Annotated in this window: 190 protein-coding genes and 16 pseudogenes (1 of these 206 cut by a window edge); 118 read left to right on the forward strand and 88 right to left on the reverse strand. The window is 72.3% G+C overall.

Features of this window, described 5'->3' with window-relative positions; translation table 11 throughout:
* The 5 genes and pseudogenes from ACZ4M3_RS21095 to ACZ4M3_RS21115 all read left to right on the forward strand — a co-directional run.
* Nucleotides 1-126 (forward strand): annotated as a pseudogene (locus tag ACZ4M3_RS21095) (DedA family protein); the annotation flags it as partial.
* A complete protein-coding gene (locus ACZ4M3_RS21100; RefSeq protein WP_467734785.1) occupies nt 126-731 on the forward strand; it encodes a phosphatase PAP2 family protein in 606 nt (201 codons plus the stop codon). The pseudogene ACZ4M3_RS21095 and the gene ACZ4M3_RS21100, both read left to right, overlap by 1 nt.
* Nucleotides 728-1,414 (forward strand): phosphatase PAP2 family protein, encoded by a 687-nt coding sequence (locus tag ACZ4M3_RS21105; protein ID WP_467734787.1) that lies wholly within the window; start codon nt 728-730, stop codon nt 1,412-1,414. Before ACZ4M3_RS21100 ends, ACZ4M3_RS21105 begins: the two co-directional genes overlap by 4 nt.
* Entirely contained in the window at nt 1,411-2,073 is a 663-nt protein-coding gene (locus ACZ4M3_RS21110) for a response regulator transcription factor (protein WP_467734789.1), read from the forward strand. The genes ACZ4M3_RS21105 and ACZ4M3_RS21110 overlap by 4 nt, the downstream gene beginning before the upstream one ends.
* The gene (locus tag ACZ4M3_RS21115) at nt 2,070-3,434 is read left to right on the forward strand and encodes a sensor histidine kinase (protein WP_467734791.1); all 1,365 of its coding nucleotides are present in this window, start codon (nt 2,070-2,072) and stop codon (nt 3,432-3,434) included. Before ACZ4M3_RS21110 ends, ACZ4M3_RS21115 begins: the two co-directional genes overlap by 4 nt.
* Here ACZ4M3_RS21115 and ACZ4M3_RS21120 read toward each other — a convergent pair.
* Complete coding sequence (locus tag ACZ4M3_RS21120) at nt 3,415-4,053, reverse strand: COG4705 family protein (RefSeq protein WP_467734793.1); 639 nt, start codon at nt 4,051-4,053, stop codon at nt 3,415-3,417. The two genes, ACZ4M3_RS21115 and ACZ4M3_RS21120, sit on opposite strands and share 20 nt — an antisense overlap.
* Between ACZ4M3_RS21120 and ACZ4M3_RS21125 the strand changes: the two genes are divergently transcribed.
* Nucleotides 4,052-5,113, forward strand: a complete 1,062-nt coding sequence (locus ACZ4M3_RS21125; protein WP_467734795.1) for a bile acid:sodium symporter family protein — start codon at nt 4,052-4,054, stop codon at nt 5,111-5,113. The two genes, ACZ4M3_RS21120 and ACZ4M3_RS21125, sit on opposite strands and share 2 nt — an antisense overlap.
* On the opposite strand, the gene ACZ4M3_RS21130 is transcribed toward ACZ4M3_RS21125, so the two are convergent.
* Entirely contained in the window at nt 5,079-6,365 is a 1,287-nt protein-coding gene (locus tag ACZ4M3_RS21130) for a sensor histidine kinase (RefSeq protein ID WP_467734797.1), read from the reverse strand. The genes ACZ4M3_RS21125 and ACZ4M3_RS21130 overlap by 35 nt on opposite strands.
* Before the next feature lie 160 nt (nt 6,366-6,525).
* Here ACZ4M3_RS21130 and ACZ4M3_RS21135 point away from each other — a divergent pair, with 160 nt between their 5' ends.
* The 6 genes from ACZ4M3_RS21135 (at nt 6,526) to ACZ4M3_RS21160 (ending at nt 13,896) form a co-directional block, all read left to right on the forward strand.
* The gene (locus tag ACZ4M3_RS21135; RefSeq protein WP_467734799.1) at nt 6,526-7,137 is read left to right on the forward strand and encodes a hypothetical protein; all 612 of its coding nucleotides are present in this window, start codon (nt 6,526-6,528) and stop codon (nt 7,135-7,137) included.
* Nucleotides 7,137-7,880 (forward strand): ABC transporter ATP-binding protein, encoded by a 744-nt coding sequence (locus ACZ4M3_RS21140; protein ID WP_467734801.1) that lies wholly within the window; start codon nt 7,137-7,139, stop codon nt 7,878-7,880. Before ACZ4M3_RS21135 ends, ACZ4M3_RS21140 begins: the two co-directional genes overlap by 1 nt.
* Nucleotides 7,877-8,590, forward strand: coding sequence for an ABC transporter ATP-binding protein (locus tag ACZ4M3_RS21145; protein ID WP_467734803.1), 714 nt, complete (start codon nt 7,877-7,879; stop codon nt 8,588-8,590). Before ACZ4M3_RS21140 ends, ACZ4M3_RS21145 begins: the two co-directional genes overlap by 4 nt.
* The gene (locus ACZ4M3_RS21150; protein WP_467734805.1) at nt 8,587-11,244 is read left to right on the forward strand and encodes an FtsX-like permease family protein; all 2,658 of its coding nucleotides are present in this window, start codon (nt 8,587-8,589) and stop codon (nt 11,242-11,244) included. The genes ACZ4M3_RS21145 and ACZ4M3_RS21150 overlap by 4 nt, the downstream gene beginning before the upstream one ends.
* Nucleotides 11,245-11,267: 23 nt before the next feature.
* The gene (locus ACZ4M3_RS21155) at nt 11,268-12,011 is read left to right on the forward strand and encodes a response regulator transcription factor (protein ID WP_467734807.1); all 744 of its coding nucleotides are present in this window, start codon (nt 11,268-11,270) and stop codon (nt 12,009-12,011) included.
* 310 nt (nt 12,012-12,321) lie between these two features.
* Nucleotides 12,322-13,896 carry an ATP-binding cassette domain-containing protein gene (locus ACZ4M3_RS21160; protein ID WP_467734809.1) on the forward strand — a complete coding sequence of 525 codons (1,575 nt, stop codon included), beginning with the start codon at nt 12,322-12,324 and terminating at the stop codon, nt 13,894-13,896.
* Nucleotides 13,897-13,959: 63 nt separating this feature from the next.
* Here the strand turns inward: ACZ4M3_RS21160 and efeU are convergent, their stop codons facing one another.
* The 4 genes from efeU to ACZ4M3_RS21180 all read right to left on the reverse strand — a co-directional run bounded on the left by efeU (nt 13,960) and on the right by ACZ4M3_RS21180 (nt 17,464).
* A complete protein-coding gene (gene efeU, locus ACZ4M3_RS21165; RefSeq protein WP_467734811.1) occupies nt 13,960-14,829 on the reverse strand; it encodes an iron uptake transporter permease EfeU in 870 nt (289 codons plus the stop codon).
* Between the two features lie 21 nt (nt 14,830-14,850).
* On the reverse strand, nt 14,851-15,957 hold the full coding sequence (gene efeO, locus ACZ4M3_RS21170; protein WP_467735455.1) for an iron uptake system protein EfeO: 1,107 nt from the start codon (nt 15,955-15,957) through the stop codon (nt 14,851-14,853).
* Between the two features lie 200 nt (nt 15,958-16,157).
* Complete coding sequence (locus ACZ4M3_RS21175) at nt 16,158-17,096, reverse strand: M56 family metallopeptidase (protein WP_467734813.1); 939 nt, start codon at nt 17,094-17,096, stop codon at nt 16,158-16,160.
* Nucleotides 17,093-17,464 carry a BlaI/MecI/CopY family transcriptional regulator gene (locus ACZ4M3_RS21180; RefSeq protein ID WP_467734815.1) on the reverse strand — a complete coding sequence of 124 codons (372 nt, stop codon included), beginning with the start codon at nt 17,462-17,464 and terminating at the stop codon, nt 17,093-17,095. The genes ACZ4M3_RS21175 and ACZ4M3_RS21180 overlap by 4 nt, the downstream gene beginning before the upstream one ends.
* Before the next feature lie 156 nt (nt 17,465-17,620).
* On the opposite strand from ACZ4M3_RS21180, the gene ACZ4M3_RS21185 reads away from it, so the two are divergent.
* Nucleotides 17,621-18,295: a DedA family protein gene (locus tag ACZ4M3_RS21185; protein ID WP_467735457.1), complete on the forward strand. Its 675-nt coding sequence runs from the start codon at nt 17,621-17,623 to the stop codon at nt 18,293-18,295.
* Between the two features lie 152 nt (nt 18,296-18,447).
* On the opposite strand, the gene ACZ4M3_RS21190 is transcribed toward ACZ4M3_RS21185, so the two are convergent.
* Nucleotides 18,448-19,200, reverse strand: coding sequence for an SDR family oxidoreductase (locus ACZ4M3_RS21190; protein WP_467734817.1), 753 nt, complete (start codon nt 19,198-19,200; stop codon nt 18,448-18,450).
* 75 nt (nt 19,201-19,275) lie between these two features.
* Between ACZ4M3_RS21190 and ACZ4M3_RS21195 the strand changes: the two genes are divergently transcribed.
* The 5 genes from ACZ4M3_RS21195 (at nt 19,276) to ACZ4M3_RS21215 (ending at nt 26,194) form a co-directional block, all read left to right on the forward strand.
* The gene (locus ACZ4M3_RS21195) at nt 19,276-20,223 is read left to right on the forward strand and encodes an AraC family transcriptional regulator (RefSeq protein WP_467734819.1); all 948 of its coding nucleotides are present in this window, start codon (nt 19,276-19,278) and stop codon (nt 20,221-20,223) included.
* 447 nt (nt 20,224-20,670) lie between these two features.
* Nucleotides 20,671-21,342 carry a two-component system response regulator CseB gene (cseB, locus tag ACZ4M3_RS21200; protein ID WP_467735459.1) on the forward strand — a complete coding sequence of 224 codons (672 nt, stop codon included), beginning with the start codon at nt 20,671-20,673 and terminating at the stop codon, nt 21,340-21,342.
* A gap of 5 nt (nt 21,343-21,347) precedes the next feature.
* Complete coding sequence (locus ACZ4M3_RS21205) at nt 21,348-22,643, forward strand: sensor histidine kinase (RefSeq protein WP_467734821.1); 1,296 nt, start codon at nt 21,348-21,350, stop codon at nt 22,641-22,643.
* A 127-nt stretch (nt 22,644-22,770) separates the two neighbouring features.
* Entirely contained in the window at nt 22,771-23,553 is a 783-nt protein-coding gene (locus ACZ4M3_RS21210; protein ID WP_467734823.1) for an ABC transporter ATP-binding protein, read from the forward strand.
* Nucleotides 23,554-23,665: 112 nt separating this feature from the next.
* Entirely contained in the window at nt 23,666-26,194 is a 2,529-nt protein-coding gene (locus ACZ4M3_RS21215) for an ABC transporter permease (RefSeq protein WP_467734825.1), read from the forward strand.
* 235 nt (nt 26,195-26,429) lie between these two features.
* Here the strand turns inward: ACZ4M3_RS21215 and ACZ4M3_RS21220 are convergent.
* Nucleotides 26,430-26,625: pseudogene (locus tag ACZ4M3_RS21220) on the reverse strand (transcriptional regulator); the annotation flags it as partial.
* 318 nt (nt 26,626-26,943) lie between these two features.
* Complete coding sequence (locus ACZ4M3_RS21225; RefSeq protein WP_467734827.1) at nt 26,944-27,825, reverse strand: hypothetical protein; 882 nt, start codon at nt 27,823-27,825, stop codon at nt 26,944-26,946.
* A gap of 233 nt (nt 27,826-28,058) precedes the next feature.
* Here ACZ4M3_RS21225 and ACZ4M3_RS21230 point away from each other — a divergent pair, with 233 nt between their 5' ends.
* The 8 genes from ACZ4M3_RS21230 to ACZ4M3_RS21265 all read left to right on the forward strand — a co-directional run bounded on the left by ACZ4M3_RS21230 (nt 28,059) and on the right by ACZ4M3_RS21265 (nt 40,439).
* Complete coding sequence (locus ACZ4M3_RS21230; protein WP_467734829.1) at nt 28,059-30,278, forward strand: HAMP domain-containing protein; 2,220 nt, start codon at nt 28,059-28,061, stop codon at nt 30,276-30,278.
* Nucleotides 30,279-30,284: 6 nt separating this feature from the next.
* Nucleotides 30,285-31,769, forward strand: a complete 1,485-nt coding sequence (gene pgsB / locus ACZ4M3_RS21235; protein ID WP_467734831.1) for a poly-gamma-glutamate synthase PgsB — start codon at nt 30,285-30,287, stop codon at nt 31,767-31,769.
* Complete coding sequence (locus tag ACZ4M3_RS21240; RefSeq protein WP_136213015.1) at nt 31,766-32,248, forward strand: poly-gamma-glutamate biosynthesis protein PgsC/CapC; 483 nt, start codon at nt 31,766-31,768, stop codon at nt 32,246-32,248. Before pgsB ends, ACZ4M3_RS21240 begins: the two co-directional genes overlap by 4 nt.
* An 84-nt stretch (nt 32,249-32,332) precedes the next feature.
* Nucleotides 32,333-33,412 carry a C40 family peptidase gene (locus ACZ4M3_RS21245; protein ID WP_467734833.1) on the forward strand — a complete coding sequence of 360 codons (1,080 nt, stop codon included), beginning with the start codon at nt 32,333-32,335 and terminating at the stop codon, nt 33,410-33,412.
* Between the two features lie 210 nt (nt 33,413-33,622).
* Entirely contained in the window at nt 33,623-35,359 is a 1,737-nt protein-coding gene (locus tag ACZ4M3_RS21250) for an immunity 49 family protein (RefSeq protein WP_467735461.1), read from the forward strand.
* 814 nt (nt 35,360-36,173) lie between these two features.
* Nucleotides 36,174-37,649, forward strand: coding sequence for a rifampin monooxygenase (gene rox / locus ACZ4M3_RS21255; protein WP_467734835.1), 1,476 nt, complete (start codon nt 36,174-36,176; stop codon nt 37,647-37,649).
* Nucleotides 37,650-37,934: 285 nt separating this feature from the next.
* Complete coding sequence (locus ACZ4M3_RS21260; protein WP_467735463.1) at nt 37,935-38,729, forward strand: VOC family protein; 795 nt, start codon at nt 37,935-37,937, stop codon at nt 38,727-38,729.
* A gap of 1,047 nt (nt 38,730-39,776) precedes the next feature.
* Nucleotides 39,777-40,439, forward strand: a complete 663-nt coding sequence (locus ACZ4M3_RS21265; RefSeq protein WP_467734837.1) for a deoxynucleoside kinase — start codon at nt 39,777-39,779, stop codon at nt 40,437-40,439.
* Between the two features lie 122 nt (nt 40,440-40,561).
* On the opposite strand, the gene ACZ4M3_RS21270 is transcribed toward ACZ4M3_RS21265, so the two are convergent.
* Together ACZ4M3_RS21270 and ACZ4M3_RS21275 are read right to left on the reverse strand one after the other, a co-directional pair.
* Entirely contained in the window at nt 40,562-41,158 is a 597-nt protein-coding gene (locus tag ACZ4M3_RS21270) for an NADPH-dependent F420 reductase (protein WP_467734838.1), read from the reverse strand.
* Between the two features lie 41 nt (nt 41,159-41,199).
* A complete protein-coding gene (locus ACZ4M3_RS21275) occupies nt 41,200-42,018 on the reverse strand; it encodes an inositol monophosphatase family protein (protein WP_467734840.1) in 819 nt (272 codons plus the stop codon).
* Nucleotides 42,019-42,155: 137 nt separating this feature from the next.
* Here ACZ4M3_RS21275 and ACZ4M3_RS21280 point away from each other — a divergent pair, with 137 nt between their 5' ends.
* From ACZ4M3_RS21280 to ACZ4M3_RS21290, 3 genes are all read left to right on the forward strand, one after another.
* Nucleotides 42,156-43,061: a LysR family transcriptional regulator gene (locus ACZ4M3_RS21280; RefSeq protein WP_467734842.1), complete on the forward strand. Its 906-nt coding sequence runs from the start codon at nt 42,156-42,158 to the stop codon at nt 43,059-43,061.
* A 142-nt stretch (nt 43,062-43,203) separates the two neighbouring features.
* A complete protein-coding gene (locus ACZ4M3_RS21285; protein WP_467734844.1) occupies nt 43,204-43,659 on the forward strand; it encodes a hypothetical protein in 456 nt (151 codons plus the stop codon).
* Nucleotides 43,656-47,861: a tetratricopeptide repeat protein gene (locus ACZ4M3_RS21290; protein WP_467734846.1), complete on the forward strand. Its 4,206-nt coding sequence runs from the start codon at nt 43,656-43,658 to the stop codon at nt 47,859-47,861. Before ACZ4M3_RS21285 ends, ACZ4M3_RS21290 begins: the two co-directional genes overlap by 4 nt.
* 310 nt (nt 47,862-48,171) lie before the next feature.
* On the opposite strand, the gene ACZ4M3_RS21295 is transcribed toward ACZ4M3_RS21290, so the two are convergent.
* The 3 genes and pseudogenes from ACZ4M3_RS21295 to ACZ4M3_RS21305 form a co-directional block, all read right to left on the reverse strand.
* Nucleotides 48,172-48,348, reverse strand: coding sequence for a hypothetical protein (locus ACZ4M3_RS21295; RefSeq protein WP_389094736.1), 177 nt, complete (start codon nt 48,346-48,348; stop codon nt 48,172-48,174).
* Nucleotides 48,349-49,231: 883 nt separating this feature from the next.
* Entirely contained in the window at nt 49,232-50,173 is a 942-nt protein-coding gene (locus tag ACZ4M3_RS21300) for an SDR family NAD(P)-dependent oxidoreductase (protein WP_467734848.1), read from the reverse strand.
* A 347-nt stretch (nt 50,174-50,520) separates the two neighbouring features.
* Nucleotides 50,521-50,916, reverse strand: a pseudogene (locus tag ACZ4M3_RS21305) (ABC transporter permease); the annotation flags it as partial.
* A gap of 2 nt (nt 50,917-50,918) precedes the next feature.
* Between ACZ4M3_RS21305 and ACZ4M3_RS21310 the strand changes: the two are divergent.
* Both ACZ4M3_RS21310 and ACZ4M3_RS21315 read left to right on the forward strand, forming a co-directional pair.
* Nucleotides 50,919-51,245, forward strand: a pseudogene (locus tag ACZ4M3_RS21310) (winged helix-turn-helix domain-containing protein); the annotation flags it as partial.
* A gap of 5 nt (nt 51,246-51,250) precedes the next feature.
* Nucleotides 51,251-52,474 carry a sensor histidine kinase gene (locus ACZ4M3_RS21315; RefSeq protein ID WP_467734850.1) on the forward strand — a complete coding sequence of 408 codons (1,224 nt, stop codon included), beginning with the start codon at nt 51,251-51,253 and terminating at the stop codon, nt 52,472-52,474.
* Nucleotides 52,475-52,560: 86 nt separating this feature from the next.
* On the opposite strand, the pseudogene ACZ4M3_RS21320 reads toward ACZ4M3_RS21315, so the two are convergent.
* The 4 genes and pseudogenes from ACZ4M3_RS21320 to ACZ4M3_RS21335 form a co-directional block, all read right to left on the reverse strand.
* Nucleotides 52,561-53,044, reverse strand: a pseudogene (locus tag ACZ4M3_RS21320) (DUF5701 family protein); the annotation flags it as partial.
* Nucleotides 53,025-53,219: a hypothetical protein gene (locus ACZ4M3_RS21325; protein WP_467734852.1), complete on the reverse strand. Its 195-nt coding sequence runs from the start codon at nt 53,217-53,219 to the stop codon at nt 53,025-53,027. The gene ACZ4M3_RS21325 and the pseudogene ACZ4M3_RS21320, both read right to left, overlap by 20 nt.
* Before the next feature lie 49 nt (nt 53,220-53,268).
* Nucleotides 53,269-54,879 carry an alpha/beta fold hydrolase gene (locus tag ACZ4M3_RS21330; RefSeq protein WP_467734854.1) on the reverse strand — a complete coding sequence of 537 codons (1,611 nt, stop codon included), beginning with the start codon at nt 54,877-54,879 and terminating at the stop codon, nt 53,269-53,271.
* Between the two features lie 12 nt (nt 54,880-54,891).
* Nucleotides 54,892-56,448, reverse strand: coding sequence for an alpha/beta fold hydrolase (locus ACZ4M3_RS21335; RefSeq protein ID WP_467734856.1), 1,557 nt, complete (start codon nt 56,446-56,448; stop codon nt 54,892-54,894).
* Nucleotides 56,449-56,844: 396 nt separating this feature from the next.
* Between ACZ4M3_RS21335 and ACZ4M3_RS21340 the strand changes: the two genes are divergently transcribed.
* From ACZ4M3_RS21340 to ACZ4M3_RS21365, 6 genes are all read left to right on the forward strand, one after another.
* A complete protein-coding gene (locus ACZ4M3_RS21340) occupies nt 56,845-57,372 on the forward strand; it encodes a 2'-5' RNA ligase family protein (protein ID WP_467734858.1) in 528 nt (175 codons plus the stop codon).
* A gap of 429 nt (nt 57,373-57,801) precedes the next feature.
* On the forward strand, nt 57,802-58,116 hold the full coding sequence (locus tag ACZ4M3_RS21345) for a lipase family protein (RefSeq protein WP_467734860.1): 315 nt from the start codon (nt 57,802-57,804) through the stop codon (nt 58,114-58,116).
* A 187-nt stretch (nt 58,117-58,303) separates the two neighbouring features.
* Nucleotides 58,304-58,777, forward strand: coding sequence for a hypothetical protein (locus tag ACZ4M3_RS21350; protein ID WP_467735464.1), 474 nt, complete (start codon nt 58,304-58,306; stop codon nt 58,775-58,777).
* Complete coding sequence (locus ACZ4M3_RS21355; RefSeq protein WP_467734862.1) at nt 58,659-58,940, forward strand: YkvA family protein; 282 nt, start codon at nt 58,659-58,661, stop codon at nt 58,938-58,940. Before ACZ4M3_RS21350 ends, ACZ4M3_RS21355 begins: the two co-directional genes overlap by 119 nt.
* A gap of 257 nt (nt 58,941-59,197) precedes the next feature.
* The gene (locus ACZ4M3_RS21360) at nt 59,198-59,734 is read left to right on the forward strand and encodes a hypothetical protein (RefSeq protein ID WP_467734864.1); all 537 of its coding nucleotides are present in this window, start codon (nt 59,198-59,200) and stop codon (nt 59,732-59,734) included.
* Nucleotides 59,735-59,743: 9 nt separating this feature from the next.
* Complete coding sequence (locus tag ACZ4M3_RS21365) at nt 59,744-59,959, forward strand: hypothetical protein (protein ID WP_467734866.1); 216 nt, start codon at nt 59,744-59,746, stop codon at nt 59,957-59,959.
* On the opposite strand, the gene ACZ4M3_RS21370 is transcribed toward ACZ4M3_RS21365, so the two are convergent.
* The 4 genes from ACZ4M3_RS21370 to ACZ4M3_RS21385 all read right to left on the reverse strand — a co-directional run bounded on the left by ACZ4M3_RS21370 (nt 59,940) and on the right by ACZ4M3_RS21385 (nt 63,221).
* Entirely contained in the window at nt 59,940-60,233 is a 294-nt protein-coding gene (locus ACZ4M3_RS21370; RefSeq protein ID WP_467734868.1) for a DUF1330 domain-containing protein, read from the reverse strand. The two genes, ACZ4M3_RS21365 and ACZ4M3_RS21370, sit on opposite strands and share 20 nt — an antisense overlap.
* 112 nt (nt 60,234-60,345) lie before the next feature.
* Complete coding sequence (locus ACZ4M3_RS21375) at nt 60,346-61,800, reverse strand: MFS transporter (RefSeq protein ID WP_467734870.1); 1,455 nt, start codon at nt 61,798-61,800, stop codon at nt 60,346-60,348.
* A gap of 26 nt (nt 61,801-61,826) precedes the next feature.
* Entirely contained in the window at nt 61,827-62,285 is a 459-nt protein-coding gene (locus ACZ4M3_RS21380) for a MarR family winged helix-turn-helix transcriptional regulator (protein ID WP_229876805.1), read from the reverse strand.
* Nucleotides 62,286-62,705: 420 nt separating this feature from the next.
* Nucleotides 62,706-63,221 carry a winged helix-turn-helix transcriptional regulator gene (locus tag ACZ4M3_RS21385; RefSeq protein WP_467734872.1) on the reverse strand — a complete coding sequence of 172 codons (516 nt, stop codon included), beginning with the start codon at nt 63,219-63,221 and terminating at the stop codon, nt 62,706-62,708.
* A gap of 99 nt (nt 63,222-63,320) precedes the next feature.
* Here ACZ4M3_RS21385 and ACZ4M3_RS21390 point away from each other — a divergent pair, with 99 nt between their 5' ends.
* Together ACZ4M3_RS21390 and ACZ4M3_RS21395 are read left to right on the forward strand one after the other, a co-directional pair.
* On the forward strand, nt 63,321-64,118 hold the full coding sequence (locus tag ACZ4M3_RS21390) for an SDR family oxidoreductase (protein ID WP_467734874.1): 798 nt from the start codon (nt 63,321-63,323) through the stop codon (nt 64,116-64,118).
* A gap of 26 nt (nt 64,119-64,144) precedes the next feature.
* Nucleotides 64,145-64,504, forward strand: a complete 360-nt coding sequence (locus ACZ4M3_RS21395; RefSeq protein WP_467734876.1) for a nuclear transport factor 2 family protein — start codon at nt 64,145-64,147, stop codon at nt 64,502-64,504.
* An 82-nt stretch (nt 64,505-64,586) separates the two neighbouring features.
* Here the strand turns inward: ACZ4M3_RS21395 and ACZ4M3_RS21400 are convergent.
* A pseudogene (locus ACZ4M3_RS21400) lies at nt 64,587-64,823 on the reverse strand (MmyB family transcriptional regulator); the annotation flags it as partial.
* Here ACZ4M3_RS21400 and ACZ4M3_RS21405 point away from each other — a divergent pair.
* Nucleotides 64,814-64,972, forward strand: coding sequence for a tautomerase family protein (locus ACZ4M3_RS21405; protein ID WP_467735466.1), 159 nt, complete (start codon nt 64,814-64,816; stop codon nt 64,970-64,972). The pseudogene ACZ4M3_RS21400 and the gene ACZ4M3_RS21405 sit on opposite strands and share 10 nt — an antisense overlap.
* A gap of 145 nt (nt 64,973-65,117) precedes the next feature.
* Here the strand turns inward: ACZ4M3_RS21405 and ACZ4M3_RS21410 are convergent, their stop codons facing one another.
* From ACZ4M3_RS21410 to ACZ4M3_RS21420, 3 genes and pseudogenes are all read right to left on the reverse strand, one after another.
* Nucleotides 65,118-65,750 (reverse strand): HAD family acid phosphatase, encoded by a 633-nt coding sequence (locus tag ACZ4M3_RS21410; RefSeq protein ID WP_467735468.1) that lies wholly within the window; start codon nt 65,748-65,750, stop codon nt 65,118-65,120.
* A 487-nt stretch (nt 65,751-66,237) separates the two neighbouring features.
* Nucleotides 66,238-66,732, reverse strand: a pseudogene (locus ACZ4M3_RS21415) (transposase family protein); the annotation flags it as partial.
* 177 nt (nt 66,733-66,909) lie between these two features.
* Nucleotides 66,910-67,737, reverse strand: coding sequence for a DUF2182 domain-containing protein (locus ACZ4M3_RS21420; protein ID WP_467734878.1), 828 nt, complete (start codon nt 67,735-67,737; stop codon nt 66,910-66,912).
* Nucleotides 67,738-67,936: 199 nt separating this feature from the next.
* Between ACZ4M3_RS21420 and ACZ4M3_RS21425 the strand changes: the two genes are divergently transcribed.
* A complete protein-coding gene (locus ACZ4M3_RS21425; protein WP_467734880.1) occupies nt 67,937-68,590 on the forward strand; it encodes a DUF1326 domain-containing protein in 654 nt (217 codons plus the stop codon).
* 261 nt (nt 68,591-68,851) lie between these two features.
* Here the strand turns inward: ACZ4M3_RS21425 and ACZ4M3_RS21430 are convergent, their stop codons facing one another.
* Nucleotides 68,852-69,733, reverse strand: coding sequence for a helix-turn-helix transcriptional regulator (locus ACZ4M3_RS21430; RefSeq protein ID WP_467734882.1), 882 nt, complete (start codon nt 69,731-69,733; stop codon nt 68,852-68,854).
* Between the two features lie 163 nt (nt 69,734-69,896).
* Here ACZ4M3_RS21430 and ACZ4M3_RS21435 point away from each other — a divergent pair, with 163 nt between their 5' ends.
* Nucleotides 69,897-70,196 carry a putative quinol monooxygenase gene (locus tag ACZ4M3_RS21435; RefSeq protein WP_467734884.1) on the forward strand — a complete coding sequence of 100 codons (300 nt, stop codon included), beginning with the start codon at nt 69,897-69,899 and terminating at the stop codon, nt 70,194-70,196.
* A 391-nt stretch (nt 70,197-70,587) separates the two neighbouring features.
* Here ACZ4M3_RS21435 and ACZ4M3_RS21440 read toward each other — a convergent pair.
* Nucleotides 70,588-70,995, reverse strand: a pseudogene (locus tag ACZ4M3_RS21440) (MarR family winged helix-turn-helix transcriptional regulator); the annotation flags it as partial.
* Between the two features lie 206 nt (nt 70,996-71,201).
* Between ACZ4M3_RS21440 and ACZ4M3_RS21445 the strand changes: the two are divergent.
* The gene (locus ACZ4M3_RS21445; RefSeq protein ID WP_467734885.1) at nt 71,202-72,332 is read left to right on the forward strand and encodes an NADH:flavin oxidoreductase; all 1,131 of its coding nucleotides are present in this window, start codon (nt 71,202-71,204) and stop codon (nt 72,330-72,332) included.
* 89 nt (nt 72,333-72,421) lie between these two features.
* Here the strand turns inward: ACZ4M3_RS21445 and ACZ4M3_RS21450 are convergent, their stop codons facing one another.
* The 5 genes from ACZ4M3_RS21450 to ACZ4M3_RS21470 form a co-directional block, all read right to left on the reverse strand.
* The gene (locus tag ACZ4M3_RS21450) at nt 72,422-73,972 is read right to left on the reverse strand and encodes a DUF4246 domain-containing protein (RefSeq protein WP_467735470.1); all 1,551 of its coding nucleotides are present in this window, start codon (nt 73,970-73,972) and stop codon (nt 72,422-72,424) included.
* Nucleotides 73,973-74,071: 99 nt separating this feature from the next.
* Entirely contained in the window at nt 74,072-75,052 is a 981-nt protein-coding gene (locus tag ACZ4M3_RS21455; RefSeq protein ID WP_467734887.1) for a DMT family transporter, read from the reverse strand.
* A gap of 89 nt (nt 75,053-75,141) precedes the next feature.
* Entirely contained in the window at nt 75,142-75,906 is a 765-nt protein-coding gene (locus tag ACZ4M3_RS21460) for an ArsR/SmtB family transcription factor (RefSeq protein WP_467734889.1), read from the reverse strand.
* Between the two features lie 169 nt (nt 75,907-76,075).
* Nucleotides 76,076-76,249, reverse strand: coding sequence for a dihydrofolate reductase family protein (locus ACZ4M3_RS21465; protein ID WP_467734891.1), 174 nt, complete (start codon nt 76,247-76,249; stop codon nt 76,076-76,078).
* A gap of 283 nt (nt 76,250-76,532) precedes the next feature.
* Nucleotides 76,533-77,186 (reverse strand): maleylpyruvate isomerase N-terminal domain-containing protein, encoded by a 654-nt coding sequence (locus tag ACZ4M3_RS21470; protein ID WP_467734893.1) that lies wholly within the window; start codon nt 77,184-77,186, stop codon nt 76,533-76,535.
* Between the two features lie 279 nt (nt 77,187-77,465).
* On the opposite strand from ACZ4M3_RS21470, the gene ACZ4M3_RS21475 reads away from it, so the two are divergent.
* The 3 genes and pseudogenes from ACZ4M3_RS21475 to ACZ4M3_RS21485 all read left to right on the forward strand — a co-directional run.
* A complete protein-coding gene (locus tag ACZ4M3_RS21475; RefSeq protein WP_467734895.1) occupies nt 77,466-78,440 on the forward strand; it encodes a MerR family transcriptional regulator in 975 nt (324 codons plus the stop codon).
* Between the two features lie 272 nt (nt 78,441-78,712).
* The gene (galE, locus tag ACZ4M3_RS21480; protein WP_467734897.1) at nt 78,713-79,708 is read left to right on the forward strand and encodes a UDP-glucose 4-epimerase GalE; all 996 of its coding nucleotides are present in this window, start codon (nt 78,713-78,715) and stop codon (nt 79,706-79,708) included.
* A 561-nt stretch (nt 79,709-80,269) separates the two neighbouring features.
* A pseudogene (locus tag ACZ4M3_RS21485) lies at nt 80,270-80,431 on the forward strand (AraC family transcriptional regulator); the annotation flags it as partial.
* A 310-nt stretch (nt 80,432-80,741) separates the two neighbouring features.
* On the opposite strand, the gene ACZ4M3_RS21490 reads toward ACZ4M3_RS21485, so the two are convergent.
* The 3 genes from ACZ4M3_RS21490 to ACZ4M3_RS21500 form a co-directional block, all read right to left on the reverse strand.
* Complete coding sequence (locus ACZ4M3_RS21490; protein WP_467734899.1) at nt 80,742-81,464, reverse strand: dienelactone hydrolase family protein; 723 nt, start codon at nt 81,462-81,464, stop codon at nt 80,742-80,744.
* Nucleotides 81,465-81,508: 44 nt separating this feature from the next.
* The gene (locus ACZ4M3_RS21495) at nt 81,509-81,871 is read right to left on the reverse strand and encodes a BTAD domain-containing putative transcriptional regulator (RefSeq protein WP_467734901.1); all 363 of its coding nucleotides are present in this window, start codon (nt 81,869-81,871) and stop codon (nt 81,509-81,511) included.
* 359 nt (nt 81,872-82,230) lie between these two features.
* Nucleotides 82,231-83,655, reverse strand: a complete 1,425-nt coding sequence (locus ACZ4M3_RS21500; RefSeq protein WP_467734903.1) for an oxygenase MpaB family protein — start codon at nt 83,653-83,655, stop codon at nt 82,231-82,233.
* A 264-nt stretch (nt 83,656-83,919) separates the two neighbouring features.
* Here ACZ4M3_RS21500 and ACZ4M3_RS21505 point away from each other — a divergent pair, with 264 nt between their 5' ends.
* Nucleotides 83,920-85,305: a S53 family peptidase gene (locus ACZ4M3_RS21505; RefSeq protein WP_467734905.1), complete on the forward strand. Its 1,386-nt coding sequence runs from the start codon at nt 83,920-83,922 to the stop codon at nt 85,303-85,305.
* Nucleotides 85,306-85,722: 417 nt separating this feature from the next.
* Here the strand turns inward: ACZ4M3_RS21505 and ACZ4M3_RS21510 are convergent, their stop codons facing one another.
* The 3 genes from ACZ4M3_RS21510 to arsM all read right to left on the reverse strand — a co-directional run bounded on the left by ACZ4M3_RS21510 (nt 85,723) and on the right by arsM (nt 87,771).
* Nucleotides 85,723-86,070, reverse strand: coding sequence for a nuclear transport factor 2 family protein (locus ACZ4M3_RS21510; protein WP_467734907.1), 348 nt, complete (start codon nt 86,068-86,070; stop codon nt 85,723-85,725).
* On the reverse strand, nt 86,067-86,702 hold the full coding sequence (locus tag ACZ4M3_RS21515) for a TetR/AcrR family transcriptional regulator (protein ID WP_467734908.1): 636 nt from the start codon (nt 86,700-86,702) through the stop codon (nt 86,067-86,069). Before ACZ4M3_RS21515 ends, ACZ4M3_RS21510 begins: the two co-directional genes overlap by 4 nt.
* Nucleotides 86,703-86,967: 265 nt before the next feature.
* A complete protein-coding gene (gene arsM / locus ACZ4M3_RS21520; RefSeq protein ID WP_467734910.1) occupies nt 86,968-87,771 on the reverse strand; it encodes an arsenite methyltransferase in 804 nt (267 codons plus the stop codon).
* A gap of 143 nt (nt 87,772-87,914) precedes the next feature.
* On the opposite strand from arsM, the pseudogene ACZ4M3_RS21525 reads away from it, so the two are divergent.
* From ACZ4M3_RS21525 to ACZ4M3_RS21590, 14 genes and pseudogenes are all read left to right on the forward strand, one after another.
* Nucleotides 87,915-88,174: pseudogene (locus tag ACZ4M3_RS21525) on the forward strand (ArsR/SmtB family transcription factor); the annotation flags it as partial.
* Nucleotides 88,110-88,325, forward strand: a pseudogene (locus ACZ4M3_RS21530) (hypothetical protein); the annotation flags it as partial. The pseudogenes ACZ4M3_RS21525 and ACZ4M3_RS21530, both read left to right, overlap by 65 nt.
* A 102-nt stretch (nt 88,326-88,427) precedes the next feature.
* A pseudogene (locus ACZ4M3_RS21535) lies at nt 88,428-88,547 on the forward strand (L28 family ribosomal protein); the annotation flags it as partial.
* A 105-nt stretch (nt 88,548-88,652) separates the two neighbouring features.
* The gene (gene rpmF / locus ACZ4M3_RS21540) at nt 88,653-88,823 is read left to right on the forward strand and encodes a 50S ribosomal protein L32 (protein WP_467734912.1); all 171 of its coding nucleotides are present in this window, start codon (nt 88,653-88,655) and stop codon (nt 88,821-88,823) included.
* A 5-nt stretch (nt 88,824-88,828) separates the two neighbouring features.
* Nucleotides 88,829-90,007, forward strand: a complete 1,179-nt coding sequence (locus tag ACZ4M3_RS21545) for a GTP-binding protein (protein WP_467734914.1) — start codon at nt 88,829-88,831, stop codon at nt 90,005-90,007.
* 81 nt (nt 90,008-90,088) lie between these two features.
* On the forward strand, nt 90,089-90,253 hold the full coding sequence (gene rpmG, locus ACZ4M3_RS21550; RefSeq protein WP_467734916.1) for a 50S ribosomal protein L33: 165 nt from the start codon (nt 90,089-90,091) through the stop codon (nt 90,251-90,253).
* 25 nt (nt 90,254-90,278) lie between these two features.
* The gene (locus ACZ4M3_RS21555; protein WP_467734918.1) at nt 90,279-90,527 is read left to right on the forward strand and encodes a type B 50S ribosomal protein L31; all 249 of its coding nucleotides are present in this window, start codon (nt 90,279-90,281) and stop codon (nt 90,525-90,527) included.
* A 26-nt stretch (nt 90,528-90,553) separates the two neighbouring features.
* The gene (locus tag ACZ4M3_RS21560; protein ID WP_467735472.1) at nt 90,554-91,666 is read left to right on the forward strand and encodes a CobW family GTP-binding protein; all 1,113 of its coding nucleotides are present in this window, start codon (nt 90,554-90,556) and stop codon (nt 91,664-91,666) included.
* Nucleotides 91,667-91,710: 44 nt separating this feature from the next.
* A complete protein-coding gene (gene rpsR, locus ACZ4M3_RS21565; RefSeq protein ID WP_267038078.1) occupies nt 91,711-91,947 on the forward strand; it encodes a 30S ribosomal protein S18 in 237 nt (78 codons plus the stop codon).
* Nucleotides 91,948-92,004: 57 nt separating this feature from the next.
* On the forward strand, nt 92,005-92,556 hold the full coding sequence (locus ACZ4M3_RS21570; RefSeq protein WP_467734920.1) for a GNAT family N-acetyltransferase: 552 nt from the start codon (nt 92,005-92,007) through the stop codon (nt 92,554-92,556).
* Nucleotides 92,557-92,697: 141 nt separating this feature from the next.
* A complete protein-coding gene (locus tag ACZ4M3_RS21575; protein WP_467734922.1) occupies nt 92,698-94,167 on the forward strand; it encodes a type III PLP-dependent enzyme domain-containing protein in 1,470 nt (489 codons plus the stop codon).
* Nucleotides 94,164-95,483 carry a pyridoxal-phosphate dependent enzyme gene (locus ACZ4M3_RS21580; RefSeq protein WP_467734924.1) on the forward strand — a complete coding sequence of 440 codons (1,320 nt, stop codon included), beginning with the start codon at nt 94,164-94,166 and terminating at the stop codon, nt 95,481-95,483. Before ACZ4M3_RS21575 ends, ACZ4M3_RS21580 begins: the two co-directional genes overlap by 4 nt.
* A gap of 1 nt (nt 95,484) precedes the next feature.
* A pseudogene (locus ACZ4M3_RS21585) lies at nt 95,485-96,623 on the forward strand (aminotransferase class V-fold PLP-dependent enzyme).
* 48 nt (nt 96,624-96,671) lie between these two features.
* The gene (locus ACZ4M3_RS21590; RefSeq protein WP_467734926.1) at nt 96,672-97,427 is read left to right on the forward strand and encodes a class I SAM-dependent methyltransferase; all 756 of its coding nucleotides are present in this window, start codon (nt 96,672-96,674) and stop codon (nt 97,425-97,427) included.
* 264 nt (nt 97,428-97,691) lie between these two features.
* Here the strand turns inward: ACZ4M3_RS21590 and ACZ4M3_RS21595 are convergent, their stop codons facing one another.
* Nucleotides 97,692-98,558 carry a TrmB family transcriptional regulator gene (locus ACZ4M3_RS21595; RefSeq protein WP_467734928.1) on the reverse strand — a complete coding sequence of 289 codons (867 nt, stop codon included), beginning with the start codon at nt 98,556-98,558 and terminating at the stop codon, nt 97,692-97,694.
* Between the two features lie 236 nt (nt 98,559-98,794).
* Here ACZ4M3_RS21595 and ACZ4M3_RS21600 point away from each other — a divergent pair, with 236 nt between their 5' ends.
* Nucleotides 98,795-100,816, forward strand: coding sequence for a putative Ig domain-containing protein (locus ACZ4M3_RS21600; protein WP_467734930.1), 2,022 nt, complete (start codon nt 98,795-98,797; stop codon nt 100,814-100,816).
* Nucleotides 100,817-100,888: 72 nt separating this feature from the next.
* Here the strand turns inward: ACZ4M3_RS21600 and ACZ4M3_RS21605 are convergent, their stop codons facing one another.
* Complete coding sequence (locus ACZ4M3_RS21605) at nt 100,889-101,287, reverse strand: hypothetical protein (RefSeq protein ID WP_467734931.1); 399 nt, start codon at nt 101,285-101,287, stop codon at nt 100,889-100,891.
* A gap of 207 nt (nt 101,288-101,494) precedes the next feature.
* On the opposite strand from ACZ4M3_RS21605, the gene ACZ4M3_RS21610 reads away from it, so the two are divergent.
* The 3 genes from ACZ4M3_RS21610 to ACZ4M3_RS21620 are packed head-to-tail and all read left to right on the forward strand — an operon-like array spanning nt 101,495 to nt 103,775.
* Nucleotides 101,495-102,130 carry a metal ABC transporter ATP-binding protein gene (locus ACZ4M3_RS21610; protein WP_467734933.1) on the forward strand — a complete coding sequence of 212 codons (636 nt, stop codon included), beginning with the start codon at nt 101,495-101,497 and terminating at the stop codon, nt 102,128-102,130.
* Entirely contained in the window at nt 102,127-102,993 is an 867-nt protein-coding gene (locus ACZ4M3_RS21615; RefSeq protein ID WP_467734935.1) for a metal ABC transporter permease, read from the forward strand. The genes ACZ4M3_RS21610 and ACZ4M3_RS21615 overlap by 4 nt, the downstream gene beginning before the upstream one ends.
* The gene (locus tag ACZ4M3_RS21620) at nt 102,951-103,775 is read left to right on the forward strand and encodes a metal ABC transporter solute-binding protein, Zn/Mn family (protein ID WP_467734937.1); all 825 of its coding nucleotides are present in this window, start codon (nt 102,951-102,953) and stop codon (nt 103,773-103,775) included. The genes ACZ4M3_RS21615 and ACZ4M3_RS21620 overlap by 43 nt, the downstream gene beginning before the upstream one ends.
* An 87-nt stretch (nt 103,776-103,862) precedes the next feature.
* Here the strand turns inward: ACZ4M3_RS21620 and ACZ4M3_RS21625 are convergent, their stop codons facing one another.
* Complete coding sequence (locus tag ACZ4M3_RS21625) at nt 103,863-105,551, reverse strand: class I adenylate-forming enzyme family protein (protein WP_467734939.1); 1,689 nt, start codon at nt 105,549-105,551, stop codon at nt 103,863-103,865.
* Nucleotides 105,548-107,332, reverse strand: a complete 1,785-nt coding sequence (locus ACZ4M3_RS21630) for a CoA transferase (protein WP_467734940.1) — start codon at nt 107,330-107,332, stop codon at nt 105,548-105,550. The genes ACZ4M3_RS21625 and ACZ4M3_RS21630 overlap by 4 nt, the downstream gene beginning before the upstream one ends.
* A 144-nt stretch (nt 107,333-107,476) precedes the next feature.
* On the opposite strand from ACZ4M3_RS21630, the gene ACZ4M3_RS21635 reads away from it, so the two are divergent.
* Entirely contained in the window at nt 107,477-108,685 is a 1,209-nt protein-coding gene (locus ACZ4M3_RS21635; RefSeq protein WP_467734942.1) for an acyl-CoA dehydrogenase family protein, read from the forward strand.
* On the opposite strand, the gene ACZ4M3_RS21640 is transcribed toward ACZ4M3_RS21635, so the two are convergent.
* The gene (locus ACZ4M3_RS21640) at nt 108,672-109,802 is read right to left on the reverse strand and encodes a sugar ABC transporter permease (RefSeq protein WP_467734944.1); all 1,131 of its coding nucleotides are present in this window, start codon (nt 109,800-109,802) and stop codon (nt 108,672-108,674) included. The two genes, ACZ4M3_RS21635 and ACZ4M3_RS21640, sit on opposite strands and share 14 nt — an antisense overlap.
* A complete protein-coding gene (locus ACZ4M3_RS21645; protein WP_467735473.1) occupies nt 109,799-110,944 on the reverse strand; it encodes an MFS transporter in 1,146 nt (381 codons plus the stop codon). Before ACZ4M3_RS21645 ends, ACZ4M3_RS21640 begins: the two co-directional genes overlap by 4 nt.
* 358 nt (nt 110,945-111,302) lie before the next feature.
* On the opposite strand from ACZ4M3_RS21645, the gene ACZ4M3_RS21650 reads away from it, so the two are divergent.
* From ACZ4M3_RS21650 to ACZ4M3_RS21665, 4 genes are all read left to right on the forward strand, one after another.
* A complete protein-coding gene (locus ACZ4M3_RS21650) occupies nt 111,303-112,085 on the forward strand; it encodes a hypothetical protein (protein ID WP_467734946.1) in 783 nt (260 codons plus the stop codon).
* Nucleotides 112,086-112,231: 146 nt separating this feature from the next.
* On the forward strand, nt 112,232-112,930 hold the full coding sequence (locus ACZ4M3_RS21655) for a sigma-70 family RNA polymerase sigma factor (RefSeq protein WP_467734948.1): 699 nt from the start codon (nt 112,232-112,234) through the stop codon (nt 112,928-112,930).
* Between the two features lie 242 nt (nt 112,931-113,172).
* Nucleotides 113,173-113,427 (forward strand): hypothetical protein, encoded by a 255-nt coding sequence (locus ACZ4M3_RS21660; protein WP_467734950.1) that lies wholly within the window; start codon nt 113,173-113,175, stop codon nt 113,425-113,427.
* Nucleotides 113,428-113,782: 355 nt separating this feature from the next.
* Nucleotides 113,783-114,151: a hypothetical protein gene (locus tag ACZ4M3_RS21665; RefSeq protein ID WP_467734952.1), complete on the forward strand. Its 369-nt coding sequence runs from the start codon at nt 113,783-113,785 to the stop codon at nt 114,149-114,151.
* Between the two features lie 91 nt (nt 114,152-114,242).
* Here ACZ4M3_RS21665 and ACZ4M3_RS21670 read toward each other — a convergent pair.
* Nucleotides 114,243-114,863: pseudogene (locus ACZ4M3_RS21670) on the reverse strand (hypothetical protein); the annotation flags it as partial.
* A gap of 387 nt (nt 114,864-115,250) precedes the next feature.
* Here ACZ4M3_RS21670 and ACZ4M3_RS21675 point away from each other — a divergent pair.
* The 3 genes from ACZ4M3_RS21675 (at nt 115,251) to ACZ4M3_RS21685 (ending at nt 120,363) form a co-directional block, all read left to right on the forward strand.
* Nucleotides 115,251-117,407 (forward strand): discoidin domain-containing protein, encoded by a 2,157-nt coding sequence (locus tag ACZ4M3_RS21675; RefSeq protein WP_467734954.1) that lies wholly within the window; start codon nt 115,251-115,253, stop codon nt 117,405-117,407.
* Between the two features lie 119 nt (nt 117,408-117,526).
* Complete coding sequence (locus tag ACZ4M3_RS21680) at nt 117,527-118,597, forward strand: DUF1996 domain-containing protein (protein ID WP_467734956.1); 1,071 nt, start codon at nt 117,527-117,529, stop codon at nt 118,595-118,597.
* Between the two features lie 35 nt (nt 118,598-118,632).
* On the forward strand, nt 118,633-120,363 hold the full coding sequence (locus ACZ4M3_RS21685) for a discoidin domain-containing protein (protein WP_467734958.1): 1,731 nt from the start codon (nt 118,633-118,635) through the stop codon (nt 120,361-120,363).
* Between the two features lie 85 nt (nt 120,364-120,448).
* On the opposite strand, the gene ACZ4M3_RS21690 is transcribed toward ACZ4M3_RS21685, so the two are convergent.
* The 4 genes from ACZ4M3_RS21690 to ACZ4M3_RS21705 are packed head-to-tail and all read right to left on the reverse strand — an operon-like array spanning nt 120,449 to nt 125,033.
* Nucleotides 120,449-121,828: a GH1 family beta-glucosidase gene (locus ACZ4M3_RS21690; protein ID WP_467734960.1), complete on the reverse strand. Its 1,380-nt coding sequence runs from the start codon at nt 121,826-121,828 to the stop codon at nt 120,449-120,451.
* On the reverse strand, nt 121,825-122,700 hold the full coding sequence (locus tag ACZ4M3_RS21695; protein WP_467734962.1) for a carbohydrate ABC transporter permease: 876 nt from the start codon (nt 122,698-122,700) through the stop codon (nt 121,825-121,827). The genes ACZ4M3_RS21690 and ACZ4M3_RS21695 overlap by 4 nt, the downstream gene beginning before the upstream one ends.
* Complete coding sequence (locus ACZ4M3_RS21700) at nt 122,690-123,706, reverse strand: carbohydrate ABC transporter permease (protein WP_467734964.1); 1,017 nt, start codon at nt 123,704-123,706, stop codon at nt 122,690-122,692. The genes ACZ4M3_RS21695 and ACZ4M3_RS21700 overlap by 11 nt, the downstream gene beginning before the upstream one ends.
* Nucleotides 123,707-123,716: 10 nt before the next feature.
* The gene (locus ACZ4M3_RS21705; RefSeq protein ID WP_467734966.1) at nt 123,717-125,033 is read right to left on the reverse strand and encodes an ABC transporter substrate-binding protein; all 1,317 of its coding nucleotides are present in this window, start codon (nt 125,031-125,033) and stop codon (nt 123,717-123,719) included.
* A 157-nt stretch (nt 125,034-125,190) separates the two neighbouring features.
* Between ACZ4M3_RS21705 and ACZ4M3_RS21710 the strand changes: the two genes are divergently transcribed.
* Complete coding sequence (locus tag ACZ4M3_RS21710) at nt 125,191-126,501, forward strand: ROK family transcriptional regulator (protein ID WP_467734968.1); 1,311 nt, start codon at nt 125,191-125,193, stop codon at nt 126,499-126,501.
* Nucleotides 126,502-126,516: 15 nt separating this feature from the next.
* Here the strand turns inward: ACZ4M3_RS21710 and ACZ4M3_RS21715 are convergent, their stop codons facing one another.
* The 5 genes from ACZ4M3_RS21715 to ACZ4M3_RS21735 all read right to left on the reverse strand — a co-directional run bounded on the left by ACZ4M3_RS21715 (nt 126,517) and on the right by ACZ4M3_RS21735 (nt 139,261).
* The gene (locus tag ACZ4M3_RS21715; RefSeq protein WP_467734970.1) at nt 126,517-127,599 is read right to left on the reverse strand and encodes a LacI family DNA-binding transcriptional regulator; all 1,083 of its coding nucleotides are present in this window, start codon (nt 127,597-127,599) and stop codon (nt 126,517-126,519) included.
* 62 nt (nt 127,600-127,661) lie between these two features.
* On the reverse strand, nt 127,662-130,139 hold the full coding sequence (locus ACZ4M3_RS21720) for a glycoside hydrolase family 3 C-terminal domain-containing protein (protein WP_467734972.1): 2,478 nt from the start codon (nt 130,137-130,139) through the stop codon (nt 127,662-127,664).
* Between the two features lie 252 nt (nt 130,140-130,391).
* Nucleotides 130,392-131,120, reverse strand: coding sequence for a hypothetical protein (locus tag ACZ4M3_RS21725; RefSeq protein WP_467734974.1), 729 nt, complete (start codon nt 131,118-131,120; stop codon nt 130,392-130,394).
* A 390-nt stretch (nt 131,121-131,510) separates the two neighbouring features.
* A complete protein-coding gene (locus tag ACZ4M3_RS21730; RefSeq protein WP_467734976.1) occupies nt 131,511-131,978 on the reverse strand; it encodes a hypothetical protein in 468 nt (155 codons plus the stop codon).
* 17 nt (nt 131,979-131,995) lie between these two features.
* Nucleotides 131,996-139,261, reverse strand: a complete 7,266-nt coding sequence (locus ACZ4M3_RS21735; protein WP_467734978.1) for an RHS repeat-associated core domain-containing protein — start codon at nt 139,259-139,261, stop codon at nt 131,996-131,998.
* 564 nt (nt 139,262-139,825) lie between these two features.
* On the opposite strand from ACZ4M3_RS21735, the gene ACZ4M3_RS21740 reads away from it, so the two are divergent.
* A complete protein-coding gene (locus ACZ4M3_RS21740) occupies nt 139,826-144,475 on the forward strand; it encodes an FG-GAP-like repeat-containing protein (protein WP_467734980.1) in 4,650 nt (1,549 codons plus the stop codon).
* An 87-nt stretch (nt 144,476-144,562) separates the two neighbouring features.
* Here the strand turns inward: ACZ4M3_RS21740 and ACZ4M3_RS21745 are convergent, their stop codons facing one another.
* A complete protein-coding gene (locus ACZ4M3_RS21745) occupies nt 144,563-144,724 on the reverse strand; it encodes a hypothetical protein (protein ID WP_467734982.1) in 162 nt (53 codons plus the stop codon).
* Between the two features lie 372 nt (nt 144,725-145,096).
* Here ACZ4M3_RS21745 and ACZ4M3_RS21750 point away from each other — a divergent pair, with 372 nt between their 5' ends.
* Nucleotides 145,097-145,537 (forward strand): ATP-binding protein, encoded by a 441-nt coding sequence (locus tag ACZ4M3_RS21750; protein WP_467734984.1) that lies wholly within the window; start codon nt 145,097-145,099, stop codon nt 145,535-145,537.
* Between the two features lie 65 nt (nt 145,538-145,602).
* Here the strand turns inward: ACZ4M3_RS21750 and ACZ4M3_RS21755 are convergent, their stop codons facing one another.
* From ACZ4M3_RS21755 to ACZ4M3_RS21770, 4 genes are all read right to left on the reverse strand, one after another.
* Nucleotides 145,603-146,028, reverse strand: coding sequence for a DUF6003 family protein (locus tag ACZ4M3_RS21755; RefSeq protein WP_467734986.1), 426 nt, complete (start codon nt 146,026-146,028; stop codon nt 145,603-145,605).
* A 143-nt stretch (nt 146,029-146,171) separates the two neighbouring features.
* Nucleotides 146,172-146,720, reverse strand: a complete 549-nt coding sequence (locus ACZ4M3_RS21760) for a GNAT family N-acetyltransferase (protein WP_467734988.1) — start codon at nt 146,718-146,720, stop codon at nt 146,172-146,174.
* Nucleotides 146,721-146,848: 128 nt separating this feature from the next.
* The gene (locus ACZ4M3_RS21765) at nt 146,849-147,502 is read right to left on the reverse strand and encodes a glyoxalase (protein WP_467734990.1); all 654 of its coding nucleotides are present in this window, start codon (nt 147,500-147,502) and stop codon (nt 146,849-146,851) included.
* A gap of 127 nt (nt 147,503-147,629) precedes the next feature.
* Nucleotides 147,630-147,908, reverse strand: coding sequence for a GlsB/YeaQ/YmgE family stress response membrane protein (locus ACZ4M3_RS21770; protein WP_467734992.1), 279 nt, complete (start codon nt 147,906-147,908; stop codon nt 147,630-147,632).
* A 239-nt stretch (nt 147,909-148,147) separates the two neighbouring features.
* On the opposite strand from ACZ4M3_RS21770, the gene ACZ4M3_RS21775 reads away from it, so the two are divergent.
* Nucleotides 148,148-148,411: a DUF4404 family protein gene (locus ACZ4M3_RS21775; protein ID WP_467734994.1), complete on the forward strand. Its 264-nt coding sequence runs from the start codon at nt 148,148-148,150 to the stop codon at nt 148,409-148,411.
* A gap of 36 nt (nt 148,412-148,447) precedes the next feature.
* Here ACZ4M3_RS21775 and ACZ4M3_RS21780 read toward each other — a convergent pair whose 3' ends face one another.
* A complete protein-coding gene (locus tag ACZ4M3_RS21780; protein WP_467734996.1) occupies nt 148,448-148,927 on the reverse strand; it encodes an ATP-binding protein in 480 nt (159 codons plus the stop codon).
* Nucleotides 148,928-149,127: 200 nt separating this feature from the next.
* Here ACZ4M3_RS21780 and ACZ4M3_RS21785 point away from each other — a divergent pair, with 200 nt between their 5' ends.
* From ACZ4M3_RS21785 to ACZ4M3_RS21800, 4 genes are all read left to right on the forward strand, one after another.
* Nucleotides 149,128-149,484 carry an STAS domain-containing protein gene (locus tag ACZ4M3_RS21785; RefSeq protein WP_467734997.1) on the forward strand — a complete coding sequence of 119 codons (357 nt, stop codon included), beginning with the start codon at nt 149,128-149,130 and terminating at the stop codon, nt 149,482-149,484.
* A gap of 53 nt (nt 149,485-149,537) precedes the next feature.
* A complete protein-coding gene (locus ACZ4M3_RS21790) occupies nt 149,538-150,032 on the forward strand; it encodes a hypothetical protein (RefSeq protein ID WP_467734999.1) in 495 nt (164 codons plus the stop codon).
* 73 nt (nt 150,033-150,105) lie between these two features.
* The gene (locus tag ACZ4M3_RS21795) at nt 150,106-150,636 is read left to right on the forward strand and encodes a DoxX family protein (protein ID WP_467735001.1); all 531 of its coding nucleotides are present in this window, start codon (nt 150,106-150,108) and stop codon (nt 150,634-150,636) included.
* Nucleotides 150,637-150,758: 122 nt separating this feature from the next.
* Complete coding sequence (locus tag ACZ4M3_RS21800; RefSeq protein ID WP_467735003.1) at nt 150,759-151,721, forward strand: aldo/keto reductase; 963 nt, start codon at nt 150,759-150,761, stop codon at nt 151,719-151,721.
* A 94-nt stretch (nt 151,722-151,815) separates the two neighbouring features.
* On the opposite strand, the gene ACZ4M3_RS21805 is transcribed toward ACZ4M3_RS21800, so the two are convergent.
* On the reverse strand, nt 151,816-153,543 hold the full coding sequence (locus ACZ4M3_RS21805; RefSeq protein ID WP_467735005.1) for a thiamine pyrophosphate-dependent enzyme: 1,728 nt from the start codon (nt 153,541-153,543) through the stop codon (nt 151,816-151,818).
* Between the two features lie 51 nt (nt 153,544-153,594).
* Nucleotides 153,595-155,178 carry an FMN-binding glutamate synthase family protein gene (locus tag ACZ4M3_RS21810; protein WP_467735007.1) on the reverse strand — a complete coding sequence of 528 codons (1,584 nt, stop codon included), beginning with the start codon at nt 155,176-155,178 and terminating at the stop codon, nt 153,595-153,597.
* Between the two features lie 110 nt (nt 155,179-155,288).
* Here ACZ4M3_RS21810 and ACZ4M3_RS21815 point away from each other — a divergent pair, with 110 nt between their 5' ends.
* Nucleotides 155,289-156,293: a magnesium and cobalt transport protein CorA gene (locus ACZ4M3_RS21815; protein WP_467735009.1), complete on the forward strand. Its 1,005-nt coding sequence runs from the start codon at nt 155,289-155,291 to the stop codon at nt 156,291-156,293.
* 78 nt (nt 156,294-156,371) lie between these two features.
* Here ACZ4M3_RS21815 and ACZ4M3_RS21820 read toward each other — a convergent pair whose 3' ends face one another.
* The 3 genes from ACZ4M3_RS21820 to ACZ4M3_RS21830 all read right to left on the reverse strand — a co-directional run bounded on the left by ACZ4M3_RS21820 (nt 156,372) and on the right by ACZ4M3_RS21830 (nt 158,919).
* On the reverse strand, nt 156,372-156,908 hold the full coding sequence (locus ACZ4M3_RS21820) for a hypothetical protein (RefSeq protein WP_467735011.1): 537 nt from the start codon (nt 156,906-156,908) through the stop codon (nt 156,372-156,374).
* A gap of 184 nt (nt 156,909-157,092) precedes the next feature.
* Nucleotides 157,093-158,283 carry a cytochrome P450 gene (locus tag ACZ4M3_RS21825; RefSeq protein WP_467735013.1) on the reverse strand — a complete coding sequence of 397 codons (1,191 nt, stop codon included), beginning with the start codon at nt 158,281-158,283 and terminating at the stop codon, nt 157,093-157,095.
* A 231-nt stretch (nt 158,284-158,514) separates the two neighbouring features.
* The gene (locus tag ACZ4M3_RS21830; protein ID WP_467735015.1) at nt 158,515-158,919 is read right to left on the reverse strand and encodes an aggregation-promoting factor C-terminal-like domain-containing protein; all 405 of its coding nucleotides are present in this window, start codon (nt 158,917-158,919) and stop codon (nt 158,515-158,517) included.
* Between the two features lie 658 nt (nt 158,920-159,577).
* Here ACZ4M3_RS21830 and ACZ4M3_RS21835 point away from each other — a divergent pair.
* Nucleotides 159,578-160,438: a calcium-binding protein gene (locus ACZ4M3_RS21835; protein ID WP_467735017.1), complete on the forward strand. Its 861-nt coding sequence runs from the start codon at nt 159,578-159,580 to the stop codon at nt 160,436-160,438.
* A 279-nt stretch (nt 160,439-160,717) separates the two neighbouring features.
* On the forward strand, nt 160,718-161,764 hold the full coding sequence (locus ACZ4M3_RS21840; protein ID WP_467735019.1) for a glycoside hydrolase family 26 protein: 1,047 nt from the start codon (nt 160,718-160,720) through the stop codon (nt 161,762-161,764).
* Between the two features lie 19 nt (nt 161,765-161,783).
* Here ACZ4M3_RS21840 and ACZ4M3_RS21845 read toward each other — a convergent pair whose 3' ends face one another.
* The 3 genes and pseudogenes from ACZ4M3_RS21845 to ACZ4M3_RS21855 form a co-directional block, all read right to left on the reverse strand.
* Nucleotides 161,784-162,998: a glycosyltransferase gene (locus ACZ4M3_RS21845; RefSeq protein WP_467735021.1), complete on the reverse strand. Its 1,215-nt coding sequence runs from the start codon at nt 162,996-162,998 to the stop codon at nt 161,784-161,786.
* Nucleotides 162,995-163,795 carry a MerR family transcriptional regulator gene (locus tag ACZ4M3_RS21850; RefSeq protein WP_467735023.1) on the reverse strand — a complete coding sequence of 267 codons (801 nt, stop codon included), beginning with the start codon at nt 163,793-163,795 and terminating at the stop codon, nt 162,995-162,997. Before ACZ4M3_RS21850 ends, ACZ4M3_RS21845 begins: the two co-directional genes overlap by 4 nt.
* Before the next feature lie 51 nt (nt 163,796-163,846).
* Nucleotides 163,847-164,578: pseudogene (locus ACZ4M3_RS21855) on the reverse strand (FAD-dependent oxidoreductase); the annotation flags it as partial.
* Here ACZ4M3_RS21855 and ACZ4M3_RS21860 point away from each other — a divergent pair.
* Nucleotides 164,577-164,768: pseudogene (locus tag ACZ4M3_RS21860) on the forward strand (TetR/AcrR family transcriptional regulator); the annotation flags it as partial. The pseudogenes ACZ4M3_RS21855 and ACZ4M3_RS21860 overlap by 2 nt on opposite strands.
* A 70-nt stretch (nt 164,769-164,838) precedes the next feature.
* On the opposite strand, the gene ACZ4M3_RS21865 reads toward ACZ4M3_RS21860, so the two are convergent.
* The gene (locus ACZ4M3_RS21865) at nt 164,839-165,702 is read right to left on the reverse strand and encodes a hypothetical protein (protein ID WP_467735025.1); all 864 of its coding nucleotides are present in this window, start codon (nt 165,700-165,702) and stop codon (nt 164,839-164,841) included.
* 175 nt (nt 165,703-165,877) lie between these two features.
* Here ACZ4M3_RS21865 and ACZ4M3_RS21870 point away from each other — a divergent pair, with 175 nt between their 5' ends.
* The gene (locus ACZ4M3_RS21870; RefSeq protein ID WP_467735027.1) at nt 165,878-166,798 is read left to right on the forward strand and encodes an NAD-dependent protein deacetylase; all 921 of its coding nucleotides are present in this window, start codon (nt 165,878-165,880) and stop codon (nt 166,796-166,798) included.
* A 79-nt stretch (nt 166,799-166,877) separates the two neighbouring features.
* On the opposite strand, the gene ACZ4M3_RS21875 is transcribed toward ACZ4M3_RS21870, so the two are convergent.
* Nucleotides 166,878-167,240: a winged helix-turn-helix transcriptional regulator gene (locus tag ACZ4M3_RS21875; protein ID WP_467735028.1), complete on the reverse strand. Its 363-nt coding sequence runs from the start codon at nt 167,238-167,240 to the stop codon at nt 166,878-166,880.
* Nucleotides 167,241-167,497: 257 nt separating this feature from the next.
* Entirely contained in the window at nt 167,498-168,151 is a 654-nt protein-coding gene (locus ACZ4M3_RS21880) for a GNAT family N-acetyltransferase (protein ID WP_467735030.1), read from the reverse strand.
* Between the two features lie 408 nt (nt 168,152-168,559).
* Here ACZ4M3_RS21880 and ACZ4M3_RS21885 point away from each other — a divergent pair, with 408 nt between their 5' ends.
* The 23 genes from ACZ4M3_RS21885 to ACZ4M3_RS21995 all read left to right on the forward strand — a co-directional run bounded on the left by ACZ4M3_RS21885 (nt 168,560) and on the right by ACZ4M3_RS21995 (nt 200,312).
* A complete protein-coding gene (locus tag ACZ4M3_RS21885; RefSeq protein ID WP_467735032.1) occupies nt 168,560-169,459 on the forward strand; it encodes an SDR family oxidoreductase in 900 nt (299 codons plus the stop codon).
* Nucleotides 169,460-169,671: 212 nt separating this feature from the next.
* A complete protein-coding gene (locus ACZ4M3_RS21890) occupies nt 169,672-170,268 on the forward strand; it encodes a Pvc16 family protein (RefSeq protein WP_467735034.1) in 597 nt (198 codons plus the stop codon).
* On the forward strand, nt 170,265-171,212 hold the full coding sequence (locus ACZ4M3_RS21895; protein WP_467735036.1) for a hypothetical protein: 948 nt from the start codon (nt 170,265-170,267) through the stop codon (nt 171,210-171,212). Before ACZ4M3_RS21890 ends, ACZ4M3_RS21895 begins: the two co-directional genes overlap by 4 nt.
* Nucleotides 171,205-173,286: a phage tail sheath family protein gene (locus ACZ4M3_RS21900; RefSeq protein WP_467735038.1), complete on the forward strand. Its 2,082-nt coding sequence runs from the start codon at nt 171,205-171,207 to the stop codon at nt 173,284-173,286. The genes ACZ4M3_RS21895 and ACZ4M3_RS21900 overlap by 8 nt, the downstream gene beginning before the upstream one ends.
* A 52-nt stretch (nt 173,287-173,338) precedes the next feature.
* Nucleotides 173,339-173,794 (forward strand): phage tail protein, encoded by a 456-nt coding sequence (locus ACZ4M3_RS21905; RefSeq protein WP_467735040.1) that lies wholly within the window; start codon nt 173,339-173,341, stop codon nt 173,792-173,794.
* Complete coding sequence (locus ACZ4M3_RS21910; RefSeq protein ID WP_467735042.1) at nt 173,791-176,517, forward strand: hypothetical protein; 2,727 nt, start codon at nt 173,791-173,793, stop codon at nt 176,515-176,517. Before ACZ4M3_RS21905 ends, ACZ4M3_RS21910 begins: the two co-directional genes overlap by 4 nt.
* Nucleotides 176,518-176,522: 5 nt before the next feature.
* Nucleotides 176,523-176,993 (forward strand): phage tail protein, encoded by a 471-nt coding sequence (locus tag ACZ4M3_RS21915; protein ID WP_467735044.1) that lies wholly within the window; start codon nt 176,523-176,525, stop codon nt 176,991-176,993.
* The gene (locus ACZ4M3_RS21920; protein ID WP_467735046.1) at nt 176,986-177,801 is read left to right on the forward strand and encodes a CIS tube protein; all 816 of its coding nucleotides are present in this window, start codon (nt 176,986-176,988) and stop codon (nt 177,799-177,801) included. The genes ACZ4M3_RS21915 and ACZ4M3_RS21920 overlap by 8 nt, the downstream gene beginning before the upstream one ends.
* Nucleotides 177,798-177,971 (forward strand): hypothetical protein, encoded by a 174-nt coding sequence (locus ACZ4M3_RS21925; protein ID WP_467735048.1) that lies wholly within the window; start codon nt 177,798-177,800, stop codon nt 177,969-177,971. The genes ACZ4M3_RS21920 and ACZ4M3_RS21925 overlap by 4 nt, the downstream gene beginning before the upstream one ends.
* A gap of 1 nt (nt 177,972) precedes the next feature.
* The gene (locus ACZ4M3_RS21930; RefSeq protein ID WP_467735050.1) at nt 177,973-179,052 is read left to right on the forward strand and encodes a phage late control D family protein; all 1,080 of its coding nucleotides are present in this window, start codon (nt 177,973-177,975) and stop codon (nt 179,050-179,052) included.
* Nucleotides 179,049-179,771, forward strand: a complete 723-nt coding sequence (locus ACZ4M3_RS21935; protein WP_467735052.1) for a phage baseplate assembly protein V — start codon at nt 179,049-179,051, stop codon at nt 179,769-179,771. Before ACZ4M3_RS21930 ends, ACZ4M3_RS21935 begins: the two co-directional genes overlap by 4 nt.
* Nucleotides 179,768-181,354, forward strand: a complete 1,587-nt coding sequence (locus ACZ4M3_RS21940; protein ID WP_467735054.1) for a hypothetical protein — start codon at nt 179,768-179,770, stop codon at nt 181,352-181,354. The genes ACZ4M3_RS21935 and ACZ4M3_RS21940 overlap by 4 nt, the downstream gene beginning before the upstream one ends.
* Complete coding sequence (locus ACZ4M3_RS21945) at nt 181,351-181,746, forward strand: GPW/gp25 family protein (protein WP_467735056.1); 396 nt, start codon at nt 181,351-181,353, stop codon at nt 181,744-181,746. Before ACZ4M3_RS21940 ends, ACZ4M3_RS21945 begins: the two co-directional genes overlap by 4 nt.
* Nucleotides 181,747-181,755: 9 nt before the next feature.
* Nucleotides 181,756-184,062, forward strand: coding sequence for a baseplate J/gp47 family protein (locus ACZ4M3_RS21950; protein ID WP_467735058.1), 2,307 nt, complete (start codon nt 181,756-181,758; stop codon nt 184,060-184,062).
* Entirely contained in the window at nt 184,062-186,728 is a 2,667-nt protein-coding gene (locus tag ACZ4M3_RS21955; RefSeq protein WP_467735059.1) for a phage tail protein, read from the forward strand. Before ACZ4M3_RS21950 ends, ACZ4M3_RS21955 begins: the two co-directional genes overlap by 1 nt.
* A 28-nt stretch (nt 186,729-186,756) precedes the next feature.
* On the forward strand, nt 186,757-188,127 hold the full coding sequence (locus ACZ4M3_RS21960; RefSeq protein ID WP_467735061.1) for a hypothetical protein: 1,371 nt from the start codon (nt 186,757-186,759) through the stop codon (nt 188,125-188,127).
* Complete coding sequence (locus ACZ4M3_RS21965) at nt 188,124-189,452, forward strand: hypothetical protein (RefSeq protein ID WP_467735063.1); 1,329 nt, start codon at nt 188,124-188,126, stop codon at nt 189,450-189,452. Before ACZ4M3_RS21960 ends, ACZ4M3_RS21965 begins: the two co-directional genes overlap by 4 nt.
* A 12-nt stretch (nt 189,453-189,464) precedes the next feature.
* Nucleotides 189,465-190,634, forward strand: coding sequence for a hypothetical protein (locus ACZ4M3_RS21970; protein ID WP_467735065.1), 1,170 nt, complete (start codon nt 189,465-189,467; stop codon nt 190,632-190,634).
* A 19-nt stretch (nt 190,635-190,653) separates the two neighbouring features.
* On the forward strand, nt 190,654-192,789 hold the full coding sequence (locus tag ACZ4M3_RS21975) for a hypothetical protein (RefSeq protein WP_467735067.1): 2,136 nt from the start codon (nt 190,654-190,656) through the stop codon (nt 192,787-192,789).
* Complete coding sequence (locus ACZ4M3_RS21980; protein ID WP_467735068.1) at nt 192,786-194,648, forward strand: hypothetical protein; 1,863 nt, start codon at nt 192,786-192,788, stop codon at nt 194,646-194,648. Before ACZ4M3_RS21975 ends, ACZ4M3_RS21980 begins: the two co-directional genes overlap by 4 nt.
* Nucleotides 194,649-194,720: 72 nt before the next feature.
* Nucleotides 194,721-196,808, forward strand: a complete 2,088-nt coding sequence (locus ACZ4M3_RS21985; RefSeq protein ID WP_467735070.1) for an ATP-binding protein — start codon at nt 194,721-194,723, stop codon at nt 196,806-196,808.
* Nucleotides 196,801-199,617 carry an eCIS core domain-containing protein gene (locus ACZ4M3_RS21990; RefSeq protein WP_467735072.1) on the forward strand — a complete coding sequence of 939 codons (2,817 nt, stop codon included), beginning with the start codon at nt 196,801-196,803 and terminating at the stop codon, nt 199,615-199,617. The genes ACZ4M3_RS21985 and ACZ4M3_RS21990 overlap by 8 nt, the downstream gene beginning before the upstream one ends.
* 38 nt (nt 199,618-199,655) lie before the next feature.
* A complete protein-coding gene (locus ACZ4M3_RS21995) occupies nt 199,656-200,312 on the forward strand; it encodes a glycosyltransferase family 2 protein (RefSeq protein WP_467735074.1) in 657 nt (218 codons plus the stop codon).
* Nucleotides 200,313-200,433: 121 nt separating this feature from the next.
* On the opposite strand, the gene ACZ4M3_RS22000 is transcribed toward ACZ4M3_RS21995, so the two are convergent.
* Together ACZ4M3_RS22000 and ACZ4M3_RS22005 are read right to left on the reverse strand one after the other, a co-directional pair.
* Nucleotides 200,434-200,886, reverse strand: coding sequence for a DUF7144 family membrane protein (locus ACZ4M3_RS22000; protein WP_467735076.1), 453 nt, complete (start codon nt 200,884-200,886; stop codon nt 200,434-200,436).
* 170 nt (nt 200,887-201,056) lie between these two features.
* The gene (locus tag ACZ4M3_RS22005; RefSeq protein ID WP_467735078.1) at nt 201,057-201,449 is read right to left on the reverse strand and encodes a hypothetical protein; all 393 of its coding nucleotides are present in this window, start codon (nt 201,447-201,449) and stop codon (nt 201,057-201,059) included.
* A gap of 382 nt (nt 201,450-201,831) precedes the next feature.
* Here ACZ4M3_RS22005 and ACZ4M3_RS22010 point away from each other — a divergent pair, with 382 nt between their 5' ends.
* Nucleotides 201,832-203,421, forward strand: coding sequence for a flavin-containing monooxygenase (locus ACZ4M3_RS22010; protein ID WP_467735080.1), 1,590 nt, complete (start codon nt 201,832-201,834; stop codon nt 203,419-203,421).
* 180 nt (nt 203,422-203,601) lie between these two features.
* A complete protein-coding gene (katG, locus tag ACZ4M3_RS22015; RefSeq protein ID WP_467735082.1) occupies nt 203,602-205,791 on the forward strand; it encodes a catalase/peroxidase HPI in 2,190 nt (729 codons plus the stop codon).
* Nucleotides 205,792-205,907: 116 nt separating this feature from the next.
* Here katG and ACZ4M3_RS22020 read toward each other — a convergent pair whose 3' ends face one another.
* Both ACZ4M3_RS22020 and ACZ4M3_RS22025 read right to left on the reverse strand, forming a co-directional pair.
* On the reverse strand, nt 205,908-206,117 hold the full coding sequence (locus ACZ4M3_RS22020; protein WP_467735084.1) for a DUF4287 domain-containing protein: 210 nt from the start codon (nt 206,115-206,117) through the stop codon (nt 205,908-205,910).
* Between the two features lie 68 nt (nt 206,118-206,185).
* On the reverse strand, nt 206,186-206,806 hold the full coding sequence (locus tag ACZ4M3_RS22025; protein WP_467735475.1) for a DUF998 domain-containing protein: 621 nt from the start codon (nt 206,804-206,806) through the stop codon (nt 206,186-206,188).
* A gap of 30 nt (nt 206,807-206,836) precedes the next feature.
* On the opposite strand from ACZ4M3_RS22025, the gene ACZ4M3_RS22030 reads away from it, so the two are divergent.
* Together ACZ4M3_RS22030 and thpR are read left to right on the forward strand one after the other, a co-directional pair.
* Nucleotides 206,837-207,136 carry a TetR/AcrR family transcriptional regulator C-terminal domain-containing protein gene (locus ACZ4M3_RS22030; RefSeq protein ID WP_467735477.1) on the forward strand — a complete coding sequence of 100 codons (300 nt, stop codon included), beginning with the start codon at nt 206,837-206,839 and terminating at the stop codon, nt 207,134-207,136.
* Between the two features lie 118 nt (nt 207,137-207,254).
* Entirely contained in the window at nt 207,255-207,842 is a 588-nt protein-coding gene (thpR, locus tag ACZ4M3_RS22035; protein ID WP_467735086.1) for an RNA 2',3'-cyclic phosphodiesterase, read from the forward strand.
* 34 nt (nt 207,843-207,876) lie between these two features.
* Here thpR and ACZ4M3_RS22040 read toward each other — a convergent pair whose 3' ends face one another.
* The 3 genes from ACZ4M3_RS22040 to ACZ4M3_RS22050 all read right to left on the reverse strand — a co-directional run bounded on the left by ACZ4M3_RS22040 (nt 207,877) and on the right by ACZ4M3_RS22050 (nt 211,259).
* The gene (locus ACZ4M3_RS22040; RefSeq protein WP_467735088.1) at nt 207,877-209,097 is read right to left on the reverse strand and encodes a cytochrome P450 family protein; all 1,221 of its coding nucleotides are present in this window, start codon (nt 209,095-209,097) and stop codon (nt 207,877-207,879) included.
* Complete coding sequence (locus tag ACZ4M3_RS22045) at nt 209,094-209,750, reverse strand: hypothetical protein (protein WP_467735090.1); 657 nt, start codon at nt 209,748-209,750, stop codon at nt 209,094-209,096. Before ACZ4M3_RS22045 ends, ACZ4M3_RS22040 begins: the two co-directional genes overlap by 4 nt.
* A 330-nt stretch (nt 209,751-210,080) precedes the next feature.
* Complete coding sequence (locus tag ACZ4M3_RS22050) at nt 210,081-211,259, reverse strand: erythromycin esterase family protein (RefSeq protein WP_467735092.1); 1,179 nt, start codon at nt 211,257-211,259, stop codon at nt 210,081-210,083.
* Nucleotides 211,260-211,317: 58 nt separating this feature from the next.
* Here ACZ4M3_RS22050 and ACZ4M3_RS22055 point away from each other — a divergent pair, with 58 nt between their 5' ends.
* Together ACZ4M3_RS22055 and ACZ4M3_RS22060 are read left to right on the forward strand one after the other, a co-directional pair.
* Nucleotides 211,318-212,055, forward strand: a complete 738-nt coding sequence (locus tag ACZ4M3_RS22055) for a TioE family transcriptional regulator (RefSeq protein ID WP_467735094.1) — start codon at nt 211,318-211,320, stop codon at nt 212,053-212,055.
* A gap of 185 nt (nt 212,056-212,240) precedes the next feature.
* Nucleotides 212,241-213,026 (forward strand): ATP nucleotide 3'-pyrophosphokinase, encoded by a 786-nt coding sequence (locus ACZ4M3_RS22060; RefSeq protein ID WP_467735096.1) that lies wholly within the window; start codon nt 212,241-212,243, stop codon nt 213,024-213,026.
* Nucleotides 213,027-213,063: 37 nt separating this feature from the next.
* Here the strand turns inward: ACZ4M3_RS22060 and ACZ4M3_RS22065 are convergent, their stop codons facing one another.
* Both ACZ4M3_RS22065 and ACZ4M3_RS22070 read right to left on the reverse strand, forming a co-directional pair.
* Complete coding sequence (locus ACZ4M3_RS22065; protein ID WP_467735098.1) at nt 213,064-213,948, reverse strand: aminoglycoside phosphotransferase family protein; 885 nt, start codon at nt 213,946-213,948, stop codon at nt 213,064-213,066.
* Nucleotides 213,949-214,016: 68 nt separating this feature from the next.
* Nucleotides 214,017-215,879 carry a serine/threonine-protein kinase gene (locus tag ACZ4M3_RS22070; protein ID WP_467735100.1) on the reverse strand — a complete coding sequence of 621 codons (1,863 nt, stop codon included), beginning with the start codon at nt 215,877-215,879 and terminating at the stop codon, nt 214,017-214,019.
* A gap of 225 nt (nt 215,880-216,104) precedes the next feature.
* Here ACZ4M3_RS22070 and ACZ4M3_RS22075 point away from each other — a divergent pair, with 225 nt between their 5' ends.
* Complete coding sequence (locus ACZ4M3_RS22075; RefSeq protein WP_467735102.1) at nt 216,105-216,527, forward strand: SRPBCC family protein; 423 nt, start codon at nt 216,105-216,107, stop codon at nt 216,525-216,527.
* On the opposite strand, the gene ACZ4M3_RS22080 is transcribed toward ACZ4M3_RS22075, so the two are convergent.
* The 3 genes from ACZ4M3_RS22080 to ACZ4M3_RS22090 all read right to left on the reverse strand — a co-directional run bounded on the left by ACZ4M3_RS22080 (nt 216,522) and on the right by ACZ4M3_RS22090 (nt 221,195).
* A complete protein-coding gene (locus tag ACZ4M3_RS22080; protein WP_467735479.1) occupies nt 216,522-218,711 on the reverse strand; it encodes a S9 family peptidase in 2,190 nt (729 codons plus the stop codon). The two genes, ACZ4M3_RS22075 and ACZ4M3_RS22080, sit on opposite strands and share 6 nt — an antisense overlap.
* A gap of 36 nt (nt 218,712-218,747) precedes the next feature.
* The gene (locus tag ACZ4M3_RS22085; protein ID WP_467735104.1) at nt 218,748-220,535 is read right to left on the reverse strand and encodes an N-acetylglutaminylglutamine amidotransferase; all 1,788 of its coding nucleotides are present in this window, start codon (nt 220,533-220,535) and stop codon (nt 218,748-218,750) included.
* Between the two features lie 291 nt (nt 220,536-220,826).
* A complete protein-coding gene (locus tag ACZ4M3_RS22090) occupies nt 220,827-221,195 on the reverse strand; it encodes a VOC family protein (RefSeq protein WP_467735105.1) in 369 nt (122 codons plus the stop codon).
* A 354-nt stretch (nt 221,196-221,549) separates the two neighbouring features.
* Here ACZ4M3_RS22090 and ACZ4M3_RS22095 point away from each other — a divergent pair, with 354 nt between their 5' ends.
* Together ACZ4M3_RS22095 and ACZ4M3_RS22100 are read left to right on the forward strand one after the other, a co-directional pair.
* Nucleotides 221,550-222,401, forward strand: a complete 852-nt coding sequence (locus ACZ4M3_RS22095; protein ID WP_467735107.1) for an SAM-dependent methyltransferase — start codon at nt 221,550-221,552, stop codon at nt 222,399-222,401.
* Nucleotides 222,398-223,495, forward strand: a complete 1,098-nt coding sequence (locus tag ACZ4M3_RS22100) for a terpene synthase family protein (protein WP_467735109.1) — start codon at nt 222,398-222,400, stop codon at nt 223,493-223,495. Before ACZ4M3_RS22095 ends, ACZ4M3_RS22100 begins: the two co-directional genes overlap by 4 nt.
* A 64-nt stretch (nt 223,496-223,559) precedes the next feature.
* On the opposite strand, the gene ACZ4M3_RS22105 is transcribed toward ACZ4M3_RS22100, so the two are convergent.
* The 4 genes in view from ACZ4M3_RS22105 to ACZ4M3_RS22120 are tightly spaced (each overlapping or abutting the next) and all read right to left on the reverse strand, a layout consistent with a single transcriptional unit that may run on beyond the window.
* Complete coding sequence (locus tag ACZ4M3_RS22105) at nt 223,560-224,951, reverse strand: cytochrome P450 (RefSeq protein WP_467735111.1); 1,392 nt, start codon at nt 224,949-224,951, stop codon at nt 223,560-223,562.
* Entirely contained in the window at nt 224,948-225,568 is a 621-nt protein-coding gene (locus ACZ4M3_RS22110) for a GTP-binding protein (protein ID WP_467735113.1), read from the reverse strand. Before ACZ4M3_RS22110 ends, ACZ4M3_RS22105 begins: the two co-directional genes overlap by 4 nt.
* Nucleotides 225,549-225,908, reverse strand: a complete 360-nt coding sequence (locus ACZ4M3_RS22115; RefSeq protein ID WP_467735115.1) for a DUF742 domain-containing protein — start codon at nt 225,906-225,908, stop codon at nt 225,549-225,551. The genes ACZ4M3_RS22110 and ACZ4M3_RS22115 overlap by 20 nt, the downstream gene beginning before the upstream one ends.
* Nucleotides 225,905-225,910: the 3' portion of a roadblock/LC7 domain-containing protein gene (locus tag ACZ4M3_RS22120; RefSeq protein WP_467735117.1), read on the reverse strand. It continues 399 nt past the right edge of the window; the window shows 6 of its 405 coding nt (coding positions 400-405); its start codon lies off the right edge, out of view — the gene reads right to left on this strand; it ends in the stop codon at nt 225,905-225,907. Before ACZ4M3_RS22120 ends, ACZ4M3_RS22115 begins: the two co-directional genes overlap by 4 nt.

Raw genomic sequence — 225,910 nt, forward strand, 5'->3', positions numbered from 1 at the left:
ATCCCGAACGTCGACCGGTACCTGCTGCCGATCGTCGCCCTGGTCGTCGCCGTGTCCCTGCTCCCCCTGGCGATCGAAGTGCTCCGCTCCCGGCGGGCCCGCAAGCACCAGAACGGAACCGTTTGATGACCCCCGCGTTCGACGGCTCGCACGTCGACGGCCCCGCTTACAACGGCGTGATCGAACTCGCCCACCGCACTCCGGGCTGGCTGGACACCTTGGTCTCCGTCTGGTCGGCCTACGGGCTGGCCCTGTTCGCGGTGCTGATGGTGGTCGGCTGGTGGCGGGCCCGGCGCGCGGGAACCCCCACGGCGGTTACCGCCCTTGCCGTCCCGCTGATCACTCTCCTCGCCTTCGGGGTGGACGCGCTGGTCAAACTCGCCGTGCGCGAGGACCGGCCGTGCCGGGCCCTGCGGGTGCCCACGCTGGAGGCCTGCCCGGCCCCCGGCGACTGGTCGTTCCCCAGCAACCACGCCGCCCTGGCCGCCGCGGCCGCCGTCGCGCTGCTCTTCGTATCGCGGCGGCTCGGCGCCGTCGCGCTGGCCGCGGCCGTCCTGATGGCGGCCTCCAGGGTCTGGGTGGGCGTGCACTACCCGCACGACGCACTCGCCGGCCTCCTCGTCGGCGCCGCCGTGGCCGCCGCGGCGGCCACGATCGTCCGACGGAACCAGGACTCCTGGGCGGAGCGGCTGAAACGAGGCCCGCTGCGTCCCCTGCTGGCCGGCGCATGACGCGCGTCGGTCTCGCCCGTCGGGCCGGGTGGGTGGCCCTCGCCAGTGCGGCGCTCTTCGCCCTGCTGGCGCTGTGGACCGTGCGGGCCCCCGACCACCTGCTGCCCGGCGACGCGTTCCTCCACCGCTGGTCCGTGGAGCACCGCCCGGCCGTCGCCTCCGTATCGGCCCGCGCCCTCACCGACACCGGAACCGGCGTCATCCCGTACGCCCTCCTCCTGCTGGCCGGTCTGTACGCGGGCCGCACCACCCGGCAGCGCGCCTGGACGGCAGCCGTACTGGTGCTGTGCCTCGGCGCCGGCCAGGCCCTGCGCTACGCGGCCATGACGCTGATCGACCGCCCCCGCCCCGCGGCCGCCGACTGGGCCACTCCCGCATCGGGCTGGTCCTTTCCCTCCGGCCACACCACCACCGCCGCGATGACAGCCGGGCTACTGGTGGCGGCGCTGCTCCTGCGCGGGGACCGGACGCCGCCCAGGACGGCAGTGGTGTTCATCGGGCTGTGGGGCGCGGCGGTCGGTCTCACCCGGGTCTACCTCGGGGTGCACTGGTTCACCGATGTGCTCGGCGGCTGGCTCTTCGCCGCCGCCTGGCTCGCCCTCCTGGCCTGCGCGTACCTGCGACGTACCGGTGAGCGGGGTACGGGTGACCGACGCCCGGCGCCCGGCGGACGGCTGACGTGAAGCAGCGCATCCTCGTCGTCGAGGACGACCACGCCCTGCGGGACGTACTGCTGCGCGGCCTGCGCGACGAGGACTTCGACCCGGCCCCGGCAGCCGACGGCGCCGCGGCGCTGCGGCTGGCCGACGAGGGCTTCGACGGGGTCGTCCTGGACGTCGGACTGCCCGACGCGGACGGCCGCGACGTCTGCCAGGCCCTCAGGGCGCGCGGTTTCACCGCTCCCGTCATCTTCCTGACGGCGCACCGCAACCTGGCCGACCGCCTGACGGGGTTCTCCGCCGGCGGCGACGACTACCTCGCCAAGCCCTTCCACCTCGCCGAACTCGCCGCCCGCCTGCGCGCCGCCCTCAGGCGAGCGGGCCCGCCGGCGCCCGCGGCGGCGGGCGACCTGCTGCTCGATCCGACCCGCCACACGTGCACCGTGGCGGGAGCGCCCGTGGACCTGACACCGACCGAGTTCCGGCTGCTGGCGGTGCTCATCGCCGCCGCGGGCGCTCTGGTCACCCGCCGTGACCTGGTCCGGGCCGGCTGGCCCGAGGGGGCCCAGGTGAGCGACAACACCCTCGACCAGTACCTGAGCCGACTGCGCCGCAAGCTCCGCACCGCCGGCAGCGACCGTACGCTCGGCACCAGCCGCGGGATCGGACACCGCCTGTCATGAGGCTCCCCCGTCGCGGCCGGCTTCCGTACACCTTGCGCGGCCGGCTCTCGCTGGTGGCCCTGGCGGCCGCGGCGCTGCTGATGATCGTCCTCACCGTCGTCTTCAACGCCGTCGTCCGCCAGCGGCTCCAGCAGCAGGCGGACGATCACCTGCACACCCGGGCGGCCGCCGTCGCGGCGACCGTGGACACCTCGGGGCCCACGGCCCGCGTCGTGGAGGTGCCCAACGACGACGCGCTCGACTCCGACGTCTGGATCTACGCCGGACCCGTACGGCTCGAGGTCCCGCCCGGCGTGGCCGCGGGCGGCCCGCTCGACCGGGCCGCGGACGCCCTCGCGGCCGGGGGCGGGCGGCGGTGCACCACGGTCGGCGGGCCGGAGCCGGTGCGCTTGTGCGTCCAGCCCGTCACCCGTTCCCGGGGCGCGTCGGCCGCCGTGGTCACCGCCGTCGGCCTCACGCCCTACCGGGGCTCCGCGGATACGGTGCTGTACGCCTCCCTCGCCCTCGACGGGGCGATCCTGGCCTGCACGTACGTGCTGACCCGGCTCGCGGTGGGCCGCGCCCTGCGCCCCGTACGCACCATGACCGAGCAGGCCACCAGCTGGAGCGCGCTCGCCTCCGACGAACGGTTCGGCGACATCCGGCGGCCCGAGGAACTGGCCCGGCTCGGCGGCTCGCTCGATGCGCTCCTGGACCGGATCCGCGCGGGGCTGCGCCACGAACAGCAGCTCACCCGGGAATTGTCCCACGAGCTGCGCAACCCGCTCGCCCGGATCGTCGCCGAACTCGACTGGTGGCAGAGCCGGCCCCGCTCCGCCGCCGAGACGCGAGCTGCCTGCGCCGCCATCGAGGACGCCGCACGCTCCATGCACACCATCTGCGACACCCTCCTCGACGACGCCCGCCACAGCACCGGCGCCACGCGTGGCGCCACCGACGTCCGGTCCGCGCTGGTCCGGCTGGTCGGACAGCTCCCCCCGTCCGGGCCGGTCGAGGTCCGGGTCGCCGCCGGGATCGAGGGCCTGACCGCCGGCGTGCCGCAAGCCCTCCTCGAGCGGGCGGTCAGTCCAGTGCTGGACAACGCCGTGCGCCACGCCCGCTCCCGGGTCGCGTTGAGCGCCTGCCGCCGGGACGCGTACGTCCAGATCGAGATCACCGACGACGGACCGGGAGTCCCGCCGGAGTTCGCGCCGGAGCTCTTCCGCCCAGGGCGGCGCGCCGACCCCTGCGACGGACACGCCGGAGCGGGCCTCGGTCTGCCGCTCGCGCGACGCCTGGCCCGCTCCGTGGACGGTGACGTACTCCACGACGAAGTGCACCGTCACGGCGCGCGGTTCGTGGTCACCCTGCCGGCCGGCTGACCTGCTCTGCGTCCGTCACGTCGCGCCGGGAGACCGTCAGGAACACCACGAGGCCGAGGATCACCACGAGGAACAGCGCGCTGGTGACCACGGTGCCGAAGCCCAGGCCCCCGTCCTCCGCGGGCTGGGACAGGTAGTCGCCGATCGACGCCCCCAGCGGGCGGGTGAGGACGTACACGGTCCAGAAGCTCAGTACCGCGCCCAGCCCCATGGTGTAGTGCGTGAGCGCGACCGCCGCGATGACCAGGACGACCACCAGCCTGTAGCTGCCGGGCCGGTAGGCCTCGGTGCGGAACTGCGCGACCAGCGCGATGACCAGCAGGGCCGTCATCACGAGGGAGGTCCCCGCGAGTCCCGGCCCGAGCTGGGCGTTGAGGTAGTCCGCCGCGGTCTCGCCCACGGTGGTGCACAGCACCTTGATCACCCAGAAGTACGCGGTGATCTCGGGGACCTTGTTGCGCAGCGGTGAGGCGGGCGCGCGGGAGCCGGTGGCGCCATGCGTCTCGTATGTCTTACCGAGGACGTTGCCGGGCCGAGCCTGAACACATCCTGAGCACGTGGGGCGGACCCGCCCGGGCAGGGCGTTGCGCCGCCGGGCCGGGCCTACGCTCGCCGCCATGGAGACCGCTCCCCCGTCCGGACATCCCCTCGACAGGCCGCTGGGGTTCCTGCGCAGACGACTCGGCTGGGCGTCCTGCGCCGCCTATGCCGCGGCCGCCGCTGTTCCGGCCCCGGGTCTTTGGCTGCGCCACAGTCACGGCGCGATCCTGGGCGGACCGCTGCGCACGGGCTTCAACTCCACCGAGGTCCTGCTGGCCACCGTCCTGTTCGCGGCCGGGCTGCGGGCCTGTCCCCTCGCCCTGACCGGAATGCTGCGCCGGCCCCGGGTCCTGGTGGCGGGCCTGGGTCTGCACCTGGCCGCGCCGCTGCTGATCATCCCCGCCATCGCGGTGGCACTGCGCTGCTCGCCCGACTCCGACGGCGGCAGTGGGATGGTGGCCGCCATGGTGCTGACGCTCGCCATGCCCGTGGCCGCCGGGGCCACCGTGTGGACGAGCGGCGGCAGGGGCGACGAACCGGCCATACTGGGCCTGGTCCTCGCGTCCGCCCTCGTCAGCCCCCTCACCGTGCCGGCCACGATCGGCGCCCTCGCGCCGCTGCTGAGCGCCGAGTACGCGCAGCCGCTGGCCGCCGCCGCGGACAGTACGGGCGGCGGCTTCGCACTCACCGGGGTCCTGTTGCCGTGCGCCGCCGGCATCGGCTGCCGCCTCCTGCTGTCGGCACGCGCGGAGCGGACCGTACTGCCGGCGGCCGCGCTGACGGCCGTGCTCGCCGCGCTCCTGCTCACCTACGTCAACGCGAGCGGCGCACTGGCGCAGTTCCTCAGCCGCCCCAGGCCGCTGCTGCTCCTCGCGGCGGCGGGTACCGCGGCCGCCGTGTGCGTCCTGTCCTTCGGGTGGGGCCGCTGGTGCGCCCGCGCCCTGCGGCTGAGCACGTCCGCCGGCACGTCCGTCACGCTGGCCTGCGGCATGAGCAACAGCAGCGCGGGCGCCGTGCTCATCACCACCGCGATGCCGGACCGGCCGCAGGTCCTGCTGCCCGTCCTCGCGTTCAGCCTGCTGCAGAAGCTCGCCGCGAACCGGATCACCTGTCGTCGTCCAGCGGCAGCAGCAGGGTGAAGCGGGTGGGGGCGGTGCCGGACAGTGCGAGGCGGGCTCCGGCGGCCTCGGCAAGCTCGCGTGCCAGCGCCAGCCCGATGCCGGAGCCGTCGCCGATCCCCCGTTCGAAGATCGCCCGGGCGTCGAGGACGGCGGTTCCCTCGTCGGCGACGTCCAGCGCGAGCGCGGTTCCCAGGTCGCGCAAGGACAACGAGACGGTTCCCTCGCCATGGCGGTGGGCGTTGTCCAGGAGGACGTCGATGATCTGGTCGGTGGTGCGGCCGGGCACGGGCAGATGCCCCGACTCCGGTTCCCACACCACGCTCAGACGGCGGCCCGCACGGGCGAACACGCCGTGCCACCGCCGCTCCACCCCGTCCAGCAGACCGCCGACCCGCTGTACGGAGGCGGGTGCGGCCGTGGCGGTCGAGGAAGTCGCCAGCCGCAGCACCTCGTCGATGGTGCGGTCCAGGTGACGTGAGCGCTCCGCCGCCTCGGCGAGCGCGGCACGGGGGTCCTCGTCCGGGTCGGCCAGCGCCGCTTCCAGGCCGAGCTGGAGTCCGGTCAGGGGGGTGCGCAGTTGGTGGGAAGCGTTGGCGGTGAAGTGCCGTTCGCGTTCCAACAGCCGGGCCAGACGGCCGACCATCGCGTTGTGGGCGCGCGCCACTTCGTCGATCTCGGTGATCGTGCTCCGTGCGGCGCGCGCCGTCAGATCGCCGTCGGCGATGGCGAGGGAGGTCCGCGCGAGGGCCTCCAGCGGTGAGCTGAGCGCGGCCGCCTGCCGGCGGGCGACGGCGACCGCCGCACCGAGCGCCAGCAGGCAGATCCCGAGCAGGGCCGCCCAGCCCCAGAGCACCCGTGCCCACACGCCGCGCGAACCGGTCACGGCACTGACCGCCCCGATGACCCGCTCACCGCTGGAGACGGGTACGGCGACGACCAGCTCGCCGGCGGACTGCTGCTGGGCCACGCCCCCGGCCAGTGCCTTGCGGACGGCGTCGCCGCCGGCCGCGGGTCCCGTCCCGGAGAGCAGCCGGCCGGCCGGGTCGTAGAGGCCCAGCCGCACTTCGCCCTGCCCGCCCGGCAGTTCCACCGGGTCTCCCGAGCTGAACTCGGGCCCGACGCGTACGACGGCGGCCATGGCGGCGCGCTCCAGTTCCCCGCCCTCGTCGGCGAAGAACGTGAACCGGATCGCCACCGCCAGCGGCACGGCGAGCAGAAGAAGGGCCACAGCCGCCGCCACCAGGGCCACCCGGACCACGCGCGCTCTCATGCCGCCCATCATGCGGGCGACGGCGCCGCCGACGACGCCTTGCACGGCCGGCGGACGGGTTTTACCGTCCTCTCACCCTGCCCGGGGCGGGAGCTAACCGGCCGCTGACTAGCGTCGTGGACAGAGCAGTCAGCCCTCCGGCGGAAGGAGCTCGAGGACCATGCGCCTCACCTACGCCCTCCCCCTCCCCCTGGTCTCCCTCGCGGTGGTCGGCGCCGCCCTGGCCGGATGCGGCAACTCCTCCGGCACCCCCGCTCCCAGGACGGCCGTCTCGGCCACCGCACCCGCCCCGGCCGAGTCGAACCCGGCCGGCGACATCCCCGACAACCAGGCCTTCGTCGCCTACCACTCCGACCGGGGCGGGTTCACCGTCAAGGTCCCCGAGGGGTGGTCCCGTACGGACGCACCCGACGGCGGCGTCAGTTTCACGGACAAGCTCAACCGGATCGAGATCCTCACCGCAACCGCGCCCGCGGCTCCCACCCCCCAGTCCGTGAACGCCTCCGTCCTGCCGGCGTTGCGCGGGCACGTGCCCGGCTTTGCGGCGGGCAAGGTCTCCACGGTGGCCCGGCCGGCGGGGCAGGCCGTCCTGATCACCTATCAGGGCAACGCTCCCGCCGATCCCGTGACCGGCAAGGTGGTGCGCGACTCCTTCGAGCGATACGTGTTCTTCCACGCCGGACGCCAGGCCGACATCACCCTGTCCGGCCCGATCGGGGCCGACAACGTGGACCCCTGGCGGACCGTCACCGACTCCTTGAGGTGGCAATGATGGCTCCGGCCGAAGCCGCCCCCGATCTGCTCACCGCCCATGACCTGTACCGCTTCTACCGCTCGGGCGAGGAGGAGACCCTCGCCCTGCGCGGCGTCGCCCTGCGGGTGCGGCGCGGTGAGAGCGTCGCCGTCATCGGTCCGTCCGGATCCGGCAAGTCCACCCTCCTCGCTTGCCTGGCCGGACTGGACGAACCCGACGGCGGCGTCGTCCACGTGGGCGGTGAACGCCTCAGCCACCGCCCCGAGGCGGAGCGGGCACGCCTGCGCGCCCGCCACATCGGGATCCTGCTCCAGTCCGGGAACCTCCTCGCCCACCTCGACCTCGGCGCCAACATCCGGCTCGCCCGCACCGCCGCGACCCGCACCCCCATCGCCGCCGTGCGCACCGCCGCCGTCCGCCGCGGCGCCCGTCCCGGAGCGCACGGCCCCGTACGGCCCGGCGCGGCGGAACTCCTGGAACGGGTCGGACTGGGCGGCCGCGCCCGCGCTCTGCCCGGCGAACTCGCGGGGGGTGAACTGGCCCGCGCGGGACTGGCCGTCGCCCTGGCCAACGATCCGGAGGTGCTGCTGGCCGACGAGCCCACCGGCGAGCTCGACGGGGCCACCGAGCAGCGGATCCTCGGACTGCTGCGGGAGCGGGCCCGCGCGGGGGCGGGCGTCCTCTTCGTCACGCACAGCACCGAAGCGGTCAAGATCGCCGACCGGGTCGTCCACCTGCGCGACGGAAGGATCCGGCCGTGACCGCCCCCGAAGAGGTCCTCGTGCACTGCCGGGACGCGGCCCGCACCTACGGGGCGGGTGCCGCGGCCGTCGTCGCGGTCCACGGCGCCACCTGCGAGGTCCGTAGCGGCGACCGCATCGCGATCACCGGGCCGTCCGGGTCCGGCAAGTCCACCCTGCTGCACCTGATGGCGGCCCTCGAGCACCCCACCGCCGGCCACGTCGCCTGGCCGGGCCTGGCCCGTGGGCCCGTGCCGGCCGAGGTCGGCGTCGTCTTCCAGGGTCCCAGCCTGATCCCCGCGCTCAACGTCGTGGAGAACACCGCGCTCCCCCTCGTCCTCGCCGGCCGCGCGCAGGAAGCGTCCCGACGGCGCGCCCTGGACTGCCTCGCCCTGGTCACCGCCGCCGACCTGGCGGAAAGGCTGCCCGAGGAACTGTCGGGAGGCCAGGCGCAGCGGGTGGCAGTGGCCCGGGTGCTGGCCACGGAGCCCCGTCTGATCCTCGCCGACGAACCCACCGGGCAACTCGACCGGGCGACCGGCCGGCACGTCGTCGACGTGCTGCTCGCCGCTGCGGACGCCCTCGGTGCGGGCCTCGTCGTCACCACCCACGACCCCGCCGTGGCCCGGCGGCTGACGCAGCGGTGGACCATGGACGACGGCCGCCTGCGGACCGGCGCCGACCCGCACCCCGGCGTCGCCGAGACCGTCCGGGAAGGAGCAGGGCCGTGATCGCCGGGTGGGTCGCGGGACTGCTGCGCCGCCGCACCGGGCGTCTGGCGGCCACCGCCGCGGGCATCGCCCTGGCCGTCGCCCTCGTCGCCGCCCTGGGCTCGTTCCTGACCGCGTCGAAGTCCACGATGACAGCCCGCGCCGTGCGTTCCGTCGCCGTGGCCTGGCAGGCTCAGGTCCAGCCGGGCACCGACCCCGGCCCGGTGCTGGCCGCCGTCCGGGCCGCCGACGGCGTACGCGGCGCCGAGCCCGTCGGCTTCGCCCGCAGCACCGGCTTCCAGGCCACCGGGGCGGGCAGCACCCAGAGCACGGGACCGGGCGTCGTGCTCGGCCTCCCCGACACCTACCGGCAGACCTTCCCGGGTACCGTCCGGGCGCTCACCGGCGCTGCCACCGGGGTGCTCATCGCCCAGCAGACCGCCGCCAACCTGCACGTCGCCCCCGGCGACACCGTCACCATCGGCCTGCCCGGCACCGGACCCGCGAAGGTCACCGTCGCGGGGGTCGTGGACCTCCCGCAGGCCGATTCCCTGTTCCAGAAGGTCGGCGCCCCGCCGCAGTCCCAGCCCGCCGCCCCGCCCGACAACGTCGTCCTCCTGCCCGAGGCCCTCTTCGCCCGCCTGACCGCACCGGTCGCCGCCGTCGACCCGGCCGCCGTCACCACCCAGATCCACATCGCCCGCGACGCGCCTCTGCCCGCCGACCCCGCGGCCGCCTACACCGCCGTCACCGCCGCCGCCCGCAACCTGGAGGTCCGCACCTCCGGCGGCATCGTCGTCGGGGACAACCTGGGCGCCGCGCTCGACGCCGCCCGCAAGGACGCCCTCTACGCCCAGGTCCTCTTCCTCTTCCTCGGCGTCCCCGGCACGGTCCTCGCCGCCCTGCTCACAGCCGCCGTGGCAGGTGCGGGCGCTGATCGCAGGCGCCGGGAACAGGCCCTGCTGCGGACCCGCGGACTGCGGCCCCGTCAGGTGGCCTCGCTGGCCGCCGCGGAAGCCGCGGTGGTGGGTGTGGCCGGGGGCCTGGCCGGGGTGGGCGTCGCCGCGGCGGTCGGCCGGGCCGCCTTCGGCACCGCCTCCTTCGGCGCGAGCACCGCCGCCACCCTGGCCTGGTCCGCCGTCGCCCTGCTCCTGGGGCTCGCCGTGGCGGGCGCGGCGGTGCTGTGGCCGGCCCTGACCGATCTGCGCACCGGCACGGTCGCCCGGGCCCGGCGCGAGGTGGGCCGTGCGCGGGCGCCCCGGTGGATGCGCTTCGGCCTGGACTTCGTCCTCCTCGCCGTCTCCCTGCTGGTGTTCAAGGCGGCGAGCGGCAACCAGTACGCACTCGTGCTGGCCCCGGAGGGCGTGCCGAGCATCTCGGTGTCCTACTGGGCCTTCCTGGGACCCGCGCTGCTGTGGCTCGGCGGCGCGCTCCTGGTGTGGCGCCTCGTGTACCTGTTCCTGGCGTACGGCAGGCGGCCCCTGGCCTTGCTGGCCCGACCGCTGACCGGCACGCTCGCCGCCACCACGGCGGCGAGCATCTCCCGCAGGCGGAGGCCGCTGGCCCGTGCGGTCGTCCTGGTCGCGCTCGCCCTGTCCTTCGCCACCTCCACGGCCGTCTTCAACGCCACCTACCGCCAGCAGGCCGAGGTCGACGCCCGCCTGACCAACGGCGCCGACGTCACCGTCACCCAGTCGCCCGGCGCCCACGTCGGCCCCGGCGCCGCCGCAGGGCTGCAGGTGGCCGGCGTGCGGCACGTGGAACCCCTCCAGCACCGCTTCGCGTACGTCGGGGCCGACCTCCAGGACCTGTACGGGGTGCGGCCCGCCACCATCGCCTCCGCCACTTCCCTCCAGGACGCCTACTTCGCCGGCGGCACCGCCCGCGCCATGATGGCCCGCCTCGCGGCCCGCCCCGACGCCCTCCTGGTCAGCGAGGAGACCGTCAAGGACTTCCGCCTGAGCCCCGGCGACACGGTCAACCTGCGCCTCCAGGACGGCCGTACCCATGCCCTGCGGACCGTGCCCTTCCACTACGCCGGCGTCGTCAAGGAGTTCCCCACCGCCCCCAAGGACAGCTTCCTCGTCGCCAACGCCTCCTACGTGGCGCGCAGCACGGGCGACGACACCGTGGGCGCCTTCCTCCTGGACACCGGCGGTGCCGGCCGGAGCCAGATCGCGGCCGGGCTGCGCCGGGTGGTCGGGACCACCGCCACGGTGACGGACCTCAGCCAGACCCGCTCCACCGTCGGCTCCAGCCTCACCGCCGTGGACCTGGCGGGGCTCACCCGGATCGAACTCGGCTTCGCCGTTCTGCTGGCCGCCGCGTCCGGCGGCATCGTCCTCGCCCTGGACCTGGCGGAACGGCGGCGCACCTTCGCGATCACCACCGTCCTCGGCGCCACTCGGCGCCAGCTCCGCGGGCTCGTCCTGGCGGAAGCGGCCGTGCTGACGGCCGCGGCGTTGGCCGGCGGGGCCCTCGTCGGCTGGGCCCTGTCCCGGATGCTCGTCACGGTCCTCACCGGTGTCTTCGACCCTCCCCCGGCAACCGCCGCCGTCCCGTGGACCTACCTCGCCCTCACCGCCGGCGCCGCCATCGCGGCCCTGGCCGCCGCCGCGGTGAACGCCGCCCGGCGCTCCACCCGCCCGCCCGTCGAGGAACTGCGCGAACTGTGACGCGTACGCCTACGCTGCTGACCATGCCCGCGCGCCAGGACCGCAGCCCCAGCCCCGCCCCCGTCCTCCTCGTCATCGAGGACGACGCCACCATCGGACGGCACCTCGAGACCGGACTGCGGGCCCAGGGCTACGCCACCACCTGGTGCCGCACCGGCAGCGGCGGCCTCACCGCCGCCCGCGCCGCCACCCCGGACGTCGTCCTGCTCGACCTCGGCCTGCCCGACGCCGACGGCATCGACATCGCCCGCGAGTTGCGCAGCCGTCATCCGGACCTGCTGCTCGTCATCCTGACCGCCCGCTCCGACGAGATCGACGTCATCGCCGGGCTCGACGCGGGAGCCGACGACTACCTCGTCAAGCCCTTCACCCTGTCCGTGCTGCTGGCCCGGCTCCGCGCCCACCTGCGCCGGCTCCCGGCCGGCCAGGGCGACCGGGAGACGACTTACCGGATCGGGAGCCTCGTGCTGGACACGCGGGCCCGCCGGTGCACGCTCGGCCGCGTCGAGGTCCCCCTGCGTCCCAAGGAGTTCGACCTGCTCGCCGTGCTCGCGCAGCACACGGGGACCGCCGTGTCGCGCGAGGACCTCATGGCGCGGGTGTGGGACGAGAACTGGTTCGGTCCGACCAAGACCCTGGACGTCACCCTCGCCTCGCTGCGCCGCCGTCTCCAGGCCGCGGCGCGGGAGGCGGGACCGCCCGTGCAACCGCCGAGCGTCTCCACGCTGCGCGGCTACGGATACCGCCTCGAAGCGGACCCCGGCTGACCGGGGCCGCCGGCCGCGTGCGGCGGGTCGCCGGGGCACGCGGGCGGTGCGGAGCCGGGGCTTTACCGTCCTCTCACCATGAGCGGTCCGGGCGCTAACCGGCCACTGCCTAGGGTCGGAGGAGACCTTCGGTTCGGTTCCGACTCCCGAAAGGCGCCATGATCATGCGACGTACCTCCGTCCTGGCTCCGGTCTCCGCCCCGGCTCCCGCGCCCTGCGCGGAGCGGCGTGCCGTCCTCCCCGTCGATGCCCCCGGAGCCTTCGGGACCGCCGGCCGGGCCGACCGGCCGGACAGGGCAGAGGTCCGGCCGTGACCGCCCCGGACACCCCGATCCTGCGCTGTCGGGACGCCGCCCGCACCTACGGTCACGGACCGGCGGCAGTGGTCGCCGTGAACAGCGCGACCTGCCAGGTCCATGCGGGCGACCGGATAGCCATCACGGGCCCCTCGGGCTCCGGCAAGTCCACCCTGCTGCACCTGATGGCAGACGTCGAGCAGCCCACGGCCGGAGAGATCAGCTGGCCGGGGCTGCCCCGGGTGCCGGCGCACGGGCAGGTCGGAGTCGTGAGCCAGGGACCCACCCTGGTCCCCGCGCTGAACGTGGCGGAGAACGCCGCGCTGCCCCTCGTACTGGCCGGAGTTCCCAGGGAGCAGGCGCGGCTGCGGGCGCTGCACTGCCTGGACGTGGTGGCGGCCACCGACCTGGCCCACAAGATGCCCGCCGAGCTCTCCGGCGGCCAGGCCAAGCACGTGGCCATCGCCCGTACGCTGGCGGCCTCCCCGCGCCTGATCCTGGCCGACGAGCCCACCAGCCACCTGGACGACGCCACCGGCAGCCGGGTCATCGACGTACTCATCGCAGCCGCCGACGAGGCCGCAGCCGCCCTCGTGGTCACCACCCACGACCCGGCCGTCGCCGGACGCCTGCGCAAGCAGTGGGCCATGGCTGAAGGGCAGCTGCACCTCTCACCCCCTCCGCGGCAGCCGGCCGAGGCGGCGCCGAAGGCCCCCGCGCTCCGCCTGCCCGAAGCGGACGGCGCGAGCACGGCGCAGTTCGTGGTGCGGAAGCTGCCGGAGGTCACGCTGGCCTTCTGGATCATGAAGATCGCCGCCACCACCCTGGGTGAGACCGCGGGAGACCTCTTCGCACAGACCCTGCGCCTGGGTTACTTCCTCACCACGATCGCCCTGTTCCTGATGTTCGTGGTGACCCTGCTGGTGCAACTGCGCGCCAAGCACTACAACCCGTTCTTCTACTGGCCGGTCATCGTCTCCACCAGCATGGTCGGCACCACCGTGTCGGACTTCATGAACCGTGACGCCAGCCCCAAGTACCTGGCGAAGGGCGCCACCGCCCTGGGCTGGGGCCCGCAGGGCCTGGGGCTCGGCTATCCGGCCGGCGCGGCCATCCTCATCTCGGTGCTCATCGCGATCTTCGTCGCCTGGAAGTTCACCGGCCAGACGTTCGTCATCCGCGACATCGTGACCTTCCGCGGCGAGGCGCTCTTCTGGTCCGCGATCCTCGTCTCGAACACCCTGGGCACGTCGATGGGCGACTTCCTCTCCGACAGTTCCGGACTCGGCTACGCGGGCAGCGCCCTGTTCATCTGCGGGCTCCTCCTCGTCCTCGTCGTCCTCATCCGGGTCCCCGCCGTCCCCAACGTCGTCCTCTTCTGGATCGCGTTCGTCCTGACCCGCCCGCTCGGTGCCACCGCCGGCGACTTCCTCACCAAGCCCACCGCCAAGGGCGGCCTCGACCTCGGCACCGCCGGATCCTCGGCCGTACTCCTCGCAGTCCTCCTCGCCTTCATGGCCTACGGCCACTTCCGGGACCGGGCACGCGGCGAAGGGGTCCCGGGCAGCGTCCCGCGCGCGGTCGAATAGCCGGCCCGGCGCCCACCTCGACGGAAACCGGCCCGGCGCCCGGCGGCGCGGTGCGCAGACCCGTCAGCGCGGCGGAAGCCCCGCTGCCGGTTCTGCCGGCGGCGCTCCGGCGGCCTGCGACCGGGGGACGGGGCGAGACCGTTCGGGAGCCAGGAAAACGGCCATGACCGGGAGCAGGTAGAGGCCCCACACGCTCACCTGGAGCACGGTGGGGTCGGGCTGGAAGTTGAACACGCCCTTCATGAGGGTGCCGTACCAGGAGTCGGGCGCGATGGTGGTGCTGATGTCGAAGGCCAGGCTGTGCAGGCCGGGCAGAACGTCGGCTTCCTGGAGGTCGTGCATTCCGTACGCGAGGACTCCGGCGGCGACGACTACGAGCATGGCGCCGGTCCAGCGGAAGAACTTGGCCAGGTTGATGCGCAGGGCGCCCTTGTAGAAGAGCCAGCCCAGGACGGCGGAGGTGGCGAGTCCGAGGAGCGCCCCGACGAGGGGGCGGACGCCGTCTCCGGTGGCCTGGACGGCGGTCCAGATGAACAGGGAGGTTTCCAGTCCCTCGCGTCCGACGGCGAAGAAGGAGGTCACCACGAGGGCGCCGGTACCGACGGCCAGGGCGGCGTCCAGCTTGTCCTGGAGTTCGCTCTTGAGGTGGCGGGCGGTGCGCCGCATCCAGAACACCATCCAGGTGACCAGGGCGACGGACAGGACGGACAGGGTGCCGCCGAGTGCTTCCTTGGCCTGGAACGTGAGGCTGGAGGAGCCGAACTGCAGCAGGGCGCCGAACGCGAGGCTGAGGGCGACGGCGATGCCGACCCCGGCCCACAGCGGCGTGAGCTGGCGCCGGTTGCCGGTCTTGACGAGGTAGGCGACGAGGATGCAGACGACGAGGCTCGCTTCGAGGCCTTCGCGCAGTCCGATCAGGAAGTTTCCGAACATGGGTGGCTGTGTCCTTCCCGGTTACTTGACGACGGCGGCGGCGAGCTTGGACAGGGGTTCCGCGAGCGCGTTCACTCCGTCGGAGAGTTCCTTGCGCTGCGGTTCGGCGACCGTGTCGTAGGAGGCGTACTCGTATCCGCTCGTGCCGTTGCGGTACTTGTCCAGGAGGGTGGTCAGCGACGCGAACTGGCCGTCGAGGTCCTTGACGAGCTGGGCGTCGTTCTTCACGGCGACGGACCTGAGGAGTTCGTGCGTCTCCCGGGCGCCTTCGAGGTTGCCCTTGAAGTCCACGAGGTCGGTGTGGGAGTAGCGGTCCTCCTCACCAGTGATCTTGTTGCGGGCGACCTCGTCGAGGAGTTCCTTGGCTCCGTTGGCCATGGAGGTGGGGGTGATCTCGGCGGTGCCGACCCGCTTCACCCAGTCGTTCAGGTCCGTCATGAGCCGGTCGGCGAGTTCCTTCTCGCGGTCGCCGATCTTGCCGTCCTGCCAGAGGGCCTTCTCCAGGCGGTGCCAGCCGGTCCAGTCCTTCGCCGGGTCCTGGCCCGCCGCCAGACCGTCCTCGCGGACATCGACCTTGGGGTCGACGTCGCCGAAGGACTCGGCGACCGGCTCGGTGCGTTCCCAGCCGATGCGCGAGGGGGCGTACAGCTTCTTCGCGCCTTCGAGGTCGCCGGCCTTGACGGCGTCGGCGAACGCCTGGGCCTTCGGGAGGGTTTCCCGGGCCTGCTGGAGGACGTAGGCCCGGTAGGCGGCCACCGCGGCGTCCGCCTCGGGGCTCTGCGCGGCGGCCGCGTGCTGCCCGGTGGCGGTGACTTTCCGGCGGATTCCGTCGCCCTTCATACCGGGTTTGCAGGCGATCTGGTAGGCACCCGCTTTGATTTCGGCGGTGATCGAGGTCTTGGTGCCGGGGCCGATGTTCTCGCGTTCCGCCGCGATCCGGTCGTCCGGGAACAGGACGTACACCTCGGTGACTTTGGACCCCGTGTTCTCCACGTCCAGGGTGAGGTGTCCGGCGGGGAACTCGGCCTTGGAGACCTGACAGGCCGAGTCCGAGGCGGTCACCTTGATCGCTTCCCCGCCGCCCGTGGCTTTCTGGGCACATCCCGAAAGTGACACGACGGCCGCCATGACGGTACCGGCGCCGAGCAGCAGGTGGCGGGTGTTCGCGGACAAGAGGCCTCGTTTCACGCAGGGAGACGCACACGGCAGGGCATCGGGCCCGGCCGCGGCGGAGTCTACTGAAATGTAGACAGTAAGGGAAGCCTGACCTTAGTTTTGGTGGCCGCGACAGGTGGACCCGGAGAACAGCGAGGGCGGGCGGCCCCGGATCAGTCGCGGGGATGCTCGCCCTGGGCGATCTCGACCCCGCGGTGCAACCAGACGGCTCCGGCCAGGGAAGAGGCACCCGCCCCCGTGCACAGCAGGGCCATGGCCAGCAGGGCGGGTGCGATGTGCCTGACGGGTGCCTGGCCGAGCAGAGCCCGCACCCGGGCCGGCACCGGTCCGGTGACAGCGCCCGCGACGAGCGCGGACCGCCCGGCCCGGTCGGCGCCACGGGCGCTTGCCAGCGCCGCGCGCGCCACGGCCCGTGCGGTGACGGTGCGGCTGCCGGTGGCGCGGGCGGCGCATTCGTCCGCGGCCCGCTCGGCGCCGTAGGACACCTCGGGGACGACGGCGGCCAGCGCGGGGTGGCACCATCCGGCGAGCTGGGCGACGGCGAGGAAGAGGTGGTGGCGCGAGGCGAGGTGCGCGCGTTCGTGGGCCAGGAGAGCCTCGCGCTCGCGCGGGTCCAGGGAGCGCAGCATGCCGCTGGTCACCACGACCCGGCCCGGGCCCGTAAGACCGGGCAGCGCATAGGCGTCCGGGCGGGGGTCGTCCAGCACGCAGAGCCCTCCGGCATACGGAAGATGGGCGATGTCGCCGTGGGCGCTGCGCAGGCGCTTCGCCTCGCGGAGCCCGCGCCGGACCACGATGACGCCGGTGATCCCGAGGATCCCGGCGGCCAGCGCGGAGACGCCCAGCGTCACGTGCGCCGGGCCGGCCCGGAGCGGTTGGATCAGGTGCACGAGAGCGGCCACGGGCGGGATCGTCAGCGCGAGCGGCAGCAGCAGCACGCCCAGGCACGCCACGACCCCGGCGGCGAGCGCCCCGGAGGCGGCGGTGATCGCCCACAGGGCGGCTGCGGGCCTCACCCGGCCGGCGGCGCGCCGGGCGAGCGGCGGCAGGATCCAGGGCAGGAGGAGGGGCACGAGCAGCAGGGCGATCACTGACTGCCCCCCTCCAGGAGCCGCCGGAGCTCTGCCTCGTCGTCGGGGCTGAGGCCTTCGACGAACCGGGCCAGGACGACACTGCGGTCGCCGTCCTGATCGAGCTCACGGTGCATCCGGCGAGCGGCGAGGCCGTGCGCATCGGCGACGGGGAAGTACACGAAGCTCCGCCCTCCCGGGCTCCGGTCGATGACGCCCTTCTCGTGCAACCGGGCAAGCAGCGTCGCCACCGTGGTCCGGGCCAGCGGTTGCGGTATCGCGGCTCTGACCTGCGCCGCGGACTGCGGACTTCCTGCCGCCCACAAGGCCGCCAGGACGCTGGCCTCCAGCTCGCCCGCCGGCCGGCGTTCGCTCGCGCTGCCCGTCATGGAACCTGCCTCTCACGAGATCGTCTACAGTGAGGTAGACCGACTACTGTTTTGTAGACGATGAGGTGGGCGAACCGCACCGGCGGCGGGTCCGGGAACCTCTTCGTCTGCGGCGGTGAGCCCCACCCCCACACCATTATCGACGGGACCGCGTCCATGCCCCTCGCACAGCTCGCCTCGGCACCGCCGGTGCAACTCGCCGTGAACCTCCTCGACGCCCAGTCGCTGCTCGCCGCGTTCGGGACCATCGGCATCGCGGTCATCCTGTTCGCCGAGACCGGCCTCCTCGTCGGGTTCTTCCTGCCCGGCGACTCGCTTCTGTTCACGGCCGGACTCCTGTGCACGGGCTCGGCCGCCTCCCCGGGGCACCTGTCGCTGCCCTGGGTCCTCGTCGCCTCCGCCGTCGGCGCCCTGGCCGGCGCACAGACCGGCTACCTGCTGGGCCGCAAGGCGGGGCCCGCGTTCCTGACCCGGACGAAGTCCCGCAAGATCGGCGAAGGCGCCACCCGGGCGGCGGAGATCCTCCAGCGCTACGGATACGCGAAGGCCATCGTCCTGGCCCGCTTCATGCCCATCGTGCGGACCGTGCTGAACCCCCTCGCCGGGATCCTGGACGTCCCGGCCCGCACCTTCGCACTCTGGCAGGTCCTGGGCGGCCTGCTGTGGACCACCGGTCTGGTCCTCGCCGGGTACGCACTCGGAGCCTCCGTGCCCAACGTCGACCACTACCTCCTGCCGATCATCGCGGTCATCGTCGCCGTGTCCCTCGTGCCCGTCGCCCTGGAACTCCTCCGCGCCCGCCGCGCGGGCAGCACCGACGGCGGCATCTGACGCCCCGTCCGGCAGTGCGGCGCCAGCGTTCCGGATGACCTCGGCAACGGGATCGCCCTCGGCGCCCTCGCCCGGCGCCGACGGGGCCACCGTGCTCGTGGGAGCAACTGGACCGCCACCCGCCGGGCTTGCCGGTCCGGCAGCAGCCGATGTCAGGCCAGTGCGGCTCCGCCGTCGAGGGTGAGGACCGTGCCGGTCGCGTAGCCGTTGCTGAGGAGGTAGAGGTAGGCCGCCGCAGCCTCCTCGGGGCTGCCGACGCGCTGCACGGGAAGGCCGCTGCCTTGCGCTCGGAGGAAGGCCTCCGGCTCGGGCACGGTGCTGTCCCAGAGCTCGGTGCGGATCGCGCCGAGGCGGACCGCGTTGACCCGCAGTGGGGCGAGTTCCAGGGCCAGGGCTCGCGTCAGCCCCTCGACGGCTGCGGTGATGCTTGCGCCGAGCGAGGCTCCGGGAGCGGGCCGGGTGGCGAAGGCGCCGGAGGTGAAGGTGATCGAGCCGCCGGGACGAAGTTTCGGCGTCGCGTACTTCGCGGCGAGCAGGGCACCCCAGAAGCGGCGCTCGAAGAACGCTCGGGACTCCTCGGCAGTGAGCTCGGCGAGCGGCTTCAGCAGCAGGGATTCGCCCGCCGTGTAGACGAGGTGGTCGAACTCGCCGATCCGGTCGAAGAAGGCGGCGAGCGCGGCCTCGTCGGCGACGTCCAGCACGATGCCCTCGGCCGGACCACCGAGCTTCTTCACCGCCGAGTCGACCCGGCCCTGGCTGCTGGAGGCGACGACCACGTTCGAGCCCCGGGTCGATGCGCTCTGCGCGACGGCGAATCCGATGCCGGAGGTACCGCCTATGACGACGACACGCTGGGTGTCTGCTGTGCTGTTCATGTTGTTCATGGCGAGGACGCTACGTGTCATGGCCGAGACGATGAATGGCCTGAAGTCTCGATCCATTGTCTGATCGTCTCGATCTCAGCACGCTATGGTGCGTGCATGGACATACTCAGCGACACGCTCGCTGCCCTGCGTACCGGGCGTCCGTCCGTTGTCCGTACCGACGCGCAGGCGCCGTGGGGTGTGCGCTTCCAGCCCATCGCGGGAGCCGGATTCCACGTCGTCGTCGAAGGACACTGCTTCCTGATGCCGGTCGGCGGCGATCCGATAGCCCTGGGCCCCGGCGACGTCGTGTTCCTGCGACGCGGCACCGATCACGCCATCTGTGACGCGGTCACCAGCGAGCTGGTCGCCTTCGAACCCGACCGCGTCGACACCTCCTCGCCGATCGGGCGTTTCACCGTCGAGGGCGACGGCGCTCGCAGCGTGCTGGTATGCGGGGCCTACCACCTCGACGTCGACCGGCCGCATCCGCTGCTCGGCGACCTCCCGGAGGTCATCCACCTCCCTGCCAGCCCCGGTCGCCATCCGGCACTGCGCTCGGCGGTCGACCAGCTCTGCGCCGAGATGCACCAGCCTCAGCCGGGTTCGGACTCGGTGGTCACGGCGCTCGTCGATCTGCTGCTCCTCTATGTTCTGCGGTCCTGGTACGCCGAGTTGCCCAGGCAGCAGACGCAGGGCTGGGCCTCGGCACTGAACGACCCGTTGATCGCGCCGGCGCTGAAAGCGATCCACGACGACCCGGCGCATCCGTGGACCGTCGAATCGCTGGGAAGCCGGGCGGGGTTGTCGCGCGCCGCGTTCGCCCGGCGGTTCACCACGGTCGTCGGCGAGCCGCCGCTCAGCTATCTGACGACGTGGCGGATGGCCATCGCGGCGCGGATGCTGCGCGAGACGGTCGACTCGCTGAGCGCCGTGGCCGAGAACGCCGGCTACACCTCGGAATTCGCGTTCGCGAAGGCCTTCAAGCGGCACTTCGGCGCCCCGCCCGGGGCATATCGGCGGGAGCTGCGGACGGCGTCGGCTTCGCCGTCGGTGCCGGTTTGATTCTCTTACCCCCGGCCTGTCCGCCGCCCGGCCGACAGGGCCGTCACGGGCCGGACCCGGGATTTGTATCGGGTGGGTATCAGCGAGCGCTTCATTACCCGTCGAATCGGTCGGTGAGCCCGGCCCCGGCGAAGGGCGGCCGCGAGCCGACACCCCGTGGACCGGCACCTGCCGGAGCCGGTCCGCCCCGTCTGGCCTGGAGGTTTACGGGTGGAAGGGGTGGTGACGCTGCGATGCGGGTCCGCCGGGTGATGCGGTGGCCGGGTCCGGTGTCTGCCTTATCGTTCCTTTCAGGTCGCCGGTCGCGCGTTCAGTGCGTCAGGGACCGATGCCTCACCTGAAACGCCGAACAATCTGAGCAGGAGTGATCCGCCCGTGTCCTCGTCCGCCCCGGCTCCGGCCTCTTCGCGCCCTGTCCGGGTGCTGCTGGTGGAGGACGACGACTTGATGCGCCGGTCCTTCAGCGTCGCCTTGGAGCGCTACGGCTACGAGATGGCGGCCGCGGCCGACGGTCTCGCGGGCCTTGAGCTGTTCCGCGAGGAGAGCTTCGACCTGCTGATTCTGGACGTGATGCTGCCCGGTCTGGACGGGATCGGTCTGTGCCGCAGAGTCCGGGAGACCAGCCTGGTGCCCGTCTTGATGATGTCCGCTCGCGGCGACGGGCTCGACGTCGTCGCCGGTCTGGAGGCCGGAGCGGACGACTATGTGGTCAAGCCGGTGGAGACCGGAGTGCTCGTGGCCCGCATCCGGTCGCTGCTGCGGCGGGCGACCTACGCACCCTCCGCACCGGAACCCGGACGGGCCAGGGCCGACGAGCTGCCACCAGCCGAGGAAGAGGTGCTGGTCTTCGGGGACCTGGCCATCGACACCGGCGGCCTGGAGGTGTCCGTCTCGGGAAGCCCGGTGGCGCTGACCCCGACCGAGCTGAAGCTGCTCCTGGAGTTCGCCGCCCACCCGGGCATCGTCCTCGACCGGCACACCCTGCTGCGGGACGTGTGGGAGTACGGCTGGGACGGCGACAGCCGGGTCGTGGACCTGTGTGTGCAGCGGCTGCGCCGGAAGGTGGGCCGGGACCGGATCGAGACCGTCCGCGGCTTCGGCTACAAGCTCAGGCGCTGAGGCCGGTGCATCCGTTCCACCGGCTGCGGCCGGCCCGCGCGTCCCTGCGCTGGAAGATCGCAGGGCTGGCCGCGGCGACGGCCTGCCTGGTCGCGGCGGCAGTGGGCGTACTCGTACACATGTGGACCGCGCAGGACATCCGCGGCCGGGCCGAAGCACAGGCCACCAACAGCGTGTACGCGGCCATGGCCACCTACCGGCGCACCGGAACCCTCACCGACGGCGCCGAGCTCGATCCGGCCGGCCTGCCCGCCGCACTGCGGCACCCGGCCGACAGCGATCGGCACACGGCCTACGACGGGCTCGTAGACGGGAATGTGGGCCCGAGCGTCTGGGGCGCCCAGCGGGTCGACGGTCCGGGGAACCGGGTGCTGGCCGTCCGGATCAACATGAGCTCGGAGCTCCACACCCTGCGCCGGCTCGACGCGGTCATGGTGGCCGCCTCGCTGATCGCCCTCGCGGCGGCCGTCCCCCTGGCGGTCTACGGAGCCGGGCTGCTGGGGCGTCGGCTGCAGCGGGTCTCCGAGACCGCGGTCCGGATCTCCGCCGGGGACCTGGATGCCCGCACCGGGCACACCAAGGGCCGTGACGAGGTGGCGGACATCGCCGCAACCGTCGACCTCATGGCGGACAGCCTCAGCCGACGTCTGCGCACCGAGCGGCAGTTCACCGCCGACGTGGCCCACGAGCTGCGTACCCCCGTCGGCGGTCTGCTGGCCGCCGTCGACCTGCTGCCGCCCGGTGAGACGGAGGAACGGCTCCGGGCCCGGGTGCGCGACCTGCGCGGCCTGGTCGAGGACCTCCTGGAGATCTCCCGGCTCGACGCCGGAGCCGAACAGCCGGTCCGCGCCCGTGTCCCCCTCGGCGCGGTCGTGTCCGAGGCCGTGACGCGCACCGGCCTCGACACCGAAGTCACCGACGCCGACACCGACGCCGACGCCGACGCCGACGCACCGAGCGAAGACGCCGCGCAGACCGTGGAGACCGTGGAGACCGACCCGCGACGCCTCGAACGGATCGTCGGCAACCTCGTCATCAACGCCCACCGGCACGGCGCCACCCCGGTACAGGTCACCGTCGAGGGCCGTACCGTCGTCGTCCGCGACCACGGCCCCGGCTTCCCCCCGGAACTGCTGCGCCACGGCCCGCGCCGCTTCCACACGGGCGCGACGGAGCGCGGCTCGGGCCACGGCCTGGGCCTGACCATCGCCCTGGGCCAAGCCCGGCTCCTCGGCGCGGAACTGCGCCTGGACAACGCCCCGGACGGCGGTGCCGTCGCCACCCTGCGCCTGCCGGCCTGACCGCCCGGTCCCTGCTACAGAACCGATACGAAGGGGAGCGGCTGCCGATACGCGGTCGCCCTGACCCCGATGCGTTCCCCGGACACCCTTCGAAGTGCACCTTCCGCACCCGAAGAGGAGTCCCCCTGTGCCCGCCCACTCGCTCACCCCGCACGAGCCGCGTACGCCGACCGGCATCGCGGCCGCCACCACCGACCTGTCGAAGGTCTACGGCAGCGGCGACACCCGTGTCGTCGCCCTGGACCGGGTCAGCATCGCCTTCCGGGAGGGCGAGTTCACCGCGATCATGGGTCCGTCGGGCTGCGGCAAGTCGACCCTGATGCACTGCGCCGCCGGGCTCGACTCGCCCAGCTCCGGCTCGGTGCGCGTCGGCACCACCGAACTGAGCACGCTGGGCGACCGGCAGCTCACCGCGCTGCGCCGCGACCGGATCGGCTTCGTCTTCCAGGCGTTCAACCTGCTGCCGACGCTGACCGCCCTGGAGAACATCACGCTGCCGCTGACCATCGCAGGTCGTCGCCCCGACCAGCAGTGGCTGGACCGCGTGGTCTCCATGGTCGGCCTCTCCCAGCGCCTCGACCACCGGCCCGCGCAGTTGTCCGGCGGACAGCAGCAGCGCGTAGCGGTCGCCCGTGCCCTGGTCTCGCGGCCCGCGATCATCTTCGGCGACGAGCCCACCGGCAACCTCGACTCCCGCGCCGGGGCAGAGGTCCTCGGCTTCCTGCGCGACTCGGTGCGCGAACTGGGCCAGACCGTGGTCGTGGTCACCCACGATCCGGTCGCCGCCGGCTACGCGGACCGCGTGGTCTTCCTCGCCGACGGCCGCCTGGTCGACGAGATGGCACGGCCCACCCCGGACCGGGTCCTGGACCGGATGAAGGAATTCGACACCCGCTCGCGCACCAGCTGACGACCAGCTCGTACACCGGCACCGCACCGCACCGCACGACACCACACCGCACCGGCACCGCCCCAGTCAGCCGCTCGCCTCCGTCGAGCCCGCCTCCCAGGATCCGCATCCCATGTTCCGTACCGCCCTGCGCAACGTGTTCGCGCACAAGACCCGCCTACTGATGACCGCATTCGCGGTCATGCTCGGCGTCACCTTCATCAGCGGCAGCCTCGTCTACGGCGACAGCCTGAGCCAGGCCACCACCGCCAGGGCGACCGACGGCTACGAGCGCATCGCCGTCAACGTCTCCGCCGATGCCGACCCCGCGAACGGCGGCCGACCGGGCGACCTCGACGCCACCACCGCAACCGCTCTGGCCGAGCTCCCCGGCGTCGCCGCCGCCGCCGGCCGGGTGGACGGCTTCGCCGCCGTCGCCGACCGCGCCGGCAAGCCCCTCGGCAACGGCACGAACGCCCAGGGCGGCAACTTCGCCCCGACGGCGGACGGCAAGGACCCCGCGTACCACTTCACCGAGGGTTCCGGCCCGACCGGCAACGACGCGATCGCCCTCGACGAGGCCACCGCCGCCGAGGGCGGCTACCGCGTCGGTGACACCGTGCGCGTCGGCACGGACAACGGCGCCGCCTCCTACACCCTCAGCGGCATCTTCCGCACCGACGGGACCAAGCTCCCCGCCGGGGGCAGCCTCACGCTGTTCGCCGACGCCACCGCACAGAGGCTCTTCCTCCAACCCGGCCACTACCAGAACATCGAACTCACGGCCACGCGCGGCACTGACGTGACGCAGCTCCTCAGCCGCGTCGAATCGGTGCTGCCCAAGGGCACCAGCGCGGTCACCGGCGCCCGGCTCGCCCAGATCCGGGCGAACCTCGCCACGAGCGGCACCACCACCACGAGCCAGATCCTGGTCGGTTTCGCCGCGGTCGCCCTGTTCGTCGCCACCTTCCTCATCTCCAACACCTTCACCATGCTGGTCGCCCGGCGCACCAGGGAGCTGGCCCTGATGCGGGCCGTCGGAGCCACCCGCGAACAGGTGCGGCGCATCCTGCTCACCGAGTCCCTCCTCGTCGGCGCGATCGCCTCCGTGGCCGGCCTCGCCGTCGGCACCGGGGTCGCCGCACTGCTCCAGACGCTCTTCACCGACACCCCGGCCGCGCCGCTCGTCCTCACCCCGACCACCGTGATCATCTCCATGCTGGTCGGCACCCTCCTGCCCATGGTCGCCGCATGGCTCCCGATCCGCCGGGCCATGGCCATCCCGCCCGTCGCCGCGCTCAGCGCCGCCGAGTACACGGCCCCCGCACGCCCCGGCTCCCTGCGTACCGGCCTCGGCGCCGCACTGCTGCTCGCCGGCACCGCCGCCGTCGTGTACGGAGCCCTCACCACGGGGAAGGACGCCCGGACCGTCATCGGTCTCGGCGCGGCCATCGCGCTGACCGGGACGATCGGCCTCATCCCGCTGCTGGCCCGGCCCGTCGTCACCCTGTTCCGGCCGCTGCTGACCCGCGTGGCCCCGGTGCACGGCGACCTCGCCGTCCGTAACACCGTGCGCGACCCGCGCCGCACCGGCGCCACCGCTGCCGCGCTCGCCATCGCCCTCACCCTCGCCTCGGGCCTGTCCGTCCTGGGGGCCTCGGCCGCCCAGTACCTCGACCGCGCGACCACCCACGCCCTCAGCGCCGACTACGTGGTGAAATCCGCGGGCGGCCGGCGGATGGCCCCTACCACCGCCACGCCCCTGAAGCAGCTGGCCGGCGCCACGTACAGCCCGCTCAACCAGTCCACCGGATACCGCCTGGGCGGCAGCGAGTCCGTCCTGACCGGCGTCGACCCCGCCACCATCGGCAAACTACTGCGGTACGACGTCCTCGAAGGCTCCCTCGACAGCCTTGCCAAGGGCCGGATCGCCGTGGCCGACTTCAAGGCCGCGCAGGCGGGCTGGCACGTCGGGCAGACCCTGCCCCTGGAGAGGCAGAACGACCAGCGCGGCAGCGTCACCATCGGTGCCATCTACCAGGCGGACGAGCAGAGCGACCTGATGCCCAGCATCACCGCACCCGATTCCGTCGTCGCCCGCTACGACTCCACCCCGAGCACCGCCGCGATCCTCGTCGCCACGGCCGGCGGGCCCAGCCGGGCCGCGCTCGCAGGCGTCGCCCACGCCCTCGGCGACAACCCCACGCTGAGCGTCCTCGACCAGGCGGGCATCCGCGCCCAGGACAGCCGTGGCATCGGCGACCAGCTCAACGTCTTCTACGCCCTGTTGAGCATGGCCCTGGTGATCGCCGCACTGGGCATCGCCAACACCCTCGCCATGTCCGTCCTCGAACGCCGCAAGGAGCTCGGCACGCTGCGCGCCCTCGGTCTGGACCGCGCCGGAGTGAGCCGGATGATCCGCCTGGAAGCCCTGCTCCTCGGCGCGCTCGGCGCGACCCTCGGCACGGTCATGGGCGTCTGCCTCGGCTGGGCACTGGGACGCACCCTCCAAGCGCACGTCGCGGGCTACGAGTTGGTCCTGCCCTGGGGCCGCCTCGCCCTCACCGTCCTGATCGCCCTGGCAGGCTCGCTGCTCGCCTCGCTCTGGCCCGCCCGCAGGGCCGCCCGCGTCGACATCTCCGCCGCGACAGCAGCCCAGTGAACCCCGGGGGGACACTGTCGGGACACCCGGTTCCCGCATCCCGGCCGAAGACTGGTCCGATCCGAGAACCCGCCCGCAACCGCACCCCTCACTTCGGTGCGGGGGTCTGGGTCTGGGGCGTGGCCGCCCATGAGGCGAGCAGGCGAAGTCCCTCTTCGGAGGGTGATCCGGGTTCGGCGGTGTAGATGGTGAGGGTCCGTGGGAGGTTGCGGCCGGCCTCGGTGCGCAGGACGGCGACGGCCGGGGAGACGCCGGCGGGGCTGCCGCGCTCCAGCTTGGCGTAGTACGCGACGCTGACGTCGGCGAGCACCGCGAGCTCGCTCCTGCTCCGGCCGGGCACGCGTCGGCGGGGGGCGGCGGGCAGTCCCGCCCGTTCTGATCTTCGCGCGCTGCCAGGTGCGGAACTCGCGGACCTCTTCCCGGTTGTCCACTCTCCGACCGTAGGTCCGGAGCGCCCTGGGAGGGGTGTACTGCCGGGACACCCCTTGTCGGTGACTCGCTGCGCGCGCGAAGGCCGGGTTACCGAGTACGTCACTCTGGTGCCGGCCGATCCGCGCTGTCCCGTTCGTTGCCCGGTCGGCGCGAGCCCCACCCGCTCCAGGGCGTAGTCGAGCCACGTGGTGAACCGTGCGTACACCGTCATGGTCCACAACCGGCTGCAGGAGCGTCCGGCGAACACCCTGAGGGGACGTCACTTCTGGTTTCCACAGGACAGGGCGTGCGCGCTCGCATAGGAACGAGGTTCCGGGTCAGCTCCGGGACCAGCGGTCGGTCAGTGTCGTGATGGATGCCGCGGTGCGGTCGAGTCCCGCGTCGTCCCCGCGGACCGTGCGGTTCAGTTCGAGGTGCAGGAAACGGACATCGTCGCCCGCCGCGACCTGGCCCTGCTCGTTCTCCGTTCCCGAGAGCCGGCACCGTTCGGAGTAGGCCGTGCAGACCCGGCGGCCATCGCGGCGCAGCGCCGCTGCCAACTCCTCGGCGTCCGCCGTGGCCTTGTCGCCGGCGCCCGTGGACACCACCGCGTCGCGGCCGGGGAACGACTCGTTGGCGAAGCCGTGCAGCTGGATCCCCGGGAGGTCACGCCGCATCAGCTCGCCCACCACGCCGTGGAAGACGGAGTCCGTACGGTGGGCCATGTCGGCCGCGCCGTCCCGGCCCGCGTTGCGGTGGGCCCCGGCGATCACCAGCACCCCGCCCGGTGCTCCGCGGAGCACCCGTGCGCCCAAGAGCTCGGTGCGGGCGTCGGCGATGGGGTGGGGGACCTGTACCGACCAGCGCGGGCGATGGTCGAGGTCCACGTACACGCGTCCCCAGCCCCGGTTGTCGCGGCCCGATTCGCTCACCGCGTCCGCGACTTCGGCGTACCGGCGCCCGCTCACGCCGTCCGTCACGGTGTGCACGGCGTAGCCGACGGTGGCGAGCTGGGTCCGCGCCGCGTCCTGGTCGCCGTCGAGCAGGAGGGCGACGCCCCGGGTGAGCGCCTGTCGTTCTCCGCTCGTGGGGACGCGGTAGCCCCCGTGCTCGCCGAAGCCGGCGGCGAAGCGGGCGATCCGGCCCACGAGGTCGTTGTCGGCGGTTGCCTGGGGCGCGGGGGCGGCCTGCCGTGCGGGAGGCGTTCCGTCCGACCGCACGGCAAAAAGCACCAAAACGGCGCAAAGCAGAGCAAGCGCGCCACATAGTGTCGCAATTGTTATTCGCTGGGTCGATGGTGCGCTCATAGTCATATGAAAATAGCGGAGCGGCGCCTTCCGAATACCCTTGCGCCATCCCCTCGGCCACACCGGCTCCAGGACGAAACGAAGAGGAGCCTGCGTTGGCCGCGTCGCGACCGAGGCGGCGGCGCCGTGCGCGCCGTAGAGCGGACATGTCCCTGATGGGCGGCATCCGCCCACCCATCGCAGCCCTGTCCGCCCTGCTGCTGGCCCTCGCCGCCCTCACCGCGTTCCAGCTCGGCCACGTGGGCAAGGGAACCGTACCGCCCGCCGTCCTCACCTCCCAGCAGCACTTCGCGGAGGACGGCGCCATCGCCCTGCGCGCCTCGCTCGACGAGAGCGTCACCGACATAGGCCGGACCGCTTCCCTGTTCACCGCAGGTGAGCCGGTCTCACCGGACTCGGTGCTCGACAAGCTCGGCAACGTGTACCAGAAATGGCGCGGCACGGCGGTGATCGAGATCAAGTCGGGACGGCTCGAAGCTCAGCGCGGCGAGAACCTCCCGCTGACCGCCCTCGACCTCACCACCCTCAACGCCCCCAACGGCCTCGCCCCTCGCATGGTGCGGCTCGAAAACGGCGAGACGCGCCTCCTCACCCTCGCCCTGCTCTCCTGGCAGGGGCACCCGCAGCAGCTCCTGGTCGCCTCCAGCAGTCTGAAGGTGCCGGGTATCAGCCTGGGCCAAGGACGCGCGATCGCCGTCCTCGACGCCGCCGGCCATGTCCTCGACAGCAGCGGCGTCGGCAACTCGGGGCGCGAGCGCAAGCAGCTCGACGCGTTCGCGAAGACCACAGCGCAGAAGGCGAAGCAGCACCCCCTGCAGTCCAAGGAGCCGGGCTCCGGCGGCTTCCCCGGCGTCAGCGGCAGCCTGCTCGGGGACGCCGCGTCCGGTCACCGTTCCGTGGCCGGCTACGCGAAACTCGCCGGTCCGGCACCCGGTGAGGGCACCGACGCGACCGCCCTCGGGCTCACCGTCGTCTCGTTCGTCAGCGTCACCGAACAGGGCTCCGCCGTCGGCGACTCCTTCTTCTGGCTCGCCGCGGCCGGCGCCCTGCTCGTCCTCGGGGCGCTCGCCGTCGCCCTGCTCGTCGTCACCGTGCAGCGCCCGCTGCTCCAGCTGTTCCTGGAGAGCCGTCGGATCGGCCGCGGTGACCTGCACCGCCCGGTCACCCTCCCGAAGTACGGTGAAGCGGCCCGCATCGGCGCCGCACTCGACCGACTGCGCCGCCAGTCGCTCGGGGAGTCCGGCACGCCCACCGACAGCCCGCGCCCGGGCCGCCGCGGCCGGATCGGAACGCGTGCCCTGCTCGCGGTGTGCGCAGTCCTCCTGCTGGTGTGGTCCGCACCGCTCCTGCTGACGCTCAACCGCGCGGGCACCTCCGTGAAGGTGCCCCAGACGGTCGTCGACGACCAGCGCGAGCGCACCGACACCCTCGCCGACCGGGCGCGTCGGGCCCTCAACGAAGGCCACGCCGACCTCGCTTCCGTCGCCTCGATCCTCACCGCCAAGGCGACCCCCGCCGAATTGACGGCCGTACTGGAACGCACCCGCAGCGAGCACACGCGTTACGAATCGCTCTACGTCCTGAAGTCCGACGGCAGCGTCATGGCGCGGGCCGGCGGCACGCCCCACCACAGTGGCACCAAGGCGGCCTCCCGTGAACCGGTGACCGTGATCGACAGCGGCCACGAGCCCGTGATCACCGAGTACGCCGAGGCGCCCGCACTCGGTGGCGCGGTCGTGGTCGGTGAGCTGCGCATGGATTTCATCAACGCGTTGCTGAGGCGGCCGGGGATGGGCGAGGTCCGCGTGGTCGATGCCAAGCACCGCGTCATCGGCTCCAACAGCGGTTACCGCGCCTTCACCAAGCTGCCGGACGCCGAGCTCGACGCTCTGGTGACGAGCGCCAACCAGAAGAGCGGCAAGGGTCCCGGCACCCGCAGCAGCGTGCTGCGTCACGGCGGTACCTACATCGCCGCCGCAGCGCCCATGACCGGTGGCGGAGTGGCCCAGCCGTTGGGCTGGACGGTCGTCACCCGGCAGCCCGCCAAGGGCCTGGAGATCGCCGCGTACACCACGCAGAACCGCACCGTCCTGGCCGGACTGCTCGGACTCACCGGCGCGGCGGCCTGCCTGGGCTGGCTGCACATCATCGTGGTACGACCGCTGCGCGCCCTCGCCGAGCGGGCCGAGGCCCTCGCCGACGGCGACCGTCGCACCGTCCTCTACCCGACCCACCACGACGAGGTCGGCGCCGTAACCCGCAGCCTCGAAGTCATCCGTCAGCAGCTGCAGGAGCAGCGCAAGCGGGATGCCGGCGGCGGCACCGGCCGGACGCCCGGCCGCGCCACCCCGGCCGGAAGGAACTGATCCGCCGTGCTCTTCCTCTACTGCGTGCTGCTCATCTGCTGCCTGGGCATGCTGGTCGCGGGCATCGTCGAGCAACGACGCCACTACGCCAACCTCGACCGGATACCCCACCGCGTCCTCGTCAACGGCATCCGCGGCAAGAGCTCCATCACCCGGCTCTGCGCCGGAGCACTGCGCGGCGGCGGACTGCGCACGGTCGCCAAGACCACCGGCACCGCGGCCCGCTTCATCCACCCCGACGCCACCGAGGAACCCGTCTACCGCAAGTTCGGCATCGCCAACGTCGTCGAACAGATCGGGATCGTCCGACGCGCCGCCGCCTACCAACCGGACGCCCTGGTCATGGAGTGCATGGCGGTCATGCCGGCCCTCCAGGAGATCAACCAGTCCAAGCTCATCCAGTCGACCATCGGCGTGCTGTGCAACGTCCGCGAGGACCACGTCGCCGAGATGGGCCCGACCCTCGACGACATCGGACGCTCCCTGTCGCGGTCGATGCCGCACGGCGGGATCTGCGTCACCGCTGAGAAGGAACGCTTCCACGTCCTCCAGCAGGAGGCGGACGCGCGCGACTGCAGGCTCATCTACGCCGACCCCGACACGGTCAGCGACGAGGAGCTGCGCGGATTCAGCTGGTTCACCTTCAAGGAGAACGTCGCCATCGCGCTCACCGTCGCCGAGCTGCTCGGCGTCGACCGCGAGACCGCCCTCCAGGGGATGTACGACGCCCCACCCGACCCGGGCGTGCTCTCCGTGGAACGGTACGTCGCGCCCGGCGGCAAGCGGGTGCGCTTCGCCAACGTCTTCGCCGCGAACGACCCCGAGTCCACGCTGATGAACATCAACCAGCTCCTCGACCTCGGGGCCGTCGACCGTCCACTGCACGTGGTGATCAACTGCCGGCCGGACCGGGTCGAGCGCAACGGCCAGATGGGCCAGATCGTGCCCGACCTGATGCCCGAGAAGGTCTTCGTGATCGGGCACCCCGCCAAGAGCGCCATCGACGCGATCCCCGCGGAGTGGCGCTCGCGCGCCGTCGACCTCGGCGGCGATCAGCGCGACGGCGAGGAGTTCATGCACGAGCTGCTCGGCCACCTGGGCGCGGAGTCCTCGCTGGTCGCCATCGGCAACATCCACGGTCAGGGGGAGATCCTGCTGGAGCACCTCGCGGAGCTCCCCGGGTTCGAGGACGAGCCCGCGCCCGAGCCGCCCGGCAAGGACCGGCCGCAGCAGCCGCAGTACGTCCCGCACCTCGACCCGTACGCGGACCTCACCGCCGCACAGGAGGCGCGGTACGCGCAGCCGCCCGTGCCCAGGCAGTACGTGGCGGATCAGCCGTACGCCGACCCGGCACAGTACGCGCAAGCCCCGTACCAGCAGCCGCCGTACGCGCAGGCCCCGTACCCGTATCCGTACCAGCAGTCAGCCGAACCGCAGTCGTACGACCCGCAGTGGCACGACCCGCAGCACTATCCAGGAGAGCCCCGTTGATCCCCGCAGTCCTCACACCCGAGATCGCCGCGATCGGTATCGCACTGGGCCTGCTCTTCTCCCTGCTGTGCTACCTGACCACGAATCTCTCGCCCGGCGGCATGATCACCCCGGGCTGGCTCGCCCTCACCCTCATCGAGGACCTGCAGCGGGCCGCCCTCGTCGTCGGCATCACCGTCCTGACGTACGTGCTGACGCTCGTCACGCAGAAGTTCGTGATCCTCTACGGCAAGCGGCTGTTCGCGGCCGTCGTCCTCATCGGCGTGCTCCTGCAGGCCACGGTAGTCATCGTGCTGCAGATGAAGTTCCCCCTGCTGTACGCCAACCAGACCCTCGGCTTCATCGTCCCCGGACTGATCGCCTACCAGCTGGTCCGCCAGCCCAAGGGCGCCACGCTCCTCGCCACCGGGTCCGCGACCCTCATGACGTACGTCGTCCTGACGTCGGGCATCTTGCTGGGCTTTCTGCCGCACGCCTGACCGACGCCCCGCCTGACCGACGCCCCGCCTGACCGACGCCGCGCCCGACCACCCGCACCGCCTGCCGTACCGCCCGGAGCCACGATGACCGCCAAACCCGCCCGTCGCGCCCGTCCCGTCCTGCACGCCTGCGTGGTGACGAGCCTGCTGGCCGCCAGCGCATACTTCACCTACGAGCTGCGCAGGGAGGAGCAGGCCCAGGCCCCTGCCGTCATGCGGGTAACCGACCAGGCGGCGAAGGGCGGCGCCAAGGGCGGTCAGGACGGCACCCAGAAGTGGGAGCGGCTGAAGAACCCGCAGCGCTCGGTGCTCCGCAGCGGGGACGGTGCCGTCCTCGCGACGTTCACCGACGGGGCCCGGACCGCGACCCTCACCGGCAAGAGCCGTACCTTCACCGAGCCGGCCACCACGCAGACCCGTGTCGTCACCGACACCTGGGTCCGCCTGCTGCCGGAGCCCTGGCGCGTCGGCGCGGAGCGCGAGCAGTGGTTCCAGGACTGGTTCAAGAAGTACTACGGCAGCGAGGAGGACGACATCTTCGCGATCGCCTTCCAGTACGGCGACCAGGCACCCGTCAAGAAGGACGCGGCCGGCGTCCCGTACGCGGGCGACGCGGCCTTCGGCCCGATCAACCCCAAAGGTTCCGAGGGCAACGACCTGCGTCTGGAGCAGTCGGACTTCTACGACTACCTCGGCATCCCGTACACCTTCCGCGACGGCACGAAGGAGCAGCCCGAGAAGGCCAAGTTTCGGGCCGTCGACTGCTCCGGCTTCATCCGAACCGTCTTCGGCTACCGCAGCCGTTTCCCGCTGGCAGCCACCGACACGGGCGGCAGCGGGCTGCCCCGTACCGCCAACGGCATGGCGCGCTCGAAGGCCGGAGTGGACATCCTGCCGCTCAAGGGGGTCACGGCGAAGGACCGGCCGACCTCCATCGACGTCCTGCAGCCCGGCGACCTGGTGTTCTTCAAGCTGGACGCGCGGACCGGCGAGCGCCTGGACCACACCGGCATGTACCTCGGCAACGACACGGACGGCCACAAGATCTTCATATCGAGCCGAGAAGAGGCCAACGGTCCCACCATCGGCGACAAGGGCGGCGCCTCCCGCATCGACGGCAACGGCTACTACGCCGCCACCCTGCGCAGCGCCAAACGCCTTTGACAGCCGCCGGGCGATGTCCGTAATTGATCTCGGGGCGTGCTCGGGCGAAGGTGACCCTGATAGTCGGCCTGCGGCCACGGGCGGGTTGCTGCCAGGGGCGCGGCCCGGCCAGGGCGCCGGCCACCGCAGGCGCTGGCCTGTCAGATCTCGCATCTAGGCTGTAGCAGAGATCGATCAAGGAGCAGGGCAGTGCGAATAGAGCGTCACCAGGTGGGGACGGCGGCCGTGTCGGCAGCGCGCGAGGACTTCACGAACCGCATCGGGGGCCAGGTGCGTTCCATGTCGAGGGCCGGCCGGATCACCACCTACGAATGGCAGTCGATCGCCGACGAGTTCCACGCCTATCTGGGCGCCCTCTCCGTCGAGACACCCGGCCTCGGCACCCCGGAGGCCAAGGCCGCCCTCAAGGACGCCTGTGAAGCCGCGGCCGGCGCCGTCGCCTACGCCGCGTACCACCCGCACTGCAGCTTCCAGGTGTTCCTGGACTACGTGAACTTCGGTATGAGTTACGACCCGGGCGACGACTCCCCCGAGGAGAGCGTCACGCCCGGGGAGTGGACCGACGCGCTCTGCCTGACGGTCCTCACGGACAAGGCCAAGTGGCACGGCGAGGCCTTCCACTTCGCCCGCGACAAGTTCGCCGCGCAGGCGCAGGGTACGCCGGCCGGGGAGCTCGCCACCGGCTTGATGGCCGTGGTCCTGGACGACACCGGCGACGACGAGGAGTACCCGCCGAGCACGCGGGCCAAGCTCACGGCCATTGACGCGGCCTTGGACCGCATCCGAGCCCGCGCCGCAGAGACCGGCGAGCCCTTGCTGGACCGGCCGGGCAGCGCGGCGCTCCATGCGCTGCGCGCCCTGGTCGCCGAGGACCGCGATGCCTTCGATGCCGCGCTCGCCGACCTCCTGACCAGGCACGCCGCCCTGCACGGCCGCGCCGCCTCCCCGAGCACTCTCCTCCCCCTGGTCCCTCTTGCTCTCGCCGCCCTCGCGCACCGGACATCGGGCTGGTCGCCGGCCGTCCGCACCGACTACCTCCCGTACGCCCTGATCACCGGCTTCGAGACGCCGGGCCCGCGGGTCGGGGGGTTCGGCCGAAACCGGCGGCCGGACGCTCTCGCCGCACTTGCCGCGGGCCCGCTGGTGGTGGAACGGCCGGCCTGTGAGCGCGCTGGTATCGAGCGGATCGAGGCCATGTACGAGGAACACCTGCGGGAGGCGTTCACTCCCGCCGACGGAAAGCCCCTCGCTGTCTGGCGTCTCGGCAGCGTCATGGGCGATCAGGAGCGCCTGTTCAAGTGGCGGGCGGGGAACCCCGGCGACGTCACGGACGCCCAGCTCGCAACCCTTCGGCTGGCCTCCCGGGCGGGGGCGGCCCTGTTCCGCATCGCGCTGGCGGAGCCGGGCACCGAGGTCGAGGTGACCATCGGCGGGCGCACACTGCGCTACCCGGCCGAGCGGGGCGAAGAAGCCGGTGCCGGGAACTGGCAGACCGCCACTGCGTTCGCCCTCATCACCGGCGAACGTGAGGACCTCGCCCCGCTGGTCCTCACCGGCCCCACCTTCGCCCGCCCGGATGGCTCCGCCTTCGCCGCCTACCGCGCAGCCCTGCACGCCTACCTGAAGGGCACCGACCCCGAAGCGGCAACGCAGCGGGCGCTGCAGGAGGCCGAGAAGGCAAAGGACTGGGGATTCGCGATGCCGCCGGCCGTGCTGCTGTCGCAGCTCGTGGAGGGCGACGAGGAGAGCTTCAACCTGGCCTTGGCCGACGCGCTGGAAGCCCATCGCGACTACTACCAGGTCGCCGACCGCGCCGATGGTCCAGATGTTTCCGTCGACCTCGACATCCTCGCCCTGGCCTGCCACGCCCGGCGCCGCGGCTGGGCTGTCCGCGTGGAGTCGCCGTACCTGCCGCAGGGTCTCCTGCGGGCTGCTGAACCCTTCTGAAGGCCCGTCCACAACTGAACGCACCGGGCGGCTCCTGCACCAAGGAGTCAATGCACGGCCGGTGCTGGCGCCTGCCCAGGTCCACGGCGAGATCGGCGTCGACCTGGGCAACGAGGCGGCACCGTCGACGCCGGTCGTGGCCCTGCCTTCGGCTCCGAGTGGGCACCAACCTCAAGACTCGGGCGTCCTACAAGGTTTGTTCGCTCCCCTGATCAAGCTTGCGGACGAGGGGTTGCACGAACCTGTGTCCGTCCGCCGTGAACGGATCGCCCTGGGCAGGTGACGCGTGTACGCGAGCCCCCCACGGCTTCGATGCGGGCAAGCTCCGCGCAGCGCGGACGGCCACCAACCCATCGGTGGCCCGGATCGCGCGGGCGGCGGCCACGCCAACGGTTCCGTGCCCCGGGGTGGTCAGCCGGCGCAGGGACGCCCCGAACTCCCGGCCGCCGCCGGGAGCCGGTGGGCATCGCCCCCGCCCCCCCAGGGGGGCCACCGGGCCGATCCGGGCCAGTTTTCTACTGCGGGAAGTGCGACGGGCCGGCGTACGCGCTCGGCGGACCTGTGGCCCACCGCCACACACGGCAGCACACATGAGAAAGGCAAGGAGGTCGTTTCCCACTCCTTGCCACTATCAAGATATAGCGCACAGGGGGCCTTGCGGCAAGGCCCCGGTCATGCTGCAGAATCTCCGATCGACCCGGAAAAGTGCGGGAAATCGGGGATTCACGAAGTACGTGCGCATTCGACGGCCTACGAGCGGCCGGGCGGGCGCACAGCAGCCGGGCGTTGGCAACACGCTCAATGGGGGTTTCTCATGACGAAGACAGACATGGCCGCGAACTCAGACCTGGACGCAGACGTGGACGCAGACGTGATCGTGGCCGGTGGAGGACCGACCGGCCTGATGCTGGCCTGGGAGCTGCGCCTGCACGGCGTGCGGGTGCTCGTACTGGAGCGGGAGACGGAGCCGACCCAGCAGTCCCGCGCCCAGGGGCTGCACGCCCGCAGCATCGAGGTCATGGCACAGCGCGGTCTGCTGGACCGGTTCCTCCCGCTCGGCAAGCAGTACATGGTCGGCGGCTTCTTCGCCGGGCTCGCCAAGTCCTGGCCGGAGCGGATGGACACGGCGCATTCGTACGTCCTGCACATCCCGCAGACCACCACCGAGCGGCTGCTGACCGAGCACGCCGTCGAGGCCGGCGCCGAGATCCGGCGCGGCTGCGAGGTGACCGGGCTGGACCAGGACGACCGCGGGGTGAGCGTCGAGCTGGCCGACGGTACGTGGCTGCGCTCGCGCTACGTCGTCGGCTGCGACGGCGGCCGCAGCACGGTGCGCAAGCTGCTCGGTGTCGCCTTCCCCGGCGAGCCCTCCCGGGTCGAGACGCTGCTGGGCGTGATGAAGCTCGACGTGGAGCCGGAGACGCTGGCCGCCGTGACGGCCGAAGTGCGCAAGACGCAGCTGCGGTTCGGTGCCATGCCCCTGGAGGACGGGGAGTACCGGGTCGTCGTACCCGCCGAGGGGGTGGCGGAGGACCGTGCCGCCGCACCGACCCTGGAGGAGTTCAAGCAGCAGCTGCGGGCTTACGGCGGCACCGACTTCGGCGCGCACTCGCCGCGCTGGCTCTCCCGCTTCGGCGACGCGACCCGGCAGGCCGAGCGGTATCGGGTCGGCCGGGTGCTGTTGGCCGGCGACGCGGCGCACATCCACCCGCCGACCGGCGGCCAAGGCCTCAACCTCGGTATTCAGGACGCGTTCAACCTGGGCTGGAAGCTGGCCGCGGAGGTCTCCGGCTGGGCACCGGACGGCTTGCTCGACAGCTACCACGCCGAACGGCACCCGGTGGCGGCCGACGTACTGGACAACACCCGTGCGCAGATCCAGCTGATGTCGTCCGAGCCGGGTGCGCAGGCGGTGCGCCGGCTGATGGCGGAACTGGTGGAGTTCGAGGAGGTGAACCGGTACCTCATCGAGAAGATCACCGCGATCGCGATCCGCTACGACTTCGGCACGGGCCATGACCTCCTCGGCCGCCGGCTGCGGGACGTCCAGCTGAAGCGGGGCCGCCTGTACGACCTGACGCACGAGGGCCGCGGTCTGCTCCTCGACCAGACCGGCCGCCTTTCGGTGGCGGGCTGGGCGGACCGCGTCGACCACGTCGTCGACGTCAGCGAGGAACTCGACGCGCCCGCGGTACTGCTGCGACCGGACGGCCACGTCGCCTGGGTCGGCGAGGACCAGCAGGACCTCCTCGCCCACCTGCCCGTGTGGTTCGGCACCGCCACGGCCTGACCGCACCACTGCGGGCCCGCCAGGCCTCCCGGCCCACGCCTCGGCCGGGAGGGGGCCCGCACGAGGGCGAACGCCCGGGCGGGTACCCCCGGGCCGGCCTGCTCCCACCGACCGGGCTTCCTGCGGCTGGCGGCAGGCTCCTGGCCTGGCAGGAGGTTTGCGCCTGGTCGGCCGCGGTGCGGGGTACGCGTTCACCTGTACGGGCCGTTTCCAGCGCCCGTAACCCGGGGAGGAACCGGCCGCTTCTTCACCCCGAGCAGCATCACGGAGGCATCTGTGCCCGACATGACCGGCCCCTACAAGCCCGGTACCCCCTGCTGGATCGACCTGGTGGTCCCCGACCAGCAGGCCGCCATCGACTTCTACAGTGACCTCTTCGGCTGGCAGGGAGAGGTCGGACCCGCCGAGCAGGGCGGGTACGCCGTCTGCACGCTCAAGGGCAAGCCCGTCGCCGGGATCATGAAGGCGATGAACCCCGATGGCAGCATCCCCGACCCGCTGCCGCCGACGATGTGGACCACCTACCTGTCCACCGACAACATCGACGGCACCCTCAAGTCCGTCACCGACGCCGGCGGCACGGTCATGATGGGCCCGATGGACGTCATGGACCTCGGCCGCATGGCCGTCATCACCGACCCGACGGGCGCCGTGGTCGGCCTCTGGCAGGCCGGCACCTTCGACGGCGCGGGCATCGTCAACGAGCACGGCGCGCTGATTTGGAACGAGTTGGCCACCGCCGACGTCCCGGCCGCCGCCGCCTTCTACTCCTCCGTGCTGCCCGTCACCACGGCCCGCTCCGAGATGCCCGGCGCCGAGGGGTACGTCGAGTTCAAGGTCGACGACCGGGCGGTCGGCGGGATCATGGACCTGTCCAAGCTCCCGCCCGGCGTCCCCCCGCACTGGCAGCCGTACTTCCACGCGGACGACGTCGACGAGGTCCAGGCCGCGGCCGTCCGCGCCGGCGGCAGCGTCCTGGCCCCGGCCTTCGACATGGCGGCCGGTCGGATGGCCGTCCTCGCCGACCCGCAGGGCGGATCCTTCTCGGTGATCACCGCGTCGGCCCCCGAGAATTCCTGACCTCGAACGGCCGGACCTTCCGGCGCCGCACCTACTTCGGGTGCGGCGCCGGGGGCCACCGGTCAACGGCTGGTCGGGCTGTTGGATCGGCTCCCGGCCCATCTCGTGCGCGCACCGTGCGGAACTCCTCGCCAGAGGAGACCGGCCCAGGGAGAGACGCCGACGTTCGGCCGGTACTGGGCGCGGTTCAGGTGCCTCTTCTGCTCGGGCTGCGCGACTGGACGACCATCCGTGCAGGAGCGACCCCAGGTACTCGCTCACCTTTCCACGGTGGTGCCACCGGTCTCGAACACCATCGGGTGTCCACCAGGTTCAGGACCTCGGCCGTGGTCGTCGAATGGCGAAACACGTACTCACCGAAGTACTCGCCGCCGTAGAGCACATGACGGGGCGCGGGCAGGCGGCCCGTCCAACAATTGTCGGCGATGCCGGTGCTCACCTCCTCGCCTCGAAGGCCAAGGCTCCTGGGCCAACGGCGCAGCCGTGCTCGGCGCCCGGCACTCCGCCGACCTCGATGCGGTCGCCGAGCAGGCCACCCGCAGCCGGAGTGGGCATCCCCCGGCCAGACCAGACTCCCTTCAGGCGGTCGCCCCCACCGACGGGCTTTCCGCCGAAACCCTCTGCGTGGGCACGACGGTCGCCGGATCTCCAGGCCGGCCGGCTGAGCGCGACCGGAGGCCGCGTACCGGCGGTCTCCCAGGACGCGTCCACCGAGGCCCTGTCTCGCGACGGGCGAGAGCGTCCTGGGACAGCCCGCGGGCAGGTGTGGCGGGCGCCCGAGGGACGCCCGGCCGACCTGGAGCGAGGCGTCATCTATGCTTCAAGGCGGCCGCTGTGCGGTGACTCGTCGCCGTACGCGACACCTGCGGAACGGTCAGTCCGGCCGGTCGGAGACAGCGACCTGCGTCGGTCCCGGCCGGGACGGGCACCGGATGGTGCCGATCATCAGCATCCTGGGGAATCGAGTGACCGCCCGGACGCGGTCAGTGGTGGGGGCGCCCGGGCCACCCGCCCGCGAAGAAGAAGACCCCCAGGGAGAAGTGAGGTATGCCGGTGATCTGCGTCGGAGGCATGATCGGAATCGGCAAGACGAGTGTCGCCGAGTTGCTGGCCAAGGAGCTGGGCAGCGAGGTCTTCTACGAAAGCGTGGACGACAACCCGATCCTTCCGCTCTTCTACACGGCGAGCCCCGAGGAGATCCAGGCCAAGCGCTACCCCTTCCTCCTCCAGCTCTACTTCTTGCAGACGCGGTTCGCCTCGATCAAGGAGGCGTACAAGCGGGGCGACAACGTCCTCGACCGGTCCATCTACGAGGACTGGTACTTCGCCAAGGTCAATCACGACCTGGGCCGGATCAGCTCCCTGGAAATGCGGGTGTACGAGGGGCTGCTCGACGAGATGATGCGCGAGATCGACGGCCTGCCCTACCGCAAGGCACCCGATCTCATGGTCTACCTCAAGGCGGACTTCGAGACGGTGCTGCACCGCATCGGGCTGCGGGGCCGCGGCTTCGAGCAGGACGAGGGCCTCGTCGAGTACTACCGCACCCTGTGGTCGGGCTATGACGACTGGGTCCACAAGCACTACTCGGCCAGCGAAGTCCTCGTCATCGACATGAACCACACGGACGTCGTGCACAACCCCGACGACGCCGCCCGCGTGGCGCAAGAGGTCAAGGACGCCCTGGCGGCGGCGCGACACCACGGCTGAGACCGTCCCACCCGGCCCGATGCGAGCCCCGCGCCGCCCCGCGCTCGCCCCGCCCCGCCCCGAGACCCGGCGGAAATCCCTTCGGCCGCGTACGACGAGGATCTGTGGGGGGCGCGGGCGGGTCAGCGGGCGATCGAGATCGCGAAAGGCGCAAATCCGCTGGCCCGAATCACGTGCGGTACGAACAGGATCGCGGCCTCCGTGGCGCGGGCGGTCTGGATTCCGCCGAGATCGGTGATCCACTCCTCGCGCCAGCCGAGGTCGATGAGCAGGTCACGGACAGCCTGCTTCGCCTGCGGGTCGTCGCCGGAGAGGAAGGCGTCGGGCGCCCGGGTGAGCGTGGCGGGCGCGGTCATCACCGGGAAGAGCATGGTGTTGAGCGTCTTGACGACGCGCGTCCCCGGGAGCGCTTCCTGGAGTTGCTCGGCGAGGCTCGAGCCGGGGTAGAGAAGGTGGGCGGGCAGTCCGTCCGGGCCGTCGACGGTGGCGTTGGAGACGTCGACGAGGATCTTGTCGCGCAGTTCCTCGCGGAGGGCGACGAGCCGGTCCAGCGAGCCGGCTCCCGGGGTGGCGTTGATGACGATCCGGGCCGTGCGGGCAGCGTCGGCGGCGGCGCCCGGCGTGCGGTCCGTGACGGTCACCTCGTGCCCTGCCCGGGTGAGGGCTGTGGCCAGGTTGCCGCCGACGCGGCCGTTTCCGAGAACTGCGATCGTGGTCATGATGATCCGGTCCTTCCGTGGGTGCGGGTGGTGGTGCGCGGTCAGCGTGAGAGCGTGGCGACGGCCTCGGCGTGGACGCCGGGCGCGGCGGCCAGGAGGCTCTGGCTGCGCGGGGTCCAGGGGCGACCCTCGGCGTCGGAGATCCGTCCGCCGGCCTCGGTGACGAGCAGCGCCCCGGGCAGCAGGTCCGCGCGGGCGCCGGCGTACTGCCAGAAGGCGTCGATCCGGCCGGCGGCCACGTCCAGCAGGTGCAGGGTCGCGGGCACCGCGGTGCGTACGACGAGCGCGTCGAAGAGCATCGCGGTGATCGAGGAGCCGACGCGCCGCACCACCATCTCGTCCTCGTCCGGTCGGGCCTGGCTGGTGGCCACGATGCTCAGGCCGAGGTCCGCGGTCTGGGAGACGTGCAGCGGTCGGCCGTCGAGGTAAGCGCCCGCGCCGGTGAGCGCGGTGTAGGTCTCGCCGGTCAGCGGCCGGTGGACAGCGGTGAGCACCGGCTGGTTCTCCCGCACGAGGGTCGCGGTCACCGCCCACTCCGGCAGACCGCGCAGGTGGTTGACGTTGCCTTCGGCCGGATCCACGACCCACCACTCGCCGGGCGGCAGCGCCCCGCCGTCCAGCTCCTCCTGCACCCAGCCGGCGTCCGGGCGCAGGCGCGTGAGGCGGGGGCGCAGGATGTCGAGGGCCGTTTCGTCGTTGGCGGCGAGCGCACGCATCAGCTCTTCGCGGGTCCGGTAGCCGACCACCTCGCCGAACCGCTCGCGCAGCGCCGAACCGGCCGCGCGCACGGCGTCCGCGGTCTGGGCGAGGAGGTCGGCGTCGGAGGAGACGAGGTCGGTGGTCCGGGGCGTTGCGGACATGGTGGTGCTCCTGTCTGAGGAGGGGTGATGGAGCCGGTCGCGGCCGCGTTGTGCGTTCCGTCTCGCGCTCTTCCTCGAAGGTATCCAGCGTCGCGATTAACAACAACTGCATGTAGAGCACGGCTAGGATTACTCCCATGCAACTGGATTTGAACCTGCTCACCGCGCTGGACGCGCTGCTGGAGGAGGGCAGCGTGGCCGGGGCGGCCGCGCGCCTGCACGTCACCGCCCCCGCGATGAGCCGGAGTCTGGGCCGGATCCGGCGCACGACCGGGGACCAGATCCTGGTGCGCACGGGCCGCACGATGACCCCGACGCCGTACGCGATCGCCGTCCGGGAACAGGTGCACGAGCTGCTGCACCAGGTCCAGGGGGTGCTGGCACCGAGCCGTGAACTCGATCTGGCGACGTTGGAGCGCACTTTCACGCTCCGCTGGCACGATTCCCTGGTGGCTTCGAGCGGTCCTGCACTGCTCTCGGCCGTACGCGGACAGGCGCCGGGGGTGCGATTGCGCTTCGTCGCGGAATCGAGCATCGACACCCCCGAGTTGCGGCGCGGCGAGGTCGACCTGGAGGCGAACGCCAACCCCGCGGGCGCGCCGGACATCCGTACCGAGAGCGTGGGCGAGTCCCGCCTCGTCGCCGTCGTGCGGCCGGGGCACCCCCTCACCCGCGTCAGGACCGTCACCGCGAAGCGGTACGCCGCCGCCGAGCACGTCACCGTCTCGCGGCGCGGAAACCTCGGCAATGCCCTCGACGAGGCCCTCGCGCGGCTCGGCCTCACCCGCCGCGTGGTGGCGACCGCGCCCACCGAGGCGGCCGCGCTGGAGTTCGCACGCGGCTCCGATCTCGTGATCAGCGTTCCCGAAGCCACCACGCGCTCCGCGGTCGCCGACCTCGGCCTGGTCGTGCTCCCCCTCCCCCTCGAACTCCCTTCGGCGCGGCTGTACCTGTCGTGGCATCAGCGCTACGACACCGACCACGCCCACACCTGGCTGCGCGGGCTGGCACGTACCGCCCTGGCCGTGGACGGAGCCTCGTAGCCGGCGCCGTCGGGTCGCTTCACCCTCGTGTGACCTGCTGGTTCGGTGATCTTCCTGCGTCGCGGGCCGTCGGCTCGTAGCGTCTGGGTGGGAGGCGGTTGTTCGAGACCGCCGTCGAAGGAGCGCAGGAGGGAAGCCGGCCATGTCGGAAGTGATCGAGAGCCTGGCGCACGAGGGTGGCACCGTACTCGTCACCGCGTTGGCCACCGGACTGGTGGGCGCCGCCCGGAGGCTGCCGCAGCTTTGGCGCCGTGAGGGCGCCGAGCAGCGGATGGCGGCGGAACTGGAACGTTCGGCCCGGGAACTCGCCGACTCGGAGGCCGAGAACCCCGCTGTCGGGGCGCGCGTGGCGGTCGTATGGGAGACCCGGCTGCGCGACCTGCTGCTGACCGATCCGGCGGCCCGCGGCGAACTGGAGCAGCTCTTGGCCGAGATGCGGCGCGAGCACCCGCAGGTGTCGACGACCACCACCCAGCACATCACCGCGAGCGCCCCGAACTCGACGGCGCAGGGCGTGATCGGAGGCAGCATCCACAACCACTCCCCCGCCGCACCTCCCGGTACCAACACGCTCCCGGCGTCGGACACCCGGGCATGACCGCCCCCAGGCCGTCCGGTGGAGAGGAGCCCACAGCGGGATTCCGGGGCGGCGCCGAGGACCCCGAGGGCGCCAGGATCGTCCAGAACGTCTACGCCTTCGACGGCTTCGCGTACGGAGCGATCAACGCGGACATCCACATCCACGGTGACGGCCGGCCCGTGTACGTACTCGCCGAGCACGAGCCGCCGGACGGCGACCCCGACCCGGCCTGGATCGAGCAGCCCAGCCGACTGCTCAACGCGGGCAACGCGGTCGTTCCGTTCACCGGACGCGAAGCCGAGGTGAGCGAGTTGATCCGGTGGCGCGGCCCGGGCGCGGGCGGCGCCGGAGCCGATGGCGCCGGCCGCAGCGGCCGTGCGCTGGCCGTCCGTTGGCTGCACGGCCCGGGCGGCCGGGGCAAGACCCGGCTGGCCGATCACTTCGCCGCGCGGTCCGTCCGCCAGGGGTGGAAGACGGTCGTCGTCCGGCACGGCGGTACGGTCCTGCCCGAGTCCGCGGGTAGCCACGACGCCCGCGCCGGCCACCTCCGCGGGCTGCTCGTCCTGGTGGACTACGCCGACCGGTGGCCCCTGCGCGACCTGGCCTGGCTGTTCGCCAACAGCATGTTCGACGGCGGCCCGCGCGGCGGCGCCCACGGTGAGCGCATTCCCGTCCGGGTCCTGCTGATGGCCCGTACGCCGCACGCCTGGCCGGCGGTGAAGTCCATGATCGGTGGACGGGCGGATGCCTCCGCGTGCGAACTGGCGCCACTGGCGAGCGAACCGGGCGACCGGGAGCGCATGTTCACCACCGCGCGCGCCGAACTCGCGGAGCTGTACGGGCGACCCGACGCGGCATCGGCCCCCTCCGCGGTATCGCTGGCGGACCCCGCCTTCGGGCTCACGCTCACCGTGCACATGGCGGCCCTCGTCGCCGTGGACGCGCACGTGCACGGGCGGACGGCCCCTCGGGACCCGGCCGGGATGTCGGCCTACCTGCTGGAGCGGGAGCACGAGAACTGGCGGAGGCTGTACGAGAACGGCGCGGCCGGCCTGGACTTCCGCACCGCACCGGACGACATGGCGAGCGTCGCGTTCGTCGCCACCTTGACCGGCGCCTCCACCTGGGAGGCGGCCGCGGCGGCCCTGGAACGGGCGGGCGTGGCCGACGTACCCGGGACCGTGCGGTGCCTCCTGCGCGACCACGCCCGCGTCTACCCGCCGCTGGACCCGCGCACCGTACTCGAACCGCTCTGTCCCGACCGGCTGGCCGAGGACTTCCTGGCACTGACCGTGCCCGGGCACGCGGTCACCGGCTACCGCGCCGACGCCTGGGCGGCGGGGGTCCCGAAGGCACTGCTGACGGCGCCCGGCGCCGCCGCCGTCGCCCCGCGCGCCGTGACCCTCCTGGCTTCGGCGGCCGATCGATGGCCCCACCTCGCCGAACAGGTCCTCCACCCCCTGCTGCGGGAGCACCCCGACGTCGCGCTCGACGCGGGCAGCGCCGCCCTGGTGGCCGTCAGCGCCATCGACAGCACCGACCAGGAGGTCCTCGAAGCCATCGAACAGGCCGCGTTCGAGAGGCTGGGCGGCCTGCCACATGTCGACCTGGACACCGGCCTCGCCGCCGTCACCGTACGCCTGGCCACCCTCGTCGAACCCGGAACCTCCGATGCCGGACGGGCCGGGCTGTACCGGCACCTCGTGCTGAGCCTGGGCCGCGCGGGACGGTGGGCCGAGGCCCTCACGTACGCGCGGCGGACCGTGGACCTGCACAATCACCCCGCCGCCCCCGCACGCGACCGGGCCGGAGCTCTGTCCGCCCTGGCGGTTGCCCTGGCGCACGCCGGCGAGCACGCCGAGGCCATGGAGCGGTCCCAACAGGCCGTGGACCTCTACGAGACGCTGGTGCGGGCCGACCCCGACGCCCACACGGTGCTGCTCGCCGAGGCACTGGGCAACCATGCCAACCGGCTGGCAGGGGCCGGGCAGCGGCGCGAGGCCCTGGAGTGTTCCACCCGCTCCGTCGAGCTGATCGGATCGGCGCTGCCCGAATCCATGCCGTTCCCTCGCGTCCAGTCACTCGCGACGGGCACGACGTTGGCCAACCACGCCACCCTGCTGTACGAGGAAGGGCGGCACGAGGAGGCCCGGGACTACTACCGCCGTGCCACGGAGCAGTTCCGTGGCCTGGGCGAGAGCGATCACTCCGTCACCCGCCCCATGGAGGCACGCCTGGCGCTCAACCAGTCGCTCCTGGATGCCGCGGCGGGCGACCTGGAGGAAGCGGTGGCCCGATCCGCGGTGGCGGTCGAGCACTTGACGGAGCTGGCTGAGATCAATGCGGGGACCCACCTGCCGGAACTGGCCAGTGCCCTCGCCACGCACACCGGACACCTGTGGGGGTTCGGGCTCCGCGAAGAAGCCCTGGTGCGCTCCCGGCAGGCCGTCACGGCCTGGGACAAACTGGCCGACCAGAACCCCGGCGCGCACCAGATGGGCCTGGCCTCGGCGTTGCGCAACCATGCCGGGTACCTCGCGCAGGCCGGCCGGCGCGAGGACGCCCTGGATTACTCGCGCTGGGCCCTGGGCCTGGCCGAGGAGCTGAGCGGGGATACGGCCGAGGAAGCGGCCGATACCCCCGGCGGGACATCGGGCGGGACATCGGGCGGGACATCAGGCCGGGAATCGAATGCATCCGGACGCGGAACCGACCTCTTCGAGCTGGCGCGCAGCCAATGGGCGTACGCGTTCGTCAGGTCCACTCTGGGCACCGAACTCGACGACGGGCTCGTCGCGGCGGCCCGGGCCGTCCGGACCTTTCGTGAGCTGGCGGAACGGAATCCTGAGACGTACACCGCCGACCTCCTGGGCGGGTACGCGCTCCTCGCCGACTTGCTGGAGCGCCTGGGGCGGGGCGAAGAGGCCGCCGACGTGCGTCTGACGGCCGCCCGGCGGCGCGCCGAGGCGGCCGCCGACGGAGCCGCCGGGACCGATGGAACCGATGGACCCCACGGACCCGGTGCAAAGGACCAGCTCGAACGGGCCTACCGGGCGGAAGCCGAGACGGGCCACATACCCGCGATGATCCACCTCGGTCGTCTGCTGGAACAGGCGGACCGGTTGGATGAGGCCGAACCATGGCTGCGGCGCGCCGCCGAGACCGGCCATCCCACGGCCATCGTGCTCCTGGCCGGCGCCCTGCTCGCCCGGGGCCGGGCCGACGAGGCCGAACCCTGGCTGGAGCGCTCCGCCCGCACCGGCGACGTCACGGCCATGAGCCTGCTCGGCGAGCGACTGACCAGCACGGGCCGCGGACCGCAGGCCGAGCCGTGGCTGCGCAAGGCCGCCGAGGCGGGTGACACCACCGCCCTCTACGCACTCGGAGTCCTCCTGGAAACCACCGGGCGGATGGACGAAGCCGAACTCTGGCTGCGCCAGGCCGTGCGGGCCGGCCATCCACGCGCCGCCGGCACCCTCGGCGTCGTCCTGTACGACAGCGGCCGTGCACGGGAAGCCGAACCGTTCCTGCGGCAAGCGGCCGACGCCGGTAGCGCGAGCGCGATGAGCAACCTCGGGACGCTCCTCTACGCGGCGGGCCGGACGCGAGAGGCGGAGGACGCCTACCGGCGCGCGGTGGCCGCCGGATTCGACCGCGCCCAGTACGACCTCGGCGTACTCATGGACAACACCGGGCGACCCGCCGAGGCCGACCAGTGGTACCGCCGGGCCGCCGCGTCCGGACACCTGCTCGCCGCCGCCGCCCTGGCCATCCGGCTCTGCGAAGCCGGGAAGCTGCGCGAGGCCGAACCGTGGCTGCGGCGCGCGGCCGACGCGGGGGACCCGGCCTCGATGGTCAACCTGGGGCTCCTGCTCGAGCGGACCGGCCGGGGCCCCGAAGCGGAACAGTGGCTCCGGCGCGCCGCCGAGGCCGGGGAGGTCGGGGCCATGGGCCCACTCGGCAGCTTGCTCTGCGAGCTCGGCAGGCTGCGCGAAGCCGAGCCGTGGCTGCGGCGCGCGGGCGACGCCGGTGACGTCACGTCCATGGTCAACATGGGGTACCTGCTCTTCCACGACGGCCGCAAGGCCGAGTCCGAGCAGTGGTACAGGCGGGCCGCAGCAGCGGGCGACGCGACGGCCGCGAAACTGCTACGCGGCCGGCTGTTCAGGGGAGCCAAGGAGAAGCCCCGGCGCCGCTGGGGCTTCCGCCCACCCGACTGACCCTCCGACACCGCCGCGGGCGGGCAGCGCCGCCCACCGCTCCCATCAGGGTGGCTTCTGGTCAATCCAGCGCCTGGCCGGCTTGACCCCGTCGTCGCAGAGCTGGCCGCGGCCCACGCGCCGGCCTCCCGCCCCACGGCATACGGGGCGCGACCGGTCCCGTGCCTCGGCCCCTCCCGTAGACCGGCGACGGCGACCGCCGCCGGTGCCGCGTGCTGCCGCGGAACTTGCCGGCAACGGCTACGTGGTCGCGCCGCCCTTGACCACCCCTATGAAGCCAAGTCACGGACTTCGATGGTCATTGCGAGGTTCAGCGGCGTCGGCCACGGGTGGTCCAAGCGCTGCCTACGCCGGCCACGTGGAGAGCGAGCAGCATCAGGCCGAGGATCATGAAATTGCCGGACGAGAACACGTGGTTCGTCGAGATCTCCGCCGCGTTGATCAGGAAGCTGATGAAGAACAAGACCGCGGCTGCGATACCAAGCATCACTGCTCCTTCCAGAAGGTGGGTCGCGTCTGCCCGCACATTGCGGCCCCATGCGGGCGTCGCGGCATCCCCGGAGCGATCCGGCCGGTACGGGCGCGCCACAGGGAACGAACATGACGGAGCCCGGTGTCCGGCCCCGCGGGCGGCGGCCCTGGTTCAGAGGCGATGCCCCTGGGCGGCGAGCCAGCGGTGGACGGCCGACTTGTCGGAGACGCTGATGATCACGTGCGGCCTCGGCCGACAGACGCCGGTGCTGCGGCTTCGTCGGCTGTGGGCGAACCGTGCAGCCCCGCCTCCCGCAGCCATACCGGCACGCGCCGTTCGACGACCTGTTCGTCCGACAGCGCGGAGGACTCCCATGCGTCCGACGGAACGCGCGATAGGAGCAGACAGTGCCGGGGAAGTTCGGCGACGGCGCATCGGCGGCGGCCGACGGATACAGTCGGCTGAGCTGCTTCGTCACCGTCGCCGAGGAACTGCACTTCGGCCGCGCCGCCGACCGACTGCACACGAACGAGTGCAAGCACCGTTTAGCGCACCGGGTTGGGGTAGGTGGGGCGCATGTTCAGGCATCGACGTGTTCGTACGGCAGTTGTACTTGTGGTCAGCTGGATGGCTTTGACAGGAGTCGAACGGTGGAGTGAGCACGCACCGTGGCGGGCGGCTCTGTTCAGCGGGCTGCTGTGGGGGGCCGTGATCACCGGCGCCTGGTGGTTCGCCGAATGGACACAGGTGGGCAAGGTGGCCCGGTCGACGGGCGGCGCAGGTGCCGAGGAACTTGCGCCCACGGACAGGGCGGATGACGACCCGACTCCGGCGGGCCGACCCCTGAAGGGCTGACACGGGAACCCGTGCGACCCCGCGCATCGCGCGCGCGACCGAGCTACCCGGTGGTGGTGCTGAGCTCGACGCCGGTCAGTTCACAGGTCGCGTCCCACACCCGTACGGCGACCGCGGGGTCGGCCAGGTGCTTCCACACCGGTTCACGGAGGGGCTCGCCGCGCAGGCCGAACGCCCGCGGCCCCCACAGCTCGCCTCCGCGTACGGAAGGGTCGAGGACCGCCCGCACGGCAGGCCACGCACCGGCGTCCTTGCCCTGGACCAGGAGGGCCGCCGGTGCCGCGCTCAGCCGTGAGCCGGGATTGCGCACGTGGATGGGTGGCCGCGACGGGGTGAGCGAGTCCAGCGCGCCGCCGGGATGGACCACCACGCTCGCCACCGTGCTGCCGGCAGCCCGTAGGCGGCGATCGAGCTCCAGGCCGAAGTACATCTGTGCCAACTTGGAGCGTCCGTAGGTCCGCTTGGGCCGGTAGTCCCTCCGCGACTGCAAGTCGTCCAAGTCCAGCCGCTCGGACTTCGCCGCGAAGCTGCCCATGGTCACGACGCGGGCCGCCGGCGCAGCCGACAGCAGTGGCATCAGCCACCGGGTCAGGACGAAGTGCCCCAGGTGGTTCGTGCCGAACATGAGCTCGTGGCCGTCCCCGGTCTCCGTGCGCGGCGGGTCGTCGAGCGCGACGCCGGCGTTGTGGACCACCGCGTCAAGGCGTTCCACCTCCAGTGTTCCCACCGCCTTTTCGATCGACGGGAGGTCGGCGAGGTCCAGCCGTACGGCCCGCACCCGTGCGCCGGGGACACGCTCACGGATCGAGGCCATGGCGGCCTCGGCCTTGGCAGGGCTCCGGCTGCCGAGCACGACGGTGGCTCCGGTTGCCGACAACTGCTCCGCGACGAAGTACCCGATGCCGGCGTTGCCGCCGGTGACCAGGACGACGCGGCCATCGGCGCGTGGCAGGCGTCGGACGTTCCAGGGCGGAGTGGACGACATGATGGCGGTGCTCCCTTGCTGTAGCCGGCGGTCGGTCGCGGCTGCCCCCTCGGGCAACTCGACACCCACGGTTCCAGCCGCCACCGACAGACCACCTACGGATCACCGACAGCATGAAGCTCCTCCCCCGCGTCCCCACGCGGCCATCGGCGCTCACGCCTGGAGGGCCGCCGTCGTAGTGGTCCGGCGACACGCACGCCCTCGCGCACGTCCGCGGGCAGAGCGCCGCGTGGGGCGGCCTCGGGGCCGGCTCCGGGACGACCGAGGGCTCACCCCGCTCGGAAGTGGGCCCTCGGTGCGTACGGGTGGGCTGGCCGGCGGCCGCAGCCGTCACCACGGCACCCCGCTCACGCCGCCTGGAGCGCCAGCGTCGGCGAGAGGCGGGCCGCGCGGACCGCCGGGTAGAGGCCCGCCAGGGTGCCGATGGCCAAGGTGGCCGCGAAACCGCCGGAGACCGCCCACAGCGGAACCACCCAGGGGAGGTCCCCCGCCCGGGCGTAGATCCCGGTGGCGGCCCCACCGAGCGCGATGCCCGCCAGGCCCCCCAGTCCGGACAGCAGCAGCGACTCGGTGACGAACTGGATCCGGATCTGCCCCTTGGTGGCACCGAGCGAGCGGCGCAGCCCGATCTCGTGGCGGCGCTCCAACACCGAGATGATCATGGTGTTGGCAACGCCGACCCCGCCCACCAGCAGCGCGATCCCGCCCAGCCCCAACAACAGCGTGCTGAACGCGCCCTCGGTGGGCCGGGCTGGCCCTCGACACCGCGCGCCGATCCGCGACCCGCGACGGGCGCAGGCTCGCGCTGTCGCGCAAGGAGTTCGCGGTGCTGGAGGCGCTGCTGCGGGCGGAGGGCGCGGTGCTGAACAGCGACGATCTGATCGAGCAGGTGTGGGAGCAGGACACCGCGTACAGCACGAACGCCGTCCGGGTGACCCTGAGCAAGCTGCGCGCGAAGCTCGGCGGTCCACCGCTGATCGAGACGGTGCCGGGGGCGGGATACCGGATCGCGACGACGGACCGGGTCGCGGGTGCGTCCGCCGGTGGCTCGCAGAGCGCCGGTCCGCGATGAGAGCGGTGCTCCACGAGCGCGCCCGACTCACCGCCCTCTACGGCACCCTGCTGCTGCTCGCCGGTGGCGGCCTCGTCGCGCTGGTCAACGTACTGCTGCGCGAGGGCCTGTACTCCCGCATCAGTGGAGCCGTCACCACCGTCATGCCCGGCGAGGTCTCGGCGGACGGCCGCCGGCCCGTCCCCGGCCAGAAGGCCTTCGAACCCGCGCACAAGCTGCCGCCGGGAGTGGCCCCCACTCCCGAGCAGATCGAGCAGTGGCGCGTCACCCGGGACCTGTCCACCGCCGCGTCCCGGGCGGCCCTACAGCAGCTGACCCTCGTCTCCCTCATCGCGCTCGCCGTCTTCGCCGTGCTCTCCGCCTGGCTGGCCTGGTGGATGGCGGGGCGCGTCCTGCGTCCGGTCGCCGTGATCACCGAGACGGCCCGCCGGCTGTCCGGGGCCAACCTCCACGAGAGGATCGCGTTGCAGGCGCCGCCCGGCGAACTCAAGCGGCTCGCCGACACCTTCGACGGGATGCTCGATCGGGTGGAGGGCCTGGTCGGGGCGCAACGCCGGTTCGCCGCCAATGCCGCCCACGAGCTGCGCACTCCGCTCACCGTCCAGCGCGCCGCCGCCGAGATCGGGCTGGCCGGGGAGCCGGAGCCGGCGAAGGTGGCGCGGATTCGGGAGCGGCTCATCGCGGTGGCCGACTCCAGCGAACACCTCGTGGAGTCGCTCCTGCTGCTGGCCGTCTCGGAGGAGGGACTGGATTCGGCCCGGCCGGTGGACCTGGCGGCGCTGGCGGAGACGGAGCTGGCGGCCGTGCTGGAGGAGGCCGCGGCCGCCGGAGTGGAGGTGGTACCGGACCTCGCGCCGCTGACGGTGAGCGGCGACGGGGCCCTGCTGGGCCACCTGGTACGCAACCTCCTCGTCAACGCGGTGCGCCACAACCGGCCGGGCGGCCGGCTGCGGGTGTCGACCTCGCCGACCGGGGTGTTGGAGGTGTCCAACACCGGGCCGCTGATCGATCCGGCGGAGGTGCCGAGGCTGCTGGAGCCGTTCCGCCGCCGCGCGGAACGCCGGCACACGGTGGGCGAGGGGGCGGGCCTGGGGCTCTCGATCGTCGCCTCGATCGCCAGCGCCCACGCCGCCGACCTCCGCGCCGTGCCCAACCCTCCCCCCGAAGGCGGCCTGACGCTCCGCGTCCGCTTCCCCCGCCGACTACGGGCCCAGGCGCCGCCCGGCTGAGGGCGCGCGTCGGGGCGGCCCCGGATGGGGCCCGCCCGTCCGTACGACTCCTTGACCCGGCATGGGCGCCGCTGTTCACAGAACCCTCACTCGAAGCTGCCTGTCCGCGTGAGCCGGTCCGAGCGGTCCGCGGCGGAGGCGAAGCCCAGCCAAGTGTGGCGGTCGCCCCACCAACACCATCCGGCCTTCGGGGCGTTGCGCCGCTCGCGACCATCCCGGCCCGTGCCGTTGCTGATCCGGACCGCCGGGGTGCGGGCGTCCAAGGCACCGTTCGCCTTGCGCAACCGGGACCCGATGGTCATGAAGCAGCGGTTGCGTTCGAGGACCGCCGGGCTGCTGGAGCACCCAGTGGATGCCTTCGGTGAGCAGCAACGGGGTGCGGTCCTTCTCCGTGAGGGCGGGCAACGCCTCGTCCGGGCTCCAGTTGGCCATGTGGTCACCTCGGTCGAGGCCGGTGATGAGGCAGAGGGGTACGGCGGGCAACTCGACGGCGTGCGGAGTGAAGCTGTCGACGTCCGACATGTCGGTGACGACGAAACCGGGCTTGCCCTCACGAGTGAGCGACGAGGCGGCGCACCGCGGTGTTCCCGGTGGCGGCCGTCCCGTGACGGGCGGCGCCCCTCGACCGCCCCGCAGGGCCCGTTGGCGTCCGGCCGACCGGCGTCACCGCGTCGGCGACGGCGACGGCGACGGCGACGGCGACGGCCAGCAGACCGGGCCGCTCCTCCCACATCACGAGCGTCATGAAGGCAGCGAAGCGGGCGACGGCGACTCCGACGAAGCGGGAAGGCGTCTCAGGGCGCTATCTCGAACTCGGGCGGCTTGAGGTTCTTCAGGCATTCGGTCTTCGGTGCGGCCGGGCTGTCGAAGAACGAGAGGGTGATCTCCTGGGCGCACTTCGAGGTGGCGAACACCACGTGCGGCTCGTAAGGGATCGTGACGACCTTGGCCTTGCTCAGCGTACGGGCCACGTACGGGCCGTTGTCCGCCCCGGTCTGGGCGTCGAACGCACCCGAGAGGGCGAGGGTGGGGATGTCGCTGCGCGTGGCATCCCGGATCGAGGGCGCGGCCGCCGGGACGTTCCAGATGCCGCAGTCCGAACGCAGCGAGCTGAGCAGGGGAGCCTGTGCCTGGATCGAGCGGGGGAACGAGGGGAACTCCTGCTGTCCGCCCCGGAGAGCCGCATCCCTCTTCTCGTACGGCGTCCACTCGCTGCAGAAGACGCCGTAGGCGAGGCCGTGCGAAACCCTTCCCACGGCCGCCGGGCTGAGCTTGCCGCCCGCCCACTGCCGGGCGATCCGCTGCGGTTTGCCGTTGGCCAGCTCGTCGAGGGCCGCGGGCACCTCGGGCGCCACGTGGGTGGCGGAGACCATCCAGTTCAGCAGGGCTCCGCCGTCCAGAACGACCTTCACCGGCTTGTCGCTGCCGGGGAGCGTGACGGTGGTGGTGACCGGCTTGGCTTCGAGGTCGCTCACGAGCTTGGCGAAGGTGGCCGACAGGTTCGGGTAGCGCTTGTTGCAGGCCGGCTGATCCGCGCAGGCCTTGAACAGGCCGTCGAAACCCTGCCGGGCGCTGCTCCAGGTCGATGCCTCCCCGGACCTGGACGGCGGCAGGATGCCGTCGATGCCCACCGAGCGGAGCCCCTCGGGGTGCAGGCGCATGTAGACCAGCGCCAGGTGGGTGCCGTAGGAGATCCCGTACAGGTTCCACTGCTTGATGCCCAGCGCGGTGCGCAGGCCGTCGTAGTCGGCGGCGCTCTCGGTGTCGTTGTAGGCACTGAGATCTATCCCGCGGGCCGCCAGCTTGTCGCGGCAGGACTTCGTGGCCTCGACGTGCAGGCGTTCGGTGGACGGCGCGTCGTAGACGAGTCCCACCGCGCGTGCGTTGAACTCGTCGATGTTGGGGCAAAGGAGCTCCGGGTCGGCCGAGTACGTCCCGCGCTGGGACATGAAGATCACGTCACGGTCGCGGTTCAAGCCGCCGTCGATCGCCAGCTTCGCCTCCCCCACGGCGTCGTCGCCGGGTCCGCCCGCGAGCCACACGATGGGGTCGGACTTCGGTGTTGCGGTCGCGGCGGGCACGATCGCGACGCCGAGTTCGATCGTTCGACCGCTTGGCTTGGCGCGGTTCTCGGGCACGGTGAGCGTTCCGCAGCGGGCCCCTTTCAGGGCCTCGATCGGTTCCGGCGTCTTCGGGCAGGGGCCCGGTTCGTAGTGGGCGTCGCCCACTGTCCGGGCGACCGTGCCGATCGGAGCTCCGGGGCTGGGGCTGGTGTCGGTGCGGGACTGCGCCTGGGCGGGCGCCACAAGCAGGCCGGTGACGAGGAGGCCCGTCGCCATGCAGGCCGACGGGGCCAGGAGTCGTCGCCCGGTGTGGCGATGACGGGATGCGTGATGACGTGTCATCTTTCCTCCCGGTCACTTCGGGATGATCGTGAACGGTCCGGGCTCGAGATCGTCCACGCAACCGGTGTCGGGCGCGGTCGGGCGCGCGAGGAACGAGGCCAGCACGCGTTGCGCGCAAGGCGACTGCGGGACCACCCAGTGGCCGATCCCGGGAACCTGGACGGCAGTCGAGTGGGACAGGTCACGGGCCACGCCCTTCGCCCAGCTCGCACCCGTCTTCACGTCGAACGTGCCGGAGATGACGAGCGCCGGCACCGCGCTGACGGTGGCCACCCGCTGGACGGAGGCCCGGTCCGGAACGTTCCAGAGCCCGCACGCCGCGTACTGGAAGGGCAACTGCGGCACCTGGGCCAGGACCGTGTCCGGCCACCCGGGGTAGGCCTTCCGGCCTGCCTTCAGCACGTCGGCTTCCGAATACCCCGGGGCCCACTCGCCGCACACCACCGACTGCGTCAGACCGTGTGCGAACTCGCCGGCCTTCTGGACCGAGCCTGCCGCGCGGGCCTTCGCGAAGCGCTCCGGGTTTCCGTTGCTGAGTTCCTCGAGCGCCGCCGGGATGTCCTTGGGCCGGGGGGTGAGGGCGACGATCAGGTTCAGCAGGGCGCCCCCGTCGAGGACGGTCTTGACCGGCTTCCCCCCGTCGGACGGCGGGACGGTCAGCGTGAGGGGGTGCGCCTCCAGCTTGCGCACCTGCTCCGTCAACAGCCGGGGGAGGTCCGGGTACCGGTCCTTGCAGGCGGGCTGGGCCGCGCACGCCTCGAAGATGCTGTCGATCCCCTCGGCGGTGCTGCCCCACGTCCAGGGCAGCGTCACGACCTGGGGAGGCGCGACCGAATCGATCGCCATCGAGCGGATTCCCTCGGGGTGCAGGCGGACGTACGTAAGGGCCAGGTTGCTGCCGTAGGAGTACCCGTACACGTTCCACTGGCGGATGCCCAGCGCGTTGCGCAGGTCGGCGAAGTCCGCGGCGTTCTCGGTGGTGTTGTACGCACTCAGGTCGATACCGGCGGCCGTCAGACGGCTCCGGCAGTCCTTCACCGCTTTGAGGAAGAGCTGTTCTGCCGGCTGCGCGTCGTAGCCCAGACCGACGGCCTGCTCGTTGAACCGGTCGATCTCCGGGCAGGCCAGGTTCGGCCGGTCGTAGAGGTTGCCGCGCTGGGCCATGATGATCAGCTCGCGGTCCTTGTTCAGACCGGAGTCGACGAGGAAGGGGATGTCGTCGATCGTGTCGGCGCCGGGGCCACCCGCCATGAACACCACCGGGTCCGCGGCGGGCTTGGCGGCGGCTGCCGGAATGCGCGCAACGGCCAGCTTTATGGTCCGGCTGCCGGGGTGGGAGCGGTTCTCGGGGACCTCCAGGAAGCCGCACCGTGCATCGCTCAGCGCTTCGATCGGCTCGGGCGGCTTCGGACAGGGTCCGGGCACGAACCGGGACGGGGCTACCGGGGGGCTGGGCTGCCCGGGCAACCGGCCGGGTGCTGACGCGGCGCTGCCGGGTGTGGTGCCGAATGCCGCCAGGCAGACCAGAGCGGCCGCGGCAGCCACCGCGTGGATGCTGAGCTTGGGCATGTGATCTCGTTCCTCTGCCGACATGGGCGGCGGCCCTGCCGGGCCGCGGCGTTTTGGGCGGAACGCACCTTCTCGACGCTACCGGGTGGCTGCTTTGCGTGCACCCGGTAGCGGGCGCCCGTTCGCTGGGGGAATCCGTCGCCGCACCTGTCCCCCGCCCCCGTCTGAGCGGCCGCGAGGACCGGTGGCGTGGCCGCCCCGCGCCCTCGCGCGCGTCTTCGGACCACCCGGTAACGTTGATTGCGTGGCTCCGCCTGCACCGCCACGGCGTAGCCCGGCGGGCCAGCCGTCGATCGGCGGAGGAACGGGATCACGTGGTCCACGCCTACGAAAGTCGCGCAAGAGCCGAACGATTGACAGGTCCGCAGTGTCGGACTGGCCTGCGATGATGACGGCATGCCAGAGCCAGGGACCACTGCCGTCGTCATTGTTTTGCCCGATGCCGAGCCACTCCTTGAGGCTGCGTCGCGTATCGACCCGACTCTGGTGCGTCACGGGGTGCCAGCGCACGTCTCGCTCCTGTACCCGTTCGTGCCGGAATCGGCACTGACCGGTCAGGACGAGGAGGGCGTGCGTTCCCTGGCGGCGAGTTTTCCGGCAGCTGATCTGCTCTTGGAGGAGGTCGCGACGGCGTCCGGCTTCGTCGCCGTCACCGCTCCGGCACTCCAACCGATCGTTGATGCGTTCCGCGCCCAGTGGCCCGGGTTGCGCCCGTACAAGGGCCGCTTCGGGGCGCAGCCCGCCGCCCATGTCACGGTCGCCATGGGTGCCGACAAACCGGCAGCTGCCGCCCACGTGCGCACTGCGGTCGAGAGCCTGCTGCCGCTGCGCACCCGTGCGGCGTCGGTCCAGCTGGTGGTGCTGACGGAGGACGGCTGGCAGTCGCGGTTCACCGCGCCGCTCGGCGTCCCGGAGGGCCCGTGAACGCCACCCGCCAGCTCCCTGGCCGTGACCACAGCCAGAGGCCAGCACCTGCACCTGACTTCTGGCCACAGACCAGTGGAACCGCAGCCCGCCTGCCGATGCCCCCTCTCCGACGCTGCGCAGATTCAACGAGACACCGGTACGACCAAGGCGTTACACGTATGCCGGCCGTGCGCCCGGTGCGCGCACGGGGATCCACGCGGCACGTGAGGGTGCCGGCAGCGAGCCTCCTTTCCTCGCAGGACCCGTCAACGTACGGGCTCCTGCGATCTCGAGCCGGAAATCAGCGCTTAGTGTGGCCGGTGCCCGCCTGTCGTGTGACCGGTAAGCGATCTTGCCTATCGGGCTGGAGTACCGCGAGGGCGTACCGGTCGGGCTATTCGGGCTGTCGGTCGCCGGGGAGGTGGTGAATCCAGCGGGGCGAACGCCTTGTCCAGCAAGAAGCTCCTCGACCAGGGCTATGCCGTGGTGGTGACCGACTATCAGGGGCTGGGCACGCCCGGCGTCCACACGTACAAGGACCGCGAGGCGCAGCGCCGCGCGGTCCTCGATTCCGTCCGGGCTGCCCAGCGCATGGACGCCGTGGACCTGCCGGACGCCGGTCCGGTCGCGCTCTACGGCTCCTCCCAAGGCGGCGGCGCGACAGCGTCCGCGGCCGAGCTGACTCCGCCTACGGGGGGTTCTTCAACTACGCCCTCTCCGGCCTGGCCACCTCGTACGGCAGCGGCATCGGCCCGTACCTGAACGCCCACGGCAAGCGCGTGACGAACGACCTGCGGGACAACCACTGCCCGACCAGGCCCTCGCCAGGTACCCCTTCCTGAACTCACGGTTCCTGACCGTCGACGGGCGCCCGCTGACCGAACGCCTCGGGCGCGCCCCGTGGGACGCGATCGTGGCCGACCAGCAGCTCGGCGAGCGCAGGCCCGCCGTGGCCGTCCTGCTCTCCCACAGCGCCCTGGACGATGTCATCCCACAACAGGTGGGCAAGAACCTCGCCGCCGACCGGTGCCGCCGCGGTACGACGGTCAAGTTCTCCGGCAACGTCGTCCCCGGCCACATCGCCGCGACCGAAGCCACCAGCGCCGAAGGCATCCCCCTGGCTCGCGGACCGCTTCGCGGGCAGGACCGCGCCCACCACCTGCTGAAGCCCGCCCTGTTCATGCTCCCTCCGGTGTACGGAGGGAGCATGAACAGGGCGGCGCTCCGCCGGGGCCCACACCCCGCGGGGCAGTCACCCGGCTGGTGGCGCCCGATCCGGGTATACGGCGGAGATGGATGGAAAGGTGTGGCTCACGCTGGCCGCGATCGTCGCGGCCGGGCTCGCGATCTGTGCGGCCGTACTTCTCGTACGGGTCTTCAAAGCACGGCGGCTGCTGCTCGACGCCGGGGTCCCGCTGCGTGACAAGGCCCTGTTCTGGGGCGCCGTGCTCTACACGGTCTCACCGGTGGACCTGATCCCGGATCCGGTGTACCTGGACGACATCGGCGTCCTGCTGCTGGCCCTGCGCTCGCTCCATGCGGCGGCGGCCCGGCTGCCCGCGCGCAAGGAGACCACCCCCTCGTGAGCATGGGCCAGAAGGCTCCCCCGGGCCGCAACTGGACGCTGATACGGGGACCAACGGCCCGCGCACTTACCGCTCCTGTGCCGCCGTTCCTGCTGACGACGCCGCAGGGCCCCGCGGTGCGCCTGCTGCTGTCGTACGTGGCGTGCGCCGCCGCTGGTCGGCAGCGGTGCCCCCCCCCGCTGTTCACCCGTCGGTCGTCACGCCGGATCACATGCGTGCTGTTTCCCGATTTCTAGAAAAAGGCCCGCATCGAAGTCATGGCCGAACTCCCGGCGATCGCCGACGCAGACCGCGCGACCGCACACCGTTACTTCGACGACTTCGCCCTCCGCCGACTGGCCGAGGTGTTCGCCGACGCCGGCGGCATGGCCGAGCTGAGCCGTGAGCAGGCTCGCGGCCGGGCCGGCGACTTCGAGATCATCGAGTACATCCTGCGCGGTCAGCCCGGAGGCGTGCCCGGAACCTGGGGCCACCACTTCGACGACTACCTCCTGCATGCTCCCCTCACCGACCAGCACCAGCACCAGCACCAGCACCAGCACCGCAACAAGATTGCCCACCGGGCCGCACTCATCGAGTCCGCACTCGGGAGCGGCCCGGCGGGCGTCCCGAGTTACGGCCCCCGCGCGCGCCCAGTCGACCCGGCTCTCCTGCACCCCGCCGACCGCCTGGTCCTGGCCGGAGGCCTGTTCGAGTACCTCGAAGAACACTTCGTCCGAGCCCTGATCCGCACCACTCCGTCCCACCTGTGCCGCCCGGAGGCATCGCGACCCCGAACCCCGACGCCGCCCTGATGCGGCCGCTTGAACCCCGCAGAACGCAGCCCCGCCGACATCTATGCCGACGTCCGTGCCGCCGCGCCGAAGGGAACCGTCGCCGGACTGGACATCACCGCCGGTGCCACTGGCCTGACGCCGTTCGCGACGGTGCGGCGCGCTGGCGAGCCGGGGGTGATCCCCGCAGCCGGCATCGTGTTCCTCCCTGACGCGGCATCGGTCGTCAGTCGAGGCCTTCGATGATGCGGAAGTCGCGCTCGACGCCGTCAGCAAGTACGGCCAGTGCCTCCTGGTAGGCCGCACTCGCGCGTGCGGCGACGGCCTGTTCGAAGCTGTCGAACTCGATCAGGATGGTGCGCTCGGCGATTCCGGCGTCGTGTGCGAAGACCCGGCTGCCGCGGGAGAGCAGCCGCCCGCCCGCGGCCTTGACGGCTGGACCGGCCAGCTCGTCGTAGGCAGCAAGCCTCTCAGGGTCTGCGATGGTGCGGTAGACGCTGACCCAGTAGCCCTTGGCCACGGTACCTCCTGTGTTCGGAATTGATGATCAGAAGCATGCCCAGATCCATGGCCGGTGCGCTGCGGGTCAGCGAGCCGACGGAGACGGCGTCGAAGTCGGACGGCTTCGATCCTCAGCTTCCGGTTCGACTCGACCGGCCCGGGCCCGGCACACCGACTGGGGCTGTGATCGGTTTGGTCTCGGGTGGGCGTAGGCGGGCGAGGGCGAGGCTGGCCAACGTCGTGATCGCCATCGCGGCGACGCCGACCAGCGCCGCGGTCGTGTAGGCGTCGTCGTTCGGGAAGAGGCGGCCCGGGGCGGTGCCGGCGGCCAGGACCAGACCCCCGATGGCGCTGCCCAGGGAGTACCCGACGCTGCGGACGACGTAGTTGAAGCTCATGGCGCTCGACGTCTCGCTCTTGGGGGTGACGGCCAGGATGACGCCGGGCATCGCGGCCGAGAAGCTGCCGACGCCGAAGCCCAGCACCCCCATGGCCGCGAGCAGTTCGGCCAGGTTGGACCGGGCGGTGGCGAACAGGACGAACCCGCCGCCGACGATGGCGGCGCTGCCTGCCAGGAGCAGGGGGCCGTCGATCCGTACGCGGACCCGCGGCGTGAGCTTGCCGGCCACGAATCCCAGCACGGAGAACGGGACGAGGACCAGCCCCGCCACGAAGGTGGTCAGTCCGAAGCCGTAGCCGGCGCTGTGCGGCGTCTGCGCGTAGCGGGTGATGAGCGTGAGCAGGAGGTACATGCCGCTCCCGCCGACGAACATGGCGATGTTCGCCCCGGCGACCGCCGGGTGCCGTACCGCCCGGACGTCGACCAGGGGCGTCTTGGTTCGCAGTTCGGAAACGGTCCAGACGCAGAGCAGGAGTACGGCGACGACGGCAAGGCTCACCGCCACGGCGAGGTGTCGGCTCCACAGGCTCCTCTCGCCGGCCAGGAACAGGACGAGGAGCAGTCCACCCGCCAGGACGAGTGCACCGGCCACGTTCACGTGAGCGGAGCGGCCTTCCGGAGCTGCGGGCATGGAGCGCCACGCGGTCACGAAGGCGATGGCGGTGACGAGCAGGCCGAGGCCGTAGGCGGCCGGCAGTCCGCCGAACTCGGCGAGCAGCGCGGCCAGCGGGTAGCCGACGCCGGCTCCGACGATGGAGACCACTGAGATCAGGGCGATCGTGGCCGCGCTGCGCTCCTCGGGAAGATGGTCGCGGGCCACGCCCATCATCAGTGCCGTGAGACCGAGTCCGACGCCTTGGGCCGCTCTGCCCACGAGCAGCGAGGCGAACGGCAGCGGCAGCACGGTGAGCGCGCTGCCGACGACGACGATCGCCAGCGTGGCGAGGATCGTGGCCCGCCGGTGCGGACCGGCTCCGAGCCGGCCGAGGACGGGTGTGGCGACGGCGCCGCTGAGCAGGGCGATGGTCAGCGTCCACTGCGCGCTGTCGAGGGAGACGTGGAACGTGGTCGCCACGCTGGTGATGAGCGGCGTCCCGAGGCTGGCGACCGCCGCCACGACCAGGGCGATGAACATCAGGGCGGGGACCAGCAGACGTGCCTCGGAACGTATCAGGGCAGTGCTCATGGGCTGGTCATGAGCCTGGGCCGCGGTCACCGGTCCGACTCCTCTCGGGCGTGGCTTTCGAGCTCCGCCAGATGCAGCAGCGCCGGAAGGGCTGCTGCCAAGGCCTCGACCTCGTCACCGGTGAGCTCGTCGATCAACCGCGCGTACGCGTCGACGCCCGCCTGGCGTCGCGTCCGGACGTACGACGCACCGGCCTCGGTCAGGCACACCAGCGTGACCCGCTTGTCGGACGGATCGCCCTTCCGCTCGACCAGCCCGGATTCCTCCATCACCCGGACCAGGACGGTCATCGCGGGCTGGGTGACTCCCTCGGCCACCGCCAGATCGGTGATCCGTCGCGGGCCGGTCTTGTCCAGGGTGGCCAAGGTGGCGGCGGACGTCAGGCTCATGTCGCGGGGAAGGCGTCTCACGGCCCTGGTCGCCAGACCGTAGAGGGCTGACCCGATGGCATCGGAAGCGCCGTGCGCGGCGTCTCGGCGACTCATGTCTGAAACATAGCAGCTTTATATGAATCCTTTATGTATCTCCCGATCGGGGTTCGGCACCGCGGCTTCGGACACGGTGCACATGTCGATCGCGACCACCTGGACCCCGGCCCGCCACTGACGGGTCTGGGCGCCGATCCACGCCGTCACACGCGCCGCGGTGCGGCCCTCGACCGCGGTCGGCAGCCGCTTCCCCGGCCGAGGTACGCAGCCGCGACGTCAACCGCGACCACTTCGCCGCCCGGCCACGGGCAGGTCCCGCGGACGAGTGCGCACCCAGGAGTGCGGCAGCCCGGACCGCGCCACGGTCGGGACAGCATCGGGCCTGCTCGTCGCAGGTGACCGGGGCTGCATCGGAATGCCGTCGGCGCCGACCTCGACCCCGACCACCTCCACTCCGACCAAGCCGAACAGCCGCGTTCACGCCTCCGCGGGGGTGGCCGGTCGGGTCGCGTAACGGTGCCGCATGCCGTCGCTGGCCGCGGGACCCGCGGTGAAGACGTAGGCGTCGCTGTCGTCGAGTCGGCGGCCGGTCTTGGCGTCGACGACGACCGGTTCGACCTCCTCGCCGTTGTGGGCGTCGATGAGGATCATGCTGCGTTCGGCCGGCCTGAGGCGCGAGTTGCCCCATGCGGCCAGGGCGACGATCACCGGTCGCAGGGAGCGCCCCAGATCGGTGAGGACGTACTCGTGGCGTACGGGGTTGGTCTGGTAGGGCCGGCGCTCCAGCAACCCGTCCGCGACCAGGGTCTTCAGTCGGGTGGTGAGCATGCTGGTGGAGATGCCCAGGCTCTCCCGGAACTGGTCGAAGCGCGTGTAGCCGTCGAAGGCGTCGTGGAGGATCAGCAGCGTCCACCACTCGCCTACGTGTTCCACCGTCGTGGACAGCGGGCACTCCCGGTCCTCCAGCCTGATCCGGCTTGCCACGGCGACCATCCCCTCAGTTAGTGCTAATGTCGAAGCGAGTAGCTGCTATTTTAGCAGTAATGGCGGACGCGGCGCCTTCCGCGCCTGCATCCGGGAACGGAGCACACCGTGACCACACCTCTGACCACACCTCTCAACGAATCCCTCGAAGGCCGGCGCGCGCTGGTCACCGGCGGCACCAAGGGCACCGGAGCCGCCATCGCCCGACGTCTCGCCCAGGCCGGCGCAACCGTACTGGTGACCGCCCGCAGCCGTCCCGACGACGTCGAGGAGAAGGCGTTCATCGGCGCCGACCTGGCCGTCGCCCAGGGCGCAGCCCACGTAGCCGCCGTGGTGGAGGCCCGGGTGGGAGGCGTCGACATCCTGGTCAACACCCTCGGCGGGTCCGAGGCGCCGGCCGGGGGGTTCGCGGCGCTCGGCGAGGATGACTGGGCCAGGGAGCTCAACACCAACCTGCTGGCCGCCGTCCGCCTGGACCGGGCGCTCCTGCCGCACATGATCACCGCGGGCAAAGGGGCCGTCGTCCACGTCACCTCGATCCAGCGCCGCATGCCGCTGTGGAACGGCACCCTGGCCTACGCCGCCGCCAAGGCGGCCCTGACCACGTACAGCAAGGGCCTGGCCAACGAGGTCGCCCCGCACGGCGTGCGCGTCAACACCGTCTCGCCCGGCTTCGTGCAGACCTCGGCCGCCGACAACCTCGTCACCCGGATCGCCCACGACGCGGACATCACCCAGGAAGCGGCCCTGGGCCGGCTGATGGACTCCCTGGGCGGCATCCCCCTGGGCCGTCCCAACCGGCCCGAGGAAGTCGCCGAGCTCGTCGCCTTCCTCGTCTCCGACCGAGCCTCGGCCATCGTCGGCGCCGAACACGTCATCGACGGCGGCACGACCCCCACCGTCTGAACCCCCCGCCATCCGCAAGGAGCGTCATGCACGACGACCAGCCCCGCACCAGCGCCGATGACACCCTGCCCGAGGTGATCACCCGGTACCTGGAAGCACACCGCACCCACGACACCGCCACCGCAATCACGGCGTTCACCCAGGACGCCACAGTGATCGACGACGGCAACACCTACGCGGGTACCGAGGCGATCGAGGCGTGGCTCGGCCGGTCCGCCACCGAGTTCACCTACACCATCCGCCTCACGAACACCGAGCGGACCGACGCGACCCGCTACCTCGCCACCCACCACCTTGAGGGCAACTTCCCCGGCGGAACGATCGATCTGCGCTACCGGTTCACACTGCGGGGCGGCCTCATCGAACGCCTCGTCATCGAACCGTAAGCCCGGCGTCGGCGAGGAACAGCAGGCCGCCGGTGCGACGAGCGATGGGGAGGGATGACGGCCGGGCGCGCGGGCGGGAACGTCAGTGTGCCGGTCCGGTGAGTTTTTGGGTGCCGAGGACGGCCAGCAGGCCGAGGAGGTCGGCGCTGTCGGTCCCGACCGCTGGGGTGAACCAGAGCAGCCGCTGTCTGCGGTCCTCGCTGAACAGGTTGAGGCAGTTGACCTCGATCAGGCCGAGTGCGGGGTGGACGAGGCGTTTGCGGTCGGCGCGCCGGAACGCCACGTCGTGGTCGGCCCACAGGGCAGCGAATTCGGAAGATCATCGAGCGCACCACCGATCTGTACGCCGAGATCTACGGTGAGCGGGCGCGTCCCACCACCCTCGTGCTGATCGACGAGGTCACCGACGGCGGCTGGGGCGTCGCGGGCAGTGTTCTGACCGCAGCCGTGCTCAACGGCGACGGCTGATCTTGCCCCTCCCCACGGCCGTGTCGCAGTGGCCCTCCAGCGCGACGAGGGCCCCGCTGGCAGCACCCGGGGCTGTACCCCAGGGTTGTCGGAGCGCCCCGGTGCCGACCGGTAGACGGGCGCTCCTGCGGCCCTTCACGGCACGTTAGGAGAGCTTGCCGCCGTAGTCCGGGAGTTTGAAGGTGCGTTCCGCGTGGCCTCCAACGAGGTCGCTCTCGTTGTTGCCGATGTTGGCGATGATCGTGTAGCCGCGGTTCTCGATCTCGGTGCGCTTCGCCGTCTTGTACGCACTGACCTCACCGAACAGGTTGGGCAGGTCGCGTACGTAGAGTCCGGACACCGGGTAGCCGACCGAGGTCAGGTTGTGTTCGGTGAGCGAGTAGAGGATGCCGGGGCGAGCGGTGACGAAGAAGACGGCGGCGCCGCGCGCGTTCGCGTACCGGGTCAGGTCGAGAACGGGGGCGATCGCGGGGGTGGGGTTGGTCCAGAACCAGTGGAAGTCCGTCTCCAGAGAGGAGTTGTCGATGTCGAGGACGATGGCGGGCTTCTCGCCGACGGGAGAGGAATCGAGGCGCTGCTCGACGTAGGGCCGGGCAGAGGCCATGACGGCGCCGACGTCACGTTGCCAGGTCGCGTAGTCGATGCCGAGGATCGCGGCATTGCCGCCGGGAGCCCAGGTGTTGACGGCGGCCGGGGCCTGCGCGGGCGCGGCCGCCACAGCGTTGGCGGCGGTGGCCGGGGCCAGGGCCAGCACGGCCGCGGCTCCGGCGATGCCCATGGCGGTTCGGGCTCTGCGTGTGGGGGTCACAGGTCATACTCCTGGTGGCGGATGGCATGTACGCGATAAGAATCAGTCAGGTCTCCCGTGTTTTCTACTCACCGGTGGGTAATTTTTGGCGACCGCCGGTTGAACGCGCGTGGAATAGGCAGGTGGGTGATCACCCGCTCATAAGGCCTTGGACAGGACGTTCCACGCGTGCCGCCGCGCCTCACCCCTGACCGCGGGATTGCCCTGACGCTGCACCGATCGCGTCACCGCCGTGTTGCCCACTGTCCGTTGGAGGTCGGCCAGACCGGTGGGGTGCGGATCGCCAGCCCTCCGGGGCGCCTTCGGCCGCGCGGGCCGAGATGAGGGCCTCGGCACGCAATGCCGGCAGTGGATGTTCGTGACTGGTAGTCACCAGCTACTTTCGTTGACCTGGATGCCCCGTTTCGGTTACCCGACAACAGCAACTGGACCTCGCCCCAGACTGCGGGCTCCCCGTCCGGCAGTCGCGGAGGACATTCCAGGCCTTCATGCGGGGGAAGACGTGCTCGGCTCGGGCCCCGGACCTGCGAGTGGGACTTCGTTGCGGTTCCCGGCGAGAGGCCGGCCGACCACGACGACCAGGCGGGTGTCGGCGTCGATGACGTCCTGGTGGTTGGTGCAATACCGGTCGTTCTTCGACCCATCGGCGATGGCGTGATCCCGGGTGGGGCGGGGCCAGGGTGCCATCCACGATGAGCACGGCGTCGTTGCCGAACCGCTTGCGGGGCTGGAGGGCGAGCACCGGCCCGAGGTGGTCGGTGATCCGGTCCGCCGCCGACTTGGACACCCCGAACAGCGGGGCGAGCCGCCGCATGGTCAGGATCGTGCGACCGTACTCCGCGACCAACAGCGCGACGGCCCCTGGCCGAGGCCGAGGGGGTCGTCCTGTCCAGGATGTGGGGCTTCGGCGGTGAGCGTCCGCGCAGGGAGGTGCACACCGCTCCGCAGCCACTCCTCGATCATCCGGATGTCGGCGGTGATGGCCTTTCGCCTGCCGAGTGCGCGTCGGTTCTGGTCGGATGCCCGCCAGCGGGCTGGCACCCTGCGGCTCAGTACCGAGAAGGACGTCCCGCCGGCCTTCTTCTGAAGCTTCTGAAGCCCACCGACCACAGAACCACTGACCGGCCTCTTAGGGGCGGAGCATCTCCGTCATGGGCGACCGCGGCGGGATCAGGCCCGGCAGCAGCCAGGGCTGGAAGAGGCTCAGGACCGCGAGTACGAGGAAGGCGGCCCCGACGACCTGCGCGAAGACGGGGCCCAACCGCCACAGCTTCTCCACGAAGATCACCACGGCCACCGCGGCCATCGCCAAGACGTTCATGACGCCCAGCGGGACGAGCACGACCATCAGCCCCCAGCAGCAGCCCACGCAGTACGCCCCGTGGTGCGCCCCGACCCGCAGGTCGCGGGCCCGGGGGCGGAAGCCCGCGTAGCGCACGAGCTGGCCCATCGGGCTCCGGCAGTGCAGCAGGCAGAGGTCCTTCCACGGACTGAACTGGTACAGCCCGGCGACCAGGAAGGCCCCGGCGCCGATCCAGCGCCCGGCGCCCGGGTGCTCGTCCAGCAGGGCCCCGGTCCCGGCGAGGAGCCCGTAGGCGACCAGGCCGAAGGCCGTCCAGGCCAGCAGGTACCCGCCGACGAACTGGGCGGTACGAGCGACCCGCACGACTCCCGTGGGCGACTGGCGCCCGATGGCCCGCGCCCAGGTGAGGGCCACCGGAGCCACCGACGGGAACATCATGGCGATCATCATGACCAGCCACAGCAGCAGGAACAGCGGGATGCCCATGCCCATGGTTCCCGGCTCGACCCCCATGTCACGGGCCTGGTCGACCACCAGCACCCAGGCGAGGAGGGCGATCGCCGCCATCACGGACCAGGCGAAGGCGAGCCGCCGGGCCGACAGCAGGTTCGCCGGACGCAGAGGGGGCGACAGAGCCTTCCGGTCGAGGCGCACACCTCCAGCACATCACGACGGACCTGCGCGTGCGCGCGGGAACGCGTGTACACGGAATACACCTCCTCCGGGTGACCCCTGCGGTGGGACAATCGGGGTGGATACCCGTATTTCCCGGGCGTGGGCCGGCGATGGTTCCCGGGGGCTCTGCCGTCCTCCCGAGACCGACGTCCCGGCACGGTCACGAGGAGGCAGGGAGATGTCCGAGACGACGGCGACCGTTCCCCGGTGGCACGCGGCGGGCGACTGGTTCGACACCTGCAACTGCAACGTGCCCTGTCCCTGCTCGTTCGCCCAGCTGCCCACCCACGGCGATTGCGAGGGCATCCTGGCCTGGCACGTCCGCGAGGGCCGTTACGGTGACGTACGGCTGGACGGCCTGAACGTGCTGATGCTGGGCTCGTTCGTCGGCAACCTCTGGGCCGAGCACACCGACGCGTACGCCGCGGTCTTCGTCGACGAGCGCGCCGACGACTCCCAGCGCGAGGCGCTTCAGATGATCTTCGGTGGACAGGCGGGCAGTTGGCCCGCCGAGATGGTGAGCATGATGGGCGCCGAGATGCGCGGCATGGAGTTCGCCCCCATCGAGATCGAGGTCGCCGACGACCTCGCGAGCTGGCGGGCCGTGGTACCGGGCCGGGTCGAGGCGAGCGCGGTCGCGCTCACGGGACCCAACACCCCGGTGGGTGCGCGAGTCCAGTCGACGAACCTGCCGGGTGCGGAGACCGGACCGGGCCAGGTCGCGACCTGGGGCCGCTCGACGGCGGACCGCGCCGACGCCCACGGCTTCCTCTGGAGCCGCGAAGGGCGGTCCAGCAAGCACATCACCTTCGACTGGACCGGCCCCGACTAGCGCCGTCCCGAGGTCCATACCGCCCCACCCCACCGAGCCCGGGTGGTCATTGCCGGCCCCCTCAACGATGTACGACCGTGCCGCCGCCCGGAGCCGGGGTTCGGAAACCGCACCCCGCCCCGGATGCAGTGCGTGCTCGACCCGTCCGTGCCCAACGCGCCTGCTGCCGGCCCGCAAGGCGGCGAGACCGGCTGGTCGAAGGTCTGGGCGTACTGCCGCGCCTGGCGGCGGAGTTGTGCACCTGATGAGGGTGATGCGCGGTCAGCGTCGGAGCGCATTGTCGATCTCGGCTGCGGCAGTGTCTGCCGTTGCCGGGCCGGTGAGGCCGGCCAGTAGCTGCAAGGTCGTGGCGGCGTCGGACCCGGGGGGCGCGCTGTAGATCATCATGGTCATGTCCGGGTCGTCCGGGGCACGCATGGCGACGTAGTCGAGGGTGACGTCACCGAGTTGGGGGTGGGCGAAGCGCTTTTTGCCGCGGGTTTTACCGCGGACGTTGTGGTCGGCCCAAAGACGGCGGAAGTCGTCGCCGGCGAGGGAAAGCTCGCCGATGAGGCCGGCGAGCTGGGGGTCGTCGGGGTATCGGCCGGCGTCCCGGCGGAGGTTGGCGACGGTGTCGCGGGCTTTGTCATCCCAGTCGGGATAGAGCTCCTTCGATGCCTCGTCGAGGAAGACGAGCCGGGCCATGTTCCGCTCGGCGGCGGGCATGGCGGGAAAGTCGGCGATCAGGGCACGGGCCATGTCGTTCCAGGCCAGGATGTCCAAGCGGCGGCCGACGATGTAAGCGGGGACACCGGTGAGGGCCTGGAGCGCTTGGCGCATCTCCGCGCCGACCTGCTGAGGGCGACCCGGTCGCTTGCGGGTGGCGGTCGGGCGGGCAAGGTTGTGCAGGTGGGCGCGTTCGTCGCCGTCTAGGCACAGGGCGCGGGCGACGGCGTCCAGGACGTCTGAGGAGACGTTCCGGGCGCGGCCTTGTTCGACCCGCGTGTAGTAGTCGACACTGACGCCGGCCAGCAGAGCGAGCTCTTCACGGCGCAGGCCGGGTACCCGCCGCTGGCCGCCGAAGTCGGGGACGCCAACGTCTTCAGGGCTGAGGCGGGCCCGCCGAGCCTGCAGAAACTCACTGAGCTGCTGTGCGCGATCCATGTGCCCAGTGTTACGGATGCCCGAATCGTTTTGCCTGGTCCTGCCAGACCCAGGCAGGGTGGACCCCGGCTGATCGGAGCCCTGGGTGGTCCTGGCATCGGCTTGCAGCATGGTTGTCGTCCACCTAGCGGCACCGCAAGAGCCCGTCACCTGGAGTCCCTCTATGCCGAACACCCTCACCCTCGTCGCCAACTTCGTCGCCAAGCCAGGTCAGGCGGAGCGTCTGCGGGACGCGTTGAATGCGATGATCGTCCCCTCCCTCGCCGAGGAGGGGTGCCTGAGATACCAGCCTCTCAGCGACCCCAACCTTCCGGAGCAGATGGTCATCCTTGAGGAGTGGGTCAGCAGCGAGGCCCTCGAGTACCACTTCACGCTGCCGCACTTCCAGCACGTCGCGAAGGTCCTGGAACAGATCCTCGCAGAGCCCTTCACCTTGCGGAAGTTGACCGACACCGCAGCCTGAGCACTGCGTGTAGAGCCGACGAGGCTGCCTCCAGGGTGATCCGTGCCGCGGGAACCGGTCCCGGGTAGCCGCACCAGGTGGGGTCAATTCACGGCCGTACTCCTGTCACCACTCGCCGCCGCGACACCATCCCCCACGGGCAGCCTGGAAGGGCTCTCCCCATGGCTACCGCGTAGTCGCTCTCCATCGGCCATGCCGTTGCCGACGGCATTCCCCGCAATGTTCTGACGAGCCCGGCCGTCCGCTGCCCATCAGCTCATCCAGCAGACGACCCGAGATGCCGTCGCCCCTCATCAGTACGGCCGGACGTCGCCGATTCCGACGGCGCGGGCGGCGCGGAGTCCTGCGGGACCCGGGGGTGGCATGCGGCGCGGGCGCCGGCTTCCTCCGTACGGGGCCAATGCCGCCCTTCGACTGCCTCGGCGCAGCGGTTCAGCCGGACCAGGACGTCCTCCAGCTCCCGTACCTCCTCAGGGGACCAGTCGGCGACCACCTGGGCCAGGCAGGACCGGTTGACCTCACGGTCCGCGGCGAGCCGGCGCCCGCCTTCGGCGGTGATGCGCAGCTTGCGGGCCATGCCGCCGTCCGGGTCCGCCACGCGCTCGGCCAGCCCGCACCGCAGCAGTGCGGCCGTCTGGCGGTTCACGGTCGAGGTGTCGAGCCCGAAGGCATCGGCCAACTGCCCGATGGACATGGGGCCTTGGGTCTCGATCCGGCTGAGCAGCAGATACGCCGACCGCTCCAGGCGCTCGGGGTCGCGCTCGCGCCGGGCCAGCACCTGGTGCCGCGAGAGGAGCATCAGCTCCCGCTCCAGTTTCTCCAGCACTGCGCCTCCCACTCCTTCCGGCGCTCCATTATCGCGGATCCGTGGACCGGCGGACCGAGGGCGGCCCGCGGACGGCTCCGCGCGAGGGCCCGCCCCGCAATATGCATGATACATAGCATGTGTACTATGCACTCCTGGCTGTCATCCCGACGAGCCGTAGCCTCACCCGGAGGACCCGCATGACCATCACCACGTCCACCGCCTCCCGCGCCGCCGAGATCCTGTCCCGGCCCGTCACGCTGAACGGCCTGACCGTCCCCAATCGCATCGCGATGGCTCCGATGACGCGGATGTTCTCTCCCGGCGGCGTGCCCGGCGAGGACGTGCAGGCGTACTACGCCAGCCGGGCCGCCGCGGGTGTGGGCCTGATCGTCACCGAGGGCACCTACGTCGGTCACGAGTCCGCCGGGCAGAGCGACCGGGTGCCGCGGTTCCACGGTGAGGACCAGCTGGCGGGGTGGGCGAAGGTCGCCGCGGCCGTACACGAGGCGGGCGGCACGATCGTGCCTCAGCTGTGGCACATAGGCATGGTGCGCACGCAGGGCGAGGCACCGTACGCCGATGCGCCTGCCGTAGGCCCCTCCGGCATCCGGGTCGACGGCACCGAGGGGACCGGCAAGGCGATGACCCGCGCCGATCTCGACGACGTCATCGGCGCGTTCGCCGACGCCGCGGCGGATGCCGCGCGCATCGGTTTCGACGGCGTCGAACTGCACGGTGCGCACGGCTACTTGCTCGACCAGTTCCTGTGGGAGCGGACCAACCGCCGCACCGACGCGTACGGCGGCGACGCGGTGGCGCGTACGAAGTTCGCCGCGGAGATCGTGGCGGCGGTCCGCGAGCGCGTCCCGGCCGACTTCCCGGTGATCTTCCGCTACTCGCAGTGGAAGCAGGAGGCCTACGACGCCCGGCTCGCGCAGACCCCGGAGGAGCTGGAGGCCGTCCTGGCCCCGCTGGCGGCAGCGGGCGTCGACGCGTTCCACGCCTCGACCCGGCGCTACTGGCTCCCGGAGTTCGAGGGCTCGGACCTGAACCTGGCGGGCTGGACCAAGAAGCTCACCGGCCGGCCGGCCATCACCGTCGGTTCGGTCGGACTCGACGGCGACTTCATCCGTTCCTTCGTCGGCGAGGGGGCGGCGCTCGGCGACATCGACAACCTCTTGGACCGCATGGAACGCGATGAGTTCGACATGGTCGCCGTCGGCCGGGCGCTGCTCCAGGACCCGCAGTGGGCGGCGAAGGTCCTCGGCAACCGCTTCGACGAGCTGAAGCCGTACGACGCGGCGGCGCTCAAGTCGCTCAGCCGGTAGCCGGTAGCCGTCCGGACGGCTGGTCCGAGCACGCCCCGCGACGTCGGTCCGCCGACGTCACGGGGCGTCTCAGGCCCAGCGCACCAGGTTCAGTGCTCGCAGAGCGAGAATTCTCGTTCGTAGAGCTGCTCATTGTGTTCGTCGACGAAGAACTTGCGTTCCTGCATGAGTTGTTCGCGGAAGTCCTTGGCCTGCGCAAGCGTCATGGTCGAGGTGTCGGACCACGGTTGTTGCGGGGGCACATCGGACGTCGAGACGATCTTTTCCGACGGTTCGACCAGGAAGAACGCGAGAATCTTGCGATGTCCCGGGCGGGTGGGGTCCGTGAGGCGGAACGAACCGACGCGGTGTTGCAGGACGTTCGGGAACGCCAGGCAGCGGCCCGCTGGGGTCGAAGCCGATCCCAGTACCTGGTTCAGTGCGTCCTCGTCCTCCAGGCCGTAGACCTCACGAAGGCCGTTGTCGTCGTTCTGTTCGTAGTGCGGGTCGTCCAGTGCCGCCCGGAAACTCAGCCGGCTTTCGGTGATGTTCTCGCTGTCCCAGTAGTAGATGGCGGTCGAGACGATCCGCTCGTTCAACATCCCCTCGACGTGCCAGGAACCGCCGGGGTACTCGGGCTTGTCCGGGGTGAGATGAATGGTGGCGAGCTTGACGATGACCTGGAGACGGCGACCGCGCAGGTCGACCCGGGCGGATTCATCGGGCAACTCGGGCGGGGTGAAGACAGGGGCGTCCGGAATGGCCGGCCGGCGGTTTTCCCACCAGTCCTCCTGGGCCTCTTCCCACGCATCGATGGCTTCTGCGTAGGCCTGCTTGTCACTGTAGGAGGCCTTGTCCGGGTACTCCGGCTCCGAGTCGTACCACCCGTAAGGATCGGCCTTGATCCGCAGGGGCCGCGGATGGCGCAGATCGGTGAGCACGTTCTCCAGCAACGGGCGCACGCGCGCGAACAAGTCGGGCAGGACGGAGGCCAGTTCGCGATGAGTGTCGGGGTGGACGTTGTTGACGTACGAACGGAAAGCCACGTCGCCGTCGGCACTGACATCGACGTCCGTGGGCAGCCACTGGAATTTGTCCGAGAATTCATACTTCGAATAGTGGTCCGTCGGGTTCTGCCAAGCGCTCTCGGGCGCCCCGCTCACCTCCCTCACCAGGCAGAACAGCGAGGGATGAACCAGATCCAGCACCTGGCCAGCGGATCCGGGATGCCAGTCCATTTCGTCTTCGGGGACCTGCTCCAGAACCCGTACCGCCTCACGCAGCCGGGACCTGAGCTCGTCGTCGACCAACGTGTCCGACTGCCACACTCCGTCGACGGCGGACACCTCGACGCCGGTTCGCGCGTCCCGCAGCGCGGCGTAGTGAAGGAGTTCGGAAAGCACGTAACGAATCTGCGCTTCGGTGAGGCCCTGCTCGACCGCTTCTTGCGTCCACCTCGCGACGATGTCGGCATCGTTCATCTTCTCGAACCACCCGGGCTTCTCCCGGATGAGCGAGCTGAACTGCATCATCTGGAGTTCCCGCAGCGTTCGGGGTGTCGCGGACGGTATGGAACGAGAAGCATGGAAGGGCAGCGGGAAAGCAGACAGGCCAGTCAATTCTCTTGGTCTCCCCGGTCGGTGTGCGGTGGCAGGAAGGATACGTCAGCAGACTGACACCGCAGCCGTCGTCACGGTCATCGCCGGCCCGGGAGCCAGGGCTTCGACGAAGTCGTTGCTATGTCCGGGGCGCGCTCGCGCTCAGAACCCGGCAGGGGGCCTGCCGACGGTACGGGCGCCTCGGTCGGGTTCGTACGGTGCGGGCTCGGCCGTCGCCGACGGGGCGGTCGTGCGGGGCCGGTAGCGCGAGACCGCGACTCCCGCCAGGCAGAGGACTCCGCCGAGCAGGGTCAGCCAACCGGGCACCTCGCCCAGGAGGATCGAGCTCAACAGCACCACGATCGCGGGGACGGCGTAGGTCGTCGCGCCCAGTTTGCCGGCGGGTGTGCGCGCCAATGCGTAGGTCCAGGTGATGAACGCGAGGGCGGTCGGAACCACGCCGAGGTAGACCATGTTCAGCGTCGCGGAGACCGGCGCCTTCGGCAGCTCCGTGACCAGCTGCCCCGCAAAGGGCAGGCAGACCACCGCTCCCGTCATGCAGCTGTAAGCGGTGACGTGCAGGGGCGTTCCGAAGGACAACGCGGGTTTCTGCGAGACGACACCGGTCGCGTAGGCCACAGCTGCGAGCAGGCACAGGACCACGCCGAGCACCGAGGTCGACGCGCCGCCGGAGGACATGGACAGGCCCACGACGACCGCTCCGACGAACGAGACGGCCATGCCGGACAACAGGCGCGGCGGCAGCGCCTCCCCCAGGAGCCGGGCCGCGAGCAGGGCCATCAGGATCGGTCCGGTGTTCACCAGCAGGGCCGCCGTACCGGCGTCGACCAGCCGTTCCCCCCAGTTCAGGGCGACCGTGTAACCGCCGAACCACACCACGCCGGAGATCAGGATGCCCCGCCAGGCCTTACCCGGCGGCAAGCCCTGGCGGCGGATCACCAACAAGGCGGCGAGTACCGCCGAACCGGCCAGCAGACGGCCGAGGGCCAGGGCCCCAGGGGAGTAGGCGGCGCCCGCGCTGCGGATGGAGACGAAGGCGGACGCCCAGGCGAACACCGTGAAGGTGACGGCCCCGACCGTGAGGGCGCTGGGCGAGATGCGGCTCGGGCGCAGGGAAATCATGGGTTCACCCTACCGCAGCACACTTCGGTGTCTACCGAAATATCAGGGCCGTCCGCCGCACCCTTCCGCGTCCACGTGAACGCGCGCGCTCAGTTCCAGTCGTCAGGAGTGATTCCCACCAGATCCCGCAAAGCGCGCTCACCGGCCGCGGTCACCTCCAACGCCCGCCCGCCGCCCGCCGGTCGCACCACCCACCCGCGGTCCAGCGCCCGCGCGCACAGTCCCGCCCCGGCAAGACCGCCCAGGTGGCGACGGCGCTCCGTCCAGTCCAGGCAGGAACTGGCCGCCGGCCGTCGACCCGCGGGTGCCAGGCCCACACCCGCCTCGGCGCACCACTGCCGACCGGCCTCCGTCAACTCGAAGACGCCCTCAGTGCGGAGCAGCCCACGGCGCTCCATCGCGTCCGTCACCGCCATCCCCAGGCGTCCCGCGAAGTGGTCATGACAGGTACGGGCCCGAGCCAGCGGGTCGGGCGCCGCGACCACGGGCACCGCGTGCGCCGCGTCCCGGTCCGGCACCGCGTACGAGGCCAGCTCGTCGAGGAGGCGGGCCGTCGCGGCGTCGGCGATCCGTACGTAGCTGTGCCGCCCCTGCCGCTCCGTCACGCAGAGACCCGCCTCTGTCAGGCGGGCCAGATGGCCGCTCACGGTGGACGGTGCCACCGAGGTGATCCTGGCCAGCTCCCCCGCGGTCCAGACGCGTCCCTCCAGTAGCGCCATGCAGATGGCGGCCCGCGTCTCGTCGGCCAAGGCCGCGGCCAGCGCCGCGAGGCGCGCGGCCGGGGCGACGCCCTCTACGGGCGTCCCGCCGTCCGGCGCTCCGTCGCCCGGCGTGGAGGCATGCAATTCAGTCATGCGTCCAAGGATGCCACCTTACTTCGGTAAAGGACGAAAGATGGACCTCCGTGGGTGCCGCTCGCAGTCCCCGGTGCCGAGGCTGCCGTTGTGCGGCAATGCGCAGATCCCGGTCCCGCCGGGCCGGGGTGGCTCCAGTCGTCGCTCCGGGCACCGCGCTCGGGTGCGCTCATGTCTCCCGTGGCCGGAGTGCCGTCGGCGAGCCCTTCTTCCCCACACCGAGCACGAGGGGATGCAGCCAGAGATCGAGGCGGTCGAAGAGCTTCTCGCGCAGGAGGCTCTGCACGAGGTTCAGGCTCCCGACGACCTTCACGTGTTCGTGGCGGTCCCGGATCTCGCGCACCGCTTCGGCCCCGGCGACCTCGTCCAGCAGGGGCGCCCGCCAGCCGCCGAACGGGAACGCCGCGGGGTCTTCGCCGGGCCCCCCGGGTGCTTGCCCGACGAGGTCGAGGTCGCGAACATCTCGATGTGGATGAGGCCCATGACTTGCTCCCGATGAATCGGCTGTGGTCCGTCAAGGGACAGACCTGTAGCTGCCCCCGAACTCATCGCACGCCGGAACCCGCCCCGGGCCGGTCGGTCCCTGGGGTGGGTCGGGTCGGGTCGGGTCGGGCCGGTGGAGCGCGTCAGCCGAGGATGAACGGGAGACCAGCCGCCAGGGTTCCCAGTTCGGCCCTCTCCGCTGCGGTCGGGACGCGACGTCCCGTGCCGACCAGCAGGGCGTCCTCGTCGGAGAGGGAGGCGGGGAAGGCCGCGCCCGCGATCCGCTCCAACAGGACACGCGACCCGGCGAGGCCCTCGGAGGGCGGCTGCGTCGCGTCCGGGAGGTGGGCGACCAGGTCGAGGTGGTGCAGCGTCCACTCCAGGACGTATCCGTGGAGGTAGTCGCCGACGGTGAGCACCTCGTCGCGGGTGGCGACCCGGGCCGTGGGCTCGGCGAGTCCGGCGGCGCGGCCGGCGGCCGAGCCGACGTCGTCGAGGTGGAACCTGAGCAGCCACGGCTCCTCGTAGGCAGCGGCGAGGCGGACGGTCAGCGCGTCGAGCGGGTCCTCGCCGGTCGGTGCCTCGACGAGGTTCCAGTAGGTCGCCGCGTTCCTGGTCGGTTCCGTGTCGGCGGGGGTGGCGAGGGTGATCAGGACGTCCTGGGCATCGATGACCAGGTGGCACACCAGGTCACGTACCAGCCAGCCGGCACAGCCGGACGGCCGGGAGAAGTCCTCGTCCGGGAGTGCGGCGACCGCTGCGCGCAGCGCGGCCCAGGAGCGGGAGAAGAGGTCCACGACCGGAAGCTAGCAGGCGCCGGTTCAACGGCGGTCCGTCCGCCTCCAGATGGCCGCCGGGCCGACGGCCAGGAGGAGCGTCCCGCCCACCCGCCCGTCGTGGTGATCTGCGGGCAGCCCGGGCCGGCCAAGACCGCCTTCGCCATCCGCGCCGCCCCCCGGCCGGACCAACGCCCGCGCCCTCCACCGTGGTGTGCGGGAAGGTTCGAGCGGCGCGTCGGCCACCCCGCAGAACACCTGCTTGACTCTCCAGTGGCTGGAGAGTTGAGAGTGGGCGTCATGAACAGCACGACGCCCCTGTACTCGATCGGGAGCCTGGCCAGCATGACCGGCGTGCCGGTGCGGACGATCCGGTTCTATTCGGACACCGGACTGCTTCCCCCCACTCGGCGCACCGCGGCCGGTTACCGCAGTTATGACACCACGGCGCTGCTCCGGCTCCAGACCATCTGTGTCCTGCGGGATCTCGACGTCGGTCTACCCACCATCCGCTGCGTCTTGGCCGGCGACCTTTCCGTCGCCGAAGTCGCCACCGCCCAAGCCGACGCCATCGATCTGCATATCCGCGCGTTGCGCACCCGCCAGAGCGTCCTGCGCTATCTCGCCCGACGTGGCGCGGGCCCCGAGGAGGCCTCTCTCGTGCACCGTCTCACCCGTCTCACCCGCGACGAACGCCACCGGCTGGTCACGGACTTCATCGACCGCGTGACCGCCGACACCATCGACACCGCCGCCGTCGGTTCTCCGACCGCCGCGCTGCGCACTGCCATCCCCGACCTCCCGGACGACCCGTCCGACACGCAACTCGCCGCATGGATGGAGCTCGCCGAACTCCTCGCCACCGAAGGCTTCCACACGCACATGGCACACTCCGTTCCGGCGGCCGCCGACGAGCAGGCTCTGCCGGGGATCGCCGCCGAGACGGCGGCCGAACTCGTGGCTTTCGCCCGGCAGTCGGTCGCCGCCGCGCGGGAGTCCGGCACGGAGCCGGACAGCGAGGCAGCCGTGGCGGTCACCGACGCCGTCGAGGCACGGGTCGCCAGCGCGCTGGACCGTCCGGTCGGCCCGGAGCTCCGCGAGTGGATGGCGCAGCAGTTCGAGATCGGGTACGCCCCACTCGTCGAGCGCTACTGGCGCCTGGTGTGGACCGTCAACGACTGGCACATCGTCCCGGGCCACCTTCCTTTCCAGCCGTGGCTGGTCCGGGCCCTACGCCGCCCCCGCCCCGACGCGGGTGCGAACACGCCGCGCTGAAGCCGGAGGTGTGAGGGAGTGTGTGGCAACCTCCCGGGACCGTGAAGGAGCGAAACCCTGCCACTACCCGCTCCGCGGCAGCGGTGGAGTGCCGGGGGCGCCGGGGGGGGCCGGGCGTTCCGCGGTAAGTGTGGGCCGGTACTCCGAAGCGTGCCTTGACCAGCGCGCGGAGAGCTCTCTCCGTTCGCCACTGATCGGCCGATGCCCCGCTCGGTTCTCCGCTAGCCTGGCGCCGGTTGCCTCTGGGCTTCAACGACAGGGAAGAGAGCATCGTGACGACCGTCCTCATCGCCGGAGGAGCCGGCTACATCGGTAGCACCGTCGCCTCGGCCTGCCTGGACGCGGGCACCACTCCGGTGATCCTCGACAACCTCGTCCGGGGCCGCCGCGAATTCACCCGTGGCCGCATCTTCTACGAGGGCGACATCTCAGACGGCGCGCTGATCGACAGGATCTTCTCGGAGCACCCGGACATCTCCGCCGTAGTGCACTGCGCCGCCCTGATCGTGGTGCCGGAGTCCGTAGCGGACCCGATCGGCTACTACGAGGCGAACGTCAGCAAGAGCCTGGCCTTCGTCGGCCACCTCCACCGCAACGGCTGCGACCGGATCATCTTCAGCTCCTCGGCCTCCATTTACCGGGCCGAGGACGGCTCCCCCGTCAACGAGGACTCGCCGCTGGCGCCGCAGAGCCCCTATGCGCGGACCAAGGCCGTCTGCGAGGAGATGTTCGCCGACATCGCCGTGGCCGGGCCGCGCGTACTGTCGCTGCGGTACTTCAACCCGGTCGGCGCCGACCCCCAGCTGCGGACCGGTCTGCAGCTCAAGCGGCCCAGCCACGCCTTGGGCGTACTCATCCGGGCACACCAGGAAGGCCGCCCCTTCCCGATCACCGGTACGGACTACCCCACGCGCGACGGCACGGGCATCCGGGACTACGTGCACGTCTGGGACCTCGCCGCGGCCCACGTCGCGGCGATCGAGCGCTTCGACTCCATCCTCACCGCCTCGAAGCGCTCGATCGCGATCAACCTCGGCACCGGCTCCGGCACCACCGTCCGGGAACTGTGCGACGCGTTCAACCGGGTAGTCAGCACGCCGCTGGCCACCGTGGACGCCGACCCGCGCCCGGGGGACGTCGCCGGCGGCTACACCAAGAGCGACCGGGCGGCCGAACTTCTGGGTTGGACACCGGAGCTGTCCCTGGAGCAGGGCATCCGGTCCGCCCTGGAGTGGATCCCGGTGCGCGACGGGCTACTGCAGGACTGACCCGCTCTCTTCGCCCTTCCGCCGGGTCGCTCCGGCCGGGACGAAAGCCGGCTCCGCGGCGGGCAGGTAACGCACGCGGCGGGTGCGCGCCGTGCGGGTTCCGCCGCGGTCCGCCGGGGCGCCCCGGAGCACGGCCGTCGGTTCCGGGGCGAGGCGGCGGCCTCGGCGCGGGTACCGGCCGTGCGCCGCATAGCGGCTCTCCCGGGACCGCCCGGGTGCGGCCATGGGGCCGGAAGGAGACGTCATACGGCCTGTGGGGTCCAGCATGCGGCAGCCGGCGCCGTTCCGGGGGCCGGGCCGGCCCCCGGGTGACCGCGGTGGCGGCCTGCTCGGCCGGCCCGGTGCTACGTGATCCGTCACCGTACTGGTCGCCCCTTCTGGTCAGCCTCGGCAGGCGGTCACGCCTGCTGGCCCGGGTCGAGCCCCATGCACAGGGCGTGAAACCCATCCGGGACCACACCCGGCAAGCTTCAAGACGACGGATCGCGGCCTCGGCCCGGCGGGCTGGCACGCCAGTGCCTTTCCAGCGGTGGCCGTCGTCATTCCGCCCCGAGCCCCTCTCTGGTCGCCGGTGACGGCGCGGCCCGAGTCGCGGCCGACGCCGGGTACACCGACCAGTCACACCTGCACCGTGACGTCATGACGTTCACCGGGGCAACCCCCACGACCATGGCCGACGAGCTGTTCCTCGCCGTTGACCACATCGCATGGCCCAGCCGCTGAAATCGCGGTGCGGGCCGCAGCTCTACTGGGCCGGGCGGCAGTCCCGGGTAGTTCGCGCTTGGTGGTCCGGGAGGAATCACTCGGCGGGCGCGTCGTCCCAGCACTCTCCGGTGCGGCCGGCCGGCCAGCAGCCGCACCGACTTCGGCCTACGACCAGCGTTCGGTGCGGAATACGGCGTGGTGCTCCGTGCTGCGCTTGGGCGGCGCTGGTGGCCGGACGCCGCCCATCGAGAAGGGCGTGACCTGTCCTCGATGAGCGGCTTCATGGCCGGCACCGCCTACCGTCTGCTGCCGGCCTGACGGGCCGGTGTCACTTCAGGTGCCGCCCGAAGAACCGCTCCCCGTCCTCCACCTCGAACCACGGGGTACCGACGTGGCCGCCCAGATTGGCGTGCAGCGTCTTCTCCTTGCTGCCGAAGGCGTCGAACAGGTCCAGGGCCCGCTGCCGGGGGTTCCCCTCGTCGTCCCACTGCAGCAGCAACAGCAGCGGAACGGTCACTTGCCGGGCCTCCTCGCGCTGGGCGCGAGGCACGAAACCCCCGGCGAAGAAACCGGCGGCCGCGATGCGCGGCTCGACCACGGCGAGGCGGATGCCGACGGCCGTCCACCCCGAGTACCCGACGGGGCCGCCGATCTCGGGCAGCGCAAGGAGGGCGTCCAGGGTGGTCCGCCATTCCGGGACCGCCTTTTCGACCAGCGAGCGGACCAGGTCCTCGAAGATCTCCTCCACGGGTTCGCCGGCCTGCATCGCCCGGCGGAGGTCGGCGCGAGCCTGCTCGTCGGCGGCGGAACGGGGCCGGTCACCGCACCCGGCGGCGTCGATGGTGGCCACGGCGTATCCGTTCGCCGCGCAGTGCCGGGCCCGGGCCACCAGCCGGGATTGCTTCCTGGGGAGGCCGTTGTTGTGGGCCATGAGGATCAGCGGGACCGGTGCGGCGGATTCAGGCGTCCACAGGGTGCCGGGGATTTCGCCGAGGTGGAATTCGCGCTCGAGGACGCCGTCGTCGAGGCGCTGTGCGGAAGTGAATTGCATGGTCGTGCCTTTCGGGAGTGCACAGAACGGCGCTCCCGGACGACCTATCGCCCGACCGTGACCCCGGAGGGGAGCACCCATGTCGATACTGCGTTCACGGGTACCACCTCCTCATTCTCTCGCACGGCCCCCGGAAAAGTAACAGTGGTCGCCGTGGTCCGCCAAACGGGTTTTCGCGGAGGCTCCCTACACCACGCTCCCGACGACGTCCGCCGCATCAGGACGCCCATCAGCAGCGCCGAGAACCGCTCCCGGAGGGGATGGCGGCCGACCAGCTCGCGCAGTTCGGGTACGACCGCATGGTGGCCCCCGAGCAGACACCCGGCCCCGAGCCGGTGCTCCTCCAGCCGGACCGCGCCAGCTGCGGGCCGCCAGTGCGAACGGCCTCGCGGACGAACTCCAGTCACCCCTCCGACCCGCCAACATCGGACTCAGTCGCTCCAGGTCGAAGCGCCGGACCGGACTATCCACCCTGCTGCGGCTGAGCGCTCCGGTCGACCCGTCCCGCCCGCTGGAGGGCTGAGAGGTAAGGGGGCGTCACGCCCCCTCGCACTACAGCCGTCCACCGATGCGATCACCGGGCGCGTCGTACAGGGCGGTGGGGATGTTCTCCTCGGCTGCCCCGACCACATCCAAGGGGCGCGGCGGAGGTACGGCTGCGCAGCACGTCCTGGCTCGTCGCGGCGGGGCGCCCGACTTCCGACGGAAGGTTCCGTCGTACCGGTTCGCCGCCTGCCGGCCCGCGTTGCTGTGCCCCGGCCCGGCATCAGGGGCGGCCCAGTAGCGCCGCGCCTGCCGCGGTGTCCGCACGAGCGGTGAAGAAGTCGGTGAACGCGGCGACGAATTCCTCCTCGCTGATCCGGCCGTCACCATCCCCGTCCAGCTGCCGGAAGGCGTCGTTCAGCTCGGCGGGGTGGACGCGCGGGCCCCCGAACAGGACCCGGTACTCGTCCGCGCAGAGGTGCCCGCTGCCGTCCGTGTCCGCGGTCCGGAACAGGACGCGTACCGCCGGCTTGAGTCCCTGGTCGAGGTAGTCCGGATCCCCGTCGATGCCCTTGAGCATCGCGGACACGAACTCGGCGCAGTCCACCGTGCCGTCGCCGTCCGTGTCCATGCCCGCGCGCAGTTGCTCCCACCAGGACTCGAAGGCGGCGTAGAGCCGGTCCTCGCGCTCGACGGGAAGCTCCAGTTGCCAGCACACGTTGTGGACCATCGCCTGGAGGTCGGCGGAGTCCACCTTCCCGTCACCGGTCTGGTCGAGCACCTGCCGGAAGAACGCCTCCAGCCGCGCCGGGCGGGAGTCGGCGCTACGGGGCCGGGGCAGCCGCGGAGCCGCTGCGGGCCGCCGCGAGGCGGGCTGCTGAACGTCGCCGTCGTCGGAGTGGCCGCGGTAGCGCAGGCGGTCCGGCAGGCGGGTCATGACCTGGCGCATGCCGCGGTGCAGCGTCCAGGAGAGTGCGGCGGCCCTGCGGGTCCGGGGTGTGCCGAACCGCTCGTGCCAGGCCGGCGGCAGGTCCGCGACGGTCAGGCTGGTCAGCACGCTCGCGGCGACGGCGCGCAGCAGCGGCCAGGCCGGCCGTAGCCGTCCGAGTCGGCGGGGTGCGGGAGCCTCGCGCAGCATGTCGAAGAGGAGGTAGCGGACCTGGTCACCGAGCTCCAGGACCTCGCGGACGGTGCGGTCGACGTACGCGGGTACGTCGGCGGCGGTCGCCGGGAGGGCCTCACCGGGGATGCCGAGGGCCTCGCAGACATCCTTGAACTCGCCGTACAGCACGTCGAGCTCGGGCGGTGCCAGCGGATCGCCGGACAGCTCGCGCATGGCGGTCATGGCCTCGTACAGCGTCAGCATCACCCACGCACGGACCTCCGGATCCTCGGCGCTGTACGGACGGCCGGCGTCGTCGGTGCCGCGGATCCGGCGGTGCGCGCGCTCCAGCCGGGCGATCTCGCGCTGCCTCTCCTGGGGTCCGGCGAAGAACAGTCGACTGCCACTGTCCATGGTGTGCTCGATCCGCCGCCACGGGTGGGCCCGGTAGGTGGAGTAGCGGGCCGTGCCGGCCGCCACAGCGGGGTGCGCCGTCTGCAGGACGAGCAGCCGCCAGGCCACCAGCCCGATGCGCCATTCCCCGAGGGTCTGACGCAGCAGGCTGTCGGGCGCGGGCAGAGACGTAGGCGTCGACGTAGGCGTCACACGGTGCTCCTGAGGTGCGGGGACTTGGGCCAACAGGAGTACAACGCCAGACACACGGGGAGGTTGCGGCGAGCGGCCCCATCACAGACCCCGTCACAGATCCGCCGCCGAACACCGCCCATGATTCGGTCACGAAGCGTCAAAGGATTGGGGGCCAGGCAAAGCGTTCGACATCAAGCGACAAAGATCCTTGTCCTGTGCATGACCTCCCGATGGGATCACGTGAGCCGTTACATGCGGCTCCACCCCACACAAGGAGCACTCATGCGCATACCTCGCCCCAAGCTCCGCGCCACGGTCGCCGCGGCAGGGGCCACCGCCCTCGCCTCTGCCGCCCTGGTCGCCACGCCTCTGAGCGGGGCCGCCTCGGCTGCCCCCGCCGTCGGCGGGCAGGTCAAGCCCGTTCCGGCCATCGCCGGACACCAGTTGGTCCGTGCCGTCGGCAGCCCGCTGTCCACGGAGCAGTGCCAGGCGAAGTGGAAGATCGCCTGCTACGGACCGCTGCAGTACCGCCAGGCGTACCACCTGGACCCGCTCTACCAGGCCGGCATCACCGGCAAGGGCCGGACCATCGTGATCGTGGACTCCTTCGGCTCGCCGACGATCCAGCACGACCTGGACGTGTACAGCAAGCAGTTCGGCATGCCCAGCAGCAAGGTCGAAGTGGTCAAGTGGGGCAACGTCCCGGCCTGGGACCCGAAGAACGCCGACATGACCGGCTGGGCCGGTGAGTCGACGCTCGACGTGGAAATGGCCCACGCGATGGCGCCGGACGCCAAGATCGTGCTGGTGGAGACGGCGGTGGCGGAGACCGAGGGCGTCACCGGTTTCCCCGAGATGATGTCGGCCGAGAAGTCCCTGATCGACCGGGGCATCGGCGACGTCATCACCCAGAGCTTCGGCGCGACCGAGAACACCTTCCCGGGCTTCGACAAGGGTGACTTCTCCAGCCTGAAGGATCTGCGGTACGCCTTCAAGGCGGCGGCCGCCCACGATGTGACCGTCCTCGCCTCCTCCGGTGACGGGGGCGCCACGGACTCCACGGCGGACGGCAGCGGTTACTACAAGGAGCGCGTCAACTCCTGGCCCTCGTCCGACCCGCTGGTCACCTCGATCGGCGGCACCCAGCTGCACCTCGACGACCAGGGCAACCGCCTCAGCCCCGAGAGCGTCTACAACGACAACGGAGCGGGAGGTGGCGGCCAGTCGCACGTCTTCGGGCGGCCCGCGTTCCAGAACGGCGTCCGCGGCGTCGTCGGCAATCGGCGCGGCACCCCGGACATCTCGATGGCCGCCGCCGTCAACGGCGGGGCGTGGGTGTATTCCAGCTACGACCCGACCGCGGTCGGCTGGGACGTGTCCGGCGGCACCAGTGAGGCAGCGCCGCTGTTCTCGGGCATCGTCGCCCTCGCCGACCAGGCGGCCGGCCGCCGGATCGGCAACCTCAACGAGGCGCTGTACTCGCTGTACAAGGACCAGGGCTACAAGCCGTCGAGCGGTCTCGTGGACGTCAACGACGGTACGAACAACAGTTATGCGGGCGTCACCGGCTACACCGCGGTCAACGGTTACGACATGGCGACCGGCCTCGGAACCATCGACGCGGCGCGCTTCGTCCCGGCGCTGGCGCGGGCGAGCCGCCACTACTGATCACTGGGCCGATCACGCGCACGGCGCCGCCCGGTTCTCCGGGTGGCGCCGTGCGCCTGTCCGGCGTGGCACGGGCCTCCTCCAGTGGAGCCCGTGCCACGGCGAGCTGCGCGCCCGGCCGCGGCCCGGTCAGCGGTCGATTCTGGTTGCCGGTGCGCCCGCGTCCACGGGGGTGGGAACGGTCGAGTCGTCGTGAACTCGGCCCGCACAAGGCCGTACGGCGGCGGGCGGGAGTCGGGGGGGACCCTCGGGGGCGCCTGACCACCAAGCCGAGCCGACGCACCGGTCGCACAACGGCGACTCAGGCGGGTGCTACCGGAACTGGTATGTGCTGAACGTGGTTTCGCGAGCGGCACAGATCCGGCTGGGTCGTGCGGTACCGACGCGAGTCGCCAGGTACCGCACGCGCGGTTGTCGTCAGGCGGGGAGGAAGAATCCGGTCACGTCGGCGAGGAGGCCGTCCCGGTGTACCGCGCTGCTCACGCCCGTCATGAAGGTCTCGCCGTCCGGGCCGATCTGGGTCCAGCGGGCGAGTGACCGGTCGTGGTGGTCGAGGACCTCCTCTATGCGGAAGCGGTGCCCGGGAAACGCTCCGGCGAACCCTCCCATGTACGCGTCCAGTGCGGCCAGACCGCCCACCTCGGTCCCGGGGTCGCGGTAGGTGACGTCGTCGACCGCGACCGCGCCGAGCGCGGTCAGCCGCATCGACGGGTCGGCCGACCAGCACGCGGCGTAGTCGTCCCAGAGCTGCTGTTGGTCACTCATCGCTGTTCCTCTTCGTTGGCTTGATCGGGTGTCTTGGTCTGCCTGGCACCGATCGATGCCAGGGCTCCGTCGGTGATGGTGTGCAGTTTGGCGGTCCCCGTACCGGACCGGACGAGCACCAACAGCCCCTGATACAGCGCCAGGAGCTGGGCGGCCGACTCCTCGACGTCGAGTTCCGCGGACAAGCGCCGCTGGGCGCGGGCGCGCGTCAGCGCGTCGGCGAAGCCGGATTCGATCGTCTCCAGCCCCCGGCGTACGCCCGGCGTCGCCTGCGGAACGCTGAACGACTCCACGGCGGTGTTGGTGAGCAGGCACCCTGGATCGGGCTCGGTGCCGGTGCCGGCGCCGGTGTCGAACGCCGAGGTGAAGAACGAGCGGATACCGGCCACGGGGTCCTGGGCGTCCCGCAGGTGGACCTGGACCCTGACCTCCACCACCCGCTCGTTGTAGGCGTCCAGGGCCTCGCTGAACAGGCCTTCCTTGCTGTTGAACGCCCGGTACAGGCTGCCCGGGTGCATTCCGGTCGCCTCTTCGAGGTCGCGCAGCGAGGCGCCGAGGTATCCGCGACGACGGAACAGACGCATAGCCGAGGCCAGCACCTCGTCGTGGTCCCATACCTGTTTGCGGCCCATCAGCGCTCCCCGTAGTTGAACGATCGCTCACAAAGTAGCACACGAAGATCCCCGGACTCACCGACGCCGGCGCGCGCACTGAACACAGCCGGGGTCAACCGAGCCGTCCACTGGCCGAGCGAGGGGTTCTGACGATGTTTCCGTTGGCCGCCGGTCCGGGCGAAGGACCATCCGAGCAGCCGCACCACGCTCGGGTAGCGACGAGGGCCGCCTCGCGGCCGAGGCCCGCGAGCGGTCTCGCTCTGCCCCGTCACCGCCCTTGCCGCTATGGCCGGGCGCGCCGCTGAGCGGTGCCGTCGTCCGATCCGCCGGTGTGCGTGTCCCCGGGCTTGGCGGCCCGGACGGTGGCGGAGTACATGCCGTCCGCGACCGCGTGGGTCGGGGTGATCTCGATGTCCGTGAACCCGGCGGCTTCAAGTCCAGCGCGGTATTCGGTGAAGGAGAGGGCGCCCGCGATGCAGCCGGCGTAGTCGCCGCGCTCCGCACGCTGAGCGGGCGTGAGGGCGTCGTCGGCGATGACGTCGGAGACGCCGATCCGGCCGCCGGGGACCAGGACCCGGTGGGCCTCGGCGAAGACCGCCTGCTTGTCGGTGGACAGGTTGATGACGCAGTTGGAGATCACCACGTCGATCGTCGCGGCGGGGAGGGGGATGGCCTCGATGGTGCCCTTGAGGAACTCGACGTTGGTCGCGCCGGCCTTCCGCTGGCTGGCCAGCGCCAGGGCGAGCATCTCCTCGGTCATGTCCAGCCCGTACGCCTTGCCGGTGGGGCCGACCCTGCGGGCGGAGAGCAGGACGTCGATGCCACCGCCGGACCCGAGGTCCAGGACCCGGTCACCTGCGCTCAGGCCGGCGACCGCGAGGGGGTTGCCACAGCCCAGAGACGCGGCGACGGCCTCGGCCGGGAGTTCATCGCGCTCGCCGTCGGCGTAGAGGGCGGAGCCCAAGGTTTCGCCGACCTCGATCGCGGCCGGCCCGCAGCAGGCGCCGCCTCCTCCGGCGATCCGGACGGCCGCCGCGGCGTAGCGCTGACGGACCGTCTCGCGCAGATCGGGTGACTGCTTGCTCATCAGCTTCACTCCTCTATGGCGGGGCCTGGCGGCCGCCCGGACGACGCTGGATCCACTTTCTTCGATTCAACCTTGAGCCCTGTATCGAGAAACGTCAACATAGAAGTGTGTCGAACCAAGCACTTGTGGCGCCCGGCCAGGACGGCGGGGAGATCTGCGTCTGCGACCTGACCCCGCGTTCGACCTGTCGCAGCCGAGCATCTCCCACCACCTGAAGCTGCTGAAACAAGCCGGGCCCATCGACCCCGTGCACCGCGGCACGTGGGTGTACCACCGGCTGCTGCCCGCGAGCAAGGACCGGCTCGCCGCCGTCCCCACCCGCCCCGTGAGCGGGACGAATACCGGCGCGGCCGGGGCGGCGCCCGAACGGGCCGCCAGCCAGGAAGGGGCGGCTCACGCCTGACCACCCCGCTGCGAAGCCGTCAGGGCCGTTCGTCTGCGCGTACAACGCCGGCCGCTCGCAGATGGCGGCCGCCTGGCTCACCCACCTCGCCGCGGGACGGATCGAGGTCCGTTCCGTCGGCTCCGCACCCGCCGACCACGTCAACCCCGCGTGGCAGCGATGACCGAGACCGCCATCAACAGAGGCCGAGAGGCGCGTACGCGCCCTGATCGCGGAGCTGCTGCCCAGCTGATCCCGACCCCGCCGGGCGCCGTCGGGATCCCACCGGCGTACGTCACGCCGCTTCGGCCCGAACGTCCAGAGCAAGCGCCCCCGGCTATCCAGCGGGGGCCGCGACGTCCGGCCGGCCCTGCGCGTCAAGGCGATCAAAACGGCCCCACCGCATGGCGACCCACTCGGCACTCGAAGTCGAATTGAAAATGGTCGTCGTTTTCATGTAGCTTCACGGCGAACGCCCTCGACACCTCAGGAGATCCCGATGGCCGTCCCCAAGCGGAAGATGTCCCGCAGCAACACCCGCCACCGCCGCGCCCGGTGGAAGGCCACGACCCCGCAGCTCGTCCCGATCACGGTCGACGGCTCCGTCTACCGGGTCCCGCAGCGGTTGGTGAAGGCCTACGAACGCGGCCTCCTGCGCCCCGAGGGCTGAGCCGGATGACCGCCGCGATCCCCGCCCCGCTGCCCGTCACCGTCCTGTCCGGGTTCCTCGGAGCCGGCAAGACCACCTTGCTCAACCACGTCCTCGGCAACCGCGAGGGTCTGCGGGTCGCGGTCATCGTCAACGACATGAGCGAGGTCAACATCGACGCCGCCCTCGTGCGCGACGGCGAGGCCGCGCTGTCGCGGACCGAGGAACGGCTGGTCGAGATGACCAACGGGTGCATCTGCTGCACCCTGCGCGACGACCTGCTGGAGGAGGTGGACCGACTGGCCCGCGAAGGGCGCTTCGACTACCTGCTCATCGAGTCCAGCGGGATTTCCGAGCCGATGCCCGTGGCGGCCACTTTCTCGTTCCCGCGCGACGACGGGGTCACCCTGGGCGACCTCGCACGCCTCGACACCATGGTCACCGTAGTGGACGCCGCGAACTTCCTGCCGGAACTCGCCGGCGGCGACGAACTGACCGCCCGCGGCCTCGACCAGTACGAGGACGACCAGCGCACCGTCAGTGACCTCCTCATGGACCAGATCGAGTTCGCGGACGTCATCGTCCTCAACAAGCTCGATCTGGTGGGGCCGGCGGAGGTGACCCAGTTGCGCGCGACGCTGTCGCGGCTCAATCCGGAGGCGCGGATCGTGCCCGCCGTCCACGCCCAGGTGACCCTCGAACAGGTGCTGGGCACCGGCCTGTTCGACGTCGAGCGGGCCCAGCAGGCCCCGGGTTGGGTCAAGGAACTGAACGGCGACCACGTCCCGGAGACCGAGGAGTACGGGATCTCCTCACTCGTGTTCCGCTCGGACCTGCCGTTCCATCCCCGCCGGTTGTGGACCTTCGTCACCAAGGGCCTCGACAGCGGAACCTTCGGGCGGATCCTGCGCTCCAAGGGCTTCTTCTGGCTCGCCAGCCGCCCCCGCGTGACCGGCCTGTGGTCGCAGGCCGGCGCGGTGGCCCGCTTCGAGCCGTCGGGCGCCCGCGGACCGGACACCACCCAGGGGCAGGAACTCGTCTTCATCGGCACCGACCTGCGCACCGACGCACTGCGGGCCGCCCTCGAAGCCTGCCTGCTCGGCCCCGGCGAAGCCGTGCCCGCTGAGGACGACTTCCCGGACTGGGAGACGTACGGGATCGACGACGCCTGCGAGCACGAGACCGCCGCCTCCCGGGCGGCCTGAGACTCCGGGCCGGACGGTGGTCGCAGCAACGGCACCGCCCCCTGTTATTGAAAATGATTCCCATTACCGTATACTGAGGCCATGGCACGCAACGAAGTACGCCCGATCATCAAGCTCCGCTCCACCGCCGGCACCGGCTACACCTACGTCACCCGCAAGAACCGGCGCAACGACCCGGACCGCCTGGTGCTGCGCAAGTACGACCCGGCCGCCCGACGGCACGTCGACTTCCGCGAAGAGCGCTGACCCCTCCCCAGAGAGAGCCAACCCCATGAAGCCTGGAATCCACCCCGCATACGGGCCCGTCGTCTTCCGCGACAAGGCCGCCGACTTCGCCTTCCTCACGCGCTCGACCGCCACCAGTGACAAGACGGTCGACTGGGAAGACGGCAACACCTACCCCGTCATCGACGTCGAGATCTCCTCGCAGAGCCACCCCTTCTACACCGGCACCGCCCGTGTCCTGGACACCGCCGGCCGCGTCGAGCGCTTCGAACGCCGCTACGGAGGGCGCAAGTGACCCTCCCCGTCGTGCTCGTCGCCGGTATGCACGCCGACGCGCGCAAGGAGACCGTCGAGCACCTGCTGCGCAGCGTGCCGGGCAGCATCGCCCTGCACCACGATCTGTCCTCGGCCCCCGGCGGCACCGTCCGTCGGACGCTCCGCGACTCCGGGGGAGCGATCTCCGCCGACGAGACTCCGTTGGTCAACGACTGCGCCTGCTGCGCGCTGCGCGAGGACCTCGTCCCCGAGCTGGAGCGGCTGGCCGGCGGCGGGCTGACCCGCCTGGCCGTGGTGGAACTCTGGGACTCCGTCGAGCCGAGGGCGATGGCTGAGGTGATCGACGCGCACGGCGGGGGCGTACTGGAACTCACCAACGTGATCACCGCCGTCGACCCCGCGCTCGTCCTGCCCTGCCTCGGCAACGGCGACGACCTCGCCGAGGCCGGACTCGCCGCTGCGGCCAGTGACCAGCGGACCGTCGGGGACACCTGGGCCCGTCAGCTCGAATACGCGCCCGTCCTCGCGGTCGCCGACAGCGAGGAGGCCGACGAGGAGGACCGCGCCCTGCTCGCCCAGCTGCACCCGACGGCCCGCCAGGTGCCCACCGGCTCCAGCGAACTCACCCGGCTCGCCTTCGCCGGCTTCGACGTGGAGAGCGCCGCCGCCGCCCAGCACCCCGCCTGTGCACTCCTCCCCCAGGACGCCGACGAGGCCGGAGTCGCCACGTTCGTCTGGCAGCGCCGCCGGCCGTTCCACCCCGAGCGGCTCTACCAGGCCCTGGAGGACCTGACCTGCGCCGCGGCCCGCAGCCGCGGCCGGTTCTGGCTCGCCGACCGCCCCGACACCCTCCTCGCCTGGGACGCGGCCGGTGGCGCGCTGTGCGTGGAGAACGCCGGCCCTTGGCTGGCCTCGCTCCCCGACGCCGCCTGGGACCTGGTCCCGGCCATGCGCCGGGCCGCGGCCGCCCTCGACTGGGATGCCGAGCACGGCGACTGCTGCCAGCACCTGGTCTTCACCTCTCCGGGCCTCGACCGGGACGGGATCGAACAGCTCCTGGACTCCTGCCTCCTGACCGAAGCCGAGTACACGGCCGGGCGCGAGGCGTGGAAGCGACTCCCCGCCGCCTTCGCTCCGCTGCTCGACTCCGTTTCCTGACCCCGGACCCGTACACCCCGTACCTTCACCCCCCGAGGACTCTCATGGCCCGCCGCCCGTCCCCCAGCAAGCCGCTCAAGTCCCGCCCCAACCCGCTGGATACGGCAGGAATCACCTACATCGACTACAAGGACACCGACCTGCTCCGCAAGTTCATCTCCGACCGCGGCAAGATCCGCAGCCGCCGGGTCACCCGGGTCACCGCCCAGCAGCAGCGGCAACTCGCCCTGGCCATCAAGAACGCCCGCGAGATGGCCCTGCTCCCGTACGCCGGCCGGTAGCGGACGGCCCGTGCGCCACTCCCCCACCGCCCGCGGCCCTCTGGCAGGCTGATCACCATGGCGACCTCCGAGCTCCCCGGGCTCCTCCAGGCGACCCGCCCCGAGGCACTCACCGACGGCCTGAGACGGCAGCTGATCGACTGCTGGGTGGCCGTGGCCAACGCGGGCGGCGCGGTGATCGCGGCCGGGTTCCCGATGCCGCCGGTCAGCGCCCGCGAGGTGGCCCCCGTCGCGGATCAGCTGATCGCCGCGCTGGCGCCGGACCGCAGCCGGATCCTCATGGCCGCCTACGGAAACACCCTGGCGGGCTGGCTCGTCCTCCGGCGCGATCCGCATCCTCTGATCGCCCACTGCGGTGTGGTCAACCACGTCCAGACGCATCCCGCGTTCCGCGGCCGGGGGCTCGCCGCGGCGCTGATGGAGCGCGTACGGGTAGTGGCGCGCGAGGAGATGGGCCTGGAGCTGCTACAGCTCAGCGCGCGGGCGGGTCTCGGCCTGGAGAAGTTCTACGCGAGGCTCGGGTGGGTGGAGGTGGGCCGGTGGCCGGGTGCGCTGCGTGTGGCGCCGGACGACTACCGTGACGACATCCTCATGAGCATCAGCCTCTGAACCGTCCTGTTCCGGCCGATACGGCATCGGATCCGGGCCGCCCCCTGGAGAGCCTGCACAAACGGGCCCATGATGGAGCCAAGGCGTACGAACGAACGCTGAGAACCAGCCTGCATTCCTCATCGGGGGGCCACAGCCGGCATGAGCGACGCGCCTTTGTACCTGGAACCTCGGCTCAGTGCGGCGATGGCGTCGCTGCTGCGGTCGGCCTCGTTCCTCCAGTCGCTCGTGGCCGCGCTCGGATCGCCGCTCAATGTGGTGATCCCTGATCAGATCCCGCTGAATCTGGACCTGTTCGGTTCGGTGCTGCGGCGCCATCAGCTCTCGGGCCGGTTCTTCTTCGCGCACAAGGCGAACCGGTCGAGCGCTCTGGTCCGCCGCCTCACGACGACCGACGCGGGCCTGGACGCGGCCTCCCTCAGCGAACTGCAGCACGCGCTCGGCTCCGGCTTCACCGCCGACAAGGTGATGGCGACCGGGCCGAAGGATCCGGAGTTCCTGTGGCTTGCCGCGCGGTCCGGTGCGATCGTCCATGCCGACGGGCCCGCCGAGCTGGCCGCGGCCGCCGGCTTCGTCCGGACGTACGGCCTGCCGCGGCTGAGGGTGCTGCTGCGCCTGTCCGGGTTCGAGACGTCCGGCGCGCGGACGCTCTCCCGCGCGAGCCGGTTCGGCGTCTCCTTCAAAGCCCTCGGCGGCCTGCTCGACACTCTGAAGTCCGTCAAGGACGAGCTGGAGCCGGTCGGCGTGGGTTACCACCTCGACACCACCGGCCTCGACGAGAAGGCGGCGGCGCTCGAAGGCTGCCTGGTCGCCGTGGAGGAGCTGAGGCTGCGCGGCTTCCGGCCGCGGGCGGTCGATGTCGGCGGCGGTTTCGGCATCAGCTACCTGGCCCACGCGGACCAGTGGGAGCGCTATACGACCGCGCTCACCGGGGCCGTGCTGGGCAGGCGCTCCCCGCTGACCTGGGGAGGCCACGGCTACGGACTGCGCGCGGAGCACGGCACCCTCAAGGGGGCGCTGGGCCTCTATCCGGCCTTCCGTCCCGTCGCCGGGGCCGGATACCTGGACGAGCTCCTTTCCTGCCCCGCCCCGGGGCTCGGCCGTCCGCTGGGCACCCTGCTGCTGGAGAGCCTGTGTGATCTGTACGCCGAGCCCGGCCGCGCCCTGGTGGACCAGTGCGGGGTCACCCTCGGCTCCGTGCTGGAGGTACGGGCCACGGGCGCCGGTCCGGCCGTGGTGCGGCTCGCCCTGAACTCCGGCGACGTCGGACTGGAGCAGCACGGCATCCTCGTGGACCCCGTACTGCTGCGCCGCGACGGCGCCGCGCCCGCGCCCGGCGGCCCGCCCGTGGCGGTGCACCTGGCGGGGAACCTCTGCCTGGAGTCGGACCTGATCACCCGCCGGACGGTCTTCCTGCCCGCCCTGCCCCGGCCCGGTGATCTCCTCGCCTTCCCCAACACGGCTGGCTACTGCATGGACTTCACCGCCACAGCGGCCCAACAGCAGCCCTCGGCCCGCAAAATCGCGGTGCGAGAGGAGGGCGGTTCCTGGCACTGGTGTCTCGACGAGCAGTACTGGCCGGTCTTGGATACGGGGGAACAGCGGGTATGAGGTACGACAGCATCACCGAAGCCATCGACAACACTCCGCTGGTCCGGATCGATCCGCAGGTGCACGGACTGCGCAACATCGACCTCTACGCCAAACTGGAGATGCTCAACCCCTTCGGCTCCCTGAAGGACCGGGCCGCCTGGAACATGGTCCGCGCGGGCCTGGCCGGTGCCGCCGAGCGCGGCGAGACGGTCGTAGAGCTGTCCAGCGGGAACACCGCCAAGGCCCTGGCGCTCATCGCCGGCCTGCACGGGCTGCCCTTCAAGAGCGTCACCAACCGGATGCGGATCCCGGAAGTCAAGGACCTCCTCCTGCTGCTGGGCGCCGGGATAGAGGAACTGCCCGGGCAGAGCGAATGCCTCGACCCGACCGCCACCGATGATCCGCTGACCGTCTTCCACCAGCAGCTCAGCCGCCCGGGCAGTGCCCATCTCCACACCGACCAGTACTTCAACCCGCTGAACGCCCAAGCGCATGCCCAGGGCACCGGTCCCGAGATCATCGCGGACCTGGACGGCCGCGCGCCGGACTGGTTCATCGCCTGTGTCGGTACGGCCGGCTCCTCCACCGGCGTCGCCTCCGCCCTGCGCGCCCACGATCCGGGCGTCCGCGTCGTCGGCCTGGTCGGCGAGAAGTCCGACTTCATTCCGGGCATCCGGACGGCCGACGAGGTGCAGGAGGTCGGCCTCTTCGACCCGGCCGCCTACGACGCCATCGAGACCGTCGGCGCGGGCGAGGCCATCGACGGGATGGTGACCCTGCTGCGGCGCTGCGCGCTGCTGGCCGGGCCCACCGGCGGCGCCGCCTATCACGGCGCCGTACGCCACCTGCGCCCGATCGACGACGCCCTGGAGGAGCGGCGGACGGCCGTCTTCATCGTGTGCGACCGGGCGGAGAGCTACCTGGGCTACCTCCGCGCGCGCCGCCCCGAGTTGTTCGGCCGCCCGCCGGCCAAGAACTCCGTGACCACCCTCACCGCGGCGGACCTGAGCCAGGTCACGGCGGTCGGCGTCGAGGAGGCACAGAAGTGGATCGGGACCGGGCAGCCGCTCGTGGTCGATCTGCGCGGGCCGTTCGCGTACGCCGCCCTGCACATCGACGGCTCCGTCAACATCGTCGACGAGCTCTTCGAGGAACTCGTACGCGCCGGAATGCCGTTCAGCGCGAGCCGGCCGGTTCTGCTGACATGTCCCGTCGGCGACAAGTCCGCCCGGTACGCGGCCCTGCTGACCCGCATGGGGCATCCCGACGTACGCAGCCTGGCCGGCGGCGTCGTCGCCTGGCGGGACGCGGGCGCGCCGCTGGTGCGTGACTGACATGGACGACCCGGCAGCCGAACTGAAGTCCCTCGCCCCGTGGCAGCGTCCGCTGCGGGACCAGTTCCCCATCGTGACCGGCCATCCGGAACTGGTGTACCTCGACAGCGCCGCCACCGCGCAGAAGCCGCAGGCGGTGCTCAGCGCGGTACAGACCTACCTCACGACGGCCAACGCCAACGCGGGGCGGGGTTCTTCCTGGGCGACCGGACCCCGGACCGCTCGTCGGTCCACTTCACGAGCGGCGCCTCCGAGGGGCTGCGCACGGTGGCGCGGGACTGGCTGCCGGAGCTCCTAGCGGACGGCGACGAGATCGTCGTCCCGTACGGGGACCACCAGGCGAACCTGGCGCCGTGGCTGGAGGCCCGGGCGCTGCTGGCCCGGCAGGGGGTGCGGATCCTGGTCCGGGAGCTGCCGTACCAGAGCAGTTCCGGGGACTACCATCCGGACACCCTCGCCCGGGTGGTCGGGCCGCGTACCCGGTTCGTGGCGGCCACGCACGTGCACCACGTGTACGGCGCCGACATGAACGTCCACCGCATCCGCGAGGCCGTCGGTCCACAGGTGGCCATCTGCCTGGACGCGGCGCAGAGCATCGGGCACCTGCCGGTCTCGGTGGCCGCTCTGGACGTGGACTTCCTGGCCTTCTCGGGGCACAAGGCGCTGGCGCTGCCCGGCACCGGCGCCGTCTGGGCGCGCGGGCTGCGCGGCCCCGCCTTCCGCCCCGGCGGCTGGCAGGGCACCCCGAACACGGCGGGGATCGCGAGCCTGGCGGCCGCCCTCGACTGGCTGGACGCCGCCGGGACCGGCCGGATCGAGCGCTGGACCACCGCGCTGGCTTCGATCCTCACCGACGGGCTGAGCACACTGGAGGCGTACGAGGTGCTCGGCTGCCGGACCAGCCTCGCGGCGGACAGCTCCGTGCAGCGGCGAAGCAGCATCGTGACGTTCCGGCACCGTGAGATCAGCGCCCAGGACCTGGGGTTCATCCTGTTCAGCCGGGGTTTCATGGTGCGCTCCGACGACCACTGCCAGGCCGGGCGCAGTGTACGCGACGGCTCGGTGCGCGTCAGTCTGCACATCTACAACACACCCGAAGAGATGCAGGAATTGGTCACCACGCTTGCTGAGCTGCAATGATTTTCATGAGCAGGCTGCGGTCACGGCGACGGAGGCAACCAGAGCGCGATGAGCATGAGCACGGTGGTGGCCGCGCGCTGGGTCAAGCGCTGGGAGTCCCAGCAGCAGCGGTACGCGGTCGAGCGTGAGGAGCGGTTCACGGTCATCGGGGACGTGGTCGAGCGCGTGACGCTCGGCCGGCCGGACCCACTGGTCATCGACCTCGGGAGCGGCCCCGGCTGCCTGGCCGCCCGGTTGGCGGACCGGCTTCCGCAGGCCGAGGTGGTGGCGGTGGACGCCGATCCGCTGCTGCTGGAGCTGGGCAGGGTCCACTACGGAGCCGCCGTGCGTTACGTCGAAGCGCTGATCGGGGCGCCCGGGTGGCTCGAGGCCCTCCCCGTGGACCGCGTCCTGGACGCGGCCGTGTCCACCACCGCGCTGCACTACCTGAGCGAGCGCACCCTGCGGGCGGTGTACCGCGACATCGCGGAACGGCTGCGGGACGGCGGCGTGTTCGTCAACGGAGACCACATCAGCCCGGACTCCCCGAGGATCCGCGAGCTGGCGGACGACATCGGCAGCCGCCGGTCCGAGCGGCAGCTCGCCGGCACCGACGAGGACTGGCAGTCCTGGTGGTCCGGGGCGGTCGCCGATCCCGAACTCGCCGCCCTGCTCGCCCGGCAGGGTGCACACCAGCACCCGCCCTGCGAGGGCAACGACCTGCCCCTGTCCGGCCACGTGGAGCTGCTGCGCGAGGCCGGATTCCAGGACATCGGGACGGTCTGGCAGTTCGGCAACAGCCACGTCCTCGTCGCCGTACGCTGAGCGCCCCCGGCCCGCCTCTCGTCAACCACCTTGCACGGCACGGCCGTTGAGGCGAACCCGGGCACCGGGCACTCAACCGACGGGCCGGCCGCAGTCGCGCATCGCCGCGCGCAGATGCCCTCTTCCCGGTCCGTATTCCGGGCCGGACCTTGCGCGAGCCCTGGTCCGGTGGGGCCCGCCCCGGCCCCCGCCCGGCGGCGCTGGGCACGTGCGGGGCGGGACTGACCGTACGGCCCGGCGGCCCCGCTCCTCGACCGTCACGGCCTACGGCCGCGCGCTCTCGGCCCGGGACTCCTCTGCTGGTCGGCGCAGTCCTCGTCGGCTGAGGTCGGCCACCGTCTCGCCCTGGTCCCAGACCGTCAGGAACGACATCCGCAGGCACGCCGCCAGCGCCGGGTGCTCGATGTACAGGGCGGTGGTGGCCCGCGTGTCGGCCATCGGGTCGGGCATGTCGCACAGCACGAGCGAGGCATCGGCGATGATCAGTTTCAGCGGCAGCCGCGGGGTGAAGCGGGACTCCTCGCCCGCTTCGCCGAAGCGGCGCACGTTCTCCAGGAGCTCGGCATCGGCCAGCGCGTCGTGGGTGTACACGGCGCGGGCCGTGCCCCCGGCGCGGCGCAGCCTGCGGACGGCCTTGATGCCTTCGTTGTTGGCGGCGGGGGCGACGAAGGGGGGTTTGCAGAAGCTGAGCAGCTCGTGTGCGGCCTGTTCCTGGATGGCGGCGAACCGTTCGGCGATCGCCTTGGGGTCGCGCAGCACTTCGATGTAGTCGAGCGGGTCGGTGTGGGTCTGCCCGGCGGCCCAGACCGGTGTCAGGGCCGAGGCCAGTGCCGCCGAAGCCTGGTCCAGCCGTTCCAGTGACTCCCTCTGAAGGGCCATCAGCCGGGTGAGGGCCAGTTCCGGCGCCACGGCGGAGAAGGCGGCCACCCGGCCGGGGCGCAGGACGGCGAGGCGCCTGCGCACCAGCGCGTCGAGCACGTCGTACACCCGCTGGCGGGGCACGTCCGCGGCGCGCGCGACCTGCGCCGCGGTGTACGACTCCCGCCTCACCAAGGTGAGGTAGACCCGCGCTTCGTAGCGCGAAAGACCCAACGCCACAAGGTCGTTGACAGCACCGTCGTCCAACTCCATGGCACCACACGGTATACGCGGAGATCACCGATCGAAAGCAATCCTTTGCTCACGGCGGGTATTCCCTTGGGCCTGCTCCTCACTACTTTCATCCGTGGCCACCACTGAAGGTGGTGACAGTCAGCACCAATGAACCCGTGCCACTCGCCGTCCGCGGCGTTCCCTTGCGATCGACATGTCATGCACCTGTCATTCACTGAGGGCCGCATCCCACGCCGCGGAAGATCCGACCCCCCATGGAGGGCCGTTCATTGCAACCCGAACCCGCCAGCCGCGCCAGAAGACTGACGCGCCGTGCCGCGACCGCCGCACTCTCGGCCGCCACTCTGATATCCGGCGGATTACTCGCGCTCGCCTCGCCGTCGGCGGCCTCGACGGCACCCGCCACGCCCAGCGCCTCCGCCGTGCACACCCAACGGCTCTGCTCGGAGCCCGCGAAGGCCGGCTTCATGGCCTGTCACGCGCTGGCCCGCACCGACCTCAAGCAGCAGCTCAGCCTCGCGCCGAACATCCTGCCGTCCGGCTACGGCCCCACCGACCTGCAGAGCGCGTACGCCCTGCCGTCCTCGGCGGGGGCCGGCGCGACGGTCGCCATCATCGACGCCTACGACGACCCGAACGCCGAGTCGGACCTGGCCACGTACCGGTCCCAGTACGGGCTGCCGGCCTGCACCACCGCCAACGGCTGCTTCAAGAAGGTGGACCAGAACGGCGGCACCTCCTATCCGACCGCCGACTCCGGCTGGGCCGGCGAGATCTCCCTCGATGTGGACATGGTCAGCGCCGTCTGCCCGTCGTGCCACATCCTGCTCGTCGAGGCGAACCAGCCGTCCATGGCAGACCTGGGCGCGGCCGTCAACCGCGCCGTGACGATGGGGGCGAAGTACGTCTCCAACAGCTACGGCGGCGGCGAGGACTCCACCGACGCCAGCTCCGACTCCGCGTACTTCAACCACCCCGGCGTGGCCATCACCGTCAGCTCCGGTGACAGCGGCTACGGGGTCGAGTACCCGGCGGCCTCCCAGTACGTCACCTCGGTCGGCGGCACCTCGCTGACGCGGGCGAGCGGTACCTCACGCGGCTGGTCCGAAGCCGTCTGGGGCACCAGCGCCGGCGGCAACGGCGCGGGCTCCGGCTGCTCCGCATACACGACCAAGCCGTCCTGGCAGAGCGACAGCGGCTGCGCCAAGCGCACCGTCTCCGACGTCTCGGCGGTCGCCGACCCGGCCACCGGCCTCGCCGTCTACGACAGCTACCAGGCCAGCGGCTGGAACGTCTACGGCGGCACCAGCGCCTCGGCGCCGATCATCGCCTCCGTCTACGCCCTCGCGGGCACCCCGGCCGCCGGCAGCTACCCGTCGTCGTACCCGTACGCCCACACCGCGTCGCTCAACGACGTGACCAGCGGCGCCAACGGCTCCTGCGGGAGCAGCTACCTCTGCACCGCCAAGTCCGGCTACGACGGCCCGACCGGGCTCGGCACGCCCAACGGCACCGCCGCCTTCACCGGTGGCACGACCGGCGGCAACACCGTCAGCGTGACCAACCCCGGCAGCCGCTCCACCACCGTCAACACGGCCGCCTCGCTCCAGATCCAGGCCACCGACTCCGCCAGCGGGCAGACCCTGGCGTACAGCGCCACCGGACTCCCGCCGGGCCTGTCGATCAACGCCTCCACCGGCCTGATCAGCGGTACGCCGACCACCACGGGCAGCTACAACGTGACGGTCACCGCCAAGGACACCACCAACGCCAGCGGCAGCGCCTCCTTCACCTGGACCGTCACCCCGGCCGGCGGCGGCTGCACCCCGACGCAGCTGCTCGGCAACCCGGGCTTCGAGACCGGCAGCGCCGCCCCCTGGGCCGCCAGCACCGGCGTGGTCGACAACGGCAGCGGCGAGGCCGCCCACTCCGGTTCCTGGAAGGCGTGGATGAACGGCTACGGCTCCACGCACTCCGACTCGCTCTCCCAGTCGGTGACGATCCCGGCGGGCTGCCACGCCACCCTCAGCTACTACCTGCACATCGACACGGCGGAGACGACCACTACGACCGCCTACGACAAGCTGACCGTCCAGGCCAACTCCACCACCCTGGCGAGCTACTCCAACCTCAACAAGAACACCGGCTACGCGCAGAAGTCCTTCGACCTGTCCTCCTTCGCGGGGCAGACGGTGACCATCAAGTTCAGCGGCACCGAGGACTCCAGCCTGCAGACCTCCTTCGTGATCGACGACACCGCCGTCAGCACCAGCTGACCGGCACGTGAAAGGGGACGGGCCCGGACCGCAGGCATCGGTCCGGGCCCGTCCGCCCGTGCGCCGGTCGCCTCAGCGGACGACCACGGTGACCCGCCACACCACCGTCGCCAGGCAGCCCACCGAGCCGGACCGAGCCGGCTGCGGACAGTTGCGGACCTCGGAGGTCAGCACGGCGGTACCGGCCGCCGCGCCCAGGAAGACGTGGTCCGGGGCCGCTGCCAGGGCCGGGCCGGTGACCGAGACCCTGGGAGCTCCCGGCAGCGCCACCCGGACCGTACCGTTCCGGTCCAGACAGATCCGCCGGCCGTTGTCAGCTTCCGTGACGGTGACGTCAGTGCCGTGCACACAGTCATCACCGGCGGACGCCACGACGCCGCCCGTCGACCGCGGCCCCGGGGCCGTTGCGCCCGCGCCGCAACCGCCCACGAGCAGCAGCACCGCGAGAACCGTCCCTGTTCGCACGCGCATCCCCTGGCCTCCTCCATTGCGGAGCACTGGTCAGCGCTTGGACGCGGCCCGTACGTCCGGGGTTCCCGAGCCCGGGGCAGCAGGTCAGCGGTGATCGCGTGCGAAAGTCCCGCTCCCGGGAACTCACGCCGGGTGCCGTCCGACTACTGGCACGTGGGCGACGGACACCGTCGCGCCACGCGGCCGGGAGCGACGGAAAGGTGCGGGATGGGTGGGCTGGATGTGCGCATGAGGGCAGTCGCCTGCCGGCACGGCGGGGTGGAAGCCGTCTCCGATGTGAATCTGGAGATCGCCGCCGGTGAGTGCGTGGCGCTGACCGGAACCAACGGCTCGGGCAAGACCACCCTGCTGCGTGCGGTACTCGGCCTGCACCGTCAGGTCACCGGCTCCATCTCGGTCGGCGGCCGGGGCACCGGCTCCCCCGCCGAGTGGGCCTGGCGACGCCGGGTCTGCGCCTGGATCCCGCAGAAACCCGCGGCCGGCCGGTTCCCCCTGCTCGGGGCCGAACTGCTCGCCAGCAGCGCCGCGCCGGAGGACGCGGCGGAGGCCGCCACCCGGCTGGGCGTCGGTTCGCTGGTCGAACGCCCCCTGCACACCCTCTCCGGCGGCCAGTTGCAGCGGATGTACCTGGCCCGCGCCATCGGCTGCGTCGCCGCGGGCGCCCAGGTGCTGCTGGCCGACGAACCCACCGCCGCCCTCGACTTCGACGGACAGGCGGAGGCCGCGGACGTCCTCACCTCGCTGCCGGTCACGCTGGTGGTCGTCACGCACGACCGGGCTCTGGCCGATCGCTGCGACCGCGTACTGGAGATGGCCGCGGGCCGGATGCGGGAGGTCCGGTGACCCTCGCCACCGCCGACCTCGGCGCGCTCCTCCAGCTGGTGCCGGTCCAGCGGGCCGGCATCGCGCTGCTGCTCGCGGCGATCGGCCTGCCCGTCATCGGGGTGGTCATCGTCGGGCTCGACATCATGCCGGTCCGGTTCGCGATGATGCACGTGGCCCTGCTCGGCATCGCGGTCGGGCTGCTGACCGGCCTCGACCCGATGCTGTGCGCGCTCGTCGCCTGCGCCCTGGCCGGTGCGGGAGTCGCCCCGCTCGCCCGCACCCCGGACGGCCTGTCCGGGGCGATGGGGCTGCTGATGAGCCTCGCCATCGCCGCCGCGCTGCTGCTGCTCGCCGTGTCGGGCGTCAACGCGTCCGGGGCCTTCGCCCTGCTGTGGGGGTCGATCCTCTCGGTCGGCACGCCCGATCTCCTCGTGCTCGGAGTGCTGGCCGCCGTCGTACCGGGCCTGTTCTGGTGGCGGCGGCGCGATGTCGGCCTGCTCCTCTACGACCGCGAGCTCGCCCAGTGCTCCGGCGTCCCGGTCCGCGCCCTGACGGCCGCGCTCCTGGTACTCGTCGCGATCGCCGTCGCCGGGGCGATCAAGCTCACCGGCGCCCTGCTCGTCGACGCCCTGACCCTGCTGCCCGCCCTCGCCGCCCGCCGGCTGGGCAGCTCGCTGAGGTCGATCACCTTCTGGGCGGTCGGCATCGGCGTGAGCGTCAACGCGACCGGGTTCCTCCTGGCCCTGTGGCTCGACTGGCCGCCCGGCCCCGTACTCGTCCTGACGGCGGGGGCACTCGTCCTCGCCGTCCACTTCACACCCGAACGGAGAACCAGCTCATGGCGCGCACCCGCGTCCGCATCACTTCCCTCCTCGCACTGAGCGCGGCCCTCGCCCTCGCCACCGGCTGCGGCAACAGCACCGGCACCAAGGCCGCCGAAGACGCCCCCGCGAAGGCCGGCACCCCGGCTGCCGGGAAGCACAAGCCCGTGGTGGTGGTGACCACCACCTGGGAGGGCGCGTTCGCCAAGGCCGCCGGGGCCGGGGACGTCAAGGTCATCGTGCCGCAGTCCGTGCACCACGCCCCCGACTACGACCCCAAGCCCTCGGACCTCGCCGCCGTGGCCAATGCGGACTTCGTGCTGTACGCGCCGTTCGAGCCGTACGCCGCGAAGATCAAGGAGGCCGCCGGCTCCAAGGCGAAGCTGGTCGAGGTCGACCTCGACAACGACCCCGACAAGGTGAAGGCCGGGGTCGACAAGCTGGGCTCGCTCTTCGGCACCCAGGACGCCGCCGCGCAGTGGAAGACCGGCTTCGATGCCGAGTACGGCAGGCTCAACAAGGACGTCCAGGCCGCGTGGCCCGGGGGGAAGAGCCCCTCCGTCGTCACCCAGGTCTTCACCACCTGGGCCGCGAAGCTCGCGGGCGCCACCACGGTGGGAACCTACGGCCCGGAGGCGGTGACCCCGGCGCAGCTGGCCGGGCTCTCCGCCAAGAAGCCGTCCCTGGTACTGGACAACGCCCACATGTCGACCGGGACGGTGCTGCCCGACTCGGGCGCCAAGCAGGTCCAGATCGTCAACTACCCGGGCGCGGACCTGGACCTGCTGCCCGTCTACCGCAACGCGGCGGCCGAGGTGAAGAAGGCGCTGGGCGCCTCCTGATCCGGGCGGCCCGGGTACCCACCACCTCCCGGACGGCACGGTCGCGGACCTGATGTGCCCGGCAGCCCCGGCTGCCGGGCTCATCGCTCATCCGGCCTGGGCGAGGGGCAGCGCCTCGGGCAATCCGTGCTGCGCCTGCGCGGCACTCTCCGGCAGGCGTTCCCGCAGGGCCGCCCGGTCCGGCTTGCCCGCCGCCGTCAGGGGTATCTCCGGCACCACGAGGAGCCGCTCGGGGTGCTTGCGCCGCTCCAGGCCCCGCGCCGTCAGGTGGTCGCCGAGGGAGGCCAGTGTCGGAGCCTGCGGGCCCCGCGCCACCACGCAGGCCGCCAGCCGCTCGCCCATCAGCGGATCGGGGAAGCCGACACAGACCACGTCCCGGACGTGCGGGTGCGAACGGAGTTCGCGCTCGACCTCGGCCGGGCTGATGTTCGCGCCGCCGCGGATCACGATGTCCTTCAGGCGGCCCACGACGTGCAGCACGCGGTCGGCGTCCAGGTAGCCGAGGTCTCCGGTGCGGACCCAGCCGTCGGGGGTGCGGTAGCGGGCGTCCAGGTCGGGCGCGCCCACGTAGCACAGCGGTGTCATCGGGCCCCGGGAGATGATCTCCCCGATGTGGCCGTCGGGCAGCGGTCGGTGCGTCTCGGGATCGGCGATGCGGATGTCGGCCACGCGCGGGTCGGGCTGGCCCGCCACGACGCCCGCCGCGTCGGCGGGAGGCACGGTGTCGGCCAGTCCCGTGTGGCAGTTGACTCCGTCGGCAGAGCCGTAGAGGTTGACCACCGCGCAGCCGAACGCCTCCGCGGCGGCGGCAGCGGTGGTCTCGTCGAGCGGGGCGCCGCCCAGGACCAGCGCGGTGGGGGCGGGCAGTTGCCCGCCCGTCGCGTCGAGGCGTTCGAGCATCATCCGGACCATGGTGGGCACGCCGAGGACGTGGGTCGGCCGGTGCTCACGGACCGCCGCGATGGCGGCCTCCGGGGTGAAGTGGTCGAGCAGGACCAGGGTGCCGCCGTGCCGGGCGAGCGTGACGGCGGTTCCGTTCGATCCGAAGGCCGAGGCGAGCGGTACGAGGAACAGGCAGCGCGGCGGGGTCCCGTCCGGGATGAGGGAGGCGAGGAAGTTCCCGCGCCCGCCGGCCAGGGCGTTGTGCGAGTAGGCGATCATCTTCGGCTCGGCTTCCGAGCCGGAGGAGACGAGGATCCGGGCCGCGACGTCGGGGTCCGGGCGGGCGGGCACGAAGCCGCTGGGGTCGCGGCGCATGAGCTCCGACCACGAGGTCGTGCCCTCCGGCGCGGTGCCGGGGCCGACCGCGATCACGTGACGGAGGGCGGGCAGGGACCGCGAGAGCGTGTGCAGGTCGGCCGCGTGGCGGAAGTCGCGGTGTTCGATCGCCGCGATGACGGCGACGGCTTCGGCCCGGCGGAGCAGGCACTCGGCTTCCAGGGTGCCCCGGCCGACGGGGAAGGGGAGGGCGACGGCGCCGAGCGCGGCCAGCGCCAGGTCGGCGATGACGGCGCTGCGGTCGTTGGGGAGTTGCACGCCGACCACGTCGCCCGGGCGTATGCCGAGGTCTCTGAGGCCGGTGGCCAGACATCGCACCTTGCGGTCGAGGGCGGTGTAACAGAGTTTGCCCTTGGCGTCGAGGACGGCCGTGCGGTGCAGGTCGGCGATCTGACGGGCCCGGAAGAGGCTGTAGAGATCGAGGTCGGGGCAGGTTCCGTCGACCACCCAGGAACGGCGGAGTTCGGCGGGCAGCAGGTCGTGCAGGGCGACGGTCACGCGAAGCTCCAGGGGGCGGTAACGGCGGGGGCACCGTGCTCGTCGCGGCTGATCGAGCCGGCGAAGCGGGCATCGTGGTGCAGGTCGGCGAGGTCCGTGGTGACCGCGGTGGCGGTGAGGCCGTGGGCGCTCAGCTGGTGCAGGGCGTCGGTCGTGGAGAGGTGGCGCAGGTCGTACGCGGCTACGGCGCCGGCGCTCTCGTCGGCAGGGGCGATCCAGCCGTCGGCGGTCGGCAGCGGGTGCCGGAACCCGGCGGGCCGTCTGGGCCGCTCGCCGCGTGCGGCCCGGTGCAGGGCCGGGGCGAGCAGGGTGTCGGCGGCGCCGAGCAAGGAGGATTCCACCCGTACGCCGTGGCCGGTGCGTTCCCTGAGCAGCAGTCCGGCGAGCACGGCTTCGGCGCCGTGCAGGCCCCCGAGCACGTCGAGCAGGGTCATCAGCGAGGGGGCGGGCGGCTCTCCTTCGGGACGGACCGCTTCGCCCACACCGGTACGGGCCTGGACCATGAAGTCGGTGCCCATGGGGGCGCCGTGGAGCCGGTCGGCCCAGCCGCTGGTGTAGGCGTGGACCAGGGCGGGGTTGACGAGGGCCAGGTCGTCGGCGTCGAGCCCGAGCTCGGCGGCTTTGCCCGGCGCCCAGTTGTGCAGGAAGACGTCGGCCTCCGCGGCCAGCTCCCGCAGCCGGCGGCGGTCGGCCTCGGCCTTGATGTCGATTTCGACGGCCTTCTTGCCCCGGTTGAGGGCGAGCCAGCGGGCGGAGATGCCGGAGCAGGCGGGCGGCATACCGCGCAGCGGGTCCCCGCCCGGCGGCTCGATCCGGATGATCTCGGCTCCCAGCAGGCCGAGCAGGTGCGCGGCGAGCGGGGCCTGGATGCGGCGGCCCGCCTCCAGCACCGTCAGTCCGGCCAGTGGCCGGCCGGAGGACGGGACGGCCGCGGTGCGGGGGCTCGGCGCGGTGATGCCGGCGGTCAGCGGCCGCAGCGACCAGGGCGCGGCGCCATCGGCCTCCCGGGCACGTTCGGCCAGGGTGCGCAGTACGCACACCTGCGCGCCGGAGAGCGCTGCGGCCTGCTGGATCCGGGCCAGGGAATGCGCCCGGGTCACGCCGTGCAGGGCCTGCGGGAAGGGGGCGCAGGCGGTGGCGTACCGGAACTGGAACGGCCGCCACCCGGCGCGCATCGCGTCGGCGGGCGCGTCCAGGGCGCGCCAGAACGCGGCCCACGCTCCCGGGTCGAGGGTCTCCAGCTCGAAGAGCACGCCTTCGGCCGAGGTGAAGGGGGGCCCTCCTGGGGCGAGTTCGGCGGCCTCGCCCTCGTCGGCACCGGCTGCGGCGAGGTACTGGGACACCGCGAGCAGTCCGGCCCGGTCGGCTCCGGTGCGGACGTGCGAGGACTCGGCTCCGCGGGCCTGGCCGACCAGACCGGCGAGCAGTCCTTGAACGGTGAGGACGGCGGTGGCCGTCGCCGCGTAGTCGGCGGCGAGTCCGCGCGGGGCGCCGTCGCGCCGGCCGTGGACGGCCATCATGCCGGTGGCGGCCTGTACGGTCGCCTCGTCGACGAGGCCGCTCGCGGGGCTCGCCCACGTGGCGGTCGCGTGGCCGGGCTCGAAGCCGCCTCCGGAGAGCGTGGTGCGGCCCGACTGGTCCGCGTCCGCAGGCCCGTCGGCTCGCGCGCCGAGCAGCCGCAGGTGTTCGGCGACCACCCCGGTGATCTGCGGGGGCCCCGAGGTGTCGAAGCGCAGTGTGTCGAGCGGCCGGACCGTCTGCGTGGTTGCGGGGGACGCCATGCCTCTCCTCTCCCGGCGCGGCGGTGGCCGTCGCCCAGGTCGAACGGGAACGCGGGAACTCGCCGGGGTGCGCACCCGACCAGTTCCTCGGACAGAGAGTCGGACAGCAGTTCCCATGGGTTCCCGGGAACGAGGAGGAATGCAGTGACGGATTCAGCCGCCGCACCCGACGGGGCGGCTCAACCCGACCCGCGGATCGTCGAGTTGAGGCAGCAAGTTGATCACTTCGTCCGTACGAAGGTGATCCCGTCCGAGACGGCGCTGGACGCGGGCGGAACCGGTGCGGCCGCCGCCCTGGCGCAGTTGCGGACCGAGGCGCGTGCCGCCGGGCTGTGGGCCCTGCCGCTCGCGGCGGAGCTGGGCGGCGGCGGCCTGCCGTTCCTCCAGTACGCGGCGCTGGCCGAGGCCGAGGGCGCCAGCGACCACGGTCCCGCCGCGCTGGGCTCCGCCCCGCTGCTCGACGTGACCATGCTCAGCCGCCACGGCAGCACCCGGGTGTGCGAGGAGTACCTCGAACCCCTGGTCGCCGGAGAGATGCGTACCTGCTACGCCATGACCGAACCGGACGTACCGGGCACCGACCCGCTCCGCACCGCGACCCGGGCCGAGCTCCAGGCGGACGGCAGCTGGTGCGTCAGCGGCCGCAAGTGGTTCACCTCGGGCGCCGCGGGCGCCGACCTGGTCACCGTCATGGCACGCACCGGCGGGGCGCCGGGCGACCGGGAGGGGCTCTCCCTGCTGCTCGTCCCGACCGGCTCGCCCGGTTTCCGCGTCGTACGCGAACTCCCGGTCCTCGGGGCGGCGGGCCAGTACGAGATCGAACTCGACCGGGTCCGCGTCCCCCCGGACCACCTCCTCGGCGCGGGCGGCGACGCCCTGGCCATCGCGGGCACCCGCCTCGCGCTCGGCCGGACCCTGCGGTGCCTGCGCTGGCTCGGCCAGGCGCAGCGCGCCTTCGACCTCATGTGTGAACGCGCCGCCACCCGCGGCGGATCGCGCGGGCCGCTCGCCGACCACCAGCTGGTCCAGCAGCACGTCTTCGACGCCCTCCTCGCGCTGCGCACCACCCGCCCGCTGGTCCACGAGGCGGTCGCGCTGATCGCGGCCGGGCAGGACGCCCGTACCGAAGTGGGCCTGGCGAAGGTCGCCGCCGCCCGGATGCTCCAGCAGGTCACCGACGCCGCCATCCAGGTCCACGGCGCCGCCGGGCTCGGTCCCGACACCGCGCTGCCGGCCCTGTTCCGCGGCGGTCGCGCGGCCCGCATCCTCGACGGCCCGGACGAGCTGCACATCACCTCGGTGGCCCGCCGGGTGCTGCGCGGCTACGGCCGGGAGGCCGCTAGATGCGGGTGATGTCGACGAGATCGCCGAGCGCGGCCAGGCCGAGGGCCAGGAAGAAGTCGCCCCAGACGAGTTCGTGGCGCACCGCGAGGCCCTTGGCGGCGTCGTAGCAGCCGTCCAGCAGCATGCCCGCCGGTCGGGACGGGCCCGGTCCGGTGAGGTGGGCCCCGGCCAGGCGGCCCAGGATCGCCACCGCCCGGTGCGCACACGCGGCGGCCTGCGGGATGCCCACACGGGACAGCTTGAGCAGCGCGACGGCGGTGATCGCCGCCGCCGAGGTGTCGACGGGGCCCTGCGGCCGGGACGCCTCATTGGGCGGGACCAGCGGTCCGGTCAGCGCCTGTGCCGCCACCAGGAGCTGCTCGGCCGCGGAAGCGAGCCGCTCCGGCCGGTGGCGGGCCACCTCCGGACGGAGCAGCGCATCGGCCACGGCCAGGAGCAGCCACGCCTCACCGCGGCTCCAGCCGGGTGCCGGGTCCGCGCAGGGGGACCAGCCCGTAGCCGCTTCGAACTGCCAGGCGGGCCGCGGCCGACCGGCGCTTCCCGCGCCCTCCGTGCCGAGACAGAGGTCGAGGTGCCGGTGCAGATGGGCCGCCGCCACGGCCGCGCCGCCGGCCGTGGCCTCGGTACCGGCATCGGCTCCGGGCCCGGCTCCGACTCCGGCCAGGAGGGGCACCAGCCCCGGTACGGCGTCCGCCCGGGCCAGGAGCCGGGGCCCGCCGAGCGCCGCCCCCCAGGGCACGACCCCGGCCTCGGGGTCGAAGGAGTCCAGGCAGGCCCGGCCCGCCTTGGCCCGCAGCCCGGCGGCCTCGGCCGAGTCGAAGGCCGGCGCCGTCCCGTACCAGAAGATGAGACCCCGGGTGGCGGTGTCGGCCTCCGCCCACGGCGCGAGCCGGGCCGTACGTTCCGCCGCGGCCAGCCGGTGTGCCTCGTCCCCGGTGCAGCGGGCTCGCAGCCACAGCAGCCCGGCCCAGAACCCGCCGGTCCACGAACCGCGGCCGGTGGTCACCCACCGCCCGCCCTCGGGGTCGGCGTACAGCGGGAAGCGGTCCCCGACTTCGGTCTCGGTCACCGTCACCCGGTCCATGACGGCCCCGAGCGCCCGGCCGGCCCAATCGCGGGAGGTCATGCCGCCTTCTCCGGCCTCACCCGGCGGTCCCGTACGGCCCAGGGCAACGCGATCGCTCCCGCCACCGCGAACTCGCCGGCCACCAGCAGCCAGCCCGGCCCGTACCGCCCGCCCTGCGCGAACAGGCCGAACAGGGGCGGCCCCACCGCGAACCCGGCGAAGAACCCCGCCGCGACGAGCGCGGAGTCCTGTCCGGCCCGCCCGGGGGCGGCGCGCTGCATGACCAGCACCATCGAAACGGCGTTGCCGGACACGGCGAACACGCCGACGGCGACGGCGCCGGCCCACACCAGCACCCCGGGCAGCAGCCCGCCGGGCAGGAGCCCCCCGGCCAGCAGGGCCACAGCGCCCACGGAGCCGCAGGCCAGCAGACCCGGAAGCCATTCGGCCCGACCGGGGCGGGCCACCTTCGACCACCCGACCCGGCCGAGGACGCCCGCGGCCCCGAGGACGGCGACCAGGCCACCGGCCACGGTGGGCGCCATCCCCAGTCGCTGTACCCCGTACAGCGCGAGGTAGGTGTTGACGGAGGCGATCCCGGCTCCCAGGAACAGCGAGAAGCCCGCCAGCCAGGCCACCACGCCCCGCGGGACGAACGACGTACGGGCGGCCGGAGCCGACGCCGCGGGCAGATCGGCCGGCAGCGCACGCAGCGCCCACACCCCGGCGAGGAGCGCCGCACCGGCGGCGGTCCACACCGCGCCCCGCCAGCCGATACCGCCCGCGAGGGCGGCGAGCGGCAGTCCGGCGGCGAACGCCCCCAGCTGTACACCGGACTGCTTCAGACCCGTCACCGCACCCCGCCGGGCGGCCGGGACCGTGGCCAGGATCGCCTTGTTGGTGGCCGGGTTGGCCAGAGCCTGCGGTACGCCGCCCAGCGCGACCGCGCCGAGCAGCAGCCCCGCGCCGGGGGCGGCACCGATCAGGGCGAGTGCCACGGCGGAGACGGCGAGCAGCAGCACCAGCGAGCGCCGGGGCCCGATCCGGTCCACCATCCGGCCACCGGTCGGGGACAACGCGGCGGCGGTGGCGAATCCGACGGTGGTCGTCAACCCCAGCTGGGTGGCCGAAATACCCAGTTCGCGCACCAGACGCGGCCCCAGCGCACCGAGCAGGAACAACTGCAGCATCGAGAACGCCATGGCGCAGGTGAGCAGCGCGGTCAGGCGCCGGACTGCCCCGTCCCGGGTACTCGGTGCCGTCGCCGTCGCCGCCGCCGTTCCCTCCGCCGCCGTCCGCGCTGTCGTCGCCACAGAAGTCTCCCTTCCCCAAGAGGTTGCACACCTCGGCCGACTGGGCAGGCAGTCGGATGGACCGGCGCCGCAGTTCCCGCTCCCTTCTGTGCCTTGCGCCACACCAGGCGCGCACGGACAAGGGGCGCCACAGGCGGACTTGAGAACTTGTCAGGAACCGCGCACCCCCCTGCTCAGTCCGGAAGGCCGGTGCGAGGATGAACACGCCATGACACCAGGCCACTGTTTCCGAGCCGCACGGGCTGCGATGTTCGCAGCCGTCTGCGTGCTGCTCGCGACCGTCGGCCACGTGCTCATGTCCGGTATGGCCGTGCCCTGGTGGGCGATGGCCGCCGCGTTCGCGGGCACGACGGCAGCGGCCTGGTCCCGCGCGGATCGCGAGCGCGGGCCGCTCACCGTCACCGCGGCGACGGTCGCCGTCCAGGCCGCGCTCCACTCGGGCTTCTCCCTGGCGCAGTCGGTGCTGCACCCGTCCCTGCCGTCCGGCACCTCGTTCGCCCGGCAATGGGCCGCGTACCTGATGTGCGGGGAAGGCCCGGCGTCGCCGATGTCCGCCCAGGACGCCCTGAAGGTCGTGACCGACGCGCGGCTCGGCACCCTGGTGTCCCAGCCGCCGCCGGGCGCCGGCTCGTACGCCCACCACGTGATGCAGGGCATGCAGGGCATGCACGGCATGGCGGGTGCCGCGTCCGGGACCGGGACCGTCGGCCTCGTGCCGGCGGCCGGTCACGACATGGCCGGCATGTCACCGGCCGGAATGCCGCCGGTCGGCATGCTCGCCGCGCACCTGCTGGCCGCGCTGCTCTGCGGCTTGTGGCTGGCCCACGGCGAGCGGGGCGCCTTCCGCGTCCTGCGCGCCGCGGCATGCCGGCTCCGGGCACCGCTGCGCCTGCTCTTCGGAGTTGTCCCGGCGCCCCTCCCGGCGCGCATCCGGGTGCGCCGGGTACGGCGGAGCCGCACGCTCCCGCAGTTGTTCCTCGTCCACGCCATCACCTCACGGGGTCCGCCGAGGGGAACCGCTGTCCTGTGACAGCTGGTTCCCCGAGCGCGCGCTGACGGCTCCTCTCCTGCCCGGTGCGCCTCGGGCATCGGCCATGCCCTCCGGCCGGCCGTACCCCTTCACCGGCCCCGCCACGTGCGGCGCCGGACCCACCTTGCCCCTAAGGACCTGTGGCGATGACTCCTGCCCTGCCCACCCAGCACCGTCCCGCCGGCGATAGGCCGGCCCGGCACACCCCGGACTCCGACGCGGAGGTGACCCGACTTGCCCTCGCCGCGCGCGACGGGGACCCCGCGAAGGCGGACCGGTTCGTCCGGGCCCTGCACCGCGACGTCTGGCGTTACGTGGCGTACCTCAGCGCGGACCCCCAGGCGGCCGACGACCTCACCCAGGACGTGTTCCTCCGGGCACTCGCCGCGCTCCCCCGCTTCGAGGGCCGCGCCTCCGCCCGGACCTGGCTGCTGTCCATCGCCCGCCGCACCGTCGTGGACGCCATCCGCCACGCTGCCGCCCGCCCCCGGCTGTCGGACCGGGACGACTGGCAGGCAGCCGCCGAGCAGAGCCAGCCGTACGGCCTTCCCGGCTTCGAGGACGGCATCGCCCTCGCGGAACTGCTGGCGGCGATTCCGGCCGAACGTCGAGAGGCGTTCGTGCTGACCCAGCTGCTCGGCCTCCCCTACGCCGAGGCGGCCGCCACCGTCGGCTGCCCGATCGGTACGGTCCGCTCCCGTGTGGCCCGGGCCCGCACCACCCTGATCGGCCTGCTGACCGACACCGAACCGCCCGCGACCGTGCCCGAGCGGCGAACCGTGTACGTGGCCCGGGACTCCGCCCTGACGGCCCCCGCGAGGGAACTCGTGGCATCGCTCGGCTGACTGCCTGGCAGCGGGTGCGGGAGGGGCTGCGCTACGGCAGGCCTCTCCCGCACCCGTCCGCCCCCCGTCGTAGCGGGCCGTGCGCGCGGATGCCGGTTCGGCTCACCGATACGCCTGTCCGAGTGCCTTCCCGACGTCCGGCGGGCGAGAACCGCGCGGTGGGGGTATGTCGTTTCGCGCGGGTGACCTTGGGATCCAGGAGGGGATCAGCCATGTACGCAGTGATTCGACGGTATGAAGACGTGACCGATCCTGCCGAGGCGGGACGACGAGTGGACGAGGGCTTCGTGCCCCTCCTCCGCCAAGTCCCCGGTTTCGTGGCCTACTACTGGGTGGACGCGGGCGGTGGCGTGATGGTTTCCACCGGCGTCTTCGAAGACCGGGCCGGGGCCGAAGAGTCGGTCAGGAGGGCGGCCGACTTCGTACGGGACCACCTCGCGTCCCTGCTACCCTCCCCTCCCCAGGTCACGGCGGGCCAGGTGGTGGCTGCCGGGTAACGGCCGGAGCCGGAACACCGACTCGCCCGTCACGTCGACACGGACGATTCCCTCGCCCGGCCCGCTCATCGCGCGAGAGGGGTCGCGTCCCGCCAGGTCGAGGGGGGCATGACCTGTCCCCGTGTCCCGGATCGATCCTCCGCTCGGAGGCCGCCGTCCGCGTGTGGTGCGGCGAGGGGCGGGTTCCCTTCTCTACGGTGAGCTGGTGAACCGCCTCCTGCCGTGGCCGCGAAGGGACCCGACCGGTCGGCCGTCCGTTCGAACGGACTACGCGGGTGCTCTCTACGGGTCCCTGCTCGCCGCCTCCGTCATCGCCGCCTCAAGCGTTGCGAGTAACTTTCCCCGCCTCCAGCTCATGGCGCTGCTCCTCGTGACCGGCCTGGTCTTCTGGGCCGCGCACGTCTATGCCCAGCTCGCGGGCGAGCGGCAGTCCGGCCGGAACCTGGGCTGGGCCGAGGCACGACGGGTCGGACGGCGCGAGTGGCCGATCGTGGAGGCCGCGGTACTGCCCGCCGCGACGGTGGCACTGGGCCCGGTCCTGGGGCTCGCGTTCAGCGGTACGGTGTGGCTCGCGCTGGCGGTCGCCGTGGCACAGCAGGTCGCCTGGGCCTGCATCGGCGCCCGGCACGCCGGTGCGTCCCGCGCCCAGGCGGTAGTCGAGGGGTTCGTCAACCTCATCCTGGGACTGGTCATCGTGGCGGCGAAGTCGGCCCTCGGCCACTGACCGCGGCCTGCTCCCGCGCCCCGGCAGCTGCCGCGGTCGCGGCCGCCTGGAAGTCACTGCGCCCGCCTGCTTGGGGAGCCCCATTTCGAGATCACAGGGCGACTACCGGCCGGGTGGTGAACTGGTCGCACATGTCTTCGCCCTCAGGCCCGTACACGAGCTCGGCCACGGAGGGGTTGCGGTTGACCGTGGCCAGGGGGAGCCATGCCAGCAGGTGGCCGTATCCGCCGCACACCGACTCGCCACCGTCGCCGCCGTGCACCGCCCCGGGGTCGCTCGTCAGTTCCGTGCTGTAGGTGTCATAGGAGATGCGCAGGCCGAAGGCGTTGGGCTGGTTGTGCGGGCCGGTGTGCGGGATGCGGTCGAGCGGGCAGTCGTCACCCCACCGGAACAGGGTGTCCGCGCCTGCCCCGCAGGCGTGCTCCCACTCGTCGGAGCTCGGCATCCGCTGACCGCGCGCCGCGAGTGCGCCCGGCATGTCAGCGAGGGGTTCGGTCAGCTTTTCGTCCTCGACTGCCATGAGCACCGCGTTCAAGGTGACCCTCCTGCGGGGGCTGAGCACCTGAGCCAGGTGTGCCCGGAGGTCGGGGTCGTGACCGAAGCCCTCCGCGAGGCTCTCCGCATAGTCGGCCGTCTGCTCTGCCGTCGGCTGCCAGGTGTCGAGGCCGAATCCGAGTCCCACCGTGCCCCCGGGTATGAGCGCGAACTCCTGACAGGTCTGACACGACCGGCCTCCCCGGCCCGCCCAAGGGAAGGCACTTCCCAGTGCGGTCGTCCGAGAACGGCAGGCGCCGAGAAACGAACACAGCGCAGCAACTCCCTTGGCGATGCCGCTACTTCCCGAAGCCTGCCGGAGCTCCCTTCCGCTGTCGCGGACACGGCGGAGGTAGTGGTCAGGAACCTCAGTAGAGTCCCGGGGAATTTTTTCGTCAACACTTTTCACAAGGATTGAAGAAACCCCAAGTTCACGGGCCTGAGACGTAGTTGAGACGCCGGTTGGCCTTCAGTTCATGAACGCCGAGACCCTTGACGGCCCACCTGAGGGGCAGTTCACTCACGCTTCGATCCCCCCGGATCCATGACGTCAGGAGCACCCCGCATGCCACTCGTCTCAGATCGCCCGCCACGGCTCACCGTCGCGGCGCTCGCCGCCGCCCTGGTCGCGGCCCTCCTCGTGCTGCTGCCCGCCACGACGGCGCAGGCGGCGCCCGTCCTGCTCTCGCAGGGCAAGCCCGCCACCGCCTCCAGCGTGGAGGGCGCCGGGACCCCGGCCGGCGCGGCCGTCGACGGGGACAACGGGACCCGCTGGTCCAGCCAGTTCGCCGACCCGCAGTGGATACAGGTCGACCTCGGCGCGCCCGCCCAGCTGAACCAGGTGGTCCTGCGCTGGGAGGCGGCGTACGCGAAGTCCTACCGGGTCGAGCTGTCCACCGACGGCGCCAACTGGTCCACCGCCTACTCGACCACCGCGGGCACCGGCGGGGTCCAGACCCACGACATCACCGGCACCGCGCGCTACGTCCGCGTCTACGGCACCCAGCGGGCCACCGGCTACGGCTACTCGCTCTGGGAGTTCCAGGTCTACGGCACTCCGGGCAGCGGCCCGGTGATCCCGGGCGGTGGTGACCTCGGACCGAACGTGATCGTCTTCGACCCGTCGATGCCGGACATCCAGGCCAAGCTGGACCAGGTCTTCGCCCAGCAGGAATCGGCCCAGTTCGGTTCCGGCCGCTACCAGTTCCTCTTCAAGCCCGGCACCTACAACGGCCTCAACGCCCAGATCGGCTTCTACACCTCCATCTCCGGCCTCGGCCTGAGCCCCGACGACACCACCATCAACGGGGACGTGACCGTCGACGCCGGCTGGTTCGGTGGCAACGCCACCCAGAACTTCTGGCGCTCGGCCGAGAACCTGGCCCTCAACCCGGTCAGCGGCACGGACCGCTGGGCCGTCTCCCAGGCCGCTCCGTTCCGCCGGATGCACGTCAAGGGCGGCCTGAACCTCGCGCCCAACGGCTACGGCTGGGCCTCGGGCGGCTACATCGCCGACTCGAAGATCGACGGACAGGTCGGCAACTACTCGCAGCAGCAGTGGTACACACGTGACAGCTCGATCGGCGGATGGTCCAACGCCGTCTGGAACCAGGTGTTCTCGGGTGTGCAGGGGGCGCCGGCCCAGAGCTTCCCGAACGCGCCGTACACCACGCTCGACAGCACGCCCGTCTCCCGGGAGAAGCCCTTCCTCTACCTCGACGGCACCCAGTACAAGGTCTTCGTGCCGGCCAAGCGCACCGGTGCCCGCGGTACCTCCTGGGGCAACGGCGCACCGCAGGGGTCCTCGATCCCGCTGAGCCAGTTCTACGTGGTCAAGCCCGGCGCGAGCGCGGCGACGATCAACGCGGCGCTGGCCCAGGGCCTGCACCTGCTCTTCACCCCGGGCGTCTACCACGTCAGCCAGACCATCCAGGTCAACCGCCCGGACACGGTCGTACTGGGCCTCGGCCTGGCCACGATCGTCCCGGACAACGGGGTGACCGCGCTGAAGGTCGCCGACGTCGACGGCGTCAAGCTCGCCGGCCTGCTGATCGACGCGGGCCCGGTCAACTCGCCCAGCCTCCTGGAGGTCGGTCCGGCCGGCGCCGCCACGGACCACGCGGCGAACCCCACCACCGTGCAGGACGTGTTCGTCCGGGTCGGCGGGGCCGGCGCGGGCAAGACCACGGTCGGCATGGTGATCAACAACCACGACACGATCGTCGACCACACGTGGATCTGGCGCGCCGACCACGGTGACGGGGTCGGCTGGGAGACCAACCGCTCCGATTACGGGTTCCGGGTGAACGGCGACGACGTGCTGGCCACCGGGCTGTTCGTCGAGCACTTCAACAAGTACGACGTGCAGTGGAACGGCGAGCGGGGCCGCACGATCTTCTTCCAGAACGAGAAGGCGTACGACGCACCCAATCAGGCGGCCGTCCAGAACGGCTCCGTCAAGGGCTTCGCGGCCTACAAGGTGGCCGACACGGTGAACACCCACGAGGGCTGGGGCCTGGGCAGCTACTGCTACTACAACGTGGACCCGACCATCCGCCAGGACCACGGGTTCGAGGTTCCGGTGAAGCCGGGCGTGAAGTTCCACGACCTGCTCGTCGTCTCGCTCGGTGGCAACGGCCAGTACGAGCACGTCATCAACGGCACGGGAGCCGCGACCTCGGGCACCTCGACCACCCCGTCGACCGTCGTCTCCTTCCCCTGATCGAGTCCTGAACCCCCGCAGGACGCGGGGCGGCAGCCGGCCGCCCCGCGTTCTGCGGGCCACCCGAGAGAGCGCTCTCCCATCCGGGGGAGCATCCCCCGCCAACCTGAGGAGCACACGTGCATCTCCGATCGAGGAAGCCGTCCGCCCTGGTGGTCCCGGCCGCCTTCGCCCTGACCGCGGCCGCGGGCCTGGGCGGTCTCGCCCTGACCGCCCAGGCGTCCGTCGACAACGCCGCGGCCGTCCACATGAACCACTCGGCCGTCGCGCCGCTGGCCACCGGTGACGACCCGGACGGGGACGGCTACATCCCGGCCGTGCCGCCCGTCACCGGCGTCACCCCCTCCTGGGCGAACCCGCCCGACCGCTACTTCCACGAGTTCCAGGCCAACTGCGCCGTCAGCAGGACCGCCCCCGATGACCCGATCGTCTTCGCGGGGCGGCCCGGCGCCTCGCACGACCACACCTTCATGGGCAACACCACGACCGACGCCTACTCCACCACGGCCTCGCTCAGCGCGGGCGGCACCCGCTGCAACGCCCCCGGCGACCTGTCCGGCTACTGGATGCCGACGCTCTACAACGGCGACCGGCCCGTCCTGCCGACCGGCCCGCAGGTGATCTACTACAAGAGCGGCGTCACCGACTACAAGAGCGTGCGCCCCTTCCCCAAGGGCCTGCGCTTCGTGGTCGGCAGCCCGACGCAGACGGCGGCCGAATTCCGCGGCCACCGCGGCTGGGTGGAGGGCTGGGAGTGCGGCGACAGCTACAAGAACGTCGAGTTCCCGGCGAACTGCCCGGCCGGTTCGCAGCTCAACATCCGTATGCAGGCGCCCAGTTGCTGGGACGGAAGATACCTGGACACGCCCGACCACAAGGCCCACATGGCCTACCCGGTCGTGAAGCCCGGCACCAACGACAACGTGTGCCCGGCCGACCACCCCGTCGCGCTCCCGATGGTCGAGTTCAAGATGGCCTTCCCGGTCAGCGGCGACACGTCGCAGGTCAGGCTCTCCAGCGGCAGCGGCCACTCCTTCCACTACGACTTCTTCAACGACTGGGACGACCGGACGCTGGGCGCCCTCGTCGGCAAGTGCGTCAACGGCGGCTTCCAGTGCGACGCCCGCGGCTACGACGAGACCCACCCCGAGGCGGGATCCGTCCTGGGCCCGGACTACCGGCTCCCGTGACCCCCTCCCCCACCCCCTTCCCAGGAGGTCCAGGCATGTACTCCCGCATGCGTTCCCTCGTCACGGCCGCGCTCCTCGCGGGAGCCGTGACGGTACTTCCCGCGGGCCCGGCGCAGGCCGCCGGCAGCGTGGTGAAGGTGACCGGCTCGCAGGGCAACTGGCAGCTGACGGTCGACGGTTCGCCGTACGTCGTCAAGGGCGTCACCTGGGGCCCGGCCCCGGCGGACGCCGGTCGGCTGCTGCCCGACGTGAAGTCACTGGGCGCCAACACCATCCGTACGTGGGGCACCGACGCGAGCAGCCGCCAGCTGTTCGACTCGGCCGCCGCGAACGGCATCAAGGTCGTCGCCGGGTTCTGGCTCCAGCCGGGCGGCGGCCCGGGCAGCGGCGGCTGCACCGACTACGTCGCGGACACCACCTACAAGAACAACATGCTGGCCGAGTTCACCAAGTGGGTGCAGACCTACCGCGACCACCCTTCGGTGCTCATGTGGAACATCGGCAACGAGTCGGTGCTCGGCCTGCAGAACTGCTACGCCGGGGCCGAGCTGGAGACGCAGCGCAACGCCTACACGGCCTTCGTGAACGACGTGGCGAAGGCCGTCCACCGCATCGACGCCGACCACCCCGTCACCTCCACCGACGCGTGGGTCGGCGCCTGGACGTACTACAAGCGCAACACCCCCGACCTGGACCTGTACGCGGTCAACTCCTACAAGGAGGTCTGCGGCGTCCGCCAGGCCTGGGAGCAGGGCGGTTACACCAAGCCGTACCTCATCACCGAGACCGGTCCGGCCGGTGAGTGGGAGGTGCCGAACGACGCCAACGGGGTACCGTCTGAGCCCGGCGACCAGGCGAAGGCGGACGGCTACACCAACGCCTGGGCCTGCGTCACCGGCCACCGGGGCGTCGCCCTGGGGGCGACGGTCTTCCACTACGGCACCGAGTACGACTTCGGCGGCCACTGGTTCGACCTGACCCCCGCCGGTGAGCGCCGCAAATCGTACTACGCGGTCAAGCGGGCGTTCGGCGGCAGTACGGCCGGGGACAACCTGCCGCCGACCGTGTCGGTGCCCGCCGTGGCCGACCCGGGCGCCGTCCCGGCGGGCAAGGAGATCACCGTCCAGGCTCCGGCGACGGACCCCGAGGGCGACCAGCTCACGTACGAGGTGCTGTGGGGAAGCAAGTACGTCGACGGCGGCGGCGCCCTGACCTCCGTACCGTCCGCGTACCTGGGCAACGGCGCCCTGAAGGTCGCGGCTCCGGCGAGGACCGGCACGTGGAAGCTCTACGTCAAGGTCAAGGACGGGCGGGGCAACGTGGGCGTCGAACAGCGCTCCGTCAAGGTGGTACCGCCCCCGGTGGCGGGCACCGACGTGGCGCGGGGCCGGCCGACGACCGCCTCCAGCTACCAGAGCGACGGTTACGGCGGCTGCCCGTGTACGCCGGCCCTGGCCACGGACGGCCGCGACGACACCCGCTGGGCCAGCGCCTGGGCCGACCCGCAGTGGCTCCAGGTGGACCTGGGGTCGGTGAGGCAGCTCAGGCACACCCAGCTGGTGTGGGAGGGAGCCTACGGAAAGACGTACGCGGTCAAGGTGTCGGACGACGGCCAGAACTGGCGGACGGCGTACGCCACCTCGTCGGGGGACGGGGGGATCGACGACTTCGACATCAGCGCGTCGGGCCGCTACGTCCGGCTGGAGCTGACGCAGCGCGGCACCGGCTACGGCTACTCCCTGTTCCGCTTCGGGGTCTATGCCTGACCTTCCGGCCCGCTGGGGCCCTGCCGGATCCCGCGCGCCGCCCCTGCGTCTCGGCCGGGGCGGCGCGCGGTCCGGCACGTCCGGCTCAGCGCGAGCGGTGGGCGGCGATGATGCCGGCGTAGGCACGGCCGCTGGACTTGACCGTGCGGGCCTGGGTCGCGTAGTCGACGTGGACCAGGCCGAAGCGCTTGTCGTAGCCGTAGGCCCATTCGAAGTTGTCCAGCAGCGACCAGGCGTAGTAGCCGGCCACCGGCGCGCCGCGGCCGGCGGCGCGGGCGCAGGCGGCCAGGTGGGCGGTCAGGTAGGCGGTGCGCTCGGGGTCGTGGACGCCGCCGTCGGGCGAGACGGCGTCGGGGTAGGCGGAGCCGTTCTCGGTGATCTGGATGCGCCGGGCCCCGTACTCCTCGTACAGGCGCATGATCAGGGTCTCCAGGCCCTCGGCGTCGACCTCCCAGCCCATGGCGGTACGCGGCACGCCGGGCCGGTCGATCTGCCGGGCGAACGGCGCAGGGCCGTCCGGGTCGGCGGTGACGACCTGCGGGAAGTAGTAGTTGAGGCCGAGCCAGTCGAGGGGCGCGGCGATGGCGGTGAGGTCGCCGGGGCGTTCGGGCAGGTCGACGCCGTACACCTCGCGCATGTCGGCGGGGAAGCCGCGGCCGTGCACAGGGTCGAGCCACCAGCGGTTGACGTGGCCGTCCATGCGCCGGGCGGCGGCCCGGTCGGTCTCCCCGGCGGTGGCGGGTACGACGGTGGAGAGGTTGTTGACGATGCCGATCCGGGCGCCGGGGGCGGCGGCGCGGACCGCCTGGGCGGCGAGGCCGTGCCCGAGCAGCAGGTGGTAGGAGGCGCGGACGGCGGCGGTGAGGTCCGTCCACCCCGGGGCCATCCTGCCCTCCAGATGGCCGATCCAGGCCGAGCACAGCGGCTCGTTGAGGGTGGCCCACTCGGTGACGCGGTCGCCGAGGCGGTCGGCCACGAGGCCCGCGTAGACGGCGAAGTGCTCGGCGGTGCTGCGCTCGGGCCAGCCGCCGCGGTCCTGGAGGGCCTGGGGGAGGTCCCAGTGGTAGAGCGTGACGTTGGGTTCGATGCCGGCGGCGAGCAGGGCGTCGATCAGCCGGTCGTAGTGGTCCAGGCCCTTGGCGTTGACGGGGCCGTCCCCGCCGGGCAGGATCCGCGGCCAGGCGACGGAGAGCCGGTAGGCGTTGGTGCCGAGCTCCCGCATGAGGGCGATGTCCTCGCGCCAGCGGTGGTAGTGGTCGCAGGCGGTGTCGCCGGTGTGGCCGTTGTCGATGGCGCCGGGGATCCGGGTGAAGGTGTCCCAGATGGAGGGGGCGCGGCCGTCCTCGTCGACGGCGCCCTCGATCTGGTAGGCGGAGGTGGCGGTGCCCCAGGCGAAGTCGGCGGGGAGCGCGGCGAGGTCGATGGCGTGCGTGCCGGTCAGGGGGAGGCGTTCGGAAAGGGTCATTTGACGGCTCCTGCCGTGAGTCCGGCCACCAGGTACTTCTGCAGCAGCAGGAATCCGGCGACGACGGGGATGCTGACGACGAGCGAGGCGGCCATGATCTGGTTCCAGTAGACGTCGTTCTGCGTGGAGTAGCCCTGCAGTCCGACGGCGAGGGTGCGCGTGGCGTCGTTCGTCATGACGGAGGCGAAGAGGACCTCGCCCCAGGCGGTCATGAAGGCGTAGACGGTGACGGCGACGATGCCGGGCACGGCCGCCGGGATCACGACCCGCAGCAGTGCCCCGAGGGGGCCGCAGCCGTCGACGGTGGCCGCCTCGTCGAGCTCGCGGGGCACGGAGTCGAAGTAGCCGATGAGCATCCAGATGGAGAAGGGGAGGGAGAAGGTGAGGTAGGTGAGGATGAGCCCGCCGCGGGAGCCGTAGAGGGCGACGCCGGTCGTGTTGCCGATGTTGACGAAGATCAGGAAGAGCGGGAGCAGGAAGAGGATCCCCGGGAACATCTGGGTGGACAGCACGGTCACGGTGAAGAGGCGTCTGCCGCGGAAGCGGTAGCGGCTGACGGCGTAGGCCGCGAAGACGGCGATGACCACGGAGCAGACGGTGGCCGAACCCGCCACGATGAGCGAGTTGAGGAAGTAGTCGGCGAGCGGGATGGTGTGCCAGATGTCGACGTAGGGGTGGACGGTGAGCCCGGTCGGGATCCAGCGGAACCGGCCGGCGACGTCCTCCAGCGGTTTGAGCGAGCTGGTGATCATCACGTAGACGGGCAGCAGGACGAAGGCGGCGAGGGCGGTCAGGAACACGGCCCGGACCGCGCGGAAGGAGGCCGGCGGATCGAGCGGGCTGCGGGGGGTGGGACGGGGCCTAGCGGGCATCGTCGTTCCTCCGTCCGCGACCGGTGACGAGCAGGTACCCGGCGGTGACCAGGAGCAGGAACAGCAGCAGGAGGACGGACATGGCCGATCCGGTGCCGAAGTTCCAGGTGACGAAGCTGGACTGGTAGATGTGGAGGGAGATGAGGTCGGCCGCTTGGGGCGCCGATTTGCCGAAGAGCACGAACGGCGTGTTGAAGTCGTTGAACGTCCACAGGAACAGCACGAGGACCAGTACCTGGTTGACGGGGCCGACCGACGGCAGGGTGATGCGGCGGATCTGCTGCCAGACGCCGGCGCCGTCCAGCGCGGCGGCCTCGTAGAGCTCCTTGGGGACGTTCTGCAGGGCCGCCATTACGATCAGGAAGGCGAACGGCCAGCCCTTCCAGACGGAAACGGTGAGGAGGGCCCAGAAGCTGTTGCCGCCCAGCAGCCAGAAGGTGTGCTCCGCGCCTCCGATGCCCAACTGGTCGTGGATGACGTGGTTCACCAGGCCGTTGTCCCGCTGGAACATGAACGACCAGGTGATGACGGCCGCGTAGACGGGCAGGGCGTAGGGGACGAGGAAGAGGGCGCGCAGGACGGCCCGGCCGCGGAAGGCCTCCTGCATGAACACGGCGGCGGCGGTGCCGAGCAGCCAGCACAGGGCGACGGAGAGCAGGGTGAACAGGCAGGTGGTGAGGAAGGACCTGAGCAGGGCCTCGCCGACCGGCCGGTTGACGTCGATGGCGAGGTCGTAGTTGTCGAAGCCCGTCCAGGGGGCGCTGGTCCAGTCCCGGATGTGGAACTGGGTGAGTTCCCGGAAGCTCGCGACGATGCCCATCACCATCGGCACCAGGTGGATGAGCAGTTCGAGCAGGAGCGCGGGCAGGAGCAGGAGGTAGGGCAGGGCGGTGCGGCGCAGCCGTCCGGGGCGGGGCGTGCGTCCCGGACGGCGCCCGCGGGGCGGGGTACGGCCTTCCCCGCGCGCCTTGGCGCCGGGGGCGAGGGTGGTGGGCGCGGCGGTCATCGGGCCGCGGTCAGTTCGACATCTGCTGCTGGGCCTTGGTGAGCTTCGCCTTGACCGAGTCGGTGGTCACCGGGCGGCCGGCCGCGGCGTCGGCGAAGAGCTCCTTGACGGCGGTGCCGACGGCGGTCTCGAACTGCGATTCCTCGGGGACCTGCGGGAGCGGTGCGGCGCTGGTGGCGAGGGTGTTGCGGAGCACGGTGAGGTCTTCGGTGGCGAAGGCCGGGTCGGCCTGGGCGGCCTTGACCGGCGGGACGGAGCCGTAGGTCCTGTTGAGGAGCGCCTGTTCCTCGTCGCTGGTCATGAATTTCACGAACTTCAGGGCGCCGTCGATGTTGTCGGTGTTCTTGAAGACGGCCAGGTTGATGCCGGCGACCATGGAGTTGGTGTTCTTCCCCGTGCCGGGGGCGCCGGCCGGGACCGGGACGGGGGCCACGCCCCAGTCGCCCTCCTTCATGCCGTGCGCCTTGAAGCTGCTGGCCGCGCTCTGCCACAGGACCATGGCGGTCTTGCCGTTGGCGAAGTCCTGGAGGGACTGGTTCTTGTCGTACTCGGCGTTGCCCGGCGCGATGATCTTGTCCTTGGCCATCAGGTCGACGTACTGCTTGACGGCCTCGACGTTGGCCGGGGTGTCGAACGTGGGTTTGCCGGCGGCGTCGAAGAACTCGGCGCCGTGCTGCCTGGAGAGCACGAACGCCTGGTGGATGTTGTTGGAGAGGTTCGAACCCTCGGCTCCCAGGGCCCACTTGCCGTCCTTGGACAACCGCTGACCGATGGTGACCATCTCGTCCCAGGTGGCCGGGGGCTTCTCGATGCCCGCCTCCCGGAACATCTGCTTGTTGTAGTAGAGCGCGTAGGACATCGAGTAGAGCGGGACGGCGGCCGGGTCCTTGCCGGCCGCACCGGCGGAGCCGAGGGCGGATTCCACGAAGCGGTCCCGGCCGCCGATCGCCTGGAAGTTCTTGCTGTCCCAGGGGAGCAGCGCTCCGGTGGCCTGGAGCGAGGAGGACCAGGTGTTGCCGATGTTGAGGACGTCCGGGCCCTGGCCGGAGGCGGTGGCGGCGAGGATGCGGTTGAGCAGGTCCGACCAGGGGACGACTTCGAGCTTGACCTTGATCCCGGTCTGCTGCTCGAACTTCTTCAGTTCGGGAGCGAGCGTGGCCTGGTCCGCCGGGATGTCGGGGCCCTGGTTGGAGGCCCAGTAGGTGAGCTCCTTGGGGGCGGCGTTGGAACCGCCCCCGATGTCCGCCGATCCCCCGCCGCAGGCGGTGGCGGCGGTGGCGAGGAGGGAGACTGTGACGGCGGCGGCAGCGGCTCGGGTTCTGCGCATGGCGGCTCGGTCCCTTTCGGCGGGGCTGGGGAGAAGGCCGGCGTGGCGTGCTCCGTCCAGGCCTTAATTTAGGACGTGAGTTAAGCCTCGTGAAAGGGTCGCGTCAAGGGGTCGCGCAAGGGTATGTTGCGGTCGATGTCACTGCGGAAGGGGCCGGATGACCACGGTGCGTAGCGGACGAACGGTGCGGGACCTGCGGCGGGGCAATCGGAGCGCCGTCCTCCAACGGCTCTATTTCGGCGGGCCGATGAGCCGCCAGGAGCTGGGGCCCGCCACGGGGCTGAGCTCCGGGTCCGTCAGCAACGTCGTCGGGGAACTCGTCGCGGACGGACTCCTGGAGGAGGCCGGCGTCGTCGACTCCGACGGGGGCCGGCCCCGCACCCTGCTGCGCGTGGCGCCGGGCAGTGCGCACATGATCGGCGTCGACGTCGGGGAAACCCGCGTCAGGGTGGAGCTGTTCGACCTGACACTGACTGAACTGGCCCGCGCCGAGATGCCGTTGCTGCCCCGTGGCTGTTACGACGTCGGCCCCATCGTCGACCACATCAGGGACGGCATCGCCGCCGTGCTCACCGAGGCCCGGACCGGCACGGACCGGCTGCTGGGCGTGGGCGTCGGGGTACCGGGCATCGTCGACCGGGACGCCCCGGGCGGGACCGTGGTGCACGGCCAGACCATCGGGTGGGACGCGGTACCGCTGGAGCGGCTGCTGCGCGGCACCGGGGCCGTGCCGCAGCAGGTCCCGTACATCATCGACAACGGCGCGCGGACCCTCGGCCAGGCGGAGATGTGGTTCGGGGCGGGGCGCGGAGCCCGGGAGGCGCTGGTCGTGCTGTTCGGCTCGGGCGTCGGCGCGAGCCTGATCACCGACGGCTCGCCGGACGGCGGGACGACCGAGGGGACCCCGCTGGAGTGGGGGCACCTCACCGTCTCGGTGCGCGGTCGGCGCTGCCGGTGCGGGGCGCTGGGCTGCCTGGAGGCGTACACGGGGGCGGAGTCCCTGCTGGCGCGGTGGGCGGAGCGGGGCGGCGGGCCCGGGGATTCCGTGGACGAGGAGGAGGCCCTGTCGGCCCTGCTGGCCGCGGCCGGCCAGCAGGACCCGGTCGCGCTGGAGGTTCTGGAGGAGACCGCGGAGTACCTGGGGGCGGGCCTGTCCGACCTCATCAACCTCTTCCAGCCGGAGCGGATCCTGATCGGCGGCTGGGCGGGCCTGATGCTGGGTCCCCGCATCCTTCCGGCGGTACGCGAGCACGCGGCCCGGTACTCCCTGCGCCATCCCGCCGGCCGGGTCACCGTCGGCATGGGTTCGCTGGGGCCGGACGCCGTAACGGTCGGCGCGGCGACGCTCCCGCTGTCCGCCTTCTTCGCCACGGGCGGCCGCCGCGCGACACCCCGGCCCGACGCCGAACCCCCGGCCTGGCACACGGCCCTCGGTGTGCGGGACGGAACGGCCCCCGGCCCGGCGTAGGGCGGCGGGGCGGGGTCACGCCGAGTCGCGGATCACCAGTTCGGGCGTGAACAGCACCGACGCCGGGGCTGCCCCGGGGCCGCCCGCGACGCGGTCCAGCAGCAGCCGGACCATCTCGGCCGCCATCTCCTCCACCGGCTGCCGCACGGTCGTCAGCCTCGGCCGGCAGGCCGCCGCCGCGCCCGAGTCGTCGAAACCGACCACCGCCACGTCCCGCGGGATCCGGCGGCCGTGCTCGCGCAGCACCAGGCAGGCCCCCTGTGCCATCAGGTCGTTGGCCGCGAACACCCCGTCCAGCTCGGGCTGTTCGCCCAGCAGGCAGCGCATCGCGCGCTCGCCTCCGTCCAGGGTGAAGTCCCCCTCGGCCACCCGTACCCGGCCGCCCCGCGCCGCCGCCCGGAAGCCCGCCACCCGCTCCCGGCTCGCCGGCACGTCCGCGGGACCCCCGATCACCGCCAGCCGGCCGCGCCCCAGCTCCAGCAGGTGCCGGGCCGCCAGCGCCCCGCCTTCGTGGTGCCGCAGGTCCACGTGGTCCAGCGGTACCCCGGCCGGCGGCCGCGCGAACGACGCCGCCGGCAGCCGGGCCGCCGCGAGCATGCCGGGCAGCGGATCACGGGGGTGGGTGGTGACGAGCAGCGCCCCGTCCGCACTGCCCTGCGCCAGGTACCCGAGTACCTCGGCCCGGTCCTGGTCGGTGTCGGCGAACATGAGCACCGGGTGCACTCCCCGCGGCCGCAGCGCACCCACCACCCCGCCGACAGCGCGCCCGAAGAAGGGGTCCTGGAAGACCCCGGCCGCGTCCTCGTCCCGCGCGCCCGTGGCGCCGGATCCCGCCCCGGACACGACCAGGGCGACGGTTCCGGAGCGGCGGGTGACCAGCGAACGGGCCGCCCGGTTGGGTACGTAGCCGGTGGCGGTGACGGCCCGTCGCACCGCCTGCGCGATGGCCGGGTCCACGTTCCGCACGCCGTTGACCACCCGGGACACCGTCGCCCTGGACACCCCGGCGGCGCGGGCCACGTCCTCCAGCGTCGGCGTCACCCCCGTCCCGGCTCCCGCGCCCGCCGAGCCCGTTCCCGTACGCCGCCCCGTGTCCATGGCGGCACTGTAGCCGCCGGGGCCCGCTAAGGGCTGTCCCGTAATCCGCGGCGGGACAGCCCTTAGGGGACGTCGAGGTGCGTACGCAAGGGCAGTCGGCCGGCGCTGGGGCCCGCGAGGAGGGTGAACCGGCCCGGCTCATCCGCCCAGGCGCGCGCCTGCGGGCACCAGTGCCGCAGCGCCCGCGCGGGGATCCGTACGCGGGTCGTCAGCCGGTCCCCCGGCCCGGCCTCGACCGCCGTCCAGCCCGCGAGCCAGCGCACCGGCCGGTCGACCGCCGAGCCGGGGCGGGCCAGGTACAGCTGCACGACCTCACGGCCCGGGCGGGGGCCGGTGTTGCGGAGCGCCACCGGGACTTCGTAGCCGCCGCCCGGGGCCGGTCCGGGCGCGCCGATGTGCTCGTAGCGCCAGGTGGTGTAGCCGAGTCCGTGGCCGAACCAGTACGCCGGCGTCCGGCCCGCGCGCAGCCAGGCGCGGTGCCCGATGTGCAGGCCCTCCTCGTACGGGAGGACCCCGTCCGCGGGGAGGGTGACGTGCACGGGGGCGTCGGCGAGGGTCCCGGGCCAGGTGGTGGGGAGCCGGCCGCCGGGTTCGGCGCGGCCGAGGAGTACGTCGGCGAGCGCGTGCCCGGCTTCCTGGCCGGGGAACCAGGTGAGCAGGACGGCGGCGGCCGCCGCGCGCCAGGGGAGCTCGACGGGGCCGCCGCTGTTGACGACGACCAGGGTGCGGGGGTTGGCGCGGGCGACCTCCGTGACCAACCGGTCTTGTGGTGCGGGCAGTTGCAGGGTGGAGCGGTCCTGTCCCTCGGATTCGCCCCCGTCGGTGGTACCGACGCAGACGATGGCCACGTCGGCCTCGCGGGCGGCCGCCACGGCGGCCGCGAGGGCGTCGGCGGGATCGGGGGCGGGCGGGGCGGCGGCGAGGACGGTGGCCCGGCCGGTACCGGGGGTCAGCTCCCGGCGGGCGCGGACCTCGACGGGGCGGCCGGCGGTGAGGTGGACGCGCACGGTCCGCCGGGGCGGCCGTACGTGGATGACGGCCGGATCGTCCGTCTCGGGCGGGAACTCGCCGGCCAGCAGCGGCGTACCGGCCACGGCGAGGCCGAGCGCGCCGAAGCCGCCGATGCCGAGGGTCCAGGGGCCGGTCGCGTCGGGGTGGAGTACGGCGGCCAGCTCGACGGTCCGGGCACCCGGGGGCAGCTCGGGCTCCAGGACCCGGCCCGAGGGCTGGTGCGCGGAGTACAGCACGGCCCCGGCGGCGTCGAGCACGCGCAGCCGTACGCCGGGGGCGCCGGTCTCCGGGTCGCGGGCGTACCGGGCCCCGAGCGGCGCCGGACCGCCGTCGGCGCCGTCCGGCGGTGGGCCCGGCTCGTAGCGGACCCGTACGTGCGCTGGCAGGGCGGCTCGCAGCCCGGCCAGCGGGGTGACCACACCGGGCGGGAAGACCTCGGAGCTGCCGCCGCCTTGGACCCGGGGTTCGGCGGCGTGCGTCCCGATGACGGCGACCGCGGACAGCGCTCCGGCGTCCAGGGGCAGCGCTCCCCGGTTCTCCAGCAGGACGAAACCCGCGGCGGCGGCCTCGCGCAACAGCCGCCGGACAGCGGGGTCCGCTCCCGTCGCCGATGCGGAGGGCGCGGCGTCGGTACCGGTTCCGTCGGGCGGCGGTACTTCGGCGGGCTGTGGGCTTGCGAGGGCGCCGACGCGGGACGCCAGCCTCAGCACGCGGCGGACCTTGTCCCGCACCGCGCCGGCCGGCACCAGCCCCCGTTCTACGGCGTCGGTCAACGCCCGGCCCCAGGGCCCGTCGGGGCCCGGCATCAGCAGGTCCTGTGCGGAGCGGGCGGCGGCGACGGTGGACCGGCCGGCGCCCCAGTCGGTGACGACCACCCCGTCGAAGCCCCACTCCCCCTTCAGCGGATCCGCGAGGAGCGGATTCTCGCTCATGGTCGTCCCGTTGACCTTGTTGTACGCCGACATCACCACCCAGACGCCCGCGCGGACCGCGGCCTCGAAGGGCGCGAGGTACAGCTCGCGCAGGACCCGTTCGCCGATCCGGACGTCGAGGGTCAGCCGCTCGGTCTCCGAGTCGTTGGCGACGTAGTGCTTCGCCGTCGCGGCCACTCCGCGGGACTGGATGCCGCGGATGAGGGCCGCCCCGGTCCGGGCGGCGAGCCGGGGGTCCTCGGCGAAGCACTCGAAGTGCCGGCCGGCGAGGGGGCTGCGGTGCAGGTTGAGGGTGGGGGCGAGGAGGACGTGGACCCCCTTGGCGCGGGCCTCGTCACCGAGGAGCGCGCCGAGACGCCGCACCCGGTCCTCGTCCCAGAGCGCGCCGATCGCGCTGGCGCAGGGCAGCAGCGCCGCGGTCGAGCGCTCGTCCCAGCCGGGACCGCGGACCCCGGCCGGGCCGTCGGAGAACACCATCTCGCGGAGGCCGACGGCCGGTTCGGGGCGGGTCCGCCAGGTGTCGGCACCGGTCAGCACGTGGACGCCCGGCCGCAGGCCGAGGCGGTCCGCGAGCCGGTCCTCGGCGCCGTCGTGCATACGGGTGGCCCTTTCGTCGCAGCGCGCCGGGGGCGCGGGAAGCACGGTCAAGTGCCGGGAGCGCACGGGCACCTCGACCGCCGGCTCCTTCTGGGAGAGCGCTCTCCCGATGGTCCGGGGACTCCGGCCGACTGTCAACGTCCTTGCCTGGTGGCTCTCTTGCTGCGCGGGGCTGCCGTACACCTGCCGAGGCCCTGAGCGCCGCAACCCCGCTACCGGTTCGGGGTGCCCCAGGCCCGGGCCACGGGGCCGTCAGCGCCCCAGCGCGTTGCGGATCGTCAGCCCGTGGTGACGGCGCAGTCGGCGCAACTCCCACCAGGACAGGGCCGTGACCGTGACCGGGGCGCCCAGGATGAAGGCCGCCCTGGCGCCTGCCGGGACCTGGGGGTAGGCGCCCGTGATCACGTCCAGCAGGGCCATTTCCCACACCAGCACACCGGCGAGGACCGGCGGCACCACCTCGTGGATGTCGGCGGTGCGGAAGACGTGTACGAGCGACAGTCCGATGCCGTAGAGGGCGAAACCGATCGACCACAGGCACACCACCCAGATGGCGATCCTTCCCGGCAGCCCGATGGCGTCCCGGAACCCGGCCAGCTCCGGTGCCATCGCGAGCGCCGAGGTTCCCATGGAGGCCATGATGGCCACCACCGCGCCGAGTGAGCGCGCGGCCCGGCGCAGGTAGATGCGCCGCAGCCCGGCCCGCGCGGCGGCTACGAAGGCGCCGACGACCACGGGGAAGGTGCAGACCAGCGCCAGGACGCTGGACCAGCTCTGGTCGAGGCGTTCGCCCGCCACGGCCTTGACGTCGTCGGCGCTGACGACGGCCTTGTAAGCGACCATCAGGCCCACCCAGGCGACGAGCCCCAGCACGGTCCGCCACAGTTGGAGCCTGCGGACGTCCGGATCCTCCACGATCCCGGCCCGCGAAGGGCGGAACGTCCGCTGGGCGGCGTACAGCGGGTTGCAGATGCCGCGCACGATCTTCCGGCCCCGTGACGGCTCGACAGGCGGCGGAACAGGCGGATACGGCGGATACGGCGCCGACGGGTACGGGTACCCCGGCGGCGGCACCGGACCCGCGTACGGAAACCCCTGCGGCGGGAGCGGACCCCCGTACGGAAACCCCTGAGGCGGCACCGGGCCGCGGTGGCCGGCCCATCCGGTGGGCGGCCGGCTGCCCGCACCCTCGACCGGGGGCCCGTACCCGCCCCCGCCATGACCGCTCATGTCACGCACCCCCGCTGCCCCGCCCGGCCGAACCCCCGGCATCGTATCGCGACGCCGAACGCCGAGCCTGCGACGGCAGACAGCACGGAGGCCTCTCCGGAACGACGTTCCGGAGAGGCCTCCGTCAGGTGACGCCCTCGTCTACGGAAGGCTCCGGAGGAGACAGCTTCTGACCCATCCGGAGAATTCGTCCCGCTCGGGGTCCTCCGGCGTCACGAGGGACACGTGGAACCCTGCCGGGATGATGACGTACGCCCCCTGCCAATCCGTGCCGGACACCGTCTCCACTCCGCTGCCGACTCTCATCGAGAACCGCCGGAACGGCTTGTGGAAGATGGCTACCGGCCCTTCCCGGCGCTCGTCGAGCGCATATCCGGACTCCTCCCAATGACGCTCCATACCGGTGTCCCGGACGAAGGTCACGATGTCCGCTTCGGCTTCCTCACGGCGGTCGTCCGCGACCAGTGAGCCGAAGTCGAAGGAGGCGGGATCCTGGCCGTTGACGAGTCCGGACGGCCATCTCTCGCTCATGGCGACGCAGAACCGGCTGAACAGGTCAGCCAGGGAGCCGGCCACCACGAAGTCCGTCGAGTATCCCGAAAAATCCATCAGAGTTCCTTCACTTCCTATCCTCCCCCGTGGCTCCAGTTCTTGACCGGCCCGGCATAGAGGATATTCGCCTTCGATATGTCGAGGTCCGTGGGCGAGAACCACACGTGATCGCGGCCTCCGCGCAATCGGCCGGCGACCTTGCACGCGCACGTTTCGAACTGGATCACGTACTCGGACTTCTCCCGCGTGATGCCCAGGAAGGACTTGAATCCACCGGGCTTCTTGGCGATGTCCGCGGGGCTCATGCCGGTGAGGTAGGCGCCGGCCGGGTTCCCCTTGCTGGGCTGGGAAGCCCTGATCGTGATGCCTCCCTTGCTGCCCCCGCCCATGATCTGGTTGAAGCTCTTCTTGGTGGTGTAGTGATAGGCGACGGCCTTCTTGTCACAGTTGTGGACCAGAAGGGGGGTTTCGCCCGCCAGTGCGTAGTAGGTGTGGTGGCCGGCGACGGTGAGGTTGTGGACCCGCTTCTGCTGGGTCCACGCCCGGGTCCCGGTGATCTGGACCCAGGTGCCCGAGGAGGTCTGGAGCCATTCACCTGCCTTGAGTTCCGAGGCCTTCAGCCATTCGCCGAGCCCCGGCACCCAGAACGGGTGGCCGTCGGTGGCGGTCACCTTCTCGGTGGCGCTGCCCCGCTCACCATCGGTGTCGATGGTGAGCTCCACCAGGTTCTTCTGGCCTTCGCCCACGATCAGCGCGGCCACCGGCTCCGTTGCCGTCGTCCCCGTCTCCGGGTCCGCGGCCACGACCTGGTCGCCCAGGGCGATGTCCTCGATCGCCTTCGTGGAACCGTCGGCCATCAAGACCTTGGTGCCGGGCACGAAGCTGTTGCAGGTCTCGCCCTGCTCCGGCTCCTTCTTGGCGGCCTTCTTGGGCTCCTCCGCCTTCGAAGCCTTGCCGTCGTGGTCGGCCTTCCTGGCCTTGGCCGCGGACTCCTTGGCCTGCCGGGCTGCCGTCGCGGCCGCTTCGTCGGCCTTCTTGGCCGCCGCGGCTGCCGCCTCTTGCGCGGCTCTTCGGGCCGCTGCCGCCTCCTCCTCCAGTTTCCTCGCGCGTTCCGCCGCTTCCTCTATCTGCCGTTTCCATTCGGCGAGGTCCTCGGCGTACTTGGCCATGGCCTGCTGGTAGCGCTGCGCCCGCGCGATGATGTCCCGCGCCAGCTTCAGTTTGCTCATCCAGCCGTTGAACGCGTCCCAGGCCCGGTCCAGGGCCTTCAGGATGCGCTTCGCCTTGCCCGCGAAGGGCAGGGCCGCCTCAAAGGCCAGGCCGGCGCACGCACCCCAGTCGCCGCCGAGGCAGGACCGGATGTCGTTGTAGCCGGAGGCGTCCTTGAGGATGCCGACGGCGACGTCGAGCGCTACGTCGAGCGCGCTGCGGCCGTTCGCCCAGTTCGCCCATACCAGTTCGGCGTCGGAGAAGTCCTTGATGGGCATCACCGGCGGTGCGATCGCCAGACCGCTCGGGTCGCTGAAGGTGACCGGCGAGTTGTTGGCGTAGGCGTACGGGTTCTGCTGCTTGGGCTCGTTGTGGTCCACCACGGGGTCGACCGAGAGGAACCGGCCCAGCGCGGGGTCGTACTCCCGGGCTCCGAGGTGCACGAGTCCGGTCGACTCGTCCGTCTCTCCCCCGACGAATCCCTTCTTGCCGGGGAAGACCGACGGCTGGGTGCCGCGTGCCTCACCGAAGGGGGTGAACTTCCGCCGGGTGACCTCCTGGGTGGTGGCGTCCACGGCGGCGGTCGCCGTGCCGTTGTTGTCGTCCAGCAGGTGCGACGTCGAAACGGCGCCGTCCTTCACGGACTTGACCATGAGCGGGCCGGACGGGTGGGAGTAGTACCGGTTGCTCTCGAACTTCCCCGACGGAGTGAGCTTCACCTCGTTGCCGGGCAGGTAGAGGGTGGTGCCCGACGGGTCACGCTTGATCAGGCGGTTGCCGTTGGTGTCGTAGAGGAACTCGGTGGTCTTCGTTCCCTCCGTCACCTTGGCCAGATGGCCTTCGGTGTCCCACTCCAGGTTCTGCGTGTTGCCCTGGATCGTACGGGCCTTGGTGTTGCCGACCTCGTCGTACCCGTAGGACTCCGTCCGCGAGCCCTGCGGGCCGGTGGTGTCGACCCGGTTCAGCTGGTTGGCCCCCGGCTTGCCCGGCGTCCCGTGGACGTAGGTGCGGACGACGTCCTTGGTGAGGTCGCCGTTCGGCGCGTGCTGGATCTCCTTCGTGCGGTTGCCGGTCGCGTCGAAGCCGTACGAGGACCAGTACGGGTCCGGACCGCCCACCTTGGGAGCGGAACCGGGTCCGGCGGCGTTCGGCTTGGCCGCGCAGTCGTCGGTCGCCGTCCACGCGTCGCTCATGCGCCGCATGTAGTCGTACGCGAAGCACTGCGTGTCCACCGCGGCCGAGCCTTCGGGACCCTCCTTGTCGGTGATCTTGAGGATGTTGCCGGCGGTGTCGTAGTCGTACGAGGTGTCGCTGATGCGCCCCGGAGTCTTCTCCCGGTCGTTGACCGTGCGGGTCAGGCGGCGGGTCTGCTCGTCGTAGAAACTGCTGGTGAAGATCTGCGAACCGGCCGGTCCCGAGGCCGTCCGCAGCACGTCGCCCATGGGCGAGTAGTCGACCTTGGCCACGAACGTCTTGCCCGCGATGCCCATGACGGTGGGGAGTTCGAAGTGGTTGTAGGCCATCGTCACGCGCTCGCTCGGCAGGTCGCCCACGGCGGGCTGCTGCATCCAGGCCATGAGACCGGTGTTGGGCCGGTATCCGGTGGCGAACGAGTACGTACCCGCGAGCGCGCCCTCGGACTGCGGGACCGTCACCGACTGGCCGGTCGGCCGGTACTCGGTGTCGTATCCCGTCACCGCCTGGGTGTAGGCGTTGCCGTTCACGTAGCGCGTCGAGGAGACGGGCAGGCCGACGGCGCCCGGCAAGGTGTCGAACACCGTCTCCGTGAGCTTCGGGCCGCTGAGCGAGCCCTCGTGCGTCGCCGTGTTGCGGCCCAGGACGTCGTACGCGAACGCGATGCTCCGGCCCCGGGCATCGGTGATCGACTCCAGCCGGTCACCCTTGCCGTACGCCCGGGTGGTCGCGCCCTTCTCCGGGTCCGAGGATCTGGTGAGCCGGCCGCGCAGGTCGTACTCGAAGGTCCAGGTGTCCCCGGCCTGGTTGACGACCGACTCGGGCTGTCCCCGGTCGTCGTACGTGTAGCGGGTCGTGTCGTACGCCCCCGTCGGTGAGTCCGAACGGAAGTGGCGCAGCTCGGTCTTGCGGCCGAGGCCGTCGAGGAAGGCCCGGGTGGGGGTCTCCCCCGTCGGCGGGTCGACCGTGATGCTGTCTCCGCCGTAGGTGGTCGTGGTGCGCGAGGTCTCCTCGGCGAACTTCCGCGAGATCTGCGTGACCGGGCGGCCGGAGCCGTCGTACTCGGTCACGGTCGAGGCCGCGACCTCGTTGTCCTTCGGGGCCCATTGGACCCCGGAGGGCGCGCCCGCGGCGTAGTAGGCGCCGTTGGACTTCCACACCTGGCCGAGGCTGTTGTAGAAGGTGTCGCTGATCACCCGGCCGCCGCCGAGCGCCTCCATCTGCATCTGGCGCAGGCGCAGGCTGCTGTCGAAGATCTCGTAGCTGCTGCGGTACGTGCCGTCGTCGAGCAGGCTCTTGGTCGTGATGACCACGGGGCCGTCGGGACGGACGTCGTAGGCGAACTCGGCGTCGGCGGACTTGGTGTCGGGATCGCGGTCGGGCGACCACGCCTTGGTCAGGCGGCCCAGGGCGTCGTACTGCATGACGCTCCGGCGCCCGTTGGTGTCCTCCTTGGCGAGGACGGATCCGCGGCCGCGGTCGGTCTCGACCGTCTCGGTGTGACCGAGGGGGTTGGTGGTGACGACCTTGGTGACGACCTGCCCGGCGGCCGGGGTGTAGTCGATCTTGGTGACCTTGCCGAACACGTCGGTGGTGGTCCTCGGGCGCCCGTAGGCGTCGAAGGTGACCGAGCCGTCCGAGGTGTACTGCGGCTGACCGTTCGCGTATCCCGACAGGGACTCGGAGCGGGTCATGTTGCCGACGGCGTCGTAGAACATCCGGTTGTCGGAGACCACACCGTCGGGGCGCTTGAGCCCGGCGGCGTCACAGGCCTTGGCGGTCGTCTCGATCCGCTTCTGCCGGCCGATGATCCACTGTGCCTCGTCCGAGTCGTACTCGTAGCGGGTGCAGCTGTCGTCCTTCGGATCGGCGGTGTCACCGAGGTTCGAGACCCACTTGGCCAGGCCCCGCTCGTCGAACTCGGTCTCCTGCGAGGTGCGGCGCCAGCCGCGGCCCTCCGAGAGGAGGATGCGGGAGGAGACGTTGCTCGTCCCGTGCACGAACGCCTGGAGCGGTTCGATGCCCTCACGGGCGCGGGTGGCCGTCGGTCCGTGGAGCCACGGCGTGTAGCTGGTCGCCGCCTCCAGGGCGCCGCCCTCGCCGTTGTACGCCAGGACCTCGCGGGTCTGGCCGGCGAACAGCCGGTGGTCGGCGATCTCCTTGCCCTCGGAGTCCTTGACCTTCACCGAGCGGGTGCCGCCCGCGGGTCCCGCGCGGTCGCCGTCCAGGCCGCGGAAGAACACGCTCTCCGTGAGGGAGCGCTTGTCGGGGGCCGCGCCGATGAGGGTGCGCACGCGTTCGTAGCCGCGCCACTGGGACCAGGTACGGGTGTTCTCCCGCACCTGCTCGGTCTCGTCGTCGTACGCCCACGCCGGGGTGCCCAGGTACTGGTACTCGGTGATCCGGGTCGGCGAATTGCCGTTCCGGTCCTCCTCCGAGACCTGGTCGACCACGTACTTGTGGAACCAGTCGGTGACGTAGAGCTTCTTCTCGCGCTTGGGGTCGTTCGGGTCCGGTATCTCGGTGATGACCGGGTAGCAGCGCAGGGCGTTGGACTCGGGGGAGGCCGGCATCACCCGGGGGTTGGCGGCCCGGCACTCCGGGTCGCGGTAGTGCACGTTGACGGTCGAGCCCGTTTCGGTGTCGATCGCCTCGATGCGGTAGCGCAGGAACGGCGGTTTGCCGTCGCCCAGGCCGTCCACGCGGTTCGGCAGCTGCTTGCCGCGGAAGGTGACCGGCGGAAGGGTGATCGGCGCGCCGTTCTTGCCGGTGTGCTCGATGGCGGCGAGCCACAGCGGGTAGTCGGTGCCGTCGCCGGTCTGCGGGAAGTCCTGGGTCAGCTTCCAGGTGTCCACCGGCTGGTGGGTGGTGCCGTTCCAGACCTTCGTGGTGACCTCGGTCAGCCGCTTGCGCGAGAAGAACGTCGGCGTGAACCGGGCCTTGCACTCCTCGCCGGCCCCGCACAGCTGGTCCCCGGGGGTGTCCGGCCACATCTTGGCGGTGTTCCAGTCCACCTCGGGCTTGAGCTTGCCCTCCGCGCAGTCGAAGTCCTTCGTCTTCAGGCAGCGCTCGGCGACGGTGAAGTCCACCTGGGCGGGGGCGTTCGCGAAGAGGTTGTCCTGGCGCAGCCCGTAGGAGATGTGGTCGAGCCAGCCGGCCCGGTCGTAGGCCCGGTTGGTGGAACCACCGGCGATCTTGTAGTTCGACCCGTAGTGGTTGACCTCCTTGTTGTACCAGTAGGTCATCGCGTTGCCGCGCGGGTCCACGACGTAGTCGAGGTTCCAGCGGTAGGCCTCATCGCAGACCGAGCCCGCGAAGTCACCGGCCTTGAAGCAGTCCTCGCCGGGGTGGTTGCCGTACACCGGCACCAGGAGGGCGGAGTTGGTGACGGGCTTGCCGGAGGTCCAGCCCGGCACCTTGTTCAGACCGAAGTGGAACTGGACGCCCTGGGGCGTGGTGATGCGCCAGTACTCGCCCTTCTTGTCGCCGTTGTCGGCGCCGGTCAGCAGCTCGACGCGGGAGCCGTCGTCGTTGGCGGGCTTCCAGGTGCCGGTCTTGTCGTCCCGCACCAGGGCGGTGGAGCCGCCGTTGAGGGACATCGTGACCATGGACACGCTGTGGCACAGGTCGCCGGTGTCGTCCTTGGGGTTGTTGAACCCCGATCCTTCCTTCTTGTCCTGGCTGCAGGGGATGAAGGAGCGCTCGACGTAGTTCGAGCCCAGGTCCCAGCCGTCACCGACCCACGAGGTCTGCTGTGAGGAGGCGGAGGTGCGTCCGTCGATGGCGGCACTGGAGTAGCCGAGGGCCAGCGAGGGGCTCGGGCCGCCCAGCGACGCCGGCGTCTCCAGCGGGTACGACCAGGAGAAGTCGCCCGCCGAGCCGCCGGCCTGCCAGGTGCCGGTCGGGTTCAGGGAGGTCGCCTTGAAGGTGCCGTTCGCGCCGTCGGCGGTGGGAGCGGCCGCGAGGACGGTCGCCTGGGCGCCGGACGGGGCCAGCATCCGGGGGGCCGCCGACGGGGCCCGGCGGGCGAAGGTCCCCGCTGTCGCGGGGTGGCCGGCCGGGGCGGCGAGAGTCGCGGTGACCGTGCCCGTCGTCGCGTCGTTCTTCGTGGCGACAGGTGTGGCCGTACGGCACTCGGGCCGCTCGGGGCTGGTCAGAACGCAGGCGGGGAGCGCGGTGAAGCGGAGCCTGGAGCCCCAGCTGCCGCCGTAGGCGTTCTTGAAGGCGTTGTAGTCGAGTTCGACCGATACGGGGGTCGTACCGGGGGCGGTGTCGGTCCGGGTGACGGACAGCAGCACGCCACCGGGAACGCCCGCCTGCTTGGCCTTGGCCTGGTCGAGCAGGTCGACCTGGAGCTTGGCCGGCGCGGCGGCGGCCGGCGCGCCGGTGGACGGCTCGGGGGCGGCGGACTCGGTGGCCGGGGTGTCCGTGAGGCCCGCGGGTGATTGCGCCGGCGGCGCCGACCGGGCCTGCGGGGTGGCTGCGCCGGGTGCCGCAGCGGGGGTGCCGGCCGGGGCGATCCGGACCGGTAGCGTGCCGGCCTTGACCCTGGTGTCCGCAGGGCCGCCGGCCGACTCCGCAGCGGGGGCGGCCGCAAGGCCGCGGGCGGCCCGGTCCCCGGAGGCCGCAACGGACAGGGAGCGCCCGGCGGGCAGCTCCACCTCGGCGGAACCGGCCGCGGGCCAGGCGACCTTGGGCGGGGCGGTCCACTTGTTGCGCTGGGACTCGCCGGGCTCGGGGGCGGGCTTGCCCGTGACGGGCTTGCCGCCGACCTTGGTCAGACGTTGGAGTTCGGGGCGCTTCGAGACGTCCCCGGCCGCACTCGCCGGCGGCGAGCTGAGGGCGGTGGCGAGGAGCGCGAGGGCGATCGTGGGAATCGGCCAGCGCCATGCGTGTCTGGCCCGCGCTGCTTTAGCGGGGCGATAAGGACTTCGCAAGATTGGATCCCGTGACTAATCACGCGTGAGTTGAAGATACACGCTCTGGAATGACGGTGCAGAAACTAACAGTCAGAGCACACGAGGGATTAACCGCGTTGCATTCACACTGAAAATACATAGGCAAAACAGAGCAAACCGGACATAAAGCAGAGGTAAAGCGGAGTCAATGATTCCGCCTATCGATTTACCGGCGGCGAGCCGTGAGAAGCTAAGCCCGACTGTGAAAGCACCCGCACGGCCGCGCTGATCCCCGGACGTGCGGGACGACCCCTAGGACGTTCCGTGAGATCACCCCTGGCGCGGTCGCGCGCCGTCGATCCGCCGCGACGCAGAACATCAGCGCTGGTCATAGCGTTGGCGCTGACCGCAGGCCTGATCGGGGCCGGCCCCGTCCCCGCGGTTGCCGCACCGGCCCCAAGCGCCGCCGCCGATGCGGAAACCGCGGCCGCCGAGAAAGACGGAATACAAGCCTCCGCCGAAGCGAAGCGCACCGGTAAGGCCGTCGAACTGGTCAATCGCAGGACCGAGACCGACGACGTCTGGGCAAATCCGGACGGTACGATGACGGCCAATCGCGCCCTCGTTCCGGTCCGCGTCCGGCACGACGGAAAGCTCGTTCCGGCGGACGCCACCTTGCGGGAGACCGAGGACGGACGGCTCTCCCCGAAGGCCGCACAGATCGGCCTGACTTTCTCCGGCGGCGGCGATGCCCCGCTCGCGGTGATGTCCGAGAACGGCCGGAACATCTCCCTCACCTGGCCCAAACCGCTCCCCAAGCCCACCCTGTCCGGGAACAGCGCCGTCTACCCCGAGGTGCTGCCGGGGGTCGATCTGCGGGTGACCGCGAACGTCGACAGCTTCTCGCACGCGCTGGTCGTCAAGACCCGCGAGGCCGCGCAGAACCCGGCCCTGGCCCGGCTGGACTTCGGCCTCAAGGCCAAGGGCCTGACCCTGCGCACCGAGACCGACGGCCAGCTGCGCGCCGTGGACCCCGCCGGCAAGACCCTCTTCGGCGCACCGAAGCCGCAGATGTGGGACGCCGGAAGCGAGCAGTCCGCCGCGCCCCGGCAGACGGATCCGCAACCGACCGCCGCGCAGAAGCCGGCCGCCCGCGCCCTCGCGTCCGCCGCCGGGCAGCCGGTCGCACCCGGCGCGACGCCGGCCGCCGAGCCCGTCAACGGCATCAACACCGGCGCCAAACAGGCCGACCTCGGCGTCCGGCTCCAGGGCGAGACGCTCACGCTCACCCCGGACCGGAACCTGCTGACGGGCCCCGGCACCACGTATCCCGTGGTCATCGACCCCACCTGGGACGCGTGGAAGCAGGCGTGGACGATCGCCTACAAGCACAACGCGTTCGCCAACTCCGCGAGCACGAACTACTGGAACGGCGGCACCCTCAGCAAGGACGCCCGCGTCGGCTGCGCCAAGGACGCCGCGAACGGCAACGCCGTCATCTGCGCCAAGACCTTCTTCCAGGTCGGGATGAAGGACTACTGGAACAAGCAGATCATCGAGTCCACGCTGCGCATCAAGCAGAAGTCCGCGGGTTCGTGGAGCTGCAAGTCCGGCGACATCCAGGTCTGGGACACCGGCACCATCTCCACCTCCACCACCTGGAACAACCAGCCGGCCTGGATCAGTCAGATCGACGCCACCGGCCAGTCGTTCGGCGGACGCAACTGCCCCGGCGACGGCGACCTCGTCGAGTTCAACGTCAAGTCGGCCGTGGCCGAGGCCGCGCAGAAGCACTGGGGCAACTGGACCTTCGGTCTGAAGGCCGCCAAGGACACCGTCGACGTCTCATGGCGCAAGCTCGACCCGAACAGCGCGCGCATCTCGACGACCTTCAACACCCCGCCGGAGCCCCCGAAGGAGCGCTCCACCGACCCTTCGGTGCCCTGCACCGGCGGGACCATCGGCGCGACCGACGAGGTCGTGCTGCGCGCACGGCTCCGGGACGCCGAGGACAACTCCCTGACCGCCGAGTTCCACTACTGGAAGGACGGCGCGTACGACCCGGTCAAGGCCAACGTGAAGGTCACCAACGGCAACGTCGCGCAGCTGCGCATCCCGGCGAAGGACCTGAGCGGCACCTACCGGTGGGACGTCCGGGCCCTGGACGGCGGTACCAGGCCCAGTGCCTGGGCGGGCCAGTGCCTGTTCACGGTCGACCGGACCCGGCCCGACAAGCGACCGTCCGTGACCTCGGCACAGTTCCCCGAGAACGACCCCGACAAGGCAGCCCCGGCACGCACCAACGGCACGTTCACCCTGGGTGCCAACGGCGTCAAGGACGTGAGCTCCTACCAGTGGTGGACGGACTCCGAGCCGCAGGTCCGCGACGTCAGGACCGCCGCCGCGGGCGGCTCGGTCGAGGTGGCGTACAAGCCGAGCACGGCCGGCCCGCAGCGCCTGTACGTGCGCAGCCTGGACCCCTCCGGCAACCGGTCGGACCTCAAGGAGTACCTCTTCTACGCCAAGCGGCTGCCCACCCGTGACAAGCCGGGCGACCTCAACGGCGACGGTACGGTGGACATCTGGAGCGTCGACCCGGGCTCCGGGCTGCTGTGGATGCACCCGGGCAAGGGCGACGGCCAGTTCGACCTGTCCCAGCAGCTCGACCGGGGCTCCTTCGCCGACGCCGCCTCGCTGACCCACCGCGGCAGTTGGAACGAGGACTACTACGAGGACCTCGTCGCCCTGCGGCCGAGCCCGGACAACTCCCGCAAGAACCTGTACGTCTACCCCGGCCGCGGCAACGGCGACCTGCTGAACGCCGACAGCGACCGCGTCGAGCTCAGCGTCGGCCGGCCCGACGAGGACGACCACTGGGCCAACGCCGACCAGGTCGTGTCCGTCTCCAGCGTCAACGACGACAACGAGGACGGGAAGATCGACGACTCCGACCAGGCGGACCTGCTGGTGAAGGAGGGGGACAGGCTCTGGCTGTACGCCGGCTCCACCACCACCTTCCTGGACGAGATGGGGCGCGGGCCGATCGCCCTCGGCAACGCCGACTGGAAGAACATGACCGTGATGTCGCCGGGCGACCTGAACGGCGACGCGCTTCCGGAGATCTGGGCCCGCGACACGGTCAGCGGCACCATCCACCAGTACACCAGCCGCAAGGCCGCCGAGGGCACCGCCGACTCCTGGACCGCCCTGGACCTGACCGTCTACGGCGACCCCGCGGTCCGCTACGCCTCCATCGGCAGCCCGTACACCGGCGCCGCCCTGCCGCACCTGGGGACAGAGGGCGACTTCGAGGGCGACGGCTACCCCGACCTGTGGTCCCGCAACGGCGACGGCCGCATCACCGAGTTCCCGGGCAAGGCCCTCGCCGACGGCCAGGCGTTCGCCTCCGGCCGGCAGCTCGTGCTCGGCGGCACCCCCTGGTCCGAGTGCCAGGCGTTCTCCTCCCCCGCCACCGGCACCCACACCCTGTGCGGCCCCATCCTGGCCAAGTTCCTGGCCAAGGGCGGCACCTCGATCGGCTACCCGACCACCGACGTGGTGGAGACCGGCGACCGGGCCGGCCGCTACGTCAACCTGCGCGGCCCCGGCCAGAGCAGTGACAACGGGTCCATCTACTGGCACCCCAACTCCGGTGCCTGGCTGGTGTGGGGCTCCATCCGCGCCAAGTGGCTCGCGCTCGGCGCGGAGAAGGGCATCCTCGGCTACCCGGCCTCCGACGAGACCGCCACCTTCGACGGCGTCGGCCGGTTCTCCACCTTCTACTCGGCAGCCGGCGGCAAGGGCGCCATCTACTGGACGCCCGAGACCGGCTCCTGGTCGGTGCACGGCAGCGTGTACGGCAAGTACGTCTCGCTCGGCGGCCCGGCCAGTCCCCTGGGCTACCCGGTCACCGACGAGACCAACGTCGGCGACGGCTCCGTCGCCCGCTTCAACCACTTCCGCAAGCGCACGGACACCGAGGCCACGGCCTCCGTCTACTGGACCAGGGCCAACGGCGCCTGGTCCGTGTTCGGTTCCATCCGCAAGCGCTGGATCGCCCTCGGCGGCGAGAAGAGCGTCCTCGGCTACCCGACGTCCGACGAGTACGACGTCGCGGGCGGTCCGCGGGAGGACTTCGAGAAGGGTTACATCCGCCACAACAGCACCACCGGGGCGACCGTCGAGCACCAGCCCGGCGACCGCACCGCGCACCTGCGCACCGACCTGTCCGGAGACTTCAACGGCGACGGCCGCACGGACCTCGCCACGGTCTACGACTACGGCGACGACACGACGGCGCTGTGGGTGCTCAACGCCCGCCCCGACGGCGGCTTCGAGGCCCCGACGGTCCGCTGGACGAGCGCCAAGGGCGGCTTCTCGTACCAGCGCGCCAAGTGGGTCAGCGGTGACTTCAACGGCGACGGCCGCACGGACATCGGCGCGATGTACGGCTACGCCGACGGCAGCAACGCGCTGTGGTCGTTCCTTTCCAACGCCACCGGCACCTTCACCCCGCTGAAGGGGCTGACCCTTCCGTCCGGCAACTTCGACTGGGCCAAGGCGGTCCCGCTGGCCGGCGACTTCAACGGCGACAAGCGCGCCGACATCGCGATGGTCTACGACTACGGCAACGGCGACGCCGGCGCCCACACGTGGACCGCCAAGTCCGACGGATCGTTCAACCCGGCGGTGGCCAGCTGGCGTACCGGACCGGGCAACTGGTGGATCTTCAATGCCACGTTCCGCTCCGGCGACGTGAACGGCGACGGCCGGGACGACTTCTTCGCCCTGTACGGATACTCGGCGGGCGGGGTGGCCATGTTCACCGGCCTGGGGCAGCCGAACGGCGGCTTCGCCGCCCCGGTGAAGTCCTGGACGCAGACGAAGGAGCAGTGGGACTACGCGCGCACCAAGTTCACGGTCGGCGACTACAACGGGGACGGCCGGGCCGACGCCGCCCTGATGTACGACTACGGGGACGGCCACGCGGCACTGTTCACGCTGACCGGCCAGCCGGGGGGCACCGTTGCCACGACGGGCTTGAAGAGCTGGGAGACCCCGGAGGGCTACTGGTACGCCGTCAACGCCGGCATGCCGGTGTCCGGCGACTCCGACGGCGACGGCCGGGACGACGTCCTGAGCATGTACAACTACTACGCCGGCGGCACCGGAGCGTTCACGCTGCAGGGACGTCAGGACGGCGGGTTCGAGAACGCATTCCTCAGCTGGCAGACCCTGCCCGGCACCTGGTGACGCGGTGACCGGCCACCGCTGAGCGGCCGGTGACCGTCCGCGTCCCACCCATGAGGCCTCGCACCGTCCCGGTGCGGGGCCTCACGTTCACGGCGAACGGCCGTCGGGGTTGCGCCCGTCACGCCGCCGTGCGCCGGGCGCGCTGTCGCCGGGGGCGGCGTCCAGGACGGCCCACGTCCGCCGGCCGTCGTCCGCCACGGCGGCCGTGACGAGCTGCTCCACGGCCGTCCCGAGCTCCCGCTCGTCCAAGGCCGGGTGACCCCAGCCGCGTACGGTCTCAACGGCGTGCCGGACCCCCTTCTTGGCCGCCCCCCGTCGGCCCGGAACGTGAGCGCGGCCGTGCGCCGGTTGCGCACGATCATGCGGGGCCGGCGTACGGCGGACTCCGTCTTCGGTTTCGTCGGGGGCTGCGGCCGCGGCGGTTCGACCGGCTTCTCCTGCGGCGGTGCGTCTTCGGCGGGTAAGTCGGATGCGGTTTGGGCCCCTTGGCCTCGGAACTGGTCAACCGGTCCCGCCCCGGATCCACGCTGCCGTTACACGCTTGTAACTCAGGGCACCTGCGTCGGAGGAGCAGTGACCACACACGGAAGTACAGGGCGAGCAGAGACCGGGGTGAGTCTGATGCAGTACTCGGGGACCGACACCACAACGACCGTCGCGGAACGTGGCCTTCGGCTCCGGGCGGACGGGCCGGGAGCCGTGGCGGAGGGCCGCCGGGCCGCAGCAGCGTTCCTGCGGAGTCTTGAGCCGCCCGTCGCGCCCGTGGTGCGGGACACCGTCGCGCTCGTCGTGTCGGAACTGGTCACCAACGCCCTGCGGCACGTCGGCGGTGACTGCGCCCTGCGGCTGACGGCCGGGGCGGACTCCATCGACGTCTTCGTCCACGATTCCAGCTCCCGGCCGCCGAGGATGCGGGCACCCGACCTGAACGGAAGCGCGGGCGGTTTCGGCTGGCCGATGGTCCATCGCCTCTCCACCGAGGTGACGGTCGCCCCTGACGAGGACGGCGGGAAGACCATCCGCGCGCGCCTGTCCCGGCACGATGTGGACGGCAGCCTGTAGGGCCGCTCGAACACCTTCCGAAGGCCTTTCGGCGATTTGGAGCACGCCGCCGGTTGAGAGGGGGTTCAGGCCTGCGAGGCGGCGGACAAGGTAGTGGGGTCGACGCCGGAGAGTTCGACGATCCGATGCGCCGGCACACCGGCGGCAAGGGCCCGGCGCAGCAGGGTGTCGCGGTTCTCCTTGCTCTCGCGGAATGCGAGCAGTTCCTCCTCGGCGCTCGCCACGGGGTCCGTGGCCGCGGCGCGCCGGACCCGCTCCAGTTCCGCGGCCCCCAGCGGGACCGGGAGCCGCTCGGCGGCCGCGGGGATCAGGCCGCTCTGCTCCGGGGGCACCACCCGGACGCTCGGGGATGCGGGGCTGACTCCCTGGGCGGCGAACCACGCCTGCACGGCGGGGGTGTCCAGGCACTCCAGCTCTCCGACGAGGGCCAGCGGCGTTCCCTGCCAACCGGAACCGGTATCCGTGAGGAACAGGTAGGCGTCATCCGTCATCGTGGGTCTCTCCTGGCACACCGTAGCTGTTGCGGATCGCGGTGCTCTTACCCCCTCCCGGCGGGATCAAGCCGGTTGTCCGCCCGCGCGGGCCCCGGTCCGGCCCGGGCCTCCGCGCGGGCGACGGGATCGCCGGGTCCGGCTCATGCACCGGGGGCGTTCAGGCCCCACGTCTGCAGGGCGAACGGCCGCCCCTTCTCCTCGCCGGTGATGAGCGGCACGTCCAGGAGGGTGAAACCGGCCCTGGTGGCCACGGCGACGCTCGCGGCGTTCTCCGCCTCCAGCTCCAGGATCACCTGCCGTACGCCCAGTTGCTCGAAGGCGTACGCCGCCAGCACCCGTACCGCGCGCGCCGCCAGCCCCTGGCCGCGGTGGGCCGGGCCCACCGCGTAGCCGAGCTCCGTGCCCTCGGGGGCTCGCCGCAGCATCACCTCGCCGAGCGGTTCGCCGCCGTCGACGGTGATGGCGAGCAGGATGACCGTGCCCTCCGCCCGCAGCTGCCGGTCCCGGTCCAGCCGCGCGCGGGCGGCCGCTTCGTCGAAGGGGGACACGATCGGCGTCCAGTACGCGATGTCGGGGTGGTCGAACAGCTTCGGCAGCGCGGGCAGGTCCGCCTCCGTCCAGTCGCGCAGGACGAGGCCCTCCCCCGAGAGCTCGATCCGGTCGGGAAAGGACGACGTTGCACTGCTCATGGTGGGGCACCTCTCCGGCACGTTCGGGACGAGGCAGGATAACCGGGGGCGGCCCAAGGCTCAGCAGCCTTTTCCGGGGATCTTGGTCCCCGGCCGGCCCGCCGTCCCGCTGAACGGCGCGGCCGCCGCTACGGCGCTGGAGTGAGCGGCGTGGCGGCCTCCCAGGTGAAGCCGTCCGGGTCGGCGAAGGAGCCGGCCTTGCCGCCGAGGGCGATGCGGTGCGATCCGGCGCCGTCGGCCGGGACGCCGAGATCCTTGGCCAGGGCGCCGCGCTTGTACAGGGCCAGCTTGACGGGGTCGGACTCGGCGGCGGTGAACTCGGTGTACTTGCCGCCGAAGCTCTTGCCCACGGTCAGGCCCTGGGCGACGTAGAACTGCTTGCTCGCCTTCACGTCCTCGACGCCGAGCAGGAGGACCATCTCGTCGATCTCGCGGGTGGCCGGGCCGGTGTCCTTCTTCGCCGAGGTCGCGACCTTCCAGATCGTCCCGTCCGGCGCCTGGACGACGCCGCCGTATCCCCACAGCGACTTCGCGGCGGGCTTGAGCACCGTGGCGCCGGCCTGTACGGCGGCGTCGAGGAAGCCGTCGACGGTGGCGGGCCGGGACACCGTGAGCGCCAGGGCGAAACCGCGGAACCCGGCGGAGTGCGCCCGGGACGCCCGCAGGCCGACGTACGCATCCACTCCGAAGGCGGTGTGGAAGCGGTGGGCCGCCTCGGGGTCGGCCACTTCGAGGATGACGGACGCGAGGGACGTGGGTGCTGTGGTGGTTGCCATGTGCATCACGCTAGGGGCCGCCCGGTACCCGGGGCTTCTCCGATCCTGCCCGGTGTTGTCGGGGCAGCGGAAAGGCTCCGCGCCCTGAGGCAGGGGGCGGAGCCTTTACGGCATGAGGCGAGGGTGGGTCGGTTCAGGCGTGGCTGTGGTGGCGCCTGTCGCCGGTGACCAGGCGGTAGACGGCGAGCAGGATGACGGAGCCGATGATGGCCGCGATCCAGGTGGAGAGATCGAAGAAGCCGTCGATGGAGTCGACGCCGAAGATGACCTTGCCGAGCCAGCCGCCGAGCAGGCCGCCCGCGATACCGATGAGCGTGGTGACGATGATGCCGCCCGGGTCCTTGCCCGGCATCAGCGCCTTGGCGATGAGACCCGCGAGCAGCCCTATGAGAATCCAGGCCAGAATGCCCATGATGCGCCTCCTACCTCGATGGATAAAGCCGTTGTCAACGGTCGTGTGCGCCGTGAAGACGGTTTCAAACGCCCCGTCTTCTGATCGTTTCGCTCGTCGAGTGCCACCGCCGTGGAAGGATCAAGGGCGCTCGCCGGGGCAGTGGAATGGCTGTCGGCCCCGGCCCGTGGCAGCGTTCGCTCCCGCGGCCGAGCGCTTGATGCCCAGCGTGCCCAGCGTGCCCAGTGGAGGAGAATCCCGTGTCCGTGCCCGACTTGCAGCACCAGCTTCAGTCGCTCCGCAAGCAGCTCGATGAGCAGCCGGCGCTCTCTTCGCAGGAGCGTGCGGATGTACACGCACTGATCGACAAGATCGAAGACCGGCTCCGGAGCGGCGCCGCCGCGCCCCACTCCGGCCTGGCCGGCGGGGTGAACCTGGCGGTGGAACGCTTCGAAGCCGGCCATCCGAAGGTCGCCGGGACTTTGCGCAGCATCGGCGTGGCGCTGGCCAACATCGGCATATGAAGCACCTGCTTCACCGGCCGCGGCGGCCCACGGCGGTCACCGTGCGCTGCGGTCGGCCGTGTTCCCGCCCGGGTCGTCGGTCAGTGCGATCAGTGCCGTGACGCTTTTGCCGACCGGCTCGCGCCGCACCTCGAAGGCCTGACTCACGGCGTGGGTGATCTCCAGTCCGTGCCGGCCGACTCGCTGCGGGTCGTGGGCGGCGACGTCCGGCAGGGACGAATCACCGTCCCACACCGACACCCGCACCGTGCCGTCGGTGATCCGCAGATCGAGCACGATCGGGCCGGGCGCGTACTTCACGGCGTTCGTCACCAGCTCGCTGACCACCAGCTCGGTCACGTCCAGGGCCCGCTCCGAGACCGGCAGCCCGTGCACGGTCCGCACATCGAGGAGGAAGCGCGTGGCCAGGTGCCGGGCGTTACCGATGCAGGCGGAGCCGCCCTCATAGGCGGCCGACGTCGACAGCGGCTCCCCGCGCTCCGCCTCTCGGCCTTCGCCCCCTGCGGCCCGCTCCATGCATCCCGCCCCGTCTCACATGATCGTCACACGAAAGTCACGCTGCGCCCGCGAAGCATCCCACGACTGCCCGGCGGCTGCCCCGCTTGCCCCGCAAATGGGGTCCAGCCCGACGCGAGAGGTTGACACCGCTCCGTCGTGTGCGCTTGCGTGGAGGGCAGGAGCTGCTCAGTAGCGCCACGACGAGAGCAGGAGACGGGATGACCCAGGCCCGCTTGACCGTCTCTCAGTACACGACCGCCTCCGGCGTGCGCGTCCTCGTCCCGGCCGGGGAGATCGATCACACGACCGCCAACGCCTTCCGCCGGGCTCTCACCGCGGACGGCAGTGGCGCCCGGCACACCGTCATCGACTTCCACGACGTCACGTTCATGGACTCCAGCGGCATCAACGTGCTGGTCGCCGTCAACAACGCGGCCCGGGCCCGCGGCGGTTGGCTGCGCCTGGCGCACACCCCGGGTCCGCTGGCGGATCTGCTGCGCGTCGTCGGCCTCGACCACGTCCTGTCCTGCTACCCCACTCTCCACGAAGCCCTCGCACCGGAAGCCGCCGCCTGACCCGAGTTCGGGCGAGGAAGCGTGCAGGCCGGTCCGCTGGGCACACGAGGGTCATGTCCGGAGAGCATGCACGCCCCACGCGCACACTTTTCCGTTCCGCCGCCGACTACGAGGTGCCCGCACACGGCGCGCGGCGGCTGCGCCGCAGCGGGTTCGGCAGGCGGCTGCGGCGCAGGGTCCTCGCGTACCGCGACATCGCCTTCCTCACCGCCCACATCCCCAGCGAGGGCGCCGGGCCCGGCGAGGAGTGTCTGCTCCTGGTGCGAGGCCGCAAGGTCGTCGGTCAGATCCACCACCGGATATGCACCGCCTGCGCCGAGGGCGTGATCACCGGCGTGGACCTCGACGGTCACCTCCGCTCCACCGGAATCGGCACCCGCGCCCTGTCGCACCTGCGGTCCCGCTACCCGGGCACCACCTGGCGCAGCACCTTGACCCTGCGTACGACGCGTGACCTGCTGCGTCGGATGCGGATCCCCGCGGCTCCGGCCGACGCCATGTGCGTGCACGCCCGCGCCGTGCAGGACGCGCCACAGCCGGCCGGCTGACCGGACGGGCCGGCTGACCGGACCGGCGGACGGACCGGCGGATGGACCGGCGGGGCCGGGGCACCAGCGAGGCATGGCCGTTCTTCGAAAGCTCGCCCGCCCCCTGCTCGCCGCCCCGTTCGTCGCTTCCGGACTGCGCACCCTGCGCCGTCCGGAAGCCGCGGCGGAACTCGCGCAACCCGTCGTCCGGGCCGTCGGAAAACGCATCCCGGCGCTGGCCGGCGACCCGCTGGGGCTGGTACGCGTCAACGGCGCGATCCAGACGGGAGCGGGGCTGCTGCTCGCCGCGGGACGCGCCCCGCGCCTGGCCGCGCTCACCCTCGCCGCCACACTGGTGCCGACCACCCTCGTCGAACACGCCTTCTGGACGGTGGAGGACCCGGAGGAACGGGCCCGCCGGCGCGCCCACTTCCTGACGGACCTCTCCGCACTGGGCGGGCTGCTCATCGCCGCCGCTGACACCCACGGCAAGCCGTCGCTCGCCTACCGGTCCCGGCACGTACTCGACCGCCGGCATCCGGTGCGGGCGGTTCGGCGCCCCGTCGAGGCGGCCGCGGCGCGTTCGGCCGCCCGGGCCAAGGCCGTGGCACGCGGTGACCGCTGAGCACCGTCACGGCCGACCGCCGGACCCGCGCGCCCGGGCCGCTCCGCCGGAGCGTGGCAGTGCCTGTGCCCGTCCGTGGCCTCACCCCGCGCACTGTCGCCGACCGCTCGTAGGGTGAGGTCATGGCGATCAAGGCACCAGCGACAGGCAACGGCCCCCGGCTGCTCTACGGATGCATGGCCCTCGGAGGAAGTTGGGACACCGGCTCGTACCGGGCCGCCGACATCGACGCGGCCGAGGCCGCGGTCGAGGCCGCGCTCGACAGCGGAATCAGCGTGTTCGACCACGCCGACATCTACCGGCACGGGAAGGCGGAAGCCGTCTTCGGCGAGGTCCTCGCCCGCACACCGGAGTTGCGCGACCGGATCACCCTGCAGACCAAGTGCGGGATCCGGCTCGCCGACGGTGAGCGGCCCGGCAGCTACGACCTGCGGGGCGTCAGCATCACCCGCCGGGTCGAGGAGAGCCTGACCCGCCTGCGGACCGACGTCATCGACGTCCTGCTGCTGCACCGGCCCGACCCACTGGCCGACCCGGAGGACACCGCGGCGGCGCTCACCTCGCTCCGCCGGCAGGGGCTGGTACGCGCGTTCGGCGTGTCCAACATGAACGCGGCCCAGATCGCCCGGCTCCAGGCACACCTCGACTTCCCGCTCGTCGCGAACCAGTTGGAGATGAGCCTGGACCGCCGGGACTGGCTGGAGGACGGGGTGCTCGTCAACACCCCCGCCGCGGCGGCAGGCGGCTTCCCTTCCGGCACGATCGAGTACTGTCTCGCGAGCGGCATCGGCCTCCAGGCCTGGGGCGCCCTGGCCCAAGGCCGCTACACCGGGCGGCAGGAGAGCCCGGAGCAGCACGCGGCCGCCCTGCTCCTGCGTACGCTGGCCGAGGCCAAGGGCACGACACCGGAGACGGTCCTGCTGTGGTGGCTACAGCGGCATCCGGCCCGGATCGTCCCCGTCGTCGGCAGCGGGCGCCCGGACCGCATCCGCGCCTGCCGCGACGCGGCGGTGCGCGAGCCCGACCTCACGCACGAGGAGTGGTACGCCCTCTGGCTCGCCGCCCGTGGCGCACCGCTGCCGTAGCGGGGGCCGCGCGCTGCCCGGGGCTGCCCGGGCAGCGCGCGAAGGGCGTCGTGCCGTGATCCGGTGTGCCGCAATCCGGGGTGGGCGGGACGGGTCAGTCCTGGCGGCCCGGCAGGATCTCCTTGACCTTGGCCATGGCGAAGCCCAAGCCCTGCGACACGGTCGGTTTGCCCGGCACAGCCACTTCCTCGGGGTTGGTGAGGACGTCCAGCAGGACCGGGCCCGGGGTGTCGAAGGCCCGGCGTACCGCGTCGTCCAGCTCCGCCGGGTCGGTGACCCGGATCCCCGTCAGGCCCAGGGCCGAGGCGACGGCGGCGAAGTCGGGGTTGTCGAGCTCCGTACCGAACTCGGGCAGGCCCATCTGCTCCTGCTCCAGCTTGACCATGCCCAGCCGGCGGTTGTCGAAGACGACGAGCTTCACCGGCAGCCGGTACGTCTTGATCGTCATCAGGTCGCCCAGCAGCATGCTCAGGCCGCCGTCCCCGCAGAAGGCGACGATCTGCCGGTCGGGCGCCCAGAGCTGGGCTCCCAGCGCCTGGGGCATGGCATTGGCCATCGAGCCGAGGTTGTACGAACCGATCAGGCGCCGGCTGCCGCGCATGGTGACGAAGCGGGACAGCCAGACGGTGGCCATTCCGGTGTCGGAGGTGAAGACGGCGTCCTCGGCCGCGTGCGCGTCCACCGCCGCGGCCAGTGCCTCGGGGCGGATCTCGTGGTCCCGGTTGTCCAGCGCCGCCCGCAGTTTCCCGGTCACACGGTGCTCGTGCGCGGGGTCGGCCAGCCGCTGCTGCCCTTCCTGCCATTTGACGAACCGCTCCCGCGCGTCGTCCAGGTGGGCGCGCTCGCGGGCCCCTTCCAGCAGCCGCAACAGGGCCCGCAGGGTGGCGCCCACGTCACCGGCCAGGCCCACGTCGACGGAGGTCCGGCGCCCCAAGTGGTCCTCGCGTGCGTCGACCTGTACCACCTTGACGTCCTGCGGGTACCACTCCCGGTACGGGAAGTCGGTCCCCAGCATGAGCAACGCGTCCCCGCTGTCGAGCGCATGGGCCGCGGCGGGGTTGCCGATGAGGCCGGTCTGACCCACCTGGAAGGGATTGTCGTCCTCGAACCCCTCCTTCGCCTTCAGGGTGAGCACCATGGGCGCGGCCAGCAGCTCGGCGGCCTGCATGACCTCGGCGCGGGCCTCGCGGGCGCCCTGGCCGACGAGCAGCGTGACGCGGGACGCCTCGTTCAGCAGGGCGGCGGCCCGCTCCAGCATCGGGTCGTCGGGGCGGGTGACGGCGCGGTCGAGGGCGAAGCGGGTGGGCCGGTCGTCGGTCAGCTCCTGGTCGCCGAGGTCCCCGGGAACGGTAAGGACGGCCACGCCGCCCTGCGTCACCGCGGCCCGTACGGCGGATTCGAGCAGGCGCGGCATCTGGTCCGGGGAGGTGACGGTGGCCCGGTAGACGGCCACGTCACGGAAGAGGAGGTCGTTGTCGACTTCCTGGAAGTAGTCGCTGCCGATCTCGGCGAGCGGAACCTGGCCGCAGATGGCGAGGACGGGGGCGTGGCTCTTGGCGGCGTCGTAGAGGCCGTTCAGCAGGTGGACGGAACCGGGCCCCACCGTGCCCATGCAGACCCCGAGGGTTCCGGAGAGCTGGGACTGCGCCCCGGCGGCGAAGGCCGCGACTTCTTCGTGCCGGCAGCCGACCCACTCCAGGCCGTCGGTGGTACGGATGGCGTCGGTCAGCGGGTTCAGGGCGTCTCCTACGACGCCGAAGACGTGCTGGACGCCCAGCTCCTTCAGTGCGCTGACGATCACGTTGGCGACGGTACGTGCCACGGAAGTGCCCTTCGGTCCGGTTGCGGCCCCTCGGTGCGGTGCCGGGGGGAATCAGCTGGTGAAGCGGTCGGGATCGGCCGCCTCCCAGTCGCCTGCCCAGCCTTCGGGCGGAGATGCGAGCAGCTCGCCGGGGGTGAGCCAGGCGTGCAGTTCGGCGTACGAGCGGACGGTGTGCGGGTCCACCCGGTGCAGCAGCATGTGGGGCCGCAGCCCGCGCGGGTCCGCGACGCCCATCGACGCCATGATCTGGAGGGCGCTCTTCACGGTCGCCTCCTGGTAGCGCCGGACCCGCTGCGACTTGTCGCCGACGTCCACGGCGCGGGCGCGCCGCTCGTCCTGGGTCGCGACGCCGACCGGGCAGGTGTTGGTGTGGCAGCGCTGCGCCTGGATGCACCCGATCGCGAACATCATGGCGCGGGCGGCGTTGGTGTAGTCGGCGCCCTGGAGGAGGCGTTTGACGAGGTCGCTGCCGGTGGCTACCTTGCCCGAGGCCCCGATCCGGATGCGGTCGCGCAGGCCGGCGCCCACGAGCGCGTTGTGCACGGTCATCAGCCCCTCGTCGAGCGGCAGGCCGACGTTGTCGGCGAACTCCAGGGGTGCCGCGCCCGTCCCGCCCTCCGCCCCGTCGACGACGATGAAGTCGGGCGTGGTGTCCTCTTCCAGCATGGCCTTGCACACGGCGAGGAACTCGCGGCGCGAGCCGACGCACAGCTTGAAACCGACCGGCTTGCCGCCGGCGAGCCGGCGCATCCGGGCCAGGAAGCGCACCAGCTCGCGCGGGGTGGAGTACACGCGGTGGTACGGCGGCGAGATCACGGTCTCCCCCTGCGGCACCCCGCGCACCTTCGCTATCTCCGCGTTGACCTTGGCCCCGGGCAGGACGCCGCCGATGCCGGGCTTCGCACCCTGGCTGATCTTCAACGACACGCACTTGACCTGGGGGTGTGTGGCCTTCTCCGCGAACTGCCGTTCGTCGAAGTCCCCTTCTTCGGTACGGCAGCCGAAGTATCCGGTGCCGATCTCCCACACGAGGTCACCGCCGGGCCGCAGGTGGTACTCGGACAGGCCGCCCTCGCCGGTGTCGTGGGCGAAGCCGCCGAGCCGCGCGCCGGTGTTGAGGGCCAGGACCGCGTTGCCGGACAGCGAGCCGAAGCTCATCGCGGAGACGTTCAGGAGGGCCATGTCGTACGGCTGGGTGCAGTCGGGTCCGCCGATCCGGACCCGGGGCGGGTCGGTGCGTACCGGGAGCGGGGCCATGGAGGGGGTGAGGTATTCGCTGCCGGGCCGGTAGAGGTCGAGCTCGGTGCCGAAGGGTTCCTCGGCGTCAGTGCCCTTGGCCCGCTCGTAGACGATGCTGCGGATGTCGCGGTCGAAGGGGCTGCCGTCGACGTTGCGCTCGATGAAGTATTGCTGGATCTCGGGCCGCAGGGCCTCCAGGGCGAACCGCAGGTGCCCGAGGAGAGGGTAGTTCCGCAGGATGGAATGCCGCCGTTGCAGCAGGTCGTGGACGGCGATCAGCAGGAGCAGCAGCAGGGGCGCGGCCGCGGCCCACCACAAGGGCGAGCCGAGGAGGGCGGCGAGCGTCGCGAGCGCCGCCGTCGAGCCGACGAGGACCACCAGAAGTATCTTGAGCACGCCCCGCTTGTGTCCGCATGCCCGCGCGCCAATCCCGCTGGCCGGACGGTGGTGCATGAAAGATGCATGAAGTCGGCGCGCTGAAGCATGCGGGTGGCATGGAATGCGTCGTGTACGAGGAACGATCGGGCCGGGCGGAGACGGTGGAGTGCGGCCTGGAGGACGAGGCCTGCCGGCTGGTGCTCAAGCGCTTGCGCGGGTTGGGCGAGGGCGAGTTCGGCTGGGTGCGGCTGGTCGACCCGGCCGAGGCCGAGCTGGTGCAGCTGGCCGGGGAGCTGGGCCTGCATCCGCTGGCGGTCGAGGACGCGGTCCAGGCACGGCAGCGCCCGAAGCGGGAACGCTTCGGAGACGTGCTGGCCGTCGCGTTGAAGACGCTCTGGTACGTCGATGCGGAGGCCGCGGTGGAGACCGGGCAGCTGATGCTCTTCGTCGGGCCCAGGTACGTCCTCACCGTGCGGCACGGTCCGGTCGATCCGGCCGCGGAAGCGGCCCGGCGGCTCGAAGCCGACCCCGGCATGCTGCGGTTCGGCCCGCTGTCCGTGCTGCACGCCGTGCTCGACGTGGCCGTGGACGCGTACGGCGATGCCGCGGACAAGGTGCGGGCCGCGCTCACCGCGCTGGAGGACTGCGTCTTCTCCACCTCCCGCGTCGACCACACCGAGGCGATCTACTCCCTCAAACGGGAGGTGCGGGAGTTCCGGGACGCGGTAGCGCCCCTGGTCCCCGTCCTCCAGGGGCTCCTGGCCGGCCCGAGGCAGGGCGGCCCGGGGCAGGGCGGCCAGGGCCATCCGCCGAAGGCACTGCCCTACTTCCGCGACGTGGCCGACCATCTGAGCCGTACCGACACCGAGGTCCGGTCCCTGGACGAGCTGCTGACCTCGGTCCTGGACGCGCAGCAGGCGCGGGTGGGGACCTGGCAGAACGACGACATGCGCCGCATCTCGGCCTGGGCGGCGATCTTCGCGATCCCCACCATGGTCGCGGGCGTCTACGGGATGAACTTCGAGCACATGCCCGAGCTGGGCTGGAGCTACGGCTACCCGCTCGCCCTCGGCCTCATGGCCCTGGCCTCCGGTCTCCTCTACCGCGCCTTCCGCCGCAACGGCTGGCTGTAGCCGCACACACCCGTCAGCGGCCCCTGCTGCCGGGGAGTGGCAGGCTCGGCCGGGCCGATCGGCACGGCGGCCGCAGGTTCAGCCCTGGTCCGCGCTGGACAGGGCGTTGCTGATCAGGCGGGTGGCGTAATCGCGGTCACCGGTGAGCCGGTTGATGTGCTCCGCGAGCAGGAAGGCGGTGGCTTCGAGGGGGTTCATCTCGTCCGGGGTCCACTCTCCGTACTGCTTCCGCCACAGGCTGGGGCTCAGGCCGGTGCCCGCCGCGATGACCATGCCGGCCATGGTGGGGATGAACTCGGGACGGACGCTCTTGCGCATCGTGCGCATGGTGGCCACGAGGTCGGGCACCACGTACTCGATGACGTCCTTGTCGTGGCCTTCGTACGCCTTTCGCAGCCAGGTCATGAACATGTAGATGAGGGTGCAGGCGCCGTCCAGCAGGTCCCGGGCTCCCCCGGGCGTCAAAGACGCGAGGAACTGGTCGATCAGTGCCCGCTGTTCGGGATCGGTACCGGTCTTGCCGTCGTAAATGGCCTTGAGCCGGGAGTCGATCACCATGAGCGCTGCGCCCACATCACCGGCAGGAGCGTACTGGGGGTCATACGACGACGACACGGATCCTCCTCATGAGACCGCGGCAGGCAGCACGGCATGACCGTACGGTAGACCGCCGAGGAGACGAGGTCCGACGAATCCCAGTAAAGGGCCTTCTGCCGGCCGCCCCCGCCAACGCCACGGCGGGGCCGCCGAGTCCACCGGACGAGCGGCCCCGCAAGGGCCCGCCCGACCTGACGTACGGTCACACGTCCCAGGTGACCGGGAGCTTCTTCACGCCGTGGATGTCCGCGGTCTCCGGGCGCACGGCAACGTCTTCGGCCGGCACGGCCAGGCGCAGCGTGGGGAAGCGCTGGAGCAGCGCGGAGAGCGCGACCCGCATCTCGACCCGGGCCAGCTGCTGGCCCAGGCACAGGTGGACGCCGTGGCCGAAGGCCAGGTGGCCGCCGGACTCCCGCCGGAGGTCGAGCACATGGGGATCGGCGAAGCGCTCCGGGTCGCGGTTGGCGGTGTTGTACGACAGGACGACCGTCGTGCCGGCTTCGATGACCTGGCCGCCCACCTCGACGTCCACCAGCGCCGTCCGCATGAACGACTTGGCGACGCTCAGATAGCGCAGCAGCTCTTCCACGGCCTGGTCGATGAGGGCGGGATCGGCGCGCAGCGCGGCCAGTTGCGCCGGGTTCTGGAGCAGCGCGAAGGTCCCGAGGGCCAGCATGTTCGCGGTGGTGTCGAAGCCGGCCGCCAGCAGGATCAGGCTGATCCCCTGCAGCTCCTCGTCGGTCAGGTCGCTGTCGGTGAGTTCGCTGAGCACGTCGTCGGTGGGGTTAGCGCGCTTGGCGGCGACCAGTTGGGCGAGGTAGTCCTGGGTCGCCGTATAGGCCGCCAGCAGGTCCTCGTCGTTCGTCTCCCCGTTCATGAACTTGTCGATCTGTTCCTGGAAGGAGTCCCGCTCCTCGTACGGCACGCCCAGCAGTTCACAGATGATGATGGTGGGGATCGGCTTGGCGAACGCGGCCACCAGGTCCGCCGACGGACCGGCCGCCTCCATGGCGTCGAGGCAGTCGGCGGTGATCTGCTCGATGCGCTCGGTGAGCAGTCTCATCCGGCGTGCGGTGAACTTGCCCACCAGCGGTTTCCGGTAACGCCCGTGCTGCGGTTCGTCCATGAGGAGGAACTCGCCGGGCGGCGCGGGAGGGATCTGGAAGTCGACCACGTTCAGGAGCTCTTTGCGCGAGCTGAACCGCGGGTCGGCCAGGACCGACCTGACCAGGCCGTATCCGGTGATGAGCCAGCCGGGCCGGCCACCGGGGTGGGTGTAGCGGCTGATGGGGCCGCGCCGGTGGGCGTCGGTCAGCTCTGCCGGCGGGCCGAAAGGGCAGCCGGGCCGGCGCTCCGCCGGAGGCGTCGTGACGGTGTGCAGGGATTCACTCATGGCCGTTCCTCATCTCGCGACGATACGTGTTTGACGCGCACCGAAAGCTACGTTGCGTTCACGGAACGGTCAATCAAGTGAAAATCATCCCCGCAGGTGAGAGGCAGTAAATTGATGCAATGGCCGTGAGAGTTAATGCAATGAGGCGTTGCAATGCAGGCTGGAAAACGCAAAGACGCCCGGCCGGAAAGTCCGGCCGGGCGTGTTCGTGCGTCTGCTGCCACTGGCGGCTTAGTACCAGTGGTGCGACTGCCAGAAGTTCCAGGCGCCCACGGGGCTGCCGTAGCGGGAGTTCATGTAGTCCAGGCCCCACTTGATCTGGGTGGCCGGGTTGGTCTTCCAGTCGGAGCCCGCGGAGGCCATCTTCGAGGCCGGCAGGGCCTGGACCAGGCCGTACGCGCCCGAAGAGGAGTTCGTGGCGGTGTGGTCCCAGCCACTCTCGCGGGAAACGATGTTGTCGAAGGCCGCGAACTGCGCCGGGTCCTTGATCATCTGCTGGGCGATCGCCTTGGCGCTCGTCGGGGCCGCCTGGGCGGGCACCGTGGCGAGCATGGAACCGGCGACACCGAGGGCGACGACGGTACCCGCGAGGGTCTTCTTCGAAGCGGCGATGCGGCGGATGACAGCGTTGGACACGGAGGGAACCTTCCGAAGGGGACAAGGGCGGTCGCGGCATGCCGGAGCATGCGTGAGCCACTCACGCGAGGGAGAGGGGCTCGTCTGGCGGGGGGCGGATGCCCCTGCCGCCGTGGCGACTCATCCAGTTCTACAGACGCCCCGACCGCCTGGCAACGACCCTTCTTACTAAGAGCCCTCGCAGTCGGCGGCCCGCGCCACGGCGGCGGCCCGCGAGGGATCCGTCCAGCGGGGAGGCGGTTCGCGGTTTCGGGCCCCGGGAGCTACTACCGCGGTTCGTATGTGACGTGGCTCCTATGGGGCGAGTCACGGCCAGGGGGCCGGGATCTCACTCTGTGCAATCAGACGTTTCCCCCTCAGAGCATGGCCGCGGGCGGGAGAGGGCCCTGAATCGAAGGGAACCGCGGCGTCCGCGTCGGCCTTTCGCGGGCGCCGTAAGCAGCGCGGCGCCGACCCCGTGACCCCGGCGGGGGGCGGCCGGGGGGCCGCGGCCGGGGGGGCGTCCGCGTGGCGTCGTACGCCCTCGGCCCCCTGCGTGCTGGGCCGACCGGGGGGCGGGCGTACCCACATCCAGGCGGGTCGTTGCACATGGGGCAGTTGCCCCCTATGTTCCCCACGGAGTTCAAGGCGGCCGCTTCGCCGACGACCGGAGGTCCCCATGCGTGGCCGAAAACTCGCTTTGCCGGTGGCAGCCGCGCTGCTCTCCCTCGGCCTCCCGGCCGCGGCCGCCGGCACCCCCGCGACCACCTGCTTCGGCCGCGCGGCGACGATCACCGGAGCGGGCACGGTCAACGGGACCGAAGGTGACGACGTCATCGCCGGATCCGCGGGCGCCGACGTCATCGACGGGCGCGGCGGGAACGACCTGATCTGCGGTCTGGCAGGGAACGACACGCTCGCGGGCGGACGGGGCAACGACCGGATCGACGGCGGCGCAGGCGGGGACCTCATCCGCGGCGACCTGATCACCACCCGGGCTCCCGCCGACGGCGCGGGCGACGACGTCCTCTTCGGCGGCCCGGGCGACGACCGCATGGGCGGCGACAGCATGGCCTTCGGGGGCAGCGCGTCGGGAGGCGGCGACGACGTCCTCTTCGGCGAGGAGGGCAACGACGCCATGATCGGCGACAGCCGCGGCGGGATCAACGCCACGGGCGGTGGCGCGGACACCCTGGACGGGGGCCCCGGCAACGACAGCATCACCGGCGACTCCTCCGCCGAGGGCACGGCCACCGGCCACGGGCGGGACGTACTCCTGGGCGGCCCCGGCACCGACACCCTCATCGGGGACAGCAACTCCGGGCATGCCGCGCACGGCAACGGCGAGGCCACCCACAGGCAACATCCCGCCGCCTCCGGCGCCGCCGGTACGGCGCCCCGACAGATGGCCGCGCCCGTGCCCGAGGCGGAGGGCGGTGACGACGTCCTCGACGGCGGGGACGACGCGCCGGACACCTGTGACGGGACAGCGGGAACCGACATCGCGGTCCGGTGCGAGACCACGACGAACATTCCGTAGACGGTCGTACGGGAAGCAGTGGCCTCGGCGGCCGTCGGCCCGGGACCCCGCTCCCTCTGCGTGGTGGCGCCGGACAGCTCCTGACGGTGAGATCACCTGAAACCGCTGATGGGCCGCCGACATGCGCATGAGGACGGCGACTTTCACCCGGTCGGAGCAAGCCGAGGCGGCCGGCTGCCGCGAATGGCCCAGCATCTGGGCACCGGACCGCCCACGAATCGGATGGGATGCCTAACGTCACAGCTAGACGGATCGATTCGCGAAGCGTGTGGAGGCGTCATGTCCCATCGAGGCCGCTGGCTGGCGGGCGCCTGCGCAAGCGTGGTCGCTGTCGGCCTGCTCGTCACCGGGGGCGCCCTCGCCACACCGCCACACAGGGATTCCGATGGTGACTTCGAGACCGAGGTCGCAGTGGGCGCCTACCTCCACTACGACTCGTCCGCCGTCGAGAGGATGCAGGATCTCTCGCGCTGGCTCGGCGGTGCCGAGCTGCGCGCCGGGCACACGTACCTGCCCGGGGACACCTGGGCGAACATCGAGGGGGCACCAGATTCCCTGGACAGCTGGGCACGGTGGCGCAACGCGAGACCGGACCGGCTGTTCGTCCTGAACGTGCCCATGCTGGAGCGCAACGAGGCCGGTGTCCCCGACCGCCGGGTCGCCGAGCTGCTCCGCTCCGGCGCTCAAGGTGCGTTCGACCGCCACTTCCGGCGGCTGGCCGAGCGTCTGGTGGGGCTCGGGATGCCGGACACGGTGATCGTGCTCGGCTGGGAGATGAACGGTTTCAACTACACCCACCGTTGCCGGCCCGACCCCGAGAACTGGAAGAAGTACTGGCGGCGCATCGTTGCCGCCATGCGCTCCGTGGAGGGCCAGTGGTTCCAGTTCGACTTCGCCCCCAACCGCGGCAGTGACGCGATCGCCTGGACCCGGTGCTACCCGGGTGACGACGTGGTCGACATCGTTGGCATGGACACCTACGACCAGCCGCCCGGCCATTCCTTCGACGAGCAGGTCACCCAGCCCTACGGACTCCAGCAGCAGGTCGACTTCGCCGAGGCGCACGGCAAGCCGATCTCGTACCCCGAATGGGGCCTGTTCCGCAACGGCGACAATCCGGAGTACATGCACGACATGCTGGCATGGATCGCCGAGCACAAGCCGCTCTACCACAGCATCACCGACTACTGTCCGCACGGCGTGTGGCAGTGCAGCCAGAACCCGCGCTCCGCACAGGTGTTCCGGGAGTTCCTGTCCGCCGGACGGAGCCGGAGCCGGACGCCCGGCTTCGACCGTGAGAGATACCGGATGTGGCTGAAGGACTAGGAACTTCGCGGAGTGTGCATCACCCGTCGGTCAGCTGCCGGATCGCCTTGAGGGCTCGGCCCGATCCGTCCTCCCGCGCCATGTCCTGAGCCGCGCTCGCGGCGGCGCGGGTGTACGCCTGGTCCTGCACGACCCGCCCGAGTGATTCGGCGAGCCGTTCGGCGGTGAGCGATCGGAAGGGGATCGGGGCGGTCGCGGCGCCCAGGGCGGCGAGCCGCCCCGCCCAGTACGGCTGGTCGGCGGTCACCGGTACGGTGACCGCGGGCACTCCGGCGCGCAGCGCGGCGGCAGAGGTGCCGGCCCCGGCGTGGTGGACCACCGCAGCCAGCCGTGGGAACAACAGGGCGTGCGGTACGTCCCCGATCGTGAGGACATCGTCGGCGGCGGCGGTGAGACCGGCAGGCCCGGCTTGGAGGATGCCGCGCAGCCCGGCGCTGCGCAGCGCCCGCACGGCGACCTCGCTCAGCCGTTCCCCCTCGCCGGACGCCATGCTGCCGAAGCCGATGAGGACGGGCGGGGGGCCGGCCTGAAGGAAGTCCTCCAGGTCAGCGGGCAGCCGGTCGGCCGCGTCGTGGTGGGGCCACCAGTTGCCCACGACCTCCAGGCCGGGGCGCCAGTCGCGGGGGCGGGGCACCAGGGACGGGCTGAAGCCGTGCAGGACGGGCCAGTTGGCCTGGTCCTGCCGTCGACGCACTTCGGAAGCGGAGGCCGGGGGCAGCCCGAGGCTGCGGCGCAGCTCGGCGACGGCCGGTTCGTAGACGCGGTCGGCCATCCGCAGAGCGAAGCGGCCGGCGGCTCGGTTGGCGAACCGGCCCAGGGAGCGGGAGCCGGTGACGACGGGCGGGAAATCGCCGGTCGGCGCGGTGGGCTGGAGGTAGACCCCCAGGCTCGGGGTGCCCGTGGCCTCGGCCAGGTGCCAGCCGAGCGGGGCCGTGGTGGTCGACAGCAGGAGCAGATCGGTGCCGTCGGCCAGGGCGGCGGCGAATCCCTGGCCCAGTTCGGTGATGAACGTGGCGGCGGCGCGCATCAGTTCACGCTTGCCGGTGACGCCCCCGCGCGCCCGCGGATCGGCGGGGAGACCGCGGAACGTCAGCCCGGCGTCGCGTACGAGGGGCGCGAAGGTGTCCGTGGTGGCGACGGTGACGTCGTACCCGGCCCGGCGCAGTTCTGCGCCCAGGCCCGTGTACGGCGCGATGTCGCCGCGCGATCCGGCGGCGGCGATCATGATCCTCATTGGTTCTCCTCGGAGTCGGTACGGCCGCCCGTGTGGCGGGCCGCGTTGGCGTGGACCGCCTTGCACGTGTAGGCGGCCAGTCCCGGGCGCTGCTGCGACGGCGGAACGACCAGGGCGAATGCGCGCTGGTCGGCGATGAAGTCGTCCGCGATGCGCCGGTGCATGTCGGGCGGGCAGGAGGTGAACCAGCGTGAGATGTGCAAGCGGTGTTCCTCGGCCAGGTCCATGGCCCGCTCGCCGTTGCTGGGCTCCCCCTCGTCGAACGCCGCGAGCAGCTCGGCCCGCCATGCGGCGGCCTCGCCCATGAGCTGGCGCCAGTCCTCCTTGGTGTGGGCAGCCGCACGCGCCATCGCCTCGCGCTGTCCGTCCGAATGCGCCCACTTCAGCTCGGCCTCGGTGGCATAGCTCAGGTCGAAGGTGATCTCGCCGAAGACCTCGAAGCGTTCCTGGGGAGTCAGGGGCACCCCGGTCTTCTGGACCTCTATCGCGCGTTCCGCCACCTCGGCCAGCCGTTGCAGCCTGGCGATCTCCTCGGTCAACTGCCGCTGCCGGGCCCGGAGCCGCTCCAGGGCGTTCGCCTGCGGGTCCTTGAATATCTCCGCGATCTCATCGAGGGGGAAGCCGAGTTCGCGGTAGAAGAGGATCTGCTGGAGGCGGACCAGGTCGGCGTCACTGTAGAGCCGGTAGCCGGCGTGGCTTCGGCCGCTGGGCGAGAGCAGTCCCGCCTTGTCGTAGTGATGCAGCGTGCGCACCGTCACTCCGGCGAACGCCGAGACCTGCCCCACTGAATAACTCATCCACCTGCCCTTTCGTCGGCATACAGCCTCAAGCCTGACGTAGGGGGAGGGTCAAATCGCGCCCTGCGCGGGGCCCGTGAACGTATCGAGCAGGCCCTGGGGTGCGTTGTCGTCGAGGCAGCAGAGCCGGAAGGGGTCGACGGCTTCGGTGAAGGCCGTGGCGCTGCGGGGGAACAGGTCTCGCTCGTATGCGGTGAGCGCGGCCTCCATGTCGCCGGGATGCACGGCGATGGCCCGGCCGGGTTCGGCGCCGTCGTACACGGCCAGGTTGGCGCCCTCGCCGGACGGGGGCATGAGGTGGGCCGCGTCGCCGAGCAGGGTCACGCCGGGCACGCGGTCCCACCGGTGTCCGCCGGGCAGGGAGTGGACGGGCCGCGGCACCGCTGCGGTGTCGGCGTCGGCGTCGGTGAGCAGCGCGGTGAGTTCCGGCGCCCAGCCGGCGCACTCCTGCGCGATCCGGGCGCCGGCCGCGGCGGGATCGGTGAAATCGATACCGGCGAACCAGTCCTCCGGTCTGTTGAGCGTGATGTAGGCGTGCAGGGTCCCGTCGCACTCCCGGTGGGCCGTGATCCCCTGCCCCGGCGCGAGCGCGAACAGCGCGCCGCCGCCGACCGCCTTAGCGCTGGCCGGGTGCCGGGTGGCGCTGTCGAGCAGGTAGGTCTCGACGAACGACGTGCCGACGTACTCGGGTGTGGCGTCAGCGAGCAGCGGCCGGACCCGCTACCACGCGCCGTCCGCGCCGACCAGCAGGCTCGTGACGAGAGCGGCACCGTCGGCGAACGTCCAGGCACTCGGAGTACCCCGGGCCGGCCAGTTCACGGCGGCGTCCGCACTGCTGAACTACATCCTCGGAGTGGCGGGCCAGAACGCCGCCAACGCCCGAGCCCATCAGCCGGACACGGACCGGGCCGAGTTCCTGGCCGGCATCGACCTCATCCTCACGGGAATCACTGCAACCGACCGGCCGCAGTAAGCGACACGCGCCGAGGGGTGGGGCGGGGTGTACCTCCACCCCACCCCTAGGCATCCGCTCCGCGGACCGGTCAGACCTTGTTGTAGGTGCCGGTGGCCCAGATGGCGCCGCCCTTGGCCGGGCCGCCGTCCTTCTTGTAGACGACGAAGTTGCCGTCGTCCTGGAGCAGGGCGTAGGCGCCGTCGTTGTTCGCCGTGCCGGTCCGCCAGCGGACCGTGCTGCGGCCTTCCTCGACGAGGGTCAGGTCGCCCCGGTCCTTGGGAGCCATCTGCAGGGTCACCCGGTAGTCGCCCCCGTACGTGCCGCTCTGCCAGATGGCCTTGCCGTCGCTCTTGCGGTACATCACGAGGTTGTTGTCCTGCTGGAGCACCAACCACACCGTGGCGGACTGGGCCCAGTTGCCCGTCCACCAGCCCTCCGCGGCCGTCGCGTACTCCGAGCAGAACCACGCCTGCCGCTCGGGGCTCCGGGTGGACCAGTGCGAGGCGCTGCGGCCTTCGACGACGAAGTCGCCCCCGAGGAGGGCGGCCTGGACGCTCCCGGTCCCGGTGCCGTACGTCGCGGTGTGCCAGATGGCGCCGCCCGTCTGGGCGCTTCCGCCCTTGCGGTAGATGACGAGGTTGCCGTCCGCCTGCATGGTGGCGTACGCGCCCGGGTTGCCGTACGTGCCGCTGCTCCACAGCGGGAGCTTGTAGCCGCCCGGCTTGCCGAGGGCATAGAGCACGAGGTTGCCGTCGGCCTGCATGACCAGCTCGGTCGTGCTCACCTTGTCCTCGAGACGGGCGCCCGACTCCAGCCGCTGGCCGGGGTAGATCGTCGCGAGGACACCGCTCCGGGGCCCGCGGCACTCGGCCGGGGCGGCAGCGGCCGGAGTGGCAGTCGCCGGGACGAGGACGGCTACGGCTGAGGCGGCGAGCAGAGAGACGAATGCCATTCTGCGGAGGGCGCGGGTGCGCACCTTCGGTTTCCCACCAAGGAAAGGCGCTTTGTCGACCGGTCCGGTCGTATGAGATCCCTTTCTACACCGCTGCGTGACACTGTGGTCAACCGACTACTTCGCGTGGACAGGTGCCGTGGCGGTGTCCGACCGGTTGCGTACGCTTGGCGGCATGCGCATGCGCCCCACTCTGAGCTGGACGCCTACCGAGGAGCCGCTGCCTGGCACCGTGGATCCGGAGCCGGTCGCCGGTGCCCTGCGAAGCGGTGGAGTACTGGTGCTCAGCGGAGCGGGCATCTCCACGGAGTCGGGCATCCCCGACTACCGGGGCGAGGGCGGGAGCCTGAGCCGGCATACCCCGATGACGTACCAGGAGTTCACCGCCAGTGCCCAGGCCCGGCGCCGGTACTGGGCGCGCAGCCACCTCGGCCGGCGCACGTTCGGCCGCGCCCGCCCCAACGCGGGGCACCGGGCCGTGGCGGCGTTCGGGAGGCACGGTCTGCTCTCGGGCGTGATCACCCAGAACGTCGACGGTCTGCACCAGGCCGCCGGGAGCGAGGGCGTGGTGGAACTGCACGGCGGCCTGGACCGGGTCGTCTGCCTTTCCTGCGGCGCCTTCAGCGCGCGCGGGGAACTCGCCCGGCGGCTGGAGGAGGCCAATCCGGGCTTCGATCCGGTAGCCGCCGCACTGAATCCGGACGGTGACGCCGACCTCACCGACGAGCAGGTCGGGGACTTCTCGGTGGTGTCCTGCTCGGCATGCGGCGGCATCCTCAAACCGGACGTGGTGTTCTTCGGCGAATCCGTTCCGCCGCCGCGGGTCGAACACTGCCGCGAACTGGTCGGCGGGGCGACCTCGCTGCTCGTCCTGGGCTCCTCGCTCACGGTGATGTCCGGGCTGCGGTTCGTCCGCCAGGCAGCCCAGGCCGGGAAGCCGGTGCTGATCGTCAACCGGAACCCGACCCGGGGCGACCGGCACGCCGTCACCCGGGTCGCGCTCCCGCTGGGAACGGCCCTCAGCACCGTTGCCGACCGGCTGGACATCCCCCTCGACGGCCGGGCGGAGTCCACCTCGGCTGACGCCCGAGGCTGAGCGGGGTACGGCCGGGGAGCCGGCGAACCGGCAGCCGTGACTCCCCGGGTCCCGGGCCGGTGGAGCGGGCCCCCGGACCCTATCCGAGTACGTCCGCCGGCGCCGGCCCAGGCCGCCGCTCACGCCCCCATACGGCCAGCGGCTGGAGCGCGTCGTTCAGCCGCGTACCGTCCTCGGTCAGCGAGTACTCGACGCGGGGCGGCACCTCGTCGTAGGACTCGCGGTGCACGACGCCGTCCGCCTCCAGCTCGCGCAGGTGAGAGGCCAGTACCTTCTCCGTGATCCCGGGGAGCAGCCGGCGCAGCTCGCCGAAGCGGCGGCAGGGGTGCTCGTGGAGGGTCCAGAGGATCAGCACCTTCCACTTACCGCCGATCACCTCCATCGCGGTGTCAATCCCGCAGACGTGCCCGGCTGGCGTGCCCGGTCGGTTCAGTGTCGTCATGCTCGCCCTTCTGACCTTCTCGCTCACCCCGGGGTAACCACCCACTCCGAAGTGCGTACTTGAGCACCTCCGGGCCTGTGACCACTGTAAACACCCCCGCCCGGGCCCGCGCCCGCGCCGAGTGGGCCCGCGAGCGCGGTACCCGGCGGGTACGTCTTCTGCAGCGGCTCGCGGGAACTGTTCGTGCGGCACTGCTGAGCTGAGCACCGCCGAGCAGCAGGGTGTCAGCCCGGAACTGCTCAGCCCGGGCTTCGAGCTCACCGGGCGGTGTCCGCCGGCTCGTACCAGAGGCTGGTCATCGGGGAGCGCATGGTCCAGCCCAGTGTGGAGTAGAGCGCCCGGCCCTCGGGCGTGCCGACCAGGAGGCCGGTCCGTGCGCCGGCCTCGTACGCGGCTCCCTGCAGGGTGCGCATCACCAGGGCGCCGAGGCCCTTGCGCCGGTGCTCGACGGCGGTCTCGACCTGGTCGACCACGACGTGGGCGCCTGCGTGGGCGATCTGTCCGCGGGCGGCGAAGTGCCCGGTGCGCGTGCGGACCAGCACTCGGCTGACGCCGCCCCGGGTCCAACTGGTGAGCATGTAACCCGCCGGTACCGGAGGGCTCTGCGGAGCCAGGTGACACGTCATCAAGAATCCGGGACTGTCGCACCGCCAGCCCTGGCCGGCCCAGGGCAGCACCGCCCGGTCCTCGGCGAACAGCTTCAGCCACGTCCCGGGCGCGGTCGTCGCGGCGACGATCTTGCGCACATCGCCCTCGGAGGGCTCCGGCAGCACGTGCCGGGCGACGTGCCGGGGCTGCCCGACGTCGATCGTCCACCCCCAGGGCTGGTCGATCGGGTCCGAGCTGCCGCGGGAGACGACCCAGCCGTCGATCCACATCCGTACGAGCTCACTGGTCCTGGCGTCCGGCATCGCCGCCCGTTCCCCCTGCATCGTAATAGGTGTTTACACCCAGCGCACCTTACGCGACAGCGATACGGTATGACCATGGGCGCAGGGCGCTAGGAAGCTTGCCGCGCTCGCCGTCACCGGTCCCGGTCATGCTGTTCAAAGCTGGGCAGCCCCGCAAGCGCGCTCGGGCCGCTCAGCGACTCGCGCGCCGCCTCCCTGGAATGGCCGGCGGCGCCGGTACGGGTTGTCGTGCGACGGCTCTGCTCGACCCTTTCTTCGTCCCTTTCTTCGCCGCGAGCGCTGCCATCGGATGCGCCCTCGTACGGCGGGCGCCGGCTCCGGTGCCTATGGTGGGAGAACGGCCCACCGGACCACACGGCGCCGTGCGAACCGCCGCGCCGGTGGCCCCTTCCTGCTGAGGAGGACCACGTGACGGCCTCGGTACGTCCGCTGCAAGACCGCACTGCTGTCGTGACCGGCGCCGCCCGGGGGCTGGGGGCGGCGATGGCGCGGGAGCTCGCCCGGCGGGGGGCCACGGTCGCCCTCCTCGGCCGGGAGGAGTCGACCCTCGCCACGGTCCGGGACGCACTCCCCGGACCGGCCCGGTGCTGGGCAGTCGACGTCACCGACGACGACGCGATGCGCCGGGTGGCCACCGAGGTACGGGACACCCTGGGGCCCGCCTCCATCGTCATCGCGAACGCCGGAGTGGCCGAGGGCGGCCCCTTCGCGGAGTCCGACCCCTCGCTGTGGCGCCGGGTGGTCGAGGTCAACCTCGTCGGGAGCGCCAACACCGCCCGTGTGTTCCTGCCCGACCTGCGCGTCTCCCGCGGTTACTACCTGCAGATCGCCTCGCTGGCCTCGATCGGGGCGGCGCCCATGATGAGCGCGTACTGCGCTTCGAAGGCCGGGGTGGAGTCGTTCGCCCACTCGCTGCGCGCCGAGGTCGCGCACGAGGGCGTTGACGTGGGCATCGCGTATCTGAACTGGACCGACACCGACATGATCCGGGACGCGGACCACCATCCCGTACTGCGGGAACTGCGGGCGCACATGCCGAAGCCGGCGAGGAAGGTCTACCCCGTCGAGACGGTGGCCAGCCGTATGGTGCGGGCCGTCGAGCGGCGCAGTGCGGCCGTGTACGCCCCCGCGTGGCTCCGGGCCACCCAGCCGGTCCGCGCCGCGATGCCGCCGGTGGTCACCTTCCTGTCCAAGCGGGAACTTCCGCGGCTGCAGCGAAGGTTCGCCTTCGAGCCGACGGGGCCGTTGGGGGCCGGCGGCCGGGCGGACGCCGCCGGAACCCGGCGCACTCCCCCACCACACCGCTGAGCGCCGCGCGGCAGCACGGAAAACCCCACCCTGTGGACGGAATTACTTTCCGACCATCACTCATCGCATTTTCCTCGTTCGAGGGAACCTGAGAACGCGTGTTGCTCCGGCCGTTCGGTACTCCCTATCCTTCTTGAGGGATCGAGAGGGGTGTACATGAATCTCGTAGCAGTGCGGTCCGCATTACCCCGCCGTGGCGAAGTCCGCTGACAATGGCGACCTTTGCCGGGATCGCGGCAACCAGTAAGGCAATCCTGGGACTCCTGCAAAGGGCCGCGGCCGAGGAGACGGAGTTCGCACCCGTCGTGTTCTCGAATTTCACCTCGGCGGACCTGCAGCGGCCGCCGGGTGAACGCCTCGGCGTCTCGCTCTACCTGTACCACGTCGCGGTCAACCCCTCCCGTCGGAGCGCCGCGGGGCGGGTGGACGCGGCCGGAGTGCGGCGCAGTGCGCCGCTGCCGCTGGATCTGCGCTACTTGCTCACCGCCTGGGCGAAGGACGCCGCGACCCAGCAGCAACTCCTCGGCTGGTGTGTCCGGGTGCTACACGACACACCGACCCTGCCGGCCGGAGTGCTCAACTCGCAGCAACCGCATGAGGTGTTCTTCCCGCACGAGACGGTCGACCTCGTCTGGGAAAACCTTTCGCAGCAGGACGTGTTCGACATCTGGGAGGTGGCGCGGGCCAACCAGCAGCCTTCGGCCACCTATCTTGCGCGGACGGTCGAGCTGGAGTCCGTACCGGAGACCGAGGAGTACCCGCTGGTGCAGAGCACCGACCTGCGCTACACGGCGGCGGGCACCCGGTGACGCCCGGTACGACGACGTCCGCGGAGGCCGTCACGCGGGTCGCACCGCTCGGCATCCGGTTCCGGGACGCGGCAACGGGAACGCCGGTGTGCGACGGGCTGCGAGTGATCTGCCGGGCGGCCCCCGGGGCCGCACCGCGGACGGCCGGGCCGTCTCCCTCCGGAACCTACGTACTGCGGGGCCTCCCGCTGCTGGGGACGACCGAACGGGGCGACGGCAGCGAGCAGTTCTGGGCGGACCCGCCGGTCTCGCGTTCCTACCCGATCGAGGTCACCGACGGCGCCGGCCGGTACCTTCCGGTCCGGTTCCACGCCACCGCGCCGGCCCGCGGCCTGTTCACACCGGCCTACCGGCTCCCCGGGACGACGGGTGGCCAGCCCCCCGGTCCCGGCGTCCCCCTGTTCAGCTCGCCGGGCCGTCCGGTCCCATCCGGCACGGCCGTGCTGCGGGCCCAACTGGTGCGGGTCCCGGCCCCCTCGGAACCGGCCCACTCGGAACCGGCCCACTCGGAAGCGGCTTCCTCGGAACCGGCTTCCTGGGCGGTCCTGGAAGTGGTGGTGCCGCACGGCCCGAGCGCCTTCGGCGTGGCCGACGCGAACGGCGCGGTCACGGTGCTGTTCCCGTACCCGGAGCTGCTCGTACCCGATCCGGCGGCGCCCACTGCCGTGACGCCCCCGCTGTCCCGCCAGACCTGGACGCTCGGCCTGCGGGCCTACTTGGGCTCGGCCCCGGTGGCCGGCCCCCACGACGTTCCCGATCTGGCCGCTCTGCTGGGGCAGCCGCCGGCCCGGCCGCTCGCCGATGCGGCCGGCACGCCCCTGATCTCGGTCCGGCTGCGGTACGGGCGGGAGCTGGTGGTGCGTACGGCCGGCGACTCGAACCTGCTGATCAGTACCGATCCCGTGCCCGTGCCGCCCGCAGTCCAAGGGAGTCCGCATGCCTGAATACCTCGCGCCCGGCGTGTACGTGGAGGAGGTCTCCTTCCGGAGCAAGTCCATCGAGGGCGTCAGCACGACGACCACGGCCTTCATCGGCCCGACCCTGTACGGGCCGCTGACCGGTGACCTGGAACTCCTCACCAGCCTGCTGGACTTCGAGCGTGTCTACGGCGGCCGGGGCAAACCGCAGTTCACTCCGGAGACGGGCTGGCTGGCCTCCGGAGCTACCGATCCGTCGGCCCACGTCGGTGCGGCGGTGCCGGTCGACAACCACCTCTGGCACGCCGTCCGGGCCTTCTTCGAGAACGGTGGCTCGCGGCTGTACGTACAGCGGGTGTTCAGGCCGCTCGCCGTCCCGGACGCCCAGGGGCACCACCCGGGCGAAGCCGGGTACCAGGAGACCCTGGACTCCGGCAACGGCAGGGCGCGCGGCTGGATCACCGCCGACCTGGCCGCGCCCACCAATCTCGACGGGGCCGTGGTCAAGGTGTCCGCGCGCTTCCCCGGCGTCGCCGGCGAACGGCGCGTCCGCCTCACGGTGCAACGCGGCCCCAACGTACTGAGCAAGGCCAAGCGGACCGATCCGGCGACGGGAACGGCCGGGGAGGCACTCGTCGTACGGGGCCTGGCCGACCGGGACGTGGTCCTCATCCGCGAGACGCAGGACGGCACGCCCGCCTACTACCGGGCGCAGCAGGTCACCACCCGGCTGGGCGCCACGACGTGGACGTTCCACGGGGAGTCCGGGGCGACCAAGGAGCTCGACGCACTGACGGGCACGGGCGCCGAGGTCCGGCTGATCACGCTGGACGTGACCGACCTGCCCGCCGATCCCGACGCGCTGCCGGTGGTGTGGTCCGCCCTGCCGCTGGACCCGCGCCACGAGCGGGGCTCCTCCCCGGACTCGGTGTTCGCCAAGTTCGCGCAGTACCCGGCCAACCGGTCGGACGCGCTGCGGCTGCCGGTGATCGTCGAGGCCGGAAAGGGCATCGGCGACGGCGCGGACTTCCTGCGGCTGCTCCTGGCCTACGACCATGCCGTCAAGGAACAGGCCGGCGGCTACGACGGCTCGACCGGCGCGGCAGCGGTGCAGGACCTCGCCGCGATCCTCGCCCTGGCGGATTCGAGCGACGCGGAACGGTCGGTGGAGGTGTCGCTGAGCGGCGGGTACGACGGCCGCCGTCCGACCGCCGCCGAGTACGAGGGCGGCATCGACACCCACGACAACAAGAGCGGCCTCGTCGCCTTCGAGGACATCGAGGACATCTCCATCCTGGCCGCGCCGGGCTCCACCTACGGCGCCAACGACGACGGCTACAGGTCCCAGGCCGCGACCATCGCCAGCCTCCTGATCAGCCACTGCGAGCGGATGCGGTACCGCATCGCGGTGCTCGACTCCGCCGACGGCCAGAGCCTCGCCGAGGTCCGCCGGACGCGCGCCGCGATCGACTCCACCCACGCGGCGTTCTACTACCCGTGGGTCACCGTGCTCGATCCCGTCACCCAGCAGGAGATCACCCTGCCGCCCAGCGGCTTCGTCTGCGGCATCTACGCCCGCAACGACACCGAGCGCGCCGTCTACAAGGCCCCCGCCAATGAAGTGGTCAGCCTCGCCATCGGATTCGAGAAGACGGTCAACAAAGCGCAGCAGGACGTCCTCAACCCGGAGGGAATCAACTGCTTCCGGTATTTCCCGGGGCGGGGGCACCGGCTCTGGGGCGCGCGCACCGCGACATCGGACCCGGAATGGAAGTACGTCAATCTCCGGCGCTATTTCGCCTATCTCGAGCATTCCGTCGACCGGGGCACCCAGTGGGCCGTTTTCGAGCCCAACGGGGAGCGGCTGTGGGCGAACGTACGGAGCACGGTGCAGGATTTCCTCTTCTCCGAATGGCAGAGCGGCGCACTGCTGGGCACCAAGCCGGAACAGGCCTTCTTCGTCAAGTGCGACCGCAGCACGATGACCCAGGCCGACCTGGACAACGGCCGGCTGGTCTGTCTGGTCGGGGTGGCGCCCCTGCGGCCCGCCGAGTTCGTGATCTTCCGCATCGGCCAGTGGACCGGCGACAGCCCCAAGTGAGCAGGCCGCGCCCCGGAGCGCGGACGACCGAACCCAGGAGGAGGGCACCGATATGGCCGTACTACGCGCCGACCGCCCGTACGTGCAGTTCAACTTCCAGGTGGACCTCGGCGACGGCATCACCGACTCGCCGCTGGCCGGCTTCCAGGAGATGAGCAACGTCGGTATGGAGGTCACCGTTGCCGAGTACCGCAACGGCAACGACCCGGAGAACAGCGTCCGCAAGATCACCGGGCTCAACAAGACGACCGACGTGACCTTGAAGCGGGGTGTCATCGGGGCGCTGAACCTGTACGCCTGGCTGGACGACATCCGCAACGGCGACCAGAACGCCCGCCGGACGGTGCGCATCCACCTGCTCAGCGAGAACCGCGAACAGGTGGTGCTGACCTGGACGTTGAAGCAGGCGCGCATCATCAAGCACGTCAGCGGCCCCTTCAACGCCAAGGGGACCGATGTGGCGATGGAGGAACTCACCCTGGCCTACGAGCGGCTGGAGATGGAGTGAGCCCACCGCCCGCCACCACCATCACCACCGCGTTCCGCCGGCTCCCCGGGATCACGTTCGAGCAGAGCCTTCCGCATCCCGGCGACGCGCTGCCGAGGATGGACATCGCCGGCTTCGTCGGCTTCGCCGCCACCGGCCCGCTCGACGTGCCCGTGGCCGTCGAGGACATGGCGCAGTTCACCGAGGTCTTCGGCGAGCGGATCCCGTTGTTCCGGGACGCGGTCACGGGCGAGCAGGCGTACGGGCATCTCGCGCCCACCGTGGACGCCTTCTTCGCGGCCGGCGGCCGGCGCTGCTGGGTGGTGCGGGTGGCGGGGCGCCCGGAGCAGCCGAACGCGGCCGGGCGCGCCCGGTTCCCGGTACCGGGTCTCGCGGTCGTCGGCGCTGACGGCGTCCCGGTACAGGCGCTGCTGCCGGCCCGGTCGGTGGGTTGCTGGGCGGACGACGTCCGGGTGTCGGGCGGGGTGCTGGCCGAGCGGCTGCGACTCGTGGGCATCACGTACGGGGGCGCGGGGCGGCCGCCGGTGCACTGCGTCCTCGACGGACCCGCCCCGGTAGGGACCGGGGACCTGATCCGGGTGACGTACCTGCGCCCGGGCCCGGCCAGGGTGACGGGGATGTTCGCGGTCACCTCTCTCGCCCGGTCCGCGGAGCCGCCCGGCCGGACGGAGGTCAGCGGCGGGCGGCCGCTGTGGCTGCTGGCCGCCGGTCTCGGCGGCCCGGTGACCGGGACCGCACAGCTGCCCACCGGCCCGGTGGCCGTCACCGTGGAGGACGCCGGAGCCGCCGGAGAGGTGCTGCTGCACGCCGCCGTGCCGCTGGACGACGCTCCGGCGGCGGGCACCCTGCTGCGCCTCGTGCTCGACGGTGCCCGCACCGCCGTGCTGCTAGTACGGGAGGCGAGGGCCACGGCCGGAGCCGGCTCACCGGTCCGGGTGTCCGGGTCGCTGAGTTTCGTGACCGGGGCACCGCCGGCCGGCGGCCCACCGCTCGCCGCCCCGGACGTCACCGAGGTGCTGGGTATCGAGCTGCGCGCGCGGACCGGAGCGGACCGGATCGACGTCGTGGGCGGCCTCGGGCCGGCGCCGGGACATCGGCGCTGGATCGGCCTGCTACCGACCGACGAAGAGCTCTACGGCGCCGCCCTGTCCGGGCTGGACCGGGCCGGCCCCCCGACGGTGCCGGAGCTGTGGCGGGAGCCGGCGACGCGCAGGTTCCCGCTGGCGGGGACGGGCGGGGCGGCGGAGGTGTTCTTCCCCATCGCCATGGACGGGACGGTGTTCGCCGGGGCGGACCCGCAGCCGGGGCGCAGACTCGAACGCGACGGCCTGGCGGACTTCGGCGCCGCGCTGTTCCTCGACCCGGAGCTGGCCGATCGCGGCGCTTCGACGCTGATGTCCACGGCGGAGTACCTGAGTACCACCGGTACGGGCGCGCGGCGGCTGCTCGGCCTCCACGCCCTGCTCCCGCTGGACGAGGTCACCGTCGTCGCCGTGCCCGACGCCGTGCACCCGGGCTGGCGCTACGGTGCTCCGCCCGCGCAGCCCCGGCCACCCGGGCACGTCCGCTACCTGCCGCCCGCGGAGTGCCGGCACCCGGGCGCTGACGGCGGCGGCTTCGAGGACCGGTCCGCCTCCGTGCCGGGTGCCCCGCAGCTCACCGGGTCCGCCGACCCGCTGGGCAACGTGCGGCTGAGCTGGAGCGGCGTGGGCGGCGGGGACCCGGTCTACGTGCTGGAGGAGTCGGCCGGCCGGACCTGGGCGGCCGCGGCGGAGATCTACCGGGGCACCGGGACCACCACCGATCTGTACGGACGCGCCCCCGGCACGTACGCCTACCGGGTCCGCGCCGAAGCCGGCGGAGCGGCCGGTGACTGGTCGGCCGGTGTCGCGGTCGCGGTCAGCGCCGGTGAGCCCTGGGTGTCCCGAGCGCCCGGGGCCGACGGTCCGCCGGCCGCGGTGCACCGGGCGCTGCTGCGCATGTGCGCGGCCCGGGGTGATCAATTCGCGGTCCTCTCCCTGCCCGCCCACCACCGGGAGGCCGAGGCGCTCTCGTACGCGACCGCGCTGCGCCGCTCACTCGCGGGCGAGGGCGAGCGCGTGCTCGGCTTCGGCGCCCTCTACCACCCCTGGCCGGTCATGGCGGTCAACGGCGCCGGGCCGCTGCCCCGGCCCCCGGACGGCGCTGCCGCCGGAACCCTCGCCGCCCGCGCCCTCGGAGCCGGGGCCTGGGTCGCGCCCGCCAACCTGCCGCTCAGCGGAGTGCTCGCGCTGACTCCCCCGCTCCCCGCCGGAGCCGACGGCCTGCTGGAGGAGGGGCGGATCAACATCCTGCGGAGCACGCCGCGCGGCTTCATGGTCCTGTCCGCCGCCACCCTGTCGGCCGACCCCGAGTTCCGGCAGATCAACGTACGGCGGCTGCTGTCCCTGGTGCGCCGGGTCGCGCTGCGCGAGGGACCGGCCTACGTGTTCGAACCCGACGGGCCCGCCGTGCGCGGCGCCCTGCGCCGCCGGTTCGAGACCGTGCTGTCCGAGCTGCTCGTGCGCGGCGCCTTCGCCGGTGCCGGCCGGGCGGACTCGTACCAGGTGACCACCCCGGCCGGCCGCGCCGGCGACGGGCGGCTGCTGGTGGAACTGCGTGTCGCCCCTTCGGTGCCCCTGCGCTTCCTGCTGGTCAGGCTGCTGCGGTCCGGTGCGGGCGACCTGAGCGTGGAAGGAGTGTGAGGTGCGTGCCCGGATATCCGTTGCAGGCGTTCAACTTCGCCGTCTCGATCACCCCGGACGGGGACCCGGCACCCCTGTGCGGCGCGGCGTTCGCCGAGTGTGACGGCCTGGAGATGTCCCTGGACGTCAAGACCATCCGCGAGGGCGGGAACAACGGCGTGCAGATCAGGCTCGCCGGAGCCACCAGCTACGGCCAGCTCACCCTCAAGCGCGGCATGACCAAGGGCTTCGACCTGTGGCGGTGGTTCGAGCGCGTGGCGCACGACCCGAAGGTGCGGGCGACGGGCGAGATCGTGCTGCGCGCCGCGGACCGGGACACCGAGGAGGCGGTCTTCGTGCTCGGCAGGTGCGTCCCGCTGAAGATCAAGGCACCGTCGCTCAACGCGCGGGAGGGGCTCGTGGCCGTGGAGGAGATGCAGCTGGGCTACGAGTCCCTGAGCCTGCGCGCCGGGGAAGGGGACGGGGTCCGTGCCTGAGCCCGGGACGCTGCGGAAGGCCGAACTGCTGGAACTGGACGCCGGCTTCAAAAAGGCGCTGCCGGGTGGCAAGCGGGTCGAGGTGCAGTTCAACCCCGAGTCGCTGAAGGTCACGTACTCGACCAGGACCGAGCAGCAGCAGGGGGTCGGTGACCAGCGCGGCAACTCGCCCCGGCAGGTGGTCGGCGCGGGCTCCACCAAACTGGCGCTACAGCTGTGGTTCGACGTGAACGCGCCCGGCGCGGGCGGCGTGCAGGACGTACGCGTGCTCACCCAGGGGGTCACCTACTTCATGGTGCCCAGGTCCGCGCAGGGCGACGGAACCGGGGCGGCGGCCACGCAGCCGGTCCCGCCGGGGGTCCGCTTCTCCTGGGGCACTTTCCACTTCGACGGGATGATGGACGCGCTGGAGGAGACCCTCGACTTCTTCTCCCCCGACGGCCGTCCGCTGCGGGCCTCTTTGACCCTGGGGCTGTCCGGCCAGTTGGAGATCGTCAGCCCGTCGGCCGCCGGCGCCGCCGAGTCGACGGCCGGTCCCACCGCGGGCACCCGTCCGCTCACCCGGGCTCCGGGCGGCAGCTCGCTCCAGTCCTTGGCGGTGAGCGCCGGAGCGGGGGCGGACTGGCACGCCATCGCGGAGGCCAACGGCATCGAGAATCCCCGGCTGCTGGAGCCGGGCCGACTGATCGACCTGGGCGCACGGGCCGACGTGGCAGCCCGGGCCGGCCGCAGCGCGCAGGCCGCCTTCACCGTACCGGCCGGCGTCACCGCCGGGGCCGGGCCCACCCATGCACGGAGGACGCCATGACGGTGCTGATCAACGAGGTCGACGTGGTCGCGGCCGACCAGGGTTCCCGGCAGCCGCCGCCGGGGGACGGCGGCAGGCCCGCCGCACCGGACCCGGCCGCGGTCGACGCCCGGATCGAACAGGCCGTGACCCTGCGCGCGGCGCGGGCCGAGCGGCTGCGGGCGTACTGACGTGGCCACCGGAACCGTGCCGCGGCCCAGGGTCGCATCCGCCCGTCCGTCCGTCGCCGTCGGCGGCCGGCCCAGTGCGGCGCTGGCCGAAGGACTGCTGAGGCTGCGCGTCCACGAGAGCACCGAGGGGCTGTACCGGTGCGAGGCCACCTTCGGCAACTGGGGCGCGAGGAACAACCGTCCGTCGTTCCTCTACTTCGGCAGGGACGTCCTCGACTTCGGCAAGCAGCTCGTCATCGGTCTGGGCGCCGGCGAGCTCTTCCGCGGCCGGATCACCGCGCTGGAGGCCGGCTACCCGCAGGGCGGCGGCGGCACCCTCACCGTCCTGGCCGAGGACCGCCACCAGGACCTGCGCATGACCCGGCGCACGCGGACGTTCACCGACGTCACCGACGCCGCGGTCTTCGCCCGGGTGGCCGCCGAACACGGACTCACCGCCGACGTGCGGATCAGCGGACCGGCGCACCGGGTTCTGGCCCAGCTCAATCAGAGCGACCTGGCGTTCCTGCGCGAGCGGGCCCGCGCGGTCGACGCCGAGCTGTGGATGGACGACACGACCCTGACGGCCCGCACCCGCACCGACCGCAAGAGCGCTCCCCTGCGCCTCGGCTACGGCAACGAGCTGCGCGAGCTGACCGTCCTCGCCGACCTGGCGGGGCAGCGCTCCAGCATCACGGTCGGCGGCTGGGACGTGGCCGCGAAGCGCGCCCTCGCCGAGACCGCCGACGCCACCGTGCTGGGGGGTGAGCTGGCCGGGGGTGCGGGCGGGTCCCAGGTGCTCGGCGCCGCGCTGGCCGTCCGCAAGGAGTCCGTGGTGCATTCCGTGCCGCTGACCGGCCAGGAGGCGCGGGGGCGGGCGGAGACCCTGTACCGGCGGATGGCCCGCCGGTTCCTCACCGCCCGGGGCGTCGCGGAGACCTCGGCCGGTCTGCGTTCCGGTGCCACGATCACCCTGGACGAGCTGGGCACGCTGTTCTCAGGCGCCTATTACGTGACCGAGGTGACCCACTTGTTCGATGACGGTCCCGGTCTGCGCTCGGAGTTCCTGGCCGAACGCGCCTGGCTCGGAGCCGCCTCGTGACGGCCGGGCCCGACAGCGCCTTCGACGCGACCGTGCACTCCGCGTTCCTCAACGAACGCCTGGAGCGCTGGTTCGGCGTCTACCCGGCGGTGGTCACCGATGTGAAGGACCCGCAGCGGCAGGGCCAGGTCGAGGTCTCCCTGCCCTGGTCACCCGACCCGGGCGGATCGGCGTACCGGGCCTGGGCCCGGCCGGCCACCTTGATGGCGGGCGCGGGCCGGGGCAGCTGGTTCGTCCCCGAGCCGGGGGACGAGGTGCTCCTCGCGTTCGAGGCGGGCGACCCGCGCCGCCCTTATGTGCTCGGTGCGCTGTGGAACGGCGTGGACGGTCCACCGGAGGCGATGGACGCGGCCGGCCGCAACGATCTGAGGGTGCTCCGGTCCCGCAGCGGCCACCAGATCCGGTTCGACGACACGGCGGGCGCGGAGACCCTGACCGTACGGACCGCCGCCGGGCAGCGGATCACGCTGGCCGACTCCCCGGCCTCCGTCGAGGTCGTGGACACCAACGGCACGTCGGTGCGGCTCGATGCCGCCGGGCTCACCGTCACGAGCCAGGCGAAGGTCACCGTCCACGCCGCGACCGCCGAGGTGTCGGCGGCCAGCCTCACCGTCAACGCCGGCGTCTCCACCTTCAGCGGGGTGGTCAAGGCCGACACCGTCATCGCGAACACCGTGGTGGGCACCGCCTACACGCCGGGCGCCGGGAACATCTGGTGAGCGCCACCGTGCGCTGGGTGACCGGCGCTCCGCTGTGGGCGGCGGCCGTGGGGCGGCCGGGGGACGGCGCCGGGCCGGAAGCGATGCTCCGTCCGGAACTGCTGCGCTTCGCCTCGGACTCCTTCATGGACGACCTCGCCGCGCTGCTGCTGCGGCGCCCGGCCGAACTCGCCGAGCACCTCGCCAGGCCGGCCGGTTTCCGCAACCGGCCTCCCGGCGCCCCGGCGGACTGGCCGCCGCCGCTGGACGTACTGAAGCTCTACCAGCCGCTGCACGGGGACTTCAACCTGGTCGTGGCCTCCCTGGTGTGCGGTCTCACCGGGCTCCCGGACCACGGCGTACGCCCCGGGGACGGCGAACGGCTCAGTTTCGTACTGCGCCGTGCGCAGGGCCCCGACGGGGCGTCCGGCGGCGTACGGGAACTGGCCTGGGCGAGTGACCCGGAGGTGCCGGGTGCCCGGTGCTGGCTGCCGGTCGCCGCCGGAGCGCGGGACAGCCTCGCGCCGGACGAGGAGCTGTTCCCGATGTTCCCGGTGAACTACCCGGCCGACGGGGGGCAGCGGCGGCTCTACGCCGGCCTGGTGCCCGTCTCCAGCCGGGAGACCTTCCGGGCGGCCAGGTCGGTGGAGCCCGTACCGGACTCCCCGGCCGGGCCGTCGCGGGAACCGGACGTGCGGTGGACGGAGTTCGAATCCGCGGTGCTCGGCCCGCTCGCCGGCCTGCGGCGCCCCGATCCCACCCGTGCGCTCGGCGAGGAACTGCTGGGCGAGGCGACCGCGTTCCTCCTGCTGGACTTCGCCGACCTGCTCCAGCGCCACCTGCCGCACCTGTGGGACGCACTGCGTACCCGTACCCGGCCCGCCCAGGCGGCCGCCGCCCGGCTGTACGACGACCTGCTCGGCGAACTGGCGGACCCCGCCGTCGGGCTGACCTGGCGGGACGGTCTGGTGGCGGCGGCCGGGCAGTGGGCCTCGATCGCGGGTGAGCCGGGCAGCGGGCCGCGCCACCCGCTCGGCAACGCCCGCAACTCGACGACCGGCGTATCCGCGCTGCGCCAGGGCATCCGTGACGCGCTGCCCCCGCCGGTGCCCGCCACCACCCCCGGCGACCTCCAGCTCACCAAGCTCGATCCGACCGGTGAGAGCGACTACCTCATCCGCTGCGTCTACTCGAAGCCGCGCTGCGCGCCCGCCCGGACCGAGTTGCTCAGCGCCCCCACCCGGCGCTTCCGCATCGCCTCGGTGTTCGACCCCGATGCCCCGGCGCGCACGATCCGCATCCCGATGCCGGTGGACACCGGCATCAAGGACCTGCGCAAGTACCGCAAGGGCGTCGGTTTCGTGCTGTCCAACCAGTTGCGCGGCCAGCTGGACCGGCTCACCGACCTCAAGAAGGCCCTGGACGGTGACATCGCCGACGAGGAGGAGCTCGACCTCGGGGTGGTCTGCCAGTTCTCCCTCCCCGTCATCACCATCTGCGCGCTGATGGTGCTCATCGTCTTCGTGTTCCTGCTCGACATCGTCTTCTTCTGGAAGTCGTTCTTCCGGCTCTGCCTGCCCGTCCCCGTGAGGTCCAAGCGATGACGAACGACGAAGCCGTGCTCGGACGCGGCCTCGCCTTCCCGCCGCGCGTCGGCGCCGACGGCCGGCTGGCCTGGTCCGCGGGCGAGGAGAACATCCGTGAGTGCGTACAGGTGGTCATCGCCACGGACCCCGGGGAGCGGTTGCGGCTGCCCGAGTTCGGCTGCGCACTCTCCGACCTGCTGTTCGCACCGAACACGACGGGTACCCGGCACGAGATCGCGGAGCGCGTCCGCCGTGGCGTCGCCGACTGGGAACCGCGCGTCGCGGTGCGCTCGGTCGAGGTGGTGCCCGATCCGGCGGACCCGGAGACGGCCCTGGTGACCCTCGCCTACCAGCTGATCGCCACCCAGGCGGTGGCCCACCTGTCCGTGGCCGTCGCGGTGAAGGGGTGATGGCGTCCGATGCCGATCAACGTGCCCGTCATCGACGGACGTTCGTACCAGGACCTGCTGAACGAGGCCGTCGCCCGCATCCCGGTGCACACGCCGGAGTGGACGAACTTCAACCGCAGCGACCCCGGCATCACCCTGGTCGAGCTGTTCGCGTTCATGACGGACAGCCTGTTGTACCGGGTGAACCAGATCCCCGAGCGCAACCGCCGCAAGTTCCTGTCGTTGCTGGGCGTTCCGCTCCGGCCCGCGGTGCCGGCGCAGGGCATCGTCACCATCGACAACGAGCGGGCGTCGCTGGAGACGCTCACGCTCGACGCCGGTCTCGAAGTCACGGCCGGGCAGGTGCCCTTCCGTACGGATCTGGGCCTGGACGTGCTGCCGGTCGAGGGCCGGGCCTACTACAAGGAGCCGGTGACCCTCACCGACGACATGGCCGAGGTGTACCGCCGCTACTACGCGTCGTTCCTGCTGGACGCCGTGAACGGCACGCCGTCCGCCGATCTGGCCCCCTACCGCACGGCGCTGCTGGACGGTTCCGCGGCCGACGGTGTCGATCTGGTGTCCGGCACCGCCGACGGGTCGCTGTGGCTCGCCCTGTTCGCCCGCGGCGCCGACCGGGACAGCCTGGCCGCGGTACGGGCCGCGCTCGCCAACCGGACGCTCAGCGTCGGCATCGTCCCGGTGACGGGTGCGGCGGGCCGCGGGCCGGCGCGACCGAGCGCGAGCGGGACCGGCGCCCACGAGGACGTCGGCCACCTGGAGTTCGCCCTGCCGTCGGTGCCCGGGGACGGCACGCTGCCGACGGATCCGCGCCGCCGGGTGGCGCAGTACGCCGTGCGCGACGCCCGCGCCACGGGCGACGTCCTGACTGCCCCCGGTGTCGTGCAGGTGAGCCTGCCGGGGGTGGCGGGCCTCGGGCTGTGGAGCGGTCTGGAACCGGTCGAGAGCGGCGTCGACGACTTTCCGCCCGCCATCGACGACCCGCAGCTCGCCGCCCGGCTCGTGACGTGGCTGCGGATCTCGGCGCGCTCGGCCGCCCAGGCCCCGCTGCTCCGCGTCGACGTCAACGCCACCCCCGTCACCCAGCGGGCCCGCGCGGCGGGCGAGGTGCTCCCCGACGGCACCGGCCGGCCGGACCAGTCCGTCCGGCTGGCCCGGTCCCCGGTCATCCCCGGCTCCGTACGGCTGGCCGTCACCGAACCGGCCGCCGAGCCGGAAACCGTCCTGTGGGAGCCCATCGACGACCTGCTGGCCGCCGGGCCGGAGGTGCCGGTGCCCGACCTGCGGCTGCCGCCCGGCGCGGCGCCGGAGCCGACGGCGCCCTCCCGGGTGTTCTCGCTGGACGCCGAGGCCGGCGTGCTGCGCTTCGGTGACGGCGCGCACGGGCGCAGGCCCCCGCCGGAGGCGGTCCTGCGGGCCGACTACGACTACTGCGTCGGGGGCGCCGGCAACGTGGGCCCCGGCGCCATCGACGGGGGTCCGGCGCTGCCCGCCGGGTTCACCGCCACGAACCGGGTACGCACCTGGGGCGGGGTGGACGCCGAACCGGTCGACCAGGGTGAGAAGCAGGTCGCCAGCTACCTCCAGCACCGCGACCGGCTGGTCACCGCCGCCGACTTCGACACCGTCACCCGGCGGACGCCGGGGGTGGAGGTCGGCAGGGTCGAGGTGCTCAGCGCCTACGACCCGGGACTGCCGGGCGACCTGCCCGGGGGTGCGCCGGGCGCCGTCACCCTGCTCCTGGTGCCGCGCCGCGACCTGGACCAGCCGGAGGCCCCGCGCCCCGACGCGTTCTTCCTCGACGCGGTCTGCCGCCATCTCGACCAGCGCAGGCTCGTCACCACGGAACTCTTCGTGCGGGGCCCGGATTACGTGCCGGTCTGGGTGTCCCTGGGCATCGACGTGGTGCCGGGCGAGAGCGTCGCGGAAGTACGGGCCCGGGTGAACACGGCACTGGTGCGCATCCTTTCGCCCCTGCCGCTGGAATCCGGGCCGGGCCCGGCCGGCGGGCCGGCCGACTACGCCCACGCCGCGACGGGCTGGCCGCTGCGCACGGCCGTCACCAAGGTCGAGCTGGCCGCCTTCGCGACCCGGGTCCCGGGGGTACGGGTGGTGAACTCGGTCCTGCTGGGGGCGGGTACGGGCGCGGACAGCGACCGCGTCGAACTCACGGGCCTGCAACTGCCCCGGGCCGCCGGCGTGTCGGTGGTCCCCGGCGATCCGCTTCCGCTGGACCGGCTACGGGGGACGGTGGCGCGGCCCGCGCCCGGCGGGCCGCGCCGCATCCCGGTCCCCGTCGTCGCGGAGGGGTGCTGATGGACGCCAACGGCACCGGCCATTTCCTCTTCCTCGGCGAGGCGGACTGGGGACGCTGTCATGGAGCGGAGGACGGCCCGTCGCTGGCCGAGCTGTGGGCGGCGGGCGCGGACGCGGCGGTCGTGTACGACACGCAACGCGACGACCTGACGCTGCGGCGCCTGCCCTTCGTCTTCCCGTCCAAGGGTGCGGCGGTGCTCGGCCCGGCCGACCGGCGCGGAGCCGCCCGGGACCGCTACGGCACCTGGTACTGGATCGACCCCACCCGGCGCGGTCTGCTGGTCAACTCTGCGGGCAGTGGCGCCACCACCGCCTTCTGGCCCCCGGACGGGCCGGCGGCCCAGCCGTGCGCGGGCCCGGTGACGGGCTTCGAGCCGGTGGCCCCCGCCGCGCCCGCCACCCCGCAGGAGCTGGCGGGGGCGGCCGTGACCGAGGACGGCTACCTGGTCGTCGGTGGCACCGAACCGGCCGGGCTGCTGGTCTTCGACCTGCGCTCCGGCGGACCGCCGGACTTCCTGCCCTGGCCGGACACCGTGCCGTTCGCCCCGTTCGACCTGGCGGCCCGGGCGGGCGGAGGCGTGTACGTACTGGACCGCGAACACCACCGGTACTGGGAACTGGACCGGGCGTTCCAGCTGGTGCGCCACCGGCCCGAGCCCCCGCCGCACACCGCGTCAGGCGGCTTCGAGACCGTCGGCCCCGACCCGGGCCCGGATCCGGCGCAGCCGTGCCCGCGGCCTCGGCCGGTCACCGCCGACGACGCCACCGGGCTGGACGCCGGAACCGACCCCGTCGCCCTCGACGCGACCGCCGACGGCACCGTGCTGCTCCTGTTCCGCGCCCCGGTGGCGGGAGCGTCCACCGTGCGCGCGTACCGGCACGGCGCCCCGACGGGTCCGCCGGTGGCCACCGAAGGGCCCGGCGGTGCGCCGCTGGTCGCCGGGCACGACCTGGCGCTGCTGCCGGGGCCGGCCGGCGCCCGGTACCGGCTGTTCGTCGCCGACGCCGCCGGTGACCAGGCGTTCGAGTTCGCCCTCGACCTGACCGGCCCCACGATCCGCCTCGAACCGGTCGAAACCTACTGCCCGATGCGCCTTTTCGGCGGGAAGGGTCTCGTATCCGCCGGAGGCGAGGTCCATTACGACTTCGCCGACCGGTGGCTGCCGCTGGCCGCCCTGCCGCACCACCGGTACACGGGTGCCGGCACCGTCGTCACCGGGCGGCTCGACTCCGGCGAACCCGGCTGTGTATGGCACCGCCTCCTCCTGGACGCCTGCCTGCCGCCCGAAACGGGGCTGCGGGTCTTCAGCTCGGCCGCCGACCACCCCGGCGACCTCGAACTCGCCGTGGACTGGGCCGCCGAGCCGGTGCCCTACCCGCGCGGGGACGGCACCGAGCAGCCGTACGCCCGCACCGGCGGATACCGGACCTGGGAGCTCGCCTTCCAGCACGCCACCGGCCGCCATCTGCGGCTGCGCCTGGAGTTGACGGGAAACGGGCGCGCCACGCCCCGCGTCCGCGCGCTGCGTGCCTACTGTCCGCGTTTCTCGTACCTGACGCACTACCTGCCGGCCGTCTACCGGTCCGATCCGGCCTCCGCCTCGTTCCTCGACCGTTTCCTGGCCAACTTCGAAGGCGTGTTCACCTCCATCGAGGACCGGATCGCGGCCGTCCAGGCGCTGTTCGACCCGCGCAGCACCCCGCCGGAGGCCGTCGACTGGCTCGGCCGCTGGTTCGAACTGGCCATGGACCCCGCCTGGGACGAGCCGAAGCGGCGCCTGATGGTGCGGCACGCGATGACGTTCTTCCAGTGGCGGGGCACGGTGCGCGGCCTGCGGACGGCACTCGCCCTGGCCATCGAGGACCGGGCGGACGAGAGCCTGTTCTCGGACACCCCGAGCCGGTGCGCGCTGCGCACCCGGATCGTCGAGCGGTACCAGGGCCGGCGCACCGGCGGTGCCTGGCGGCCCCCGGCGGGGGCCGACGCGCTGCACCGCCTGTACGCCGACGCGCTGCGCGCCGCGGGGATCGCGGCGCCCGAGGACACCCGGTTCCCCCTCCGGCCCCCCGGGCCCGGCGACGAAGCGGCCGCGGCGGTCTGGCACACGGTGGCGTTGGAGGCGCTCGGGTTCCTGCCCGAGCCGGACCGGGCCCCGGCCTGGCGGGACTTCCTGTCCCGCCGCTACCCGAGGCCGGCCGCGCTGAACGCCGCGTACGGACTGGGCGGCGCCGCCGCGATCACCTCCTACGACCAGGTGCTCCCACCCGCCGGGTTGCCCGCGCGCGAACCGGCCCTGACGGACTGGTTCGAGTTCCAGAGCGTGGTGCTGCCGAGGGCCCGCACCGCGCACCGGTTCAGCGTGCTGCTCCCGGTGCCCGCCGGGGCCGGCCCGGGGGACGTCGATCCGCGGGCCGGCGCGGCCGCCCGGGCCGCGCAGGCCGAGCTCGTACGCCGGGTCGTGGAGCTGGAGAAGCCCGCGCACACGGTGTTCGACGTGCGGTTCTACTGGGAGGCCTTCCGGCTGGGCGAGGCCCGGCTGGGTCTGGACAGCCTGGTGGATCTCGGCAGCCGTTCGCCGAACCTGCTGACCGAGGCCGTACTCGGCCGTTCGTACCTGGGCGAGAGCCTGCTCACCGACCCACTGACCCACCGGAGGTGCCCGTGAACCGACGTCGTGAAAGGAGTGGGTGCCGGTGACGACGTTCGCGCCCTGCAGGTCGACGACGGCAGGCAAGGACCCGGCGAAGCGGGTGAACTACACCTACGGCATGGTGCTGGGGGTCGACGACTTCACCCAGGAGTTCAGCTACCTGTCCGCGAAGGACCGCTCGCTGGCCCGGGCCGTCGCGGGCTACGGCACCGTTGCGGGCCTGCGCACCGAGTACGAGAAGACCTACGAAGGTACGCCCCGGGGGCCCCGGCTGTCGGTCGGCCCCGGGGTCGCGCTGTGCCCCTCCGGCCGATTCGTCCACGTCCGGCCGGCCCAGTGCGCGTACCTGGTGGAATGGCTCGCCGCGCACCGGGCCGAGGTGGTCGCCGCACTCGGCGGTACGAGCGGGACGCTCGGGCTGTACGCGGTGCTCCGGCACGCCGAGTGCCTCACCGACGCGGTGCCCGTTCCCGGCGAGCCGTGCCGCACGGAGGACCAGCTGACGGCACCTTCCCGGGTGCGCGACGACTTCCGGATCGAACTGCGGTTCAGCGCTCCCGGCCAGCGCGAGGAGGAGGCGGTGCGGCGGTTCGTCGGATGGCTGCGCCGGGTGCCCGTGGTGGACGGGGCCGGAACGACCGAGCGGGACTTCCGCACCGCGCTGCTCGCCGCCTCCGGCGTGAACGCGGCGGCGGTGCAGCCCTGTCCGCCGTTGGCCGGGTTCTTCCCCGCGGCGCCGCCGGCCGGTCTCGGTATCCCGCGGGCCGGGCTCGGCCCGTACCTGCGCACCGCGTGGCGGATCTGGGTGACCGAGCTGCTGCCGTGCTGGCGTCCGTCGCTGTCGGGCTGCGGCTGTGGCTGCGACGGCGGCCCGGGCGACGCCGATGCCGACGCGGACTGCGTGCTGCTCGCCGGGGTGAGCGTCGACGTCGCCTACGACGCGGTGGGCGACCGGCTGCTCGTCGGGCCGCACGAGGTGGGCATCGACGAGTCCCACCGCCCCTACCTGGTGCATTCGCGCTTCCTCCAGGAGCAGTTCCTGACCGAGGCGGCTCCCGTCGCACCGGTGGCGCTCGTACGTGCCCCGCAGCCGCCCGCGGTGGTGGCGGGCGGCCGGTTCGATGCCGAGGGCGGGGCCGCGGCGCCGCCGCAGTTCTCCTACGGGGGGCTGCGGCCGGTGCTGCGGGACGCCGCGGCGGGGGTGTTCGACCTGGTCTTCGACGGCTACGACCCGGGGGCGGACTACGTGGTCACCGGCTCGGTGACGGTGGCACCGGCCGCGGGGACGCACGTGGTGGAGACGGTGACCGACGGGCCGGGCCTCGCCGTACGGATCCGCCGCGCATCCGGCCGGGCCACCGAGATCCAGGGCTTCCAGCTCCAGATCACCCGGTTCGAGGGGGGTGGCGCGTGAGCTCCGGCAGCTCCGGCGCCCACGCGGTGGACGCGCCCGTCGCCACCGATGTCCGGACCGTCAACTTCTTCAACGGCCGGCTGCTCACGGCCGAGGACCTGCGCCGCGAGCAGGACGCCAACCAGCGGCTGCGGGAGCGGCTCGGGCTGGCCGTCGGCGACGGCGTGGTCACGGGCTTCGAGGTGTCCTTGCCGCTCGCCCCGGGCCCGCCGCTCGCCCCGGTTGCCGGCACGCCGGTGGTGAAGGTGTCCGCGGGTGTGGCCGTGAACCGGCGGGGCAGAGCGGTGGAGCTGCAACGGGACACCCTCGTCACCCTGGCCCGGCGCGGCGAGCCGGGCACGCCGGCCACCGGAGGGGCCGGCCCGTGCGGCGGCGGTGACTTCGCGCCCTGCTCGGGTGCGGACCAAGGCGTGCCGTTCACCCTGTCCGGCGTCCATCTGCTGACGGTGGCGCCGTCCGCCACCTCCATCGGCCGCGCGCCGGTGAGCGGTCTGGGCAACGAGGCCGCCCGCTGTGCGACCGACGCCTGCGCCGACGGCGTCGAATTCCGGGCGCACCACCTCGACCTTGACCCGGAGCTGGTGGCCGGCCCACAGGTGCGCAACCGGCTGGCGCACCTGATGTTCGGCACGTCCGATCCCCGGCGGTCGCGCCTGGAACGGGACCCGTTCGGCGCCGGCGCCGGTCCGTACGGCCTCCTCGACGACCTGCGGGAGACGTCGCTGTGCGCCGAGGAGGTGCCGCTGGCCTGCGTCCTGTGGACGCCCGGGCCCGGCATCCGGTTCGTCGACCAGTGGTCGGTACGCCGCCGGGTCGTGCGCGGCTCCGCGTCGGCCGGGTGGAGCGACGCGGTGGGCGAGCGGCTGCCGGCGGAGGGCGAGGCCGCGTTCTTGCAGTTCCAGGAGGAGCTGGCCGATCTGGCGGCGGGCTCGGCGGGGCCACCGGTCGCCATCGCCGCACGGGACCGGTTCCGGCACTTGCCGGCCGCCGGCCTGGTGCCGCTGGCGGGCTCCCGCACGTCGCGGGGCTTCGACGCCCTGCGCTTCTTCGCCGGGATGACCACCCGCCCCGCGATGGAGGACCGGGATCCCGTCTTCATCGACGGGGCGCGTGCGCAGCGGCTGCTGCGGATGTCGTACGTCCATCCGCCGATCGACGTGAGCGGCGGGGAAGTGGTGCGGGTCTACCAGGTGCGGCAGAACGGCGCCGAGCCGGCCGCGCAGCCGGCGCTCCTCTTCGCCTGCGGTTTCCTGCCGTACCTCGCCGACGGTCAGTACGACCTGTCACGTCTCGACTTCGCCAATTACGCGCTGCGGCTGGCGTGAAAGGAGACTCCGATGAGTCCGATCCATTTCGACCGGGTAGAGCCCGGCGACCTCATCACCGCGCGCTTCGTCAACCGCATCCTCGACCAGCTCGAACGGATGCAGGCGGAGATCGACGAGATCAAGGGTGCCGACAAGAACGTCCCGGTCATCACCGGCCGCTCACCGCTCGGGGACATCACGGTCCCCAGTGAACTGACGTTGCTCGGGCGGAACTTCCTGATCCCCGTCAACCAGAACACGGTGACGATCGACGGCACCGTGTCGATCACCGGTTTCCTGGTCGGCTCCAACGACACCCGGCTCATCTTCGACGTTCCGCCGACCATCGCCGGGCTGCCGAAGGACGTCGAGATCAAGGTCACCAACCGCTACGGCTCGGACAGCACCACCGTTCGCCTGGTCCCGGACCAGACCGTGACCGGCCAAATGGTGATCACCGACAGCACGGGTGACCTCGGGGAGGCCATCCAGACGGGCCACACCTACCTCTTCACCTTCCAGCTCGACTCGCAGACCAACATCGCGGAGACCTACGAGGTCGCCCCCCGCTTCACCAACGCGCAGGGCGCCGCCGTGTCCGCGTGGCAGTCCCAGGCCGTACTGGTCGGCAGCTCACCGGTGACGATCCGTCCCGGCACGCCGACGACGGTGGGGGTGCGGGTCACGGTCCCCGCCGGCGCGACCAGCGTGGACTTCGCGCTCGCCGTCGCCGCCCAGCACAGCACCGACCCCGCGCTCCACCGCACGTCGGCGGTACGCACGCTCGCGGTGGGTCAGCAGCAGAAGCCCAGCGACCCCCGGACCACGCTCACCCTCGCCAGCCTCCCGCCCGGCAACGTCCGCAAGGCCACCATCGACGGGAACGAGGGCATCGAGATCCAGTACAACACGCACGGCCCGGTCCCGGTCCGCGTGGAGTTCTCCGTCACCGGCAGGTACCGCTACGAGGCGGAGATCGAGAACGCGGGGGCCCTGTGGGACATCGGGACCCCGGTCCCGGCGCAGGCGGAGGAGACGGCGGGGCAGTTCAGGAAGGTCAGCACGGAGCTGACCAGCCGCATCACCGCCGCGTCCGCCGAGCAGCGCTTCATGGTGGTCCGTGCCATCAAGCTCAAAGCGGACGGCACCGAAGACTTCCGGTCCTACACGCGGTTCCCCATCCGCGGTTTCTCCGTCTGATCCCCCGAAAGGAACGCGCATGGCGGAACGGCTGTGTTTCCCCGACAACGATCCGGTCCTCGGCAATCCGACGCTGGACGGATTCACCGGGATCGAGGACACCGGGATCGTGACCACCGAGTCGGAACCCGGGTACGGTCTCGGCGCGCGCTACGTCTACGAGAACGGCTCGGCGCTGCCCGACGTCATCCTCCAGGGCGTCAAGCACGTGGCCGCCGACTTCATCGACCTCTCGTTCTTCGTACGGTTCGACAGCAATTTCGCCGACGAGGACGTCATCGTCATCGCCCTGCGCGACAGGTTCGCCACGGCCACGCACGGGCCGAACTGCCGGCGGATCGACATCCACCCGGTCCACGACGGCATCGGGGCCGGCCCGGCCGGCAGCACGGACCCGGGAGACCACCCCAGCGTCCCCACCGGATGGCCGGACAGCTCGGCCTACAACATCAGGACCAACCGGCCCCCGGCCGCGGTGGCGTGCTGGAAGGGCGTGACGGGCGGCGGCTGGGAGTCCGTCCCGACACCCGCGGGTCTCGGCGTGAAGGTCCGCTCCTGGCAGCCGCCCGTTCCGGCCGGCGCCCCCCGGGAGAACGCGTGGAGCGTCGAGGTGCGGATCCCGGCCCGCAGCGGATCGGAAGGGGTGCCGGCTGACTGGCTCGACCTCTCCTACTCGTTCGGCCTGTACACCAATGTGATCCGGGTCGACACGGCCCTGCACTTCCCCGGGCCGCCCGCGGACGGGTTCTTCAGCAACCAGTTCACCTGGCCCAGCGAGCGCACCCCGGCCCTGCCCGACCGCTGGCTCACCGGCAACCTCAACGACAGCGCCGCCACGCTGGTCGACCCCGCCTGGTACGGCGAGGCGGTCATCCCCGCCTACACCTGCCCGCCCGGCACCGACGTCTGCCGGGGCGTGAAGTTCGTCGCCGGGCCGTCGGGGGACGCCTGGACGAGCATCGGTGTCCGCCAGGCCGGCTCCGGCGCGCCCGGCAGCCAGATCGACGGCTCCCCCGGGGCGACGAACACCCTCGTCGCCCTGATCCAGAACGACAGCACGGGCCCGGGCGGCGACGCCCCGCGGGTCACGGCGGAGTTCCGGCTCGCGAACTGGGGCCTCGGCTCGCCCGACTTCGCGGCCTGGAACAAGATCGCGACGGCTCCCGGACCCAACCCGACCACGGCGAAGGACGTGCCGCACGGCACCACCTCCCTGGAGCTGAGCACCGACTGGGTGCTGACCGCCGCCCAGCGCGCCCAGTACAAGAACCACGAGCACCAGTGCATGTGGGTGCAGCTCGACTCGGCCGGCCACGGGCCGCTGACCGTCACGAACGCCTCGAACGCCACCCCCATCGAGGTGACCACCAGCACGCCCCACGGCCTGCTCAGCGGCGACGTGGTCGTGATCACCGGGGTGGCGGGGAACACCGCGGCGAACAGCTCCGCGGCCCGCCCGGAGTGGTTCGTCACCGTCACCGGACCGACGGCATTCACCCTTGACGGCTCCAGCGGCAACGGCGCCTACAGCGGCGGCGGGCAGGCGGTGCATCCCGTCACGGTCAACTTCGTACAGGGCGGCATGCGCCGCAACATGGACTTCCAGAGCCTCTCGGCAGTGCGGCAGCCGGCGGAGATCAGTGGTGTCGGCTATCCGGCGCCACCGGACGGCTCCGGCGACCACCGCTTCGTCCTGCGCGAGAACGTCCGCCGGTTCATGTTCTACGACCTCACCGGCAGCGATCGCGGCGCGCAGGTCGACGCCGCGATGCTGCGGCGCCGGGACGCCCCGGAGGAAGGGGAGGGCCCGCAGCTGCGGGCCACCTGGACCTGGATCGTCCAGGGCCACCGGGACACCGGCAAGACCCTCCGGATCCGCGGCAAGGACTTCCGCGTCTTCGACCAGTCGCCCGGTACGTTCGGCTACGTCGCCCAGCACGACGGGCCGGAGACGGACGACCTGTCCTCCGGCCTCTCCGGTGCCGGGATGACGCGGTTGCGTCCCGGCGTCTACCAACTCCCCGTACCGGACGGCGGCACGGTGACCATCGACACGATCGTCGCCGCCGGCAAGACCGGCTGCGAAGCGGAGACCAACTGGCTGAAGCGGTTCCTGTGTCTGATCTTCTACTGGCTGTCCCACCGCCGCCCGTGACCGGCTTCCCGCACACCCTGATCGGCCGGGCGCGGTTCACCGCGGTGCTGCGGGACACAGCCGTGCCCGCCCTGCCGCAGGCCTCGCTCGTCCGGGCCCGGCTGCGCCCGGACGGGCTCGGCCCGTCGGCCGTCCTAGTGGTCCGGCGCCTCGCCGACCCGCGCCCCGGCACCCTGCCGCTCGGCGGCACCGGCCCGGCGCCGGAACTCTGGGAGCGGGCCGCGGTCTCGGAACTCGACCGGTTGCTACGGCATGCCGCCCGGCCGGCCCGGGAGCCGGTGCCGGCCGGCGCCGGGGCGGTGCTCTTCGCCGACCGGTCCGAACTGCTGGCGGCTATGGCCTCGGACTGGCTGGCCGGCGACCTCGTGGACCGGTGGTGGTGGCAGCTGCTGACGTCGCGGGCGCCCTCACCCGGGCACGCGGTGCGCCGCGTCTGGGAGGACGCGGCCCGGTACGTACCGGCCGCGCTCGGGCAGCTCGCCGAGCGCGGCCGGGCCGCGGCCTTCGCCGGCGCGCTGCCTGATGCCGGCGCCGCGCGCCTCGCGAGCGCCGCCGCCGCCGCCTTCGGAGCTCCTGACGGGCCGGCTCCGAAGGCGCCGGGGCCGGCCCCGGCCGGGCGCGGCCCTGGGCCGGGCGGGTCGCAGCTGTCCGGCGGGCCGGCCGGGCCGCCCTGGAGCGGCTGGGCCCACGAGGCGGCTGCCGCGCCCGCCGGAACGGGCGGGCGGCTGCTGCTCGGCGCCGGTCTCGGGCTGGTCCGCGCACCGGCCGCCGCCGCGCGGCCGGAGTTCTGGGCGGCGGTGGGCGAGTGGGCCCGGCAGGCCGCGCCGCAGCCCCGGCGGTACCGGGACGAACAGCCGCCGTCCGGGCGGGCGGACCGCCCCGGCGCGTCCCGGCCCCGTGGCGCCGGCCACACCCCGCCCGGTAACGGTCCGGATGCGCCCGTACCCGGCACGACGCCGCCCCGGCCGTCCCCCGGCACCGGGCCGGACGGCCCGCACCCCAGCCACCGGCCCGCCACGTCACGGCGGCCCGGCCCGGTACCGGACCGGCGGCGCGAGCCCCCACCGGACCTCGCCGGCCCCCCTGCGGCGCCCGGGGAGACGGGGGCGGCGCGCCGGTCCGCCCCGCCCGCGTCCGGGCCGGCGCCGGAAGCACCCGGGCCCGCCGCCGAGTTCGTGGACACCTCGTACGGCGGGCTGTTCTACCTGTTGAACCTGGCCCTGTACCTCGGTCTGTACGGCGACTTCAGCACGCCCGGCGAGCCCGGCATCGAGCTGCACCCCTTCGACCTGCTGGCGTTGCTCGGCACCGACCTGCTGAGCGACCCCGACCCGGCCGACGGGATCTGGCCGTTGCTGGGCGCCCTGTCCGGCCGGACCGGGCGGGCCGAGGCGGGCGCGGGCTTCGAACCGCCGGACGACTGGCGCGTGCCGGTGCAGTGGCTGGCCCCGTTCGACGACCGCGACGGCGGCGCCGCGTGGCTCTGGTCGTCGGCGCACGGGAGGCTCCGCGTACGGCACCCGGCGGGCTTCACCGTCCTGGACGCCGCGCTGCGGGTTCCACCGCCCGAAGGACGGTGGCCCGGGCACGGGCCGTCCGGGGCCGACCGGAGACGGCGCTGGCTGTCGGCCCTCGGCGACTACGCGCGGGCCCGGCTGGCACTCGCCCTCGGCCATCCGCCGGACACCGTCGCCGACCGGGTCGTGCGGCATCGCGCCAGGGTGTTCGTGACCCCGGTCCACGTGGACGTCTCGCTGTCGCTGGACGCCCTGCCGGTGGAGGTGCGCATAGCCGGGCTCGACCGCGACCCGGGCTGGCTGCCGGCCGCCGGACGCGCGGTCTCCTTCCGTTTCGGCTGACCGCCCGCACCGGTCGGCCCTGCCCACGACCCACGCGTACGCCACCCACGGGACACACCGGAGGCAGCAGCTATGGCGCGACGATGTCTGGACCCGTTCTCCGGCCGCCCGCACGAGGCCCGGGAACACTTCCGGCTGTACTTCTACGCGGCCGTACTCACGTTGCGGGACCTCGCCCTCGGCACGACCGCCGTGCCCGCCGACCACTTCCTGGCCGGGTATCTCGCCGAGTTGCGCGGCACACCGCTGGACGGACTGCCGCCCGCGAAGGCCCGCCGGGAGTGGCAGCGCCGGCTGGCGGACTGGGAGGAAGCCGCGCCGGTCCGGCTGCCGCTGGCCGAGCTGCGCGAAACCCTGGGCGTGGGACCGGAGGCCCTCGTACAGCTCTTCGTCCTGGGCCTGACCGAGGAGGACCCCCGGTTCGGCGCCCTGTTCGCAGCCCTCAACAGCGCTCCCGACGGGACGCCCGGCCTCACCCGGCCCACCACCGAGCTGCTCACCGGGTGGGGGACGGACGCGGACGACCGCGCCCGCGCCCGGCGCGACCTCGGCGTCCTGCTGGCGGCCGGCCTGGCCGAGGCGCCCGGCAGCACCGATCCGCAGGGACGGCAGGCCCTGCGGCCGCATCCGCTGCTGTGGCCGGTCGTCCGGGGGGAGGCCCCCGGCCCGCTCATGCAGTGGGCCCGGCACGAGCCGGCCGACCGGCTGCCCGCCGCCGGCTCGCTCATCCTGGCGCCGGCGCTGCGCGACCGGGTGCAGGCGGTCCCGGCCGTGCTCACGTCCGGCGGCGCCGCTCTGGTCCTGCTGCGCGGTGCCCCGTCCAGTGGCCGGGGCACGATCCTGCGCTCGGTCGCCCGCGAACTGGGCCTGGCCGCGCTGGACCTGGCCGAGCTGACGGACGCCGATGACGCGCGGTGGACCACGGCCGGCCTGCTCGCCACCTTGCTGCGCGCCTTCCCCCTGGTCACGCTGGATCCGGCGCCGGGCGAAGCGGTGCGGGTGCCGGGCCTGCTGCCCGGTTACCGCGGACCGGTAGGCGTCAGGATGCCGGCCCACGGTGGCCTGCAAGGGCCGGCCGCCGCCTCGGCCGTCACGCTCACCACGCAGCTGCCCGGCCCGGACGCGCGGGCCCGGCACTGGGCGGCGGGGCTCGCGGGATTCCCCGCCGAGGACCCGGGGGCGCTCGCGCGCGGGCACCGGCTCGGCGGCGGCACGATCCGCCGAGTGGCCCGGCTCGCCGTCGCCGAGGCGCTCTCGGCCGGCCGCCGGTCGGTGACGGCGTCCGATGTGGCCGTCGCCAAACGGGCCGTGCACGCCGAACAGCTCGACACCCTGGCGACCCGGCTGCCGGCGGGTGGCAACTGGTCGGACCTGGTGGTGAACGCGCGCGTCCGCGACGAGCTGGTGCTGCTCGAACGCCGGTGCCGGGCGCGGGAGATCCTGCCTTCGGTGCTGCCGCGGACCTTCGGGACCGGTTTCGGCGCGGGGGTACGGGCGCTGTTCACCGGGCCGAGCGGCACGGGCAAGTCGCTGGCCGCCCGGCTGCTCGGGGCCGCCCTCGGCAAGGAGGTCTACCGGTTGGACCTGTCCACGGTGGTCAACAAATACCTGGGTGAGACGGAGAAGAACCTCGACCGCGTCCTCGGTCGGGCCGAGGCGCTGGATGTGGTGCTGCTGATGGACGAAGGCGACGCGCTGCTCACCCGCCGCACTGACGTGCGCAGCTCCCACGACCGCTACGCGAACCTGGAGACCGACTACCTCTTGCAGCGCCTGGAGTCGTTCGAGGGGATCGTGGTCATCACGACCAACGCGCAGGACAGCATCGACGACGCCTTCGAGCGCAGGCTCGATGTGGTGATCGACTTCGCCGCCCCGGGGCCGGCCGAACGGCTCGCCATCTGGAATCTTCACCTGCCCCGTGAGCACGGCGTCGCCGAGCCGTTCCTGCACGACGTGGCGGCCCGGTGCGCGCTGACCGGAGGTCAGATCCGCAACGCCGTGCTGCACGCCGCGGTGCTGTCGGTCGACCCGGTGCCCGGGGCGGCGCCGCCGGGGGGCCATCGGCTGTCCACGGCCGTGCTGGAGGCGGCCGTGCGCAGGGAGTACCGCAAGTCCGGCGAGGTGTGCCCGCTGCGGACGGTGGCGGCCGGTGCCTAGCGCGGCGCCGGGGCCGGCGCTCCAGCGGCGCCGGCCGGAGCGCCCGCCGGTCAGGTTGTCGCCGGCCGCGGTGGCGCCGCCGCAGGCGATGGCCCCCGCCGTCCGCCGGGCCCTGACGTCCTCCGGGGCGGGCCGGCCGCTGCCGCTGGAGATCGCCGGCCCGCTGGGCAGCCGCCTCGGCGTCGACGTGGGCCCGGTCCGCCTCCACGACGGCGCGTACGCCGCGGCCGCGGCGGCGCACTACGGTGTCCGGGCCTTCACCTGGGGAACCCACGTCTTCCTCGGCCGGGGGCAGCGGTCCACCGACCTCGGGCTGCTCGCCCACGAGGTCAGTCACGCGATCCAGCAGGGCGGCGGGCCGGCCGTCCAGCTGTTCGACGGGCCGCACGGCGACCTCGAAGGCGAGGCGCGGCGGGCCGCCGGCGCGGTGGTGCGCGGTGAGCGGGTGACCGTACGCGGTCGCACCGGCCCGTCGGTCCAGCGCGAGGAGCGGCCCTGGTACGCGGGGGCGCTGGGCGCCGTCGCCGACGCCGGTGCGTCCGCCCTGGCGTCCGCGCTCGGCTTCGTCAAGGAGCGCGCGCACTCACTGCCCGGCTACGACCTGCTCGGCTTCGTCCTCGGCCGGGACCCGGTCACCCAGCAGCCGGTGGAACGCGGCGCGGTGAACCTGGTGCGCGGCGTCCTCGGCCTCGTACCGGGCGGGACGGCGCTGTTCGACAACCTCCAGCAGGCCCGGGTGCTCCAGCGGGCCTACGAGTGGCTCACCGCCGAGTCCGCCGGGCTCGGCTTGACCTGGGTGTACGTCCGGGGCCTCGTCGAGCGCGCCGTTGCCGCCGTCTCCGTCACCGACCTGCTCAGCCCGGCCCGGCTCTGGGAGAAGCTGCGCGAGGTCTTCGGGCCGCCGCTGCGCCGGCTCACCGAGTTCGCCGCGGCCGCGGGCCGGAAGGTGGCGGAGTTCGTCTTCGAGGGCGCGCTGGCGCTGGCCGGTCCGGCGGGCCAGCAGGTACTGGCGGTCTTCCGGCGGATCGGCGCGGCCTTCGGCCTGGTGGTCGCCGACCCGGTCCGGTTCCTCGGCAATCTGCTGAGCGCGGTGATGGGCGGCTTCCGCAAGTTCGGTTCGAACATCCTCCAGCACCTGCGGACCGGCATCTTCGAATGGCTGGTCGGGACGTTGCGCGGCACGGTGCAACTGCCCACGCGCTGGGACTTCGCGGGCGTCCTCGGGCTGATCCTGCAGATCCTCGGACTCACCTACTCCGCCCTGCGGTCCGTACTCGTGGAGATCATCGGCGAGCGGTCCGTCCGCTACGTAGAGGAGGCGTTCGACTTCCTGCGCGGCGTGGTGACCCGGGGCCTCGCCGCCGCCTGGGACAAGATCAAGGAGTTCGCCGGGAACCTCGCCGACACCGTGCTCCAGGGCATCCGCGACTGGGTGACCCGGTCGGTGGTCGGCGCGGCCCTCACCAAGCTGGTCACCCTGTTCAATCCGGTCGGTGCGGTGATCCAGGCGGTCATCACCACCTACAACACGGTGATGTTCTTCATCGAGCGGGCCCAGCAGATCGGGCGGCTGCTCCATTCGGTCCTCGACTCGGTGGAGTCCGTCGCACGCGGCAACACCGCCGCCTCCGCCGACTTCGTGGAGCGCACCCTCGCCGACACGCTGCCGGTGATCCTCGGCTTCCTGGCCAGGATGGTCGGTCTCGGCAACGTCGCCGAACCGGTGCGGCGGGTGATCGGCACGGTGCGCACGGCGATCCTGAACGCCGTGCGGCGGGTGGCCCGGTGGATCGCGGACCGGGTAGGCGGTCTGCTCGGGCGGGCGTTGGGCGGTCCGGCCGCGACGGCGGACAGCGCGCAGGGCCGACTGCGGCAGGGGCTGGCCGCGGCCGCGGCCGCGCTCGCGCGCTTCGGCGGTACCAGGGTGGACGCGGCGGTGCTCCGTCCGCTGCTCGGGGTGATCAAGCTCCGCTACGGGATGCGGGACCTCGACGTCGTGCCGCGGGACGACTTCTGGGCCGTCCGCGGGGTGGTGAACCCGACGGACGAGCAGCAGACCGCCATCCGGATCTCCGGGTCCGGCCAGCCGCGCCCGCACGTGGTACCGGGCCAGCAGGTGCACTGCGAGCTGCCCGCCGACAAGAAGAACGGAAGGGTGGTCGACGTCGTCGAGGTGAACGGCGACTGGTTCATCAAGTACCGGCTGCCGGGCGGCGCCGGGAGCGGACTGGTCCTGGCGCGCGCCTACCACCCTGGGGAGAACCCGCCCAGGCCCGCCTACCGCCTCGCGAGCGAGGAGGAACCGGTCTTCGACACGCCGGTCCTCGCGGGCGGCAAGGCGCTGCTGGTCCGGGGGCGCCCGCTGCGCTGGAAGCAGGGCGGCGGCGAAGGGCCCAGGGAGCACCCCGTCGGCTGGGACAGGCTGCGCGACGGCAGGAAGAACGCCGACTGGAGCCGGACCCACCTGATCAGCGGAAGTATGGGCGGCCCCGGCGCCGCCTGGAACCTGGTTCCGACGCCGAGCGAGGTCAACAACCCGGGGCTCTACCGCGGTCACGAGGTGAAGGTCCTGGAGGCGGTCCGGGCCGGCGAAATGCTGTGGATGCGGGCCGATGTGGACTACTACGCCGACAGTGAGGGAGGCGCATTGGGACGGGCATCCGATTTCGCGAAGCGGATCAGGATCACCTTCGGTGAGGCCGAGGGGGAGGGAACGAACTGGACGGACAAGGCATTGACGGGCAAGGCGAGTTACCAGGTGCGGCTGCCCCGCGTCGAGGAGATCGAGCCCGGCCGGACGGCCGGCTGATGCGCCCGGACCCGGCCGCACCGCTGGTGTCCTGTGTGATGCCGACGTACAACCGGCGGCGGTTCGTGCCCCAGGCGATCCGGTACTTCCGCCGCCAGGACTATCCCGCCCGGGAGCTCGTGGTGCTCGACGACGGCTCCGATCCCGTGGCGGACCTGATGCCGGCGGACGACCCGCGGGTCCGCTACGTACGGCTCGACGGGCGGCACACCATCGGCGCCAAGCGAACCATCGGGTGCCGGGAGGCCCGGGGTGACCTCGTGGTGCACTGGGACGACGACGACTGGATGTCGGACCGGCGGCTCTCCCGCCAGGTCGCCGCCCACCTCGCGCTGGACGTGGACGTTTCGGGCCTGCGGACCGTGCTGTACCTCGACACCTCGGCCGGCGGCGAGTGCTGGCAGTACGTGCATCCGGACGCCGGGCGCCCCTGGGTGTTCGAACCGACCTTCTGCTACCGGCGCGAGGTCGCGCTGGCCCGCCCGTTCCCCGACCGGGACATCGGTTCGGGAACGCGCTGGCTGGCGTCCCGTCCCGGAATCCGGGTCGGTGCGCTCGCGGACCCGTCCTTCTACGTCGGCATCATCCATCCGGACAACGTCGCGCCCAAGGACACGTCGAGCAGCTCCTGGCGACGCCGTCCGCGGCGGGAGTTCGCGGCTCTCCTCGGTGCGGACTGGTCGCTCTACGCGTGACCCACCCGTTCCCCGTTCCACTTGCGGAGCCGGGCCCCTCGCGACGCGGCTGCGCCGGGGACCGCCCGAGTCTGCCGGGCGGTCCCCGACGCGCTTGCCGTCGCCGGGAGGGGTTCGGGGGTCAGACGGCGGCCGACTGGCGGCCGGGCGTGTTGCACAGGGCCCAGATCACGAAGACGCCGATGGCGACCGAGATGAGCGCCCAGACCGGTGTGTAGGGCAGCCACATGAAGTTGATGATGATGCTGAATCCGGCGATGACCACGCCCGCCACGCGTGCCCAGGCCATTCTCTGGAGGAGTCCGACGCCGACGACGACGAGGAGGACGCCCAGGACGAGGAGGATCCAGCCCCAGGCGGTCAGGTTGAATTTGAAGACGTAGTGGCCCAGGCGTGCGTAGACGTCGTCTTTCGCGATGCCGGCGATGCCTTTGATGATGCCCAGGATGCCGTCTACGAGGAGGAGGACTCCTGCGAACATGGTGCCGCCGGCCGCCCAGGCGTCGCGGCTGCTGTGGAGATCGCTTCCGCGAGGCGCGCGTGCGGTGGGACCGGGGGTCGAAGGCTGTGCCACGACATGCTCCTTCATCGGGCGGTGCGCCGGAAGTGGCGCGGAACCAGCATCCGGCGGGGTCGGCTGCGGGGACATCCGGGCGCGTCCATTCGGGTGGCGGCCCCGGTGGAATCCCGGCGCCACGCACCCCGGAGCCGGTCCGGCCCGGCCATGATCCGTCAGACACCCCCCTAGGGGGTCCGGCCGTGAGCCGCGTCCTCCATCGCCCGCAGGACCAGCCGGAACTCCGCCTCGTCGAGCGCTTCGATGACCTGCCGGAGCTGAACGGCGCAGCCGCCGACGAGGGAGGCCGCGACCTCCAGCACCGCGACCTCGCTCCGGGACGCCCGGCGCGACCAGCCCAGGGTGAGCATGAGCCGGCCGACCGCGTCCCAGTCGACCGTCCGACGTGTGCCGGACCGTTTGACCAGCGGCCGGTCGGCGGCGGTTTCGAGGGTCCGGTCCGCCATGAGGCGCCGTAGCCAGAAGCCGTTGTCGTGGGCGCCCAGCAGCCGGGTCGCGGCGCGCGTGCCTTCGTCGTCCGTGTCCTGGAGCAGGCTCTCCGCGAGCTCCGGACCAGTCATGCCGTCGGCCGTCACCGGCTTCTCCGATACTTCCGGGGTAGAGGGCCGGAACCAGCCCCCCCGGCCACTCTCGTTGACGCGGCCGCGGCCCGGCACGCATCCACGCCGTACGTCCGCCCGGCCGGCCGAGCCCGAGCCCGGCGGCCGCGGGCCCCGGGCCGTGCTTCGTTCGGGGGACCCCCGGCTCGCCTCATGGCTGCCCCGGACACCAGCATGGGACGTTTCTGCACCGGATTCCGCCGCCGGGAGCGCGGCGACGCGGGCGGAGCGAAGTGCGGATCATGCGTCGTATGAGCTTTCTGGAGAGGTTCGACCACCGGTGGTCCGCGCGCCCGGGCAGTGCTGAACGGCCGGGTACAGCGGGGCCGGCCGGGGGTGTGCGGTGATTCCCGTACAGGGCGGCCGGCCCGTGCGGGACGTGCGGGTCGTGGTGGTCGGAGCGGGTTTCTCCGGTCTCGGCGCCGCCATCCGGCTGCGTGAGGCGGGGTTCCGCGATGTGCTCGTGCTGGAGAAGGCGCCGCGGCTGGGCGGTACGTGGCGGGAGAACGCCTACCCGGGCTGCGCCTGCGACGTGCCCTCGACGCTCTACAGCTACTCCTTCACCCCGGACACGGCCTGGAGCCGCCTGTTCGCCGGGCAGGAGGAGATCCGCAGGTACCTCGCCGGCACCGCCGAGCGGTACGGGGTCGCCGAGGTGCTGCGCTGCGGCGTACAGGTGCTCGGAGCCCGCTGGGATCCGGCGGCCGGGCGCTGGCTGCTCGACACGAGCGACGGACCCTACCGGGCCGCGGTCCTGGTGATGGCCACCGGCCCGTGGCACGTCCCGCGCCCGTTGGACGTGCCGGGGCTCGACGGTTTCGCCGGGCCCGTGCTGCACACCGCCCGCTGGGACGACGGCGTCGACCTGGCCGGGAAGCGGGTGGCCGTGGTCGGCAGCGGCGCCTCCGCCGTGCAGGTCGTTCCCGCCATCGCCGGCCGGGCGGCGGCCGTACATCTCTTCCAGCGCACCGCCCAGTGGGTGCTGCCCAAACCCGACCTGCCCCTGTCCCCGGCGTTCCACCGGGTCGTGGGCCGGCTGCCCGGCGCCCGCGGCGGCCTGCGCGCCGCCCAGTACGCGCTACAGGAGAGCTTCGGTTACGCCTTCCGCCATCCCTCGCTCGCCCTGCTCCTCGAAGCGGGCGCCCGGGCGCACCTGCGACTCTCCGTTCCCGACCCGCGGCTGCGCCGCGCCCTGACCCCGTCCTACCGGCTCGGGTGCAAGCGCCTGCTCACCTCCAGCACCTACTACCCGGCCCTGAACCGGCCGCACGTCCGCCTGCACCCGACCGCGGTGCGCGCGGTGCGCGGCAACGAGATCGTCGGCGCCGACGGCACGGCCGCCGAGGCGGACGTCCTCATCACCGCCACCGGTTTCCGCGTCGGCGAACTGCCGCTGGCCCGGAACCTGTACGGGGCGCAGGGCCGGACCCTGCACGAGGCGTGGGGCGGCGAACCGCAGGCCTACCTGGGCACCACCGTCACCGGCTTCCCCAACCTGTTCCTGCTCCTGGGCCCCAACCTGCTGGGCGGCTCCACTTCCGCCATCACCGTGCTGGAAGCCCAGCTCAGCTACCTCACCGACGCCCTGACCCACCTCGACGGCAGCGGCAGCCAGGCGCTGGAGGTCCGGCCCGCCGTACAGACGACGCACAACAGCGCGGTACAGAAAGCGCTGGCGAGGACGGTGTACAACACCGGCGGCTGTACCAGCTACTACCTGGCCCCCAGCGGCCGCAACACCTTCGCCTGGCCCTGGTCGACCGGGCGCCTGACAGGTCGGCTCCACCGCTTCGACCCCGCCGCCTACACCTGGCACCTCCCCCGCGGACCCGTTCCCCTGTCCGGCCCGCGAGCAGCGGGGGACGCGGGTCGGGTTGAGGAACAGCCGGTGCCCGGCCGTGTCGAGGGGGTGGCGGGCCGCGCCGGTGCGTGAGGATGGGTCTCTCGCCGGCCGGTCTAGCCCCCGCGTACGACTGTTGCGGGTCTGGTGAGGCGTTTCCAGCTGGCGGGGCTCCATGGCGCGCGGGTCGCATTGCCCGCACCCGACAGGGCACCCGACGTCAAGAGCAGGCAGCCAGCAGAAGGAAACACCGAGACAGGAAGAAGGACGGACGTGTCCGGCAGCGAAAGCGAGAACCCGGTAATCCCCTCCCCGACGCCCGTGCCGACCCGACCCAGGTCGAACCGGGACTGGTGGCCGAACCAGCTGGACCTACAAGTCCTCCACCAGCACTCGCCCCGGTCCAATCCGATGGGCGAGGACTTCGACTACGCGCGCGAGTTCGCGACGCTCGACGTCGACGCGCTGAAGCAGGACGTCTTCGATGTGATGACGACGTCGCAGGACTGGTGGCCTGCCGACTACGGGCACTACGGGCCGCTCTTCATCCGGATGAGCTGGCATTCCGCGGGCACGTACCGCATCGCCGACGGCCGGGGCGGTGGCGGCGCCGGCGCACAGCGCTTCGCCCCGCTCAACAGCTGGCCGGACAACGTGAGCCTGGACAAGGCCCGCCGGCTGCTCTGGCCCGTCAAGCAGAAGTACGGCCAGAAGATCTCATGGGCCGATCTGCTGGTCTTCGCCGGCAACTGCGCGATGGAATCGATGGGGTTCAAGACGTTCGGGTTCGGCTTCGGGCGAGAGGACGTCTGGGAGCCCGAGGAGATCTTCTGGGGGCCCGAGGACACCTGGCTCGGGGACGAGCGCTACAGCGGCGACCGGGAACTCTCCGGTCCGTTGGGCGCCGTGCAGATGGGACTGATCTACGTCAATCCCGAAGGACCCAACGGCAACCCGGACCCGATGGCGGCCGCCCGGGACATCCGCGAGACGTTCGGGCGCATGGCGATGAACGACGAGGAGACGGCCGCGCTCATCATCGGCGGCCACACCTTCGGCAAGTGCCACGGAGCGGTCGACCCCGAGTACATCGGTCCGGAGCCCGAAGGCTGCCCCATCGAGCAGCAGGGCCTCGGCTGGAAGAACACGTACGGCAGCGGCGTGGGCGTCCACGCGCTCACCAGCGGGCTGGAGGGCGCGTGGACCACCGCCCCGACGCAGTGGGACAACGGGTACCTGGACAACCTCTTCGGGTACGACTGGGAGCTGACGACCAGCCCCGCCGGTGCGAAGCAGTGGACCCCCAAGGATCCCGGGGCGCAGGGCACGGTGCCCGACGCCCACGATCCGTCGAAGCGGCACGCCCCCATGATGCTGACGACGGACCTCGCGCTGAAGGTGGATCCGGTCTACGGGCCGATCGCCAAGAGCTTCCACGAGAACCCGGACAAGCTCGCCGAGGCGTTCGGCAAGGCCTGGTACAAGCTGCTGCACCGCGACATGGGCCCCCTCTCGCGCTACCTCGGCCCGTGGATCCCCGAGCCGCAGCTGTGGCAGGACCCGGTCCCCGCGGTCGACCACGAGCTGGTCTCGGCCGAGGACATCGCCGCCCTCAAGAACACGGTGCTGGCCTCGGGCTTGTCCCTGTCCCAGCTGGTCACCACCGCTTGGGCGGCGGCGGCGAGCTTCCGGGGCACCGACAAGCGCGGTGGGGCCAACGGGGCCCGGATCCGGCTCGCGCCGCAGAAGGACTGGGAGGTCAACGACCGCCCCGAGGTGGCCGAGGTGCTGCGGACCCTGGAGCAGGTCCGGCAGGAATTCAACCAGTCACGTACGGGCGCGACGAAGGTTTCGCTCGCGGACCTGATCGTGCTGGGTGGCTGTGCGGCCGTGGAGCAGGCCGCGAAGAACGCCGGGTACGACGTCAAGGTGCCGTTCGCGCCGGGGCGTACGGACGCCTCGCAGGAGCAGACCGACGTGGAGGCGTTCGCCGTGCTGGAACCGCGGGCGGATGCCTTCCGCAACTACCTGCGGGCGGGCGAGAAGCTGTCGCCGGAGACGCTCATGCTGGACCGCGCCAACCTGCTGACGCTGACCGCTCCCGAGATGACGGTCCTGATCGGCGGCATGCGGGCGTTGAACGCCAACTTCGGCGGGTCCTCCCACGGCGTCTTCACCCAGCGGCCGGAGACGTTGACGAACGACTTCTTCGTCAACCTGCTCGACATGGGCACCGAGTGGAAGGCGTCGGAGTCGGCCGAGAACGTCTACGAAGGCCGGGACCGCGCGACGGGCAAGGCGAAGTGGACCGCCACGGCCGTCGACCTCGTCTTCGGTTCTGACTCCCAGCTCCGGGCCGTCGCGGAGGTCTACGCGTCCCAGGACGCTGGAGAGAAGTTCGTGCGTGACTTCGTGCACGCGTGGGACAAGGTCATGAACCTCGACCGGTTCGACCTCGCCTGAGCCTGGTGTCCGGGCCGGCCCGGTCTCCGGCCGGCCGGCCCGGACAGCCGCGGGCGGCATGGCGCGGGAGGGGCGGTCGGCGCCTTGGGCGTCGTCGGCCCGCGCCGGGTCAGGGCTCACCTGCCGCGGTCGGCCAGCGTGTGCGCGACCAGCGCGTTGGCGTGACCGTGGCCCAGGCCGTGCTCGGCCTTGAGCCAGGCGACGAGTTCCATGTGCTTGGTCAGCGGTGAGGTGCGGATGAGGCTCCGCCACTCCTCTATCGGGCGGCCGTACTTCTTCTCGATCGCGGGGAAGTAGCTGGCGGGGCCCTTTACCGGTGCGGTCATCTCACATCGTCCTGTCTGTCGGTCGGTGATGTCTTGGTGCGGTTTCTGCGGACGGTGGCGCGGCGCCGCTACTGCCGCGCGGGGAAGGTCAGGCGGGCGGTGACGGCGCTGAGCCCGAGCAGACCGAGTCCTGCTCCGACGGTGAAGGCCGCCACTGTGGTGGCCGAGGCGGCGAATCCGGCGAGGACCCCCACCGGAACGAGGCGGGCGGCGAGTGCCCATCCGCGCATCCGGCGGGCGGCGAAGTGCCGGGCGAGCACGAGGAACGCGGCGCACAGCGCGAGGTAGCCGACCGTGCCGCTGAGCATGTGGACGGTGCCGTGTGCGCTCAGCGAGGCGACCCGGTCCTCGGGGGCTCCGGCGGGGAACCCGGCCCCGGGGTCGGCGGGGAAGACCCCGGCGAGCAGGAACGAGGCACCGAACACGCCGAGCAGCCCGGGCGCCCAGGTGCCGCCGCGCATGTCGCGCAACGCCTGGCGCACGGCGATCGCGCCGCCGATGATCAGCAGGCCGGTGAGCAGGAAGGCGGTGACCTGGATCCAGCCGAGGCCGCCGAGGCTGAGCTGGCTGAGGGCGTTACGGGTGAAGTCGAACCCGTCCCGGGTCAGGCCCTGGGCCAGGGCCGCCGCGAGGACATCCCGACCGACGCCGCCAACCTGGAAGAGAACCTGACCCGGCTCGCCCGCCAGTTCCTGGCCGCCCTCACCCACCCCCAGGTCATCCAGTTGCGGCGCCTGATCATCGCCAACGCCGACGTCTTCCCCGACCTGGGTACCGAGTGGTACGAGCGGGGCTTCGAACGAGGGCTCGCCACGCTGGCGGCAACCTTCCAGCGGCTGGCCGACCAGGGGCTGCTCCGTATCGACGACGCCTTCCTGGCCGCGAACCACTTCTCCGGCCTGCTGCTGTCGATCCCGGTGAACAGGGCCATGTTCACCGGCCGGTCCCAGGACACCGACGCCGACCTCGACCGCTACGCCGCCGCCGGCACCCGCGCCTTCCTCGCCGCCTACCGCTGAGCACCGCCGCTCTCCACTCCGGGTGAGGACAACGAGTTGCCGGGTCGCCCCGGTGGGAGAGGCGTCCGCACCTGGCCGGTGCGGACGTCCCGGCCGGTGGTGGTGTACTAAGTCCTTCGTGAACGAACAGAAACCGGCTCCGACCGTCCGCGTGTTCATAGCGCTGGCCCCGCCCGATGACGCCAAGGAAGAGCTGGCGCGCGAGCTGCGGTCCGCCTACGAGGCGTACCCGCGGATGCGGTGGAACCGCATCGAGGACTGGCACATCACCCTGGCGTTCCTCGGCGAGCTGCCGGTGGCGACCGTGCCGCTGCTCCGGGCGCCGCTCGCGGAACTCGCGGCGCGGAGCCGGCCGGTGGAACTGGCTCTGCGCGGCGGCGGGCACTTCGACGAGCGGGTGCTGTGGAGCGGGCTGGAGGGGGACCTCGACGGGCTGCACCGGCTCACCGGCGAAGTCCGGCGCGTGGTCAGGGAGTGCGGTGTCGCCTTCGAGGACCGGCCGCTGCGTCCCCATCTGACGCTGGCCCGATCGCGCCGCGACGACCCGTCCAGCGTGGTGAAGGCCGCCGGCGGACTCGCCGCGTTCACCGGCCGGCGGTGGCGGGCCGAGCGCCTGCACCTGGTGGGCAGCAACGTCGGCCGGGGCCCCGGGCCGATCCATTACCGCGACATCGAAGCGTGGGACTTCCGGGGCGGCGAACGCTAACGGCCACCGGGCCTTTCCGGTCAGGGCACCAGCCTCAGCCGCCGGGTGTGAAGGTGACGGGCAGGCTCCGCGGGCCGCGCAGTCCGCCGGGGCGCCAGCGGATCTCCTGCGGCGGCACGGCAAGGGCCAGCCCGGGGAGCCGGCGCAGCGCGGTCCCGATGGCGGTCTGCCCTTCCAGCCGGGCCAGCGGAGCCCCCAGGCAGTAGTGGATGCCGTGCCCGAAGGCGAGGTGGGCGTTGTCCCGCCGGGTGATGTCCAGCCGGTCGGGGCCGGGGAACTGGGCCGGGTCGCGGTCGGCGATGGCCGAGGCGATCAACACGGTCGCGCCGCGCGGGACGCTCACGCCCGCGATCTCGACGTCTTCGCGGGCGAACCGGGCGATGCCGGGGCTGACCGGGCCGTCGTAGCGGAGGAACTCCTCGATCGCGCCCGGCAGCAGCTCGGGGTCCGAGCGCAGCAGGTCGAGCTGGTCCGGGTGCGCGAGCAGCATGTTGATGCCGCCGCCGATCAGGTTGACCGTGGTGATGTACCCGGCGGCCAGCAGCAGGAAGACCATGGCGATCAGCTCGTCCTCGGTCAGCCGCTGTTCCTCGTCCCGGGCGGTGACGAGGGCGCTGAGCAGGTCGTCGCCGGGGTGTGCCCGTTTGGCCTGGACGAGCCCGGTCAGGTAGCCGCGCATGTGCTGCCAGGCCTCGTTCAGCACGGCGGGATCCGGTGGCTCCGCGCCCCGCGTGATCATGCGGTCGGTCCAGCGCTGGAAGTCGTGGCGTTCGTCCACCGGTACTCCGAGCAGTTCGCTGATCACCGTGACGGGGAGCGGCAGGGCGAAGTCCGCGACGAGGTCGGCGCGGCCTAGCGGGGCGACCGCGTCCAGCAGCCGGTCGGTGACGGCCTGGATCCGGGGCCGCATCGCGGCCACCCGTCGGGCGGTGAACGCCTTGGAGACCAGGCGGCGCAGCCGGGTGTGATCGGGCGGGTCGCTGCGCAGCATGTTGCCCAGCACCGACTCGCGCTCCGTTTCGGGCAGCTGTTGCCGGAGCCGGCCGTCTGAGGCGTCGCGTACGTCGCTGCTGAGGCGCGAGTCGGACAGGGCCGCGAGCCCGTCCGCGTACCGGGTGACGAGCCAGGCGTCCAGGCCGCCGGCGATGACGACGCGGCGTACGGGGCCGTCCTCGCGCAGTTGCCGGTACAACGGGAAGGGGTCCGCGAGGAAGGCCGGGTCGGCGTAGGGCAGGAGAACCGGTCGCTCGTTCATGGTGCCTCCGGGAGTGCGTCGCCCGCCGCGCCGGGCCGTCCGAGGGCCGCGACGGTTTCGACGGTGGACACGATCCGTACCACCGCCGGTGCGGCGGGGGCGGACCCGAAGCCGAACCGCACGGGCGGGGCGACCGGAGCGAGCGGGCCGAGGTCGACCCCGTCCAGGTGTGCGGCGGCGAGGGAGATCGGCCGCAGGTCCCGGGCCGCGTACCACTGGCGGCAGCCGGGGCGCGAGCTGCCCCGGGTCCGTACGCCGGGCAGCAGGCGGGCGGGCACGCCGGTCAGGGCCGCCCAGGCCGGGCGGCGCGCGAGCGGCGGTGGAACGGCCCGGAGCGCGAGGCCGAGCGCTCCCCGGCGGCCGACGGCGAAGCGCAGGTCCAGCGGCCCCGCCCCGACGTCCCACCCGGTGTCCCGCCTGTGCACCCGCACCGGCACGGTCCGGACCTCGTCGAAGTGGTAGACGCCCGCCACGTACTCGGCGGTGCGGGCGGTGGGGGCCAGCAGCAGGCGATGTCCGTCGCCGCGCTCCAGCATCACGTCGCTGAACGGCCCGAAGGGCGAGTGGAGCCAGTGGCCGACGACCACCCGGGTGCCGGACCCCGTTCCGACGGCGGCGATCCAGCCGTCGAACGTCAGCCGCTCGCGTCTCACTCCGGTGGTATGCCCGGCCCGCCGCGGAGCAAGCACGGATTCGTCGGCCACCGTCGCGGCGGGCCCGGCCCGGACGTCAGCCTCGGCGGCCAGAACCCGTGCGGTGCCGCGGGAACGCGAAGCACCCGGACGCGAGGAGCAGACGGTGTCGCCGGGCACGCGGCGCTAAGGGCTGTCCCGTAGTCCGCGGCGGGTCAGCGCGCGGTGTCAGATGCGGTGCATCGCAAGGCGGAGGGTCGTCCTCAGACTGGGCCCATTCGGGCGGTCCCGACAACGTGGCGAGGTGCCGTAGCTGGCGCCGCGCGCCCGCCGGGGATTACGGGACAGCCCTTAGCTCTGCGGTACGTCCCTGACGAACACGATCCCGTCGATGGCCGCCAGGTGGGCCGGGTCGAGGGAGGCGTAGCCGAACCACGGGGAGGTGCGGGGCGCGGGCCGCGGGTCGCCGAGGGCGGTGGCCAGGTGCGAGGGGTCGACGATGCCGCGGTCCTCCGGGAGCGCGTACAGGAGTCCTTCGAGGGTGTCCGGCGGCGGCGCGTCCACCCCCCGGTGCCGGATCGTGCCGAGGGCCGTGGCCACGAAGGCGTACTGCGCGCCGAGCCGGGCGCTCACCAGCGCCCCGGCGCTCCACCACTCCAGCGGCGTCCCGCCCATCCGCATCGAGCTCTTCTCCCGCTGGAGGTGGGAGTTGTGGGCGTGGATGAGTACCGGGCCCCGGGCGGCGACGGCCAGCAGGTTGTCGGCCATCATCTGGTCCCGCACGCCCACCAGCCGGGTCATCCGGGCCGCCGAGGTGTCGGCCATCCAGAAGTGGTAGCGCAGCAGGCCGGTGGCAGTGCGTCCGTACAGGCGGGCCCGGTCCACGTCGTCCCGCGAGGTCGCCGTGAGCAGGTACGGCGTCTGCGCGTCGAGCAGTGCCACGAGGTCGTCGGCGTGCAGGCGCAGTTCCCCGGCTTCGGCCGACTGCCCGACGGAGCGCGCCGGGTCGGTCATCACGGCGGGATCGGTCCACCGGTCGTCGTCGCCGAGCAGGCGGTCGAGCGTTGCCGCGGTGCAGGAAAACAGGTCAGCCCGCACATGGGCCGAGAGGAAGTCATGGAGTGCGGTGAGCGCCTGCCGGGGGCTCGCGGCGCCGGTGATCTCCAGCGGGCCGTCGCACCCGGCGAAGCGGAGCCGGTCGGACGCGGGCCGGCCGTCGTTGTGGGCGCGCATCCAGCGTACGAGTTCGCGGTTGGCCGCGGAGGCGCCCCAGCCGTGGCTGAATCCGCGTGCCATGACCTCGTCCAGGGTGCCCGTGCCCGAGGTGACGTAGTCGTCCACGACCAGGGCCGCCAGGCAGTCGCTCTCGATCGCGACGGTCCGGTAGCCCTCCTGCTCGACCAGGTGCCGGAAGAGCTCGTTGCGCAGTTCGAGCAGGGAGTCCTCGCCGTGGGTGGGCTCCCCCAGGGCCAGCACCCGCGGCCTGCCCGGAAGCAGCTTCATGAGGGTGTCTTTGATGTCTGTGACCATGCCTTCAACGGTATCGTTGAAGCGTCGTTTGAGACTTGGCCGCGATAGTCTGGGCCGCGTGGGACGAAACCTTCAAAGGGGCGGGCACCTCAGGCCGATCGACCTGGCGCGCGGGCACGGTCTGTCGACGCAGGCCGTCCGGAATTACGAGGCGGCCGGCATCCTTCCGGCCGCCGACCGCACGCCGCACGGTTACCGCACCTATTCGCCGCTGCACGCGCGGGCCCTGGGTGCGTTCCTCGCCCTGGTGGCGGGCCACGGCCACCAGGCGTCGACGTCGATCATGCAGGCCGTGAACCGGGGCGCGGTCGACGAGGCGTTGCGCCTCATCGACGAGGGGCACGCCCAGCTGCTGGAGGACCGGCGCACGCTCCGGGCCGTGGAGAGCGCCCTGCGCGATCTGGCGCCCGCCGCGCAGGCCGGACCCGATGCGGCGGTGTCCGGGTCCGGCGGCAGCAGGTTCATCGGACCGTTGGCGCAGGAGCTGGGCATCCGCCCGGCGACGCTGCGCGCATGGGAGCGCGCCGGGCTGGTACGGCCGCGCCGTGACCGGCTGACCGGGTACCGCGTCTACGACGGGGCCGACGTACGCGACGCCCGGCTGGCCCACCAGCTGAGGCGGGGCGGCTACCGGCTGGACCGGATCGCCCCGCTGATCGGCCAAGTCCGGTCGGCGGGCGGGGTGGAGCCGCTGGCGGCCGCCCTGTGCGACTGGCACGGGCGGCTGTTCGCCCGGGGGCGGGCGATGCTGGCCGGCGCGGCCGAGCTGGAGGCGTACCTCCGCGAACGCGGATGAGGCCCCGGGCCACTTGGCCGGCTAGGACGAGGGGGTCCGGCTGAGCGGTCCGGCCGGCCGGGCCGCGAACGGCCCAGCCGAAACCGGCCAAAGATCACCGGGTGCGCCGGAAGGAGACACTTCGGCCCTGGGCGGTCAGTTGTGCCTCGCGTACCGATTCCCGCACGAGAGCAGGACCGACCCGGATGAACATCGCCCGTACCCTCACCCGAGCCGCCGTCGCGGCCGCGCTGACCACCGCGCTCGGGAGCGGCTTCACCACGACCGCCGGCGCCGCCCCGGCCACCACGAGCCCCTCCCCCGCGGCCGGGGCCCGGCAACCCGGCGACGGGTGGACCGGTGAAGGCGGGCTCTCGCTGAGTTCGGCGGACAACCAGCGCGTCGAGGAGTACATGGACGACGCCCGGCGGGCGGAGCGGTCCATCAGCCCCCAGGTACGGGCGGCCGCCTGGATGGCGGGTGCGGAGGTGATCGGCTTCGAGAACCGGCTCAAGTCCCCCGAATCCCTCAAGCGGAAGGTAGCCACCTCGCTGCGCGAGCACCCCGGGCAGAGCGCCGACGCGGTTCTGGCCACCCTCGGCGACGCGGTGCGCTACACGCTCCAGTGGGGCGACGGCCGGTACACCTCGGGAGTCACCACCGCCTCCCAGGCGCTGTCCGCCTGGGGCAACGACAGCACCAAGTGGTCCAACACCTGGGGCCGCGCCGCCGGGTACAGGGGGCTCAACACCGGTTGGCGGGCGCCTGGTTCGGGGCAGTTGTTCGAGGTCCAGTTCCACACCCCCGAGAGCAAGTGGGCGCAGGAAGCCACCCACAAGCTCTACGAGGAGCAGCGCCTGCCGTCGACCGGCCCCGAACGCAAGCGGGAGCTCCAGGAGCAGCAGGACGCGATCTTCGCGGCGGTCCCCGTCCCGGTGGGAGCGGACCGGCTGACCGCGCCCGCTTCCCCGGCCCGGGTACCGGCGGGCTGACCAGTACCGGCCGTTCCCCCGGGCGCGGGGGAACGGTTCAGCCTTCGTCCAGCACCGCCCGGATCACGTGGCGGGCGTTGTGGGCCATCGCGGGGTTCGTCGTGCGGTAGTGGGGCAGCGCGATCAGCGCCTGGGAGAGGGTCCGGGCGCGACCGCGGATCCAGGTCGCGTCGTCCACGGCCAGCGCCTCGCGGAAGACCTCCCTCGCACCGGCCGGCAGCAGGTTCCACGCCGGGAAGAGATCACAGGCCGGATCTCCCGCCCCCGCACACCCGAAGTCGATCACCGCGGCCAGCCGGCCGCCCTCGACCAGCACGTTGCCCGGCATCAGGTCGGCGTGCAGCCACACCGGCGGCCCGTCCCGGTCCGGGGCCCGCGCCGCCTCCTCCCACACGGCGGCCACGGCATCGCAGTCGATGCCCTCCTGCGGGATCCCGCGCAGCTGCTCGATCGCCGTGCGGGTCTCGGCGTCGAGCGAGCGGAGCGGGCCGCCGCGGTGTGCCTTCGGCGCGGCCGGCAGGTTGACGCTCCGCATCGCCGCCACGAACTCGGCCAGATCCCGGGCGAGCAGCTCGGGTTCATGCAGCGCCCCCGCTTCGGGATGCTCGCCCGCCAGCCACCGGTACACCGACCAGCGCCACGGATACCCCTGGGCCGGCTCCCCGGCCCCGAGCACCTCGGGGATGCGCGTGGGCAGGTGGGGTGCCAGGCGGGGCAGCCACTCCTGCTCCATCGACACGTCCTCGGCCCCGCCCCGCACCAGGGGCAGCCTGACGACCATGTGGTCGCCCAGTCGGTACATGGCGTTGACCGTCCCGCCGGACGGCCAGCGCTCCAGCGCGAGTCCTGCCCACTGCGGGAACCGGCCCGCGACCAGCCGTCGTACGAGGCCCTCGTCCACGGGGTGCGTACCGGGATGCATCCGTCTTGCCGTCACGGCCGCCATCCGAACACCGGTCGCGGACGGGCGTCAACCGCCTTTCCGCTCGCTCAGGCCTGGGTCCAGCGCTGAGAGGCCTCTCCGCCGCACGTCGTCGTCACCAGGCCGCCGGTCATGCCCACGTCGAGGCAGCCGCCGTAGTCGCTCCGCAGACTGCCGCCCGCGCCCGTGCGCCAGAGCCGGCCGCCGTCCTGGGCGCAGTCGCCCACGAAGACGGCCTGTTCCAGTCCGTTGGAGTAGAGACAGGCACCGCTCTGCTGGTTGACGAGTTTGAAGCTGCCGTCCGACCTGCTCTTCACGGTCCAGCGGGCCGACGAGTCCCCACAGTCGCCGTTGTACGAAGAGCCGTACACCTGCGTGATGCACTTGCCGTTGTCGCCGTTGCGGTAGCGGTGCGTGCCCGAAGCGGGGGGCGGGGTGGTCGGGGACGTCGCGCCGCCGGCGCCGCCCGGGCTGCCGGCGCCGCCCGGGCTTCCCGAGCCGTTCTGCTGGCCGGTGCCGGTGCCGGTGCTGGTACCCGGTCCGGGGCCCGGGCCGGGGCCCGGGCCGGGGCCCGCGCCCGGGGCGGTGCCCCCGGCCGAGCCGGGCTGGGTGCCGCCCGCCCCGCCCTGTCCCTTGCCGTCGCTGCCGCCTTGAGCGGCGTCCTGGGCGGGGGAGGCCGGCGGTGACGCCGTACCCGGCGGGCTACCGGCCGGTGTTGACGGCGGTGTGACGGCCGGCGCCGACGGGGAGGGGGAAGCCGGGGCCGAGGCGGCCGGGTCGGCCTTCGCCTCGGCCCGGGGCGTGGACGCGTACGGCAGGTGCTGGATGACGAGTGTCGTCCCGCCCGCGACGATGACGACCGGGACGACGGCGAGGAGGATCCGGGTACGGCGGCGCCGCTCCGGTCGTTCCGGACGGGACCCGGCCTCGGGCGCGGGGGCCGGCCCGGGGCCCGTCACCCGCTCCGGTTCCGGCTTCCCGGCGGCGAGCGGGACCGTCGGTACGTCGACCTCCTGCACGTCGGCGGCGAAGGCGGCCCGCTCCGACAGGCGCTCGGTGACGGCCGCGGGCCACAGCGGCGCGGCGGACGGCCCGCGGCCCGTGGCGCGTTCGAGGAGTTCGGCGGCTGTCGGACGGCCCTCGGGGTCCTTGTCGAGGCAGGCCGCGACCACTTCGGCGAGGTCCGGCTCCAGTTCGCGCAGTGGTTCCAGGTCGGGCTCTTCGTGCACGATGCGGTACAGCACGCCGTGCCCGGATTCGTCGCCGAACGGCGGCCGGCCGCACGCCGCGTAGGCCAGTACCGAGCCCAGGGCGAACACGTCGGTGGCGCCGCTCAACCGCTTCTTGCCCGAGGCTTGTTCGGGGGCCATGTAGGCGGGGGTGCCCACCACCATGCCGGTCCGGGTCAGCTGGCTCTGTTCGGCGGCCCGGGCGACGCCGAAGTCGATGAGGGTGAGCCCGTCGAGGGTCAGCATGACGTTGGACGGCTTGAGGTCGCGGTGCACCATGTCCAGCGCGTGTACGGACGCCAGGCTTGCCGCCGCCTCCCGCAGCAGCAGCCACAGGGCGGCCGCGGGCAGCGGGCCGCCGTGCGTCTCGATGGCCTCCCGCAACGTGAGCCCGGGGATGTAGGCGGTGGCGAACCACGGGGGGCGCGCGGTGCGGTCGCTTTCGATCAGCGGCGCGGTGGCCTCCGCCGGCAGCCGGGAGAGGTTGTCCAGTTCGTGGCCGAACCGGCGGACGAAGTCCCCGTCCTCGCCGACCACGGAAGCCAGCAGTTGCTTGACGGCGACGTACCGGCCGTCGCGGACCCCGAGGTACACCCGCCCCATCCCGCCGGCCCCGAGCCGGCCCGCCAGCGCGATCGACCCGATCCGTGGCGGATCCTCCGCCTCCAGCGGCTCGGCTCCGCTCCCCCGCAGCTCTAACACGTCAGCCCCGCTCGAATTGGAATCAGTTTCTAGAAATCTACCCGATGGGAATGACGGTGAGGGATCCCGGTGAGGACGACCCGGCGACGGGAACCCCGGCCGCGGGCCGGCGCCCTGCCGGGTGGCGGGCGAACGGGTGGGCTTCGGCTCCGCGGCGGCTTCGGCGCCGGACGGCCGGGCATGCGTGGGATCGAACGTCCCCCGAGCCCACGAACGGCAGCAGCGATGACCGAGTACGAACGCTCCCGCACCATGCCCGCCCCGCCCGAGCAGGTCTTCGACCGGGCGGCCGACATCGACCGGCTCGACGGCTGGCTCCCGGAGGGCCTGCACGTACGGGCCGACGGCCTGCCCGCCGGCACCGTTCACGAGGACCGCACCGACGCGGACACCTCCGGGTTGCTCCGCGCCCAGCGCGAACAGATGCAGATCGAATGGGGCACCCGCGAGCAGGGCGGCTACACCGGCTGGCTCCAAGTCGCGGGCATCGGCAGCGGCGCCAGCGAGGTGACGGTGCACCTGTCGTTCTTCGACCCGGCCACGACCCCGGCGAGCAGGCCGGGTACGACGCCCTCGACACGAGCCTGGGGCGGCTGGCGGATCGGGTGCGGCTGCGCGACGCGGAAGGCTGACCGCCCGGCGTCATGAGCCCGGCCGCGCCTGGCCGGGCTCGGCGCCGAGGTGCTGTTCCAGCCAGTCCGCGGCGGCCCGCCGGTAGCGGCGGCGGTTGTCCGCCCGCAGGAACTCGTGCCCCTCGTTGCGCAGGGTGAGCAGTTCGGCCGGCACCCCGCGGTCGCGCGCCGCGCGGACGAACTGCTCCGATTCCGTCGGCGGCACGTTCGTGTCGTGCTCGCCGTGGACGGCCAGTACGGGCGCGCGCAGCCGGTCGATGCGGCTCATCGGGGACAGGGCCCGCAGCAGCTCCCGGTCGTGCTCGGGGTGGCCGTACTTCGCCGCGGCCGACTGGGCGATCCACGGCTCGGTACCTGCGAAGAAGGTGGCGAAGTCCGACATGCCGCACACGGCGACGCCGGTGCGGAACAGGTCGGGGTGGCTGACCAGCGAGGCCATGGTGAGGTAGCCGCCGTAGGAGCGGCCCATCACCGCCAGCCGCAGGGGGTCCGCGTAGCCGTGGGCGACCACGTGGGCGGCGCAGTCCGCGACGTCGTCGATGGCCGCGAACCGGCCCGCGCCGAGGTCGGCGTCGACGAACGACCGGCCCCAGCCGGAGGAGCCGCGCACGTCGGGGGCGAACACGTCCATGCCCCGGCCCAGGAGTTCGTGGTAGAGCGGGCTGAACACGGGCCTTTCCTGCTCCTCGGGACCGCCGTGCAGGTGGATCACGCACGGCGCCGGACGGCCCGGATCGCGTTCCGGCGACCGGTAGTACCAGCCGCCGAGCATCAGCCCGTCCCGGGCCCGGCAGCGCAGCGGCACCGGGCTGACGGGCGGCCGCCCGGGCGGCGCCGCGTCCTCGTCGCGCGCCGACCAGCCGGTGCGCACCGGGGCGAAGCCGCCCGTCAGGTCCCAGATGCCGGGCCGGCGCCGGGATCCGGACAGGGCGGCGAACAGACCGCCGCGCCCCACGGGTGCCATGCGGGTCACCACTTCGTGCGGCAGGGCCGTCCGGTGGTGCGGTCCGAGGCCGTCGTCCGAGTCGGCGGCGGGCAGGCCTGCGCTCTCCAGTTCGCTCGCCCCGTGCACGTTCCAGGCGAGCAGCGCCCATCCGCCGTGGTCGGGCAGGCTCAGCAGGTCCAGGGCCGTGTGCCGCCGTTCGGCGGCCACCGACAGGTCCCGCAGGGCGCCGTCCTCGTCCAGCCGGGCCCTGAGGAGGGCGGCGAACTCCCGGTCGGCGTCGCTGCGCAGCCACAGGACGCGCGAGTCGGCCGAGAGCCTGCCGATCCACGGATCTCCGTCGGCGACCGGCAGCCGGAAGGTGGTGCGTCCGGTGGCCGTGTCGAGCAGGAGGGCTTCGCGGCGCCCGCGCGGGCCGCGGCGCAGCAGCGCGAAGCGGCCTTCCGCTCCGATGTCGCAGACGCGCAGGGAGGCGGCGCCCGCTTCGCCGAACAGCAGGACGGGGGCCCGGGTGCCGTCGGGGTCGAGGAGGTAGGCGGCCAGGCCCCCACTCGTGGCCGCGTCCCCGTCGGCCGGCGCCGGCGGTACGGGTACCAGGCCCGGCACGACCGTCGGGTACGGGCCGGACGCAGTCCGGTGGGCGGGGCCGAGCAGGGTCGCGCGGCCGTCGCGTTCGGTCCAGGCCGCGCCCGGGGAGCCCTCGGGCAGGGGCGGGTCGGCGTCCTGCGGGAGGTGGCCGGCGCCGCTGTGGGCCCCCGCGGCGGCGGGCGGCTGGGCGACGGTGACGGCCAGGGCCGACCCGTCGCGGGTCCAGCAGCCAAGGTGGGCGGAGGCCCCGGGTTCGGCGCCCGCGAGCACCCGCCGGCCGGTCCCGTCGGGGCGCACCACGAGGACGCGCGTGTGCTCGCCGCCGCCCGGGGCGGCGGTGTAGGCGATCCAGCGGCCGTCGGGTGACCAGGACACCTCGGTCACCGGGTCGGGGTCCGCGTCGAGGACGTGGGCTTCGCCGCCGCGGGCGGGGCCGCTCCACAGCTGTGGCACGCCGGCCCGGTCGCAGATGTACGCCACGTGGTCACCGGCGGGGGCGGCCGAGGGGTACCAGCACCCGTGGGCGGTGAGCAGCGTCGGCGGGTCCGCCGCGCCGGTGCCGGCGAGGTGTACCGGGACCGGAGCGGCGGGGTGGTCGGGAACCGGGCCCGGCGCCCACGCGCCGGCGGGCCGGGAACGGTGCTGCAGTGCGGAGCGGTCCGGGGGCATGTGGGCCTCTTCGAGGGCTTCCGGGGCGGTCACCGTTCAGTGTGGGCCGATGCCGTGGGTCTGCAACCAGATCTCCAGCGAAGCCACCTGCCACAGGGTGCTGGCGCCGCGCTCGGTGCGGTGGCGGCCGGGTTCCGCGAGCAGCTCGGCGATCCGGCCCTGGTCGAAGAGAACGCGCCGCCGCGCTTCGGGGGCGGTCAGCGCCTCGCGCACCCGGCTGAGCACCGGCTCGGCCATGTGCCGGACGGCCGGCACGGGGAAGTATCCCTTGGGGCGGTCGACGACCTCGCGGGGCAGGATCCGCCGGCCGATGTCCTTGAGGACCGCCTTGCCGTCCTGCGCGAGCTTGAGCTCCGGCGGACAGGCCGCGGCCAGCTCGACCAGCTCGTGGTCGAGGAACGGCACCCGTGCCTCCAGGCCCCAGGCCATCGTCATGTTGTCGACCCGTTTGACCGGATCGTCGGGCATCAGCGCGTGCACGTCCAGGCGCAGGGCGGCGTCCAGTGCGCTCTGCGCACCGGGGGCCGCCATGTGGGCGCGGACGAAGTCCCGCGAGGCGTCGTGGGCGGTGGTCACGTCCGGGTGCAGGAGGGCGGCCACGCCGTCGTGCGAGCGGTCGAAGTAGACGTCCGCGTACGCGTCGGGCGCATCGGGGCGGGCGGCCGCGGCGATCGGCGGGTACCAGTGGTAGCCGGCGAACACCTCGTCCGCGCCCTGTCCGCACAGCACCACCTTCACGTCCTTGGCCACCTGCTCCGCCAGCAGGTGGAACGCCACGGCGTCGTGGCTGACCATCGGCTCGCTCATGGCGCCGATCGCCGCCTCCAGCGCGGCCGGGAGCCGGTCGGAGGGGATCATGTACTGGTGGTGGTCGGTGGAGAACCGCCGGGCGACCAGGTCCGAGTACCGGAACTCGTCGCCGTCCTGTCCGTTCTCCGACTCGAAGCCCATGGCGAAGGTCGCCGGACCGCTCCGGCCCTCCTCGGCCAGCAGGGCCACGATGAGGCTGGAGTCCAGTCCGCCGGAGAGCAGGACCCCGACCGGTACGTCGGCCACCGTGCGGCGCCGCACCGCCGTGCGCAGCGCGTCGTGGACGGCTTCGCGCCAGCTCTCCGGGTCGCTGCCGAGATCGGCGTGGCGGGTGTACGAGGGCTGCCAGTAGCAGTGGTCGCGGTGCGTGCCGTCCCGCTCGACCACGCGGACGGTGGCCGGGGGCAGCTTGCGCACGCCGGACAGCACGGTCCGGGGCGCCGGCACCGTGCCGTGCCAGCTCAGGTACTGGTGGAGCGCCACCGGGTCGAACGAGGTGTCCACGCCGCCGCCCGCCAGCAGGGCGGGCAGGGACGAGGCGAAGCGGAGCCGGTCGCCGTCCTGGGTGAGGTAGAGCGGCTTGATGCCGAGCCGGTCCCGGCCCAGCACCACGCGGCCGGTGTGGTGCTCCACCACCGCGAAGGCGAACATCCCCACCAGGTGCTCGGCGCAGCCGTGTCCCCACTGCGCGTAGGCCTTGAGGAGCACCTCGGTGTCGGACTCGGAGAAGAAGCGGTGTCCCAGTCCTTCGAGCCGTTCGCGCAGCTCACGGTAGTTGTAGACGCAGCCGTTGAAGGCGCCGGTGATACCCAGGTGCGGGTCGGTCATCGGCTGGGCGCCGTGCTCCGAAAGGTCGATGATCTTCAGTCGGCGGTGGCCCAGGGCCACCGGGCCCTGGGACCACAGGCCTCTGCCGTCCGGGCCGCGGTCCTCCATTTCATCGGTCATGCGTTCGACGGCGGCGAGGTCCGGCCGCCTGCCGTCGAATCGCACTTCCCCGCTCAGGCCACACATGTGACACCCCCCGCTCGACTCGCGCCTCGGGGCCGCCGCATCACCGCGGCCGCCCGGCTGCCCGGGGTCCCGGCCACCTCCACCATGTACGTTCACTCCCGCTGCCCGGCCGCCCCGCGCCACACGACCCGGGCCGAACAGGCGATCGACATGTCAGGCGCCTGCCCATCCGCGCGGAGCTTAAGCCGGTGATCGGTCCGGCCGCGGGCAGAGCGGCGGGCGCCGGGCGGAGCAGCTGGCCGCAGGCCCGGGGCCGAGCCCGGGATCAGGGCCCGGGATCAGGGCCCGGGATCAGGGCCCGGTCAGGCAGAAGGGATGCCCGGCCGGATCCAGCAGGACCCGCCACTTGCCGTCGTCCGGTTGACACCCCGGCTTCGTGGCGCCCCAGCTCAGCAGCAGGGCCTCGGCCCGGTCCAGGTCCTCCACCCGGAAGTCGAGGTGGATCTGCTGGGGCACCTCCTGGCCGGGCCAGCGGGGGGCCAGGTAGCCGTCGACGCGCTGGAAGCCGAGGAAGAGCCCGTCCTCACGGGTGAGGCCGGCGAAGTCCGCGCCGGACCTCTCGTGCGGCTCGAACCCGGTCGCCCGCTGGTAGAACGCGGCCAGCGCTTCGGGATCCGCGCAGTCCAGGGTGATCGCGACCGGCTTCATCAGCGGGGGCATGGCAACTCCGTCATCGGGGAGGCCCGTGGAGCGGTCACGGTCCGCGGGACGGCCGGGTTCCACGGGCTTGATCACCCGGCAGCCTAGACGGCCCCCGAGTGAATACCACGCCGGGGGTGGTCCGGTCGGCGGGTGCGTAGATCTGACGATCTTTGCTACGGAGTGGGCTGACGGGAGGCCCGCGAAGTGCCACGATGATCCGTGCTTCAACAGTGTGCCGGTCGGGACGCGGTGAGAGCGGCGGCAGCGCGTCCCGGAGACCAGCCCTACCCACGAAAGGGCGGACGTCCCATGCGCGTTACACCCCTCGTATCGTCCTTAGGCAGCGACCGGGGCTCATCCGCGGACGATCAGGTGCGGCTCTACTACAGCGGCAAGACCAAGGACATCCTCCAGAAGTACGGCCCGGGCCCCCGCGTGCACTTCCATGTCGGGCTGTTCCCCGACGGGTCCCCGCCCCATACCACCGTCTCCCAGAGCGCGTTGCAGCAGCACCTCCGCGACGCGCAGGAGCGGATAGTCGAGCACGCGGCCCGGTCCTGGGGCGCGTACGAGGCCCCGCCGCGGCAGGTGCTGGACATCGGCTGCGGCCTCGGCGGCACCTCCCTCTACTGGGCGCAGGAGCACGGCGCCACGGTCACCGGCCTCACCGTCGCCGCGGAACACGTCCCGATCGTCAGGCACTTCGCCGGTCAGGCGGGGGTCGGGCGGCGGGTGGACCCCGTACTGGCCGATGTGCACGACCTGCGCGACACCCGCGCGTACGACGCGGTCTACGCCAACGAAAGCAGCGGGTACACCGACCGGAAGCGGCTCTTCGAGGTCGTCGCCAGGGCGCTCCGGCCGGGGGGCTGGTTCGGCATCCAGGAGCATTTCGTCTGCCGCTCCGAGTGGCTCGAATTCATCGACGACTACTACAGAACGCGGCTGGGTACGCACGCGGAGTACCTTTCGGCGGCGGGGGCGGCCGGCTTCGAGCTGGTGCAGGACGAGGACGTGACGGACTCCGTCGCGGAGTTCTGGGTGCAGTCCATGGCGTGGAACACCGCCGAGCTCGACCGGCTCCGCGCGGGCGGCGAGCCGACCGCCTGGAGCGGTGAGCGGCTCCAGCAGTCGACGATCACGCACAGCAAGTTCTTCCGGCTGTGGCGTGACCACGCGGTGGAGACGCGGCTGATGCGGTTCCGCATCGGGGGCGGCAGATGACGGCGCGGCCGCGTCCCTCGCGGCTCGGTGCCCAACTTCCGCCGTTCTACTGCCCCCTGCCGCGGGACCTCGTCCACCCCGAGGCCAAGCAGGTGGAGGCCAGGGCGGTCGAGTGGGTGGACTCCTTCGGCCTGTACCCCGACCCGGTCGAGCGGGCGTGGGGGCTCGCCACCCACAGTGCCGACTTCACCTGCCGCATCATCCCCGAGGGGGAGGTGGAGGCACTGCTGCTGTTCGCGGAGTGGAACTACTGGGCGAACGCCGTGGACGACTGGCAGGACTCGGGTTCCTCGGAGGTGGGGACGGGCGCCGTGGTCGAACACGGTGTACGGCTGCTGCGGACCATCGAGAACCCGGAGGTGTCGCTGCTGCCCGACGGTCCCATGACCCGCGCACTGGTGGACCTGGTGAGCCGTACTCATGCCATGCTCAGCCCCTTCGAGCTGCGCAGGTTCATCGAGGGGACCCGGGACTGGCTGCTCGGCGCGGCCTGGCGGGCCGCGCGGGCCGAGGCGGGGGGCATGCCGGGGCTGAACGACTTCGCCGCCATGGGACCGCTGGCGAACGGTACGCGCTTCTCGCTGACGTGGTCCGACGTGGCGCGGGGGGACCGGTTGCCGGCCGACGTGCTCAACTCCCCCGCCCTGACGGCGCTCACCGACGCGGCGGGGTTCATCGTCAGCGCGGACAACGACCTGTTCTCCTACGACAAGGACGACCACCTGGAACCGCGGGAAGTGAACCTCGTCAACGTCCTCGCCCATCAGGAAGGCTGCTCCCCCGCCGAGGCGGTACCGCTCGCAGTGGCCCTGCGCGACCGGGTGATGGTCCTCTTCTGCACGCTGCGGGCGCAGCTCTCGGCCGGGGCCGACCCGCAACTGAGCCGCCACCTGACGGCGTTGGGGCACTACGTGGCCGGCTGCATCGCCTGGCAGAGCCGGGCGCCCCGGTACGCGAGTCCGCGCAACCGGTACGGACTGCCGTCCCGAGATGCCGGTTTCGCGATCCGGTACGCGGACGCGCCCAGCACCCCGGCGGCCGGTCCGCCGGACCTGCCGGCCATCGCCGCCTGGTGGCGGTGGGTGCGCCGCTGAGCGGTGCCCGAGGGGCCCCCGGCCGGTGCGGCCGGGGGCCCCTGGGGCGCGGGACGCCGGCGGCTCAGCGGCGGCCGAACAGCCGGCGCCACCAGCTGACGCCCCGCCGGTGGCCGGCGGTCGCGGGGGGAGCCGTCGGCTGCGGCGGGATCAGGACGTGCGGCGGGTGCTCGGACGCCTGCTCGGTATGGGGCCCGGCGTTGTCGACCGAGCGCGCGGTGAACCGTACCGGCAGCGACAGCAGGTGGCGGGACATGAGGGTGCCGCGCCACCGCAGCTCGCCCGGGTCGACCGCCAGCTGGAGGTCGGGCAGCCGGTCCAGCAGGACTTCGATCCCGGTGTCGGCGATGGCGCGGCCGATGTCCTGGCCGGGGCATTCGTGCGGGCCGCTGCTGAACGCCAGGTGGGAGCGGTTGCCGTGGACGGAGACGCTCGGATCGGGCCGGATCTGCGGATCGACGTTGCCCGCGGCCAGGCCGAGCAGCAGCATGTCGCCCGCCTTCACCTGCCGGCCGCCGAGCACGGTGTCCCCGGTGGCCCAGCGCCCGATGATGGTGTTGATCGGCGGGTCGTCCCAGAGGACCTGCTCCAGGGCGTCGGGCAGGGTCATGTGCCCGCCGGAGAGGCTCGCCCGGAAGCGCGGGTCGGTCAGTACGGTCCGCAGCGTGTTGGCGATCAGGTTGGCGGTGGTCTCGTACGCCGCGATCAGCACCACGCGCAGGTGCATCAGCACTTCGGTGTCGCTCAGGTCCGCGGGGTGCTCCAGCAGCCAGGAGGCGAGGTCGTAGGCGGGCTTGACCTTGCGGTCCATGACCAGTTGTTCCAGCGTCAAGGTGACGTAGCGGTCGCTCTGCAGGGCCGTCTCCGTCCCCTGGAGCATGTCGCGTGCCGCGTTGACCAGCCGGGGCCCGTGTTCGTCGGGAGCCCCGACGAGCTGGGTCATGACCAGCATGGGGAGCTGGTCGGAGAACGAGGACACCAGGTCGGCGTAGCCGTCGCCGGCGATCCGGTCGACGAGCTGGTTGGCGAAGCGGGTGACGTAGCGGCGGATCCCGCGCTTGTCGAAGCGCTCCAGGGACTCCACGACGGCCCCGCGCAGCCGCTCGTGCACGGGCCCGTCGGTGAAGTTGCACACCGGCACCCAGGAGACCATGGGACCGAGCGGGGTGTCGGCCGGAACGCGGCCCTCCTTCAAGTCGCGCCAGCCCCGCGGGTCGCGGGCGAACCGCGACGGGGTGCGCGCCACGTCCAGGTTCTCCCGGTGGCCGAGCACCAGCCAGGCCGGGAGGTCCCCGCTCACCAGCACGGGCGCCACCGGCCCGTACTGGGCCCGCAGCTTCTCGTACAGCCCCAGGGGGTCGGCCTGGGCCTCCGGGCCGTGGAGGCGGTACAGGGCGCCCCCGGCGCCCGCCGCGTGGGCGGGGCACTCGGGCGGAGGGGTGGGATGGGTACTCACATTGCCTCCTGGGTCGCTGCCTGGGAGTGCAGGTAGCGCATGAGGGTCAGCAGGACGTCGCGGGACGAGTCCCGCCGTCTGGCGTCGCAGACGAGGATCGGGACGGCGCGGGGCAGGTCGAGGGCCTGGCGCAGTTCTTCCAGCGGGTGCTCCGGGGCGTCGGGGAAGGAGTTGACGGCCACCACGAAGGGGACGCCGCGTTCCTCCAGCCGTCCGATGACGTCGAAGCTGGTCTCCAGCCGCCGGGTGTCGAGGAGTACGACCGCTCCGAGCGCGCCCTCGAAGAGACCGCGCCACAGGAACCAGAATCGTTCCTGGCCGGGTGTGCCGAAGAGGTACATCACGAGTTCGTCGTTGATGCTGATGCGGCCGAAGTCCATGGCCACGGTCGTGGTGGTCTTGCGCGCCACCCCCCGGGTGTCGTCGACGCCGATGCCCGCCTTGGTCATGGTCTCCTCGGTGGTCAGCGGTTTGATCTCGCTGACGGCCCCGACCATGGTCGTCTTGCCCACGCCGAAACCACCGACGATGACGATCTTGACGGCGGCCGCGGCCGTCTGGGGGAGTATGTCCGCGGGGCGCGGCCCGCGGGGCGGGTCAGAGCTTTTGAAGTCCATCGATCACTGCCTCGATCAGAGCAAGGTCGGGTAGCTGGGCGGCGGGAACGGGCGGCCGTACGTGCACGCGCCGAGCGGCCATCAGGTCCCCGACCAGTACGGTGACGGCGCTCACGGGCAGACCGGCGTACGCGCCGATCTCGGCCACCGACAGCGGTGCCTGGCACATCCGCAGGATCGTCGCGTGCTCGGGCTGCATCTCGGGCATGGCGGGCGCTCGGGCCACCACCAGGGTCACGAGGTCGAGCTGGACGGCGGTGGACGGCCCGCTGCGGCCGCCGGTGATGACGTAGAGCCGTTCGGGACTGCTGTCCTCCCAGCTTGCGGGTGGCTCACTCACGC

It is taken from the genome of Streptomyces sp. NPDC026522, assembly GCF_055567555.1.

Excerpts from the sequence above, each read along its gene's own strand:
- ACZ4M3_RS21100 (WP_467734785.1), top strand. The coding sequence starts at position 126 with ATGACCCCCGCGTTCGACGGCTCGCACGTCGACGGCCCCGCTTACAAC.
- ACZ4M3_RS21105 (WP_467734787.1), top strand. The coding sequence starts at position 728 with ATGACGCGCGTCGGTCTCGCCCGTCGGGCCGGGTGGGTGGCCCTCGCC.
- ACZ4M3_RS21115 (WP_467734791.1), top strand. The coding sequence starts at position 2,070 with ATGAGGCTCCCCCGTCGCGGCCGGCTTCCGTACACCTTGCGCGGCCGG.
- ACZ4M3_RS21125 (WP_467734795.1), top strand. The coding sequence starts at position 4,052 with ATGGAGACCGCTCCCCCGTCCGGACATCCCCTCGACAGGCCGCTGGGG.
- ACZ4M3_RS21120 (WP_467734793.1), bottom strand. The coding sequence starts at position 4,053 with ATGGCGGCGAGCGTAGGCCCGGCCCGGCGGCGCAACGCCCTGCCCGGG.
- ACZ4M3_RS21130 (WP_467734797.1), bottom strand. The coding sequence starts at position 6,365 with ATGAGAGCGCGCGTGGTCCGGGTGGCCCTGGTGGCGGCGGCTGTGGCC.
- ACZ4M3_RS21135 (WP_467734799.1), top strand. The coding sequence starts at position 6,526 with ATGCGCCTCACCTACGCCCTCCCCCTCCCCCTGGTCTCCCTCGCGGTG.
- ACZ4M3_RS21140 (WP_467734801.1), top strand. The coding sequence starts at position 7,137 with ATGGCTCCGGCCGAAGCCGCCCCCGATCTGCTCACCGCCCATGACCTG.
- ACZ4M3_RS21155 (WP_467734807.1), top strand. The coding sequence starts at position 11,268 with ATGCCCGCGCGCCAGGACCGCAGCCCCAGCCCCGCCCCCGTCCTCCTC.
- efeU (WP_467734811.1), bottom strand. The coding sequence starts at position 14,829 with ATGTTCGGAAACTTCCTGATCGGACTGCGCGAAGGCCTCGAAGCGAGC.
- efeO (WP_467735455.1), bottom strand. The coding sequence starts at position 15,957 with ATGGCGGCCGTCGTGTCACTTTCGGGATGTGCCCAGAAAGCCACGGGC.
- ACZ4M3_RS21180 (WP_467734815.1), bottom strand. The coding sequence starts at position 17,464 with ATGACGGGCAGCGCGAGCGAACGCCGGCCGGCGGGCGAGCTGGAGGCC.
- ACZ4M3_RS21185 (WP_467735457.1), top strand. The coding sequence starts at position 17,621 with ATGCCCCTCGCACAGCTCGCCTCGGCACCGCCGGTGCAACTCGCCGTG.
- ACZ4M3_RS21190 (WP_467734817.1), bottom strand. The coding sequence starts at position 19,200 with ATGACACGTAGCGTCCTCGCCATGAACAACATGAACAGCACAGCAGAC.
- ACZ4M3_RS21195 (WP_467734819.1), top strand. The coding sequence starts at position 19,276 with ATGGACATACTCAGCGACACGCTCGCTGCCCTGCGTACCGGGCGTCCG.
- cseB (WP_467735459.1), top strand. The coding sequence starts at position 20,671 with ATGCGCCGGTCCTTCAGCGTCGCCTTGGAGCGCTACGGCTACGAGATG.
- ACZ4M3_RS21215 (WP_467734825.1), top strand. The coding sequence starts at position 23,666 with ATGTTCCGTACCGCCCTGCGCAACGTGTTCGCGCACAAGACCCGCCTA.
- ACZ4M3_RS21230 (WP_467734829.1), top strand. The coding sequence starts at position 28,059 with ATGTCCCTGATGGGCGGCATCCGCCCACCCATCGCAGCCCTGTCCGCC.
- ACZ4M3_RS21245 (WP_467734833.1), top strand. The coding sequence starts at position 32,333 with ATGACCGCCAAACCCGCCCGTCGCGCCCGTCCCGTCCTGCACGCCTGC.
- rox (WP_467734835.1), top strand. The coding sequence starts at position 36,174 with ATGACGAAGACAGACATGGCCGCGAACTCAGACCTGGACGCAGACGTG.
- ACZ4M3_RS21260 (WP_467735463.1), top strand. The coding sequence starts at position 37,935 with ATGACCGGCCCCTACAAGCCCGGTACCCCCTGCTGGATCGACCTGGTG.
- ACZ4M3_RS21265 (WP_467734837.1), top strand. The coding sequence starts at position 39,777 with ATGCCGGTGATCTGCGTCGGAGGCATGATCGGAATCGGCAAGACGAGT.
- ACZ4M3_RS21270 (WP_467734838.1), bottom strand. The coding sequence starts at position 41,158 with ATGACCACGATCGCAGTTCTCGGAAACGGCCGCGTCGGCGGCAACCTG.
- ACZ4M3_RS21275 (WP_467734840.1), bottom strand. The coding sequence starts at position 42,018 with ATGTCCGCAACGCCCCGGACCACCGACCTCGTCTCCTCCGACGCCGAC.
- ACZ4M3_RS21280 (WP_467734842.1), top strand. The coding sequence starts at position 42,156 with ATGCAACTGGATTTGAACCTGCTCACCGCGCTGGACGCGCTGCTGGAG.
- ACZ4M3_RS21285 (WP_467734844.1), top strand. The coding sequence starts at position 43,204 with ATGTCGGAAGTGATCGAGAGCCTGGCGCACGAGGGTGGCACCGTACTC.
- ACZ4M3_RS21290 (WP_467734846.1), top strand. The coding sequence starts at position 43,656 with ATGACCGCCCCCAGGCCGTCCGGTGGAGAGGAGCCCACAGCGGGATTC.
- ACZ4M3_RS21295 (WP_389094736.1), bottom strand. The coding sequence starts at position 48,348 with ATGCTTGGTATCGCAGCCGCGGTCTTGTTCTTCATCAGCTTCCTGATC.
- ACZ4M3_RS21300 (WP_467734848.1), bottom strand. The coding sequence starts at position 50,173 with ATGTCGTCCACTCCGCCCTGGAACGTCCGACGCCTGCCACGCGCCGAT.
- ACZ4M3_RS21325 (WP_467734852.1), bottom strand. The coding sequence starts at position 53,219 with ATGACGCTCGTGATGTGGGAGGAGCGGCCCGGTCTGCTGGCCGTCGCC.
- ACZ4M3_RS21330 (WP_467734854.1), bottom strand. The coding sequence starts at position 54,879 with ATGACACGTCATCACGCATCCCGTCATCGCCACACCGGGCGACGACTC.
- ACZ4M3_RS21335 (WP_467734856.1), bottom strand. The coding sequence starts at position 56,448 with ATGCCCAAGCTCAGCATCCACGCGGTGGCTGCCGCGGCCGCTCTGGTC.
- ACZ4M3_RS21340 (WP_467734858.1), top strand. The coding sequence starts at position 56,845 with ATGCCAGAGCCAGGGACCACTGCCGTCGTCATTGTTTTGCCCGATGCC.
- ACZ4M3_RS21360 (WP_467734864.1), top strand. The coding sequence starts at position 59,198 with ATGGCCGAACTCCCGGCGATCGCCGACGCAGACCGCGCGACCGCACAC.
- ACZ4M3_RS21375 (WP_467734870.1), bottom strand. The coding sequence starts at position 61,800 with ATGAGCACTGCCCTGATACGTTCCGAGGCACGTCTGCTGGTCCCCGCC.
- ACZ4M3_RS21380 (WP_229876805.1), bottom strand. The coding sequence starts at position 62,285 with ATGAGTCGCCGAGACGCCGCGCACGGCGCTTCCGATGCCATCGGGTCA.
- ACZ4M3_RS21385 (WP_467734872.1), bottom strand. The coding sequence starts at position 63,221 with ATGGTCGCCGTGGCAAGCCGGATCAGGCTGGAGGACCGGGAGTGCCCG.
- ACZ4M3_RS21395 (WP_467734876.1), top strand. The coding sequence starts at position 64,145 with ATGCACGACGACCAGCCCCGCACCAGCGCCGATGACACCCTGCCCGAG.
- ACZ4M3_RS21410 (WP_467735468.1), bottom strand. The coding sequence starts at position 65,750 with ATGGGCATCGCCGGAGCCGCGGCCGTGCTGGCCCTGGCCCCGGCCACC.
- ACZ4M3_RS21425 (WP_467734880.1), top strand. The coding sequence starts at position 67,937 with ATGTCCGAGACGACGGCGACCGTTCCCCGGTGGCACGCGGCGGGCGAC.
- ACZ4M3_RS21430 (WP_467734882.1), bottom strand. The coding sequence starts at position 69,733 with ATGGATCGCGCACAGCAGCTCAGTGAGTTTCTGCAGGCTCGGCGGGCC.
- ACZ4M3_RS21435 (WP_467734884.1), top strand. The coding sequence starts at position 69,897 with ATGCCGAACACCCTCACCCTCGTCGCCAACTTCGTCGCCAAGCCAGGT.
- ACZ4M3_RS21445 (WP_467734885.1), top strand. The coding sequence starts at position 71,202 with ATGACCATCACCACGTCCACCGCCTCCCGCGCCGCCGAGATCCTGTCC.
- ACZ4M3_RS21455 (WP_467734887.1), bottom strand. The coding sequence starts at position 75,052 with ATGATTTCCCTGCGCCCGAGCCGCATCTCGCCCAGCGCCCTCACGGTC.
- ACZ4M3_RS21460 (WP_467734889.1), bottom strand. The coding sequence starts at position 75,906 with ATGACTGAATTGCATGCCTCCACGCCGGGCGACGGAGCGCCGGACGGC.
- ACZ4M3_RS21475 (WP_467734895.1), top strand. The coding sequence starts at position 77,466 with ATGAACAGCACGACGCCCCTGTACTCGATCGGGAGCCTGGCCAGCATG.
- ACZ4M3_RS21490 (WP_467734899.1), bottom strand. The coding sequence starts at position 81,464 with ATGCAATTCACTTCCGCACAGCGCCTCGACGACGGCGTCCTCGAGCGC.
- ACZ4M3_RS21505 (WP_467734905.1), top strand. The coding sequence starts at position 83,920 with ATGCGCATACCTCGCCCCAAGCTCCGCGCCACGGTCGCCGCGGCAGGG.
- ACZ4M3_RS21510 (WP_467734907.1), bottom strand. The coding sequence starts at position 86,070 with ATGAGTGACCAACAGCAGCTCTGGGACGACTACGCCGCGTGCTGGTCG.
- ACZ4M3_RS21515 (WP_467734908.1), bottom strand. The coding sequence starts at position 86,702 with ATGGGCCGCAAACAGGTATGGGACCACGACGAGGTGCTGGCCTCGGCT.
- arsM (WP_467734910.1), bottom strand. The coding sequence starts at position 87,771 with ATGAGCAAGCAGTCACCCGATCTGCGCGAGACGGTCCGTCAGCGCTAC.
- rpmF (WP_467734912.1), top strand. The coding sequence starts at position 88,653 with ATGGCCGTCCCCAAGCGGAAGATGTCCCGCAGCAACACCCGCCACCGC.
- ACZ4M3_RS21545 (WP_467734914.1), top strand. The coding sequence starts at position 88,829 with ATGACCGCCGCGATCCCCGCCCCGCTGCCCGTCACCGTCCTGTCCGGG.
- rpmG (WP_467734916.1), top strand. The coding sequence starts at position 90,089 with ATGGCACGCAACGAAGTACGCCCGATCATCAAGCTCCGCTCCACCGCC.
- ACZ4M3_RS21555 (WP_467734918.1), top strand. The coding sequence starts at position 90,279 with ATGAAGCCTGGAATCCACCCCGCATACGGGCCCGTCGTCTTCCGCGAC.
- ACZ4M3_RS21560 (WP_467735472.1), top strand. The coding sequence starts at position 90,554 with ATGCACGCCGACGCGCGCAAGGAGACCGTCGAGCACCTGCTGCGCAGC.
- rpsR (WP_267038078.1), top strand. The coding sequence starts at position 91,711 with ATGGCCCGCCGCCCGTCCCCCAGCAAGCCGCTCAAGTCCCGCCCCAAC.
- ACZ4M3_RS21570 (WP_467734920.1), top strand. The coding sequence starts at position 92,005 with ATGGCGACCTCCGAGCTCCCCGGGCTCCTCCAGGCGACCCGCCCCGAG.
- ACZ4M3_RS21575 (WP_467734922.1), top strand. The coding sequence starts at position 92,698 with ATGAGCGACGCGCCTTTGTACCTGGAACCTCGGCTCAGTGCGGCGATG.
- ACZ4M3_RS21580 (WP_467734924.1), top strand. The coding sequence starts at position 94,164 with ATGAGGTACGACAGCATCACCGAAGCCATCGACAACACTCCGCTGGTC.
- ACZ4M3_RS21590 (WP_467734926.1), top strand. The coding sequence starts at position 96,672 with ATGAGCATGAGCACGGTGGTGGCCGCGCGCTGGGTCAAGCGCTGGGAG.
- ACZ4M3_RS21595 (WP_467734928.1), bottom strand. The coding sequence starts at position 98,558 with ATGGAGTTGGACGACGGTGCTGTCAACGACCTTGTGGCGTTGGGTCTT.
- ACZ4M3_RS21600 (WP_467734930.1), top strand. The coding sequence starts at position 98,795 with ATGGAGGGCCGTTCATTGCAACCCGAACCCGCCAGCCGCGCCAGAAGA.
- ACZ4M3_RS21605 (WP_467734931.1), bottom strand. The coding sequence starts at position 101,287 with ATGCGCGTGCGAACAGGGACGGTTCTCGCGGTGCTGCTGCTCGTGGGC.
- ACZ4M3_RS21610 (WP_467734933.1), top strand. The coding sequence starts at position 101,495 with ATGGGTGGGCTGGATGTGCGCATGAGGGCAGTCGCCTGCCGGCACGGC.
- ACZ4M3_RS21620 (WP_467734937.1), top strand. The coding sequence starts at position 102,951 with ATGGCGCGCACCCGCGTCCGCATCACTTCCCTCCTCGCACTGAGCGCG.
- ACZ4M3_RS21630 (WP_467734940.1), bottom strand. The coding sequence starts at position 107,332 with ATGGCGTCCCCCGCAACCACGCAGACGGTCCGGCCGCTCGACACACTG.
- ACZ4M3_RS21640 (WP_467734944.1), bottom strand. The coding sequence starts at position 109,802 with ATGACCTCCCGCGATTGGGCCGGCCGGGCGCTCGGGGCCGTCATGGAC.
- ACZ4M3_RS21645 (WP_467735473.1), bottom strand. The coding sequence starts at position 110,944 with ATGGCGTTCTCGATGCTGCAGTTGTTCCTGCTCGGTGCGCTGGGGCCG.
- ACZ4M3_RS21650 (WP_467734946.1), top strand. The coding sequence starts at position 111,303 with ATGTTCGCAGCCGTCTGCGTGCTGCTCGCGACCGTCGGCCACGTGCTC.
- ACZ4M3_RS21655 (WP_467734948.1), top strand. The coding sequence starts at position 112,232 with ATGACTCCTGCCCTGCCCACCCAGCACCGTCCCGCCGGCGATAGGCCG.
- ACZ4M3_RS21665 (WP_467734952.1), top strand. The coding sequence starts at position 113,783 with ATGGCGCTGCTCCTCGTGACCGGCCTGGTCTTCTGGGCCGCGCACGTC.
- ACZ4M3_RS21675 (WP_467734954.1), top strand. The coding sequence starts at position 115,251 with ATGCCACTCGTCTCAGATCGCCCGCCACGGCTCACCGTCGCGGCGCTC.
- ACZ4M3_RS21685 (WP_467734958.1), top strand. The coding sequence starts at position 118,633 with ATGTACTCCCGCATGCGTTCCCTCGTCACGGCCGCGCTCCTCGCGGGA.
- ACZ4M3_RS21690 (WP_467734960.1), bottom strand. The coding sequence starts at position 121,828 with ATGACCCTTTCCGAACGCCTCCCCCTGACCGGCACGCACGCCATCGAC.
- ACZ4M3_RS21695 (WP_467734962.1), bottom strand. The coding sequence starts at position 122,700 with ATGCCCGCTAGGCCCCGTCCCACCCCCCGCAGCCCGCTCGATCCGCCG.
- ACZ4M3_RS21700 (WP_467734964.1), bottom strand. The coding sequence starts at position 123,706 with ATGACCGCCGCGCCCACCACCCTCGCCCCCGGCGCCAAGGCGCGCGGG.
- ACZ4M3_RS21705 (WP_467734966.1), bottom strand. The coding sequence starts at position 125,033 with ATGCGCAGAACCCGAGCCGCTGCCGCCGCCGTCACAGTCTCCCTCCTC.
- ACZ4M3_RS21710 (WP_467734968.1), top strand. The coding sequence starts at position 125,191 with ATGACCACGGTGCGTAGCGGACGAACGGTGCGGGACCTGCGGCGGGGC.
- ACZ4M3_RS21715 (WP_467734970.1), bottom strand. The coding sequence starts at position 127,599 with ATGGACACGGGGCGGCGTACGGGAACGGGCTCGGCGGGCGCGGGAGCC.
- ACZ4M3_RS21720 (WP_467734972.1), bottom strand. The coding sequence starts at position 130,139 with ATGCACGACGGCGCCGAGGACCGGCTCGCGGACCGCCTCGGCCTGCGG.
- ACZ4M3_RS21730 (WP_467734976.1), bottom strand. The coding sequence starts at position 131,978 with ATGGATTTTTCGGGATACTCGACGGACTTCGTGGTGGCCGGCTCCCTG.
- ACZ4M3_RS21740 (WP_467734980.1), top strand. The coding sequence starts at position 139,826 with ATGACGGCCAATCGCGCCCTCGTTCCGGTCCGCGTCCGGCACGACGGA.
- ACZ4M3_RS21750 (WP_467734984.1), top strand. The coding sequence starts at position 145,097 with ATGCAGTACTCGGGGACCGACACCACAACGACCGTCGCGGAACGTGGC.
- ACZ4M3_RS21755 (WP_467734986.1), bottom strand. The coding sequence starts at position 146,028 with ATGACGGATGACGCCTACCTGTTCCTCACGGATACCGGTTCCGGTTGG.
- ACZ4M3_RS21760 (WP_467734988.1), bottom strand. The coding sequence starts at position 146,720 with ATGAGCAGTGCAACGTCGTCCTTTCCCGACCGGATCGAGCTCTCGGGG.
- ACZ4M3_RS21765 (WP_467734990.1), bottom strand. The coding sequence starts at position 147,502 with ATGCACATGGCAACCACCACAGCACCCACGTCCCTCGCGTCCGTCATC.
- ACZ4M3_RS21770 (WP_467734992.1), bottom strand. The coding sequence starts at position 147,908 with ATGGGCATTCTGGCCTGGATTCTCATAGGGCTGCTCGCGGGTCTCATC.
- ACZ4M3_RS21780 (WP_467734996.1), bottom strand. The coding sequence starts at position 148,927 with ATGGAGCGGGCCGCAGGGGGCGAAGGCCGAGAGGCGGAGCGCGGGGAG.
- ACZ4M3_RS21785 (WP_467734997.1), top strand. The coding sequence starts at position 149,128 with ATGACCCAGGCCCGCTTGACCGTCTCTCAGTACACGACCGCCTCCGGC.
- ACZ4M3_RS21790 (WP_467734999.1), top strand. The coding sequence starts at position 149,538 with ATGTCCGGAGAGCATGCACGCCCCACGCGCACACTTTTCCGTTCCGCC.
- ACZ4M3_RS21795 (WP_467735001.1), top strand. The coding sequence starts at position 150,106 with ATGGCCGTTCTTCGAAAGCTCGCCCGCCCCCTGCTCGCCGCCCCGTTC.
- ACZ4M3_RS21800 (WP_467735003.1), top strand. The coding sequence starts at position 150,759 with ATGGCGATCAAGGCACCAGCGACAGGCAACGGCCCCCGGCTGCTCTAC.
- ACZ4M3_RS21825 (WP_467735013.1), bottom strand. The coding sequence starts at position 158,283 with ATGAGTGAATCCCTGCACACCGTCACGACGCCTCCGGCGGAGCGCCGG.
- ACZ4M3_RS21835 (WP_467735017.1), top strand. The coding sequence starts at position 159,578 with ATGCGTGGCCGAAAACTCGCTTTGCCGGTGGCAGCCGCGCTGCTCTCC.
- ACZ4M3_RS21840 (WP_467735019.1), top strand. The coding sequence starts at position 160,718 with ATGTCCCATCGAGGCCGCTGGCTGGCGGGCGCCTGCGCAAGCGTGGTC.
- ACZ4M3_RS21845 (WP_467735021.1), bottom strand. The coding sequence starts at position 162,998 with ATGAGGATCATGATCGCCGCCGCCGGATCGCGCGGCGACATCGCGCCG.
- ACZ4M3_RS21850 (WP_467735023.1), bottom strand. The coding sequence starts at position 163,795 with ATGAGTTATTCAGTGGGGCAGGTCTCGGCGTTCGCCGGAGTGACGGTG.
- ACZ4M3_RS21865 (WP_467735025.1), bottom strand. The coding sequence starts at position 165,702 with ATGGCATTCGTCTCTCTGCTCGCCGCCTCAGCCGTAGCCGTCCTCGTC.
- ACZ4M3_RS21870 (WP_467735027.1), top strand. The coding sequence starts at position 165,878 with ATGCGCATGCGCCCCACTCTGAGCTGGACGCCTACCGAGGAGCCGCTG.
- ACZ4M3_RS21875 (WP_467735028.1), bottom strand. The coding sequence starts at position 167,240 with ATGACGACACTGAACCGACCGGGCACGCCAGCCGGGCACGTCTGCGGG.
- ACZ4M3_RS21880 (WP_467735030.1), bottom strand. The coding sequence starts at position 168,151 with ATGCCGGACGCCAGGACCAGTGAGCTCGTACGGATGTGGATCGACGGC.
- ACZ4M3_RS21890 (WP_467735034.1), top strand. The coding sequence starts at position 169,672 with ATGGCGACCTTTGCCGGGATCGCGGCAACCAGTAAGGCAATCCTGGGA.
- ACZ4M3_RS21900 (WP_467735038.1), top strand. The coding sequence starts at position 171,205 with ATGCCTGAATACCTCGCGCCCGGCGTGTACGTGGAGGAGGTCTCCTTC.
- ACZ4M3_RS21905 (WP_467735040.1), top strand. The coding sequence starts at position 173,339 with ATGGCCGTACTACGCGCCGACCGCCCGTACGTGCAGTTCAACTTCCAG.
- ACZ4M3_RS21925 (WP_467735048.1), top strand. The coding sequence starts at position 177,798 with ATGACGGTGCTGATCAACGAGGTCGACGTGGTCGCGGCCGACCAGGGT.
- ACZ4M3_RS21945 (WP_467735056.1), top strand. The coding sequence starts at position 181,351 with ATGACGAACGACGAAGCCGTGCTCGGACGCGGCCTCGCCTTCCCGCCG.
- ACZ4M3_RS21950 (WP_467735058.1), top strand. The coding sequence starts at position 181,756 with ATGCCGATCAACGTGCCCGTCATCGACGGACGTTCGTACCAGGACCTG.
- ACZ4M3_RS21955 (WP_467735059.1), top strand. The coding sequence starts at position 184,062 with ATGGACGCCAACGGCACCGGCCATTTCCTCTTCCTCGGCGAGGCGGAC.
- ACZ4M3_RS21970 (WP_467735065.1), top strand. The coding sequence starts at position 189,465 with ATGAGTCCGATCCATTTCGACCGGGTAGAGCCCGGCGACCTCATCACC.
- ACZ4M3_RS21975 (WP_467735067.1), top strand. The coding sequence starts at position 190,654 with ATGGCGGAACGGCTGTGTTTCCCCGACAACGATCCGGTCCTCGGCAAT.
- ACZ4M3_RS21985 (WP_467735070.1), top strand. The coding sequence starts at position 194,721 with ATGGCGCGACGATGTCTGGACCCGTTCTCCGGCCGCCCGCACGAGGCC.
- ACZ4M3_RS21995 (WP_467735074.1), top strand. The coding sequence starts at position 199,656 with ATGCCGACGTACAACCGGCGGCGGTTCGTGCCCCAGGCGATCCGGTAC.
- ACZ4M3_RS22005 (WP_467735078.1), bottom strand. The coding sequence starts at position 201,449 with ATGACTGGTCCGGAGCTCGCGGAGAGCCTGCTCCAGGACACGGACGAC.
- ACZ4M3_RS22020 (WP_467735084.1), bottom strand. The coding sequence starts at position 206,117 with ATGACCGCACCGGTAAAGGGCCCCGCCAGCTACTTCCCCGCGATCGAG.
- ACZ4M3_RS22040 (WP_467735088.1), bottom strand. The coding sequence starts at position 209,097 with ATGAACGAGCGACCGGTTCTCCTGCCCTACGCCGACCCGGCCTTCCTC.
- ACZ4M3_RS22050 (WP_467735092.1), bottom strand. The coding sequence starts at position 211,259 with ATGGTCACAGACATCAAAGACACCCTCATGAAGCTGCTTCCGGGCAGG.
- ACZ4M3_RS22060 (WP_467735096.1), top strand. The coding sequence starts at position 212,241 with ATGAACATCGCCCGTACCCTCACCCGAGCCGCCGTCGCGGCCGCGCTG.
- ACZ4M3_RS22065 (WP_467735098.1), bottom strand. The coding sequence starts at position 213,948 with ATGCATCCCGGTACGCACCCCGTGGACGAGGGCCTCGTACGACGGCTG.
- ACZ4M3_RS22075 (WP_467735102.1), top strand. The coding sequence starts at position 216,105 with ATGACCGAGTACGAACGCTCCCGCACCATGCCCGCCCCGCCCGAGCAG.
- ACZ4M3_RS22080 (WP_467735479.1), bottom strand. The coding sequence starts at position 218,711 with ATGCCCCCGGACCGCTCCGCACTGCAGCACCGTTCCCGGCCCGCCGGC.
- ACZ4M3_RS22085 (WP_467735104.1), bottom strand. The coding sequence starts at position 220,535 with ATGTGTGGCCTGAGCGGGGAAGTGCGATTCGACGGCAGGCGGCCGGAC.
- ACZ4M3_RS22090 (WP_467735105.1), bottom strand. The coding sequence starts at position 221,195 with ATGCCCCCGCTGATGAAGCCGGTCGCGATCACCCTGGACTGCGCGGAT.
- ACZ4M3_RS22100 (WP_467735109.1), top strand. The coding sequence starts at position 222,398 with ATGACGGCGCGGCCGCGTCCCTCGCGGCTCGGTGCCCAACTTCCGCCG.
- ACZ4M3_RS22110 (WP_467735113.1), bottom strand. The coding sequence starts at position 225,568 with ATGGACTTCAAAAGCTCTGACCCGCCCCGCGGGCCGCGCCCCGCGGAC.